Raw genomic sequence first — 226,666 nt, forward strand, 5'->3', positions numbered from 1 at the left:
CGACCTGCTGGCACGGGCCCTGACGGCGCTGTTGCGCCGGGCACCGCTGCGCGCGGCACTGGGCGCGCAGGGCCGCGCGCACGTGCTCGCCGCCCACGACGTACAGCAGACCACGGACGCGGTGATCGACGTGTACCGCGAACTGCTCGGCACCACCGCGACGCCGGTCCTGGTACCCAACCAGAGCAGGGAGTCCATCACCACATGACCGGCCCCTCAGGCGCTCAGGTCCAGCGGCTCCGAACGGGGTGTCGTGTGCTTCCCGTCGGTGACGGCGATCGTGTACCGGTGACGTGAGCCGGCAGGGACGGAATCCGTGTACGCCATCTCCGGCCGGTCCCATTCGACCGACCGCTGCCTCGGCGAGGCCACGAGCTCACCGTCCCGGTAGATCAGGTACGTCAGCTGCGCGTCGTCCCTGTCCCATGCGGCACGCCAGGTGAGCCTGACCCTTCCGGTGCGGGCCCGCTCGCCCGTGAGACGGGGTGCCGCCTCCGGGGCCGCGTCGCCGGGTCCGGCCCCGAAACGCGTCAGGCCCTGCTGCGGCTTGCCGTTGACCATGGTGAACTCGCCGCCCGCCCAGAGGACCCTCCCGGCCGTCACGAGCGTTCGGGGGCCGACTCCCTCACCGATGCCGTCATCGGTGTCGGGGAACCAGTGCAGGATGCTCCGGTCACCGATCGACTGGGCCAGGAAGTGCCGCCGGGGTCCGTCGGGGAAGCCGCCGGGGGTGAGGCCGCAGTAGTGGGCGTGGGAGGCGCTGTACAGGACGTTCCTGTACACGACGACATCCTGGGTGGCGCCCAGGCAGGTGTCCTTCCAGACCATCGTGCCGTCGTTCAGCCGGCCCGCGACACGGCCGTCGAAGATGCCCGTCCCCTCACCCTCGGCGCCCAGGTAGAAGCGGTCGCCGTTGCGGGTCAGCGAGGTCACCGAGGATCGTTCCGGCAGCCAGTCCGGGAAGGACTTCACCGTGGCGCCGGTCGTGGGATCAAGGGCGACCAGTGCCTGCTCCCGCTTGCCGTTGACGTGGTGGAAGTCGCCGCCGAGGAGCACCTTGTTCCGGTCGGGTGCCGCGAGGACGGCCCGGACCGGCTCGTCGATGTCCGCCTTGAACGGCAGCAGTGTGCCGCTGCGGCTGAACGCCGCGGCGCGCCTTCTCTCCCGGCCGTCGACGACGGTGAAATCCCCGCCCAGGTACACGGTCGCACCGGTGGTCTCGATGGCCCGCACGGTCGCCGTCACGGCGGGGCGGAAGTCCCGCCGCAGCGAGCAGTCGGCCGTGTTGAGCGCGACCGCACTGGCCACACCGGTGTGGTCGACCTTGCCGAACGATCCACCGGCATACAGCACTTTGCCGTCGGGCGATGCCTTCAGTGCCCGTACCGTCCCGCCGCCACCCGTGAAGGAGTGGGCGCACGGGAGTAGTTCGCCGGTCGCCGCGTCGAAGGCCGCGAAGTTCTTCCTGACCACTGCCTTGTGGCCGGGCTTCGCGCCGGGCGGGCGCACGCTGCCGAAGGTGCCTCCGACGTAGACGACGCCGCGTGCGTACTCGACCGACCAGACGACACCGTCCGTCTGCCAGGTCGGCAACGGCGCGGCGGTCCAAGCGGTTTCACGATGCGGGGGCTCTTCCCCACGCGGGATTCTCCCGTCATGCAGGCTCTGTGTGTCGCGTGCCTGCGCGCCGAAAGCGGAGGTGAGCGAAGCGGCCGCCAGGAGGAACACCGTGCAAGCCGTGGTCGCGGTCCTGGTCGTGCTTTTCCTTGGGTGCATGGAACTCGAAAGTAGACACCCGGTCCGGCATTACTGCGATGCCGCGACGGCGCGCTCAGCCCTTCAGGCCCTTACCTGCGCTCGAATGGCCTAGGAAAAGGAGTCGCAACCCGTGACGGCATGTTATCCGTGCGAATCTCGGGCGAATCGGTACCCGATTTCTGGTACCCAAGCAACGAGGAGGAGTACTCGTCATGCGAGTAGCTGCCCGAACAAAGACGCAGTCACGGCGGTTGAGTTGGGGAGCGGGGCTCGCCGGCGTCGGCCTGACCGCGAGCGTGGCATTCGGCCTCGCTGTCGGACCCGCGTCGGCCCACGCCATGCCCCGGGCGACGCAGGCGTGCACGTCGTGCAAGACGACGACCCAGCCCCCGACCGGGTGCTCGACGTGCCAGACGAAGCCGCCCGCGTCCGGGTGCGGGTGTCACACGCCGCCCCCTCCGCCGACCTGCCCCGCGGGCACGACCGCGGTCAGCGTCATCAACCCCATGACCAGGTCCGTCGCGATCCCCGGCGACGGGAACTTCCAGCTCACCGTCAGCAGCACCGCCCAGGGGCAGGTGTTCAGCTTCAGCATCCCCACTTCCGCCCACCGGGCGGCTGTCCGGGTCATCGTGACGGGTGGCACCGCCGGCTCCAGCGTGGTTACCTACGACAGCTCGAACGGTCACCCCGAAGGCATCGCGGCGGACGGACCGCTGCACGCCCCGGTCAACTCGGCCGGCAAGTTTGCGGACCTCACCCGCATCGACTTCTGCCTGAAGACCACCAAGTACTGAAGACACACGGCTGAGGGGGCCCGGGACGTCCCGGGCCCCCTCAGCCGTGCCGCGGGGCCGGGCCGGGCGCCGCCGCCGGGGTGCTGGGCGTCACCGGGGGAGCCGCGGCGCCCGGGGGCTCGGTGTCGATGCAGTCGATGAACCGTACGAAGGGGGCGGTGCCGTTGCGGTCGGTGACGGCGAACTGGGTCCGCGGGTGGTTCCGGAGCAGGCACATGTCGTACCGGACGACGGTCGGCAGGGCCCCCTGCCCCTGCGTTGGCCGGAACTGGTGGCGGCCGACGAGCTGACAGGAGTCGTAGCGGATCAGGGGTCCGCGCGGGCCCACCGTGTAGCGGTGCGGGCGGACTTCGGCGGAGAAGTCCTTGAAGGCGTTCGCGGTGTCGTCGCAGTCGGTGAAGTGGACCGTTCCGCTGCTCCAGACGCAGTCGATGATCCGCACGTCGGGGTTGCGCACCTCGAACCGGATGTCCTGGGCGTGGAAGCGCTGCACCGAATCGTGGTGCTGGCTGACCGGGAAGCGGAAGAAGGTGCTGGTGGTGCCGTACTCCGCGGTGTTCTGGGGGCGTTTGCCGGTGATGATGTAGGAGCCGCCGCGGCAGGAGATGGATCCGCCGTAGGGGAACTCCAGGAAGTTGCCCCACTCGTATTCGACCTTTATGTCGGTGAACCAGTAGTTCAGGAACTGGTCCTGCTCGTTCGGGCTGGCCTGTTTGTGCCCTGTGAGCCCTGAGTAGAGGAACGCCTTGCGGTAGCTGCCGGCGACCGTGCAGGCCTGCCACAGCATTTCCGAGTTGGTGTTCGTTCCGTCGAGGGCCAGGCCGTATTCCCATTCCCCGAGCCACTCGCACTCGTAGAACCGGTAGTCCTGAGCCTCTCCGTCGGAGTACGAACTGAAGAAGGACGCACCCGGTGTGTCGGAGCGGAACCGCATGCGCTCGAAGGTGACGTTCGCCCAGCAGTCCTCATTGCGGCACAAGTAGGAGCCCGGGCCGGTGCCCGGGCGGAAGACGAGGGTGGTCATGTTCTTGCCCGCTCCGACGAAGCGCAGGCCGTTCGCGGGCCGGGGCGGGGCGACGCCGTTCAACAGGGCGTGCGGGCGGGTGATGAGGAAGTCGCCGGCGGGAATGTCCACCACCAGTCGGCCGACCCCGTCGCGGACGCGGGCGGCGGCGAGCGCGTAGGCAGTTTCGAACGCCTGTGTGTCATCGGTGCGTCCGTCGCCCACGGCACCGAGGTCGACGACGTTGACCGAGGACATGGGCCCGACGGCGCGGTCTCTGGCGGACGCACTTTTGGCGGAAGCGCTGCCCGTGGGGAAGGCCGCCCCGACCAGCAACGATGTTCCGCCGCGCAGAACGTGCCGACGATTGCGGGCCTTCTCGCCACTCGCTTCTGTCATAGTTGCCTTCCTTTCTCACTTGATTGTCACCAAGGAGGGGTATGGCCGAGTTCGCGGAGATGCTGAGGCAGCTGTCGGCGGCACAGAAGTCGGCGAAAGGGGTGTCGGCCTACACCCGGTTCGTCAACCGACCGGCCGGCCGTGTGATGGCGGTACTGGCCTCCCGGATGGGTGCGACGCCCAATCAGCTGACGTTGCTCAGTGCGCTTTTCACTTTTCCGGCCCTGGCGACCGTGGCCCTGCTGCGGCCCGGGGTCGGGATGTCGGTCTGTGTCGCGGTGGCCTTGTCCCTGGGTTTCGCCCTGGATGCCGCGGACGGTCAGCTCGCGCGGAGCCAGCGCGCCACGAGCCTGTCGGGCGAATGGCTGGACCATGTGCTGGACTGCGTCAAGATCGTCAGTCTGCATCTGGTGGTGCTGGTGGCGTTCTACCGCTTCTTCGCCCTTCCCGACCCGCTTTTTCTGCTGGCCCCCATGACCTTCCAGCTGGCGGCGGTGGCGATCTTCTTCGCCGGTATTCTCACCCAGCAGCTCAAGCAGCAGGCGGTGGCGGGAAGGGGCGGCGGTGCCGCCGCCTCGGCGTGGGGTTCCGTCCTGCTCCTGCCGGTCGACTACGGTACGACCTGCGTCTGCTTTCTATTTCTGGGCAGTCCCGACCTCTTCCTTGCCCTGTACTGCATGCTGACAGCGGCTCATGTCCTGTTCGTGGTGGCCTTCCTCGTGAAGTGGTTCCGCGAGCTGCATCAGCTCCAGCGCCCTGCGCAGTAGCGTGCTGGACGTGTGGGCGGTGTAGGGGAAATAGACGACTTCGACACCGACCTTCGCGAACCGGCGTTCGAGGATCTCCCATTTGGGGGTGCCCTTCCAGTCGTCTCCCTTGAACACGACGTCAAAGCCGACCTGTTTCCAGATCTGCAGTTTGTCCACGTGTGTCTCCACGACGACGTCGTCGACGTACCGCACGCTGCGGACGATCTCCATTCGCTCGGCCAGCGGGATCACCGGCGGCCTGCCCTTGAGGCGCTTGGTCAGCTCGTCGGAGGCCACCCCTGCAACGAGGCGGTCGCAGTGCCGGCGTGCCCTGCCCAGAATGGTGAGGTGCCCGATGTGGAACAGGTCCCAGACGCCGGACGCGTACCCGGTGCGTGTCGCTTCCACGGGTGTCACGCTCCGTTCGGCCGGTTGCGTCGCGCGGGCACCGTCACGGACAGCGAGGAGGACCGGGGCGAGACGCGGGTGCCATTGGTGACCTCGATCGTGTACCGGTGGCGGGTGCTGGCGGCCACGGAGTCGGTGTAGCTCATGTCCGGAAGCTCCCAGGACGTGGATGGCCTGGCCTGCCGGGAGATGAGCTTTCCGTCCCGGTAGAGCCGGTAGGTCAGGACCGAGGTGTTGCGGTCCCATGCGGCACGCCAGCCGAGGGTGACCTTTCCCGGGCGCGCGGACACGAGCGTGAGCGCGGGCGGCCGGGGCACGCTCGCGGGGGCCGTGGTGCCGAAGCGGGTGAGTCCCTGCTGGGGCTGGTCGTTGACCCGGGTGAACTCACCTCCGACCCACAGGGTGTTCCCCGCCAGGGTCAGGGCGCGTGGACCCACTCCCTCGCCGAGTCCGCGGTCGGTGTCGGGGAACCAGTGCAGGATTCTCCTGTCGCTGAGCGACTGGGCCAGGAGGGTGTGCCGGACACCTTGCTCGGGAAAGCCGCCGGGGGTCCGGGAGCAGTCGTGCGCGTGGGAGGCGCTGTAGAGAACGCCGTTGTGGGGTAGCACGGCCTGGGTGGCGCCGCGGCAGGTGTCCTTCCACACCATCGCGCCGTCGCGGAGACGGCCCGCGATGCGTCCGTCGAAGATGCCCGGCCCGTTCCCTTCGGCACCGATGTAGAAGCGGGAGGCGTCCTGCGCGATCGACTTGACCGTCGAACGGGGCGGCAGCCAGCCCGGATACGTGCGGACCGTCGCTCCGGTGGTGCCGTCCAGTGTGACCAGGGAGCGGACCTGGCTGCCGTTGACCCACTCGAAGTCGCCTCCGACCAGGAGGTCGCGTTGCCCGGGTACGGCGGCCAGGGCGCGGACCGGAAGGTCGACGTCCGCGTGGAAGGGCAGGAGAGAGCCCTCGCGGGTCAGGGCGGCGACGCGCTGCCTGGCGCGGCCGTCGACCTGTTCGAAGTCGCCGCCGAGGTAGACCGTCTGCCCGGTCGTCTCGATGGCGCGGACGGTCGCGGACACCGCGGGCCGGAAGTCCCTGCGCAGGGTGCAGCCGCCGGTGTCCAGGGCCACCGCGTTGGCCACGCCCGTGGCCCCGACGCGGCCGAAGTTGCCGCCCACGTACAACACCCGGCCGTCGGCGGAGGCCTTCAGGGCCCGTACCGTGCCGGCGCTGTACGGGCCGCCACCGGAGGTGAAGGAGGGGGCGCAAGGCAGCAGCCGCCCGGTCGCCGCGTCGAACGCGGCGAAGTTGTGCCGGGTGACCTGCCGGGTGCCGGGGGCGGCGCCCGGTGGGCGGACGGCACCGAAGGAACCCCCGGCGTACACGACACCGCGGGCGTAGGCCAGGGACCAGACGATGCCGTCCGTCTGCCAGGTGGCCAGCGGATCGGCGGAGAGCGTTGCCGGTTCGTGCCCTGCGGCCGCGGCGGCGGGAGAGCAGAGCAGGGTGCCTGCGCACATGAGCGCGGCAGCCGTACCGGTGACCGCCTTCTTGCGGAGCTTGCTCTGGCGCAAGGGACACCTCGGAGGGAAGGGGCGGGCGGGTTGAGGCGATGCCTCAAGCGGTGCGACGGCGCAGCACCTGGGCCAGCTCGCTCACTCCCAGCGGCGTGCGGTATCGCCACAGGAAAGTACCAAATACGAACATTCCGATAGTCAGGCTGTAGGCGAGTCCTGACGGTGTGTCACCCGACAGGGTGCGCACACCTGCCAGCACCACCGAAACGGCCGCGGCGACACCGAGGGCGCGTGTGTAACCGGCGGCCACGGTCGTGAAGCCGAGGCGCAGCCCGACCAGCAGGGCGGCCGAGAGGTTCTCGACGACGACGGCCGCACCCCAGGAGACGGCTGCGCCGAGGATCCCCCACCGGGGCACGGCGAGGAGGCCCACGGTGAGCTGCACGGCGAACGCCGCGGCGGTGCAGGCCAGGTGCCACGTGCTCTTGCCGGCCATGAGGAGCACGGTCTGGGCGTTGCCGACCGCCACATTGACGACGGCCGCGGCGCACAGGACGACGAGCGCAGGCGCTCCTTGCGTGAACTCCGGCCCGAACACGGCGAGGACGGTGCGCGGAAAGCCGGCGATCAGGACGAACAGCGGCCAGGAGAACAGGACGATCCAGCAGGTCGAGACGCGGTGCAGGTGCTGGGCCTCGGCGGTCTCACCGACGGCGAGGAGCCGGCTGAGCTGGGGCGCGACGGCCAGGCGGACGGCGAGCTGGAGGAGGGTGCCCGCGGTGACCACGCGGCCGATGGCCGTGTAGATGCCCGCCTCGGCGTCGGTGGCCAGCGCCGACAGGAGGATGACCCCGACCCAGACCGCGCTGATGTCGAAGACGGAGGACACCGCGCGAGGCGCGGCGAAGGCCCAGAACTCCCGCCAGGACACAGCGGGGTCGCCCACGGGTGCCGCCGTGGACCGGGGAGTCCGGCAGCGGCGCAGGCCCAGCCATGCGGCCAACAGCCCGGCCAGTGCCGGCAGCAGCCAGGCCGCCGCCAGGGACAGCAGGCCGGGCGCCCAGTACGCCACGGGCACTGCGATCAGCACCCGGAGCACGGGCTTGCCGATCTGTTCCACGGAGACGAACGGCACCACCGTGCCGTAGCCCTGCGTGGCGCCCAGCAGGACGAGGCTGACCGTGGCAGCCGGCAGGACCAGGCCGAAGAACCGGATCAGGGCGAGCGCGTCGGCGCGCGGCAGGTGCGGCAGGAGCGTCGTGGCCACACCGGGGTACAGCAGCACGGCGGCGGTCGCCGTGGCGGCGGCCACCGCCGGGAGGACCGCCATGCGCAGCAGGGAGCCCACCGAGCGGCCGCCGTTGAGGGCGAGATCCCCGGGGAGAAAGCGGACGAGCCCGGTGTCGGCGCCGAGCTTGCAGACGTTGCTGGCAATGGTGAACACGGCGACACCCGTGAAGATCGCCCCGGCCCCCTGGGCTCCGACCGCCCGAGTGATCAGGCCGACCAGCAGGAAGGCGAACACGGCGTTCGTCGCGGAGCCCATCGCGCCCCAGAACCCGCCCCGGGCGGCGGCGGCGACCGTGCTGCGGGCAGGAGCCCCGGTGGTGGCAGGAGGGGCCGCCCCGGGCGCCGTCATCCCCTGGAGGCCGTCAGGGTGTCATGCTGTCCCGCGGGCTGCGCGCCCGGCAGGACGCCCTCGGGCCCGGGGCCGGGCTTCGTGCGGCGGAGCACGGCGGCACCGCGCCGCGCCCGTCCGGCGTCGACCACGGCGCCCAGCAGCCGCGCGCCAAAACAGCTGATCAGCTCGCCCACCTGCCTGAGGTCCTCCCGCCGGGTGTCACATCCGGTGACCACCAGGACTCCGCCGGAGCGCTGGGCCGTCGCCGCCAGCGCACTCGGGTGCTCCAGCAGGGACCCGCCGGCGATGACCGTGATGGGCGAGCAGGTGTCGGACGCCGTCCGGTCCGTCGCCTCGGGCACGTCGGTGTGCGGGGGCCGGCCGTTGCCGCCACCGGGTCGGAGAACGAACCGTCCCGCCCGGCCCGCGTCGACGAGGACAGCTCCCTCGGGCAGGGAGGTCTCCTGCCCGGTGCGCTCCTCCTCGGGCACCAGCGGCAGGCCGGCGGCCAGGCCCGGAGTGTCGGGGTCGGCCTCCACGAGCACGACCTCCCGTCCGCACTCCGCGAAGGCCGCGGCCAGGTTCGCGGCGACCGCCCCGGCACTGTCGCCGGCCCGCGGTGCCACGACGAGGAGCCGGTCGCTGCCCGCCGAGAGCCCGGTGCGGACGGCCAGGGACCGATAGGCTCGGGTCCGGGCGCCATCCGTGCGGCCCACGGTCAGCACGGCGTCGCCCGCGCCGTCGTGTGGCAGGGTGGCCAGTACGGGAGCGCCCAGCGCGGCCTCGACCTCGCGGGCCGACCGTACCCGGCTGTCGAGGGCCGAGCACAGCCAGGCCAGCAGGACGCCCAGGACGGCACCGCCGGCCAGTCCGAGGACGGCCAGGACCCGCGCCCCCGGACCCGCGGGCCGGCTGGGTGCCACGGCCCTGCGGACGACGTCGCCGCCGTCGGTGTCGCGCGCGCTGATCTCGGCCGCGCGCCTGCGCAGGGTGTCGATCTCGCCGCCAGCGTTGTCCGTGTCCCTCCTCGGCTGCCGGGCCAGCGCGGTGATCTGCTGATTCACGCCGTCGACGGCCCGCCGCACCGCCGCGTCGTTACGGCTCCTGCGGTCGGCGAGATAGGCCTCCGCGAAGGCGTTGGCGCCACGTGCGGCCTGCCCCGGGCTGCCAGCGGTGAACTCGAAGTGCAGCACCTGGGACTTCCCCGGGTTGGTGACCCGGAGATGATCCTGCAGGGCCGCGACGCGGCTCTCCGGCTGTGCCAGGGTGTGCGCGGCCCGGACGGCGACGGCCGCGCTGGTGGCGATCTGCTGTTCGGTGACCATGCTGATCTGGTTGTCGACGGGCAGGCTGACCGTGTCGAACGGGTCGGCGCCGGCGCGGACCAGAACGTCACTGGTGGCACTGTAGGTGCCGGCGCAGTACCAGGCCGCGGCCAGCCCGCCGAGCAGGCCCAGGGCGACTCCCAGCGCCATCGCGACGCGGTGGCGCATCAGCAGGCGCAGTTGATCGCGGAGCTGTTCCGGTTGGTCGAAACGGTCGTCGAAGGGGATGGGGCCGGTCACAGGTGTCCTCCTGTGTGAGGAAGTGATGCGTGCGGGGTGAAGGGGGACAGCGGCGCCGGTACGGCGGAGTCGGCTGCCCGGCGGGCCGGCGCGGAGATGAGCAGCGGCACGGTCAGCAGCAGCAGCATCGGGCCGGTGATGCCGAGCAGGCTGCCGCGTAGGAACATCAACTGGTAGAAGGCGAAGGCGGGTACCACCAGGACCGCCAGGCTGCCGGGCCGGTCCTGCAGGCGGTCGCGGACCTCGTCCATCCGGCGTCCCGCCATGCCCAGCAGGCAGAACACGAGGGCCACGGCGGGCGGGCCGGCCCACAGATAGGCCTCGATCCACAGGGGCGCCGACAGGTTGAGGAAGTCGTAACCGGCGTACTGCGCCAGCGCGATGCCGGTGTCGTCGGGTTTGTCGGGCCATACCGAGCGCGGCACCAGGAAGAAGACCGGGCCGAGCGCCTGCCGGGGGGAGAACCCGTTCTCCCGTGCGTAGTCCAGACCGGTCTGCACCTGCTGGAAGGCGTCGTAGTCGCCCTTGGTGGTGAACTGCTCGGACAGTGAGACGACGGAGACCGCGTGCCGGTCGTCGTAGCGGAAGTAGTCGCTGTAGGGGAAGGCGACGAGCACCGTGCCGAGGACCGCGACGGCGAGTGCGCGGGAGGCCCGGGGCCGGCACAGCCGGGGCACGTTGAACAGCAGCGTCAGCAGCACCGTGCCGGCCCAGAACCTCGGCTTGCTGATGGGGTTGTTGACGATGAGGTTCACCCCGACCAGCAGCGGCAGCAGCAGCCACCGCAGGCCGCGCAGCATGCGGTCGCCGTTCGGCAGGCGCAGCAGGCTCAGCAGGGCCCAGAAGGCCGGCACGGACAGGGACCAGCTGCGCAGCGGCTGCAGGAAGGCGTCCGGCCCCGCGTCCAGGGCACCGGTTTCCCTGACGGCCTCACGGCTGGTGAAGTAGGCGCCGACGCCGCCCGATTGGCCGGGGATCAGCAACGCTGCGAGCGCCAGGGCCAAGCCGCACAACAGGAGGACCCGCCAGGGGGAGACGCGGCGCGCGAGCAGCCGTTCCAGCCTGCCGGGCCGGGCGGCGCGCAGACGCGCGCGCCCTGCGGCGTGAGCGGTTCCGGCACTGTAGGCGAGCAGCCCCAGCTCGACCAGCGCCACGGCCCACAGGGAGGTCTCCTCGCCGGCCCGGTACGGCCAGGGGTAGGTGTCCGAGCTGAGCATCGGCAGGGGTGCCAGCCCCAGCCAGATGTAGGAGAACATCCAGAATCCGAGGCCGACGAGCCGGATCCTGGGCGCGGTGAGCACCCGGGTGAGGGCGCCACCGGTGTGCGCCACGACGACGCCCTGCAGCACGAGCGCCAGCGGCAACGGCCCGTGGTGCGGCCGAAGGACCAGCACCGGCAGCAGGACGATCAGTACGACGGCCAGGACACAGGCCGCGGGCACACTGCGGACGCGAGTGCCCTGCTCCAGGACGGGCGTGGTCGGCGGGTGCTGCTGCGGAAACCTCACTGGCAGAGATATAGCGCCGTTATGCCGCAAGTCATCACAGGCGCGTATAAATCAGGCGCGATCCGCCCCTGTTGGCGGCAGGTGGGATATGGAGTCGAGCGCGCGCCAATGCGAGCAAAAAGGACATAACGGAATATTCTGTCCGCGCGCAAGCCGGTGACGACGACACGACCGGCCGCGTCCCAGATCCCCCCTTCACCCAAGGAGTTGTCCATGCACAAGCAGGTAGACGCCGTCGTAGCCGGTGGTGGGGGATTCATCGGCGGGCACCTCGTGGGCGCCCTGCTGGCCCAGGGGCTGACGGTCCGCTCCGTCGACATCAAGCCCCGGCACAAGTGGTACCAGGTCCACGAGGACGCCGAGAACGTGATCGCGGACCTGTCGCTCCTGGACAGCGCACGCGAGGGCGTCCAGGGGGCCCGGCAGGTGTACATGCTGGCCGCGGACATGGGCGGCATGGGCTTCATCGAGAACAACAAGACCGCGTGCATGATGTCGGTGCTCACCAGCACCCACATGCTGCAGGCCGCCCACGAGGCCGGTGCCGAGCGCTACTTCTACTCCTCCTCCGCGTGCGTCTACGCCGCTGGCAAGCAGACGGACCCGGACGTCACCGCGCTGAAGGAGGAGGACGCGTACCCGGCGCAGCCGGAGGACGGCTACGGCTGGGAGAAGCTCTTCTCGGAGCGCATGTGCCGGCACTACGCGGAGGACTACGGGTTCACCACCCGCGTCGCCCGCTACCACAACGTCTACGGCCCGCACGGCACGTGGGCCGGCGGCCGTGAGAAGGCCCCGGCGGCGGTGTGCCGCAAGGTGGCCGAGGCCGTGCTCTCGGGTGACCACCGGATCGAGATCTGGGGCGACGGGCAGCAGACCCGTTCGTTCATGTACATCGACGACTGCCTGCACGGCACGCAGATGATCATGCACGGGAACAGTGGGGCACCGGTCAACCTCGGCTCCTCGGAGCTGGTGACCATCAATCAGCTCGTCGACATCGTCGAGGAGATCGCGGGCATCCGCTGCGAGCGCGACTACAGGTGCGACGCTCCCCAGGGCGTCCGCGGCCGCAACTCCGACAACACCATGATCCGTGAGATCTACGGCTGGGAACCCTCGATCCCCCTGGTCAGCGGCCTGGAGCGGACCTACGCCTGGGTCTACGACCAGGTGAAGCGCTCGCAGGGCTGAGCCCCGGTGCGAGGGCGCGACAAGCCGATGAGGATCTTCGTTCACGACTACAGCGGTCATCCCTTCCAAGCCCAGCTCAGCCGGGAGCTGGCACACCGCGGGCACGCGGTGGTCCACTCGACCTGCGCGGCCTATCTCAGCGGCAAGGGTGACCTCGCGGCCGACGTCGCCGGCCTGCGCTTCGCCACCATCGGAGAGCGCACGGTGCTGAGAAAGCAGGCCTATGTGCACCGGCTCTTCCAGGAGACCCGGCTGGGCATCGAACTGGCCCGGCAGGTCGGACGTGAGCGGCCCGACGTGGCGCTGCTGTCCAACCTGCCCATCCCGGTCCTCACCGTGACCGCGGCGGTCCTGAAACGGTTGCGCATCCCCTGGGTGCTGTGGCACCAGGACATCACCGCGGTCGCCCTCGAGAGCTTCGCCGCCGCCGACGTCGCGGGCGCGATGGGCGTCGCGGCGAAGGTGTTCGGGGCCGGCGAGAAGTGGGCGGCCCGCCAGGCCGCGGCCATCGTGGTGATCGCCGACTCCTTCGTCGAGGTCCACCGCCGGTGGGGCACCGCCGACAAGGTCACCGTGATCCCCAACTGGGCGCCGCTGGACGAGATCGTCCCCGTGACCAGGGACAACTCATGGTCGCAGGAGCAGCGGCTGAGTGGCGTGAAAACCCTGCTCTACGCCGGCACGCTCGGCTTGAAGCACAATCCCGTCCTGTTGGTGCAGCTGGTGGAGCGCCTGCGCCGGCGGGGCGAGCGGGTGCGTCTCGTCGTCGTCAACGAGGGCCCGGCCGTGCCCGTCCTCGAGGAGGCCGCCGCCGCCCGCGGGGTCGAGCTGACGCTGCTGCCCTTCCAGCCCTACCGGCGGCTGCCGGAGGTACTGGGCACGGGCGACGTGCTCGTCGTCCTGCTCGAAGGGGACGCCGGGATGTTCTCGGTCCCGTCGAAGACCCTGTCCTACCTGTGCGCCGGGCGTCCGGTGCTCGGTCTGATGCCCGCCGACAACCTGGCCGCCCGACTGCTGCACCAGGCCGGCTCGGCGGTCTTCCCGCCGCAGGAGTCCTCGCTGGACGACGCCGCCGACTGGGTCCGGGACGTCCTGTCCGACTCGGAACTCGCCGCGTCCCTGGGCAAGCAGAGCCGTGTCCTGGCCGAGGGCGAGTTCGCTCTGGAGGGTTCTGCCTCTCGTTTCGAGGACATCCTCAGGGCGGTGTCCGGCGCTGCGGCGCGCTGAGGCGGCGCGGTCGTCCGGGCCGGCGGACGGACTCCCCAAGGGTCTCCGTCCGCCGGCGCCGTCTCCGCTACCGCGAGGGCATCGCCCGCCGGGACGCGTCCCTCCCACGGGACCGGTCCCGGTAGATGGTCTCCAGGCGGTCCACCACCGCGCGGATGGAGAAGACCTCCTCGACCGCCCGGTGGCCGGCGTCGACCAGCCGCCGGCGCAGCCCCTCGTCGGTGAGCAGCCGGCCCACCGCCTCGGCCAAGGCCTCCGGGCTGCCATCGGTCACCAGCGCGGCCTGCCTGCCCGCCAGTTCCTTCGCGATGCCGCAGCTGCTCGTGCACACGACGGGCGTTCCTTCTGCCAGCGCTTCCAGGACCGTCATGGGGAACGGCTCGTTCACACTGGGCAGGACGTAGACGCCGGCCCTGCGGTAGGCGGCCAGCGCCGCGGAGTGCGCCAGCGGGCCGCCGTAGCGCACGACATCGGTCAGCCCACGGTCGGCGACGAGCTGCTTCACCTGGCCCAGCGATCCCTCGTCGGCGCCGTAGAGGGTGAACCGCGCCTCCGGGATCTCCTTGTGCACCAGGGCGGCCATCTCCACGAACGCCTCGGGGCGTTTACGCGGGTGCAGCCGGGCCAGGAAGATCACCTCGCGGGCGTCGCGCTCCCGCTCGTGCCGCGCCTCGGAGGACCGGCGCATCCCGTTGGCCAGCGTCACCAGCGGCGGTTGCGCCGTGCCCAGGACAGCGGTCAGGGCCCGCCGTTCCCGCTCGGTGAGCACGAGGCAGCAGCGCGCCCTGCGGAGCGAGGGGACGTAGACACTGTCGAAGACGCGCGCGACTTTACCTGTCCGGGGCTCGACCATGCCGTGTGTCTGGACGACGAAGTCGGCACGGCGCAGCCGGGCGACGGCGAGCGCGGCCAGGGACACGAGGTCCCTGCCGACATGGAGGTGCACCGCGTCGGCGCGCCCCATGGCCCGCCACAGGTCCCACAGCAGCAGGGGATGCATGAGGCCGAGGCACCCCTGCCCCGGGACCACGGTCCGCGCACGGCGGGAGACGAAGGGGACGGCGCCGATGCGCGGCGGAGCCGGCACGCCGCCCCGCCACAGCGACACCAGTCGCACGTCGTGGCCGCGTTCGGCCATCTCCTGCAACTGGGCGATCGCCACGCTCGGCGGGCCACCGAAGGTCCCGTCGTCGCTGACGAGCGTGACCACCTGGACCACTCTCATGCGCTGACCTCTTTCCTGTGTGCGGACGCGGTCGTCCCTGGCGCGCCGCCGCCCGCCGGCAGAACGGTGCCCGGCGCCAGATCCCGGTGTGCCACGGCGCCGGCGCCCACCACGGCGCCTTCGCCGACGATGACACCGCGCAGGACGACCGCCCGGGCGGCGACCCAGCTGCCCGGCCGCAACCGGATGGGGCCGTTGTCGTACTCGAAGGTGGGGGAGCGGCGCAGATGGCTGCCCGTGCACAGCAGTGCGCCCTGCGAGATGCAGCAGTCGTTGCCGATCGCGACGGGTTCGAGATTGAGGATCCAGGCGGACTCGCCGATCCACACGTCGTCGCCGATCTCCAGCTTCCACGGCCAGTGCACCCGCACGCCGTGCCGGATCAGCACGCGCCGGCCGATCCGGGCGCCGAAGACCCGCAGCAGCGGGGGCCGCCAGCGGTCCGGGCACCACCACTTGACGAAGACGAGGTGCAGGACGGCGAACCAGGCGGCCTGAACCAGCAGGGGCTGCCCCTTGTCGTATCCGGCACCGGTGAAGCCACGCAGGGACCATGGTGCTGCCATGACGCTGTACCTTTCAGTAGGCGCCCTGGCCGTCCAGTACCGCGCGCACGGTGCGTGCCATCACGTTGACGTCCCCGGCCAGGGACCAGTTGTCGATGTACCGCAGATCGAGCGCGACGGTCTCGTTCCAGGAGAGATCCGCTCGTCCGCTCACCTGCCACAGCCCCGTCAGCCCCGGCTTGACGGCGAGTCGGCGCCTTTCCACCGGGTTGTACTTCACGACCTCTTCGGGCAGCGGGGGACGCGGCCCGACCAGGGACATGTGGCCGAGCAGGACGTTGAACAGCTGGGGCAGCTCGTCGAGCGAGTGGCGGCGCAGGAAGCGGCCGACGGGGGTGATGCGGGGGTCGCGCCGCATCTTGAACATGTGCCCGTCGTGTTCGTTCGCCTCTTCCAGCTCGCTCTGGAGCAGGTCCGCACCCACCACCATGGTGCGGAACTTCCACATGGGGAAGGGCGTGTGGTACCGGCCCACCCGCGTCTGCCGGTACAGGGCGGGCCCGGGCGAGCTGATCCGTACCGTCAGTGCCACCGCGAGAAGCACGGGGGACAGAAGGACGATCAGCAGCAGGGCGCCCACGCGGTCCACGACGGCCTTGAGCAGTGCCGGAAGCCCGTGGCGCGGGGGCGGGGCGATGTGCAGCATCGTCAGTCCGGCGGCCGAGGTCGCGCGCAGTCGGCGACGTGCCACGTCGACGATGCCGGGCAGCACGACGAGGGGGCAGCCCCGGTCGTGCAGCGCCCACGACAGCCGGCGCAGCCGCTCGCCCGCCATGTGGCGGCTCACCGCCACGAAGACCAGATCGGCCGCGAGTTCGTCGACGGCGGCGAGGACCCCCGCCGTGTCCGCCTCCGGTGCCTGGGGCGCCTCGTCGGTCAGCCGTTCGCACACGGCGACCCCCGAGGACACCGGGGCCGCGCCCACCGCGCAGGCGCCGACGACGACGTACCCGTGGTCGGTGCGCTGGGCGAGCTGCTCGACCACGGCGTCCACGAGAGGGCCTTCGCCGACGACCAGGACGCGACGCAGTGCGCGGGCGTCCCTGCGCGCGGCCCGCAGCCGGCGGTGGATCACCTTCTGGCAGGTCGCGGTGAGGAACAGCACCGGCAGCAGCGCGGTGAACGCCTCGATGTGGCCGTCGTCCGGGCCGCACAGCACCCGGAGCACGGCCAGGGCGCCGACCAGGATCAGCCAGTCCCTCAGCACGGCCCGCAGATCGACCGCGTCGGCCCAGACCCCGGACGCGTAGCGTCTGCTCGCCACTCCGATCAGGGGCCACAACACGGCCGCGGCACCCGCCACGAGCAGCGCACGCGGCTCTCCGCCCTGGAGGACCGCCTCCGTCACAGGCAGCCCCGCGCCGACGAAATCCACACAGACGGAAAGCGCGCCGTACCCGGGGGCCCGGGTGCCGTCGCCGTGAGCAGGTGTGTACGGCGTGGAGAAGGGCGCCTGCCCAGACACCACGTTGGTGGACCGCCCCATGGCTCTCCTTAGAAGCGCCAGCCGTTCTCATCGGCCACTACTTATATCAGGCATTCCTCACAAAACATGGCCATTACGTATGAGGTTGTGTTCGGTGACGAAGACACGCGAAAGGTATCTATGGAATATACGTAACGAATCCCAGCGCATGAGTACGATGAGGCCATTGACGAACCATCAGCCGCATCTTTAGGGGCGCTTATGTGGAAGAGAGTGCTGGCGGTCGGAGCCCACCCGGACGACATCGAGTTCGGCTGTGGAGGTGCCCTCTTGCGGCACGCGGCGCAGGGCGCCTCGATCACCCTCGTCATCGTCAGCGACGGAGCCCTCGCCGGGGACGCCGTGGTGCGTGCCTCCGAGCAGGAGCACGCCGCGCAGCTCCTGGGGGCGAAGACGGTCATGCTGCACCGCCCCGACGGTCAACTCGGGGACCTTCGCGTCCTGGTGAGCCGCCTCGAGGAGGAGATCGCGAACGCGGCGCCGGACCTGGTCTACACGCATCTGCCGGAGGACATCCACCAGGACCACGTCAGGACGCACCAGGCCGTCAGCATCGCCGTACGACGCCTGGACAACGTCCTGCTGTACGAGTCCCCCCGCTCACCCCTGCTGTCGTCCGGCATCAGCGTGGACGTCAGCCCGGTGATCGACCGAAAGACCGCTCTCCTCGCGGCGCACGCCTCGCAGATCGGCACACGTCGTGAGCTGGGCGCCGAGGCGGTCCGCGCCCGTGCCGTCCTGCACGGCAGCAGGGTCGGCTGCGGCTATGCCGAGATGTTTCAGCCCGTGCGCTTCAGCATGCCGCTGGGCCACGCCGTGTGACGTGGGCGCGGCCTCCCTCCCCGGCCTCACCGGGTGGTGCCGGTGAGGCCTGTGGCGACGCGCTGTCCGGGGGACATCCTTCCCGGGCGTCAGCGAGCCCACGACCGACCGAACGGCCTCCCGAACACCGTGGGGAGAAGCAGGTACCACCGAGGGAGGAGAGAACGATGCCGGTATTCGCCGTGCTCGCCCACACCGAGCCCGCGCTGTTCGCCCGGCTGGTCGAGCGCCTGGCGCCCTACCCGGTGGTCGTCCACGTGGACGCACGGTCCCGGGGCGCCGACTTCGAGGGGGTGCCCCGCACCACCCACGTCCGCGACCGCGTCGCGGTGCGATGGGGAGGCTTCTCGGTCGTCCGCGCCACGCTCGCCCTGTACCGCACGGCCCTCGAGGTCGCGCGGCCTTCCGAGCACATCGTCCTGCTGTCCGGGCAGTGCTATCCCGCCCGGCCGGTGGGCGAGTTCGCCGAGTACCTCGCTTCGGCGCCGTTCCGGCAGCACTGCCGGGCGGCCGGGGTGCTCGACGACAAGGAGACCGCCGGCCGCGTCCTCAAGCGCTGGTGTCTCGACGCCGTGCCGACCGGACCGGGCCCGACCTACCTTCCCCGCGCCCTGCTGCGCAGAGCGATCTCGGAGCTGACCCCCCGGCGCAGGCCCTCCGTGTTCGGTGACATCGAGCCGGTGGCGGGCAGCCAGTGGACGGCGTTGACCGCCGACTGCGTCGCGGACCTCCTGGGCAAGGCCGAGGACCCCCGCTGGGAGAACCTGTTCCGTACGACGCACGCGCCCGACGAGATGTTCTTCCACACGCTCGTCTGGAACAGCGGCTGGCGCGACGAGGTGGAGGACCCGGTACTGCGGCCACGCGCCGGGCGCGTCACCGCCGACTTCACCAACTTTCATTATCTGGAGCGGCAGTTGAGGGGCACGAGGGCCCTCGCCGATCTCCCGGCGATCGAAGCCTCCCGGATGTACTTCGTCCGCAAGGTCGCCTCACCTCAGTCGGCGGAACTGCTCGACGCCCTCGACAGCCGAACGTGACCTGATCTCCGCCGGAACAAAAGGAGACGGCGACCGGGGGAGTCCGGCCACCGGGGGGGAAGACGGCGGGTGCCGGACGCGAGGCGTCCGGCACCCGGTGAACTACTTCTGCGACGCGGCCCTGCGGCCCCGCCGGTACAGCACGGTTCCGGCGGCCAGCAGCATCCCGCCGGCGGCCGCGGCCCCGAGAGTGCCCTCCGCGCCGGTGTGGGCCATCTCCGGCGGCTTGTGGTGGTGCGGCTCGTGGTGCTCCGGCTTGTGCGGCGGCTTGTGCGGCTTGTGGGGCGGCGGGACGTGCCGGTGCGGCGGCTTCTCCTCCTCGCCGTAGCACCCGCAGTGCTCGTCGTCGCCGTAGCTCCCGGAGTTCCCGTAGCTCGACTTGTCGTCGTCGCCGTAGCTCCCGGAGTTCCCGTAGCTCGACTTGTCGTCATCGCCGTAGCTCTTGCCGTGGTCCGACTTGTCGTCGTCGCCGTAGCTCTTGCCGTGGTCCGACTTGTCGTCGTCGCCGTAGCTCTTGGAGGGTTTGTGACTCGGCTTGTCGTCCTCGCCGTAGCTGCCGGAATCCTCAGAGGAGCGCTCGGGGCCCGGCCCGGACTCGGGGGCGGCCTCCTCCGCGATCCGTGCCTCCCTGTGGGCCATCCGCACGGCGTCCTGCGCCTGCTCGATCGCCCTCATGGCGCTGGCCATGCCCGGGAAATCCTCATCGGCCCCGTCGTCGCCGGCCGTGGTGGCCGACAGCGCAGCGGCGTGTGCGTCCGTCACCGCCGAAAACGGATCGGAGTCGGCGAACGCCCATGGGGTGTACAGAGACAGGGCGCTTGTCGCGGCGGCAGCCACGACCAATCCCTTGCTCAGGGTCTGTCGCACTCTCGTTGTCTTCCTCTCAGGGGGAATCGGAAGCCGGCCACGGAGCCCGATGACGGGGGCGTCACGCGTGCCACGACCTGCAGACTGTGAACGAGATATGGACACCCGAAGTAACCGGAACAGGGGATATGACGGTTAATTCACCCGAACGGCACTTCTGTGCTGCCCGAAAGGCTCATCCGCCGTACAGTTCGTCGATCTCCCGCGCGTACGCGGCCGCCACCGCCTGCCGCCTGACCTTCAGGGACGGGGTCAGCAGCCCGTTCTCCTCGCTGAACTCGCCCTCGACGAGCAAGAAGGCACGGATCGACTCCGCGCGTGAGACGGCCTCGTTGGCGTGGTCCACGGCTCGCTGCACCTCGGCGCGCATCCGTGGATCCCGGACCACCTCCGACATCGGCGTGTCCGGGGGCAGTCCGCGGACCGACAGCCAGTGGGCGACCGCCTCGGGGTCGAGCGTGACGAGGGCGGCGACGAAGGGGCGCCGGTCGCCGACGACGAGGCACTGGCCGACGGGCGGGCGGCTGCGCAGGCGGTCCTCCAGGACGGCCGGGGAGACGTTCTTGCCGCCGGAGGTGACGAGGATGTCCTTCTTGCGGCCGGTGATGGTGAGATACCCGTCGTCGTCGAGGGAGCCGAGGTCGCCGGTGGCGAACCAGTTGTCGGTGAGCACCGCGTCCGTGGCCGCCGGGTCGTTCCAGTACGACCCGAAGACCACCCCGCCCTGGACGAGGACCTCCCCGTCGTCGGCGATGCGGACCGCGGTGCCGGGCACCGGCAGACCGACCGTGCCGGGACGCGGCTTCAGCGGCGGGACGATGGTGGCGGCGGCGCTCGTCTCCGTCAGGCCGTAGCCCTCGTAGACGATGATGCCGGCCGCGTAGAAGAAGAGGTTGAGGTCGCGGTCGAGCGGGGAGCCGCCGCTGATGGCGTAGCGCATCCGGCCGCCGAGCTCCTTGCGGATGCGCCGGTAGACCAGCAGGTCGTACAGCGCCCAGGCCGCGTACAGGCCGATCCCCGGCCCCTTGCCCGTGCCGAGGAACTTGCCGAGGTACGCCTCCCCGAAGCGCACCCCGACGCGGTCCGCGCGGTCGAAGGAGGCACCCCGGCCGATCCGCTCGGCGGTGGCGCGCCCGGTGTCGTGGATCTTCTCGAAGAGGTACGGCACACCGACCAGGAAGGTGGGCCGGAACTCCCGGAACATCGGGCGCAGTTCGTCGGGCTTGAGGCTGGGGCAGTGGCCCAGCTCGATGCGGGCCAGCAGACAGGCGATCTGCAGGGTGCGGCCCAGGATGTGCGCGAGCGGCAGGAACAGGAGGGTGGCCGCGACCTGACCGGTGACCTCCTTGAAGACCGGGTGGAGCAGCTCGACCGTGTTGGCGGCCTCGGCGTACAGGTTGGCGTGGGTGAGGACGCAGCCCTTGGGCCGTCCGGTGGTGCCGGAGGTGTAGCAGATCGTGGCCACCGCATCGGGTGTCAGGGCCGTACGGCGCTTGGTGACCTCCTCGCCGGGGATGTCCCGGCCGAGCGCGGTGAGGTCGGCGAGCGCGTCCGCGTCGAGGGTGAGGACGCGCGGCGGTGCGGGGTGGCGGGCCGTGCCGGTGGTGACCGTCGCGGCGTTCTCGGCCGTCTCGGCGAGGACGAGACGGGCGCCGGAGTCGCGGACGATCCACTCCACCTGCTCGGCGGACGAGGTGGCGTACACCGGGACGACCTGACCGCCGGCGGCCCAGACCGCGAAGTCCAGGACCGCCCACTCGTAACGGGTGCGGGACATCACGGCGACGCGGCCTCCCGGTTCGAGACCGGCCGCGATCAGTCCCTTGGCGACGGCGGTGACCTCGCGGGCGAAGGCCTCGGCGGTCACCGGGCGCCAGGTGCCGTTCTGCCGGCGGCGTAGGACCACGGAGCCGGGGGCCTCCCGCGCGTTGGTGAAGGGGATGTCGGCGATGCCGCCGCCGGAGCCGCGCGGCGCCAGCGGGGCGGTACGGACCTCGCGCACCGTGCCGCTCTCGTCCCTGATCAGCTCGGTGTGCGCACGCGCCGCCAGGTCGGTGCGCCGCTGAGCGCGTTTCAGGTCCCTGCGTACGCCCATGACGGCTCCCGGTCGGGCTCGGCTCACGCGGACTTACCGAAGAGTCAACTTACTCACGCGTAGGGGATGGTCAATGGGCCCGGCGTGCGGACCTCGTGCCCCGAATGGACGGGCGGTTCACCGGAACGCGCTTGATCGGTTGCGGGGGGCGGTGGGCGATTTCACGGTGGGCACAAGATCCCGTTCACCAGCGAAAGGAACGTCCATGCGGGTTCCACCCGTTCGGCGCATCGCCTCCACCGCACTCTGCGCAGCCCTTCTGGCCGGCGTCACCGGCCCGGCCGCCTTCGCGGCCGACTCGACCCCGGAGCGCACCCGGGCCACCGCCCAGGCGCCCGCCCCCGGTGCGGACGAAGTCCTCACCCAGGTCAACAGCCTCGGGCACTTCGGTACCGTGCTCGAGCCGGTCAAGACTCTGCTCGACGCCGTGCTCAAGGCCGACAAGGGCCAGCTTTCCGCCGACCAGGCGACCAAGCTCGTCAAGGCCGCCAAGGACGCCGTGGCGAAGGCGGCCGCGGCGGCTCCGGCCACCTCGACGCCCACCGGCGGGGACGCCAAGGCACAGGCCGACAACGTCAAGGACGCGCAGGCCACACTCGACAAGGCGCTGGACACCCTGCAGAAGGCCGCCACCGACGGCGACGGCGACCAGGTGACCGGAGCGTCCCACGGAGTCCTGTCCGGCCTCCTGGGCCTCCTCGCCTCCCTGCTGGGCCTCTAGCCGCGTGGCGCGTGCTCCCGCCTGCCCGCCCGGAGGCCGAGCGAGGAAGCGGACGGGCCTGCTGCGACCACGGGGAAGCATGAGCGCCGGGCTCCGGCAACGCGGCCCGGCGATCCCATGCCCCTGCGGCGGCGGCGAGTACGTGCGCGACGCCGCGCGCGGGCCGGACCTGCCGGGCCGACCCTGACCCGCGACCCGTCCGGTCCGGTACGGGCCTCTCCGATACCGGCCTCTCCGATACCGACCCGCCCGAACCCGCCCTGACGTGTCCGCTCCGGACCTGTGTGGTCCGGGGTGTTCGATCCGGGCCTGTCCGGTCCCGGGTGTCCGGTCCTGGCGTGTCTTGGTTCGGAGCCTGTCCGGTCCGGTGCGGGCCTGGTCCTGGCGCGTCTTGGTCCGCCGGCGTGCTTGCTTCAGGCGTGGGCTCCGGGGCGTCCGGTCCGGGACATGTCGGCTCCCGAGGCCTGTCTGGTCCGGGGCCGCCTGCCCGGGAATGCCCGGTTTTGGCCCGTCCGGGCCCCGGCTGCTCCGCGGCCTGTGTGGTGCCGGGCCTCTCCGGTCCCGGGCCGTTCGGCCGGCCGGTCCGGTTCTGGCCTGTCCGCTCCGGGCCGGACGGGCCGGACCTGCCGGACCGGCCCTGGCCCGCGGCCCGTCCGAACCCGACCGGGCCTGTCCGTACGGGCCTTTCCGATACCGACCCGCCCGAACCCGCCCTGACGTGTCCGCTCCGGGCCTGTGTGGCCCGGGGTGTTCGATCCGCGCCTGTCCGGTCCGGGGCATGTCGGCTGCCGGGGTCTGTCTGGTCCGGGGCCGCCTGCCCGGGAGTGTCCGGTCCTGCCCTGTCCAGTCCGGGCCGGGCCGGGCCTCGGCCCGTCGGGCACGGCGTCGGGCGTTCGTGTGCTGCGGGAAGGGCTGGCGGCGGCACCGCACGCCCACCCCGGGTCCCCCGATCGTGTGGAGCGCCGGGCGCGTTCCACCGGTCGGGTGAGCTGCCGGCCGAGCCGTCCCGGGGGGTGCCGATAAGGTCGCGCGGTGACCTCCACCCCCGGCGACACGCGCTTCTTCCGCCCCGCCGGTCAGGGCAGTCCCGCCCGGCCGGGCCCGACGGTCCGGCCGGGCCGGGCGGTCGTGCCCCCGCAGTCCCGGGACGCCCGGCGACCGCGGCCGGCCGTCGAGTGCCGCGCCGGGCGGGCCGGCACGGACGCGGCCCACTGCGTTCTCCCTGCCCTCGGCCCGGGCGCCTGATGGCGTCGGCGCAGACGACCCGGGCGGCGGTCGGCGGCCGTGGCCTCGGTCTCCTCCTGGTCCTCACCGGCGCGGCCGGGCTGCTGGCCTCCTGGGTCATCACACTCGACGAGTTCGAGCTGCTGAAGAACCCGCACTTCACGCCCGGGTGCAGCCTCAACCCGGTGGTGTCCTGCGGCAGTGTCATGAAGAGCGCGCAGGCCTCGGTCTTCGGCTTCCCCAACCCGATGCTGGGTCTGGTCGCCTACGGCGTCGTGATCTGCCTGGGCATGAGCCTGCTGGCCGGCGCCGCCTTCCCCCGCTGGTACTGGCTGACCTTCGACGCGGGCTGTCTGTTCGGGATCGGGTTCGTGTCGTGGCTGCAGTTCGAGTCGCTGTACCGGATCAACGCGCTGTGCCTGTGGTGCTGTCTGGCGTGGGTCGCCACGATCGTCATGTTCTGGTACGTCACCTCGTTCGCCGTACTGCACCGCTTCCTGCCCGCACCGGCACCGCTGCGGACCTTTTTCGCCGAGTTCACCTGGGTGCTGCCGCTGCTGCACACCGGGGTCGTCGGCATGCTGATCCTGACCCGCTGGTGGGACTTCTGGACCAGCTGAGCCCTCCGGCGACCCTGTCGTTTCGGCGCAGGACCCCGCGCTCTCGTCACCGGTCCGGCCGCACTGCGGTGACCGGGAGGGCCGTCCGGCGGTTACCGCTTCGGACACCTGACCGGACGAGGAGGGAACGATGGTTCCAGAGGTCGGCCCGGCCCCCGTGGGCGGGCAGCGCGGAGCGCCGGTCGCGGGCGGAGCGCGGCCAGCGGAGAGCACCCGGCGGGAGGTGGCGCGGAGGCTGCTCGCCTCGGCCGCCGGCGTCGCGCTCGCCCCGGCGGCCGCGGCCTGCGAGCGGCCACCGAACACCCCGGACGACAGCCGGCGGACCGGCGCCTTCGACGAGACCTACCGCGGGCGCCACATCCGCGGCGTCGAGGTCCGCACCGGCCGCCGGGCCGCCACGGCTCAGTGGGAGGTCACGATCGACGGCCGCCCACTGGACCTGATGCGCCGCGCCGACGGCAGCTGGCTGACCATGGTCGACCACTACCGCTCGTACCCCACCCCGCTCGCCGCGGCCCGCGCGGCGGTCGACGAACTGGGCCCCGACGAGCACCTGCGCGACCTGGCGCCGGGACCGATGGGCGGGGCGCCGGCGCACGGGGGAGGCGGGCATGGCGTACACGCGTAAGAACGTCGGCAAGCTGAGCCGTACCGAGCGGCGCCGGTTCGTTGAGGCCCTGCTGGAGATGAAACGGCGCGGCGAGTACGACGAGTTCGTGCGGATGCACATGGAGTACAACGCCCCCGACGGTGAAGGCGGGCTGCGCACCGCCCACATGGCGCCCTCCTTCCTGCCCTGGCACCGCAAGCTGGTGCTGGAGCTGGAGCGGGCGCTGCGCCGGGTGGACGACTCGGTGACGGTGCCGTACTGGGACTGGACCCGGGACCGCACGGCCACCTCCCTGCCCTGGACCGACGATCTGATGGGCGGCAACGGGCGGCCCTCGGACCGGCAGGTGATGAGCGGCCCGTTCGCCTACCGTGCGGGCCACTGGAAGATCACCGAGAACGTGACCGACGTGCCCTACCTCACCCGCGATCTGGGCCACCACGTCAACCCGATCCAGCTGCCGACCGCCCAGGACGTGGAGGCGGCGCTGGCCGATCCGGTGTACGACACGGCGCCCTGGAACTCGACGGTCACCAAGGGGTTCCGCAACAAGCTGGAGGGATGGGGGAAAGGCCGGGGCCGCGTCTCCTGGCGCAACCACAACCGGGTGCACCGGTGGATCGGCGGGGTGATGGTCGGTGGCGCCTCCCCCAACGACCCGGTCTTCTGGCTGCACCACGCCTTCGTCGACCTGCAGTGGACCCACTGGCAGCGGCGCCACCGCGGCCACCGCTATCTCCCGGCCGAGCCGCCCGGGCCGCACGACGCCGAGCACGGCCGGATCGTGGCCCGGCACGAGCGGCTGCCGCCGTGGGACGTGACCCCCGACGAGCTCGAGGACCTCAGCGGGATCTACCGGTACGAGTGAGACCGGTTCCGGAATGGCCGCCGGGGAGGAGCTCCGCCGCGCGAGGTGCCGGCGCTCTTCTCGGCGTACCGCGAACCCACGCCGCTCGCTTCGCCGTTCGAGACCTCACACGTCCCGCTGAAAAGCCGGCGACACGGCGACCGCCGCTCGCGCACGGCTCCCCCGTGATCAAGTCTGAGTCTTCTGCGAAGGAGACGCCCCCGTGCGAATTTCTGACATTCAGCGCTGCGAAGTCCGGCCCGGACGGCTCGTCGAGTGGACGTTCAGCCCGGCGACGGTCGCGGCCGCGGCAGCGCTGCCCCCCGACCCGCGGCCGCCGGCGTACATCCAGGAGTCGCACATCAGGACCGCGCGCTCGGTGCGCGACGACGGTCTGTTCGTGCCGACCTGGATCGGTGCGTCGTTCGATCTGCCCGGCCGAGCCGACCTCGACGCGCTGGAAAAGGCGTTGCGGGGCTGGACACTGCGGCACGAGACGCTGCGCAGCGGCTTCAGGTGGACCGGTGACGACATGCACCGGTTCACCCTCGACGAGGACGACGTGGCTCTGCGCCGCGAGGTCGTCGGTGACTTCGCCGACGCGGACACGCTGGTCCGTTACCTGCAGGACCGATTCGACGTCGCGGCCGACGCGCTCGGCTGGCCGAACTTCATCTACGCGGCCGTCGTGCGCGACGACTCCACCAGCGTGTACCTGGCGTTCGACCACACCAACGTCGACGCCTACTCCCTCTACCGCATCCCGGACGAGATCCAGGAGTTGTACCTGGCGGGCACCACGGGCCGGTCCACGACCGGTACGCCCGTGGGCAGTTACGTCGACTTCTGCGAGCAGGAACGGTCGAACGCGGACGACATCGACGGCACCCACGCGATCGTCGCCCGCTGGCGGGAGTTCATCGCCCGGTGCGGCGGGAAGCTCCCCGACTTCCCCGTCGATCTCGGACTGCGACCGGGTGGCGTACTGCCCACCCAGAAGCTGCTGCGCGAGCCGCTCGTCGACGCGGACGCCGCCGCCGCGTTCGAGACGTACTGCCGGCCCTACGGAGGCAGCATGGTGGGCGTGCTGGCCGCGACCAGCCTGCTGGTGCACCAGCTCGGCGGTCAGCCGGTCTACCGTACGGTGGTGCCCTTCCACACCCGGGTGAAGTCGGCGTGGTCGGACTCCGTGGGCTGGTACGTCGGCGGCGCACCGATCGAGGTGCCCACCACAGGGGACTTCGACGGCGCACTCACCGCGGTCCGCGCCGAGTTGCAGGCCAACCGGTCGCTGGCGCGCATTCCGCTGGCCCGGGTACTGCGCCTGCTCGGCGCGGACTTCCGGCCGACGTCGCCCGACATGTACTCGATCGTCTCGTACGCGGACGCCCGCCTCATCCCCGGCTCGGCCCGCTGGGCCGAGCAGAAGGCGTACGGGCTGATCCGGGTGTCGTACGGCGACCAGGTGTGCGCCTGGGTCACCCGGCTGCACGAGGGCCTGTGGTTCGCCTGCCGCTACCCGGACAACGACGTCGCGTACAAGAACATGCGGCGCTACATCGAAGGATTGCGGGACCTCGTGGTGTCGGTGCCGGCGGAACGCCGTCATCGGACCGTGGAACCGACATTTTCGTAATACCGGGTGGGCAGCGTGTGCGGCCGGTCCGCGAACAACTGCCCTTTTCTCCCGTCGCGTTGGGACATCCGACGTCAATCCGCAGCGCTGCGGCGACAGTTGTCGTTCTCCGGAAGAACCCGAGCGCTCATGTCCCCTTTTAGACACGGATATCCGCCAAAGTGGAATACCGCACTTGGCTACTGCTAGTGTTCGCTAAGTCACGGTAGGCAATCAGCCTCGACGTCAAGCAATGAAGAACCGAGGGTTCCATGCGCAAGCTTCAGCAGGTCGTGATCGCAGCAGTGGCGGCGGCCGGCGGTCTGTCCGCCATCGGTGCCGGCGCCGGTACCGCCTACGCTCATGAGCGCGGCGGGCTGGAGGTCAACGACCTCTACCGCCCCTACCAGGAGTGCAGCCCGCAGACGGTGGCCGAGAACGATCTCCCCATCGGCGTGCTCGGACTTGCTCAGACCCTGGACACCACCTGCGGTCAGTTCAACAACGCTTTCTCTGGCTGAGGTCGACGGCGTCAGCACGTACGACGCCTTCCGTGGAACCCTTCGGGCCCTTCCCGGAGGGTTCCCTTCACGCCCGGTTGGTGGCGCACGGTGCGCGGCGCCCCTCACAAAGGAAACGCAAGCCATGTTCAGCACGAAGAAGATCGCGGCCGTCTCGGGGCTCATCGGCGGCCTCGCCGCGACCTGCGCCGGGGTGGCCCAGGCGCACACCGCGGCCGGCCCGGGTACCTGCACCAAGGACATCCTGGGCAACGTCACCTGTGTTCAGCGGATCCAGGGTGAGATTCCCGAGGACGGCGCGATCCCCCACTACGAGAACTGCCTGCCGACGGAGCCCTTCACCATGCCCGCCGCCCTGGGGGGCGGCAGTGTGAAGATCGGACCACAGGTCACCTGTTCCAACACGACGTCAGGTGCGCCCGACAGGGCTGACGGCAAGGTGGAGTTGCCCGGTCTGACCTGAGTGTCCGGGGCGGAACTTCTGGTGGACGCAGTGCGGTAAGCCGACACGACGTATGGAGCGAAGATCCCAAATTGCTACGGACTGTATGTATAAGCTCACAGCACGTAGTCAAACCAGGGCTGTCCGCCCGGGTTAAGAAAGGGTCAACCATGCGTAAGTTTCAGCGTGCTGCGGTCGTAATGGCGGCGGTTGCGGGTCTGTCCACCCTCGGCATCGGCGTCAGCTTCGCCGGCGGCCAGGACCAGGACCACGACAGCACCCCTCCGACGATCACCGCTGTGGCCAACTCGTCGGCCAACGCCGTGGCCACGTGGGACAACTCCGACGAGAAGGGCGAGAAGGGCGAGAAGGGCGACAAGGGCGAGAAGGGCGGCGAGGAGGGCTACGGCCAGTACGCCGCCCCGACTGACGCCCAGTAGTCACGTACGACAGGCACATCGCACAGACTCGGACCTCCTGTCCCGGACCAACTCGGCTTGTCCACCGATGTGCTGAGTAACCCCCTATGCGAAGGCAGCCCGGACGCGCGGCAGATCCCTAAGGGAGCGCGTCCGGGCTGCACCAATACCGGCGCCGGCTCGCCTCCTGCGCTCAATTGCAAAGGAACGCAAGACATGTTCACTCGACAGAAGGTCGCGACCATCTCGGGACTGGTCGGAAGCCTCGCCGTGATCTGTGCCGGCGCCGCACACGCGCACGCCGGTGAACCCGGCGGCGAGTGCAGGACCACCGCCACGGGCGGCGTCGTCTGCATGCGCAAGAGCGACACCCGCAGCGACGACCACGGCAAGCACGTCATCAACCAGACCCGGGACTGCCTGACGGCCGACCGGTCGCGCGTGGTGTTTCCCGATGACCAGCTGCTGCACGGCGGATCCGAGGAGGTCGGGCAGGTGTTGGACTGCTCCAACCATGTGAAGCTGCCCAAGGGCTTCAAGAGGCCCCGCTTCGACAGGCCTCACTTCGCGTTCTGATGCGCGACCGGCAGCTGCCGGACCGGAATCGTTCCCGGTCCGGCATTTCGCTTTTCGGGTGCGGTACATGAGAAGTCCCCGGTGCCCGGCCTGTGGCCGGGCACCGGGGACGAGAGTCCGGCTTACTTGCCGACGCTGTTGTTGCAGCCCATCGACGAGCCGAGGTTCGACGACTGGGCGCCGGGGGCGCCTTCGCCGTTCAGCAGGTTGCCGCCCAGGCCGTTGGCGATGCCGACCTCGCCGAGGACATCGGCGTTGAGGTCGTGGGACCTGCAGGTGGTGCTCTGCAGGACGCTGAAGCGGGTGCCGTTCCCGCCCTTGCCCCAGCCCTGGTCGGCGTGGGCGGCGCCGGTGCTCAGGAGTCCGACGCTCCCGAGGGTGGCGACCAGGACGGCAGCCTTGCGCAGCTTGTGCATGTCTTCTCCGGTGAGAGTGAAGTGGTTGCGATCTGTGAGAGATCGACTTCGTGCGGTTACGGAGGCTAATAGGAAATACCGAGGACAACCAGCGACGCGCCGAATTCGGAATTCCTTGTCACCCTGAATGCTCATTGCTGCACAAAAAAGGGCCCGGCATCGAGCCTGAGGCTCGGTGCCGGGATTATTTTCTGTTTTGTCGACGGTGCGACGGCCCGCTTAGAACGCGCTGTTGTTGCAGCCCATGGTCGAGCCGATGTGGGTGGCCTGGGCACCCGGGTCGCCCTCGCCGTTGAGCGCGTTGCCCAGCAGGCCGTTGAGGATGCCGACCTCGCCGAGCACGTCCAGGTTCAGGTCGTGCGACTTGCAGTTGGAGCTCTGCAGGACGCTGAAGCGTCCGCCCTCCCCGCCCTTGCCGCCGCCTTCCTGGCCGCCGGCGTGGGCGGTGCCGCCGACGAGTCCGATGCTGCTGACGGCGGCGATCAGGACGGCGGCCTTGCGAAGCTTGTGCATGTCTTCTCCGGTGGAGTGAAGGGGTCACGATCTGTCACAGATCGCTTTCTTACAGTCACGGAGATTAATAGGAAATAACCCAAAACGGACAGCGACGCGCCGGTTTTTTGATCTCCCGGTAAAAGCACCCGAAAGCCGTATCGCATACCAGCGGGCCCTTCGAGGGTGCTCCTCGAAGGGCCCGCGCGGGCGTCGGCCTGCGGCCGTCCCCTGGTCCTAGTGCGCGCTGGCGTGGGCGAGCGCGTTCGACTGGTAGTTGGCCTGGCTGCACTCGATGCCGTGGGTCTCGGACGCGGCGAGCAGGGCGACCGGGACGGCCGCGTTGAGCAGGGACTGCGGGCTGCATTCCTGCGACGGGCGGAAGAGGTTGGTCTGGCCCGTGAGGCCACCTCCCGGCCGCGGGGCCGCCTGGGGGGAGATCTGCGGGTTGAGCTGCGGGCTCAGGTTCGGGTTCACCTGCGGGGTGACCTCGGCACCCCGCTGCGGGGCCGCATACGGGGCCGGTGAGCCGTAAGTCTGCACGCTGGCCTGGGAGGAGGTCGCCGAAGCCGCCTGGGCGTCCGGCTGCGAGACGGGGAGCGGGACGCCACCGCTGTAGTCGGGAGCGGCGGAACTCGGGCCGGCGCCCACGGCGGACAGACCGCCGGCTGCTGCGACGACGAGCGCGACCCTGTGAAGCTTGCGCATGAAACCCTCGGCCCTTCATTGACCTGTGCTCGGAACGTACGGGAAATGCTGGGGAGTTGGTGTAGGTATTGCTGTTTCCTGCTGCCCTGTACGGCTGCGGCGGACCATCGCCCTGGCCCAGTGGGGAACGAGACGAACGGCGAAACGGATACGGACACCGGGCCCCGGTCACCCATTTGCCCCAGGCTCTGTGTGCCTCGACGGCCTGTTCCGGCCCCCTCTGCGATCCTGGTCCGGCGCATCCGGCGGTCAATGGCAAATGGGTGACGCCGTTTCGCGTCCCGTGACCGGGACGGGGGAGAAGTCGTTGCCAGCTGGGAGAGGGCAGCGATCATGGATCACGGAGGGCAAGGGAATTCGCTGCCGGCTCCGGCGTAAGTCCGCGTGCAGCCCAGGAGTTATCCCTTTGGCGGTGCAGTACGACCATCACACCGTACGCACGCGAGACCGCACCGAATACAACGGATTTCCCTGTACAGGTATTTGAAGGGCCGAGGGTTCCATGCGCAAGCTTCACAAGGCCGCGCTCGTCGCAGCAGCGGCCGGCGGTCTGTCCGCCATCGGCGCCGGCGTCAGCCAGGCCGCCGACTATCCCGCGGGGTACAGCGGTGCCGCTCCAGCGTCGGCTCCTGAGTACCCCGCACCGCAGTACGCGGCTCCCCAGTACCCGCCGCCGCAGTACGCGCCGCCCCAGTACGCGCCGCCGCAGTACGCCGCTCCCCAGTACGCGCCGCCGCAGTACGCGCCGCCCCAGTACGCGCCGCCGCAGTACGCCGCTCCCCAGTACGCGCCGCCGCAGTACGCGCCGCCGCAGTACGCGGCTCCCCAGTACGCACCGCAGCCGGGCGGTCCCCAGGCCGAGGCGGTGTCCCGCTCGACGGGTGCCGCGCAGGCCGCCGCTCCGCAGCCGTACGCCCCGCCGGTGATGCAGGCCCCTCCGCCTCCGCAGGCGCCGCCGCAGGTGCACGCCGCCAGCGCCAGCGCCACGGCCTCCTCGGGAGGCGTCGCGCAGGCCTCCGGCCCGTCGTACGCCGCGCCGCAGGCCGCCGCGCCCCAGCAGTCGGCCCCGCAGGTCGTGCCGCAGGTCAGCCCGCAGTCGGCGCCCGAGGTCATGCCGCGGGTCGCGCCGCAGGTGGCCGTGCCCCAGACCTTCGGCGCCACGGAGGCCCCGCCGCATGTCGCCCCCCAGGTGAACCCGCAGGTGAACCCTCAGGTGAACCCGCTCGTCAACCCGCTGGTCGCGCCGGACGAACCGCAGGTGGCCCCGCTCGGCCTCGGACAGGTAGCGGCGCCTCCCGTCGGCCAGCTGGGCCTTCCCCGAATCGGCTGATCGCGCGCAGCGATGTCCGCCGTCCCCACTCGATCTGCCACTCGTGACGCGCAGATCGCATTCGCTCGACCAACGGAGAAGTAATGCGCAAGTTCCACAAGGCCGTCCTCGTGGGTGCTGCCGTCCTCGGCAGTGTCGGTTCGCTCGGCCTCAACACCGCCTTCGCCCACGGTGAGCCGGGCCATGACGACCTCGACGTCACCCAGGGCATCGAGTGCCGCTCGCACGACATGAACATCGATGTGCTCGGCAGCGTCGGCGCCGTCAACGGCCTGGCGGGCAACCTGCTGAACGGCGAGGGCAACCCGGGCGCGCAGGAGACCCACCTCGGTTCGGACATGGGGTGCAACAGCAAGGCGCTCTGACCGGCCGCGCCGCACGCTCATGGACAGCGCCGGACCACTCCCACGACCGCGGGGAGGGTCCGGCGCTCTTCTGTGTGCCGCCGTATCGCCGTGCCGCCGTATCGCCGTCCGGCGTCCGTCACTGGCCGTAGGCCTACCGCAGCATCATGCGCTGCCGCTCCGGGGTGTGCTCGGCGAACAGCTGGTCCAGCCGCGCGTCGGTCTGCTCGCCGGGACCCTGCGTCAGCAAGGCGACGGCCGCCGCCGCCAGTTTCCGTGGTGTGTTGACCAGATCGGTCAAGGTCCTGCATGTCAAGGTCGTGCCATGGTCTGTCAGTTCTCCGGTCTAGGGTCGCCCGCATGGCCGAGCCCTCTTTTCTGACCGCCGTCCGCGAGTCGTACGACACGGTCGCCGCCGATTACGTCGAACGCGTCCCCCCTCCAGCCGCGCTGGACCCGCTGTCCCGCGCGATGCTGGCGGGGTTCGCCGAACTCGTGCGGACGGCCGGTACGGGGCCGGTCGCGGACCTGGGATGCGGCCCCGGCCGCGTGACGGCGCACCTGGCCGGCCTGGGAGTATCCGCCTTCGGCGTCGATCTGTCACCGCAGATGATCGGGCTGGCCCGGCACGCCTATCCGAACCTGCGGTTCACCACGGGCTCGATGACCGCGCTGGAGATGGGGGACGACGAGCTCGGCGGCATCCTGGCCTGGTACTCCACCCACCACACGCCCCCGCAGTGGCTGCCGACGGTGTTCGCCGAGTTCCACCGCACGCTCGCGCCCGGCGGCTACCTGCTCTGGGGAGACTATGTCGGCGACGAACGGCTGCGGCCGACCCAGGGCTACGGCCATCCCGTGTCCTACGAGTCGTATCTCCTGCCCCTGAACCGCGTGATCGGCCTGCTGGAGCAGGCCGGACTCGTCGTCACCGCGAGGCTCGAGCAGGAGCCTGGCGGACGGGTGAACAGACCGCACGCCTGCCTGCTGGCCCGCAAGCCCGAAAAGCCCTGACGGGGCTCGTCTGCGAGCCGCTCTGAGCAGCCGGTGATGGAGAGGGGGGGGCTGTGATGGACAGGGCCGCAGTTGTACGGGGCTCAGCAACCGGCGTCCGCGCCGTACACCTCCCGGGCACGTGTCACGGGGCGGGGCTCAAGGCAGGAGCCGTATCGGAGACCCGGCCAGGTACCCCTGGATGTCCTCCACCGCCTGGCGGTAATACGTCGTGTAGTTGGCGTGCGACACGTAACCGAGGTGGGGGGTTGCGAGGAGCCGGGGAGCGGTGCGCATCGGGTGGTCGGCGGGCAGCGGCTCGATGTCGAAGACGTCCACGCCGGCACCCGCGATCCGGCCCCCGTGCAGCGCGGCCAGCAGGGCGTCCTGGTCGACGACGCTCGCGCGGGACGTGTTGATCAGGTAGGCGGTCGGTTTCATCAGGGCGAGTTCGGCGGCGCCGACGAGTCCCCGGGTGCTCCCGCCTGCCGCGACGTGGACGGAGACGAAGTCGCTGTCCGCGAGCAACTCCTCCTTGGAGGCGGCCGGTTCGACGCCGGCCTCCTCCGCGCGCTCCTTGGTGAGGCCCGGGGTCCAGGCACCTACCCGCATGCCGAAGGCCAGCCCGACCCTGGCCACCCGGCTGCCGATCCGGCCGAGTCCGAGCAGGCCCAGCCGGCGGCCGTGCAGGTCGGCGCCGACGGTGGACTGCCAGGGGCCGTTGGTGCGCAGCGCGGTGCTCTCCTCGACGATCCCGCGGGCCAGACCGAGCAGCAGCGCCCAGGTCATCTCGACCGGCGGAGTGCCCGAACTGGCCGTACCGCACACGGTGACGCCCCGCGCCTCGGCAGCGGCGTAGTCGATCACGGTGTTGCGCATGCCGGAGGCGACGAGCAGCTTCAGCCGGGGCAGGCGGCGTAGCAGGGAGCCCGGGAAGGGGACGCGTTCGCGCAGCGTGACGACGATGTCGTAGTCCGCGAGCGCTGCGGCGAGGGCGTCCTCGCCGTCCAGGTGCTCCCGCAGCGGTACGACCTCCACCTCGTCCTCGATCACCGACCAGTCGGCCAACTCGGTGGCCACACCCTGGAAGTCGTCCAGCACCGCACAGCGAAGTCGCACGTCGTCTCTCCTCCGGACATCTGTCGCCCTCCCCGGACGGAACAAGTGTCCATCCCTGCTTCGAGGAACTGACACGCGGGCCGGTGAGCCCCTGATCTTCACGCGGGCCGCTCCTGCCGGACCGGCATGCTCCCGGCGACTCCCTGCGCGAGGCGGCGACGCAACCGCTGTCGCGGCTGCCGGCGGCGGGCGAGCCGTCATGGTCGGCGGATTCCCGCGAGGCGCCGACCTCGCGGGCGGTGCGGTGCTGGACCTCATGGGTGAGGACGCGCGGACCGAGACTCACGGTACCCGCTGGCGCCCATCAGACCGAATCCGGATCCTGACTTACCGTTCTTGGGGGAAGGCTGCCCAGCCGGAGGCCTCAACCGTCTTCGACTCCGGACCTTATGGCTTCAGCGGGACTTCCGCCGCGTTCGTCGCTGCCCTGCTTTGCGGGATGCAAGCAACTTTTGTGCTTCGTGTCGCTTACCTGCGGCTGTTAGTGCGGTGGCGAGGCTCGCGGTGACCCGCTGGGTGAATTCGTGATCATCGCCCAACGTTTGGCGGCTGCGAGTGCGTGTTTCCTTGAGTAGTCGCACTGCCTCCGCGTGCTCCCCGAGGCTGTTCAGGGTGTAGGCGAGGTTGCTTGCGGAGGTGAGGGTGCTGGGGTGGTCCTCGCCGAGGATGCGGCGTCGTCGCTCAAGCGTGTCGGTGTGCATGCGGCGGGCTTCCGTGTGCTCGCCGAGGCTGCCCAGGGTGGAGGCGAGGTTGTTTGCGGAGGTGAGGGTGTCGGGGTGGTTTTCGCCGAGGACGCGGCGTCGTCGCGCAAGCGTGTCGGTGTGCATGCGGCGGGCCTCCGTGTACTCCCCGAGCCTGCCCAGGGTGGAGGCGACGTTGTTTGCGGAGTTGAGGGTGTCGGGGTGGTCCTCGCCCAGGACGCGGTGTCGTCGCTCAAGCGTGTCGGTGTGCATGCGGCGGGCTTCCGTGTGCTCCCCGAGGCTGTTCAGGGTGTAGGCGAGGTTGTTTGCGGATTGGAGGGTCTCGGGGTGGTCCTCGCCCAGGACGCGGCGTCGTCGCGCAAGCGTGTCGGTGTGCATGCGGCGGGCCTCTGCGTGCTCCCCGAGGCTGTCCAGGGTGGAGGCGAGGTTGTTTGCGGAGGTGAGGGTGTCGGGGTGGTCCTCGCCCAGGACGCGGCGTCGTCGCGCAAGCGTGTCGGTGTGCATGCGGCGGGCTTCCGTGTGCTCCCCGAGGCTGTCCAGGGTGGAGGCGAGGTTGTTTGCGGAGGTGAGGGTGTCGGGGTGGTCTTCACCGAGGATGCGGCGTCGTCGCGCAAGCGTGTCGGTGTGCATGCGGCGGGCTTCCGTGTGCTCCCCGAGGCCGTTCAGGGTGTGGGCGAGGTTGTTTGCGGAGATGAGGGTGTCGGGGTGGTCTTCACCGAGGATGCGGCGTCGTCGCGCAAGCGTGTCGGTGTGCATGCGGCGGGCCTCTGCGTGCTCCCCGAGGCTGTTCAGGGTGGAGGCGAGATTGTTTGCGGAGTTGAGGGTGTCGGGGTGGTCCTCGCCCAGGACTTGGCGGCGTTTCTCGAACGTTTCCTCGTTAACGCGGCGGCCCTCAGAGTGCTTGCCGAAGTCGACGGCGGCGTGGCCCAGGGTTTCGGCGACAGCGAGAGTGTCGGGGTGATCCGCCCCCGAGATCGCGGTCCAAGTGGAGTGGACATTGATGGTCAGGTCGCGGGCTGCCCGTGCTTGTCCGCTATGGACGAGGTAGCGAGCGGCCTTGAGGAAAGCCTGGCGCAGTGGGGGCCGGTGCATGGTGATGGGCGGGTGCGCGGTGAGGTGGGAGGTGAGGGCGGCCCATTCAGGCCAGGCAGCCGGGGTAACGGGATTGCCGGGATTGACGGCGGCCAGGAGGTTGGTGGCGTCGTCCTGTGCCGCGGTGGCGTCGGCTGGAGTGGCGTGGTCGCGGACGATGGCTTGGGTGAGCCGATGGATTTGGAAGGTTTCGTGGTCGACGCGGGCCAGGCCGTAGCGGTTCAAAGGCTGAAGGGCGGACCACGGCCAAAGGACGTCCTCTGTATCGACCGTGAGGGTGGAAAGCTGGTCGCCGACAGCTTCCAGCCAACTGGTGGGGATGGGGTCGGGGCCCAGGAATGCGGCGATCCGAAGCAGCGCAACGGCGCCCGGATGGTCGGCTGTCAAGCGGGAGATCGCGATGTCCACCGTGGCCGCCAGGGGGGTGGGGTAGCCGGGGGGAATGCCCTTGGCCATCAGCTTGGCGGTCTTGTCCGCGAGCAGGCGGCGGTAGCGGATCGGCGGCACGCCGCTGGTGATGACGCCGGCGGCCTGGGCGAGGGCGAGGGGGAGGTCGCCAAGGTCGTTTGCGAGGGCGTCGGCATGTTCTGGGTCGATGCCGGGAATGCGGGCGCTGAAGTAGGCCAAGGAGTCGGCGCGAGGAAAGACGTCCAGGTCATGGCTGCGGACGACGTTGCGCCATTCGGGGTTGCGTGAGGTGATCAGGACATGACCGGGCCCGGCGGGAAGCAGCGTCTCGAAGTCGCCGGGGTCGTCGGCGTTGTCCAGGATGATCAACCAGCGATCCTGGGTACGCAGGTGCTCCAGCAGCGTGCGGGTGTTGCGTTCGGCGCCGCCATTGGAGCTGGCGATTCCGAGCCGCGTAGCCAACTCGGTGTACTGTATGTGGATTTGATCGGTCTGCTCGGCGTCGATCCACCACACGATGTCGTACTGGCTTGCGAAACGATGGGCGTACTCGAGCGCGACCTGTGTCTTGCCGATACCGCCCAGCCCACGCAGGGCCTGCACCACGGCACGTTGGCTTCCGAGTAGTTCCTCGCGCATTTCGGCGATCAGGTTCTCGCGGCCTGTGAAATGCAGGTTGCGGCTCGGCACGCTCCAGACCCGCGGCTGGCCTGCAACGGCAGGCATCCGGGGGCGCCGATCAGGAGAACCAGCGTGAGAAGTGCCTGCCGGTGCGGGGGCGTGTGCGCCGCCAGGGAAAACCGGCGGTGCCCCCGGGCCGGTAGGGCCGTTCACTGCGGCCAACAAGGCGGCGATCGCAGCCGGTTCGTCCAGGCCGTGCAGATCCTTGCGGATCACGGCGGCCAGGATGTCGGGGATATCGGTGTCAGCCAGGGGCTCGATCGTCAACGGGATGAGTCGCCCCCGGTCACCCATGACCGATGTCCACTCCTGATGGGTCCACCGAGTGCGATGGAAGTAGTGGTTGGAAAACAGCGCCACAACTACGGTCGCACGCTGCATGGCGTCGGTCATCCGTTCGATGAAGTTGTCACCGGTACGCCAATCCCACACGTCCAGCTCTACATGGTGGCCGGCGTCCCTCAAGTGCCATGCCGCCCACTCCGCCCAGGCTCGGTCCGGGCCGGCGTAACTGACGAACACTGACTCGGTCACTGACTTCCCCCCAATACGCTAGCCTGCACGCCCGCCAGGGACACCGCATCCATGATCCTGCGGGTACGGTGGAAGCAGGGCGCGAATCGTCAAAACGGCACTTGTCAAGGCATGAGCGCGGGGGGCGAATGGTGCGGGCACCGAAAGCGTCAGCGTGAAGCTCAACCTGCGTGGGGTGGGGATTGCCGGGACGTGGGAGCCGAACGACGCCGAACGACGGGCTGCCCGGGAACCCTGTACGTCGAGTTGGTGACCCGTGTCCCGGGCGTGCCGCTGCGAGCCGACGAAGGGCCACTGCGCGACGGTATTCGTCCCCTGCTCGCTTCCACGAACGCGCGGCATTCTCACCGAGTACGCCGAAGTTGGTCGAGAGGAACTCCCTTCCCATCTCGATTTGGAAGGCACCCGGAGAAGGTCGGCCAGCTCCTGCGGGCCATCGACACGCGCCTCGACGGCAAGCAAGCGGCGGCCTGGTCCCGGAAGCGCAACCACCGGATCCTCAACGTCGCCATGAAGTACGCGATGCGCCGGCGCACTGCGGCCCACGCCCCGAGGAAGCCGTAGCCCTGCGGGTGGAGGACGTGACCCTGCCCGAGCCCGACGCCGACGGCCAGTGGTGCGAGCTGCCGGGCCATCCGGCCCTGACGCGCATCCTCCGGCAGCACATCGAGGACGAACAGCTCCAGCCAGGTGATCTGCTGTTACAAGGCGAGTCGGGCGGCATCCTCGCCGGATCCGTCATCCGTCGGACGTGGCGCTGCGCCCGTAAGACCGACCTACCAGTCGTCTACGAGACGTGCGCCTGCCTCTGCCACTCGGCGTCCGACCGGTCCACGCTCGTGGAGGCGCAGCGGTGAGCGGCTGGACACCCGGCGCTGCGCTGGTATCCACCATCGAGGTCACCGCGACCACCGTGCAGCGTGGCGACGTCATCCAACTCGGTGGCCAGGCCTGCCGGGTGGCAGACCTCTTCCAACTCCGTCAAGGCGCCAAGCAACTCCTCTTCGAGTCGGGTGAGCTGCTGACCATACACACGCGATCCCGGCTCACCGCCGTTCGCGTGCTGAGAAGGCGGTGACCCGGACCGCGCCATCACGCCACCACGACATCGCCGAAGATCTCCGGCGCCAGATCACAACCGGCCGCATCAAACCCGGCGAACGCCTGCCGTCCGAGGCCGGCCTCGCCGACCGATACAAGGTCAGCACGGTGACACTGCGCAGCGCCCTCACAGTCCTCCAGGGCGAAGGCCTGGTCGAGAAGATCCACGGCAAGGGCAACTTCGTTCGTCGCCCACCCCGCAAGATCGTGTACGTCGGCGGATGGGGGACGCTCGACCCGTGGACCGCCGCTGACGCGGCCCTGCGTGTCACCGTTCACACCAACCTTGTCCAGGCAAACGGGCATCTGACGACCTTGCTGAAGGTGCCGACGGGCAGCCCTCTTGCCGAGTTCTCCTGCGTCAGCCACGAGGGGGAGTCACCGCACCGGACTGGCCCGCATCTATATCCCGCGCGACGTGGCGCCGACCGGTGTGCTGGACGACGACTCCTGGTGGCGGGAGACGGCCACGCGATTCGCCGTCCTGGGCTCGCCGCCGGGGAAGACCTCTTCGTCCCGAACTATCGGCCGGACGGCCGTTGTGGTCCAGGACGCTGGTCATGGGGACTTCGAAGGTCTATGTCGGTCGGCTGCGGTCGCGGTGGTTGCTGTACTCCGCTGCTGTACCGCAACGGGCGGCCAGCAGGGTTGACCTCGCTGATGACAGTGAGCGTCAGTCCGGTGCTTCGCGGCGGCGTCGATCTCGGCGATCAGGGCCTCGATGCCATCGGCAGGGAACAGGAAGCAGCTGTCCTGCTCGCTGCCGTGGGCGCCTCCCGACGGTCGGCCCCGCTCGTCCCCTGCGCGCCGCGGGCTGCTCGGCCGAGGCAGAAACCGTCGCGTCGTAGCTCCATCTCAGCAACGACTCCAAGGAGCTTGGGGACGTCATTGCGCAGGCCATTGCGTCCGGTAAGGGCCTCTGCGGCCAGAGGGGCGGGAATGAACAGGATCCCGGCCCGATTCCTGTATTGTGCGCCTGGCCGGAGAGCGCCGGCCCAATTCCGGTGAGCCGGCGTTCTCCAGCGTGCGCATCAGGTGGCTGCTGGCCTCAGTCCTCGCCGAATCCGCCACCCTCGCCGAATCCGCCACCCCCGCCGAATCCGCCACCCTCGCCGAATGCGCCGCCCTCGCCAATCCCGTGGCGGCAGATGACGCGGAAGCTGGCGACGACTCCGTTCTTGACCTTCACGCCGCCCTCCATCTCCTCGTTGTGCTCACCATTCTCGTTGTGCTCACCCTTCTCGTGGTGCTCGCCGTTCTCGTGGTGCTCGCCGTTCTCGTGGTGCTCTCGCTCCTCGCAGTTCCCGTTCTCGTGCTCGTGCTCGTCATCGTCCTTGAACCTCGGGCAGACGCCGTTGGCGGAGCTGAAGGGGCCGACGGTGGCGACGGGGGCGCCATTGTCGCAGACGGCCCCGCGGAAGACCTCGACCACGTTGCGGCTGTCGTTGCGGATGTTGAGGGTCTTGGCACCCAGGCCGCTGACGACGGTGATGCAGCCGTCGGGGCGGCCGGAGAATTCGCGCTCGTTGAAGAAGACCCTGCCCTCGAAATGGCGGCGGGGCCCCCCTCCTTCTCTCCCTTCGTTGCCCTTGCCCTCGTTGCCCTTGCCCTCGTTGGTGTTGGGAGTGCTGGGACCGCCGGACGGTGCTGCCGTGACCGCCGGGGCGGCCTGGGGAACCGGCGCCGAGGCGGCCGAGGCGTAGGTGATACCAGTCGCGGTCATGGCCGCGGCGGCCGCGACGGCCGTGGCGATCTTGCGGGAACGGATCGTGAACATATCGCTTGCTCTCCTCTGAGACTGGGACAGGAGCGCCCGCTGTGGCAGCCGGTGCGTGATTGAACGTACTAACACCCCTTATCGCTGTCATATCGAGCAAATCGGGATCCCGGCTTTGTGGGGCTGAATCGGGTACGCGGAGACCCTCGAGGTCACTCAGGGACAGAGTTGGTGGGCCATCAAGTGCGCTGTAAACGCAAGCAGTTGGACAGCAATTAGTTCTTGCGGGTGATCTTCTAACGTCTAGTCACCCGCGATGCTGGTGGGGTGCCGGGAATTGTCGGCGAGTCGCTGCTTGACATACGGCCTGTCGCACGTTCAAAGGAAGCCACGTGAACGGGGGCTGTCCGACGAACGTAGCCGCACGCAGCAGGATTCACCCAGGCCGGACGGTGACCAATGCCAGCGGGTGCGGTCTACCCGCCGCGTCCAGAGAATCAAAGGGCGTGACGAGACCTGTCTTCTTGCCCTGGGTCTTGCCGGGGATCTTGGGGAGCTGGGTTTTTGCTGGTCGGGGGTGGTGGGCTCGTGCGCCTAGTGGTCGTCGTTGGTCGTCATTGGCCGCTGTTGAGCAGCCTCGGACGGCCCAGGGACGGCCCGGCGTGGCAGGTCCGGGACGTGCGCAATCCCCAGGTGGGTTGCCGCCGAGCCGGTCTACTTTCAGCTAGAAACCGGTCGGCTATCTCTCGTGCTCGGGAAGGATGAGACCGGTCAGCTTGTACCGACCCGAGACCTCGTCCGCTTGCTGCTGGATACGGTTGCGCAGCTGTGCCAGGGCCTCATTGAACCGTCTGTCGGAGCCTGGTCCGAAGCGCTCCCCGCTGGGTCCGCCGGCCTCGATGAAGTCCGTGAAGCCCTCACGCATGGCACGAAGCCACATGCGCAGGTCGCCCCCTGGCTTCTCCAACTGGCCAAGTTGCTCGGAGAGCTGCGCCCTGCACTCGGCGGCCGACGCAAGGCATGCCGCCGCCTCGATCTGCGGGCGTGCGCGGCCGATCGTCAGCACACGCTTGTCGCAAGGAAATCCAAGACCTTCTGCGCGATACCGGGGCGGAGGTGAAGCTGCCCCGCGAGTCACCGTTCGCACCACTCGACCCAGGTAAACGGGCGGCCGACGGCTTTGCTGAAGGTGCCGACAGGCAGTCCTCTCGCCGCGTTCCTCTGCATCAGCCATGAGGGACAGTCGCCGCGCGGACTGGCGCACCGCCGACAGCTGTCCGGGAGACGGTATGTGCCCGCCCACCGACACCGGACGAAGCATCGGCCCCCAGGATCCGTTCTGACGGGGCAGTCTTTGCGATCGCACGCGTCGCGACGGACTCCACCGGGTGAGTTGTCGAGGCCGCCCTTCCGGCCTTTCCAGGCGATCGCAGCGACGCTGTCCTCACCACCCACCAAGCGCGGTCACCACCTGGCGGTGAGCGGTCCTCATCGCTTCTGAAGGGGGCGGCTGCGTTTGGCGGTTACGGCCTGCTCAGTGCGGCCGGAGACCGTGGGCTTCGGCCGTTGTCGGTCGGCGTCGGGTGACCTGGGACCGCTCAGGACGCCGCCACTGGCGCGCCAGGGAGGTGCCACCTGCCGCAGGCGGCAACGACGCCCAGTGCGAGCGGGGCCCCTGGTGATCGCCGGCGCATGCGGGGCGGCCCCTCCCGACACGCCGAAGGGCGGATCCGCGAACGGGACCCGCCCTTCGGACGACCGGTCAGCTGTACGGTCGACAGCCGGTCAGCGGACGAACGAGATCTCTGGATAGCTCTTGGACGGTCCGTCCAGCAGGGTGCTGTGCTTGCCGCGCAGCTCCTGGTCGAAGAAAGCGGCGAGGTAGGCGGACTGGACCTTGACCGCTCGGTCGGGATCGATCGTGCCGAACTGCTGCTGCAGCTGGGCCTGGGAGAGCCCGAGCAGGCCCGCCTCCTGCGGCACCATCCACTCGTTGTCGCTGAACGACAGGTGCGCCGCGCCGTGGAGCTGGATGTCGACCCGATACCCCTTCAGATGCGACCACAGCGTGCGCCACGACCCGTCGTTGTTGCGGTTGTGGGTGCCGGAGCTGAAGAGCATGAAGGGGCGGTCCAGGTCCTTGCTCGGCGCCGTCCCGAAGAACTGGCCGTCCAGGTCGGCGCCGGCGGCGATGCGGTGGTCGAGCTGCATGGACGTGTCGACCGCGGCGCCGCCCAGCGACCAGCCGAACATCCCGATGCGGGACATGTCCACGGCCGTCGACAGCCCGGTGGGGAGCGTGGGGTGGCCGGGGTCCGGGTTGCCGCCCTTGCTGATCGTGCCGAGCTGGTTGATGACGAACCGGATGTCGGCCGCGCGTACCTTGAGCGTGTCGGAGGAGTGGGCGCCCGCCGGCATCGTGTTGACCTCGAGCCGGTTGCCGGGGAACTGCACCTCGTTGGCGTCGTGGGTGTGGTCGACGGTGACGACGAGGTAGCCGCGGCTGGCGAGATCCTGGGCGAGCGCGGTGCCCATCGCGCGGTCCGAGTGCAGCCCGGTCGAGTACAGCAGGACGGGCAGCTTGCCGAGCTTGGTGTTCACCGGGGCGAGGACATGGCCCGCGGTCCTCGGCAGGGTCACCTGCTGCGGCGACAGTCCTCGTGTGGCGAGGAAGTGGGCGCCGGAGATCGACGGCATCCACGGCGCCTGGTAGTGCCCGGACGTGGCGGTGGCCGGATACCAGAGCGACACCATCACCTCGCGAGGCGTGTTGCCGGGGACGTACGGATCCGTACGGGACTTGTCGATGAGGTGCAGGCCGACCATGCCCACGCTGTACGGCCCGGTCGGCGCGGGCATGTTGAGCTGCAGACCGGATGTGTCCGTGCGGCCGGACGCGAGGGCATCGCGGTGGACGGCCTTGTGGTCCAGCGGCGCCTCGTCGTTCTCGGGCGCCCAGGGCGTCTTCGGGTCGGTCTGGTCGGGCGAGAACCCGGTGGCCGCAGGCTTGTCGGACGTCTTCCCGGCGGCCATCGCCGGTGTCATCCCGGCACCGAGCGCCACGGCCAGCGCACCCGCCGTACCGACCGCTCTGGCGAGCCCTCTGCGACGGTGGCGCGGGCGGCGGTGTTTCATGGAACCCCCTTGTTGGTTCAGCGATCGCAGAACAGGCGATCGAAATGCCGCACACCGTACCGCTGCAGCGGCCGATGTGCTGCGCGGAGATCCATGCCGCCGGCAGCGCCTCCCAGCCGTTTTGCGAATGCGACTTCCCAAGCGCCCCAGCGGACAGTGGTGCACTGACACATACGCGTCCCGTCGAGTCTCTGCTCAGCGAGGAGCGGTTGCCCTCGCAGTGCCATAGAGCGCCCTCGACAGCCGACACCAGGACCACGAACGCCGTGGACAAGCGGGCCGTGCCCAATGCCGAGCAGCCGGCGGCAATCCTGGACTGGATACGGCGCCGTGCCGCGCGGTGGCAAGCGGCTCCACGCCTCCTTCGCCACGCGGTACTGCTGCGGCCCCCGCCCGGAGGAAACCGTAGCCATGCGCGTGGAGGACGCGGCCCCGCCCGAGCCCGACGCCGACGTCCAGTGGTGCGATGTGCTGATCCGCACGGCGACTCCAGCCAGGTGGTCTGCTGTTCCACGGCGATTCGGATGGCATCCTTGCCGGCTCCGTCATCCGTCGGGCGTGGCGCGGTGCACGTAACGAGTCGCCCACCGGGCGGCGGACGGGCAGCTGCCGTACCTCGGACGGCGACTGGAAGCTGCGGGAGACCTCCCTGAGGCGGAGGTGCCGGGCGTTGGCTGATCTTCCTCGGGTCGAGAACTTCGACACGTATTCGACACGGCCACCCGCGAAAACCCGGTGACAGCCGGACAGCCCCGGAGTCTGCCCTTGATCATCAAGAGGGCGTCCGGGGCTTCGTCGTGATCAGTGACACCCACCCTGACCAGCAAAAAGCCCTCCCAGACGGGAGGGCTGACACGTGCGCCCCCGGCAGGACTCGAACCTGCGGCCAAGCGCTTAGAAGGCACGTGCTCTATCCACTGAGCTACGGGGGCTGACCTGCGCAAACGCAGTCTTCCGGGCGCTCGTCCCAGGTACCTGTGGGACCTATGTGGGATCAGCAGATCCCTGGGATCCGTGGGACGCTGGCGCGCCCACGTGGCCCGGAGGTAGCTTCTCACACCATCTTCACAGGCCCGAAGCCTCTCGCGGAAACATTCCGGTACCGCCCGACGTTCCCGATCTTCGAACCGAGGAGGGGAAGGTGTCGGGCCTGAAGCTGTTCCACACGATAAACGGCGGCGTGGCCGAGGTCACGCCGCGTCTTGCTGAGGTCGAGGCGGATGTCCAGGACCTCATCGAGGCGCACATGGAGACGATGCTAGGGGTGCGGTTCCTGGCGAGCGAGTACGTCATCGACTGTGTTGACGGCGGGCGGATCGACTCGCTGGGCCTGGACGAGAACAACGCGCCCGTGGTCGTGGAGTACAAGCGTTCGACTGACGCGGGCGTGATCAACCAGGGCCTGTACTACATGTCGTGGCTCATGGCCCACAAGGACGCCTTCCGGAACCTGGTCCGCGACCGGCTCGGGGCCCCGGCCGCGTCCCAGATCCTGTGGAGCGCACCCCGGCTGATCTGCATCGCCGGCGACTTCACCCGCTACGACGCCCACGCCGTGCGCGAGCACCGGCGCAGCATCGACCTGGTCCGCTACCGCTTCTTCGGCAACGACCACATCGGGCTTGAGACCGTGGCCTCCGTCACCGGGCACTCGGCCACGACCAAGCGGGTCCGCCGGCGGGCGGCCGGGCTGCCGCCGGCCCGCTCGCAGGGCGGTGCCCTGGCGGAGCTTGCCGAGGCGGCCGACGAGGTGCTGCTCGGTCTCGGGGACGGCATCACCCGGGTCCAGCGCAAGCAGTACGCGGCGTACCAGCGGCTGCGGAACTTCGCGTGTGTCTGCCCGCCGCAGCAGACCAAGCTCCTCGTCTACCTCAAGGCCGACCCGAAGAAGGTCGACCTCATCCCCGGCTTCACCCGGGATGTGACGGGGCTTGGTCACCACGGCACGGGCGACCTGGAGGTGCAGCTGCGTACGGAGCGGGACCTGGAGCGCGCCCAGGAGCTGTTCCGCCTCAGCTACGCCGCAGCGTAGATGGCGTGCCGGATTTGCAGGGCGCGGGTGAGGGTGTGCAGTTGTGGTCTGGGGCCGTACGGATGCCTTTCGACGTGCCGGTCAGGTAATGGCGGTGGACTAACAATCATCCGGAGGATCGAGCGTTTGGCCAACCGCCGAGCTGCGGCTATATTCCGGCCGCGTCTCCTGGGCAGTACCGCCGCGGTGGTCACGCCCCAGAGGCTGCGTTGCGCCCCTTTGCGGGTCAAGACTGGCCGGCCTATAGGCGGGGCCCGCCTTGCCCGCCTGGCTCTGGACGCCTTGGTGGTGGCGAGCACCGGGGTCGCGTGCAGTTCGGATGGTTCAGCGGCGGTGGTAGGGAAGGTCGTCCTGGCGCAGGGCGAGGTACGTCTCCGGGGTGGCGGCTTCGAGGAGCCCGCTGTCCGGGTCGAGGGTGAGCGGGGGCTCCTGGCCGCTGGGCAGGAGGTCGCTCCACTGGCGTGCGTCGCCTTGTTCGTAGGCGTGGCGTAGGAGCGGCTCCTCGCGCCTTGAGTTGAGTCGCCTCGCGTCAACCCGGCCTTCGGCCGGGGGCCTCACAGGATGGGCAGAGCGGCGGCGTCGCGCACTGTGATGTGGAGGGCGTGCAGCGGCTGGGTCCGGGTGGGGCGGACCACCTCCAAAGACTGCGCTCCGTCGCGGAGGCGGTAGGTAAGCTGGTTGAAGTCGTACCAGCCGAGGTTGATCCACAGTGCTCCTGCGCCGTAGTCGCGTCGGGTCGGGTCGAGGGCTCGGCCTTGGACCCAGACGGATTTCGCGGCGATGCTTGCTTCTTCGACGTAGTGCACGGCGGCGGCAGCGGCCCTGCGCAGCGGGCTGTCCGTCTTCCAGCGCCTGGCCAGGGCGGTTGCCGCGGCCGGGCTGGAGGGATCGCCGTCCGGCAGTTCGATGCGGTGGATCTCGATCGCGCCGGCGTCGAGCAGGTCGATGAGCCGGGCGCGTACGGGCAGGGGAATCCATCGGTCGAGCCCGTCGAACTGCTCGATCATCGCGTCGCGCGGTGCCCGGCCGGCGTTGGGGTCGGCCTTGATGGCGTGCAGCCGGTCCAGGGCGGCGGCGGGTGTGTCACCGCGCTTCCACAACAGTTGCGGCTCGCTGCCCGGCGGGAGTTGGTCGTTCTGGTTGAACTGGAACTGGATTCCTCGCCTATTGCCCTTGAGTGCGCGCTTCATGTCCGCCATGGGGTCACGCCCGTACATCAGGGCGCTGACGACGTCTTCGGCGAAGTCGGTGTCGGTGCGGTGCACCACGGACACGTCCAGGTCGCCTGGCTCCAGCGCACCCCGGGCATAGGAGCCGAAGACGTAGACCTCGTCCACGAGATCCAGAGGGCGCCGACCCTGTTCCAGGTTGCCGAGCATCTCCTGGAGCAGCTCGGTGGCGCGCTGACGTTTCACCTGAACTCCTTGCTGTTCTTCGGCCCCGCCCTGGAACTGTAGGGGCTGGCGTGCTCCGGGTAACAGCTCCCATAGGCGAGCACGAGAAGCGGCAGCCTGCCCGGAGGGGGTCAGACGGGCGGCCGTCCCCGCACCGGGTCGACGGGCAGGTGCCTTTCGGCGAGGGCCTTGGTCACGGTCTTGTGCCGTCGCCTTCGGCATGGACGTGGCTCCGGCGCGGGTGGAGGCGCTGTGGTTGAAGGCGAAACGCCTGGTCGCACGGGGCTGGCTGGCCGAGCCGGCAGCGGGCCGGTTCACGCCTGCCCGCGGTGTGGCCTCGCCAGGCGGTGGGTCATAAGCCCGATCATCGACCAGTCGGAGTAACGCTCAGCTCCGGTTCGCTGCTGCGCTACGGCGGGATGGCCTAGAGGTGCGGTGGTGCGGCTTCCTTCCAGCCACCGTTGATGTACCAGGTTTCGGCGGCCAGTGCTCGGTACAGGGCGCTCTCCCAGCTGTTCGGGTTCGTCTTCGTCCAGCCCTCGGCGCTTCTGGCGAGGTGATCCGCGATGCCGTTGCGGGGTCGGCCGGTGAACATGTGGAAGAGGGTGGAGAGGTGGTTTGCGACCTGTAGGCGGTAGCGTCCGTCGAGGTCCAACACGCGCAGGTGGGTTTCGAGCCGGGCGACGAGCGTCGGGTCCCAGTCGACAGGTGCGCTGACGTAGAACCGTGCTGTCATCGGCTTCGAGCCGGTCTTCTTGACGAGGCGGGCGGCCAGCCAAGGAACATGGAAGAGATCGTCGTAGTAGGGGTGGAGGGTCTGGTCTTCCGCGGTGGCAGGCGAGTGCTCGCCCTTGCCGGTGTTGCAGTCCCGGCAGGCGGGCACGAGATTGACCGGTACGACCGCTAGCAGCGGGTACTTGGCCTGGGGCAGCTGGTGGTCGATGGTCGATACCTTGCCGATCCCGCACAGTGGGCAGAGTTCTTTGGCGGCGTCCTTGATGGCGTCGTAGATGTCGCGGCCGGGAACATCCTCCTTGGCCATGCGGTCCTTGTAGACCTTGCGCAGCGCCTTGCGGTCCGCTTGGTCGGCGGGTTGGGCGGCCAGGTCTTTGAGGCTGTGCAGTGCCTGGTTCTTCGCCGCCGCCTCGTACTGGTCGCCGGCGCAGACGACCGGCTCTTCGAAGGTCTCCAAGCGCTTCTTGGCTGTCGGCCGGGCGTTGCTGATGCAGGTGAGGTACGTGGCGCGGGTGTCGAAGGCCGGCGGGTCCAGGTGGCGCATCAGTGCTCCTCCCCGATCTCGCCGTCCGGTTCGTCGCGCATGCTGATCAGGGCGCTCAGGACGAGCCGGGCCTCGCCGCCGAGTCGATGCCCGAAGCGGTCGAGCACGGCCTCGTAGGAGTAGTTCTCCTCGACCAGGCGGCGCAGCTCGCGCAGGAAGCCTGCCTCGGCGACCTCCAGGCCGAAGACCTCGTGAGTGAGCAGGCCGACGTTTTCGCCGTAGGTCTCGATCCGGGGACGGTCGGCACCGAGGTGCTGGCCGTAGCGGTGGAGCTTCCACACGCAGTGGGCGGGGATCTCCTGTAGCACGACGGGAGCGTGCGTGGCGACGATCGCCAGCCCGTTGCGGTCGGATAGCAGATCGGACAGGGCGCGCATGAAGGCGGCCAGCAACGGTGGGTGCAGGTGGGCCTCGGGCTCGTCGATGATCACCAGGGTGCGTTCGTCGACATGCTCGACCAGCCGGGTCATGGTCAGCAGCACGATCTTGTGGCCGGAGCTGAGGCCGCGAAACAGCATCCGCGCCTTCTTCCCGCGGACGACCGGGCTGGCCGTGTGCTCGAAGTCCTCCAGCCATCCCTCTTCCAGGAAGCCGCTGCCGGCGTAGTCAAGGGTGCGCAGCGCGCGGATCCAGCGTTCTGCACGTTCGCGGGTCAGACACGCCTCGATGCTCTCGCGGAAGTCCCGGCGCAGCGCGTAGGGCGTCTTGAACTTCGGCGAGCGTGCGCCGGGCACGCGCAGGCCCACGTAGGAGGCGGTGAACATCTCGTCGCCCTCGACGAGGGGGAACTCGTCGAAGGCACTGAAGGAGACGGCGACGAGGTTGCCGAACGAGCGCCCTTCACGTCCGAACTCGATCACCTGGCCGAGCCGGGCGGGCTGGGGCTCGGCGGCGGCGACCGCCCGGGCGAGGTGGGAAAGGAGGTACGACTTCCCGACGCCGTTGCGACCGGTGAGAGCGTGGACGTTGCTGGGAGGCTGGGAGTCGGGCACGACGCGGAACCGCAGGCGCGGGGGTTCGATGCCGCGGGGGGCAGGGGGCTCGTAGGTGATGTCGAACAAGTCTCTGCGCGCGCCACCGCGGGCGATGCGACGCAACTGCCCTCGGACGGTGGCCAGTTTTACGAACCGGACCAAGGACCTCCGCGTCACGTCGTGCTGCATGGCGGTGTGGAAGCTGTCCTCGCTGTACGCCATGTCGTGCAGGGCTTCCAGCACCTCTTCGCGGTGCCCGCCGGGTATCTGCCGGAGCCGCTCGTAGTAACCGTCATCCTGCCCGAGGGAGAAGAAGCGGCGGTCCAGCTGGCTGAACCGCGCCGGCAGGGGCACGACGCACACGTCGTCCCCGTCCATCGAGATGTGACCGTCCATCGAGATGTGGCCGATCTTCACGGTGCCGATCTCCCAGGGACGGCCGTCAACGAGAAGGATGAGTCTGAACGTGGTGCGGTATCCGGAGTCATCCCAGGGGTCGCGCACCAGCAGGGCGTCGGCGTTCTCCACTCGGTCTGTGAAGAAGTGGGCGTCATCGACCACTGCGAACTCCACGTTGCTGTCTCCCGCCCTTGCCACCTGTTCCTTCGACCAGCTGATCCTAGGAGGGCCACGGGTTGACTGTTCGGGCAGGGAGTGCGGGCATGCGGCGATACGCATGCCGTCGGCTGCGCTGGCGCGCCCCGCACGGGCGCCGTGCCCATGCAACTTACGGTCCACACCACCTTGTCGCCAACGGGGATGCGTACGTCCCGCACTGCGGGGTTGCCTGAGACTCGCACCGCGTGAAGGGCCTGCTCCAACGTGGCGGAGGGCAGGACACTGCGGGTGAGCGGTTCGCCAGTCGTGGCCTCGCGCCTCGGACGCGAACCGGTCAGCGGGTGCGGCTGGTCTGCGGTGAGGCCGGTGCGGGGGGGACGGTGGTGGGCGTGGTGGTGAGCTTGGCGGTGTGTTTCGGTTTCGTGGGGCTGTGCCGTCGGGTGCCGGTGCCGTGGGCGAGGTCCTCGGTGAGGTGGGCCAGCAGCGTGGCGGAGGTGTAGGGGGAGGCGTTAATCTCCCAGGTGGGGCGGTCGATGGTGGGGCCGGCCCACAGGGTCCAGGTGGCGAGGGTGCTGTGGGGATGTTGGGCGGCGAAGGCGTCGAACTGGACGCCGGCGTCACCTTGGGGTGTTTCCCAGCGAATCCAGCGTCCGTTCACGGTGTGCTTCCAGCCGGCGTCGGTCAGCGCGCGGGTTGCTGCGGCAACCGTCGTCTCGGTGACGGGGCTGCCGATGGCGGTGTCCCAGGCGTCACCCTCGGCGAGACGCGTCAGCAGGGTCTCGAGGACGGGGGCCGGCGTGGCGCCGGTTGCCGTAAGGTGCCACATCCGGTCGGAGACGGGACTCTCGTAGGCGGCGATGGTCCATGCCCTCTCGCGGGGATCGGCTTCGTGGACGCGTTCGATGCGCAGGGTCTGTGATTCGTGGATGGCGTGGGTGGTGTCGTCGCCGAAGGTGCGCCACTTCTCCCAGTCGTCGTGCACGGCCAGGAACTGATGGAGGATGGCGTCGTGGTCGCCGGGATCCGCGGCGTAGGAGGGAACCGTCTCCGACCGCTGGACGGGCGGCTCTGGCTCGGCTGCGGCCGGCGCACGCAGGGCGGTGAGGGCTTCGGCCGTCTGGCGTTCGGTGTCGGTCGTGGGCGCGGGGCCGGGTCGCAGGGTGTCGCCGTGGAGGCGTTCGAAGGCGGCGATGGCCTGGGCGGGCGAGCCGTAGACGTCGGCGACCTGCCGCAGGTGATTCTCGCCGTGGAGGTACACGCTCTTGCTGCCGTCGCGGTAGGTGCCGACGGCGACGGTGGTGCCGCTGTCGTCGGCGTGGGCGTGGATGACGAGGCGGCCGTGGCGGATGTCGTCGTAGATCTTCTGGGCTTCGTTGGAGACCTCTCGCATCTCCTCGCGGGTGAGCCAGGGCAGCGGGTAGTTGGCCCATGTCCATTCCGCGGCGATGGCTTCACGCAACTGGGGTGTGATCTCCGTGGTGATGCCCTCGGCGGCCAGTGCCTGGGCGGCCTTTTCCGCCCAGTACGGCTCCTCGTGGTCGATGCGGGCGAGGACCAGGGTGCGGTCGTCGACAGGTTCGAATCCGCGGGCGGCCAGGAGAGCGTGGGCCGTGCGGTGCCGGGTGCCGGTGAGGGTCGCGGCCACCGCACTGGAGTGGCTGGGGTGGGTGTCGAGGCGCACGTGTGCGTCGATGGCGGGGTCCGTCAAGGAGTGTTCCTCGTGTCGGCCTGTGGCCGGACCATAGGGGCCCGACCACAGGCGGTTCGGTGTCAGCGGGAGACGCGTGCAGCGGACGGGGCCGCTGTCCGGGGAGGGCCCGCCCGCGGGGGCGTCGCCGCGGCCCCGGTCTGGCGGGGCTTGGCGGCCGGTGCCGGGGCGGTGGCGTGAGTCCAGCGGGTGCGCAAGGCGGTGAGGTCGGCCAGGGCGCGGCGGCTGCCGGTGATCAGCTGGTGGGGGGTGTTGGCGGGGTCCTCGGTGTAGGCGGTGATCCGCGCGGCGACGGTGCGGGCGCGGGCGAGCAGGGCTCGTTGCAGGACCTTCTCGCCCCAGTACTCGGGTGAGCCGACGGGCGTGGAGACGAGGGTCATCAGGTCGTCGGGGGTGATGCCGTCGGCGAGGAGGCCGCGGTGCTGGGCCTCCCACAGCACGGTGATCGGATCGACAGGGTCACCACGGTGGACCAGTGAGGTCAGGCACTGCCACAGGGCGCCGTGCAGCGGCAGCGCGAAGTCCTCGGCTTGCAGCCACCGCATGGTCTTCAGTTCTGCTGGGTGCGCGGTGGCGGTCGCGAGGAGGAGCCGTTCCTCGTCCACGGCTTCCTCGCCGCTGTCCCGCGGCGGTGCTGCCGGCAGCGGGGTGCGTGGAAGCGAGCCGGGGTGCGGGGCGAACTGCCCGGAGAGATCCTCCAAAAGCCGTCCGAGCACATCGGCCTGAGCCAGCGTGGCGGCGGCCGGGTCCGGCAGGGTGGCATCGGTCGCGGTCCAGGCCAGGCGTTCGGCGTGCATGCGCAGCATCCGGCGGGCGTGATCGGCCCGGATCATCCGTGCGTACGCCGGTGCGTGCTGGGGCCGGGGGCAGACCTGGATGAGGGTGTGGAGGTAGGAGGCGGTCAGACCGGGTGCTTCGGGGCGGGCGGCTTCCATGACGGTGTTCAGCCATGCCACCTCGGTGCGGTGGGCCTCGGGGTCGGGTGGCGGCACGCTGCGCATGGCCGAGAGGAGGGCGCCCTGGGTGTGGTTGCTGAAGTGGTCGGCTTGAAGGGGGCCGATGTCGGCGAGCCGGTGGGGTTCGAGCAGGAGGGCGCCGAGCAGGGACTGCTCGGCGTAGTGCACGGCCGGGTTCGGCGGCAGGTCGTCGAAGTCGTCGTCCTCGTACGGGTCGGTGGGGCGGGGCATCAAGCGGCCAGGGTGAAGTCGTCGGGGGTGAGGGTCTTGCCCAGGTGCGGGGCGAGCAGGTGGGCGGCGAGCCGGGGCGGGACGGCGTTGCCGATCTGGCTGAAGACTTGGCCCTTGTTGCCCTGCCAGGGGTAGTCGGCGGGGAAGGTCTGCAGGATGCCGGCTTCCTGGGCGGTGATCCGGATGGACTCCGGAACCGGACGCTCCTCGCCCTCACCACCGGATGCCGGTTCGGCGACCCACACGCATTCGTTGGCCCGGTGCCCGAAGAACAAGGTGCCGGCGGGCTCGTCTACGCCGCGCACCGTCGCGTTCGCCTGATTGTTGCTGCGCAACGACCACGACCAGCCGTGCGTCCCGGCGCCGAACGCCGGGGCCGACGCATCGGCGAGCCGGTTCTCCCGGATCCCTTCATCGTCAGCCCAACCCGCAATCTCAGCAGGCGACTTCAGCACCATCGGTACGGTGTGCGGTTTCCAAGTACCGCGGTCGCGAGCGCTGGCGAGGGACTTGCGTGACCCCGAGGGGAAGGGCTCGGGACCGCCGCCGGGCCCGCCGCCGGCGCACACGGTGGGCACGGGACGGTCGGTAGCGCCCCAGCCGAGGGCCTCAGCCATGGATACCCACCGAGAGCGGCCCGGCCCGAACAGCGTTTCCGGTTCGGCGACGTCCGCATGCGTGGGCGGCGGAGGCGCGGCGGTGCGCGTACGGGAGGCCAGCAGGATCGCCCGCCGCCTCGTCTGTGGCACGCCGTAGTCGGCGGCATTCAAGATCCCGGTCCACACCGAGAAGCCCCAGCCCCGCAGCACGGCTGCGTACTGGCGCCACAGGGGCAACACGTCCGGGACTTCCTCCATCGCCACCCATTCCGGCTCGCCGACGCCGTGGAGGGCATGCAGGTAGCGCATCGGCTCGGCCGCGAGCAGGGAGCGCTCGTCGCGACACGAGGTCAGCAGCCTGGCGCGAGTGTCGCGGCCTTGGGCGAGGTCGGCGACGGCCTGGTGGACCAGCGGCTGGTCGATGAGCCCGAGGCGCTTGCCGGCCCGCGACCACGCCTGACAAGGTGGTGACGCAATTAGCCCCGAAGTCTTCCCCACAAAAGGCCAGACCGGATACAGGGCTACGTCGGTGCGGATCGTCAGCTGGCCTGCCGCGGCGCGGGTTTTGCAGGCCCACTCGTCCCATTCCAGGCCCACGTCCCGAAATCCCAGCATGGTCAGCGCCGAACTCCAGCCGCCTGGGCCGCTGAATAGGTCAATTATCACGAAGCCAGCCCGAAGTCATCCTTTGTGGGCATTACTTCGGAGCCGCGGCACGTCCATGGAGAGCATCCGTCGGTGACACCCTGCTCCAGCTCCTCGGTGTCCGGGGAGTCGGTGCTGAGTTCGTGCTGGAGGGCGGCCCATTCGGCGGCGGTGACGTGGTCGATCGGAGCCTGGTCGAGAGGGACGCGGGAGCGGTGCAGGAATGCCTCGCCCAGCAGCCGGTTGCCGGTCGCGTTGGCGCGGGCATTGCCCTTGCGGATCGCCGCGTCGAAAGCCACCACATCCGCCCACTCCGACGGAGAGTTGTCCCTGATGCTGCGCCACTGGGCGTTTCCGTGGAAAGGGCATCCGAGGCAGCTTGATTTCGGGGTGTCGGCCAGTCCCAGTGAGGTCAGGTAACGGACGCAGTCGGCTCGTGACCAGCCCAAATCGATCAGCGGGTGGCGGTTGCGCATGTACTTGACGTCGGCGTCCTTGGCCCGGTGGAATTCGTCGGTGGAGATGCCGACCCACTGCTCGACGAAAATCTCCTTCGGGATGCGGGCAGGATACGGGTAGCCCAGGAGTTCACGGACCTTCTTTTTGATTGGCTTGATTTTATATTCGCCTGTGCATTGCCGTCGGGTCATCCCTGGCTTGCCATCCTGGTTGAGGATGTAGAGCGGCATGGAAGCGAATCTGTGATCTGGGTCGAGTGCGTCGTCGCGAATGTTTCCGGAAGTGACGCGCAAGATGGGGATGCCTGCCGGTTCGGCTATCTCCTTTTCCAGGCGTTCGAGGTGGTCATAAACGACCCTGGGTTCCCAGCCTGTGTCGGCGAAAATGGCGTAGTCGACTTTCGGGAGTATGCCCTCGGCGGACAGGGCAAGCATCGCGCTAGATTGGACGCCGGCGCCTAGAGAAATTGATTTGAATGCGGGGGTTGCGGAAATCGTGGGTCCTTGCGTGAACGAGGGTGCAGACCGGCGCGGGGTGGAGGTCAGCGCCGGGCGGGGGCGGTGGCCGGCGCGGCGGGCGGCGCCGGGGGTAGTGCCGGTGGGGAAGCCGGGCGGCCGGCGAAGGCGGGGCTCGCCTGGTCCAGACCGTCGGCGAGCTGCTGGGCGGCGGTCTTGGCTGACTTCAGCCAGTCGAAGACATCGGCGGGGAGCTTCTGCCAGTGGGCGTGGTACTGGGCCCACTGGAGGATCTCGGCCGCGTTGCGCAGCTGCTCGGCGAGCTGGGCGAGAACGGCGGCCTGCTGGTCGCCGGTCTGTGCGGTGTGGGTGGACTGGAGGAGTTCGTCCAGCGCGGTCGGCAGTGGATCGGGGTCAGCGGGTAGGCCGTAGAGCCGGGCGTGCAGCGACTGCGCGAAGCTCGTGACGGGTCCTCCGCGGGAGCGGTGACCGAACTCGGCTGCGGCTTGGGGGCGGACCCTGAAGCTGACGATCACGTCGCGAGGTGGGCAGTTGGGATGGATTTGGTCGGCGAGGGCGCGGGCGAGGTCGTGTGCTGTCGGAGTGTCGGAAGAGGTCATGGCTCCAGGAAGGGAAGCGTCAGCGCGGGGCGGTGGCGCGGATGTTGTCGCCGGTGGTGCGGGCGGGCGCGTGGGGGCGAGGGCTTGGGCGGGCCCGCCGGGTGGTCAGAGGGTGTGCCGGTGCCGCTGAGGTGCGGGCGGCGGTGTCGGCGTGGTGGCCTGGGTGCGGCCCCGCGTGGTGGTGATGGCTTCGGGCGTGGGCAGGCCGAGTCGGATTTCGCTGGGGAGGCCGAGGGACCACAGGTGTGTCTCAGCGCGGGCGACGATGCCGACGCTTTCGCGTTCGCCGAGTTCGTAAGGGAGGGTGTAGCCCGCGGCGGTCGGGGTGAACCCGTGCTGTTCGAGCACGCCGCGTGCGTCCTGGGTGTGGGCGGTCGCGGTGATGTGGCCGTCGGAGAGGTCGAAGTGGACGGTCGGCTTGGGCGCCGGGCCGGACTCGTGGTAGCGGGTGGTCCAGCTGAGGTCGACGAAGTCCATGGTGTGGGCAAGTAGTTGGTGAAGGGCCTCGCCGGTCCGGTTGTGCGCCTCTTCGCGGGACGTGCTGGGCGGGAGGAGGTACAGGGTGCGGCCCTGATGCTCACGGGCGGTGAAGCCGCTGGTGGTCAGGATGCGGTGGGCCGATCGGATCGGCTGGTTGACGACGACGAAGGTGTGTCCGTCGTCGGTGGAGCCGACGAAGACGGCGTGGTGATCGGTGAAGGCCATGGCGGTTTGAGGTCCGTGGGAAATTCGGCGGGGTGAGGGGGCCGGGCGTCGCAAGGGCGCCTGAGTGAGCCGTGCCGCATGCCGGCATGACGCGGTGCCGACGGGGGACGGCAGCCCTGGCGCCCTTGCGAAGCGCCGGGTGTGTGAGGTGGGGGTTACGCGGTGATGCCGAAGTCGTCCTGCTTCGGTGCGGGTGCGGCCTTGGCGACGGCCCGGGCGGTGATGGCCTTGGAGGCGCGGCCGGAGGCGGCGGACAGTTCGTCGGCGCCGGGTTCGAGGTACCAGGGGCGCAGGTCGAGCATGGCGGCGCGCATGCCGGTGGCGAAGCACAGCGCGGTGCCCTTGGGCAGGGCGCGGATGGCGTCGGCCGGCATGATCCGTTCCTGGCGCATGCTGACGCTGGTGGAGGTGCCGGAGTCCGAGGTGGAGGTGGACTTGGTCTCCACGTCGTGGTCACCGATCAGCCGGGAGAGCTTGTCGGCGAAGTCAGGGTCGTCGATGCCGGAGCCGATGACCTTGATGGTGGAGGCGGACCACATGGCGTCCATGCCAGCATCCCCCCAGACCTTCTGGCCCTGGCGGTAGGACTGCAGGATGGTGATCGGGATGATGCCGCGGGATCCGAGGTGGGAGTACAGGTCCGGCAGGTCCGAGATCTTGCACACGTTGGCGGCCTCGTCGAGGATCGCGAGCATCGGCGGGTCGAGACGTCCGCCGGCGCGTTCGGCCTGAGCGGTCGCGGCCCGCATCACCGAGTCCGCGCATGCCGCGATCAGCGCGCTCGCGCCACCACCGCCGTCCTTCGACAGCAGGTAGAGGGTGTCGCGGGACGTGACGAACTCGGACGGCCGGAACTCGGGCACGTCCTTCTGCGGGGTGACCCAGGCGGCGATCTCGGAGTTCAGGAGCGCGGCGGCGTACTGGCGGGCGGTCTCAAAGATGCCGTCGCGGGTCTCGGGCGGGCCTTCGACCGTGCCCTTGAGCTGTGCGGCGACGGCGGTGAACTGGTGGTCGCGCAGGATGTCCAGCGGCGTGCGGTCGGCGGGGAAGGCCAGCCACTGCATGACATCGGTGATCGGCCGTTCGTCCAGGGCCGCGGCCAGGAACAGTTGGGAGAGGATGTTGGATCCGGCCTTGGACCAGAAGTCTCCCTGCTGGGAGGCGTCGACGGAGGCGGCGAGGAAGTGCCCGGCGAGCCGGCCGGCGCCTTCGAGGGTCTTGGCGTCAGCAAGCGGGTTCCACCACATCTCCCGCTTCGCGTGGGCGATTTGCTGCGGGTCCATCGACCAGGTCCGGCCGACCTTGGCTCGCGCTTCGAGGGTGGCGGTGTAAGCGTCGCCGGCGGCCTTGTTGGAGGTCAGCAGGACCGGGCCGGGGGCACCCAGGATGGAGGGGATGGCCAGGCTGGTGGTCTTGCCGGAACGGGGCGCCATGATGGCGACCGCTACGTCCTCGTAGCCCATGCGGACTTCGCGGCGGGTGCCCTGGATGTTGCCGAGCAGGATGCCGGTGTCGGCCGCCTGGATGGTCTTGGCGTCCTTCAGGCTCGGGCGCAGGGAGCGGGCCTTGGCGGTGATGGCTTTGGCGAGCAGGGGCTCGATGTCCTTGGGCTTCGCCATCCCGGCGACCTTCTTCTTCCGCCCGCCGCTGCCGCCGTGGTGCTGTGACCAGAGCACGGCGCCGACGACGCCCAGGGCGATCAGGACCGCGCCGGGGACGATGCGTGCACCGACCAGCAGCGCCGTATCCCCCAGGTGGGGCCAGAGACGGTTGGGGTGGAGGAGGGCTTCGACGGGCTGGTACGGGGCCCAGGGGCCGGAGTCGGTGAGCCATGCGGTGGTGTTGCCGCCGAGCCAGGCGAGGTTGGCGAGCGGGACGGCGATGGCCATGGCGCCGAGCAGGACGCGGAAGGCTATGTCGTAGCCGTCGGTGCTGCTGCCGGAGGGGGCGGGGGTGTTGGGCAAGAGGGCGCTTCCAGGGGGTGGTCGGGAGGGCGACGGTCAGCGGGTGCGGCGGGGGGCCGGCACGCGCGGTGGCTTCGGGACGGGCGTGTTCGAGGCGGCGTCCGTTCGCCGGGCGGCCAGGGCCGCGATGCGCTGCTCCAGTGCGAAGGCGATGTCCCCGACCGGCAGCTGCACGGTGCGCGTGAGCGCGTGGTCGCGGGCGAGTGCGGGGACGCGGCCGGGAGAGCGGCGCACCGGTGTCGGGTCGGCGAGGGCCTGTGCGAAGGCGGCGACCAGGTGCTGCGGTGTGGTGTTGCTGAGGTAAGCCCGCCAGATGAGGCCGCCCTCGTCCTGGTCGAGGCGGGCGTCGGCGAACCACGGGCCGTCCTCGCCCACGTGCTCGAGGGCGGCGATACGGTCGGGCGAGGCCAGGCTCTCGCCGGCGGTGTGCCACCCCGCCCGCCGCAGCACGTCGTAGGGCTCGGGCCCGGAGGCCGGCGGTGTGGGGGCGGTCAGGGCGTCGGTGAGGGCGGCGATGATCTCGACCGGGGTGCGGGCGTCGAAGGTCGCCGACCAGGCCGGCTGGTCGCCGGAGCGGGCGTGGCGCACGGTCCACCACGGCTCGTCCGGGTCGGGATCGATGTGCAGGGTGGCCTGCTGGTCTGGGCTGGTGAGGATGACGCGGGGCATCAGCGGGTCGTGCCCGTAGCTCCAGCCGCAGGCGCGGTGCAGCGGGACGGTGACCCAGGCGGGGTCGCCGCCGCCGGCGAGGTAGCGGGGGGAGATGAGCGCCTGCTCGATGGTCTCGTGCACGCGCCTCACCTCCGTACCGGGCCGCTGCGGCCGGTCGAGCGGACGGAGGTCGCGGTCGGCGGTGGGGCCAGGGGCGAGGGGGCGTGCCGGGCGGCGGCGTTGATGTCGCCAAGGACGTGGCCGTGGGTGGCCCAGTCGTCGAGGTAGCTCCAGCACTCGGCGTGATGTTCGGCGAGGGCGTCGTCGAAGGCCGCAGTACCGGGCCGGGCGTGAAGCGGAAGGCTGTCGCGGGTCTGCTCCCACTGGTCGTGCAGCGCGTCGAGGTGGTCGAGGGCGGCGTGCAGGACGCCCAGCTGCCAGGCCCAGCGGTTCTGTACGGCGTGGGCGGGCAGGTGTGCGAGCTGCGTCTCGGCCGTGGCGAGCAGGTGACGGGCGCCGGGGCGGACGGTTTCGAACGCGGCGGCGGTGTCGGCGTCGCGCTGGCTGGCGCGCAGGCCGTAGGCGGTCTCGTCGTGGGGCCAGCCGTCGGGGTCGGTGTGCTCGTCGGAGTAGGCGTCCCAGGAGTCGAGGATCTTCTTGCTGTCGTCGAGGAAGCCGTCGAGGTGGTGCAGGACGTCGCGGTGAGCGGTGGGTTCGAGGGTGATGGTGCGGTCCTTACTCAGCGGTGCGCGGTCGCACGGGTGGTGCTGGTCTTCGCCGGGGCTGCCGTGGTTTTCGGCTGCCGGCGGCGGGCGGCGCGCGCCTGGGCGCGCAAGGCGTCGAGCCGGGCGGTGTGCGCTGCGACGACCTGCTGCGGCGTGAGGGGGCTCGGCTGTTGCACGACGCTGTAGTGGGCGGTGCGGTCGTACATGCCGCGCTGGAGGGGGGCTGGGTCGGCGAGCGCGGTGACGAAGGCGTTGACCAGGTGAGCGGGGGTGCGGCTGTCGAACCAGGCGTGCCAGATCCGCGGGCCCCTCGGGGTGCCGTATCCCGGCTCGCAGGTTTCCACGTTCCAGCGCGCCGGTTCACAATCCCCCAGATCGCGCCGCAGCAGCAGTTCTACGTGGCACATCCCGTCCGGTGAGCGCGCCGCGTGGGTGTCCAGCTGCCAGCCTGCTGACTCCAATACCTGGAAGGGGCTGGGCTGTTCGCGGGGTGGTGGGGTGATGAGGGCGTCGGTGAGGCTGCCGAGGAGTTCGGCGGGCACGAGTTCGCCGAACTCCGCGTACCAGCCGGGCTCGGTGCCGGTGGGTTCGGCCCGCAGCCGCCACCAGGCGGAGGTGGCGGACTGCGGGTCGAACTGGAGGCTGTGCCGGTGGTCGGGGCTGCGAAGGACGATCTCGGGGCTGAGCGGGTCGGAGGTGTGGGTCCAGCCAGCTGCGGCCAGGCCGTGGGTGACGTGGCGGCCGTCTCCGGGGCCGGCCAGGTGGCGGGGGCCGGTGTCGAAGGGGATTCGCCAGGCGTGGGTTTCGGCGAAGGCGGCGAGCTGCCGTTCGCTCACCGGCACCGGCAGCACCCCGGGGCGGTCGTCGGGGTCTTCGCAGACAGGTTGCGCAGGTCGTCGAGGACGTAGTGGAGGGTGTGCTGGTCGCTCTGCTCCCATGCCGCAGAGCGCAACTCGGAGACCAGCAGGGCGGCTTCGGCCGTGTGCGGGATGCCGGGGTGGTTCTGCACGGCGCGGGCGAGGGCACGCAGGGTGTCGCCGAGCTGGACGGGGATGCCGGTGTACTCGTCCAGCAGCGGCTCGACGAGCGCGAGGGCCTCGTCGAGGTCGGCGCCCTCGCGCAGATATTCGGTCAGGTCGCAGAGCGTTTCGGTGGCGGTGCGGATGGTGTCCGGGGTGAGTGCGGGCACAGGACTCCTCGGTGGCGGGATGGTGGGGTTCAGCGGCGGGCGCGGGCGCCGCCGGCGTGGGCATACGGACGGGCGGTGGTGCGGGGACGGTTGCCGCGGACGGAGTTGCGGGCCCAGGTAGCGGCGCGGGCGGCGGTGATCCGGGTCTGCTGCCAGGCGCTGAGCTGGGAGGGCAAGACGGAGACGGAGGTGGTGCGAATCTGTGCGCTGTGCGGGACGCGTCCGCGCGGGCGCATCACCGGCTCGGGACTGGCCAGGGCGGCGGAGAAGGCTTGCACGAGGTGCATCGGGGTGGTGGCGCTGAAACTCGCGGTCCACCCGTTGCCTTGCTGGTCCCGTGCTCCGGACCACCACATCGCGCTGCCGCGTCCGTCCTGGTGGAACTGCATCCACGCCGATCCGTCCGGGCTGGTCGCGGTGTAGTGCCCCGCGTTGGGTTGAGTGCTCCAGTGCTGGTCCTGGAGCGGTTCCCACACGTTGGGGGCGTGGGCGGAGCGGGGGCGGGTGAGAGCGTCGGTCAGCCCGGCGACGATCTCCACCGGCGTCTGCCGGCCGAGCGTCGCCCACCACTCCTCCTGCTGCCCGGTCGCCTTGCCGTGGATGGTCCACCCGCCCGGCTGGATATAGGGGTCGTAGCTGATGCGAACGGCGCGGTCGGGGCTCTCCATGAGCAGCGGACCGCCCGGCTTGGAGGCATCACGCCAGCCGGAGGCGCGCAGGAACTCTGAGACGTGGCGCAGGTCGCCGCCGCCGGCGAGGGCGCGGGGCTCGACGAGGTAATGCTGTTCGGCTTGCTCGCCCGGGCCCCAGCCCTGCCACTGCTTCCTGCTCATCGGCGCCGCCGGATGACGAGCGGGGCGGGCTGTGGCGGCTGCGCAGTCCCGACGCCGGTGAGGGTGCTGACCTGGTGCAGGTGGTCGTGGTGTTCGTCCAGGTCCCCGCCGATGGCGTCGAGTTCATTGGCGGCGCGCCCGAGGGCGAGCCACACCTCCGGCGGCAGCGCGCCGCGCTCGGCTTGGACCTTGGCGAACACGCTGCTGGTGGCGACCAGGCGGGTGACGCCGCCGAGGACTCCGTCTTCGGCGTCCACCACGCGGGCGATGACCTGCGTGGCCTGATGCGGGGGGAGGTGTGCGAGGTGGTCGGCGAGCTGGCCGAGCTGACGGGTGATCTCATCAGCCAGGCGCAGCGGGTACGAGATGGGGTCGGGCATGCTCCTCCTGGGCAGGGGGTTGGGGATCAGCGGTGGTGGCCGGTGCGCCCGGCATCGCCGGGGAGCGCCTCGGGGCGTGCGCCAGCCAGAGGGTGCGGGCCAGTGGGTATGCAGGTGCGCAGGTAGGGGCGGAACAGCGCTGTCGCGAGGCGTGGGGTGAGATGCCGACGGATCGGTGGTGGAGTATGGGGTGTTACAGGGTTCTCCGGTCGGGGATGCGGGCGGGCGGCCCCGGCCCGGGTGCCGGGGCCGCCGATCGGTGCTACCGGCCGCGCCGGACGGCAGGGCGGGCATTGATGCTGCCGACGCCGGCCATTGGCTGCGCTACGGGGCGGTTGCGCGCGAGGAGGATCTCCTCATCGGCCCCTGATAGCCGACGCGCGAGCCGGGGCCGGCGGCGGCGCAGGCGGTGTCGCGGTGGGCGCGATCCGGCCGGAAGGGTGCTGCAGCGCGGTGGCGATGCCGCAGGCGTCGAGCTGCCAGCCTGCCGCGCGTACGGCCCGGGCCTGCACCGCTGTGTCGTCGCCGCTGAGCCGGTATATGCCCGTCTGCAGGTCGTGGACGAAGCCGTTGGCGGCCAGCACGGCGGCGGCCATTTCGCCGGCGGGAGCGGCGGCGAGGCTGCCGTCGGACTGCCAGGTCAAAACGACGCGGTCCGGCTGCGAGGGCTGGACGTCGGCGCGGGCGTTATGGCGGGCCTGGGCGAGGGCTGCGTCGTAGCGAGCCAGCAGGTCGCCGGCGACCAGCTCGGCGCTGTGGAACGGATCATCGCTCACGGCGATGCCGTTGGGTTCACGGATGCCGCGGTACGCCTCGTCGGGGAGGCTGGCAGGGGCGATGGCGGCGATGAGGAATCCGTCGCGCTTGTCGTGCCGGTCGAGTACGGCAAGCTGAGCACCGTCCGTGCGGGTCAGGACGGCTGCCTCGCGGAGGGGATGCTGGGCGAGGGACTCGGCGACGAGGTCCATGTCCCAGATGCGGTCGGCCAGTTCGGCGAGATCGTCCTTGTGCGCGGTGGGGTGGTGGGTGCTGGTCCAGGTGTCGGGGAGTTCGCCGGCGAGGACGTCGGCGAACGAGGCGAGGCGCCCGGAATCTTCGTGGTCGTGCAATGGTGTCCTTGAACGAGGTGGGGCGGGGTCAGCGGCGCACCCGCGAGGCCACGGGCGGCGGGGGCGCGACGGGAGCGGAGCGCGGCGGCGGTGGGCAGGCGCACACGGCGGACCGTTCACGCTCGTGGGCGGGGACCTGTTCGCTGCAGGTGCTGCGGCCGTGGTGCGGGGCGTGCCGGTCGGCGAGCGCGTCGCGGGTGTGGGCGAGGTCGGTACGGATGACGTGCAGCCGTTCGTCGGCGAGGTAGCGCAGGCGCCGGGCGATGTGCGCATCGGCCGCATCACCGAGGCCGTCGTGGAACTCGGCCGTGGCGGTGAGGATCTGGTCGATGGCGGCGAGGATGCCGTCGTGGGAGGCGGTCAGCTCGGTGAGTGCGCCGGCGGCCTCGTCGGTGGTGGTGGCCTGGCGGATGCGCTCGGCGAGCTGGGCGACCGCAGCGCCGAGGGGCAGGTCGCGGGGCCGGGCGGCGGTCGGTGTCGAAGCCGAGGTCTCAGTCGACGTGGTAGCCGACGGCCCGAAGCCGGGCCACGGCCTCAGCCGCCAGCTGCCTCTCGTCGTCCTCGTCAAGGCCGGTGGGAGCGCGGTGGTAGGACTCGTGGACGCGGACCACGGGGATGAAGCCCGCGCGCTGCAGGACGCTGTGAGCCTCGGCATCTCCGCCGCGGGCGAGGACCTCCTCAGAGTGCGGGTCCCGGTGGATGGTCAGGAACCGGTCGGCAAGGGGCAAAGGGAACGTTTCTCCTACGGTGATCGTCGTGCGGTGGCCCGGGCAGCGGCCGGTGCCGGAGTGGCAGTGCGCGGGCGGGGCGCGGTGGTGAGGTGGGCGGCCGTGGCGTCGAGGTCCTGCTGGATGCCGTGGAGGCGGTAGGCGATCAGCTCCAGGCGGTGGGCCGCGTCGGCTCCGGCGCCGCCGGGGTGGCGGGCGATGCGGTGGGCGGTGTGTTCGACCAGGCCCCGTACGGCGGCCAGCGGGCCGGAATGCTCATCGGCGAGCTGGGTGAGGACTTCCGCGAGCTGGGCCGAGGCCGTCGGCACCGATCGGGCCTGGGGTGCGGGAGCGATCAGGTGCAGGTCCTGCTCGATGCGGCGAGCCTCGTGCGCGAGACGTCGCCCAAGGTCAGCGGGCTGCTGCTGCCAAGAGCCGTCGAGCCTGATCAGGTTGGCGATCACATCGAGGCGCCCGGGTTTGCCCTGCACCGCGATCCAGTGGCAGCCGCCTGTGTCGCCGGGCCTCTCGACGCCGGCGGCACGGGCCAGACGGCGGGCGGCCTCGGCCCACTCCGCAGCGGCCAGGTCACGGTCGTCGGGATGGAGCCGCACAACGAGGTGGAAGATCGCCCGCCGGTCCCCGCGCGGGCTGGTGGCGAACGGGTGCTCCAGCAGCGGGTCTTCGAGATGCTCGGCCCACTGGGCCGCAGTCCACGTCGCCTGCTCGTCCTCCAGGGTGTAGGAGTCCAGGCCCGGCCAGTAAGCGACGACGGAGTGCTCCGGCAGACCCCCCTCGATCGGCACATCCCGTCCCAACGCCTCACTGAGCGGATCGTGCGGGGCGTTGGTCCGCTCGTTGACGCGTGGGATCACGCCGGTGTACCTCCTGCTGCCGGGGCCAGTTGGTGCTCGTGGTGGTGGTGCAGGTCGTGGGCTGCGGCGATCAGGGAGCGTTCGCGTACCAGGTCGGCGTGGACCGCGGTGTCGCCCGGTGGCAGAAGGTCCAGGGCCTTGTCGATCGTGGCGAGCCCGTCGTCGTATCGGCCGAGGCGGCGCAGTGCGCCGGCCCTGCGGAAGAGCACGATCGGGCCCTGCCCGGCCTCGAAGGGCGGCCGACTGCTCAGGGCGAGGAGCCGTTCGGCTCCATGGTCAAGGTGCTGGCCGAGCCACAGGCCGTGGAGGAGGACGTGCACGGTCTTGGCGTGGTCCCCGGCCTCGGCCAGGACCTCGTCCATCACCACCAGGCCGTCGGGGCGGGACTGGCCCAGCAGCGCGAAGGCGTACAGGGCCCGGCTGTAGCAGTCCAGCGTCTCCCGGGCAGTCTGCGGGAGCTGTTCGACGAAGGCTTGGAGGGTGGGGCAGCGGAAGTCGTAGCGCAGGGCGCTCAGATATAGGTGCCACACGGTGCGGTCGGGCACCGGATCCGCCCCGGTCGCAATGACCTGGACCGGGTTCAGCAGGCTCAAGACGCTGTGTCCGCTGGTGCGAGCCGTCCAGGCGGCATCCGCGCAGACCTCGGCCGACTCCCGCCAGTCCGCGTCGAGTTCGCGCAAGTCCGCTGCCAGGCGGGACGGCCAGAACGGGTCCGCTGGGTTCGCGGTGGCCCGGGCTCGGGCGCGTAGGAGGGCGAGGGCACGGCCGGGACGGCGCCGGGGCAGGCTCACCTGCCGCCTCGCGCGTCGGCGATGTGCACGAGCTGGTTCAGGGCCGTGGTGGTGTACCAGCCGCAGTCGATCAGCGCGTCGTTCCCGCCGTACTTCGGCAGGAGATAGTCCTCCATGGCGCGCAGGTAGATCAGGCAGTCCGGGCAGGGGCGCTTGAGGTGCACGAGGTAGCGGGGGTGAGCGGTGGTGAACGTCTGCGCCCCGCCGGTGGGGTCGCGCAGCCGCCATCCGTCTTCGTCGGTCGGGGTGTGCCAGGACGGGGCGACCACGCGTACCGCATCACCCCACAGTTCCCCGCCGGCCACGCCCTTGATGACGACGACCTGGTCGCCTGCCTGGAAGTGGGCGTGAGTGATGTCCCGGTCGGGGGTGAGCGGGTCGGGTATCGGTGAGAACGCCGGGATGGCAGGAGGAGTCCAAGAGGGCGGGATCATGCGGTCCTCTCCACGCGGATCGGGTGGCGGTGGGAGCAACAATCGTCCGGAGAATCGAGCGGTTGGCCAACCGCCGATCGTCGGGTATGGTCCGTCGCCGTCAGCGGAACGGGTTCTCCGTCCCTCGGTCCTGCTCGGTGGCGGCGTCGAGAAGTTCCAGCAGGTCAGCGCCCTGCGCATCCCTCTGGTCGATCCACCATCCGGCCCTGGTGACCGAGCGGGCCTTCTCCTCCAGCTCCGCCCAGTCCGCCTCGTCCCACGTGCCCTCGATGACCAGGGCGGTGTGCGCGGCGGTCATCAGCTGGTGACGGGACCGCTCTCCCCAGTCCAGGGCCCGCTCCGGGCCCTCCAGCGGCGGCATGTCGAAGCGCTCGGCCCATTCCTTCGCGGCCTGCTGCTCCTCGGCGCGCTTGGCGGCCAGCCACTGCTCCTTGGAGGCGGTGTCGCCGTCGCGTGCCGCCTTCCAGCACGTCGTGCAGTCCTTGCCTTCGAGCCAGCGAGCGAATCCGGCGCGCCGGTCTGCGGGGCGGTCGGACAGGTCATGGACGACCTCGTGGCCGCAAGCGTGTGTGACATTCCACTGCGTACGGACGGCCATAGATGATTTCTCCTTGAAGTCGGTTGGTAGTGGGCGCGGTGACAGGCGCGGCCAGGGGTGCGGCACGGCCCTGCGGGGACAGGACAGGCGCACGCCGGTGGTTCGGGGTGTTCACCGGCGTCGGCACGGTGAATGCCGGTGTCATCGGCCTGGCGAGTGCCGGTAATGGCCAGGGGCGCCGCGGACGAGATGGCAAGAGGGGCGGATCTGCCCGGCACCGCGCTGGAGATGCGGCGCGGTGCCGGGGCCGTCGAGGCGGTCAGGTCCGACTGCCGCCGCCCGGACGGGAAGAGGGGTGCGCTACGTGTGGTGTGCGGGGGCCGTGGTGCGGGGAGGCGGCGGCGGGAGTGTGGTGTCCAGGGCGGGGCGCGGGCGGATCCGCGGCGGCGTCGGGGTGCGGTGCGGTGGCAGGACGGCGACGGTGGCGCCGAGGTCCTCGGCTGCGTCCTTGACCTCGCGGGTGAGGAAGTCCAGTTGCCGGCCGAGGGCATCGAGGCGGGCGGCGATCTGCCGACCCTGCACGGTCTCCAACGCGGCGGCGAAATGACCGGCGGTGTGGAGGAGTTCCTGGAGGCGGACCATCGGGCCTGCGTCGTAGCCGTGCTGGGTGGCGGTGAGCAGTGTCTCGGAGACGTCGCCGGCGGAGCGGGCTTCGGTGATGTCCTGGAGCAGCTCGTGCAGGGGCACTTCGGGTGCGGGTTCCGGGCGGTTGAACCGCGAGGTGTCCGGCCGCAGGACTCCGGGTGGGACGCGGCGGGGCAGCGCCCGTTCGGCGGCGTACTCGTCGCTGTAGTGCCCGATGACTTGCCAGCCGGGCGCATCGGGGTCGCCGGTGAGGGCGATGACGGTCGAGGTGTCGTCCTCGACCAGGTAGGCGAGTGTGATACGTCGGCCGTCGGCGGCGTACCACGACTCGATCAGGTCCAACTCGCCCCGCCGCTGCGCGGCCTGGGCCTGGTGTGTCCACCTCTGTGCTTCTTCGGCGGTCAGGCCGGATCCGGTTTCGGGCCGGTGGTGCTGGTCGGCGAGGTCGGCGGCGAGTGAGCCGTGGTCCGCCCAGACGGCGAGGTGGGGCCACAGGGCCTGGTGCTGCTCGCGCTCGGCGGCGGAGCCGGGGGCGGCGGGGCGGCCGAGGATGCGGGTGATCTCGGCGTGGGAGGCGGCGAGGGAGTCGAGCAGGGCTCGCCATGCGGTGGTGTGCCGGGCGGGCGGCAGTTCGTCGAGGGTGCTGTGGGCTGCCTCCAGCAGTCCGGCGGCGTGCGGGGCGAGGTGCGTGGTGTATGCCTCGGCGGCTGCGGCGTTGCGGCGGGCGCGGGCGGCTGCCGCGGCGTGGTAGTGGACGGTGCGTCCGTAGCGGTCCTGGGTGGTGTCCAGCGCGGTCTGGGTCTCGCGGTCGATGACGGCCATCCGCAGCCGGAAGCCACGCGCACACTCCGCGAGTTCGCGGGCCGTGAGGGTGTGGTTGATCGCTTCTCCTGATGGTCGGGAAGGTCAGCGTTGGGCACGGCGCCCGGGCGGGGCCTGCGCGGTCATGACCGGCGGGCGTGCCGGTGCCGGCGGTGCGGCCTGCTCAGGGGTGTCGGCGCGCAGGTCGGGGTCGAGGTCCACCGCATAGCGGGCCGCGGTGAGCATCTGTGCCGCCCACGTCGCGTGCTCGTTCTCCCAGTCGCGCCCCATGTCGAACGGGAGCCGGATCCAGTAGCCGCGCAGCGCCGGCTGGAACAGGAAGTGTGCTCGGCGCAGGATGTCTGCGGCCAGAGGGTCCAACGGGCCTTCCACCTCGACCTCGCTGCCCTGCCCGCGGAGGATGCGGATCGGCTCGGCGGTCATCGGGAGCGTCCGGTGGCGGAAGCGGTCAGGTGGACGGTGGGAGCGTAGGCGGGCTTGGGCGGGATCGGCCGGGACGAGGGCGGGGAGGTGGTCAGTGCCGGGCCGCGTTGCGGGGAGCGTCCGGCGGCGGCCCGCGCGATGCGGTTACGCCGCTCGGTGTGCTCGGGGACGGCCATGGGGTTGTGGCGCGGGCCGGGGGTGATGACGGGGTCGAGCAGGTAGTCGGCGTGCACGGCATACCCGTGGCGGCGCAGGTCGTGGACGGCCTGGCGGGTGCGTCGCATGCCGTCACGCTCGGGCTCGGTGAGCCGGTACATGCCGGGCCGTTCCGGGACCGGCTCGAACTGCTCGCGGGTGAGGAACCAGTGGGCCAAGTTGGCGGGCATCGCCGGGGTGGCGGTGGCGACGAAGCCGTGGTGCGGATGGGTACCGAAGGCGAAGTAGGCGTCAGGGGGCAGAGGCAATGGGTGAGCCCTTTCGGTAGAGCGGCGGTCACCGGTGGGGTGCGGGCCAGCCCGGCGGGAGGGCGCGGGCCGGCGCCGAGACGGCCAGGGCGGAGCGTGCGTGCGGGGTCGCTGCCCGGGCCTGGCGGAGGAACGGCTCGCTGTGGGTGAGCCAGGTGGTGATGGCCGGCCACGTCCGGAGGTTGCGTTCCGGGCGGGCGAGCGGGCTGCCGAAGGCCAGCTCCTCGCGCACGGCCTCGGCCTTACCGAGGGCGTCGGCCAGCTGCGTCAGGGCCTCGGTGTCCTCGGGCCACGGGGTGGCGGTGGGGCGGCAGCGGTCCAGCAGCGCGGGAGCGTGGTCCACGACGGTCAGGAAGTCCCGCCAGGCGCTGTCCAGGAACTGTGCGGTCGTGGCGCCCAGCGCGTCGATATCCAGCGGTGTGGCGTCGCTGTAGCGGCCGGAGGCGACCATCGCGGCCCAGTTGTCGTGCTCGGTGCGGATGCGGTCGAGGGCGCCGACGACGGTGGTGATCCGGCGGGCGTGGACGGCGCGGTCGTAGGCGGGCAGGTACCGGTCGGTGATCTCCCTCGCGGCGCGGCCGGGGAAGGGCGGCAGGACGATGCTGCGCGGGGCGTGCGGATCGCCGTACCCTTCCCCGAACGGCTCCGGGGCGAAAGCGCCGACAAGGTAGTGGAGTTGGTGGCCGGGGCGCTCGATGAGTAGCAGGGTGGTGCCCGATGCCGCATCGGTGAGGGTGGCGGCGTAGGGGATCCGGTCGGTCTGCACGGCGCGGCCGAGTTCGCCGCTGTCCCACAGATACGGCACGAGATCCTCCTGCCACACGGGGTGGCAGTACAGCTCGACCTGGGTGTCCCACTGGCCGGACAGGACGCGGGCGATGTCCCGGGCGGCGTCTCCGATGAAGCGCCGGCTGCTGGCCGTCACCGTGACGCCGTGCGCCTCGGCCGAGCGGACCAGGCCGGCCACGGTGGCGCGGGAGGCGTCCGGATCCCCAGCCTGCAGGCGGTACACACCGGCGTCGCCTCGCTGGAATCCTGATGCCTCCAGTGCGATGCCCGCGGCCTCGTACTTCGTACCGGACGGCATGGCGAGGATGCCGGCATCCCGGCTGTAGGCGAGGATGATCTGCGCATCAGCCACGGCCGTGCACCTGGCGGTTGAGGGCGGCCCGCAGGGCGCGGCCGTAATGCCAGGCATGCTCGCGGGCGGCCGGCTCGAGCTGGCCATATCCGGGCTGGGACGTCATCTGGCCTGCGTATTTTCGATATCTGTACACCGCCTGGGGCAGCAGGATCCCGGGAGCGAGGCTGGTGACGCCAACGGCCGCGCAGTAGTCCTCCCCCTGGACGAGGCCGCCCATCGGGGCGGCCCGCACCAGCTCGGTGCGCGCGAGGATCGTGGTCGGCCCGATCGGGATGGTGTGCGCCGGCGAGCGCCAGTACGTCCACACATCCCCTGCTTCGTGCCGACCGGGCGGCGTCGGGCAGCGCCACAGCGTGGTCGACCCGTCTGAGTGGAGGTCCTCGCTCCAACCGGCGCACCAGCCAACCCCGGTCGACTCCAGCGCAGTCAGCCGCGCGGCCATGGCGTCGGTGGTGAACTCGTCATCATCGTCAGCCCAGTTGACGTACTCGGTGCGCACCTCGTTCAGGCCAAGATTGCGGGCACAGGCGGCTCCCACCGCGCGGGGCAGCACGAGGGTGCGGACGCGGGGGTCTGCCGCGAGCGGCTGAGGCAGTCGGGCGGGGTCGGCGCCGTCGATCGTGACAACAGCCTCCCAGGGGACGCCCTGGCGTTGCAGGCTGGCGTGCATCGCGGCCAGGTACTGCAGGCGGTCGGACCGGAGCTGGGTGGCGATGACGACCGTGATCTTAGGGCGGGTGTGCTGAGACAGGGAGTTCTCCAGGGCGGGGGCGAGGACCGGGCGGAGCGGGGCTAGCGGCGGGCGCTGGACCGGGTCGTGGAGGCGGGCGCGGCTGCCGGCTTGGCGGGCGCGGCGTTGGGTTGAGTGGCGCGGAGCGGGACGGTGGCGGGGATGGGCCGGCCGGGCTTCCACCGCGCGTAGCTGTCGCTGAAGCGGGCGCGGGGATCGGTGGTCCAGTCCACGACGGGGCCGCGGTCTTCCTCGGGCAGGGGGATGACTTCTATGCCGTGCGGGTGCAGGACATAGCCCCAGTCCAAGCCGCCCGTCGTGGCCTGCGTGACGAGTTCACGCTCGGCCGGCGTGCCGTCCGCGTTGATGACGTTGGTGAACTTGCGGCTGGGGTACTGCATGCCGCCGGTCAGGGCCTGGCGCAGGGCGTCGGGAGCGCCGTCGAGCAGGTCCGTGCCGAGTTCGGACCAGCCGTAGTCCACGTCGTCGATGAGGTGGCGGGCCATGGCCTCGACGTCTCCGGCGAAGCGGTGCTGGTAGGCGGCCAGCAGCAGGGGGAGCCGGTTGCTGGGATAGCCGTCGTAGTGGACGTACATGCCGGCGTAGCCGGTTTTGGTAGGACGGGCGATGAAGGATCGGGTCGACAGAAGAGGTCTCCGGAAGTGTTGGCGGGCTACCGGCTGTGCGTCGGGCCGGCGGGAGGGGTGCCGGGCGAGGCCGGGGGAAGGCCGGGCCCAGTCGGCCTGTGGGGCGGGGTCGGCGGGGTCGGTGCCGGGTCGTATGCGGCGCGCAGGGCCGCCAGGTCCGCCTGGTCGGCGATGGCCAGCACGGACAGGCTGCGGCTGGCCGCTGCCATGAGCATCTTGGGCGGGGACCCCGGTTCCGCACCGCGGTTCTGGCCGCGCCAGCGGGCGGCGGCCACCAGGTAGTCGCTCACCGCCTGGAGCACCGGTTCGGCCGCGTCCAGCAGGTGTCGGGTGATCGCACTGGCCTGCGCTGGTGTCTCGGCGGCGGCGAGAGCATCGAGGTAGGGGCGAAGGTCGGGGCTCGGCAGGTCCTGCTTGGGCAGCGGGTGCTGGGCCAGGAACGGCTCGGCGTCCCGCTTCGCCCAGCGCAGCAGGTCGTCTCGGGTGGCGATGCCGTAGCGGGCGGCGGTGATCTGGTCGGCATCGCGGCCGACGTTGTCGTACAGCTCGAAGTCGGGGTGCTGCATCGGGGTGGGGCTCCTTGAAGCGGCGGGGCGCCCGGATACGGCTGCCGCGGTGCAGGTGCGGCGAACAGCCGTATCCGGGCAGGCGCGCGGTAGTTGAAGACGCGGCGTTCCGGTTATGCCGAGCCAGGTGCGGCCGTTTTCCCCAGGTTGTGGAAGAGGGAAGGGGCGGGTGCGGCCGGCGGTCGGCTTACCGGTGTCGGCCGGGCGCGAAGGCGCTGGTCGGTGCGGGGACGGCCGGGCCAGGGGAGGTGGTGGTGGGTGCGGTGATGTGGCGGAGGTTCACGCCGATGCCGCGGTGGGCGAGCTGGTGTACCAGGGCCTGCACGCGCATAGCGCGGCCGTCCTCGCCGTATGCGGCGGGCAGCAGGAACGCGGCCTGGTGGGGGTGGTACTGGAAGCCGAGGGTGTACAGCGTCGTGCGGGCGTCCTCGGGGACGTGTGCGTACGGCGTGCCGAGGGCGCCGTCCTCATACCAGGTCAGGGTGACCACGCGTGCCACCGGCGGCGGTCCGGGCCGGTGCGCAGGCTCCGGCTGGCGGGCCGCGTTGTGACGTACGAAGGCCAGCGCGTACCGGTAGCGGGGTAGGACCCGGCGGATGACCGCGGCGGCAGCGCGGGCCGGATCACTGGTGACCTTGATTCCGTTCGGTTCGGCCACACCGTCGTAGTGGTGTGGCTTGACGCCGTCCTCGGGTGCGAGGGGGGCGACGAGGAACTGGTGGCGGTGCAGCGGTCGGTCGATGACGCACAACTGCTGGTCGTCCGGACCGGTCAGCGTGCAGTGGTGGCCGAGGACGAATTCGCTGACGGCCCACTGGACATGTCCGCAGTCCCAGACGCGGTCGCTGAGGGGGAACTGGTCCTTGTATTGGGTGTGTTGGTGGTACTGGCTGGTCCATTCGCCGGGCAGGCGCGAGGCGAGCGCGTCGGCGAAGGAAGCCAGGTCGGTGCGGTAGGCGTTCATGTGCTCCAAGGGGGGCCGCCGGGGCGATGGCGTGAGTTGTGGGCTCAGAACGGGAGGCGAAGGGCGCGGGTGGTGCGTGGCGGGCCCGGCGGGAGGCCCGGGATGCAGCCATAGGCGGGCGTTGAGTGGCAAGGCGCGGTGGCCGGGTCGGGCTGGGCTGTCGACGGCTCCCCCTCATGCGACCGGCGGTCGCCGTCGGCGTACTCCCAGGTGAACTCGTACTCGTCGTACGAGTCGATCACGCCCGTTTCCAGCCGGGCTTCGCGGTCCGCGACTTGGGCCAGCAGCTCGTCCTCCTCTTCCTGACACTGGAGCCATTCGGCCCATTCGGCGTCCGTCAGGTTCGGTGGGCGCTGCATCGGGTGGATTTCTCCTTGCAGAAGGCAGGACGGTTGATGCCTTCAGCTCGTCGGCTACGGGTTCGGCTCGGATTTCGTGCCGGTGGTGTGAGGAACTGGCGGGGAATGCCTGAAGGTTCGTGTGTCCGTTGTCGGCCAGGACGGATGTCGTAACCCGTGTGGTCACGGTCCGAGGAGGCCGGCCTGATCGGCGCTGTCTTCCTCATAGCCGAAGACCGCACGCTCCAGGTCTTCGAGGTAGACGATGTCGGTATGGGCGCGGAAGGCGTCGAGGACTTCGTCCGCGTAGTCCTGGACCTCGTTGTCCGCGAGGTCGACGCGCGCCCGGTTCTTCCTCGACAGCCGGCGCCACTCCACGATGTCGGAGTCGGTGGCGCGGGCCATCCATACCCAGATTCCGTTGCCCAGCTTGATGACGTACTGGGGATGGAAGAGCCGGTTGGTCCGCCTGCGGCGTGGATTGCGCTGCTCGCCGAACCCGGTGACGAGGCTCTGGGCGAGCTTGTCCAGGGCGGCGGACTTGATGTGCGGGTCGAGGTCCTCGCGTGCGAGCTGCTCGCGCACCGCATCGGTGAGGTGGCGTTTGTGGAATCGGCCGGTGGCGTCGGTCAGAGCAACCGCGCTCTGCTCGACGATCTGCTGCAGGCGGAGGTCAGCGGCGCTCGTCACGGCAGGTCACGCTCCTGCCAGACCTGGTCCATCTCGGCCAGCGCCGTCATGGCGTGCGCGATGGTCTCACGGGTGATTGGCGCGCCGCTGGCGAACGCAGGGTCGTACCGGCTGAACGTCCGGGTACCGCGGGCCTGGGCGAGCGGCGGGACCACCTCGTCCAGCAGCCTGGTGGCCACGCGGCGCTGGCGCTTGTCCTCCACAACGCGCTCGGTGCGCTCCGCCCATGCGCCGGCGAGCGTCAGGTGGCCCTCGACGACCCGGTCGGCCAGCTCGGGGTCCTCTTCCCGCAGTCGGGCGAGCTGCACCTCGGCGGAGTTGGCCTTGGCCTTGTTCTCCCGAGCGATGGCATACGCCTCGTCCAGGCCCATGGCGCCGCTGATGACCGCCTCCACGAGGTCCGCGGCGTGCTGGAGCACCACGTTGGCCTGGCTGATCCGTCCCAGGGAGAGGCCGGTCTGCTCAGAAACTGAACGTGTGGAGTGCTCAGAGTCTGAGCACGGCTGGTGTTCAGATTCTGAACGGGCCTTGGCGGAGATCATCGCCGCCTGCCCCTTGGTGATGTTGCGGCGACGGAGGTTCACCGAAAGGACGTAGCCGCGGGGGTCGTTTCCCTCGTAGGTCGTGAACCTTGGTTCCACGGCGGCGATTTCGCATGCAGCGAGCCTGCCGCGTCCGTCGAGGAGACGACCCTGGGGGTCGAGAACAAGGGGATGCAGCAAGCCGCGTTCTTGGATGTCGTCGGCGAGAGCACGCAGCTCGTCCTCGTCGAGCTGGGGAAAGAGTTCGGTGATGGGATGGGTTTCTATTGCGGGCTCCTGATGGGTAAAGGGAGGCTTCAATGCATCCGTGCGTCGGTGTCGAACAGCGATCGCTCGTGGGGATGCAAAAGATGTTGAACGATGAATGATCTTCCGGCGACCTTCCACAGTCCGCGGCCCCTGTTGAGGTGGGCGATGGCATCGGTCTCTACGGAGGTCAGGCCCAAGAGCGCGGCTGCTGCGTGGAGTTGGTCGGTTTCCTGCCGGTAGATGATGCGGGTGGAGCAGTCGGCCAGGAGGCCCTCGGCCAGGGCGCGTCCGCGGGATCCGGCGTCGCCGGCGGTGAGCAGGTCGGACAGGCGGTGGATGACCATCAGGTTCGCGATGCCCAGGCCACGGCTCAGCTTCCACTGGGACTGCATGCGCTGCAGCAGGCCGGGGTGGCGCATCAGGCGCCAGGCTTCGTCGTAGACGATCCACCGTCTGCCGCCGCGGGGGTCGGTGAGGGCGGATTCCATCCAGGCGGAGGCGCAGGTCATGGCGAGAACGAGGGCGGTGTCGTCGCCGGAGCCGCCCAGGCGGGACAGGTCGATGGTGAGCATCGGGCTGTTGGGGTCGAACGCCACGGTGCTGGGCGCGTCGAACATGCCGGCGAGGTCGCCGTGGACCATGCGGCGCAGGGCGTGAGCGAGGTCGCGAGCGGCATCTCCCAGGTGCCCGGACATGCTGCCGCCGGCGGTGTCGAGGGCGGCGGGGTTGTTGAGGGTGGCGGCGATGTCGCCGAGCAGCGGGGTGCGGCCGGTGGCGGCGGCGTGGGTGACGACGGCGTCGAGGGCGACGTCGAGCGCGGTGTGCTCCATCGGCATCAGGTCCCGTCCGAGCACGGTACGGGCCAAGGAGCCGAGCAGCAGCAGGCGGCGCTTGCGGATCTCGCCCGCCCAGTCCGTCTCGGAGACGCTGTGGGGGCGGGGGGCGGCGTCCAGGGGGTTGAGCTTGCCGGGCAGGCCGGGCCCGAGGGCGATGGAGGTGCCGCCGAGCGCGGTCGCCACCGGGGTCCATTCGCCCTTCGGGTCGCAGGGGACGTAGACGCGGTATCCGAAGGCGACCGACCGCAGGGCGAAGGACTTCGCGAGCGCGGACTTGCCCTGCCCGATGACGCCGGCGAGCAGGACGTTGGGATTGGTGAAGCCCTCGACCTTGCCGTACAGGGCGAAGGGGTCGAAGCAGAAGGAGGCTTCGGCGTGGACGTCGCGGCCGATGTAGATGCCCTCGGCGCCGAGTCCGCCTTCGGCGAGGAAGGGGTATGCGCCGGAGGCGGTGGCGGTGGTCATGCGGTGGGCGGGCAGCCGCAGCTTGTTGCCGCGGGCGGAGGCCGGCCCGGGGCGCCCGGCAACGGGGTAGACCGGGGCGGGGCTTTCCTGCTCGGCGGGTTCCTGGCCGGCCGGGTGGGCGGCGGCCTGGGCGCGGGCCTTGGCTTCGGCTTCGGCGAGCTGGCGACGGGCGGCCTTGCGGGCGGCGCGGTCGGTGCCGTGCGGGGTGAACAGGGGGGAGGCCGAGGCGCGGCGGGCGCGGCGGGCGGGCCGGTGGTTCATCGGGGGCGCTCGATTCGGCGGGTGGTGCTCATCGCGCGCACGAGGTGGTGTGCGGTGCGCGGTGCAGGTCGGTGGGGGTGGTCTTGCGGCGGACGATGTGCCCGGCGGCGAGATGGCGCTGGCAGATGGTGAGGAAGGGAGGCCCTTCGGAAAGCTGCTCCGGGCGGCACTCGGCGGGGTCCGTGGACGCGGCCGGCAGAAGGTGGAAGGCCGCGTGGATGTCGGTGGTGGCCTGCCACAGCCCGGTGCGTGCTGCGGCAAGGTGCCGGCCGGCTGCGGGATGCGGGGGCCGTGCCGCCTCGGCCAGCTGGTCGAGGAGCCGGTGCAGTTCTGTGAGGTGGGCGTGGAGGGTGTCGAGGTGCGTCCGGTCCGGCGGATGCGCAGGCTCGGGGCGGCTGAGGGCGCGGGTGTGATGGCGGATGCCCGCGGTGGCAGCACGCAGGTAGGGGTGCGAGTCGGGCTCGCTGGGACGGATCTGGGTCAATGGGAGGTCCTTGCCGCCGGGGAGGCGGGAGCGGGGGCCAGAGGCGAGCTGGTTACGGGAACGGAGAGGCGGGCGCGTGATGTTCGGGTGACGCCGCTCGCAGGCACCGCAGCGGCTTCTTGCTCGTCGCGCAGGTCCACGTATGCGCCGCGCGTCGGGAGGCCGGGATGGCTCTGCTCCGGTAGGTAGATGATGTCCGCGCCCTGACCGTCAGGGGTCCCGGCGTCAGCCAGGTACCACTCATGCCAGCTGGGAAGGCCGGCCAGGATGCGGGCGGCGTCGTCGAGGTTCATGGCGTTGACGACGAAACTTGTGGGGGCTTCGCCTGCGTGCCGCTCATGACCGGCAAACGTCAGAGTGAAAGGGCGGGGCGCCGGCGGGCCGAGGAGATGGGCGAGGCGGTCGCGTACGGTGTCGAGGTGGTCACTGGCCTCGATCGCCGTGGTGATACGGGCGTCGTCGTATTCACGCAGCTTCTCCTCGATCACCTCCCCGTCGGTGTCACGGTACTGGTCGAGGACGGCGCGGTGGCGGGCGGCCAGTTCCTCGCAGGAGGTCAGCAGGGCCTGCAGTTCGCGCAGGAGACCGTCGGGGTCGTTGATCGGTGTCAGTGCGGCTCCCTGGGGCTTAGAGGGTGGTGCGGGCGAGGGGGAGTGCCGCGGCGGCGAAGGCATCGGGCTGCTGGAAGTTCAGACGCCGCAGGTCGACCTGGGCGGTGACGGCGGCGGTCTCGATCTGGGCGCAGGCCGCGTCGAGCAGGGCGTCGGTCTCGGCGGAGACGGTGAGCAGGCCGGTCAGGGCGACGTCGGCGTGGCCGGCGATGAGCTGGCGTTCACGGGTCTTGACGTCGGCGTATTCGATGGAGTCGGCTTCGTTGTCGACCTGGCCGCGGCGGGCGCGTTCGTTGGCGTCGGCGATGATGGCGGCCTTCTTGCGCTGCACGTCGCGCAGCGCCGACTCGAGCCCCTGGGGGACGTAGATGAGGGACAGGCTGCGGCGGACGCCGGCGGTGAACATCAGCCCGTGCAGGAAGCCGGGGCTGGTTTCGGTGCGGGGCCAGTTCTCGATCCAGTAGGTGGCGTGCCGGGCGGTGTCCGTGATCACCCGGTCGTACTCCTCGACCTGGACGACGGGGCCGGCGGCGGCCGGGTCGGCCTCGGCCCGGCCGGATTCCGACCACTGCTGCAGGCTGGAGAGTGCTTTCGGGTCGTAGGCGGTGCGGACGACCGCGGCGACCTCCCGCGCGGTGAGCCAGCCGGTGACCATCAGTCCGGCGCTGCGGGCGGCCTGCGCGACGGAGGCGGTGGTCTGCTCCATCACCGTGAACGCGCCGGGCAGTCCGCCGCCGGCCTGGCTGATGAGCCGCTTGGCGGCCTTCATGTCCAACGAGATGGCCAGGTATGCCTCGTGCGGGGCGGCGGCCGGCCCTGCGGAGGCGACGAGTTCGGAGTAGACCTGTCCGGCCACGGGGGTTTCGGGGCGGCCCTGCTGGGCCCAGTGCCGGGCGAGGGTGTCGCCGGAGTCGGGCACGGTGCGCTCCAGGACCTGCACGGTGGCCACATGCCCGGTGCGGGCAATGCCCGCGAGCGCGCGGCCCCAGCCGTTGACGTTGTGGTTCTGGGTGGCGGGGTCCAGCAGGGCGAAGGCGCGGGAGGAGACGCGGGCGACGGCGGTGAGGGTCTGGCGGTGCGGGTCGTGCACCGCGGCGGCCCCGCCTGCCGAATCGCCGGGGGTGACCACGCGCAGGGAGGCGGTGGTGCCGGGCAGGTGGAGCAGGCCGTCCTGCCTCGGGCGGGAGACCGGCCGGGCAAGCCACAGTCTCTGGCCGGTGCGCCGGCGGTGGGCGTAGCGGGCGACGATCGGGGCCCAGTCGATCAGGGAGCGGCCGTGGCGGCGGATCGCGACCAGGGCGGCGACCGCCGCCCACAGCGGAGTCAGGGCGATGGCGCCGACCAGGCCGGTGCTCATCACCGTCACCAGCAACAGCGCCAACGCGCTGGACACCAGCGTGAGCTGGGGCAGGGACAAGCCCAGAAGGATGCCGCGCCGGGATCGGTGGGGGAATTTGACCGTGAGGGGGACAACGGAGAGATCAGACATGAGTGCTGTTCCGGGAGGAGGCGCGCGGGGCGGGACGCACCGGATGGTGGTGCGTCCCGCCCCCGGCCTCAACGGGCGAAGGGTCAGATGCCGGTGGGCGGCGGAGACGGCGGTGCTGCGGGCCCGGTGGCCGAACCGCCCTGGGCCGGAGCCGGCGGTGCGCCTTGCGGCGGGGGCGTGCCCACGCCGGTCGGCGGAACCGACATGAATCCGCCGCCCTGGCCGGACGGTGATCCCGGGCCGCCGGAGCCGGGGCTGCCGCCGACCTGGCCGCTGGTGTCATCGCTCGGCCGCATCGGCGGGGGCTGGACGGCCTTCTCCAGACCGTTCTTGACCCCCTCGCCGCCAGAGGACTCGCCCGAGCTGCTGCTGGACTTGCTGCTGTCCTGACCGGGGCCCTTGCTGGTGGGGGCGATGTCGCCGGGGAAGCCGCCGGGCACCGCGTCGGGGCCCTGCGGGGCGGCGCCTGCTCCGGCTGCCGCGCCGCCGGTTCCGGCGGTGGCTGCTGCCGCTGCGGCCTTGCGTCCGGCGCGTTCGGCGTGCTGGCGGGCCATCTGGGCGCCGGCGCCGCCGGCACGGTGGATGTCCTCGCCGTTGGTGCCCTCAGAGGCCCAGTGCACGAACTTGAACGTCGCGTACGGGCACAACAGGATCAAGACCATGATCACGATGCCGGACATGACGTCCGCGAGCGCGGCTAGGCCGTCCTTGGAGTCCGTTTTACCCATGGCGGTGATGCCGAGCACGAAGATGATCGTCATCAGCAGTTTGCTGATCACCAGGGTGGCGGTGGCCTCGATCCAGCCCCTGCGCCACCGGCGGGCGACCTCCCAGCCGCCACCGGCGCCGGCGAACACGGCGAGGGTGACCAGGACGAGGATGCCGACCTTGCGGACCATCATCACGCACCAGTACAAGAACGCACCCACTGCGGCGCCGAGTCCGGCGAAGACCGCGACCAGCCAGCCCAGTCCGGACAGGGCACCGATCTGGCTGACCAGGACGATGCGGCGCACAGCGGATTCGATGGACAGGTGCGCGGAGGAGAACAGGCCGTCGGAGAGCGCGTCGACCACTTCGATGGCGACGGTGGTGCCTGCGATGGCACAGAAGGCGAACAGGACGCCGGACATGGTGCCGGTGAATGCCTGGGTGAGGGCTTGTCCGTCACGCCTGACGGCGGCTCTGATGAGCTGGGCGCAGAAGGTGCCGACCAGGATGATCAGGCCGATCGGCAGCAACATTTCGTAGTTGTCGCGGAACCAGGCGGCGTTCAGGTCCACCTTGGTGGTGGCGTTGACGGCCTTGGCGGCCAGGTCGGCTGCGGCGGCGGCGAGTTCACCGGCGCTCTTGGCCATCCAGTTGCCGATTGCCTTGCCGGGGTCGGAGGCGAAGTCGACCGCGTCGCCGACGGCGCACAGTTTGTCCGCGAGGGGGAGGTCGCAGAAGCCCAAGGGGAGGTGGCCCTCCTTTCAGACGGGGGTCGGGGTCAGGGCGCGACGCTGGGGGCGATGGCGACCAGGGAGCAGTCGTGGGAGGGCCGGCACTGCACGGCCAGGGTCACGGCGCGGTCTTCGGCGCCGCTGCCGCCCTTCTTCCAGGCGATCTGCTGCGTGCCGGTGGCGGTGACGTAGTAGATGTACGCCTCGGTGATCGCCGAGGGGTCATCGGCCAGGGCCTGCTTGAAGGCGCTCGGGTAGTGCGTGTCGGTGACCTTGGCCCTGGCGTGCTGGGCGTTGTCGCGCATGCGCGACCACAGCACCGGGTCCGGGACCTGCCCGGTGACCGAGGACCAGTCGGCGTACTTGGTCTCGGTGGTCATCCACGCGTTCATGCCGGCCAGTTCCTGGTCGCGGCTGGTGGTACGGGTGTCGTAGGACCACAGCATCAGCGCGGCGGCCTTGGCGTAGGCGAGGGGATCACTGATCCGCGGCGGCTTGGGCACCGACCCGGTGCCCGACGACGTCGCCGTCGGTGTGGGATCCGCAGAGGGCGCAGTGCTGTCCGTCACGGACGGCGCGGTGCTGCCTTCGTGGCGGGCTCCGCCGTTGCCGGTGAACCATGCGGCGATGCCGGCGACGGCGAGCAGCGCGGTGATGACCACGGCGATGATCAGGATGCGGCGCTTGGCCGACCACGTGGCGCCGTAGGCCGACAGTGAGGTGAAGGGGTTCGGCATTTAGTGGACCTGCGATCCCAGGGCGGAGAAGAAGGCGACGATGCCGTTGGCGGCGCCCAGGCCCAGGGCGGCGCCGGCGGCGACGACGGCGCCCTTCTTGCCGTTGGCTTCGGCCTGGTGGCCGCCGGTGTGGTGGCCCCAGGCCCACACACCCAGGGAGACGGCCAGGGCGCCGACCACGGCCACGATGCCGAAGAGGTTGATGCTGCTGACGACGTCCTTCAGGACGGACAGGCCCGGCAGGCCGCCTTCCTTGGGGCTGACGCCAGGGTCGAAAGCGAGAGAGACAGCACGGTCTGCGAAGGACATGGGTATGGCGGAACTCCTTGCATGCCAAGGGCCGGATGTCGGCCTGGCGAAGGGCGGGAGAAGGAAGGAAGGGGCGCGCGGAGCGCGAGAGGGGCCAGCCGGTCCCGCCCGGCTCGGGTGGCCGGGCGGGGCGCGCGGCGGGTCAGGAGACGATGCGGCGGGCGGCCAGGACGTCCCAGTCCGCGAGCGGAGTGATCCGGACGGGCTTGGAGGTCCGCGGCGCCTCGATGACGAGCCCCGCGCCGATGTACATGCCGACGTGTTCGGGCACGGCCGCGGTCCCCCGGGTGAACAGCAGGTCGCCCGGCTTCAGTTCCGACGGCGAAACGGCCTTGCCTTCCTTGACCTGTGTGTACGTGGTGCGGCTGAGCTGGACGCCGGCGTGGGCGTACGCCTGCTGCATCAGGGAGCTGCAGTCGCAGCGGCCCATCGGGTCGGGGCCGTGCGGGTTGGTGCAGTCACCGCCCCACTGGTACAGGGTGCCGAGCTGGTGCATGGCCCAGTCGATGGCGGTGCGGGCCTTCGGCGGGGCGTCCTTGGGGATGGTGTAGCCCTTGGGCACGGAGCCCTCGGGGATGGTGCCCCACTGGGAACCGTCCTGGCCCGGGGTGCAGCCGGTGGAAGCCGTCTGCGCGGTGCTGGTCGTGTTCTTGGTCGTGTTGGATTTGCCCTTGCCCGGCAGGGTTTTGACGGTGGCTTTCTGCAGGGCCCGGGCGAGCGGCTCCCACTGCGCGTACGCATCAGGAAGACCGGACGCCTGGACGGCCTGGGCGGCCTGGGTGACGGTCATCTGCTGCCAGCCGTGGACCTCAAGCAGCGCCTTGTAGAACTTGGTTGAGGCGTAGACGGGGTCGCGGATCTGCTCGGGTGTGCCCCAGCCCTGGCTGGGCCGCTGCTGGAACAGGCCGAGCGAGTCGCGGTCGCCGTAGTTGAGGTTGCGCAGGCGGGATTCCTGCATGGCGGTGGCAAGCGCGATGACCTGGCCCTGGGCGGGCACGCCGAGCGAGATGCCGGTGGCGACGATGGTCTTGGCGTTGGGGATCTGCTCGTTGGGCAGCTCCAGGCCCTCGACGTGGACGTCCTTGGCGGAGCCCTTGCCGCCGAGGATGGCCGCCACCTGTTTGGCGACGGCGGCGGTGTCGATGGATGTGCCGGTGCTGTTGCAGGAGGCGGTCTGGCCGGCGTCGCTTGCCGCCGCGGCCATGGCGGCGGTGCCGGCGAGAAGGAACGGGGAGAGGACGACGACGCCGATGCCGGCGGCGAGCGCCTTCAACCGCGGCAGCCCGGCCGCAGGTCAGCGTTTTCGGGCAGGGGCGGGTGGCGAGAGGTCATGAAGCAGTCCTTCGGGCGCAAGGTCCGTCCGCCGCGTGCGCAAGGCGTGGTGGAAAGGGGCCGCGGCGGCCGGGGTGGGCGATCTGGTCAGGCCGGTCCGCAGCGAGTTGCCGCTCGCATGGCGGACCAGTGGTGGGTCAGGTGTGCCGGGGCAAAGGGGGAACCTCCGCGGGGCAAAGGATGGGAGTGGGCCAGCGGCGGTGTGTGCGCCGGGCGGTTCTAAAACACTAGGCCCAGATTGGCGGTCGACCAAAAAGTGGGCGTGAGGGGTCGGAATTCGACCCCTCACGCTCGCACTTCTTGGTCGGCGGCCGATTCGCCTCTACAGTTTTGGGACTCCCCTCGCCCTCCCCGGTGTGTGGCCCTGGGCTTCTTCATGCCCACGTTCTTTCGGCCCACCGGCTTCTCACGTGCGCGACGGGTTATTCATCTCGGCCTGTTCCCACCCGAATCGGGGTTTCTCTTTGCCTTTTTCCCTGCACCAGGGCGATGCCCTCAGCGTCCTTGCCGGTCTGCCGGACGACTGCGTCGATTCCGTGATCACCGACCCGCCCTACAACTCGGGCGGGCGCACGGCGAAGGAGCGCACCTCGCGCAGCGCGAAGCAGAAGTACACCTCTGCCGACGCCAAGCACACCCTGCCTGACTTCACCGGCGAGAACATGGACCAGCGCTCTTACGGGTTCTGGCTCACCCAGATCATGACCGAAGCACACCGGCTCACGAAGACCGGGGGCACCGCGCTGCTGTTCACCGACTGGCGCCAGCTGCCGGTCACCACCGACGCGATCCAGGCGGCTGGCTGGCTGTGGCGGGGCGTGCTGGCCTGGCACAAGCCCCAGGCGCGGCCCCAGAAGGGCCGCTTCACCCAGAACTGCGAGTTCATTGTCTGGGCGTCGAAGGGCGCGATCGACGGCTCGGCCAATCCCGTCTATCTGCCCGGCCTGTACTCCGCCTCGCAGCCGTCAGGCGCCCAGCGCCAGCACATCACCCAGAAGCCGGTCGAGGTGATGCGCGAGCTGGTCAAGATCGCACCGCCTGGCGGCACGGTGCTCGATTTCTGCGCCGGTTCCGGCTCCACCGGCGTCGCCGCTCTGCTGGAGGGGCGGGACTTCATCGGCGTGGAGAAGACCAAGCACTACGCCTCGATCGCGGCCGACCGGCTCACGAAGACCGTCCGCGAGACCCTCACCCAGAACGATGTGGGCCTGACGGTCTGACACGCCAACCGCCACTCTCCTACCGGCACTTGGAGAGGGCTACGCGCCTGCGCGCTGCACCCTGGTGCGTGGGTGAAATCCCGTCTGCGGTTCTGCCTGCCTGCTTCGTTCGCGTCACGCCCTTCCTTCCCCCAGTCCTTCCAGGAGGCCAGATTTGCCTGAATCCGTAGAACCGCCAGCCGAGGCAGAGATGGATCCGGTTCGCGTGCCGGACGCTCACCTTGAGGGAATCGAGGCGAGCGTGCGCCGGCTGATGGAACAGTCGGCGCAGCAGGCCCGGCAGCTCGACCACCTCGCCTCCGCGCCGCCCCCCGGTCCCTCGCCATTCGCCGCGTTCGGCATGCCGGGGCTCGGCGGCCCGCCCCCGGCGGCAGCGCCACCGGAGCCGCGTCCGATCCTGGAGCTGGAGGGCGAGGAGTACGAGGACGAACTCGACGCACTGTCCGACTGGGTCGACGACTTCCTCCTGCCGGTCTACGGCGCGGAGGTCACCACGGCTGCGCCGTGGTGTCTGCAGTGGCAGGAGCACGACGACGTCGTGGCCTGGCTCCACGCCCTGTGGCTGGCCTACCAGCAGCACAAGGACGCCGAAGCGGGCCTCAGCGGCCTGTTCGTGTGGCACCGGGACTTCCTCACCCACGCCGTCGCGGCGATCCGCGCGCCCGGCGGGCCGCTGTCGGCCTGCATGACCTCTCCGGACCGCCCCGCGCACCGGCTGCTGCCCGGCCCGCCGCCCTCGGCCCGCACCGAGAAGGCGAACGCGGCCGAGTCGGCCTCGTCCGGTCCTGGTACGGCTGGCGAGCCGGCGTCATGAGCACCGGGCAGCCGGCCTTCGGCCTCAGCTTCGACCCCCGCGCGCTGAGTGACCTGCTCCAGGCGCCCGGCGACATCCGCGACCTGACCCTTGCCTACCTGCAGGAGGTGGTCAACGCCCAGCGGTTCGGGCTTCGGCTGACGGGGGATTTGGAGGGCTACCGCAAGCTGTTCGTGGATTCCCGCAAGGAGTGGCGCGTCGTCTACGGCGTGCGCCCGGCACCCGAGACGTCCGCGCACCGCCAGGAGATCCACGTCATCGCGGTCAGGCCCCGCGCCGGCAACGACGTCTACGACACCGTCGGGCGCCGTCTGGGGATGGCCCGCCGCCCGCTCAGCGCCCGCACCCACGCAGCCCGCGCCCGCTCCCCGCAGCTGACGACCCGCACGGCGGTGCCCAGGCCGATCCCGCTGCCCTCCGCCATGCCCGGCCTGCCCCGCCCGGCACAGAGCCCCTCCCGCTATCAGGCCCGCTGACTTCAAGGAGGCACGTCTATGCCCCCTGACCCCGCGCCGGCACCCGCCCGGCGTGCGGTGTCCCCGCTCGATGAGCGCATCGAAGCCGTCACCGGCCACGACGTCGACACCCTGTGGGCGTACCGGGACCGCGGCGTCCTCGACGAGGTACACACCCGCCTGGTCGATTTGCACCGCGAACTTGCCCAGGCCGAAACCGGCGTCATCTTCCACCGGACCCTCCTGCACCGCCTGGCCAGCGGCGAGTTCCCCGTCGACAGCGCGCTGTTCGCCCGGATCGACCGCACCGTGGACCAGCTTCAGCAGGCCGCCGCTCAGCGCGATGCCGCCGCGCGACGGGTACTCGCCGCCCTGGAGCCCATCGAAGCCGCCGCCCGCACCCAGCCGGTGGGGCGCGCAGCCCCGATATCGGCTGCCGACCAGGCGGTGCTGCTCGCCATCGCCGGCGGCGCCAAGCTCTACCAGCATCTGCTGACGGGGCGGATGTCGGTGGCCACCGCCTCCGGCACCCGCATCCCCTACGCCGAGCTGCAGCGGCTCGAATCCGCCGGCCTCCTGTGCCGGGACACCGGCCATCCCGTCCACGCCGGCCAGCCGGTCGCCCTCACCGACACCGGCCGCGCCGCCCTGGTCGCCGCCCGCCGCCCCAAGACGACCCAGGCGCCGAAGGCGGCGGCCCGGCCGGGCGCATGGCCGTCCACCCCCGCACACCGGCGCTGACCCGCGCCCACTCCCCAACGAAAGGCGCTATGCCCTCGAACGAACCGGCCCCTGCAACCCCTGGGCGCATGCCTGAACTCGACGTCCGGCTCGACGGCTTCACCGCTGACGAGGAGACCTCCGACGCCTTCTTCCACAAGGTCGGATGGATAGAGCATGAACTCGTTCCGCTGGCCGAGCACCACACAGCCGACGGCGCCCATAGCTTCTACGTCCTGCACGACCCCACGGCCACCTGGGACCACCCCGGTCTGTCGCAGTACGCCGCCTTGCATATCCACCGGGACATGCAGGCGCGGACGTTCCATTTTGAGCACGCCGTGCTTCCGCTGCCGGCGATGGCGCAGTCCTGGCTCATCCACCGCGGCTGCCCTGCCGACTCCATCGCGCTCGCTGCAGGGATGCGCCCGGCTCCGGCGGATGAGGTGACGAGGGCACTGGAGCGGCGTCTGGCCGGAGACGGCGACCACTACGCCCTTGGGTACAGGTACACCAGCGACGACCCCGACGACATGGTGATCCTCGTCGCCCTGCGCGCCCTCGATGAGCGTGCTGCCTCCTCGTTCCGGGTCGTGGTCGAGGAGTTGGACACCGACGCGTGGACCTACACCCTGCGCGAAGGGGGCTTCGCCACGGCCGCAGATGCTCTCCAGTGGTGCGACGACCGGCTCAGCGGCGAGGCCGGCCCCCTGGCGCCGGTGCGGCCTGTGGCGTCATCCACCCGCTCTGCTGCCGTGCCGAAGAGCGCCATTTTGCGCCCGCCGAGCCGGGCGCGCTAAAGCGTCAACGCCGACCGGGGCGGCGGAATATAGCCGACGATCGGCGGTTGGCCAAAAGCACGTTTCTCCGGATTCTTATACGGCCGCCGGGACAGCAACCCCGGCTGGTCTCTCCACACATTTCCCTGTCCTTCTACGGAGGTTTCTTCCGCATGCGCTCTACCCGAATTGCGATATCCGCTGCGATGCTCGGCGCGCTCGCGCTGCCGATAGTCGCGGCGACTACGGCCACGGCCGCTCCGGCGTCCGCTCCGAGCCGCGTTTCGGCCTCCCGGCCGTGCGACCGGCCCGGTCCGTGGGTCATCGGCACTCAGGCCGTGACCATTCGCTCCAAGGCATCCGCCAAGTCCACCGCCGTCGGCGTGCTCTACCGGGGCCAGAAGTTCACCGTCCACAAGAGCAGCGGTGGCTGGCACTACATCACCGACAAGTCCACCGGCGTGACGGGCTGGGTGTCCGGCACCTACGTCTACCGCACCGTCTATATGTGCCTCGACTGACAGGCGCGTACCAGCAACACGCGGTTGCAGCCGCGGAGTTCACCGCTCGTTCGTGAAAACCCCTTCCCCCAAGAACAACCGGGCCGTTGTGCCTGGCGGAGAGGAGTTCTCCTGTGTCCGACGGCATGGAGGATGTCGTGGGCGTCCTCACCGAGCAGATCGAGGCGCGGTTCGCCATGAGCATGGCCGAGTTGAAGGCCGCGGTCGCCGTGGCGCCGGCCGCCAACGCCGAGGCCACCGGCGTCGTGAAGTGGCATGGCCTTCTCGTGGAATCCCAGGCGGCGCTCGAACGTGCCGAAGACGCTCTGCTCGCTGCGCTGGAGACCCAGCCCAGCGAGGTCGACGACCCGACGATGGACCTCGCCCACCGCGTCAACGCGGCCGTCGCCGCGCGGGACGGGCGTGCCATGGTCGTGCGCTGGCTCCTCGACCCCGCTGCCCCAGGGAAGCAGGGGCTTGCCGCTGAACGGCTCGCCCGCTTCAGCCGCGGTGCTCGCACAGGCCCGGCGGTGCCAACCAGCGCGCCGGTCCGGCCCGCGACGGCCCCGGCACCGGCAGCACGAGGAGGGGTCCTGCGGTGAGTGTGCGCCACAAGCCCAGCAGCCTCGACGGCCGACTTGAGGAGATCTTCGACGCTCCGGTAGCCGAGCTGTACGAGAGGGCGATCGATCCGGACGCCTCGGCTGCCGTGACCCGTGCCATGGAGCTGCGTTCGTTCCTCGCCCTGGCCGAGGAACAGGTGGCCCGGGTCCGCGACCGCGTGCACGAGGCGATGTCGGCCGACCGCGACATGGACGAGCTGTCCGCCGAACAGCTGCGGATGGACGCGCAGTGGCTGGACGCGGCGCTCGATGCCCGCGACGGCTACCGGGCCGCGCTCGATGACCTGCTGCGCACCATGCCGCCTCCCGCCCAGCAGCCGCGGCCCGTCCGCATGACACAGCAGACCCTCACCACCACCCTGCCGCCTTCCAGCCCGGCCGCCCCGGCACCGCAGCGTGCCGGGGCGGCCAGGGCCCGCCGACCGTGAAAGCCTCCGCCGATTGCCCCGCCTTATCTCCACCGAGATAGCCGGACGGATCGAGGAACTGTACGGCGCCCCGCTCGCCGTCCTCGAAGCCCACGCCCAAGGCCAGCCGCCCGGCATGCTTGCCGCCCTCCTCGCCGGCCACCACGACCTCGCCTTCGCCGAGCAGAGCATCACCTTCCACCGCGAGCGCCTCGCCCAACTCATTCATCCTGAACGGCAGATCGGCGCTCACGAGGTGTCGCACCTCCTCGAATGCGCCCGTCGGCTCGCCGAAGCGGTCGCCGTACGCGACGTCCAGGCCAAGACCGTCTCCGCCGTCCTGGGCAGCCTGGCCCCCGCCGACCGGCCCGAACCGTCGTCGGCCCCCGCAACGGCTCTGCCCGCTCCTCCCGCCCGGGCCACGAGCGCCGCTCCCACCCGCTGACCTTCGGGCAACCCTCTTACCTCACCCAGGAGTTCCAGCCTTGTCCCTCACCGCTCTGCCCCCTGACACCGGCGCCGACATCGCCCGGGTCACCGAGGCACTCGCCATGATCACCCCGCGTTGGAACGTGCGGATCCTGCTGGCGCTGGCCGGTCGGCCGCTGCGCTACAGCGAGATCGCGGGCAAGATCTCCTGGCTGCAGAACGGCCAGCTTCATCCGAAGCTGCGGACGTTGTGCGATGACGGCCTCGTTGAGCGCACCGAGCACAGCCCACGGCACGTCACGTACGGCCACACCGATCGCGCAGCCGCGCTGCTGCCGGTTCTGCCGATGATCGCCACCTGGGCCGAGGAGCACCTGGAGCAGCCGGAGAAGCCGCTGTCGGCCATCGAGCAGATCGAGGACAGCCTCTCCCTCCTGACCCGCCGGCACGCCGCCGCGATCTTGTGGGTGCTCAAGTCCCGAGGCGAGGCCAGCGGCCGTTCCCTGGCCCGGATCGTCATGCCCGACAGCGACTGGACCAACATCTATCCCCCGCTGCGGCAGCTGGTTGCCGACGGCCTGGTCGATACCGATGGCATCGGTCAGCCCTACCGCTTGTCCGCGGCAGGGGAGGGCTTGGGGCCCGTGTTCGGGGCTTTGTCCGCGTGGTCGGCGGGAGAGTCCCTTGCGCAGGCCGCCCATCACCCGGTGTGGGGCCGAGCCGGCAATGCGCCGGCTCCGCGCACCTGGGTCAGCCACCCCTCCCGGCTGCCCGCCCCGCCGGCAGCGCCGGCGCCGGTCAGGACCGGCCCGCCCGCACCTCCGGCGTGGCAGCACCGTGCATTGTTCTCCCACGCCCCCGCCGCACGCCCGGCGACGGCCGTCCTGGCGGGAGGTCCGCGCCGATGAGCACCTCCTTCTCCACGGCTGATGTCCGGCGCTTCTGCGCGCAGTTGTCCTCGCCGGGCCTGGTCCGCCTGATCACCGAGATCGACGACAACGGGCCCATCCCGCCGCGCGGACTGGCGCGCACCCTTGCCGATCTCACCGAGCACCATCTTCGGCAGGCCACCGACGTCGCCCGCGCCTTCGGCCTTGTCCGTATCCGGCCCGGCGCCGGGCTGGCCCTGACCACATCTGGCGCGGAGCTGGCCGACGTCTACGACGCGATCGCCCGCTGGGCCCGGCGCCACGCCTACCCGGAGCCGGTCGCGGACTTCACCGGCCGCATCCAGCACACCCTCGCCCTCCTGGCCGACACCCCGGCGGCCGACCACTTGCTCAGTGACCAGGCGCTTGCTGACCTTGCCGGGCCGCGCGACCTGCTGGGCCAGTGGCTGCACGACCACGCGCAGGCCGCCCGGCTCGCCGAGCACGAGCTTGCCGCGTGAGGGCGCGCACCGCCCCCCGGCACGCACGCCGCCCTTCCTTGCTGCGTGGCGTCTACCTGCCGCGCACGGCTGATGGTGCCGCGTTCGCGATGACCACCTACGGCATCCCCCTGCTGGTGCTGGCCACCACCGGGTCGGCGGCGCTGACGGGCCTGGCGTTCACGCTGGAGTGGGTGCCCAGGCTCGCCGCGTTCACGGTGGCCGGCACGCTCGTCGACCGCCACGGAACCGGGCGCGTCTTCCGCGCCGCCTGCGTCATCCGCGCCCTGGTCGTCCTTGCCGCAGCCGTCGTCTTGACGGTGGCCGGCGCCGCGACGACGGCGGCGACGACCACGGTGATGGCGCTCTCCGCGGTGACGGGCGTTGCCACCGAGTTCAGTTACGTCGCGGCCGAGACCGCCGGCGGCCAGGCGAGCCGGGTGGCCCGTACCGGGGCGCACCGGGTGCAGTCCGTCCTGCTGGGGATCGACCAGAGCGCGATGCTCGCCGGGCCCCTGGTCTCCGGCCTGCTGCTGCAGCACGGCGGCCCGGCCGCGATGCTCACCACGCTCGCCGGCTTCTCCCTCCTGGCCGCCGTGCTCAGCCCCCGCGAACGGGCCGTCCCGCGCGGCGACGCCACCAGGGAGCAGTCGGCGAGCGGGCTGCGGACGGGCTGGGCCACGCTGCGCTCGCTGCCCGCCCTTGCCTGGCTGGTCGGCGGCCTTCTCGTCTCCAACACGGCCGTGGCCCTGCTCCAGGCGGCCATGCCGGTGATCGTGGTCACCAAGCTGGGGCGCTCCAGCGCGGACGCCGGAGCGGTCTGGTCCGCGGCGGCTGTCGCCTCCCTGCTCGCCATCACCGCCGCACGGCGGGCGATCGACCGCTGGGGCCTGTGGCCGGTCGGCGCGGCATCCGCCGCCGTGGCCGCCGCAGCAACCCTCGCCCTCTCCCAGGCCGACACCTACCGCGCGTACCTGCTGCTGGTGGCCGCGCTGATGGCCGGCGAAGGGGGCCTGACGGTCGTCCTGCGCACCCTGCGCTCCCACCTCATTCCGCCCGAGGTGTTCGGCAGCACCCTGGCAGTGACGATCCTGCTGCTCCTGCTGCCCTTCCCCGCCGCTGGCCTGCTCGTCGCCGCCGTGCCGCCCGCCCAGCTCGGGCCCATCATCACCGCCGTCGCCCTCCTGCAGGCCCTCGGTCTGACGGCCGCCTTCGCCCGGCTGCGCAACCTGCCCGCACTTCCCGCCTGACCTCCCGGCTTGAGAGAGGAGCCCCTGCGCTCATGTCCACCCTCACGCAGGACAACCTGCCCGGCCTCGCCCTCCCGTACCGGGAGGGGCCCACGATCAGTGAGCAGTTCCACGCCTTCGACTCCCAACACCCGTGGGTCTACCGGGAGCTGGAGTGGCTCGTCGTCCAGCGCCTTGCGGCCGGGGCGAAGCGGGTCGGGATGAAGGCACTGTTCGAGGTCCTGCGCTGGCGCCACCCGCACGCAGTGAAGGGCCTGAACAACAACTACACGGCCCTGTACGCCCGCAGGCTGCTCGCCGAGCACCCGGAGTGGTCCTCCGCGATAGAGGTCCGCCGCCGTCGCAGCCCGTGAACCACTCCACCCCTCGCCCATCTGTGACTTGATTTCTTGAGGAGCACCTTCTTGTCCGACCGTCCCGTCGTTCTGGCCGTTGCCGCGGCCGACATGGAAGCCGAGGCGTATCGCGGCTATTGCCTGGAAAGCGTTGCTGCCGTCTACGACGTCGTCCTGATCACCGGTGAGGAGCCGTCGTGGGAGGTGCCGTACATCCGGGACTGCATGGTCGTACCCGACCCGACCGACCAGGCGGCGCTGCTGGCCGCGGGCCGCACCCTGGCTGAGCGCTACGACCTGGCCGGGGTATTCACCTGGACCGAGTGGTACCTCGTCCCGGTCGCCCGCCTCGCACGCCAGCTCGGCCTGCCCACCACCGCGCCGGAGGCGATGCAGGCGTGCCGCAACAAGGCCACCGCCAGGACCCTGTTCGCCCGCCATGGGGTTCCCTCGGCCGCCTCGGTGAGCGTGCGTACCCACCTAGAGGCTGAGGCGGCGGCCGAGCGGATCGGCTACCCGGTCGTGCTCAAACCGGCCAGCCATGCGGCCAGCATCGGCGTGATCCGCGTCGACACCCCCGAGCAGCTCGCCGCGGCATACGCGTTCGCGGCCCGGGCGGCCGGACGGGGGCTGGAGAGCACGAGCGTGCTGGTCGAGGAGTACCTCGACGGGCCGGAGGTCTCGGTCGAATGCGTCACCTACCGGGGCCAGACCACGGTCGTTGCCGTCACCCGCAAGACCGTCAGCGCACCGCCTTTCTTCGAGGAGCTGGCGCACTCGGTCGACGCCGCCGACCCGCTCCTCGATGTGGTCGCCCCCGCTGCGCAGGCCGCGATCCTCGCGCTCGGGATCACCGATGGCGTCAGCCACGTCGAGATGCGCCTCGTCGATGGCCGTCCCCGGCTGGTGGAGGTCAACGGCCGCATCGCCGGCGACATGATCGGCCACCTGGTCCGCCTCGCCACCGGCATCGACCTGCCGCGCGCCGCCGCCGACATTGCCTGCGACCGCGCCCCCGACCTCAACCCCACCAGGTCCTCGGCCGCCGCGATCCACCTGCTCTACCCCGAGACCTCCGGCACCCTCACCGAGCTGCACATGGATGGTGCCCGCCCGCCGTGGCTGGACAAGCTCCACTTCCAGCACCACCCCGGCGACCAGCTCCTGTTGCCCGCGGACGGCGGGGACATGTTCACCGCCCGGATCGGCTACCTGATCACCACCGGGCCCACTGGCGATCTGGCACGCGCCCGCGCCGAGCAGGCAGCCCGCTCCCTCACCGTCCAGCTCACCCCCGCCGCCGAAGTGGGGTCGGCCGCGTGAGGCGGACACCCGCGGCCGTGCGGACCAGCCGTCGCCTGCTGACCGGGTATTTCGCTGGTCTCGGTGTGGTGATGGCGGTGTGGGGCGCCCGGATGCCGGCCGTCCAGCAGACAGCCCACCTGAGCACCGCAGATCTGGCGCTGGTGCTGCTGACCGCCGCGCTCGGCATGGTCACCGGCCTGCAGACCGGCGGCTGGCTGGCCCGGCCGCACCGTCTTCCTGCCCTGCTGACCACCGGCGCCGTCGCTCTGGCCGGGTGCCTGGCCCTGCTGGGCCAGTGCCGCACCCTGCCCTCGCTGCTGGTGGCGGCATGGGCCTTCGGGACCGCCCACGGGGTGGCGGACGTGGCCGCCAACTCCGCGGCGGTGCGCTGCCAGAACGCCGCCGGCCGGCCGATCATGTCCGGCCTGCATGCCGCCTACTCCCTCGGCGCGCTCGGCGGTGCCGCCCTGGCCGCCGCCACCGCCCACACTCCGCACCGAGTCCTCTTCCTCACCACCGGCTTGTCCCTCGCCGGCCTTGCCCTTGCCGTAACACCGGTCACCCGCTCTCTCAGCGGAACCGACCGGCCTCCGGCGCCAGCAGGCGCTCAACCGAGGCTCTCGGCAAGGACGTTGGTGCTGCTCGGTGCTCTGGCCGCCGCGAGCCTGCTGGGCGAGGGGGCGGCAGCCGACTGGGCCGCGGTCCACCTGCACAGCCTGGGCGCCCCTGCGGCCGTGAGCGCTGCCGCGTTCGCCCTCTACAGCGCGGCCATGGCCGCCGGACGCCTGGCTGGCGACCGCCTCACCCAAGCCTTCAGCGCTCCCACCATCGTCCGTGCCGGCGCGCTTCTGGCGGCGGCCGGGCTGGCCACCGGCGTCCTGGCCGCCACGGTGCCGCTGGCACTGGCCGGCTGGACGGCCTTGGGCCTTGGTCTGTCCATCACCGTCCCGTGCCTGATCACCGCAGCCGGTGTTGGGGGCCCCAGAGCCGTGGCCACGGTCGCCGTCATCGGCTACCTCGGCCTGCTCGCCGGGCCCGCCCTCATCGGCGCCCTCGCGAGCCTCACCACTCTGCCCACCGCGCTGCTGCTGCCCGCCCTGCTCGCAGCCGCCGTCGCCGCCCTTTCCCACCGAGCCCTGGAGCACCCCACCCCTTGAACCCGAACACCGCGCACCCCGGCCTTGATGCCGTGATCTTCGACTACAACGGCGTCATCGGCGTGCAGCCCACGACCGGCCAGTGGTGTCACCTCGCCCGCACCGCGGCCTGGCCCGAGGAGGACCTCACCGCCTTCCAGACCGCCTTCTGGAGTGCCCGAGAGCCCTACGACGCCGGCCAGCTGAGCGACCTGGCGTACTGGGCCCGTGTCCTCGGCCACCATCCCGGCCCGCGGCTGCTGCGCGAACTGCGCGCCGCCGACACCGCCATGTGGACCACCACCGACGACCACGTCGTTGATGTCCTGCGCCGCGCCCACCAGGCAGGACTGCCGATGGTGTTGCTGTCCAACGCGCCCCGCCACCTCAGCGACGTCCTCGACACCCACCCCTGGCGCCGCCTGATGACCCAGGCCCTGTACTCGGCCCGGCTCGAGGTGTGCAAACCCGATCCGGCCGCCTATCTGCACGCCCTGGCCGCCAGCGGTGGTGTCGACCCGCAGCGCGTGCTGTTCGTCGATGACCGGGCGGACAACTGCCGCGCCGCCCGCAGTCTGGGGCTGCAAACGCTGCACTACACGGGCCGGCCCAACGACCTCCAAGCAGCACTGTTCCCCACGGGCTGAACCACCCCGCAACCCCTACCTCTCAGGAGTCGAGTGCCACCTCACGACGACTTTCGCACCATCGACGGGGACGTCTATGTCTCCCCGCGCTATCTCGCCGGCACGACCGGGTGTGGCGACCCCGCCCTGGCCCCGCTGTTCGCCCTCGGCTGGCACCTGGAGAATGACGACCTCGGCAACGCCTATGTGAACGCGCCCGATGGCCGGGTCCGCCTCGGCTACCTCCCCGAAGGCGAGGACGACGGTCTGTGGCGCATCAACGCCTACAAGGACCCCTTCGGTCCGCCAGCGTGGGGAGTGTGCTTCAGCGACTCCTGTCCGACGGAGTTCGTCCAAGCCTTCACCACGGTCCTCGCCGACGCGTACGCACAGGGCCCGGACGCCTATCTCGCGACGTCGGACCCGCGCAGCGCCGACCGCGACCCATTCCTCGCCGTGGTCCCCCTCATCAACCGCGGCTGGCAGATCGACCGCCCCCGCTGGGGAGTGTTCGCGATCCAGTCGCCCGACGGGCTCGCCGGGCTGGAGTTCACCACCGGACGCCTCGACCCGGAAGCCGAGCTGACCACCCGCGACGCCCGCTGGCAGCTGTGGGCCGGCACCTCCATCGACCGTCCCGCCTGGTACGCCACCGCCAGCACCCACACCCCCGTCGCCCTGCTGAAAGCCGTCACCGAGTGCGTCTCCGATCCCGCACCGCTACCGCGGTGGCGCGATGCCACCTACAGCTACGTCGACGGCATGGCCCGGCTCACTCCCATCTCCCCGCCGCGCCCGCCGGCGCCGACGCCGCTCGACGTACGGCGAGCCGCTTCCCGTCGGCCGGCCGTGCTTCCCGCCACAAGCGTCCCGCGCTGGAGCACCACCAGTGGTCCGGCGCTTCCCGGCCCGCGACGCTGAACCACCCACCACCTGACTGCCCAACCGGAGACACCGCTTGGCCCTGCACGCCCGAGAGTTCTTCATGGAGCATCTGAAGCTCCCCTTCACCGAGGCAACCGTCGTCGGCGCCACCTTCTACGCCGCTCCCACCTCTGGCCCTCTGCGGCTGCGGATCGACTTCTCCCCGACCATCCGCGCCGGTGAGTACGACGGCCTGCGGCTTGCCACCCTCCATCAGGACCGTGGCCAACTCGACGCTGTGGTCCTGCGGTTCGAGGACCACAAGACGTTCGACCACCGCGACGCGACACAGGGCCGAGCGCCGCAGAACTCGGGATACGGCACGTTCAAGGAGTTCCGGGACCGTCCCGACTGGGTGCCGTGGCAAGGCGCTCACACAGCCGGACTGCGCGAGGCGATCGAGCAGTACACCACCGTCTGGTTCCCCGGCGCGTGGACGGCATCCGCACCGAGCCGAGCGGTGGGCCGTACTGCTCGCAAGGCTCCATCCCCGCCGCCCTCCCGCAGCGGGAGCCGCGCCCGCTGAACCGGCCGGCCCTTCACCTCCATATCCACCTCCCGCGCGGCACTTGGGCTCACGCCTGCAGCTGCTCCGCGCCCTCCCTGACAGGAGCCCCGTGTCGTCCGACCCCTTCAACAACCTCGGCCCCGACAGGGAAGTAAAGGTCCTGCCCCGCCATCTGGCGGGCCCCGGCCCCACCGACCTCCACATCGCCTGGCCTTTCCCCTTTGATGAGGACTGGTCGCTGCACCAGCCCGGGACGGGACCGGCGCTCGCCAGCAGCCCCTGCCTGCGCCTGTTCACCGGACTCGTCCCCTCCGACACGTTCAGCAAGGGGAAGTGGACCATTGCTGCGAACCGCGTCCCGTTCGCTCAGCCGACCTGGAAGATCACCTTCGACGCCACCACCCCGATCGAGCTGCTTCACGATGTCCATACCGAACTGCTCGACCTCTACCTCGAAGGCCGCCACAGCGACCGCGACCGGCTGTTCGAGGACGACACTGCGCCGCAGGAGGCGTACACGCCGCTGCTCGCTCGCGGCTGGAGCCACCAGGTCAAGACCGACGGCACGCAATTCTTCCGTGCCCCCGACGACCTCGCAGGCGTACGGCACCGCTACGCCGGCTCCGACGCTCCCACCTGGACGGCCTGGGGCGGACACCCCGATCAGCCGTACTGGCGCGCCCAGTTCTCCTTCGGCACGCCTACCGCGCTGGTTGCGGCATTCACCATCTCGATGATCGCCACCGTGCCGGTCAGCCGCACCGTGAAAGACGTCCCGTTCCCCACCCGCGACCTCCTCTACATCGTGGCGGCGGCAACGGGGGCAAAGCAGGCGCCTCTCTCTTCGCCGGTCGCCACGCCCCCTCCGGGCCCAGCCCCGCGCCGAACCCGCTGACCCCTTCTCCACACCGATCAAGGAGCCACCCTTCTTTATGCGCACCCGTATGCCGACCGCGGCCCTCGTCGTTGCCGCTGCCGTGACCGGCACCCTGGCCTGTGTACCGACCGCTTCGGCCCACGCTGCCGAGCCCACCCCGGCCACGAGTGCCGTCCCCACCGGCGGCGTCCAGATCACCAAGAAGGATGCCGGCGGGGACCTGCTGGCCGGCGCATCGTTCACCCTGCTCGACACCACCGGGAAGGAAGTGGCCCAGGGGAAGACCGACACCGACGGCAAGCTCGCCTTCAACGGCCTGGCAGCCGGCGTCTACCGGCTCAAGGAGGTCTCCAGCGGCAACCCTCTGCTCGACGTGGTCGCCGACCAGGACGTCATCGTCACCCCCGGCGTGACCACGCCTCTGACGATCACCGACCCGTTCAAGGCCGCCAAGGTCCTCCTGCAGGCCAAGGACGACAAGACCGGCAAGCTCCTGTCCGGCGCAACGGTGAACATCGGCACCGGCGCCTCGACGCTGCTCACCCTGACGACGGGGGCCGAGGGCACGGCCTCCGGAGAGCTGCCGGTCTCGAGTCGGAAGACAGAGTTCTGGGTCAAGCAGGTCAAGGCTCCCGCCGGGTACGACCTCTACAAGACGCCCAAGACGTTCACCGCCGGCCCCGGCGCCCCTGTGACTGTGACCGTCACCAACACCAGGACCGCAACCAACCCCAAGCCCCACCCTTCGGACAAGCCGACGCAACAGCCCACCAGCACTCCGTCCACCCCCGCCGACAAGCCGGGCAGCGACAGCGGCAGCACCAAGCCCTCCGCGCCGAGCCCCGGCACGCCGGATGCCGACCCTTCGTCCACGGCAGCCGCGGTCCCGGACGGCGGCTCCATGCCGGCGACCCAGGCAGGCTCCCTCGCCCACACCGGCGCCGACGGCACCCCCTGGATCGCCGCAGGCGCGGGGCTTCTCGTCGTCGCCGGCGCCGTCACCCTTATCGCCGTGCGCCGTCGTACGGCTGCCGAGCCCGAGCCCGACGACAACAGCAAGACCAACTAGCCCAAGATCGACCACTGCCAGCAGGCCCCCGAAAGCGCATCCGGGGGCCTGCTGGCGTCTATCGACGCCGAACCGCTACCCAGCCTCCAGCCCCTGCGGCGTGCCACCGCTACGCCGCCCCGGCATAGCGCAGGCCGGCCCGCGCGTGGATCGTTCACACCGGCACGGCCGAGCACTGTGTCGTGCTGCGCCCCAACTGGTCAGGCTGGCTGGGGGCGACCGAAGAGAAGGTCGTAACCCGCGGGGAGCTGCAGCAGGATCCGGTTCGGCAGGTCGTCGCCGGCGATGTCGGCGACGACGCTGAGCGTAGGCGCGGCCGACCCCGGGCCGGGGACGGAAGCCGCGGCCTTTACGTCCCCGGCGGTTTCACGTCAGCGCACGCTGCGCACGGGCACTTGGCGGCTGCACCACTGGGAGTGCGGTCCAGCCGGGCGGGCGGTCCCGCGGGCTGCACAGGACCCGCGGGCAGCGGCTCCGGGGACTGGGGCCGCCCGCTCCGCCCGCCCATCTCGTCATCCTGCTGCCTTGGCGGAAGCTGGCTGGTCACGGCACGCCAGCACCGCACCACCGGTTCCCCGAACAGCTCATAAACGCTCACCACGCAAGGCCGGGCACGGCCGTCGACACCACCGCGAGGATCACGGTGGCCGCCGAGATGGCGAGCATCACGGCCCGCCCATGCCACGCCGTGGGCCGCAGCTTCCCACCTGCCCGCTCGGCGGCACTGCTGTGATCACCGGATTCGGCCGAGGGCCGGAAGGTCTCCGGCCGGGGCGCGCAGGGCTCTGCGCGGTCACGGCGAGCATCCACGCACACCCCAACGAGCGGCCAGGGCCACGGGAGGCGGGCGGCCCGGCCTTGTTCACCCGGCCAGGGCAGCGGCCTGCCCCTGGTGCACGGTGACTGGTCTGAGGAGCACCGGCCAGCCGGAGAATGAAGGATACGGACGGTGCGGTCCGCTCCGGCCCCGTCCACCAGGGCGGCTGCGGCCAGCGTAGAACGGCCCAGCCCGGGCAACACCCTGACGGGCCCCGGACGGGTGCTGCTGGGTCAACGGTGGCGGCCCGCGACGTCTCCGCCGGGGTCGTCGGCGAGCATCACCGAGGCGACCGTGCGCTTGCCGACCGCCTCCCGGTGCACCTCGAAGTCCTGGCACACGGCCAACACGATCTCCAGGCCGTGCTGGCCCACCCGGCCCGGATCGGCGGCCCGGGCCACCGGGAGAAGGGGGCGGCTGTCCCAGACCGTGATGGCGATGGTGCCTCCAGCCAGCTCCAGATCCAGCAGGCACGGGCCGGGCGCGTACTTGCAGGCGTTCGTGATCAGCTCGCTGACCACCAACTGCACCGTGCCCATGGCCCGGTCCGACACCGGGAGCCCGTGCTCGGCCTGCACACCGGTCAGGAAGTCGCGGGCCAGCGCGCGAGCCTGGGCGATGTCGGCCGGGCTGCCCTCGTAGGTTGCAGACGACCGGGCCAGCAGCGCTATGTCATGCCGCTCCTGGCCCCGGACTTCGGCAGCCTCGTCCATGTCCACCGCCCTCTGCCTGAGCGCCTTACGCAACGCGTGTACCCCCGCGATCCCGGGACACGCCCGGCAAGAGGGGACAACTCGGCGTGACTACCGTGGCCGGCCGCAGTCGTGCAGCGCCCTCGCCGGGGCGGTTCAGGCGGCCGTGCTGAAGCCGGCGGTGGCCGGGAAAGTCTGGCCTGCTACGCAGCCTCCGGCCCTGCGCCGGCCGGCGGGACCGGCCACCGCGCGGCCGGTGTCGGCTCTTAGGCTTCTGTCATGGCCGAGAGCAGGATGCGACAAGCGGCCCGGAGGGGTGACTGGCAAAGAGGGGTGACTGGCAAAGTCGCCGAGGAGCCGTGGTTGCCCAGGCGATGGTGTATGCGTCGTCCAGGGCCATGGCACCGTTGATCACCGGATCCACGAGGCCGGGCGCCTGCCTGTAGCACCGTGTTGGCCTGGCTGATCCGTCCAAGGGAGAGGCCGGTCTGCTCAGAAACTGAACGCGTGGAGTGCTCAGAGTCTGAGCACGGCTGGTGTTCAGATTCTGAACGCGCCCTGACGCAGATGTTCGCGAGCTGTCGGTACCCCGCGTCCTCGCTGCCGACGGCCCGGGGCAACGCGTGGTACGGCTCTAGGGTCCGCAGATTCGTTAGCAACGACGAGCCTTCCACCTGCTGTATTGCCGACCGTGCGCAGGGTGGCGGCGCGGGGCTGTCGACGGCTGATGCGCAGTCGGCGGCTTGGTGACGTCTTCGGCGGTCACGCTTGGTGAGGCGCGGGTGCGGGTGCTCGGTCTTGTGTAGTTCCACCGGTTCGGCCAGGTGCAAACGGGCATGGTCACCGCGTGGGCGTCTGGTGCGGCGCTTCAGCACGGAGTCAGGGGATGTGGCCCAGACACGCGGGGCGCGGGTTGATCTTGAAGACCGGACGGGCATCCGCGCCTCATCGGTGCCGTCGGGTTCCGCGGCGAGGATGGGGCAGACGGTGGCGGCGGGGGACGGCGGCTGTGCGGTCCGGACCGGAGCGGCCCGCGAGGACCGTCACGTGCCCCGTTGCTGTCAGCTGCTCAGGGCGGCCTCGGCGTCGGCGACGGTGTCGAAGGTCGGCAGGACCTGATCGGCTCGGGTCATCTGAAGGATCTGGCGCAGCGGGACCGGGACGCAGGCCAAGACCAGCACCACCGCTGCCTTCTCCGCCTCGCGACGGGCTCCCAGTAGCACGCTCAGCCCCGCCGAGTCACAGAACGACACATCCGTCAGCTCCAGCACGACTGCCCGCTCCGAGTGGGTGATCACGTGCTTCAGCCGCTGACGAAGCTCTGGCTGCGTGGCATAGTCCATGGCCCCGCGCACCGTGGCCACCAGGCAGCGGCCCGACACGGTCGTCTCGACCGAGGGCAGATCGTCCATTGCGCTTGCCTCACCGTCTCGGCAGGGACCTTGAATAGGATGCCGCGAGCCTATCCGGCAAGGCCCGCACGACCGCCCGAAAGGCACGATGCCTCCACCACGCAACCCTGCTTCCCTGCAGACAATGGATGAACCGGGTTTCCCGAATGTTCTCTGCCGGTGCGTCCGGCACGACGACATCGAAAGGCAGGCGATCGCGAACCAGCAGTCCGGAGAGTGGGGGTTCCTCACCAACGACGCGCGCGTGCTGCTGGCCACCGCCCGCGATACGGTCACGCGTATCCGCGACCTCGCGGCCGTCTGCCACATCACCGAACGCACCGCCCAGCGGGTCGTCGCCGACCTCGAACAGGCCGGTTACCTCAGCCGGGAGCGAGAGGGACGGCGCACGCGCTACACCATCCATCTGGACCGCAGGCTGCGTCATCCGGCGGAGGCCCATCTGCCCGTCAGGGCCTTGTTGGAATTGGTCACCGGCCACGGCCGAAGGATCATCCCCGGGCGAGCGGGTGAAGGCCAGAACGGGACACTCGGTGACTCTCAAGACAGGCCACGGACCGGTCGGTTCGTGACGGCGCTGCCGGCGCAGGCCCGGAATGGACGCTCCCGGGGTTGACGCCGACGTGTCCTGGGTCTGCATCCGCCACCGGGGCCAGCCACCGTACAATTCTGCGGACACGGTGCCCAGATAGCGGCTGCCCTCGTACGCTGCGCCCAGGTCGAACGGTTGGTGTCCGCGGGCCGTACCAGCTGCACCGGGTGCTCATCGACGGTGCGGGTGAACAGGTCCTCCCGCTGGGCCGGGTCCGTGGTCGTCACCAGCCGCCCTCACCTCTCGTCCGGGCCTTCCGCCGAACCGGTAGCCGCATCCACGCCCTCACGCGATCATGGCAGCAACCGCAGTCTCTCCGGGAGGAATCCGCCCCATGCCGAACAAGAATCAGGCCCGCCGGCTCACTCCGGGCCCGGAACGCGACAAGCTCGCGGCTGACCTGAAGAAGAAATACGACTCCGGCGCGAGTATCCGGGCACTGGCGGAGGAGACCGGCCGCAGTTACGGCGGCGTGCACCGCCTGCTCGAAGACGCCGGGGCGACCTTCAGATCCCGTGGCGGAGCCCCGCGCCGCACCGCGTCCTGACCTGCGGGCTTCACCGTTCGTTCGGCTGGTCGATGGTGAAGGCACTGCCTGCGTGGGTCAGCCGTAGCAGCCTCGCCAGCGGGTGCGGGACCGCGCACAGCCGCAGGTCTCTGCCGCTGGCCTTCGCCGTCCGGGCGGCGGCCAGCAGCGCGGACAGGCCGGTGCAGTCGCAGAACGTCAGCCCGCCGCAGTCCACCACCACGCTGCGGTGATCGGCCAGGGCGGATCGGAGGGTGTCCCGGACATCCGGGGCGCTGACCACGTCGAGGTCCCCGGCCACGGTCACCCGGCAGCGACCGGGCCCGGTCGGCTGTACAGCGACGTGGAGAGTGTCGTGCACGGCGCCCCCAGTCAGCGACGCGGACGGTGTGTGTCCAGGAGAACCCTCAACCCGCGGGGATGTCTACACCCGGCGCGGCCGGCCCGGGGCCGGGGCGGAAGCGGCCTTCACGGCCCGGGCGGCTTGCCGTCCGCGCACGCTGCGCACGGGCACTGCGCGGCTGCACCGCTGGGAGTGCGGTCCAGCCGGGCGGGCGGCTGTGCGGGCTGCACAGGACCCGCAGGCTGCGCAGGACCCGCGGGCTGTGGAGGCGCCGGGGCCTGGCGACCGGTCCGCCCGCCCGTCTCGTCATCCTGCTGCCCTGGCGGGAGCTAGCCGCCCGCGGCATGCCAGCACCGCACCACCGGCTCCCCGAACAGCTCATAGACGCTCACCTGGGCAGGTCATGCACTACGACGGACACCACCGCGAGGATCACGGTGGCCACCGAGATGGCGACTATCACCGCACGTCCGTTCCACGACGCCACCCGCTTCGCCGCGCGTTCACGCACGCCGGCATCGTTGTGACCATCCGACTCGGGCAGCAGCCGGTACGCCGCCGGCGAGGCCGCAAAGGGCTCCGCATCAGCGTTGTGAGCATCCACGCACTGCCAACGAACCATCCGCCTCGTAGGCTTCGGCCATGACCGAGATCAAGACTCCGACGCCCCGCGACGCCTTCGATCTGCTGCTGGCCGGTAACCAGCGCTTTGTCGCCGGCGTCCCCGAGCACCCCAATCAGGACGCCGCCCGCCGCGCTGAGATCGCACCGTCCCAGCAGCCCTTCGCGGTGCTGTTCGGGTGTTCCGACTCCCGGCTGGCCGCCGAGATCATCTTCGACCGCGGCCTGGGCGACCTCTTCGTGGTCCGCACCGCCGGCCACGTCATGGGCCCGGAGGTGCTGGGCAGCATCGAGTACGGCGTAGACATCCTGGGCTGTCCGCTGGTGATCGTGCTCGGTCACGACTCGTGCGGCGCGGTCGGCGCTGCGTGCGCCGCGCTGGAGGACGGCATGGCACCGGCCGGGTACATCCGGGACGTCGTCGAGCGCGTTACTCCCAGCGTGCTGGCTGCGCGGGCCGCCGGACAGGTTGAGCCCGAGGAGGTCCTGGCCGAGCACATAAGGCACACCGTCGACCTGCTGCTGGACCGCTCCCGGGTCCTGGCCGAGAAGGTCGCCGCCGGCCAGGCCGCCGTGGTGGGCCTGTGCTACCGCCTGTCCGACGGCAGTGCACAGCTCGTCGCCTCTCGCGGCCTCGACGCGGCGGTCCCTGCCGCGTCCTGACCGCCCCGGCCGTGGCTGCTCAGCGTGAGTTTGCTGCGGCCGGAGGAGACCCGTATACGGTGGATGAGGAACCTCTCACGTTCACTGCTTGATCGTCCATGGAAGGGCCTTTGATGGCTCACGGAGACGACCGGGTGCCCAGCACCGTCCCCCGCGCCGACCCGGCGCGGGCCGCGGGCTGCGAGGTGTGCCGGGGATGGGGAACGGTCGTCACCGACGAGGGGCGGCACCAGCTGTGCCCGGCCTGCCAGGCTGGTGGGCGCTCAGCCGAATCCGCCACGAATCCGCCCCGTCCTCGTCTCCGGGAGCAGTAAGGGCACAGCGTCGGCGCTGGTCACATAGTGGGCCGGGGCCCTGCGGCGCGGCGGAGCCGGTTGGCGATCGCCAGTCCCAGTCCCTCCTCCACCGGCAAGGACGCGATGATGAGGTCGCACCCTTGCTGGTCGAGCTCGCGCAGGAACCCGTACAGCCCGCGCGCATAGGCGGCCACCGAACCGGGGACCGCCACCACGGCGTGCACCTTCACCGCAGCGTCGGCGAAGCCATCAGGCAGAAAGACACCCACCTGGTGCCCCAGCTCCTGCGCCAGCTCCGCCTCGGCGACGACCTTCTCCCGCTCGACGAGGACGACCCGCGCCCGCGGCGCGTAGTGCGACGGATGCTGGCCCGGCACCCGGACACGGCTGGTCGAGGGAACCGCAAGCGGATAGCCCAGCACCGCTTCGAGGTCCTCGCGCGTTACCCCGCCCGGCCGCAGGATGCTTGCGGCATCGCCCGTGACGTCGACAATGGTCGACTCGACACCGACCGAGCAGGGACCGCCATCCAGCACGAAGTCGACCGCTTCGCCGAGCTCGGCACGGACATGGTCCGCCGTTGTGGGGCTGACCGAGCCGAAGCGGTTGGCAGACGGGGCCGTGACACCACCGCCGAAGGCTGACAGGAGCGCCAGTGCGACGGGGTGGTCGGGAACACGCACGGCCACCGTCTGGAGGCCACCGATCGCTTCGAGGGGCACGCGGGGACCGCGCCGCAGGACCAGCGTGAGTGGTCCCGGCCAGAAGTGTTCGGCCAGCAGGCGCGCTGCCTGGGGCACCTCCTGGACCCAGTCGTCCAGCAGTTCCGCGCCGCCGATGTGGACGATCAGCGGGTGGGAGGGCGGACGCCCCTTGACTTGGAAGATACGCGAGACGGCGGCGGGGTCCTCGGCGTTGGCGCCCAGACCGTAGACGGTCTCGGTCGGGAGGGCCACCAGGCCGCCGGCACGCAGCACCTCGGCCGCCTTCTCGATGTCACTGGTACTTGCCGTCACGCTGGCAATACTCCCACTCTTCCGCCCCCCTCATTTCCGTGGAGACCGGTCCAGCTTATGGAGCGACGACCCATCGGGCGGCATCGTGGGCTATGCGAGCGGCGGCGTACTCCGTTCCGGCAACGAAGCGCATCATGGGGCCGAACGTCGGGGCGGCCAGCGAACCAGCGACGTACAGACCAGGCACGGATGTTTCGAACGTCCTGGTCAGCTGAGGGGCCTTGGAGCCGGGCACACAGACGACGCGCCGCCGTAGCGTAGGGACGAGAAACGCAAGCGCGTCGATGTCGAGGCGGTAGCCGGTGGCAGCCAGCACGTGGTCGACAGCCAGCCCCTCCGAACCACCCGGCATGGTGAGTTCCAGCCGGGCAGTGGAGCCGGATGCCTCGGCGTGGGTGACGCGGGACGAGGTGCGCACCGGCACGACATCCTCGACCCGGTCGCGCAGCCACCAGCCGCCCGAGGGCCCCAGCGCCCGGCGGAACAACAGCAGCCGGGCGGCAGCGGGGAGCCGTCGCACCCCGCCTGGTGCCCGGCAGACCGCGGCGAGTGTCCAGCCCGTCCCCAGGGGTGAGGCGGGCTGCGCGAGCCGCTGCGGCCACGGTCGGCCAAGCTGCGGAACCGAGCCCCACAGAACGCGCCGCTCCCGCACCAGCACCTGCACGTGGGCTCCGGCCTCATGCAGCAGCGCGGCGCTCTCCAGTGCGGACTGGCCTCCCCCGACGACCGCGATCCGCTGTCCGGCATACCGCGACAGGTCGCTGTGGTGGCTGGTGTGCGACACCAATGCCCCGGCTCCCGGTCCCTCGGGCACGAGGCGGAGCAACTCCTTCGGTATGTACGCCAGTCCGTTCAATCCGGTCGCCACCACGACGGCCGCCGCCGTCAGCTGCCGGCCGTCGTCGAGTCCTACGGCGAACCCGGAAGAGCTTGGGCCGCGGTCGACGCTGGCGACCCTGGCCGGTTCCACGTCACCGACGTACCGCTTCTGGAACCACTGCCCGTAACGCACGAACACGTCGCACGGGATCGGTGTCAGTTCCGTCAGCTCCGACTCACCGCGCACCCTGCGGAAGTCGGATAGCCGTCCGCCCAGCTCGGGTGCCGACAGGTCGGTGGCGTCTGGGGTCGACTTCAGGAACATCCCCGTGGCCATGGCATGCCGCCAACTGCCCATCACCTCCCCGAAAATCCGCACTGGAACCCCGGCGGCCCGCAGATGAGCGGCCACCGACAACCCGTACGGGCCAGCGCCGATCACCACCACGGGAAGCCTCTCGCGCCTGCCGACCGCCCGCTCGTGAGCAGGGCGCTGCCCCGGAAGCGACTGCGTCACACGTCCCCCCATCGATCAGCCCACCGCCCTCCCCAGGGCAGCGCGACACCTCGGAACGCCACGGCGGCCAACGGCCCACCGCACGCGATCCCCCCTCCGCGACCGAGTGTGACCCATCAGCCGCAGCCCGCCCAGGATTTCAGCACACCTTGACCGAACCTAGTCAAACCACCCGGCATCCCAGGAAACGTAACGATCACGGACCTTACAGGTGCCCTTCGCCACCTGTCGGCCCCGGCGGCTGAACGCGGTGCGGTCTCACCAAGATCGACCTCACCACCAGATCGACACGACGGCTACGCACCGTAACGACTGCGCACTGGTCCCCGGATTTGCGCATTCATTGCGCATCGTCAGCCGACACTGCGCATCGACTTGCGGATCCTAGAACGGCGAGGGCGGATCTCGCAGTTCGCCGGTGGCAGACGAGAAAGATCCACGAATGACTGGAACTGCGGGCAGGGCCATGTCAACCTAGACGACCTTCCCCGGAACGTAGCAGGTCAGAGAGGTGATCGCCGTGACCGTAGCTCCCGTGAGCCCTGGCTTCTCCACCACCGTCGAGGCCCTGCGGCTGCGCGAGTGGCAGCTCGGTCCTGGCCAGCCCACGCTGGTCATGGACCAGTTCTCCGCGGAGGACTTCCACCTGATCGTGGATGACCGCGCGGACGTGCACGTCAGCTCCAAGGACGGCCGGTTCTACCTCGGCTGGTTCCCGCTCGGCCGCCCCGGCACGGACGGCGAGGGATGGAAGATCGCCGTCACCGGCACGGCCAAGGTGCGTGGCTACCACCTGTCGTTCGACACCGAGACGCCGGCGGACATCGTCGCCGCCGCCGTGGCGCGCGTGCTGGAGACCTCACGCCCCCTATGAGAGCGCGGACACCGACAGGTAGCCCCCGCCCCGCACGCGGTCGTCTGTCTGCCGCCCGCCGAACGGTTCCACTGCTCCCCGTTTCCCTCTACCTCAGGAGGCTGTTCGTGACGACCCCGGAGATGACTGTCGGCGATCTCATCGACCTGCTGTCCGGCTGCGACCGGAGTGCCCCGGTCCGCCAGGCCATGAATCCCTTCTTCCCGATGGCACACCGCTTGGCGCAGGTCGTGCAGTCCGTGGACGAGACCGGGCAGCCCGTCGTGTACCTCGCCGAAGGCCGGGAGCCGGACGCCCAGCTCGGTCATCTGCCGCCCGAGGTCGCCGTCGCCCTGACCTGGCACTCTCCCGTCCAGGCACCCCCTCGCCGGGAACGCCGCACCGCACGCGGCAAGTAGACCGGCACCGAGCCCTTGGAGGCGCCCCTGAACCCCGACATTCCCCTCGATCCGCCGGCCAGCAACAGCGCCCAGCGCGCGTACTGGGTCGGTCCCCGGCACCTGGCCGGGGACGACGGACGCCTCTACGACTCCGTCGCCGATACGCTCGCCGGCCTTGGCTGGTCGAGCCTTGCGATCGTCCGCGGGCGCCAGGAACCTGACGAGGCGCCGGAGGACCGTCAGGTCCTGCGCAGCACCGTCCTGCACATCAGCCCCGACACCCTCCGGTGGGCCCAGTGGGTCCTGGCGGACGAGCCGTTCCACCTCGGCGAACTGCCGATCGCCTGGCAGGTCTGCGCCCGCGCCGATACCAACAGTCCGCTCGCGCAGTGGTCGGCCTACTTCACCCCCGACGTCCCCGGCGAGGTCCTCACCGACTTCCTCGTCGCGCTCGATGCCCGGGACCAGCCCACCGTGTCCTTCGCTGGGCCCGAGCTGGTCCTCGACGCGGTCACCGCCCACGGCTGGCTCCGCGACATCGACCAGCCCCACGCGGCAGCGATAGACCCGACCTTCACCTCCCACCTCAGCCTCGGCGAGGTCCCGCCCCTCATCCAGGACGCCGACCCGCGCACCCTGGTCGCCGAGAACGACGCTGCGGGACCGGTCGGATGGCAGGCATGGGCCGAGCCCGCGCTGGGCACGCAGTGCCTGTGGGCGGCGTCCTTCGCAGCCAGCGTCCCGCACGACCTGGTCGCCGCGTTCGCCGCCTCGCTCAGCTCGACCGCACCGGTCCTGCGCCGGGTGCTGCCGGAGAGCACCCGGGACCGGCTCCTGCGCGCCCCGGCCGGCTGAACGCCGGTGTCCGCCCTTGACCCGACGCATGAAGCCCGCCCTCCCCGATTCCGGGAAGGGCGGGCTTTGCTGCTGTGTTTGCCGGTGCGCTAAGGGGTTCGGAGCGTGACGGCAGTATGTGACGCCAGCTGCGACAGAGCCCGGCGCCCTCGACCGTGGTGGTCGAGGGCGCCGTTGCGAGCGCGTCAGCGAGTCGCTGTCGCCCTGGCGAGAGCCTTGCCGAGATGCTGGTCGACCAAGGCCGGCGGGCCGGAGACGATCAGGAGCAGGCTTCCCTCACGTATCGCGGTCTGCTTGACGAGGCTGTCCTGCCCACCGGAAGAGAAGGTCATCAGCTGGCTCCACTGCTGGTCGCCGAGCCGGGGCGCGGTCGTCTTCTGTGACGTGACATTGATGGCGGCGCTGCCGGAGACGACTTGGTAGGTCGGGCAGCCGGTCATGGCGTCGAAGATCCGATCGATGCGGTCGGACAGCTTCGTGGAGGTGTCGCTGTACAGCTCCTCGGAGACCTCCGAACCGGCGCTGCCGCCGGTGTAGGTGAAGGACACCTTCGCCTTGTTGGGGAAGTCGAGGGAGCCGCCGGCCGCCGCGTCGCCGCCCAGCTTCTCCAAGGCGGGGCAGCCGGTGACGGTGACGTCGTCGTGGCGGGAGGTGTCCTCCGGCTTGCGGGTGTAGTCGGACCCGAGGTCGCTCTCGTCGAGCAGGCGGGGCTGAAGCGCGGCCGACGACAGCGGGGCGTCGCTCTGCTTGGTGGTGGCCGGGTGGCCTGCGGGGGCGGAGGACGGGGAGGTGGACTTCGCCTGGCTGGTACCGGCGGAGCAGGCGGGCAGGGTGAGGGCGGCGGCGGTGAGGCCGAGGGCGGTGAGGGTGAGGCGAACGCGCATGGGTGAACGACCCCTTGGTGCTCGGTGACGGTTGGACAGTGCGGGCCCGTGGGCCCGAGAAGGGGTCGAAGGAGTGGCGGTCAGCGGTGGCCGAGGTGCCGCAGGCAGTCCTCGAACGTGGCGTGGATGGCATCTCCCGGGCCGGAGTGCCGGTTGAACCACGCGGTGTCGAGACGGGTCTCGTGCTGCTGGTGGCCGGCCTGGCAGCGCAGCCAGACCTGGTCGTGGGTGGAGAGTATGAGCCACTCGCGGTAGGCGCCGCACTCGGCGCAGGCGACGACCTCGCCGTCCAGGACGACCGGCCACGGCCAGGGCATCACCCGGCCGTCGAGCTGGTCGTGGCTGGGGACGCGCAGCTCCGGCGGGAGGAAGTCGTCCACAACCGGCGCCGGCTCCGCGAGCTGATGCTCCTGCTGCATCTGCAGGACCGGTGGCACCTGGTCGGCCATCTGCAGCCACGCCTCGTACGCCCGGCGCTGCACCTCGCTGAACTCTTCCTCTTCCGCGCGGCGGCGTCGTATCCGGTGAAACACCCGGTGTCCTCCCTCGTCTCGTCCTGCACGCGTCATGATCGTGCCCGAAGTCCGCTGACCTGTTCAATTCACAAAGTCCACAGTCACGACCGGCCGCGCCCAGGTCGGGCCTGTCCGGGGATGTGCTGCCCGGTGCGCTGTGCCGAGCGCTGTGCGGTGTGAGCGTCGGGCACCATGCCGGTGGTATCCGCGGGCAGGTCCGCTACCCGGCGCAGCCGCCACACCAGGACGTCGCTGACGGACTCCGCCGTGGCGAGTTCCCGCCGTGCCGCGGCGTCGGCGAGCAGGGCGGCTGGGTCGTGGCCGGCGGCCTCGGCGTCGGCGAGGGTGGCGGCGAGCGCGTGCCAGCCGGGCTCGGCGAGGATCTGTTCGGCCAGTTCCGGTAGCGCCTCGCGCAGCACTGTCGTCTGCCGCTGCCGCAACGATCGATTGAGGCGTCGGCCCCGCAGGTAGAGGGCTCCGAGGGGTTGGGCTGCGGCGGCTTGGTAGGCGGCGCGCAGGTGTTCGGCGGCCTGGCGGGCGGCGGCGGCCTGCTGGGCGTGGTTCTTCTTCGCGTGCCAGTGGGCGGCGGCGGTGATGAGGAAGAAGAGCATGTCGATCGCCATCGCGGTGGTCGCGCCGTCCTCGCCGCGGCCCAGCGCCGGGCCGCTGTAGACGAGGTCGCGGGCCGCCTGTCGCAGGGCCCGGTCGTGGCCGCGCTCGGCGCGCACGTGGGAGCGGGAGGCCCGCTCGAACGCGAAGGCGGCGTCGCGCAGTTCGCGCCTGGTGTGGGCGGCGGAGGTCTTCGCGAGCGCGTCCAGGACCTCGCCGGCAGCGGCGATGTACGCGGCGGCGATGGCGTCGTCGCCGTGCTCGATGACCAGCATCGCGGTCCACGCGGCCGAGGCCGTGCGTCTGCGGGCGGCGGCCGGGCCGCTCGGCGCCACAGTGGCGGGCGCATCCGCCGGTGCGGGGTCCTGGTCGCGGGTGTCGGCGGACCAGCGCTCCCGGATGCGGGGCAGGGACAGGTCGGGGGCGAGGCGGGCGCCGGGGTAGAAGACCGGTTCGCCGTCCTTGTTGCGGTCGTCGGGCAGGGCGACCTTGTAGCCGAGCAGGTCGCCGGAGGGGGCGAGGCGCTTGCGGATGATGAGGCCGGCGGCGGCCAGCCGGTCGAAGAACTCGGTCTCGCTGGTGGCGCCGGCCGCCGCGCGGCGCACGGTCTCGCGCAGTTCCTCCCGCGCGGTGCGCTCGCGGCCCTGACGTTCGGCTTTGTGGCGCTCGGCGCTGGTGGGGCGCTGGGCAGCGGTGCCGTCGCCGGGGGCGACTTGGCGGAGGCCGAGTTTCTTTTCGATGAGGCGGCATTCGGCCTGGGCGCGCTTGCCGGAGCGGTAGTCGTCGGGGCGGCTGCCGTCCTCGCACACCAAGGTGGCGACGATGTGGATGTGGTCGTCCGCGTGGCGTACGGCGGCCCAGCGGCAGCCGGGCTGGCCGCCGCCGGGGTCGATGCCGGTGGCGGCCACGATGCGGCGGGCGATCTCGCCCCACTCCTCGTCGGACAGGATCCGGTCGTCCGCAGCCGTGCGCACGGAGGTGTGCCAGACGTGCTTGGCTGGCCGGGCGTGTTTCGGGAGGGCCATCACGGGCTGGTCGAGGAGCTGCTGGAGGTCCTTGAGGGTGGCGTTCGGGTCGCGGCCGGGGTCGGGGGACATGCCGTCGAAGGAGGCGACGAGGTGCGGGTCGATGTGCTCCTCGTGCTTGCCCGGACCGTACAGGTAGGCGAGCAGGCCGATGGTACGGGAGCCGGACTCGTTGACGCTGGGGATCATGAGCTGCGGTGTGCAATCAGCTGTGCGGCGGCCTCGTGGACGGTCTCGGCGGCCCGGCGGACGGCGGCGATGGTGGCTTCGAGCTGGAGTGCGTCGGCGCCGGAGTTGATGGCCTTCATGGCCTGGTTGAGGTTGCTGCCGGCCCAGCCGAGCTTGCGGCGGCTGTCGAACAGGGCTGTGATCACTTCGCGTTCGTCGGCGATCTCGGCGCTGGTGCGGTCGAGGTCGCGGGCGGCGGCGAGCGCGGAGCGCGCGAGGAACCCGGCGACGGACAGCTGACAGCGGGCGGCGGCGGACTTGATCAGGGCGAACTCTTCATCGTTGAAACGGGTGTTGGGCTGGTGCAGGCGCTTGTTCTCGCGCGGCTGTCGAGGGCGCTGACGGGCGCGTACGGCACGCTCACGGTGGCTGCGGCGCTCGGTCGGCTTCTCCTCCTGCCCCGGCTTCGATCCGCCCTCGGTCGAAGCCGGATGGACCTGCACCCCCCGGTGAGGGTCCTCTCCCGCCCCCTTGGGGGCGGGTTTGGCGGAAGCTACGCTTCCGCCCCAACTTGCTCGCCGCGAGAGCGAGTTGACGTCGCGCGCAGGTTCCGCGGTGGTGGCGTTGTTATCGGTGGTCATCGGGTTTCGGGCCTCGTGGAGCGGATGCGGTACTGGATGGCGGCGGCCAGCTCGACGACGTCGGCCGGCCCGGAAAGGACGCGGACATCGCCGTCCGGGGTGTGCTGGACGAGCCACTGGCCATTCGGGGCGAGGACTGCGGCATGCAGGAGCCGCCGGCGGACCAAAACGTCCGCCCAGGCGTCGGCCTCGGCGGCCGTCGCCGGACACGTGCGGGTGGGACGCGGGACCACGGGATGCCTCCTGGAGCGGGGCGGTGGCCCGGCACGAAACCGGGCCACCAGGTACGGATAGGGGGTTTGAGCTGCTGCTTTGGCCGGTTCAGCCGCACTCGGGGCAGCGCCCGACGTGGCTGCTGAGTGCCCTGGCCATCTGCGCCTTCGCCGCGAGCGCGCGCTTCGCGCTGGCTTTCCCCGACGGCTTGTCGGCGTGCCGCTCGGAGTGGGTGCTCAGGATCCTGATCTCCCGCTCGTATCCCTTGCGGGTGATCGCAAATTGGCGGCAGGTCTTCATCGGGCGGTGCTCCTTGTCGTCGTGGTGCTGACCTCGCTCCGCAGCTGCTGGAGAACGAGGCTGAGTCGTTCGTTCCGGCCGCCCGTCAGGCCCTCGCGCCGGAGGATCTCCCGCAGCTGGACCCGGGTGACGGCCTCGTTACCGTCCCGGGCGAGCAGCTCGGGGACGTGCGGGCGGACCTGCTGGACGAGCTGGTCCACCGACTCCTGCAGCTCCCGCGAGGGACGTTGTGTCCGCGGGCTGCGGGACGGCCCGCCGCGCTTGCTCTTGCTCCTGGCCTGCGTGGTCGGCTTTCGCCGCAGGGGGACCGTGTGGCCCCGGTCCCCGGTGGGGTCGGTCCCCGTGTCGGTGCCCTCCGGTCCCCGGTCCCCGGTGGGGTCGGTCCCCGTGTCGGTGCCCTCCGGTCCCCGGTCCCCGGTGGGGTCGGTCCCCGTGTCGGTGCCCTCCGGTCCCCGGTCCCCGGTGGGGTCGGTCCCCGTGTCGGTGCCCTCCGGTCCCCGGTCCCCGGTGGGGTCGGTCCCCGTGTCGGTGCCCTCCGGTCCCCGGTCCCCGGTGGGGTCGGTCCCCGTGTCGGTGCCCTCCGGTCCCCGGTCCCCGGTGGGGTCGGTCCCCGTGTCGGTGCCCTCCGGTCCCCGGTCCCCGGTGGGGTCGGTCCCCGACTCGGCGCCCTCCGGTCCCCGGTGCGAATCAGGGGCTTCGGCCATCGGCTGGCCGGTCCCCTGGTCACCGCTGGGCTCCGGGTTGAGGTCCCCGGTCCCCTCTGTTTCGGGGGGCGCTTCTCCGCTTGCAGCGGGGTAGGTTCCGGGGACCGGTCCCTGCTCCAGCGGTCCTCGGTCCCGCCTCGTTTCGGCGTCGGCGTGGGGACCGTTGATGGGGACCGCGGTGGTTCCGCTGTTCGTCGCGGGGACTGTGGCGGTGTCCTCGCCGCTGTGGTGCGGGGACCAGGGGGAGGGCAGGGGAACCGTGGCGAGCGTGAGTGCGTGCCGGCGCGCGGCGAGCTGGTCGAGCAGCGCGGCGCGCTGGACGGGGTCCGTGCCCACCGAGGCCCGGCCGATCGCCTTCGACAGCTTCCGTGTGAGTCGCTGGCCGCGCCAGCCCTGTTGCTGCTCGGCGGTGCGTTCGGCGAGGCGGCAGGCGAGGTCGACGGCGCGGGCGGTCGCGCGGTCGCGGGTGATCTGTGCGGCGTCGCGGTCCCGGGCGGCGATGCCGAGGCGGGACAGCAGCCGCTCGCGCGCCTCCCGGCCGAGCGTCGCGACCAAGCCGCGGGAGGCGGCGCCAGGGATGCGCAGCCGCAGTTCGATGCCCATGGCCAGGTGCCAGAGCATCGCCGCCATGACCGGGCCGACGAAGGCGCGGACCGTGCCGCCGACGGGGCCGCTCTCGGCGTAGGCGGGGATGACCTGCACGCCGGTGACGACCCAGACCAGGGTGCCCGGCAGTCCCGGCGCCCCCTGGGTGACCAGATTCTCCCGGGCCATCAACGCAGTGGCGAAGAGCGCCAGTTCGGCGGCGCCGAACATCGCGCCGCGTTCGGCGGTGCCGGCCATGTCCAGGTAGTCGGCGGCGAACCGCCAGCTGGTGTCCGCGCTGTAGGCGGTGCAGCCGAGGGCGGCGAGGGCGGCGACCTTGACCGCCAGGCTGCGGGAACCAGTGCGTGGGTGCGTTGCCCGGTGGCGGATCGCCCAGGCGGTCAGGGCCAGCGCCAGGATGGCGGCGGGGATACCGAGGGCGGGGAGGGACAGGTTCGGTACGGCACCGAGGGTCAGGAGGGGGTGGGTCATACGGCCTTTCCGAACGAGGCGTTCGCGGAGGACGACGTCACCGGACGGAACTCCGGCTCTTTCGTGGCGGGCTTGGCTGATGCGGGTCGGCTCGTCGTCGGTGCCGTCCGCTTCTCCTTCTTCTTGCGCCTCGGGGGGACACCGAAGTTGAGGTCACGGACGAAGACCTTGTCGGCAGCCTCACGCAGCAGTTCCTGGGCGTGCTTGCGGCCGATCTGCAAGGCGACGGCGAGCCGGTCGGCGTGCCAGCCGCGGACGTAGGCGTGGTCGATGACGACCTGCCGTTCGGACTCGGTGAGGTGCACGTCGCGCCCGTTGAAGATTGCGAGCACCCGGTTGTAGTCGAGGCGCTGCGGCAACCCCTTGTGCCAGGGGCGGCGCTCGGCCTCGGTCAGCCCGCCCCAGATGCCGTCCTTCAGTTCGTTTTCCAGGGCGTAGTTGAGGCATTCGCGGCGGACCGGGCAGGCGGCGCACAGCTCCTTGGCCTCGGCGATGGCCGCGTGCTCTCGAGGCAGGGGGAAGAAGATTTCGTCGGCGTCCTCGGCGTCCATGCCGTGGCACGCGCCACGCGGCTGCCAGCTGGTGTCGCCGATGCCGCGCAGGCCGGTGGCCGGCGCGTGGTGGGTGGTGATGTAGCGCAAGTCGGTCTCCGATGTACTGCCGCGTCGGCCGCCCTGGGGCGGCGGTGGGCGGACGCGACCAAGGTGCCGGCTGCGGTGCGGAGCGGGGGCCGCAGCCGGGCGGGACGGTGGCGGGCGGGGGTGCACCAGGCGGGGTGCACCGGCGGGTGGGCCGCTTAGGCCATCGCGGGCTGCTGGTCCTGCTGGGCGGCGGCGAGGTCGAAGCGGCCGGGGTGCGGGGTAGCGCGCGGGGCGTTGCCGCGTGCTCCGCCGTCGGGGCCGATGCGCCGGCGGCGGCACGGCTCGCCGGGCTGCGCGTGGCACCACTCGCACCGGACCGATAGCGCGTCGGGCTGGCCTGCGGCGATGGCCGCCTCCCGGGCGGCGCGGGCGGGCCGGTAGGGCGCCAGGGCTGCCCGCGCGTGCGGCGGTATGCAGGAGCCGACCTGCCGCAGCCGCGTCTCCAGCCTCGGGTCGATCCCCTCGCGACCGGTGGTGATAGCCCTGGCCTGCGCGGGCTGCGCGGTGCCGGCGGCGACGGCGCGGCGGGTGCCGACCAGCTCGGCGATCCAGGCTGCCTGGTCGTCCGGGTCGACGGACGGGGTGGGGTCGGTGTGCCGGGCGAGGCGGTCGCGCCGGTAGCTCTCCCACGGGCGGCCGATGTCCGCGGGGACGATCTGGTAGGGCGAGGTGCGGATGTGCTGTCGGGCGGTGATCCGGGCGTCCCAGCCGTGGGGGGTGGCCAGGGGCACGTCGCCGAGCAGCTCGTGCCACTGGGCGAGCTGGTCGCGGGCCTCGCCCTGGTCGGTGCGGATGGTGCGGGGGTCGAGCCGGCCGATGTAGGCCAGCAGGGCGGCAATTTCGCGGCGGTCCACGGCTACTGCTCCGTTCCGGTCGGCTCGTTGAGGGCGGCGAGGAGGGCGGCGGTGTGCGCCTCGGCGCGGGTCATGCCGCCTGCCGGGGCGGGGCCGCCTCTGCCGGGCGAGGCGGAGGCGTTCGGGTGGCTCGGGGCGTGCTCGCGGGCGACCCAGGACCGCCAGTCGGCAGCCCAGGCCGCAGCGGTGCGAGGGGCCCGGTTGGCGCGGTGGGCGCGCCACTTCGCATCGGCTGCCTGCAGACCGTCCTCGCCGAGGCGATCCAGGTGGCCCTGCTGGCGGGCCCAGGCTTGGGTGAGGGGGTCGATCTGCCACGCGTCAGCAGGCAGGAGGGCAGCACCACCACTGCTGCCTCTACGGTTCACCTTCGGTTCACTACGGTTCTGGGGTGCAGAATCCGTACCTTCCACGGTGCGGATTCCGGCACGTCGAGGGGTCGGATTCCGTCGCGAGGGGTCAGATTCCGCACGGGTCGGATTCCGTCGCGAGGGGTCGGATTCCTTACCCTTCTTGGGCCAGATGCCGTACCGCCGCAGCTTCTTCTCGGCCTCCTCGTCCAGCTCGGGTACCGGGTCCGCGTCCGTGGGCGGCTCGACGTAGGCGTCGGGGTCGTCCTTTTTGGCCGCCGCGACCTTGGCCAGCCAGGCGGCGGCGCGGGGCAGCCGGTAGACCGTGGTGCGCTGCGGACCCTCCAGATGGTCGAGCAGCTCCAGCTCGCCGCTCTCGGCGAGCGCTACGAGCGCGGTCCGTACGGCGGTTCGCGAGGCATTGGTGCGCTCGATCAGACTCGTGAGCGAGGCCCAGGCGACGCACTGCTCGTCCGGCACACGGTCGGCGATCGACAGCAGCACCAGGCGTGCCACTCCCCGGCTGGAGCTGTGCTCCCATCCCCACTCGCGGGCGTCGACACTCATCGGCCGCCCCCGCTCACGAGGCCGGACCGGTGGCTCGGCGCCGCGATGGTGTGCTCACGCCCGGAGCCGGAAGCCACCGAGGCGCAGCAGGCTGCCGCGCAGGCCGGGGTGTCCGGCCTTTCGCGCAGGGCAGAGATCATGCAACAATCCCCTTTGCAGTGTTGCCACGCTGAAGCGCCTGGTGGAATAGGGATCAGCGTGGTGACGGTGGGCAATCGCCGCCCTTGCCGGGGCGGGCTATGCCGTTGAGCGTTCGGCGTCCGGGAGTTCGCACCTCTCGGGCGCCGTCGCTGTATGCGGACCTACACGGTCTGGTCGGTGCCTGCCGCGCTCCTTTACGTTCGTGGTGCCGGGCGGGGTGCCCGGGGGACGACGAACATACGCACGGCCCCGCGTCAAGATCCAGACTTGGTTCTAGAACTCTGTAGTAGTTGCAGAAAGTGACGGATCACGCACCCTCACTCCCGCTGCATGAGGCGGGTCGGGGCATTCACAGCTCGCTGCCGCGGGTGGAGGCGAGCGTCGCCTCGACGACGACCCGCTTGCTGTGACCGTCCGCGGGCCAGCACGTCACCAGCGTCAGCAGCGCCTTGGTGGGCGTCGCGCCGGGCTGGCCCGGGACCTGGGCTGTGACGGCGACGTCGGTCGGCGCGACCGTGGAGATGCTGGTCACGGTGTAGGTGTAGGTGATCCGCTCGGGTGTCGAGACGGTGATGGGAGCGCCTGCCTTGATGTTGTCAATGTCGCGCAGCGGAGGCGACGCAATGCCGGAGCGGTGGCCGGCGAGCACGAAGTTGCCGATCTGGCCCGCCGCCTCGGTGCCGTCGAAGTGCCCGAGCCCGGCACCGAGCTGGTCGGGGCCGGTGCCCTGGTAGACGGGCTGTGCCCAGTCCTTTCCGAGGGCGGGGATCCGCACGACGTCGATGATGGCTCCGCCCGGCCCCGACGCGGCGCTCGGTTTGGATGCAGCGTGGGGATCGGCCCAGTGGGCCAGGGCGCGCCCGGCTTCGCTGGTGGCCGCACGGGCGGTCGGCGCGCTGGAGGTGCGCAGGGACGGCGCTGCCGGGGCCAGCGCGGACTGGGTGGCTGTGGACGCCGCAGTGCGCGCGTGGCCGGCCTTGGAGGAGTGCGTCCAGGCCACGGCGGTCGCGGAGAGCGCCACGGCGGCGGTGAAGCCGACGGCCACGACCTGCCAGCGGTGACGCGGCCCGCGGCCCGCGTGTTCGCCCGGTGAAACGTCACCGGACGGTGCCGGTGAGGGAGGAGGACCCTGCGGATCCGTGGTGTCGCCGTGCCGGTCGGGGGACTGATGCATGGGATGTATCCAGAGCGAGAAGAGCGGGATGGAGGTACACAACGGGGCGGGGACCGGCTCAGGGCCCCCGCCCCGTTGCGGAGTTCACGCGGACGAGCGGCTAGGAAGCGCGCGCCGGCGTAGGGGTCAGGCGCCGGTCTGCGGCAGCACCTTGATCGTCACCGGCCGCGGCTTGGGCACCGCAGGCTTGGGGATCCTGACGTCGCGCACGGCGACCGCGGCGTCCTTGCCGTCGGTGACTGCCACGTGCTGGTCGCTCGCCAGCTGGTAGCCGTCGACCGCCTCGACCTCGTGGACCGTGTACTCACCCGCCGGCAACTCGGCGGTCTGCCAGATGCCGTCGGCGTTGGTCGTGCCGGTCGCGACCGTCTTGCCGTCCTTGTCGCGCACGGCGAACTTCACGCCGCCCAGCGGCTTGCCGGTGTCGCCGGCGGTCTTGACGACCTTGATCCGGCCGCCTTCCTCGGTGGTCTTCATGGTCAGCTGTGCCGTGGCGCTGGTGGTGCCGCCGGCGAGCACCATGCGCTGCGCCTCCTTGTTGTGGGGGAGCACGGCGCGCAGCGTGGTGCCGGGCAGGCCCGTGGCCTCCGTGGTGAGCGTGACGCTGTGGCCCTTTGCGGCTCTGACGTGTGCGTAGGCGATGCCGTCGGCGTTGGTCGACTCGGTGTCTTCCGCCACCTGCTTCCCGTCGAGAGCGGCCTTCAGGTTGAGCCGGATGCCCGGCACAGCGTTTCCGGCGGCCGAGGTGACGGTGATCTTGATGTTGGTCGTCACACCGGGTCGCAGCGCGGCCAGCGGCTGGAGGTGAACCGTGTACGGGCCGGCGAACCGGGCGGCCTCGGACAGGTACGCGGTGGCCAGCTTCTTCGCCTGCGGGGCGACCTGCGGGTACGACAGCCGCTGCACGGCCCGCGTCCCGTCGGGCAGGGCGTAGGCGGACCCCGCGTTGAGGAGGCTGTAGACGTCGGCGTCCACGGCGGCGCCCTGCGCGTCCGAGCCGGCCTGACCGTACTTCGACAAGATGTACGCGGCCTGAGAGACCTGTGCGGCGCTCGCGGCCCTGCCGGTGGCCTGCGACGTCCAGGAGGTGTAGTCGCGGGCGGCGCCGTAACCGCCGGCGGCGCCCGGTCCGGCAAGGCCCGGGTCGGCGCAGTAGGCGATCGCGCCCGGTACGGCGGATACATAGTCGCCGATGTGGGAGGCGCCGGAGTGTCCGGCGGAGTCCGGGATCAGGAAACCCCGACCCCACTGATCAGCCGCCGACGCGCTCGGCGCCAGCAGCGCACCCGCGCCCACCGCCACCGCTGACGCAGCCACCAGCGAACGCCGAAACCGACGCGCGGCGTGCGAAGGGGCAGGTGATGATGCCAAACTCATGCATGTCTCCGAAGGGGGATGATGCCGGGCCCGCCAGCGGGTTTCTCAGGCCAGCAGCTGGCTGGGCCCGGTGCCGCTTCCCGCCCAAGGGCAGGGAAGTTCTGTACATGGGCGAAGAAAAAGACCAGGCAGAAGGGGTTTCCCCCGGCCAATCTCGCCATCGTCAGGCTATCTGTCCCTGCGCACACGCACAAGTTGCTAAAGTGGGCCCACCAAACCTTGCATGCATTGGAGCGCTTCACATGTCCCAGCGTCTGGTCGACGGACGCCGCATCAAGGTGGCGCGCATCAAGGCGGGACTTCTGCAGAGCCAGGTGGGCAAGGCCCTGGGTGTCTCCGACTCCGCCGAGGCGAACTGGGAGAACGGCAAGAAGCGTCCTGACGCCGAGCTTTTGCCGGCTCTCGCCGAGGTCCTCGGAAAGCCCCTGGACGTCCTCTTCCCCCGAGAGGGTCTGCCTGACCTCGCGGACCTGCGGGCCGATGCCGGGATCTACCAGAAGGACACCGGCCAGATCATCGGCACCAAGAGCCACGCGCCCGTCAGCCGCGCGGAGCGTGGAATCCGCCGGCTGGACCCCAAGTACGTCCCACCCCTAGCGGCGGCGTACGGGGTCAGCGTCGACTCGCTGCTCGCCGCGCAGGAGCGGTCCTTCGGGCGGGACGTGCCGGAGCCGGGCCAGGTACCCACGTCGCTCGCCGGCAAGATCGCGTTTTTGATGGAACACCTGTACCCGGGTGCTCAGGTCGCGCCGACCGCGGACGAGATCGCCCGGGGGATCAATGAGTGGGCAGGTGCCGCGGTCGTCTCGGAAGAGGAAGTGAAGGCGATTCTCTCCGGCGCCCAGCCCACGGCCAAGCCGATCGTCTATCACGGGCTGGCCGACTTCTTCGGCGTCGAGCCGCTGTTCTTCGAGCCCCAGCACGAGGTGGCCCGGCACATCTACGAGGGGCTGCGACTGCTGGCCCTTGCCCGGGAGGGCAAGGTCACCCGGGCTGTGGTACACGGCGCGGGCGAAGGGGGGCTTCCCGCAGACGTGCTGGCCTTTGTCAACGAGGTCGTCGTCGAACTCCAGGACCGAGGACTGCCCGCCGCCGGCGACGAAGGGCAGTGACCTCGGCCCCGCCTGGTGCGATGGCCGCACGTCCCTAGGTGTTCAAGGGCGGCTGGGCTGGTACTGCCGGCCGTCGGCGAACACGGTGTTGACCGCGCGCAGCGCCTCCAGGTCCGCCAATGGGTCACCATCGACGACGAGCAGGTCCGCGCTGTACCCCGGGGCGATCTTGCCCGTCACGTCACCGAGGCCCAAAGCGTGCGCTGCCTCCACGGTGGCCATCTCGATGATCCGGTTGTTCGGCAGCCCGAGGTGCCGGTGGAAGCCGAGACTTGAGACCAGCCCGTCGAACCCGGCACGGCCCACTCCGGCGTCCGTACCGGCGATCAGCCGCACCCCCGATTCCGCGACCCGCCGGGCCATGGCGACCAGGGCCTCCGCACGCTCGGGGCCGAAGATTTTGGGCAGCATGGGCCACTGGGGGCTGACGGTGGGACAGACGAAGATGCCCTTGTCGACGATCTGGGCCAGCACCTCCTCGCGCACCTCGAACCCGTCGCGGGTCATCCACGTGCAGTGCTCGATGGTGTCCACGCCAGCGGTCACGGCGGCTGCGATGCCGTCGGCCCCGTGGCCATGCGCGGCAACGGGAAGCCCGGCGCGGTGAGCTTCCTGGACGACGATCGCGAGTTCTTCCGGGGTGAACTGGGACGCCCAGCTGGCCGGCCCGCCCTTGGTCAGGCCGCCGCCGGTCGCCATGACCTTGATGACCTTCGCGCCGGCTGCGATGTTGCGCTGGATGAGGTCGCGGATCTCCCGCTCCCCGTCGACTTCGCCGCCGAGGAACCAGCAGTGCCCGCCCTTGGTGGTCACGGGACGCCCCGCGCAGATCAGGCGCGGCCCCACGGCGGAACCGTGCGAGATGGCGCCGGCCAACTGCAGCGCGAGGCCGCCTCGGTCGCCCAGATCGCGTGCGGTGGTCACACCGGTGCTCAGCAGCTGCTCGGCCCGACGCTTCATCTCGCGCAGGAGAGCTTCGTCGTCCTGACCTTGCAGCGTGGCCACCGGGTCGGTCCCGCCGTCAAAGCACAGGTGGACATGGGCGTCGATCAGCCCGGGCAGCACCGTGGAGTGCGGGAAGGACAGCCGCGCCTCCCCAGGCGGCGCCTGGGGTTCGACATCCGCGCGCCGGCCTGCGGCGATGATCGTGCCACCCCGGAAGAGGACGGCGCCGTCTTCAACACACCCCGCGCTGTCGGTGAGGACTCGTCCAGCGGTGATCAGCACGATGCTTCCCTTTCGCTCCTGGCTTCGCTGCGCAACGCCTGCGACAGCGCGACCAACTGCTGTACATCGGTGGCCCGATCGCCGTTCTCCGGCACCGCGAGCGGGACAGCCCGGTCCGAGACCGGTGCGCCGTTCGCGAGGGCTGCAACGGTGGCCCGCAGATGCTGGGCCAGGACCTCGGGGCGGGCCAAGTCCACGACGGCGCCCTCGTGCCCGCCCTGGAGGCGCGTACTGATGTGCACCAGGCCGTCACGGCATTCCACCACGCGGCGGTGGTAGCGGCGATGAACGCCGCCGGCTCGCCAGCGGTCACGCCGCGTGCCGCCCGACAGTTTCAGGACGCTGTGGGGATACGCCTGCCGCAGCAGCCGCCACAGCGGCTCTAGCTGGCGGTAGATGCGGCGGTGCTCACGCCATACCCGCAAGGCCGTGAGCCGCGTTCGCACGCCCGCATAGGTGAAGCCGAAGGTAAGCAGCACGAGCGAAGCCATCAGCGCCAGCGCCACACCGACGGTCAGGGCCTTGGGTATGGCACCGCCCCGCCAGCGGATGATCACGAAGACCGCGTTCGCCGCGCACACGACGGCCATTCCGAGCAGCCCCGCAGCCGCTACCCACATGCCCGTGGACACCGGACGCTGGTACTCGCGCGCACGCTGCCGGGTCCAGTAGGAGGCTGCGGTCAGGGCGTAGAGCAAGTACAGGCCGGCCGTGAGGTAGAACGCGGCGACCTGGGGAACGGTCATGTCCGCCGTCCCTACGCTGCTGGTCAGAGCGGACCGGGGGGCGGTCAGGGCCGCGGCGCTGATCACGCCGACGACCACAGCCAGGGCCATGCCTTCGATCCGTGCTCGACGCCTGCCCGTGCGTTCGTCCGACACTGCGTACAGGTGGACACACATCACGAAGTACGCCGCCGCGAGAAGCAGCACGTTCTGCACCAGCTTGCCCCACCCCGGGTCCGCGACCGTCTCGAAGCCGGGCCCGACCGGCGCGGCGACGAGATAGGAACCAAAAGCACAGGCCAAGCACAAGCACGCGCTGCGCTGCGAAGGGTTGCGCGGGTCCTTCAGCAGCTGGAACACCCTCCAGGCGACGGCGGTGGCCAGGGCGGCGAAGACCAAGAGGACAGCCATCACAGCCACCCCACCGGGGCACCGAAGGTGTCGTGGAGGCGGCGCACCGACGCGTCCGTGGAAGTGCAGGATGTGACACGGTCCAGTGCCCAGGCCCAGCCCAAAATGACCGTCGCCACGAGCTCTGCCTCCTGCTCGCGTGCGTCGTCGTAGTTGCAGCGCCCCAGCGCTCGGCGTATGGCGCTGCGAGCAAGTCCGGCGACCACCGCATGCCACTCCTCCACGCGGTCCTCGCCCCGGTGGTCCGCGAGAATATGGCCGATCTCGTGCAGGATGATGTGTTCCTGGTGAAGCTTGGTCGTTTCCTGCTGGTAGATGATGAGGTCAGCCGCCGGGGTCTCAAGCCATAGACCCGATGGCCCAGGCTTCGGCAGGGGGTACGCCCGAAGCTCGATGGGGCGCCCGCGCTTCTCGCCGAGCGCCTTGCACAGGGCCTCCACGCTCAAGGGAGGCTGAACATCAAGATCACGCAGTACCTGCCGGATGCGACGCTCCAGATCGCTGTCGGCCGGACGCTTACGCCAGGCACGTCCCCGGCGTCGCACCGCAGCCACGGACCGTCCTGCGCCGGCACCCGTGCCTTCGCCGCAGTCGTCGGCCTCCGTCGCCTCCCGGACAAGGCCGTTCCAGGCGCCCGGAGCCCCGTTCCACCACATATCTGTTCCTCACGCTCATGGCCTCCCCCCACAGCCGATCTTGAGATGCACTGGGGCGGGAGGCATCAGTGCCCGATGGCTGCGCCCCCGTCGACAGGCGGCAGAAGAGTCCCGGTGATGTCAGGGATGGTCTTCACTCGACCCCGTGTGCTCCTGCCGCAACCGTTTGCCGAACCAGCCGGTAAGAGGATTTAAGCCAGGCGCCAAGAGAGCGTCAACGACGACTGTATGCCCGATTTTGCGCAGATATTTCACCGGGGGGATGGGCGTCCGTCGGCGTGCCGGTGAGTCCCTAAGTGCCTTGCTCGGTAAGCGGAATGAAGGAGTCCGGTGATTCGAGGAGAGGAGTCGCAACTCTGGTCTAGACCGGCCGGAGCGAGGGAGGGATGAATACCGGCAAAAATTTGCCGGTCCTGCGATCCACGTCGGGAGACGCGGTGGAGAAGTCCGTTTCGTGAGCGATATCCCCCATCCTCGCAGTGAAATGTTCAAGTCTGAACCGTGACATTCCGGGCGGTATGTGGCCCGTACCACAAGTGCACAAGATCGCCAAATCTTGCGTATTGTCTTGCGGGTGGCGCAGGGGGGCCAGCGGTCGGGCTGACCCCTCTTTTTTTCATGCCCGAAAACGGGTGTCTCCCCGGAGCAGGGACAGGACAGGAGGCTTGATGGTCGCGCAGCGGCGGGCCGGCAGCGGCAAGAGCTCTGCCGGGAACAGGGCTGCTCCCGAACGGCCTACCGGAGTCGCCGGTCAGTACATGGGGTTCGGCGCGCTGCTCAGGCAGTGGCGCGAACGCGCCGGCCTGACGCAGCGCCCCGTATGGCGGGCCCTGGGCATCTGCGAGCGCAAATACCGCAATATCGAAAAGGGAGCGACGCCGCGGTTCTCCCAGGCCCAGTGCGATGCTCTGGTGGAGCTGCTGAATCTGGACGCTGAGGAGCGCCACGCCCTGCTGCTCCACAATGTGGGCACCTACCTGCGGTCTGTCCCGGACGAGGGGCGTCCTGATGTGAACCCGGCGCTGAGGTTGCTCATCGACCGGCAGATGCCCAGCCCCACCTATCTGTCCGACCGCTACTGGAACATCCTCGCGTACAACGCGGCCATGGCCGAGCTGTGGCCGTGGGTGATGGAGCCCAAGGCCAACCTGATCCGCTGGGCCCTCACGACCGCCGAGGGGCGCGCCACGTACCACGACTGGCACAAGCACGCCACGGTGTTCATCCGCATGCTCCGGTTTGCACTCACCACCCACGGCGAGGACCCAGAGCTTCTGCAACTGATCGAGGACGTCAAAAAGAACCCCGAGATCCGGCAGATCTGGGACTCGGACGACGACCTGGTCGAGCACCGCGACGGCCACGTCTTCCTCGCCAGCGTGCCGACCCTTGGCTGGAAGACGATCGAAATCGTCAGCCACGTGGCCTACCCCGCGATCATGCCCGACTGCCGCTTCGTAGTCATGACCTGGGTCGAGGCGGAACCAGACAGCCAGCGAGACGCCCTGGGCGGCATCCGTAACGGCTGGCTGGACGAAACCCACAACACGCCGCGCGAGATCGACCGAGCCCAGGAGCGGATCGCGGAAGCAGAACGCCTCCGCGCTGAAGACGTCCACACCGCTCGAATCGTGGTGGAAAGCGCGGACAAGGCCGCGGCCACTGCCGGCAAGGGAGGCATCCTCCTGCCCGCCCTCAGCCGCCTCGTGGCACCCGACTGCCAGCTGACCCTCTCGCCGTCCAAGCGCACCGTGACCTGGGCAGTCGAAGAGGCCCCCGGACAGTGGGGCGTCAGCGAAGTGTCGCCCGCCACCGTGATCGCCCGCATCCCGCGAGGATCCCTGCCGGCCCAGGCTCGAGCCGAGCTGAAGCAATTGACCCGCCTCGCACTACCAGCTCCCCCCGACGCCGCCGCCTCCCGCATCGAGCAGCTCCTCGGCGCACTCGACGAAGAACAGCGACTGCTCCGCGAAATCCATAAAGACCTGTCTGGGCACGACCACATGCGCCCCGACTGCCAAGATGTGGCCAGCCTGGTCACCGAGCTGCGACCGGGCCCGGCGCTGCGCACTGCCAGGCCAAGGCGAAGCGGACGACGCGGCAGCGCCCTTCCCGCTGCTGCGGCCCCTGCGGACCTTCCCCCCCACCGCCTCGTAGAAAGCCCGATTTGTGCACAGCTACATCTACCCTTGCCCGCTGCGCTGGGCTGACGCAGACGCCAATGGGCACGTCAACAACGCCCTGTTCCTCCGGTTCATGGAGGAGGCGCGGACGCGCATGTTCCGGGAGGTGCTGGCCGACGATGAGGCCGGCCGCCGCCAGAACGCCTTCGTCGTGAGCCGCGCCAGCGTCGAGTACCGAGCCCCGCTGCATTACCGCGAAGACCCGGTCGACGTGCACGTCCGGGTTACCCACAGCCGGGCGGTCTCCTTCGAGTTGGCGTACGAGATCCGCGATGCCGACCAGCTGTATGCCGAGGGCACGACCGCCATCGCCGCCTTCAACCTCGACACCGGTCGCCCTCGCCGTCTCACCGAAGCCGAGCAGGCGTTCATCGCTCGCTACAACGACTCCTGAGGCCGGGGCCTCGCTCCCGGCCACGACGTCGTGGTTGAACGCGACCCGGTGGCTACCCCAGTGCCTGCGGACGTCCGCCTCGTTGTCGCAGAAGGCAGGCTAGTCCTTCGGTGAGGCCGTACAGGGGGCCAGCGGTCGGCCGGGCCGCTGCGAGAGCCGACGCGGCGCCGCGGACCCGCCGCCCGGAACCGGAGGAGCTTCGGGCGGAGGTGTCCCGGCTGAAGAAGGCGGAGCGTGAGCTTCGCAGCGAGCACGCCGCCGAGATCCGCGAACTCAAGGGCACTGTGGCCACCTACGCCGACCAGATCCAGGTCCTGGCCTTGCGCAACGCCGAGCTGGAGACCCAGAACGCCCGTCTCCTCGAACGGCTGCGGCAGTCCGGGGACAACGTCGCGGTCTTGCCGTCCCCGAGCCCTCCTTCGCCCTGACCGGGCGTGTCACCTGCCAGTTCGCGCGGCCTTTAGCAGTGTGACTAATGTGTCGCGCGCCAGGCATATGCGTCCTGCCAGGGGGAACACGATCCTCCCCCGAACGGGGTGCATGGACTTTGTCCTGGCAGAGCACGGTCCGGGCGAGTGGGTATGCGAGCTATCTGGTGATGCGCGAGCTGGACGAGACGGCCGCCAGCGGCCCGATTGGGGCCCGCCTGGCCGCCTGGCGCCGCCGCCGGGAACTGACCCGGGATGACCTTGCCTCCCGCACCGGCCTGGAGCTCGAGTACCTCGCCGGGCTGGAGACGGGGCGGGAGTGGGTGGACCGCCGCGGTCGGCTGGCGGCGCTAGCCGCCGCCTTGCGGCTTGATGTCGCGGACCTGACCGGGCAACCCTACCCGCCGCGTGGGGAGGAGCACGCGGCGGTGCGGGCGGTCGCCTTCCACCTGCGGCGCCGCATGGTCCGCCGACAACCGGATACGGCCCCCGGCGTGCTGCTGGAGGCGCTTGCGGATCGAATCCGGGCTGCCGCACGGGCCGATGCGGCGGGCGATGAGCACCATCTCGCGCTCGCATTGCCGGAGTTGATCGAGACGGCCGACCGCGCGATGGCCGCCGCTACGGGGCCTGGGCGGGACGAGGCGGTGCGGCTGCGCGTGGACGCGCATGTGCTGGCCGCCGGGCTGCTGCGACGACTGGGCTACAAGGACCTGGCGTGGATGCTGCTGCACAGGGCTCGTCCCGGCACGCGCGAGCCGCTGCCGGTGCTGGTCGAGGAGGTGCGGCTGCTGATCGACCTGGGCTTGCCGGAGTACGCGCTGGCCCGCGCCGACCGCGCCGAGGAGGCCGGCGCGGACTGGGAGCTGTCGGCGCTGGCCGCCGTCGCCCAGGCCATGGCCGGTCGCCGTCCGGAGGCCGAACGACTCCTTGCCACGGCCGCTGAACGGGCCGACGGCGCACGGGAGTCGGCCCTGGTGATCGCGTCCCGTGCCGCCGTCGCCGCCGAGGTGGGCGACTCGGCCGAGGCCGCCGACCACGTACGCGCGGCGGATCATGCCGCGCTCGACGGCGCCGACCGCTCGGGTCTGCTGGTGGTCGCCGCGGCGGCCGAGGCCCGCCAAGACCGCGCCGACGAGGCTGTCGCCCAGCTGGTCGAGGCAGACGCGACGGCACCGCTGCGGCTGCGGCTGGACCCGTTCGCTCGCGACCTGGTCGCCGCGCTCATCGGCCGCACCACCGCTCACACCACGGCGGTGCGGGATCTGGCCGAGCGGGCCGGGCTGTGGTGATGCCGCCCGCCTGGCGGGAAAGACCCCTGGGGGCGGCGGGCTCGCCCTACTCTACGGCTGGGGCTCGGAAGTTGAGGCGAGGGCGATGAACGAAGAGCAGGCCGTTAGGATCGGCGAGCGTCTGCGGTCGGCCCGCCGCCAGCGCGGGATGAGTCTGCGCAACCTCGCGGGCCTGGCCGGGGTGTCGGTCGGCTACCTGTCGATGGTGGAGAACGGTCAGCGGCTGCTGGACCGCTCCAGCCTCATCGCCTCCTTCGCCGAGGCATTGCAGATCGCCCCGGCCGAGCTGACGGGCCAGCCCTTCGCCCCGGTGGACCCGCACACCAGCGCGGCTCACGAGGCGATCCCCGCCCTGCGGTTGACGCTGATGGGCCTGACCATGGCCACCCCACCGGACCGCCGCCCACCGGAGGTTCCGGCGGCGGTGCTGACCGAACGGGTGGTGAAGGCCAACCGGCTCTACCACGGGGCCGAATACGGCACCCTCGCCGCTGGGCTGCCGACGCTGCTGGCCGACCTGCACGCAGCCGCCGAGGCCGCCGACGGCGCCGCCCGCCGCGCGCTGCTGAAACTGCTGGCGGACGCCTACCACCCCGCCTGCACCCTGCTGCTGAAGAACCTCGGCTACACCGACTTGGCGTTCATCGCGGTGACCCGTGCCGCCGAGGCGATCGCGGAGTTGGACGACCCGGTCTACTCCGCCCTGTCCGGCTTCTTCCACACCCATGTGCTGATGGCGGCCGGCAGCCCCACGCAAGCCCTGGCGCAGGCCACCGCCGCCGCCAATACCCTCGAAGCGCACCTGACGAGCCTCGATGCCCATGCGCTGCTCGGTGAACTCCACCTGATCTCCGCCACCTCGTTGACCCAGGACCGGCAGCGGCCCGGAAACACCCGCGCTGAGGATGTCCGCGGCCATCTGGCGGAAGCCGCCAAGCTGGCCGACCGCACCGGCGAGACGCGGGCCTGGCACCTGAACTTCGGCCCCACCAACGTCGGCATCCACAAGGTGAGCCTGAACACCGACCTCGGTCTGCACGGAGTGGCGGTCACCGCCGGGAACGGAGTCCATCCCGAGACGCTGGCGGACGCTCCGGGACGGCAGGCCGCCTTCCACGCCGACCTGGGCCGGTCGCTGGCCCATCTGCGAGGCCGGGAGGCCCAGGCGGTCGCGGCCCTGCTGACCGCCGAGGAGATCGCCCCGCAGCGCATCCACGCCAACGCACTGGTGCGGAACACCGTCGAGTTCCTCACCGACCGGCAGCTGCCCGCCCACGCAGCGCGGGACCTGCGGGGCCTGGCCCACCGTATCGGCTTGCCCCTCTGACCAGCGGCGTCTCTCTGATCCTGCTGGGCACTTAAGTCCGTACGCGGCTGGGGACGGGCGGTACGTGACTTCTGCGCGGATGCCGTACGCGGTTGAGCACGTTGGTGTGTACACAACTCCCGCACCCGAGCCGACGTTCCCGGTCGGCCGACCCTGACCGGGGCTCGGGATGGTGGGTTCACCGTCGTGAACACCACTGCGGGCTGGGGCACTTACCTTCGGTCACGATCCGGGCGGCTGCCGCTCGGAGAGAGGGTGAGACCCGCGATGTCCAGCACTGTGATGCGCCACGACTTCCAGGTGATCTCCGAGGCCGAGTACGTCCCGCTGGCCCGCCGTGAGACGGCCAAGGTCCTTGCCGGCTGGGGCATGTCCGAGGAGGTCGTGAGCACCGCCTGCCTGATCGTCAGCGAGCTGGTGACGAACGTGGTGCGGCACGCGGCCGTGCTCTCGCCCACGGCCGCGGTCACCCTCGCTGTCGAGGAGCAGGCCGCGCTGGTGCTGGTGGTCGCGGATGCCCACCCGCTCAAGCCGAAGCCGCTGCCCGCCGCCCACGACCTCGGTGGCCGCGGCCTGTTCCTGGTCGACGCCCTGGTGCGGGAAGTCCACGGCAGAGCCGAGGTCCTCCTGGAGACCGCCACGGGCGGCAAGCGGATCGTCATCCGTCTTCCCCTGGCTCCCGTTGCGGCCTGATCCATCCCACGGCACCCGCATCAGGCGGCGGCTACAGCGCCGTCGACGACCTGCACCTCCCACCACGAGAAAGAGGACAGCTGATGCTCGAATCGGTCCGCCACCTTGACCAGGTGGCCCGCGAGTGGAACGTCAACCCCGAGGACGTGCTGCTGATCGCGCTGAACGCCTCCGGCGCCCGGTCCCAGCTGACCAAGCCGCGCATGCGCTTCCGGCTGCGGCTGGACTCCCGCCCCGACACCCCGCTGTTCCTGATCCTCTCGCTGGGCCGTGAGGACTCCCCGTTCGAGCTGGACGAGTACGAGCTGCGGTTGAACGGCGAGAAGGTCGGCGAGGTCGACGGCATCGAGGACGACGACGCGGTGCTGGGCTACTGGCGCAACGGCACGAAGATGCTCACCCTCAACTCCAACGCCCGCAGCCAGTGCACCGGTTGCGTTTTCTGCCCCAACACCCTCGAAGACGCCTCCGACCCGAAGATCAAGGCCCTGGACCTGCCCGGCTACCTCGGCGCTCTCGCGGCGAACTCCGGCATGGAGGACCTGTCGGCGGTGGAGACGGTGACGGTCTGCACCAGCTGTTTCCTCTACGAGCACCTCGCGCTGGACCATCTCGCCGAGGTCCGCGCGGCGATGGGCCAGAACGGCTGCACCGGCACCCTGCACTTCCTGTCCTCGGTGCTGAGCAGCGATGAGGGCATGGATGCCGCCGCCGGTCTGGGCCCGTTCCACCTGACGCTGACCGCCGAGTGCTTCACCGAGCGGCGGCAGATCCTCAAGGAGTCCAAGGCCAAGCTCACCCCTGCCGAGATGACCGCCGCTCTGGGACGGGCGAAGCAGCGGGGCATCACCACCGACTTCACCTACATCGTCGGCCTGGACCCGATCGAGGACGCGATCGAGCACCTGAAGGGCTTCGTGCCGGTCACCACCGCCTTCCCCCGGTTCCAGACCTACCAGGCCCACAACGCGTTCATGGACGTCTACCGCACGCCGGGCTCGGACACGATCGAATGGCACCTGACCATGCGCCGGCATCTGGAGGAGCTCTTCGCGCCGACGGGCTTGCGTCCGCAGTGGTGGCAGAACTACCGCAGTCCGTGGTGCTTCACCTTCGCCGGGGAGGAACTGACGGGGGCGAAGATCTGATGACGCCCCTCACGGTTCGCGCACCCGCCCAAGCCGGGGTGGCCACGAAGACCGTGGTCCGCGCCGTCCGCGCCTGGCAGCTGCCCCCGCAGCCCGCCGGGCTGCCGTCCGACCTGCCCGAGCCGGTTGCCGCCGCGGCAGGTGAGCCACCGGCGGGCCCGGCCTGGGCCGAGCACCGCACCCGGTTCGCCATCGAGCTGGTCGGCGACGGAGTCTCCGGCTGGCATGCCCCGGTCGCCGAGACGGTCGCGCAGATCATCGCCGACGATCTGGCCGCTGGGCTGATCGGGCACGATGCCGCCGCACCCCGCCGCCTGGCCTACCGCAAGAAGACCGGGCGGCACCGCAACGGCGCACACGCCCGGCAGGCCGCCTCCGCGGTCGAACTGGCCTGCTGGGACCTGGCCTCTCGTGCCACCGGGCTGAGCGTGACCGGTCTGCTGGGCGGCACCGTCCGGCCCAAGGTCCCCGCCTACGCCTCGGCACTGGGCCTCGACCCGTCCCACGCCTCGGCCCCGGAGGCGGCGGCCTGGATCACCGCGGCGGGATTCTGGGGGCAGAAGTGGCCGCTGCCCAAACCGCTGATCCTGGCCGGACCGAGGGCGGTCGCGCAGACGCTCGGGCGGTTACGGGAAGCGGCGGGCGAGGGCCGGTTCATGATCGACGCCCTGGGCCGGTGCCGTCTGGACGAGGCGATGCAGCTGCTGCCCGTCCTGGCCGATCTGCAGGTCACCTTCGCCGAGGAACTCCTGCCGCCCGGCTCCTTCGGCTGGCACCGGCTGCGGGCGGCCGGAACCGGAGTTCCCCTGGCAGCGGGCGAACACGCCGTCGACGAGTTGGAGCAGACCCGGCTGCTGACCGGCGAGGCGGTGGATGTCTGGCAGGTCGATCCGGGCTGGTCGGGCGGGCTGGCCCGCTCGCTGCACACCACCGAGCTCGCCGCGGACCTGGGCATGGCGACCTTCCCGCACGGCGACCGGCTGCCCGCCGCCCTCGCCCTGGCCGGAGCCTGCTGCCGCGACAAGATCCCAGCTATCGAGTGGCACCTGACCCTGGAGCCGCTGCGGCAGCAGATCTACCTCACCCCCGTCCACGTCGAGGAGGGGATGCTGCCCGTCCGCACCGTCCCGGGCCTTGCCGAGGCCCCCACGCTGCCTGAGAAAGCGGCAGTGCTGGAGGTGACGGGCTCGTGACCGCCCAGCAGCGGTTGCGCCGCACCCTCTGGGAGGGGGTACGTGGCATCTGCTTCGACCTGGGCGGCACTCTGGTACGTCCCGAGGCCGAGCCGACCACCGGGCAGGTCGCCCAGTTGCTGGGCATCTCGCTGGAAGAGGCCCGCGCGGTGATGGAACAGGGAGCGAAACGCCGCCGGATCACTCCCGAGGACCTCGCCCGCGACCTGGCGGCAGCCTTCCGCCATCCTGCCCTGGTCGGCCCGCTCACCCACGTGCTGGAGCGGGCCCGGCAACGGGCCGCCGAGCCGGAGCTGTTCCCGGATGCCCAAGCGGCACTGAACTTGCTGCGCGAGCGGGGCTTCGCACTGTTCGCCCTGACCAACAGCCTCGGATCCTCCATCCCGGTCGAGCCGCCGCAGGCATTCAGGAACTTGCTGGATCGGGTGATCTATTCGGCCGAGACCGGCGCGGTCAAGCCCGAACGCGAAGCCTTCGCGGCCGTCGAACACGCCTCCGGGCTCGGCCCGGACCGTCTCCTGCACGTCGGGGACTCGCCCCGGGCGGATGTCGCCGGAGCCGCTGCGGCCGGCTGGCACACCGCCTGGCTGGACCGCCGCTTGGCCGGCGGCCCGCTGATGACATCCGCCCGCACCGTTCGCCTCCACACACTCACCACCCTTCCCCTGCTGCTGCCCGCCGGGCCCGCACCGGCCCCGGCGACGACCTCGGAGGCTTCCCGCTGATGGACCCGACCGGCAAGCACTGCCCGAAGGCGCCAGCCCACGATCCGCTCGTCAGCTCGGTGCCTCTGTTCGACCCCGCGCAGTTGCCGCTGCGTGACTGGTGCGCCGGCAGCCGCGAGGACGCGGTGACCGGCCTGGTCGCCTTCCCCGACTTCCACAGCCACATCCCCCGCGCGCTGGCGTCCGCCCTGACCAGCGGGGGATTGGTGGGGCTGGCGATCGGCGACGTCGACGGGCTCAAGGGCCACGTCGAGCAGGCCAACGCCACCGACCCCGGCTGCTACGGACACCTGGCCGGGAACAAGGTGATGGCCCGCCTCGGCGCCGTCACCCGCACCTGGTTCCACACCCAGCCCTGGAATGCGGGATGCGCGGCCACCTTCGGCGGGGACGAGGTCATCATCGCCGCAGCCCTGGACGACGCGAACGGCTTCCACCGGGCCGTGACTCAACTGCGGGACCGGCTCGCCGACGAGTTGCCGGTACGCGTCTCCTTCGCGCTGGCCTTCGCCTCTGCCGAGCACCTCCCGGCCGACCGCGGCGCCGGCGGCTGGAAGCACCACTTCACCGACCAGCTGTTGGCCGCGGTGGACCGCTGCCTGTTCACGCACAAGGCCACCCGCCGTGCCACCGGCGGTGAAGGCGGCATCATCGCCATCACCCAGCCCCCGCTGGCCGCCCACACCACCACGGCCCAGGACCACCGCACTCTGCTGCCGCTGCCCACCGGTGGCGAGACGCTGCACGTGCTCGCCTGCCCGGCCGGCACCGGAACACGCGGCATGCTGCTTCTGCCCTGCGCCGGACCGGCCGGGCTGCGCGGCAAACGGCTGCGGGTGACCTTCACCGACGGCACGGCCCGCACCGCCGTCGCCGTCTCCCTGCACGGTCAGGCCGCCGTCCCCCACGAAACCGCCGCGACCGACACGATCGAGGGACCAGGTATCCCGCTCACTCTCCAGCCCGTCCGCGAGAAGTCCGCCCGCGGCGTCCCCGACGACCTGGCCGCCGCCCTGGAGAAGGCCCAACTGGACTGGTCGGTACTGCCTGCCCACGAGCAGGCCCAGATGCTCCACCTGATCATCGAATCCGCCAGTGCCGACATCCGCACTGCCCGCATTACCGCCGTCATCGACGCCGTCGCCACCCGCACCCGGAGCTGACCCATGGCCCTGACCACCGAACGCGTCGCCGACCCGGCCCCGCCCGGCTTCCCCGACTGGAGCTACGCGGCACGGCAGGCTGCCGAGGCCGTGCCCGACCAGGCCATCGACGCCTTCTGGCGGGCGTTGAACCACCTGTCCGCCGCCCAGCTCTACCTCACGGACAACGCCCGCCTCGCCCGCCCGCTCCGGCCCGCGGACGTCAAGGAGACTCCCCGCGGGCACTGGGGAGTCTGCCCGCCGGTCAACTACATGCTCGCCCACCTCGGGCCGCTGACCGCCTGGCGGCCCGCCGGGTCCGAACTGCTGGTGCTGCACGGCGCCGGGCACGCCGGGCCCTCGGCGCTCGCCCATGCCTACCTGGGCGGCAGCCTGCACCTGACCGGGAACGGGCCGGGCTGCTCGATGCCCGAACTGCGTGCCCTGATCACCGGCTTCCCGCACGCGGAGCGGTTCGGCGGGGAGATCACCCCGCTCATTCCCGGTGTCCGGCACACCGGCGGACAGCTCGGCCCCGCCCTCGCCATCGCCCAGGGCATGGTGCTGGACGCCCCGCACCGTCTGGTCGTCCCGCTGATCGGGGACGGCGAGCTGGAGACCGGGGCGACTGCGGCGGCTTGGCTCGCCCGCCGAGCCCTGCACGGAGAGCACGGGGCGGTGCTGCCGGTGGTGCTGGCCAACGGGCTGAAGATGGGCGGCCCCTCCCTGCTGGCCGGCATGAACCAGGACGAGGTACGCGCGTATTTCACCGGCCTCGGCTACGAGCCGCTGATCCACGACGGCGCCGACCTGCCCGGCTTCCGCCAGGTGCTGGCCGACGCCCTCACCCGGCTGAGGCCGCTCGGCGAGCCCGCCCGGCAGCCGGTGATCGTGCTGACCCTGCCCAAGGGCCACACCGGGCCAGAACGGGTGGCCGACCGGCAGATCGCGGGCACCCCGGCCGTCCACAAGACCCCACTGAAAAGCCCCCGCCACAACGACGCGGAGTTCGCCGCGCTGGCGGCCTGGCTCGCCTCCTACCGGCCCGCCGAGCTGTTCACCACCCAAGGACGACCGACCGACCTGGTGCGCCAGGCCCTGCCCGGTCCCACCACCGAACCGGGGACAGCACGGCCGTCGGCCCCGCTCGCCTCCCGGCGGCTCCAGTCCTGGCCCGACGTGTCCGCGGTCGTCCGCGAACGCGCGGCCAGCGGGGCGTTTCGCCTGTTCAGCCCGGACGAGATCGCCTCCAACCGGCTGGCGGTGACGACGGACGATGCGCTGCCGCCCTGGGCGACCGAGATCCTGAACGAGGAGATCTGCCACGGCTGGCTGCAGGGCTACACCGAGACCGGCCGGGACGCGCTGCTGGCCACCTACGAAGCCTTCGCCCCGGTCAACACCAGCCTGCTCATCCAGCACCTCAAGCACCGGCGCCTGCGCTACCTCACCGGCCAGGGCGGACTGCCCTCGGTCAACTACCTGATCACCTCGCTGGGCTGGCGCAACACCTACACCCACCAAAATCCCGGCCTCGTCTCCTCAATGCTGGAGACCGAGGACGGATTCGTGCACGTCTACACCCCGGCGGACGCTACGCGGGCCGCCGCCGTCCTCGCGGCGATGCTGGCCGGGCACGACCGCGTCAACTTCCTGATCACCGACAAGCACCCCGGCCCCGCCTTCCCGCCAGACCCGTTCCGCGACGAGCTCACCGACGGCGCCGCCATCTGGCCCCACCTGAGCCACCACGGCCGCCCGCACCTCGTCCTCGCCTCGGCCGGGGACATCCCGGCCCGCGAGCTGTCCGTCGCCGCCACGCGGCTGCGCCGGTCGCATCCCGAGATCAAGATCCGCTATCTGCATGTCAACGATCTCGCGGTCCTCGGTCCGGCCCCGAACTGGCCCTACGCTCTGGATGAGAGGACCTTCACCCGTCTGTTCGGCACCGACACCCCCGTTCTGATGGCCGTTTCCACCCACCCCGCTCCCGTCCGCGCGCTGCTGGCCGCCCGCGGCGAGACCAGCCGGTTCCACGTCGTTGGCTACCGGGAGCCCAGCCGCCCCACCACCCCCGAGGGCTTGCTGGAGTACTGCGGCCTCTCGGCAGCCGCCCTCTCCGCCCAAGCCGCCCTCATGATCAAGGAGCACAGCGGATGACGACCCTCGATATGGCGTTTCCGCCCGACCCGAAGGTCCTGGACGCCTTCGAACGTGACGGCTTCGTCGTGCTGCGCGATGTGATCACGCCCGAGTGGCGCGAGCAGGCCGCGGCGGCGGCGATGCGGCTGCTGGCCAGCGACCGCACCCTCGGACGGGACCGCAGCGTCGACGGCAAGGACGGCTTCCGCGGCATCGTCGCCATGGACGACACCTTCCTGCCGCTGGTCACCAACCCGAAGGTGCTGCCCACCCTCGTCGCGCTGCTGAGCGCGAACCTGCACCTGATGTCCAGCAACCTGATCTACATGCCGTCCATCCCGGCCGGTGGCACGCGCACCATCCGCGTCCCCGAGCGGCACGGCTGGCACCGCGACATGAGCTCTGCCGCGCGCGACCTCGGCACCGCTGCTGTCCCACGCATGTCGATCAAGGCCGCCTACTTCCTCAGCGACCTCGCCCCCGACGCCGGCGTCACCATGGTCCTCCCCGGCAGCCACACGGACACCGGCCCCGTGACCGTCCCGGCCGGAGCCATCGACCCGCCCGGCGCGATCACCCCAGACGTAGGCCCCTGCGATGCGTTCCTGTTCGAGAACCGCACCTGGCACGCGGGCGGCCTGAACACCTCCGGCCACCCGCGGCTGGCAGTGATGATGCAGTACGGCTACCGCTGGCTCGCCCCCGTCGACGACCCCGCCCCTCAGCTACTGGATCGCAAGGACCTGACCGACATCGAGCAGCAGCTGCTCGGCCGCCCCGACCGCAACCCGGACGGCTCCGTTGCTCACGAAGGCGCCGGAGCAGCGCCCCTGCGCGCCTGGTGGCAGCACCTGAACCCGGACCCGGCTCGTTCTTCGGGATGACACCGCACACGGCCAACTGAACGCGAAAGACTGACGAGATGACCTACACGCCCGACGAGCTGTTCGCCTCCACCGCCCCTTACTACGCCCGCTACCGGCCCGGCTACGACCAGGCTTTCTACGACATGCTGGCCGCGCGCTTCGCCCTGGACGGCACACAGCGCGTCCTGGACCTCGGCACCGGCACCGGCGTGCTCGCCCTGCCCCTCGCCAAGCTCGTCGGCCACGTCACCGCCGTCGACCCCGAGCCCGGCATGCTCGACGAGGGCCGCAAACTCGCCGCCGAGCAAGACATCACCAACATCGACTGGCGCCAAGGCGACTCCACCACCCTGCCCGGCATGGGACTGGAACCGGTACTGCTGACCGTGATGGGGGCCGCCTTCCATTGGATGGACCGCGACCAGACCCTTCGCGACCTCGACCAGCTCGTCGAGCCGAACGGGGCCGTCGTCCTAGCCTCCGGCGGCGCCCCCGGCGACCTGGAGCCCGCGCCTTGGCTCCAGGTCATCGCCGACGTCCGCACCCGCTACCTCGGCCCCGAGCGACGGGCCGGGTCGGGAACCTATTCCCACCCCAGGGAACGCCACCAGGACGTGCTGGCCCGCTCCCCGTTCTCCAACGTCGAAACCGCCCGCTGGGACCGCACCGTCACCCGCACCCTGGACGAGGTCATCGGCCTGCAGTTCTCCTACAGCTACTCCAGCCCCGCCCAACTCGGCGACGATAAGGACGCCTTCGAACGCGACCTGCGCCAGGCCCTCACCGAGTTCAACCCCGACGGCCTCTTCGACGAAGTCGTACGCACCGAGGCCATCGTCGCCACCCGCCCCTGACGACCCGGGCGTTGCTGCCTGGTTCACGACCGCATTACGCGGCCAGGCAGTAGGGACGTCTTGAGACACTCTCGCGCTGCGCGCAGCGGGACGAGTACCGCACGGCCTTCGCGCGGTCGCTCGCCAGGGGCATCGGCCGGGTGGAACTGGTCGTCGTCGCCAGCGTCAGCGGCCGGTCGGCGAACATCGTTGAGGCCGCCCGGCTCTGCGCCGAACACCGCGTGCCGGTGCTGGCGCTGGTGGGCCGCGATGGCACCCAGATGGAGCCGGCCGGCGGCATGGTCTGGGCGACCGGAACCACGGACCAGCAGATCAGCGAGGACACCATGCTGACCGCGCTGACCCTGGCCGCCGCCACCGCGCTCGGCCGCGGCACGGAGCCGCTGCCGGCCCGGGCAGAGCGGCACCTGTACGCCCTGGCCGCGGTGGACACCGAACTGCTGGGGGCCTTCCTGCGGGAGGCGACCGAGGCCGTCGCGGACGCGCCGCTCGGCGTCGACGGGGTACAGCCGTCGCTCGTCGTCTGCGATCCGTCGCTGGCCGACATGAGCGCAATCCTCAATGACCACCCCGACCCCGCCCACTGCGTCCGACACCAGCTCAGCGGTGCCGACCCCGAGGACGTGGTCTTCCTCCTGGCCTACGACTCGGCCGGCAGGACGACCCGCGAGGCCGTCAACGCCGCCACCGCGGCAGGCACCCGGCCGTTCCTCTTGCACCGGGACGGCCCCTGGCACTCCGGCGCCGGGGCGCGTGGCTTCCGGCTGCCGCGCGTCGACGGCTTCGTCCTCGCGGCCCTGGTGCAGTCGGTCGCCCATCTGCTCTGCCGGACCACCCGCGCTGCCCTCACCGCGGACCAGGCCGCCGCCCTGTCGCCCGCCGACCTCATGGTCCGGGACCTGGGGCCGCTCCGCGAACTCTCCGACACCCCGTCCCTCTGAGCGAAAGGACCGACCATGTCCGCACGCGAGATCCACACCGAGATCATCCGCCCTGCCCGCAGCGAGATCGCCGCCCTGTCGCGCATCCCGGTCGCTCGGACCCGGGAGGAGTGAGGACGGGAAGGGCGACTCAGTCATTTAGCAGCTCGTCGCGCACCGGAATCCAGTCAAGGGCGGAGCGGATGCCGTCTTCCAGGGACAGCTTCGGCGTCCACCCCAGCAACTCGGCCGCCCGGTCGCTCTTGGTGTAGCCGCCGGCCACGTCACCGGGCCGCGGCTCGGCATCGACGGTGGCCAGAGGCGTGCTGACGACGTTGTTGAACGCGGCGCACAACTCCCGGACCGTGGTGCCAGAGCCGGTGCCCAGGTTGATCGCGATCGAGCGCTTCGATCCCGTGAGGATGGAGTCGAAGCGCTCGATGGCCGCGATGTGGGCCGCGGCGAGGTCCCAGACGTGCACATAGTCCCGGATACCGCTGCCGTCGCGCGTCGGGTAGTTCGTACCTGTGATCGAGAACGGACGGCCTTCCTGATGTGCCTGGATGAGCACGCCCAGGGCATGACTGGGCCGCTTGAGCTGGAGCCCGGTACGCAACTTCGGGTCGGCGCCGATGGGGTTGAAGTACCGCAGCGACAGCATGCGTGGCCCGGCCACGGCGATGTCGGCGAACATGGCCTCGCACACGGCCTTCGTCCGCGCATACGGGCTTTTCGGCGCCAGAGGCGAGTCCTCGTTGACGGGCGAGCCGTCCTCGGCCTGATAGATGGAGGCCGAGCTGCTGAAGATGATGCGGTCGCAGCCGTTGAGGTGCAGGTGGCGGACGAAGGCCAGGCTCTTGGCCACGTTCGCCTCGTAGTAGCCGATCGGATCCGCGACGGACTCAGGCACCACGATCAGCGCCGCACAGTGCACCACGGCAGAGATGTCCGGGTGCTCCGTGAAGATCCGGTCGACCAGCGCGCCGTCCGCGATGTCGCCCTCGTAGAACGTGCGGCCCTCGGTGAACTCGCGGCGGCCCCGAACGAGGTTGTCGAGGATCACGGGGGTGATGCCCGCGTCCAGGCAGGCCGAGGCGACCGTGCTGCCGATGTAACCGGCACCCCCGGCGATAAGGACCTTCACCACGATGCTTCTCTCCCGGCCTCGTTCCAGCCCCAGTAGACGACCGGCAGCAAGGCTAGCGAAGAAATCAGGCGAGGCAGCGGCTGGTCCGCCACTCTGGGTGGGGAGCGGCTCCGGGCCCGAAGTGCCGAGACGCTCGCCTTCCCATCGAACCCACATGCCGACTGTGGGCCAGGCGATGGCGGGGTCGAGCGCGAGGTGTGGCGCCCTCGCGGCCAAGCTCGGGTCTCCCGGTCCTTGTACTCGGTCTCGCGGCTGATCGGTCATGACGCGTTCGGTGGCTGGCCGAGCCAGAAGGCGGCGACGGAGGGCTGGTCGATTCCGGCGGTCGAGCCGTCGTGAGCGAGGAACTCGGTCGGAGCTATGTAGCCGTCGCCCGGATCGAGGCGGATGCGCAGGCAGCGCAGCGGGTGTCCTTCGGCGACGTATCGGCGGATGTCCTCGGTGTGGGGGTGGTGCCGTTCCGGGGTGGTGTGGAGCGTGCGGCAGATCCGCTGGATGTCGTGGTCGCCGATGAGGAGGTAGCGCGGGCCGGGGCCGAGGTTGAGGCAGAGTCGGCGGCGGCCCTGGTGGCGTCTGGGGTACGGCAGCCGGTCGAAGTTGTCGACGTGCAGGCCGATGCGTCGGCCGGTGGTGGCGTCCTCTGTGGTGGTGGTCCAGTTTCCGGGGCTGGACGCGCACCCGAGGAGGGTGGTGGGCCAGCGGCCGTTGAGGGGGTCGAGGCGGGCGGCGGTTTCGAGCCGGCCGGACAGGTCGTCCGGGTCGAGCGGTGGCAGCGGTCGGCGTACGAGCTCGATGCGGATGTTGTCCGGCGTGGAGTCGTCGGCCTGGTGCCGCTCGGCCTCCTCGGCGGTGAGGGGCACCCAGTCGTCGCAGGGGACGATGGCGCCGTGATCGTAGCCGGTCTCGTTGCCGGTCTGCCGGACCGGTGCGGTGTCGCACCGGCCGCGTATGTCGTCGTACGTGTCGAATACGAGTCGCGGGCCCATGGCCGTGCCTCCCGAGGGCAGGTGCGGGGCTACTTGTCGTCGAGGTCTTCACCGAAGGTGACGTCCAGCTCGGCGGCGAGGGCCTCGGCTAGCTGGAGTGTCTGGGCATGGTCGATGACGACCTGCTTGAGCGAGGCCAGGCCGCGAAGCTGGGAGAGGTCGTTACCCCGGAGGTCCAGGCCGCGGTACTTCCCGCCGTCGAACTCGGTCAGCCGTAGATCGCAGTCATCGATCAGGGCGGCGCCGAGGTCAGCGGCGGCGAAGGTGGTCTCACGCAGCGAACACTTGGCGAAGATCACGGGGCCGGCGGCCCGAACGCGGGTGAGGGTGCTGTAGTTGATCTTGCAGTTCTCGAACAGGACGTTGTCGAGCGTCACGTCTTCGAGTGCGGCACCCATGAGCTTGCAGTCACGGAAGACGGCTCGGGAGACCTTGCTGTCGGTCCACTGCAGGGAGGACAGGTCGCATCCGGTGAACTCCACGGAGTCGACGCGGAGCTTCTCCAGGCGGGTGCGCTGGGCCTTGAGGCCGGTGATCCGCCCGTCCATCAGGTGGGCGTCGGCCAGGTCGAGGTCCCGCAGGTCGGCGTCGGCGTAGTGGAACTCCGCCACCCGGCCACGGCCGCCCTCCAGTGAGGTGACATTGGAGAGGTAGAGGCCCGGCTCGTTCAGGGCAGGAAGCGTGACGCTCGTACGGCGGATCGTGCGGGTGTCCATCAACAGCCTTTCAGCGCGGTGGCTCGGTCGCCGGTGCTGCTGGCACGCCCGGAGCGTGCCAGCAGCGGCGCGACCTACTTCTTCTTGTTCCAGTTATCCCAGGTCGGGCGGTTGTCGAAGGGAGCCGGGTTCTTCGCCCAGTTGTCCCACGTGGGCCGGTTGTCCCACGTCGCTTCAACGATCACCGGGGTCGGGACGTCGTGCGCGGCTATCAACTCCATCACGACGGGGGTGTCGGATGTGGCGAGTCGGTCCAGGATCTTCATGCAACAGCCTCCTTGGTTGCGAGCGTGGACAGGGCCGTGACCAGGGCCTGCCGGGAGACCCGGCAGTAGTTGGTCTCGGTGGTCGTAAGGTCGCCGTTCTCGAAGTAGCGGTTGGCGGCCTGGGCGCCGCGGCAGAAGTCGAAGAACTCGCATTCGGCCTGGCAGCGGTCCAGGCCGGTGAGAAAGTCGCGTACGTAGCGCAGCCGGTGGGCATCACGGAGGATCTCGGGCAGGGGGCGGTCGAGGATGTTGCCGGCCACGAAGTCGCCGTACTTGGGCGCCGCCGTGTCCGCGAGTTCCGGGGAGAGCAGGACCACGTCGCCCTTCCAGGAGATGGTGGGGATCGGGTCGAGGCGGCGCCCGTCCCACTCAGCTCTCTGGCCGGAACGGATCAGCTGGAGGTACTCGGCGAGGCGCTCGACTTCCCGGACCGCCGGGGCACCAGGGTGCTCGCGGGTCCAGGTCAGGGTGCGGCGCCAGAACTCCTCGGCCTGGACCGCGGTGGGCGGCTGCCGGTCGGTGTTGACCCCTTCGATCTCCTCGATGTTGAAGCCCACCGAATGGCCACCCAGAGAGGTGAGGAACTCCAGAAGCTCCTCCGGCATCGCGATGCCCAGGGTGCCGACCACCGAGATGACGGAGAACGGGATGCCGTGCTCGCGCAGCTGCGAGATTCCGCGCAGGATCCGGTCGAAGGCGGGCTTGCCTCGCAGGTCGACGCGCTCGGCGTTCAAGGCGGCCGGGCCGTCGATACTCACTCCGACGCGGACGTCGTACGCGGCCAGCAGGTCGCACCACGTCTCGGTGATCAGCGTCGCGTTGGTCTGCACATAGTGGTGGACTCGGCCCGCCCGCCGCAGGGCCTCGAACGGCGAGAGCAGGGCGGCGAACTTCTGCTGACCCACGGCGAGCGGCTCCCCGCCGTGCCAGACGATGCCGATCGGATGGCCGCTGTCGCCGAACTGGGCCACCGCCTGCGCCAGGGCCTCGGTCACTTCCGGGGGCATCTGGTGCTTGAGCTTACGAAACGGCAGGTAGCAGTACCGGCAGTCCAGATTGCACCAGGTCGTGGGCTGCACCACCACGGTCTGCGGGGGCGCGAACCGCTGCTGGTACCGGGCACGCCACAGGGAGGGGCGAGAGCGCATCGGGGTCCTCTCCTCAACGGACAGAGGGCAACGCCGGCCCGCGGTGGGTGCCGCGGAGCGGGATGCGACCACGATCCGTCCCGCGATGACGTGTACGCGATGACATCGCGCTGTCATTGCCGATGACATGTCATCGGCGCGGCGCTGACACTTCCCTGAAGTGGCTTCACCTGCACGGGAGTTCGAGAGGTTCCCTTGGGCTATCGTGGCGGGGTGCCTCGCTCGATTCTGATCCACGACGGCCAGACCGCCCGCGACATCGGTCTGGTGTACTGCTGCTCGGGCTACCTCGTCGAACGTGGCAAGGTGCTGCTTGTGCACCACAACCGCTTCGACAAATGGGTTCCGCCGGGCGGTCATATCGAGCCCGGGGAGTCCTTCGCGGGCACGGCGGTGCGCGAGTTCAAGGAGGAGACGGGGCTGCTGGTGGAGGCGATCTCCAGCCAGCCGGCCATCCACCCGGCCGACCACAACGCTACTCCTGAACCCGTGCCGTTCTATGTGGACACCGAGCGCGAAGGCTTCCCGACGCCGGCGCTGGTCCAGTTCTTCTACGTCCAGCGGCAGCCGGGCAGCCGGGAACAGGCCGTGGAGGCGCAGCTCGAAGAGGTGCACGGGGCCGCCTGGTTCGGTCTGGAGGACCTCGGCACCCTCAGGACCTTCGACCAGGTCCGTTCCCTGGCGCGGTTCGCCCTGCTGAACTACCCGGTGGCCGGGGAGCGCGCCCTGTCGTAGTCGGCGGGCTACCGCCCTGCGAGGCGATACCCGCTGGCCCCGTCCACCGTGCTGGCTAGCAGTAGCCGGGCCGGGGCGCCGCCGAAGGACGTGGAGACGGCCTGGTTGAGGCGCTGAACGTACTTGGGCACCGAGGACGGGGCGACGTAGAGCTTCGCCGCGATCCGCTCGGTCGCCATTCCGGCCTCGGGGGCGTCGTACACGACCTTCACCACGTCGAACAGGCGCTCCGACAGCTCACACGCCACGATTCCCTCGCTGTCGCGTGCCCCGAGGAGGACGGTCCGGCCAGGAGCGAGGGCGACATGGACGATGACCATCTCGGCCGACGCCTCGCTCGCGTCCTCGGAGGTGGTGGCGGCAAGGTTCATCCGGGCCAGACGCTGCATCGCTTCCTCGTAGGCCGACACCGTGTAGTACGCGGCCCTGATGGTGGCGCGCTTACCCGAGGCACCCGGCTCGTTCCACAGTCCCGCCTCCGGGTCCCACAGATCGTTCATCAACTTCCACGCCTTGGCGAGGCGGGGATCGCGCGGGCTCGCGCCAGCCCGGATGGCGGCCTGGGTGCACAGCGCGTACGCCATGTGCTCCCAGGCTGTGCCCTGCACGTCCTTGTCGTCCTCGACGAACTCCTCCCACCGGTGATGGTTGTGCAGCAGCCACTGGCCGGCCTCGACAACCACGTCGGACAGCCGCTTCCGCTGCACCGGGCCATGCACCCCGCCCGCCTCCCGCAGGACGTCCCGATAGGCGGGCTCGCCACCCGGCCCGGTGCCGGAGCAGACGGTCGACAACGCGAGCAGGCACAGCGCGGTCTTGCTCGGGCTCGGATCGGTGTCGACGTACGTACGCCACCCCCACGCCCCGCTGGGGCGCCGGTGGTAGAGCAGGCCGCGCACTCCGTGGTCGATCAGCGGTTCGACGCGCTCCAGCAGGCTGCCTGTCTCCACCCCGCCGGGTAAGAGGAGCCCAGGGCCGAAGTCATGGAGGGCATCTCTGAGCTCGGCGAGCCGGTGCACCACCAAGGCGGTCTGGTGCAGCGACGTGTCGTCGAGTCCGAGGACTTCGGGCCAGCCGTGGTCGACCTGGTGGTCCTCCAGCCAGCCGACGCACCAGGCCGCGGACTCTGCGACGCGGTTGTGGTGGAAGAAACGAGGGTGGGACAACAGTCCGGCCAGGCCGAAGGCGATGAACCGGGTGTGCTCACCACGACCACCTTTGGGCCGGGGCCGCGAGTGCTCCGGGATGGCGCCGGTGAGGAAGTCGAGGCCCTGGCGAACCGGCTGTCCGGCGATGCCGGCGGCCCGCAGAATCGGCAGGACCTCGCTGGTGTTGACGATCGACGAGACCGAGGTCAGGGTGAGGCCCCACCCGCCGTCGTACCCCTGGTTGTGCAGCAGCGTCCGGGCAGCCTCGCCAGCTCGGGTCTCGAACGCCGCGAGCCCCAAGTGCGCACTCTTCATGATTCGCCTCCGCCGCCAAACGCCCCGGACCGCCGGTCGGACCGTACCCAACTCATGTACTGCCGACGCGCGTTCAGGATCGAGACGCTACGGCGCATGGTCACGAAGCCGTTCGTGTTCCAGCATGCCCAGGACGTATGGCCAGCAGGCGAGACCCTGCGGGGATGGGCGGCGTGTAGGCGCGGGCCAGTTGACGCTGGCCGTAGACCTTCCAGGCTTGGGTCTTCATGTCCTCGACGGGCAAGATGCCTCCTGGAGGGCGTGCTGCGGGTTCAGGTGTGCGTGATGAGGTAGGCGGGGCCCTCGCCACGACGGGCTCGTTCGATGGCATCGAGACGGGCGAAGGCCCGCGGCGCCATCAGCTCCTGCCAGGTGGCGAGGTCGTGGACGGCCCACATGTCGTGTTCGGCGGGATCGAGTCGGATCCGGCCGAGCTGGGCTGCGGTCAGCTGCCCACCGTCGAAGATGAGACCCACCTTGTTCAGCGGCAGGCGGGGCCCAGCGTGCAGAAAGTGCGTCAGGAGCAACCGGGGTGTACCCAGCCCGAGTTCAAGGCCGGTCTCTTCGACCCCTTCGCGCCGGGCGGTCTGGAGCGGGTCCTCTCCTTGGGCGTCCAGGTTGCCGCCCGGGAACTGCCAGAGCCGCGAGCCGTAGACCGAACGCAACTGGACAGGCCGGTCGTGCTCGTCACGGATGTACAGGCACCCGTACACCGTGTGGTGGGGAACGGTCTGTGCGTACTGCGTGGGCGTCATCGGCATCGGGCGGCCCGGACGCGCAGGGCGATGGTCGAATTCGAGGGCGAGGACGCTGAGCGCTTCCTTGGCCGGCGGGTAGATGCTCCGGAGGTTGGCGAGCAGTTCTCCGGGAGGCCCGTCCGGGTCGATGCGCGTATTGTCCTCCGCGCCCAACAGATCCTCAAAGGAGGGGTATCGGGTGATCCGCTGCACGATGACGTCGAGTTCCCTGCCGGTGTCCCGGTCGTGGAAGACGACCGTGTCGCCGACTGCGACAGCGAGCTTCTGTGGGGTGGCTACCCTCACTTCGACCGTCTTACGGCCTGCCTCCACTTGACGGTAGTACTGCGGGAGCAGGTGCATGTGGTGCTCTTGCCGTTCATCTCCTGCCGCCGGACTCGGGACGGCCGAGATCGCCTGTTGGGTGTCGTCGGGCACGCGTGTCTCCGATCGCTGCTGTGGCTGGTCGGTTGCGGTCTGTGGCCCGTGGAAGACGAACCGGGGTCGCTGCGCGGCGGAGTCTTCGGGCGTGGCCGTGCTTATGCCCATCCCGTTTCGGAGCAGAGGCGGCCGGCGCGGATGCCCTCGATGACCACCCGCGTGTAGGGGACGAGGTCTTCGGGGAGTGCCGCCGGGTCCCAGAATGTCCACTGGGTGCACTTGTCCGGCTCGCGCAGTTCGGGTTCGCCGGTCCAGGTCCGGGCGCGGAAGAACAGGCCCATGCGGGGCTGGTCCCCGGCATTGTCGATGTGGTGGACGACGTGGACGAGTTCGACGTCCTGCGGCTCGATCTGCAGACCGGCCTCCTCTCTGGCCTCCCTGATCAGGCACGTGATCGCGCTCTCCTGCTCGCAGTGGCCGGCCAGGACGTGCCAGGTGGAGGGCGCGAACGCGGAGTCGGGGTGGCGCAGCCCGAGCAGCACCGTTCCGTCGGGACGCTCCAGGTAGAGGTGGACGCCGATGACGTTGAGGACCGTGCCGTGCGGGGAGGCCGGGCCGCGCTCATCGTCCGAGGCGGTCCCGGTCTGCGACGCGGTGCAGGAAGCGCCGGCCGGACGGCTGGCGGCGTGGCGTCGTACGAGGGCGCTGGTGGTGGGCGCGATGCGTAGGCGGTGGAGGTCGTCGGGGGCGAACCAGGCCAGCATCACCCCTTCGGTCAGGTGGAGTTCGCGGGGATCGCCGTTCCAGCGACCGGCGTAGATGGCGATGGGCACGGTCGCGCCGACGTCGTCGGTTGCTTCCTCGATGCCGAACGGGGTCAGGTCGGCGATGTGGAGGCCAGCTTCCTCGTCCAGCTCGCGCCGCACGGTGTGTTCCAGGGTGGCATCCTGGGGCTCTCGGCCGCCGCCCAGCAGTGACCACATGCCCGGCTCCCAGATCTGGCCGGGGAAGTAGTCGCGCAGATGGAGCAGGTACTCACCTCGGTCGTTGTAGATCAGAGCTGAGGCGTTGGCGGTCTCCGGTTCGACGCCGGGCGTGAGCTTGAGCAGCTTCTCGCGCAGAGAGGACGAGTACACCCTGTCCACGGGCCGCCACTCGATGCCACCGACTTCTTCTTCCTGCAGCACTACCGGCACCTCTGTCGCCGTGTGCAGGCGGAAGAGGAAGCGCAGGTCGAAGTGCTGGTGCCCGGGTTCGCCTTTGCTCGGGCGGGCGTCGATGTCGTGGATGTCGATGTCGAACGGCACGGTCTCGTATCCGGGCCACGGTGCCACGGCCTGGGCTGAGATCCCGGTCTCCTCGTGCAGCTCCCGAAGGGCTGTCCCTGCCAGGGACTCGTCTTCGGGCTCGGCGTGCCCGCCTGGCGGGAGTACCTTCCCGCTTGCCAGGTGAAGCACGTGCAGGACGCGGCCGAGCTGGTCGACGACGATGGCACCGCAGGTGACGTGCCCGGAAAAGGTGGAGCGACTGGCGATGCTGGTGGGCCGCTTGAGGGCTTCCAGGAGGCCGCCGAGTTGCGGTCGCTCGTGAGGGTGACGAGCGAGGTAGGTCTCGACGGTGGTACGGATGTGGTCGTGCGACAGCGGCATGGATGTACCTCAGAGAGCGCAGAGCGGAACGAGTCGAGGCGGGGTGGTCCTTCGTGTCAGCTCAGCCGCATCCCCTCCACAGGGACTTCCTCGATCCTGGTGCGGCCAGCGGTGGGCAGGGCCCAGCGCTCCCGGGCGGTTTCAGCGGCGAGTCGCGCTTGCCGCTCCCCTGGCGGCCCCCATCCCAGAAGGGCAGCTGCCTGGACGGGGGAGACGAGCAGGCGGGCGAAGGGGTGGCCGGTGGCAGGGTCGACGGCCGCCGGCCCGATGGCGGTGACCCGGGCGGCCAGGCGGAGCCGGGCGTTGGGCCCCACTCCGCCGTAGACCTCGCCGGTCTCGTCCAGCACCCATCCCAGTCGCACCGGGTCGGTCAGAGTCAGCTGCGCTTCCTCGGCGGCTTCGCGGTGGAGGGTGTCCTCGGGCGTCGTGTCGGTCTTCTCCACGGTTCCGCCGGGCAGCATTGGCAGCGCGCCCCGGGGACCGGGGTCGGAGACGAGGACGACCCGGCCGTCGGGGACGAAGCACCACGCCCAGGCTTGCTGCACGGGGAGCCGCTCGGGGACAGCGGCACGGTTGAGAGGGCTGTCCCACAGGGGCCGGTGGCAGACGTGGACGTCATGGCGATCCAGCGCCGGGACGTCGAGGATGTGCCGGCCGTCGGCGAGGTGGGCGGTGGCGGTGTTCCCGAGCCGGGCACGGTAGGCAGCGAGCATGATCTGCCCGTCGACAGGGCGCAGCCGTTGCACCGCGTCCCGGGTCTCGAAGAAGGCGAACTCGGACAGCTCCTCGCGCGGCAGGCGGATCGCCTCCACCTGGTCGGGGGTGAGGGATCCGCCGTCGAAGACGTATCGGATCTCTCCGGGACAGGGCATGCCGGGCTGGCTGTCGGGGTGGTGCGGCGAGAGGGAGTGGACGGCGAGCACGCCCGACAGGGGCAGGTCCGGCAGGCCCAGTTCCTCGGTGATCTCGCGCCGGCAGGCGACGTGCGGGTGTTCGCCGCGTTCGACGACTCCTCCGGGCAGCAGCCACCGGTCGTCCTCGCGGTAGGTGGGGTGAACGAGCAGGACGCGGCCGACCTGGTCAGTGACGAGCGCGGCGGCGCCGGCCCACACTGCGTGCCGGGACGCGGCGTGCTGCCCTGCGGACAGGGTGGCACGCGGTGCACCGTGATCCGAAGGTGAGAGGGGAGAGGTCACGAGACTCTGCCTTTCAGAACGGTGGGCGGACGTGTATGCGGCGCGGCCGGGGAGTGGTGATCAGGGTGTGCCGCCGCTCATCCGGCGCTGCAGCTCCCACAAGGACTGGAAGAGCCCCGGCTCCTGGGTGAGCTGGTCGTAGGTGCCCTCCTGGACGATCCGTCCCTCGTCCAGGACCACGATCCGGTCGGCGACGGCCACATTGGTGAGCCGGTGCGTGATCAGCAGAATGGCGCGGTCCTTGGCCAGTTCGCGCAGCCCGGAGAAGATTCGGTGCTCCGCCCGTGCGTCGAGGGCGGCCGTGGGTTCGTCCATCACCAACAGCGCCGCCTGCCGGTGGAACGCGCGGGTGAGGACGAGGCGCTGCCACTGTCCGCCGGAGAGTTGCTGGCCGCCGAACCACTCGCTGGTCAGGAGGGTGTTCAGGCCGGAGCGGAGGTTGGGCAGCATCTCCGCGGCGCCGGAAGCCTCGCATGCGGCGAGCAGCGCCGCGTCGCTGGTGTCGCCCTGTCCGAAGGTGATGTTGTCGCGCATGGTCAGCGGCAGATACGTGAACTTCTGCGGCACTAGAGCGACGTGCTCCCACGACCTCCACGGGTCTAGGTCCGCCGTGGAAGCGTGATCCCAGGCCACGTCACCCTCGGTGGGCAGCAACAGTCCGCACAGCAGGCGGGAGAGGGTCGTCTTGCCGGAGCCGTTCTCTCCGACCAGCGCCACGATCTCGCCGCGGCGCACGTGGAGGGAGACGCCGCTCAGGCTGTCCTTCGGGGCGCCGTCGTAGCGGTAGGTGACGTCGCGGACCTCGAAACGTTCCGGGGCTGCGGTCAGGGACGCGGTGCCGCGGGAGTCGGTCATCGCCTGGCCGTGGGCGTTGTCGAGGAAGTTCTGCCAGTCCTGGACGTACCAGCCGGTGCGCACCAGGCGGGCCCCGCCGTTGATGATGCCGCGCACTGAGCCGGTGGCCGTCTGGAGGGCGAAGACTGCGCCGCCTCCGGCCGCCAGGCTCATGCGGCCGGAGGCCAGGAGCCACAGCAGTGCTGCCCACACGGCGGTCGAGGCGATCCCGCCCGCGACGGCTCCGGCCAGTCCCATCCAGGCGCCGGTGTTGGCGGCCTTGCGTTCGGCCGCGTTGACCGAGGCGGCCAGCTTCCGATACCGGCCGATCAGGAAGGGGCCGGCCAGGCAGGCTCGCATCTCCTCGCTGGACTCCATGTAGGCCATGTGCCATCGCAGTTTGCCCAGCATCCGGCGCCGCCCGGAGGTCTCCAGGCTGGCGAGGTAGATCACGCGGGCGGACCGGACGTAGGCGGCGGCCTGCGGCAGGCATGCGAGGAAGAGGAGGGGGAGGAGCAGCGGGTGCAAGACGGTCAGGACGGCTGCGCCGGCCGCGAGCGTCGCGGTCGCCGCGAGGACGTCCTGTGCTTCTTCCACGAGGTCGGGGGTGACCTGGGCGCCGCGGTCGGCGATGTCGTAGGCGTCGTTGTAACCGGGCTTGTTGTTGGCGGCCAGTTCCGCTCCGAGCGCGGCCTCGACCATCGTCAGCTCCGCTGCCCGGCCGAGCACCGGGCGTAGACGCCCGGTCAGCCAGACGACGGTGATGCCCAGCAGCGCGCGCAGGCCGGTGGTGGCGGCGATGACGCTCAGTTGCGGAGCGGCGCCCCACAGCCGCTCGGTGATGTCGCCCGAGGAGATCAGTGCGGTGATCGTGCCCGTGACGGCCAGGAGGCCGAGGGCCGCGAGGACGCCTGTCCCGATCTGGCACACCAGCAGTCCGATGGTCGCGCCGCGGTCCACCCGCCAGGCCATCTGCACCGAGCGCCGTACGAGCGAGGGTAGACGCCGTGCCATGGTGCGGGAGGTCAGCAGCGACCCTGCCTTGAGCCGTGACTCGTCGCGGTAGAGGTATTCCTCCTCTCGAACATCGGCCCCATGCGGTGAGTCGTCCTGGGAGGTGCCCTTCGATGGTTGTGGCGGCTGATCCTGTGTGATGGCCGAGGTCATCGTTCCCCCTTGGACGGTCGCTGCGGCAGAGTCGTGAGGTCTAACGACATGGCAGCGATATCGAACACACGTCATTCGGTCGTGCTGGGAAGCCCGCTCTTGCCTGCGTGAGGAGACCTAGCGAGCCCGTGATCCCTGGGCTGGCGGGGAGTGGCTCCGGGCCGGAAATGGCCGAAACGCCGACACCGCCCGCGCGACGAGGGCGCTACGGCATGTCATCCCGGGCGGCGCCCCGCCTGGCTCAGAGCGGGCGCGGTCCGCAGCAGTCTTTCCAGCTCTGTCTCGGCGTGGACGACTGCGCCCGTCAGTGCCTCGCGGTGGTGGGTGTGCAGGACGCCGCCCAGTCCCGCAGCCGCGATCACCGCGCTGAGAGCGTCTGCCGAGTCGGCGCTCAGGGCGGATGCGGCGAGGGGATGGTGCAGTACGTCGCGTGCCGCGTAGGCGTCGAGTTGGGCGACGTCGACGAGGGCGTCGAGTATCGGGGCTGCGTGCCGCCCGGTGGAATCCAGTTCCAGGGCAGACAGGCCCGTCCGGGTCTGGAAGGCGGCGGTCGACGGTTCGGGGCGGGCAAGGATCAGGGTGGCTTCGTGCAGGGTGCGGTCGAGGTCGGCTTCGGCGACGGGTGTGTTCGTGGGACGGCAGTGGGCGTGCAGGAGGAGGGCGATGGCTCTCTCCCAGGGCTCCGTTGGCTGGGTGGTGTCGATCAGGTCGCGGGCTTGCTGGTCGAGGCCCTGTTCCATCAGGGCCATGATCTTGATCTGGCGGCCGTCGAGGAGCCGGTTGCCGATGCCGCGGTGCTGGGCCATGGCTTCGGCCGCTTCGGTCCACCGGCCGATGCGGGCGAGGGCGCGGGCGCCGTCCACGAGCAGCGTGACCCACAGCTCCTGGCACACGGTGCGGTGGTCCTCGTCCGTGCCGGTCAGAGTGGACAGGTCGACGGTGCGTCCGTCGATCTCGGTCTTCTCCCGCTGCCGCGCGGCGTGGTTGAGGCGGACGAGCAGGTCGTAGGCGGCCTCACCCTGGCCGTCGCGGGTCAGCAGCCGGGAGAGGTTGACCAGCGGCATCAGCGACATGACCGCGATCGGTCCGCTCAAGCGTCCGGCGTCAGCGAAGACCTGGTGCTGGCGCCAGCACAGGTCGGCGGCCAGGTGAGGCAGGCCGACGTCGGAGGCGATGAGCGCGGCGTAGTTGAGGACCCCGCAGGCGCGGGCCACCAGGTCGTGGTGGCTCGCACCTGCGGGCACGACGGTCAGCCCGGTGAGGTGGTTGATGCGCTCCTCCAAGGGGAGCGCGGGCGCCTTGGTGCGGCGGACCAGAGGGATGCGGCTGGCTATCGCGGGAAGCATCGGCTCAGCCCGTGCGCTCCCAGTCGACAACGAGTCGGCTGTACGGCTTGTCGACGACAAAGCGCGGATCATCGGCCGTGAGCCGGTCGCGGCAGTCGGCGACTGCCATCCGGAAGCCCGGCTCCGGGGCGTCGTTGCCACCGCTCGCGTCCCAGGCGCGGATCTCGTTCACGACACGCTCGGCGAGGTCGGCGCCGCCCTCACCGTGGCCGATCACCCCGACCTCCCAGTACCGGCCCTTCTCATCCTCACCCTCACGGACGGTCAGGTATGCGAGCGACCCGGCGTCGAGGGCAGCCATGGAGCCCCACCCGAAGTGCGGGGTAAAGCCGGGGCGGGCACCGGGCATGCGGGACAGGCCGTTGGGCAGCACGCAGGCCAGGTACAGGTACAGCCACTCCCACGGGGAGCCCTGCCGGAACTTCACCCCGGTGTAGGTCTTGGTCTGCTGCTGGTCGAGGACGGAGCGGAGCGCGTCGCGGTCGACGTCCTGCTCGCTGAATGTCTCCAGGCGCACGTTGCCCTCGCCGGCCATCGGTACGAGGGTGTACACGTCATCGCAGATGCCCTTGCGCAGCGGGATGAAGGTGCACATCTCGCAGGAGACGGTCTTCCACGTCTCGCCGTCGCGTTCGAAAGCGAAGGAGCGGGAGATGCTGCCGCGGATGCGCATCGGCAGGACCAGGCGTCCGCCGGGGGCGAGCTGGTCGAGGATCTTCACGGGGACGTCGCCGGCGCCGACGGTGAAGATGATCCGGTCGTAGGGGGCGTGCTCGGGCAGCCCGGCCGCGCCGTCGGCCATCACCGCGGTGGTGTTGTCGATCCCGGCCTGGGAGAGGTTCTTGTTCGCGCCGGCGACGAGGTCCTGGTCGACGTCGAGGGTCCACACCTGTCCGCCGGGCGAGACGATCTTGCCGAGGAGGGCGGCGTTGTAGCCGGTGGCGGCTCCGGCTTCCAGGACCTTGTGGCCGGGCTTGGCGTCGAGCTGTTCGAGTTGGGTGGCGACGATGGACGGCGCGGAGATGCAGGAGATCATCTCTCCGTGCTCGTCGTGCTTGATCGGGACCGCGTCCTCCTTGTACGCGGCGTCCAGGTCAACGCCGGGCAGGAAGGCGTGGCGGTCGGTGGTGCGGAAGGCGTCGATGGCAGCCTGGCTGCGCAGATGGCCGCTGTCGACGAGTCGCTGGACGAGTGCTTCGCGCAGCTGGCTAGGTTCGGTTACGGGTGCCACTGTGGTCTCCATTCGTGGGAGGCTAGGGTCTGCGGAGGCGGACTTGCGGGTAGACACGTCAGCGCCTTCTCCAGTGGAGAAGGCGACGTGACGGCCAAGCCACGCGGTGGCGGCCTGCACATCGGCAGGCACGCCCGCGCGGTTGAACGCGAAGATCGCGTGATGGGCGATGACGCCTCGGATTCCGCGTATCAGTCGGCCGTCGAGGGCGAGCTGGCGCAGGCGTCGGCCGGCGTCCTCGAACGCGGTGACACGCTCGGCCCAGCCCGCTTCCGCGTTTGGACGCAGTGCCGCGTCCGCGTTCATCAGCCGCCGCATCGCGGAGACGGCTCTCTCCAGTGCGGGCCCCTGGGGCGGGGTAACGGGGGGCCGCAGGGCGGCCCATCGGGCCCATACGTCTCCGGCCTCGAACGGGTCCAGTCCCGCATCGCGGATCATGGCGGAGAGCAGCATCACGCTGCGCTCACGGGCGCCGGGGGTGCCGGTTTCGGCGAGCGCGGCCGGGCTGTCGGCGCAGAACACGTCGTGTGCGACTTCCATGCCTTCGGGGCCGCCGAAGGCATGCGTCTCCGGCTCGTAGATGCCGCCCACCCAGCCGGTGATGACCTTCTCGGCGACGAGTTGGTCGAGCAGGTCGGTGACGGGTTGTTCGGTGCGCAGGCGCACGCCGGCGTCCTTGCGCAGGAAGTGGAAGCGGTGCCCGGCCAGCGCGGTCGCCAGGGCCTGGGCGGCGGGCGCGTGTTGGTCGGGAAAGGCCACGGAAGCGTGCCACCAGGACGTGTCCGAGGGGATAGGCAGGTTCTCGTCGTCGAAGGTCATGGAGGGAACTCCTTGTGAGGCGGCGGCGAGGTCAGGTGAGCAGGAGGGCGCGGGACCAGCCGGTGGTATCGGTGGCGTTCAGGGCGAGTTGGGCGCCGGCGCGGCCTTCCATGAATCCGGGTTTGGGCAGGTGCTCCCAGTCGGCGGCCAGCCGTCGGTGCAGGTCCTGGATGATGGGTGTGAAGCGTGCGGGTGCGGGGCTGTCGGCGGCGACTGCGCGGGTGAGGGTGAGCAGGCCGGCCCAGCCGTGGCAGAGGGTCGAGTCGGTGATGCGGGCGAGCCGCAGTGGGTCGGTCAGGATGGCCTCGACGGTGTCCTCGGCCGCTTGGCGCCGTGCGGGGTCGCCGAGGGCGAGCGCGGCGAGCTGCTGCGCGCGGGCGATGCCGGGCCGGCCGTAGCACCAGGACTGACGGGCCGGTTCCGCCGCGGGCGGCTGGTCGGCGTCCAGATGTGCTGCGGTGGACCAGTAGTGGGTGCCGTGCCGGTCGAGCCAGGTGGCGAATGTGCCGACGGCCTCCTCCTGGCCGGGGACCCTGACTCCGGCGCGCAGGGCGAGAGAGAGCACGGCCAAGGGCCCCGCGATGCCGTGGGCCATGCCGTTGTTGCCGTGTCCGCCGATCATCTCCTTCCCGTCGGGGCCGACCGGCGACCACCACCCGGGCAGGATCCGGCCGTAACTGCGGGCGGGGTGTGCGAGCGCGATGAGACAGGCGAGCACGTCGGGCAGCCGGGGCGCCATCGGGCGGCGGGACAGCAGCAGTGTGGCGAGCCCGGTCAGACCGCGGATGAGGTCCCATTCGGCGAGGTGGGGCAGAGCGCCGGCCGCCTGACGGCGGTGGGCGGCGGCGAGCCGGGCGTCCACGACGCGGTCGACGGCCGCGCGGACGTCGTCGCCGGCCCCGTGGGCGCGGGCCAGGACGAATTCCAGGGCGGGTGCTCCGTGGAAGAGGCTGGCGTTGCTGCCGGTGCTGACGCCCCGGACGGTGGCCTGGGTGAGGTGGCGGCGGGCGGTGGACAGGTCACGGCGCTCGATGTCGAGCAGGGCCATCCCCAGGGCGCCCTCGGACAGGTCCTGCGTACGGGGCACGGTGGTCGTGGTCATGAGCGCCTGGCCAGGGGGACAACGATGCTGTGCGCCCGGCCGCCGATCCACCCGTCGGCGTCCGGCGGAGGCGCGTCGTGCAGAGTGGCGATGCCGAAGGGGCTGGCATCGAGGTGCGCGCGCAGGACGTCCAGGTCGACGTCGCGGGTGAGGTCGAGGGGCAGCTGCTGGTCGTCTTCCGCGAGAAGGATCCGCTCCGGAACCCGGAACCGGGCACGCCAGGCATGGAGTTGGTCCGCCCACTGCTGGAGCGGGGCGGTGCGGGCAGGCAGCGTACGGCTGCGGATCTTCCACCGTGCGGCGGTGAGGATGGTGCGCCGGTAGGTGAGTGCCGGGGTGAAGGGCAGGGTCCAGGCGGCGCCCCAGTCGAACCAGGTCACCTGCGGGGACGCGGCCCGGCTGATCTCGCCGAGGAAGCGGGCCATCGGCGGGGTGTAGTTGTTCCACAGGAAGTTGATGGCGGTGGGGGCCAGCAGCTCCAGTCGCTTGCCCGTCGCGGACTCCACCAGCTGGGGGCGGCCGTCGGCGACGGTGACCGCCAGGTCGCGGGGGAAGAGGACGTTCGGGTCTGGACGGCGGAACTCGCCGATGCTGACGACGCGGGGCAGGGCCTGCGGCGCACGGGTGAGCAGGTCGGCCGGCACACGCCCGGCGTGGAACGAGAGCTGCGCGAGTTCCGCCTCCGGATCGACGGTGGGCAGATGCGCGTACGTCGCCTCCGTGTCCGGCAGGAGGTGCCAGAACCGTCCGGTCATGGACCCGGCCGAGCGGGAGACGGTCAGAACGCGCAGCCGGAAGTCGCCCCGGTCCAGGGCCGGAACGGAGGAGGCGTGGACCTGTGCGGCCAGTTCGAGGTGGGGGGCCAGGTCGTGAGGCTTGTCGCCGGCCACTGCTTCCAGTTCCTCGATCAACGCCCCGGTCAGCGCGACGGTGCAGCTGCCTTCGGCGGCGGCGGTGCCGGCCAGCTCCAGCAGCAGGCGGTCACGCCGGGACATCGGCCGGGGCGGTTCGCTCGCCGTGACGAACCCTGCCGGGAAGCCCACGCCCCGGTCGGGGTCTGTTGCCGCTTCCACAGGCACCGTGGTGTTCTCGCCGTAGCGCTCGGCGAACTGCTCGATCCACCGCCGCCAGGTCGGTGTCCCGTTCGGATGGGTGACCAGGCGGGCCAGGATGGTCGCAGCGGTCTCCGCTTCGGTCAGCACCTGCTCGGGCAGCCGCACGTCGGCGTCCAGCCGCAGGTCGTACGCTGCCCGCAGGCTGGCTGCTTGGGTGCGCCCCGCGGGCGGTAAGACGTCGGTGGGGTTGGCGATGGTGGCGGGCGCGCGCAGCGAGGAGCGCAGCAGCCGCACCCGCAGCAGTTCGCCCAGCAGTCGGTGGCGTGCCGTGTCGCTCACGGCGGGGAACTCCGCGGCCAACTTGTCGGACAACTGGCGGTACCCGATCGGCGATCGGGCCAGGTCGAGTACGAGACGCAGCGCGGGGCTGAGGGCGAGACGGAACTCGGCATCGCCCTCGGACGGCACGTGGATGTGCTGGTCGCGCTGACGGATCAGGGTGTTGACGCAGACCTCGGCGCCGGCCATGCGCGCAGCGTCGCTCTCCCAGGCACTGAGCATCTCGTCGAGTCTGACCGGGTCGGGGCGGGTGACCGCCTGGTGCTCCTCGCCGAAGCGGACGGATGCGGCCTGGGCGAAGCCGAGTGGAGCGACTCCGGCGAACAGGCCGTAAGGGGTGGAGCGGCGGGCGTAGCGGATTGCGTAACGGGCGGTGGCCAGCGCTGCCCGGCGCATCCGGCGCACCTTCGGTGTGCGGCCGTCGATGATGGCCTGCACCTGGTCCGCCAGGTGAGGGCTCGCCTGCGAAACGGTCCGCCGATAGTCGGAGTCGGACCACACCGTGCTCAGCCACGCGCGCCACTCTTCCACGGGCGCCATGGCCGCCGGCCAGGGCGGCATGGCGGGCTCGGTCACATGCACCGCGGCGCGCAGCATGGCCTGCCCCGCGCCCTCGTACAGGCTGGGCCGTTGCCGTGTCATCAGCGCTCTCCTCATCTTCTGCGTGACGGGCGGGGGCGGGCCGGACGGGGAGAGCCCCGTCCGGCCCGCGCTGCCGGGGTGGCCCGGCTTACGAGGTGGTGCAGGCGCTGGGGCAGGAGCTGCCGCAGGTGTCGCCCGTGCTGCACATCAGGACCGTCTCGGTCGCCGGCGTGCCCTCGATGAAGGTGATGTCGAGCCCGAACGGGTCGTCATCGGTCGTCACGAGGTCCGCCTGCGGGGGAGCGGTCGGCCTCTCGGCCTGGATGGCGGTCATGCATGCCTCCTAGGGGTGATGGATGGTGCAGGTACCGGGTCCCGGTCGGGCCCCGGAGCTTGCTCCCAGACGGCGATGGCCGGCGAAGCCGCCTGAGCCGTGGCGTCTGGGGGTCGGAGTGTGATGCCCGTCAGGCTGCTGCGGGCTGCGCCTGCGCGTGGTTCTTCGCGGCCTGGTCCAGCACCCTGGTGAAGTGCTCGGCCCGCTCGTCGCCCTCGGCCTCCTGGGCACGGAGGTCGCCGAACCGGTGCCAGTACCGCCGGCAGACCTCGGTGCTCATGACCACCGAGGCGAAGAACGGCAGATGCCCGTCACGGATGAAGCCGAGGCGGTCGCGCAGGCTGAGCGCGCAGATGAGCTGGTTGGCCTTCAGCAGCTGCATGTACTCCTCGACGTCCATGTCCTCGGGCTTCCACAGCTTGGCGAGGTCGGCGTTGGTGGACATCTGCGCCAGCCAGTCGAGCTGGTTCCGGGCAACGACCGCCTCGTTCCGCTCGGCCTGGTGCCGCGCGTCCTGCCTGAGCCGGGCTGCTCCGATCACGGCGGTGGTGAGGGAGACAGCGGCGCCGGCAGCGAGGACGGCGGTGGTGAGCTTCATGTGCCAACGTTCCTTTCGTTGAACGGCGTTGTGGACGAGCGCCCGACTGATGACGAGCCTTGATTCCGCTTCTTCATGCCGCCTCCGCCAGCACGCCAGTCCGGGCGTGATCCGACGCGTAGCGGCGATGCACCGATTTCAAGGCGACGGCGATGGGAGGGAGCCCGACGCTGGCCCTTCGCTCGTCCAGCGTTTCCGGGGCGCGCAGCGGGCAAAGTTCGATACCGCCGACGCGCAGCAGGAGTTGCGTTCCATACTCCTGCTCGAGCCCGCTGTTGATCAGGGCTCGGTCGTACAGGTGCGCCCAGTGCTGGATGAGCGCATCGCCGGCCTGTACCGCCCGCTCCAGCAGGGTGGTGGCAGCGCGCTGGAAGTCCGGTTCGTCGTCGCTGTGCAGCGCGATGCTCCAAGCGGCGCGGGCGGCTGCGGGGCCGACGAGTTGGTGGCCGGGCCAGTCGTGCTCGGCCAGGATGCGGCGCAGCACCTTGGTGTTGGCGTGGTCGGCGTGCCGGCCTCGTCCGAGTTGGACGGCATCGAGCTGGTTGCGCACTCGTCGGGCCCGGTGCGCGGCCGACTCGGCTGCGCGGGCGATCAGCTCGCGGGCAAGGTCGGGTCGTTGGGTTTCGGTGGTCGTCACGCGCTGCCCCGATCGTCCGGGGCTGCCTGTGGCTCATGGACGCGGCAGCCGATCAGTGCGCTCAGCCCGGACCGGCGCTCGGCGGCGAGTTCGAGGCGGGCGACTCGGTCACCCGCTCGTCCCGTGCCGGAACCCCGTACATCCCAGCCCATGTCGGTGAGCCGACGCAGAAGGGCGGCGACGGGTTCGGCGTCGAGGGCGTGGCGGGCCAGTGCCTCGGCCCGGACGAGCGGGAGGCCGAGACGGGCGGCGAAGTCGGAGGCCCACAGGGTGATCAGCCGTGTGATGTCGTCGGACTGGTCGGGCAGGGTGTGGACAGAGTTCAGGTAGAGGCACGGGCCCTCGCCCCATCCGACGCCGGGGTCGCGCTCGGGGACCATGCAGGCCAGCAGCTTTCCGTCCTCGAACAGCCCGGCTGGCCTCGTCTGCGGGTCGCGGAAGAGTGCCGGGACGTCGGCTTGGGCGGGAACCGGCAGTCCGCGCATGGTGAGCCAGCGCTGGCGGTCCTGGACGAGGGCGGCAGCTTCCTCTCGCTCGGCGTCCGCGCGTAACGAGCGCACCTCGTATACGGCGGCCAGCGGGGCCGGGGCGAATGATGCAGTCGGTCGCTCCTCGCGGACCGGGTGAGTTGGGGGCCTACTCACTGGCTTGCTCCGCTCCGCGCTGCGGGGGCTTGTTCTGCCGACAGCAGCTTCCAGCCGTGAGCCAGAATCACCAGTTGGGTGGTGTCCTGTGCGCCAGTGTCGGCGAGAAGCTGATCGAGCGCGGCGCGCAGGTCGGCCGGGGCGAGCTTGGCGGCGACGGCGATGTCGCGGGCGTCGCTGTGCTCAGCGAGGGCGCGGAGCAACAGCAGCTGCTCCGGGCTGAGCTTCGGCGTCGGCCTGTCCGCCGTGGGAGAGGCCACCTGCTGGAGAGCGAACAAGCGGTGCACGAGCACCGGGGGCTTGCAGCGGGGCGGGCAGTGGAGGCTCTCGCGGATGTCGCGGACGTATTGGCGGACGGTAACGGCCGACAGCCCGGTCTTCGTGGCGATCTCTGGGGGCGTGAGGCCGTTCGCGAGGTGCTGGGCGACGCGCTGCAGGGTCGGCGTCAGGGGGGTGATCGGTGCTCTGGTCGTCACGGGCGGAGTCACTGTGTCTCTTTCTCGGCTGGGATGGACGGTCACCGGGAGGGGTGCCGCCGGTCCCCGCGGGGGACGGGGGCCGGCGGCAAGGGCCCGTGCGCGGCGGTTTGGATTCACGGGGTGCCGCGCACGGGGGCTCATGCGGCGGTCGGGTCGGGGCGTGCCCAGGCGGCTTCGGCGGCGAGGCGTTCGGACCACTGGATGTGGTCCTCGTCGAAGGCGGCGTCGGCCAGGCGTATGCGCTGGACCTCGCCGGTTCCGGCGGGCGGATAGGTGTGCTGGATGTCGCGCCACAGACGTTGGAGGACGTAGGCGCGGTCGAGGGCGTGGGCGCCATGCAGTTCCATGGCGTCCTGGGCGGACTGCACGGCCCACTGGTGGCCGAGGTACTTGGAGTTGATCAGGTCGGCGTCGCAGGGCAGGCCCTGGTCGAGGAGGTGCACGGACTGGTAGGCGAGTATCCGGGCTGCGCGCAGGCGGGCCTCCATGCCGCCGATGCGGTCCCGTAGTACGGGAAGGTCCGAAAGGGCGCCTCGGTAGCGGGGACGGGTCTTGAGACGGGCAGTGGTGGTGGCCACGACCGTTTCGTGGATGCCGAGGCTGACGGCGGCCAGGTTGGGGCGGCCGTACAGGATGCTGCTGCTCTGGGCCACGGCCAGCCCCTGGCCGATCTCTCCGACTACGTTGTCCTCAGGAACACGCACGTGGTCGAGGTCGAGTTGGCCGGCGGAGAAGCCGTGCAGACCGAGGCCGGGGCGGTGGTCGGAGACGGAGAGCCCGCGGCGGTCGGCTTCGACCATGAACGCGGTCAGTGCCTGGGAGGTACTCACGCCTGCCTCGGCGGTTCGGGCAACGACGAGGTGGGCTCCCGCCAGGTGGCTGTTGCCAATATGGATCTTGCTGCCGGTGATCACCCACTCGCTGCCGGCGCGTTCGGCGGTGGTTTCGATGCCGCCGATGTGTCCGCCGGCTTGCGGTTCGGTGACAGCGATCGACAGCAGCAGGGAACCGTCCGCGACTCGGGGAAGCCAGCGGCCCTTCTGCTCGTAGGTGGCGAAGTGCAGTAGGGCGCCGACGGGGATCAGGGTGGCCTGCAGGATGGCGGCGGCAGCCGCCGAGACGCAGGCGATGCGGTGGACCAGGATGGTCTTGGCCACATGTCCGGCACTCAGCCCGCCGAAGGCGGACGGGACGGTGACGGCGAACCAGCCCCGTGCGGCCATCAGGTCGGCGACCTTGCTCTCCACCCTGCCCGGAGCGGCCTCCATACGCGCGACGCGCGGCGCGACATGCTCGGCCGCGAAGGCGTCCGCCTCGTCCCACAGCAGTTCGTGGCGGGCGATGAGGTAGGGGCGCAGCGCCGGCGGCGGCGTAGTGGGTGTGGCGGACATGGTCTCCCTCTCCCTGGGTGAAGATCGCAACGCGGAGCGGCCGGGGATCGCCTACGGCTCCCGGGTGGGGGGTGTGGACCGGCCTAGCGGACGGGGGCGCGGGCGATGTGATCCATCACCTGGGTGCCGGCGTTGATGACGATGTCCCTGAGCCGGCGGGCCTCGCTCAGGGGGCGCTTCTCAGGGTCGATGACGCACACCGTGCCCAGCACGGTGCCGCTGTCGTGGATGAGCGGGGCGCCGAAGTAGGAGCGGATCCCGACGGCGTCGACCACGTGGTTGCTGCTGAAGCGGGGGGAGGCATGCACGTCGTGCAGCGGGAGGGCCTTCTTGCGGGCCATGACCTCTGGGCACCAGCCGTGGTCTCGGCTCATGGTGCGGCCGACGATGACGTACCCGCTGTCCGCCGGCGGTTGGTGCAGTCCGACGAAGGTCTGCTCCTCCAGGAAGATGTTGACGAATCCGTACAGGAAGCCGGCCCGCGTCGCCATGTCGCGGGCCAGCTCGTCGAAGTCCTCGCTGGCAGCGGTGGGCACGCCCAGGCGGTCGAGCAGCTCGTACCGCTGCGCCAGTTCGGTCGCCTGCTGGGACTGCGGGCCGGTGACGGCGGCGCCGGCCGGGACGGACGGCCCATGGGTGAGGTCCCGCATGCTGCGTCGCGGCAGCGACCGTGCGGGCGGGGCGGTCTGCGGCACGAGGTGGGTGTCGTTGGGCTGATGTGACATCAGGCGTCCTGGAGGGTGGAAGTGGGTGCCGGGTGAACGGGGCCCGCCGATGCGTTCCTCAGGGCGTGGCCAACGAGGGTCAGCAGGACGCCGGCGACTTGGTTCGGGTCGCGTGCGTCGCAGGTGACCACCGGCACCGAGGCGGGCAGTTCGAGGGCGGTGCGGACCTCTTCGGGGTGGTAGCGGTGTGCTCCGTCGAACTGGTTGATGGCGACGACGAAGGGCAGGCCGATGTCTTCGAAGAAGCTGACGGGGGTGAAGCTGCTTTCCAGGCGGCGGGTGTCGACCAGGACGACCGCACCGACGGCTCCGCGGGAGAGGTCGTACCAGAGGTCGACGAACCGGTCCTGGCCCGGCGTGCCGAACAGGAAGAGTTCCAGGGGCACGGGCGCGTCGGGCAGGCTGAGACGACCGAAGTCGAAGGCGACCGTGGTGGTCTGTTTGGCCTCGACGCCCGCCAGGCTGTCCACGCCCGCGCTGGCCTCGGTCAGGTACTCCTCCGTGCTCAGCGGCCTGATCTCGCTGACAGCGCCCACAGCGGTGGTCTTGCCCGCGCCGAAACCACCGGCGATCACCACCTTCAGTACGGCCGGTGCACCGGTATGCGAGTGTGCCGGAGTCCGCAGGAGCATCGCGGACGGGTCATCCGGCCTGGGGATAGGCGATGGCATCGGCAAACTTCCTCTTCAGGCCCACAGACAGGGCCGCAAGCAGTTGGGAGGAGGGACGTGCATCCGCATCCGTGTCGGACGCGTCATAAGCAGCGGTGACGGCGATGACCAGGGCGCCGGCGTCCAAAAGATCTGAAATGAGGATCTTGACGGCGGTGACGGGGCGGCCGAGTCGTCCCGCCAGCTCGGTCACCGAACGCCGGTGCTCGCGGCACAGGGCGAGGATCTGTACGCATTCCTCAGCCCGGCCCGGGCCGGGCCGCCCGAGCCCGGCATCCAGCACGGTGTCCAGGCCGAGCAGGTGCCGTGGCCGGGTGCGACCGCGCGTCAGGGTGTAGGTCCGCACGAACGTCGAATCCTCGGCCCCGCTGCTACGGCTCACCGGACCTCATCGCCCGTGCCGACGCGGACGGGGATCTGCATATAGGGGGCGAACTTCTGCACCAGGCGCCCCATCTCGAATCCGACGGTGCCGGCATCGGCGTCCATGGCCGTGATCACCGCGAGGACCGTGTCCACCACACCGCGTTCGCTGCCGGGATGGCCCTCGAAGGCCGCGCTGCGACCGGCGCTCTGGACGAAGAACAGACAGTCGTCTCGCTCGATGACGACCTGCCTCGCCGGCCTCTTCTTGTGGGTGGGACCGGTGATGTTCGCCGCGAGCGAGGCCACTCCGGCGAGCGCGGCGGACAGTTCGTCCGCCCAGTCCTTGTCGACGTCGCTGTCCAGCAGCCGCAGCCCGTCCCGCGACAGCAGCACGGCGTGCGTGACGCCGGGGGTCTCGGAGGCGAACTGCCGCAGCAGCCAGGCCATGTTCTCCCGCTGACCGCTTGCCGTCGCCTCGGACGCGGGCGCGAGGCCAGGCATGTTGTTCATCTCGGGGTGGGTACTCATAGGGATCGCTCCATAAGGGGGGAAGGGCCAGCGGACGCAAATCCGGGCCACCGGGAACGCGCAAGGGGGCGGTGATCAGGACTTGGGCTGCTCAGCCGAAGCGGGAGCAGGACCGGCGGTTCCGCCGGCCGCTATGCCGTGGCGGAAGGCGGCTGCCAACCCGGGCGTCGCCGCGGTAGCAGGGACGTGGTCCCGCTCGTGTGCTGGGCGGAACGAACCGGCCTGACGGGTACGCCTGGGAAGCGCGGGCGCGCCGGCCGAGGGAGCCGTCTGTTCTGCTCCGGATGTTCCGGTGGTCGCAGGTGTGACCTGGCCTGCCCTCGATGGTCCAGCCGTGGCCGCGCCAACCTGCTGCGGCGGGGCCGCCAGGAGGCGGGTTCCCTCGCGTGTGGCGTCCGCGCCACCGACGGCAGGAATCGCTACGAGGAGCCGTGCCGGAATCACGACTAGGGCGGTGGTGCCTCCTGTCACGTTCTCCTGCAAGACGACGGAGAGCCCGTGCGTCTGGGCGATCTTCGCGGCGACCAGCAAGCCGAGCTGTCCCCCACGCACCTGGCCACTGACGTCGACCTCGTCCGGAGCCCTGAGCAGGCGGTTCAGCTGCGCGCGCGTCTGCGGATGCATGGGGATGGCCCGGTCCTCGACCTCGACCGCCAGCCCGTTCGCCACCCGCTGCGCACGCACCATCACCTTCGTGGCCGGATCGGAACACTCACAGGCGTTCTCGATCAGCTCCGCCAACAGGTGCGTCAGGTCCGGGCCCACATGTCCCGGCAGACCGAGCTCAGCACCGACGGAACCGGCCGCGACCGCCACACGCGGATACTGCACCACTTCGGAGACCGCTCCGCGCAGCGCGGTCGTGATCGGAACGGGCCGGCGCACGCTGCGCAGGGACTGCCCGCCCAGCACCGCCGTGCTCTCCACGTGACGACGCATCCGCGTGACCAGGTGGTCGATGTCGAAGATTTTCGACAGCAGCTCCGGGTCGTCGGTCAGCATCTCCAGCTCACTCAGGGCCTGAAGAGCTCTGCTGACCAGGGCGTGCTCCCGCATGGCCAGGCGGCGCAGGACTTCCAGAATGACGACGGACTGGGACTCGTCGTGGACGCGTATCAGCGACGCGATGGCCTGGACTTGGAGTCCGCTCAAAGCGTGGTCGATCTCTGCGGTCGCGCTGGCCGACTGCGGCGTCTGCCTGTCCGGCAAGGGCGGGCGTGTTCCTCGGCACAGCTCCTCGGCCGACCACTGCACCGATTTCTCGACGGCCGCCGCAGCACCCGTGAGCCGTGTCAGTTCCGCCGCCCACGCTCCCTGCGCCGCGACCTGCACCGCCTCTGCGGCCGTACGGATTGCCCGGGCAGTTAGCAGCGCGACCGCGATCAGCCCACAGATTAGGCCGGCCGCAAGCCAACCGAAAGCCACCGCGGACGTCGCCCAGACGGTGATGGCGGCCCCCGCCACTGCCGAGAGAAGCAGCAAGGGCAATGCCACGGCGCGGCGGACACAGTGCACCGTGAAGGTGTCGATCCGTGGAGGCCGCCGTCGGCGACCGGTAGCGGCCGGCCGTGTCGGGAAGGCGCTGTCAGGCATGAGAATCCTCGTCAGTGGGGGAAGGGCGGTTATGCGTGCTGGGGCGCCAGGTCGGTGCAGGTCTGTCGCGGCAACCGCGGGGCCGAACGGGGTGCCGGAAGAGCGACCGCGCTCGTCAGCCCGATGACGACGGCTTCGGTCGCCGTCATGTCCGCGGCACCGAAGCAGCCCAGACCAAGCAGGCGAGGGCAACGACGAAGACCGCCCCGCGCAGCACGTTGATCCGCGGCTCCCACCAACGCCGCCTGCGCTCTTGGAGCATCGCCCCGGGGCCGACCCCTACATACGCGACCAGTTCCTGGGTCGCCTCGGCGAGCTGGACCAGGTACACCCGGCTGGGCATGTAGCCCTCGGGGATGCTTTCGGAGCAGAGCTGCTGTGCGCGCAGCAGGGCGGGACTGCCCGGGGTGGTGCGTGCGCCCAACTGGGCGACGTGACCGCGCAGAAGGCGAACGAGGTCCTCCACATCCCTAGCGCTCTCGGGCAGCGGCGAATCCTCGCCCAGCACGAGCGTCACCGTCTCCAACGCGGCCACCACATGATCACGCTTCGGCACCACGGTGACGGACTCTCTCCGCCCACGGCCGCCTACGAGCTGGCTGTCGCCTCGGCGAGGGTCCAGCGAAAGTCGCATGACACAACTCCTGTTCGGATCAAGCCAAAGTGAGCCGAGATCGTCGGGTGGAACCGACGACTGGCGTGCGAAGTGAGTGACCTGGCCGCTACGTTGAGCGAACCGTGAATCGCTGCCGAGCGATATGCCCGCACCGCCCGCAGGGCCGTCAAAGGCGTCAAAGATCATTTCGGAACCGAGGGGCAGTCCATGGCCCGTGAACGAAACGTCGCCTTCGCCGCACTTCTGCGCGAAGCAGGCTGGTCCCAGCCGCAAGCAGCTGCCGCAGTCGCCCGCGTGGCCGCGGAGAGCGGCGTGCGCGAACTCGACGCGATCTCCCGCTCGCACATCGCCATGTGGGTCCAGGGCACAAAGCCCAGTGGCAGAGCGCCGCATATCCTGCGCGAGACGCTGTCCCGCAGACTCGGCCGCCACCTCACCCTGGCCGACCTCGGGCTGGAAGAAGAGCCGACAGGCACGACCGACAGCGGTTCCGACTGGAGCGTCAACCCTCTGACCGCACTGGCCGAGCTGGGAAGCGACGATCTCGACATGCACCGACGCAAGCTGCTGGCCACCGCCGCCTACTCCGCCGCTGGCCTCGCCCTGCCCACTGCCTCCTGGTGGGCAGACGCCCCTGCCGCAGCCGCGAACCGCCGACCGGCATCGCCACGCCCGGTGACCCAGGTGGACATCGACGACATCCGCGACCTCACGGAGTACTACTCCGCGCGTGACCAGCAGCGAGGCGGCGCCTCCGGCCGCAAAGCCCTGGCAAGCCACCTGCTCGATGAAGCGGTGCCGCTGCTCAGCGGTCGATTCCGCACAGATCAGGTCCGCCGCGACACGTACTCGGCCGTTGCCGAGATGACGTACCTCGCCGGCTGGATGGCCTTCGACGCCAGCGAACACCGCACCGCCCAGCGCTACCTCACCAACGCCGCCCGGATCGCGGCGGAAGCAGGAGACGGACCGCTCGGCGGCCATGTCCTGCGCGCCCTCGCCCACCAAGCCGTGGACCTCGGGCATCCACGCAGGGCGCTCGCCCTGGCCGACGCCTCGATGTCCCGGGACCACTACGGCCAGGCCAGCCATCGGGAGAAGGCACTGTTGGCGATCGTCCACGCACGCGCACTCGCGGCCGACGGCGACCGGGCCGGCGCCCTCGCGGCCATCAGCCGCGCAGAGCGGGACCTCGCCCGCGCCGACAGCAACGAAGCGCCGGCCCGCGTCAGCTTCTTCCAGGAAGCCTCCCTCGCCCACGAGACTGCCTGCGCTCTGCGCGACATAGGCCAGCCCCTCGATGCGGAGACCCACTTCAAGCGCAGCGTTGCCACCCGCCGACGCCAGCAGTACGCCCGAACCCACAGCGTCACGCTCGGCTACCTCGGCGCTGTCCAGGTCCAACAGGGCCGCCTCGACGAGGCGTGCGCTACCTGGAGCCAGGCGCTGGACGCCATGACGGGTGTCCAGTCCGGTCGTGCCCGCGACGTCATCGTTCGCATCCAGAGTGACCTCTCGCCAGTTCGGCAACGCGGCGGTCGCCAGGTAACCGAACTGGACCGCAAGGCCCGGACCATGCTGCGGGCCATAGGCTGATCGGGACACGGGCTCGTGGCCCCCTACGGCAGCTCGTGGATCCGCGTCTCCAAGGGAGAGGAACCAGTACCGGTGACGAAGTTCGAGGTCGAATCGATCGCAACGGTCGTCGGTGGCCACACGCGCGTTCAGGACGACTACCAGGGCGGAGTCGAGTCGGTCATCCGACTCAACGAGGCATACCCCCTGGAAACCCTGCAGGGCATCGACGAGTTCTCCCACCTGACGGTGACGTGGCGCTTCCACCTGGCGCAGCCCGATGACGTCCAACTCCACGCCCGCAGCCCCCGGGGCAACCCACAGTGGCCGGCGACCGGGACATTCGTCCACCGCAATCACCGGCGCCCCAACCAACTGGCTGTCAGTTACCCGAGGCTGCTGGGCGTGGACGGTCGCGACCTTCTGGTGACGGATCTCGACGCGGTCGACGGGACGCCGGTCTTGGACCTTGCCCCGTACTTCCAGGAGATGGGGCCCCGCGGCACTGTCCGCGAGCCGGCCTGGCCGGGCGAGATGCTCGCCGACTACTGGCGTGACGCGGCGGAACGCCCGTAAGCCCGCCCGCCGTAACTCGTCCAGGGTGGCGTCTCCGAAAGCAATCGCGGCCGTCGCCAACTGAGACGCGTCGTTCATGCCGCGCTCCCGGCGCTGTCACAGCGGAACTCGCACCAAGTCTCCTTACCGCTACTGCCCCACTTGTCAGAGAAGGCTTCGACGAGGGCTATCCCTCGGCCACACAGGTCTTTCGGGCCAGCCTCTGTCAACACCGCAGGGGCCGGGTTCTCGTCGGTCACCGAGACCGAGATCGTCCCGCTCGCGACACGGACCTCCAGTTCAACTTCGCCGTGGCCATGCTCGATGGCATTCGTGACCAGCTCCGAAACCACCAACACCACACTGTCGGCGAGTGACCCCCTCAATCCTGACCGTCCCAGGAAGGCCGCCGTCGAGTTGCGCATATCCGCGACCGCCGACGGATCGGGCAAGAACGCGGCCTGAAAAGCGTGAGCCTCTTCCGGAGCGGCAGAGTCCGGCAACCATGCGGGGGCACCCTGCTCGGCTGCCCGCAAGCAACTACGGAGGGCGGTGCTCTGGCTCATGGTGGTGGCCTCGGCTTCGTGGGGAGTTGCAGACCGGCCCTCGCTGCCTCAAGACACTCAACGCGGCGACGGCGAGGGGAGATCAAGGTTTCCCCTGCGAGGCCGGGGCCGCCATGTCACCGGGGGTATCACCTGCATCCCGCCGGGTGACACGGGTATCACCAACATGTCATCTGGGCCCCACATGCCGCCAAGATCTCTGCGGGGGCACGTGCTGGGTGATAGTTGAAGTGCGGGGCGTGTCGTCTGCAGGCCGATACGGGCCTCCCGTTACCACTGGCCAGAAGGGAGCGGTTGGAGATGGAAGCACGGACGCTGCTTCAACTGCTGGTCTGGGAACGCGGCTGGGCGTACCCGCGCTTCAGGAGGGAGTACGAGAAGGCCGCGAAGGAGCTATCTACCGCGGCTGGCGAGCCCCCTTCCACCGCGACGGTAGAGGAGCAGACGTTCCGCCGGTGGACTGCCGGGCGAGTGAAAGGGCTTCCAAACCAGCCAGCGCCCGAGGTTCTTGAGTACATGTTCGGGCACAACGCCCGAGCCCTTCTCAGCCCACCGAGTGGGCCACCTTCGGGCGCTCGCTATGTACCTACGATCAATGAGAGTGATCTTGCAATGACTGCTCGGGATGCCGCTTCGCATGCCGGGGACGCTGCGTCCCTCAGCGTGCCGGATATGACACTCGACCAGCTTGACGACGATATCGTCGCCCTGGCACGCGAATACAACCGAACGTCCCCTGTTGAGGTCTATCGCAGGGCGAAGGAACTGCTGGGTATCGCGCAGTCGCTGCTGGAGAGGACCCAGGTGCCCCGTCAGCGTGAGCGTGGCTACCTGGCGGCGGGTCAGTCGGCCGCCGTACTCTCCGCGATCTGCTTTGACCTGGGCTCTCTACCCGCCGCCGTTTCACTGTCACGCACGGCCGCGTTGTACGGGCAGGTGATCGAGCATGGTCCACTCCAGGCGTACGCGCACGGCGCGCTGGCGTTTCTCGCGTTCTGGGGCGGCCGTCCAGCAGAGGCCGTCCGTCTCGTCCGCACTGCGCAGCAGTTTGGAGGGCTCGGCGACACGGCCATGACGCGGCTGCTTGTGATCGAAGGACGTGCGCACGGTCACCTGGGAGACCACGTATCCGCGAAGAGGGCTGTGCGAAACGCCCTTGAGCAGAACACCGGTTCGCGAGACGAGCTGCACGATGACGTTGGCGGCGAATTCGGATTCCCGCTCGACCGAGTCGCCATGAGCAATGCCACGACATACCTCCTGCTGCGCGATGCTGACGGCGCTGAGGAAGCTGCCGAGCAAGCTCTCCAGCTCCTCAGCGCGAAGCCTGAAGGCCAGCGTCCGCTGCTGATCTCAACCCAGGCGCACGTGGACCTCGCCCGTGCTCGACTGCTCCGAGGCGAATTGGATGGCGTTCAGGCCGCCCTTGAGCCCGCCTTCAGCGTGCCCACTGAATGGCGAGGAGCCGGGACACTCGAACGCATGGCGGCAGTACGCGCTGGTCTGAGTCAAGCGGACTTCCGTGGTGCGCCGGAGGCCATCGCGCTTGGCGAGCGGATCGAGGACTTCACGGCGGAAGCGTCGGCGCAACGGCTGGGAAGCACACCGCCCCTGGCCATCGAGCCCTAATCCTCACGAGGCCAACTTCGCAAGGATTTCCTCCTCCTTCTCCGTCGAGATGCCGTGCTCGGCCCAACGGGGGTGCTCGACGGGCACACCGCCTGACTGCATCCACTCCCACGTGGCCGCCACGGTCTCCGCTAGGGGCCGGCATCGCAGCCCGGCCGCCTGCGCCCGCGTCGAGTCCACGTTCCAGACACCCGCATGGGTGCGCCACAGCGGCAGTTCGGTCCACTGCTGCACGCCGTGCTGGACAAGAAGATCATCGGGTGCCCAGACCAGCCGCCCCCCGCTCCCGGTGACATCGAGACAGGCCGTGAGGAAGCCGCCCATCGTCTCCTGCCCCAAGGGTGCGGTGACGTTGAACTCTCCGCCATCTGGGGAAAGTGCCTGATCGAGCGCGAATGCGGCTACGTCCCGCACGTCCACGGGCTGGATCGACTTGTCGGGGTGCCCCGGTGCGAGGATCGCCCCACCCTTGGACGTGCGCCGGAGCCACCAGGGCAGGCGGCCCACGTACTCCCCGGGGCCCAGGATCACGCCGGGGCGCAAGATCGACACCCGCGGAGTGCCGAACGCTGCGAGAGCGGCACGCTCTGCGCCAGCCTTTTGACGACCGTAGTACCAGTCGGGTCCGTCCCAGTTCGCCGGCAGCCGTCCGAAGTTCACATCGGCGTCGGGCGGTGCGTCCAGCAGTTCGGAGGACTCCGTCAGTGGCTCCTCTGGCCACCCTCGGTAAGCGTTAACGGTCGAGATGTACACGTAGCTGCCCGCCACGGGCTCCAACGCCTGGGCGCCGGCCAGCACATCGCGCGGGGCGAGCTCAGACGCCGAGGTGTCGATTACGGCATCCCAAGGGCCTGCTTCCCCCAGATGGAGAAGGTCCGCGTGCACGGTGCGGTCTCCGTGGATCTCATGCGTCCCCTCCGGAGCAGTACCGGACCTACCTCTGTTGAAGGCAGTCACCGACCAACCACGATCAAGCGCAGCCTGAGCGACGGCCCGCCCGAGGAACCACGTTCCACCCAGCACGAGAATCTTCATGGTGCTGATCCTGCCCGTTCGCTCCACCCTTTTGCTACGGCTCTATTGAGCAGGCTCTGGCCGGATCACGAAGGCCACCGGCAGCTAGGTCTGATTCTTTGGGCCCGGCTTGCGGTGCCGCCCTCGACCAGCCTGGAGCGGCTGCGCCTGGGACGCCGGCGTGGTCGGCGGCTCCTCGTCTCGCGGATACAGGAGGCGCTGTGCCGCAGCCAGGTTCGCTGCCGACGCGTATGGCTCCCAGGAGCACCCGTTCCACCGCTGGATGACACGGGGTGAGTCGGGGTGCAGATGTGCTCCCTTTGGGCCGTCACCGGACACCAGTGGGACGGCCCGGAGGCGTCCGATCTTCGCGTCGCGGCGTTTCGCCCACTCAGTCAGGGGCTCGTCGTCCATCCTGCTTCCCTAAGCTTCCGGTCCTCGTGCTCCAGCAGGGTAGTGCGTGCCACTGGCGATCGCGCTCCCTCGATCAGGTGAGGTGGTGGCCCCGGCGGGAGGCCGCGAGCCCTCACGAAGTCGCCGCGCTCGTCACCGGCTATCTACCACGCTCGCGGATTACACCAAGGTGCTCGCCCTCGACACGGGTAGTTCTCGAACTCCCGTCAGCCGGGTGAACGACGTCACGGAGCCGGCACTCCGGGCAGGCGGTTCCCGCTAGGCTGCGGCAGCACCCGCTGCATCGCTCCGGAGGGCTCGTGGACATCTCATCCGCCCAGAAGCTCGCCTGGGAGAACAAGCTCGTGAAGGGCTTCAACACCACCGACGTTTCCCTGGAGTTCGGACTTCTTACGGCCGAGGTCAGCGAAGCCTTCACCGCTTGGCGCAAGGGTCTCCCCGACCTCGGAGAAGAACTGGCCGACGTCTTCCTCTACCTAACCTCCGTGGCAGAGATGAACGGGCTGGACCTCGACTCGGAGGTCGCACGGAAGATCGAGAAAAACGTGAGGCGTACGTACGAGCGCAACGAACACGGAGCGCAGATCAGGACGAGCGGCGACTGAGCGCTGCCCTCGCGGCTCGCGGCTACAGCCTGCCCGGTGGGTCTGGTGACCGTGCTCTCGTCCGGTCGTTCTCCCGGGGCGTTGCCTCGGTTGGAAGACACACGCGATGGGAGTGATCCTTGTGCACTGCGGCCAGCAGGTGAGCGCAGCTCCGCGCAATGATTCGTTGTCGGGCAGCGACCGGCACTGCGACGAGACCAGGCCACCCGCCGCCGACGGAGTCAGGCCCGACATAGCCGGGGCCGGGGACTGCGTGGGTCACCCTGAGTGGGGGACGATGGAGGCACGGGCAGGGAGCGCGAGCCCCTGCGCACGAGACACATCGTGACGGCACCGAGAGGGGGTGCCCCGGGATGAGCCCCACGGACCCGCTGCTACCAGCCGCCAGCCAGGCGGCTCCTACCGCGCCGCCCGGTGGTCTGCTCGACGTGCTGAACGTCGCCGCCGTCGTCCTGGACGCCGACGGGCGGATCGTCCTGTGGAGCCCGCAGGCCGAGGAACTCTTCGGCTACACCCTCGACGAAGCCCTCGGACAATACGCGGGTCGGCTTCTGGTCCACGAGGAGCATCTGGACCAGGTCATCGAGCTGTTTGCCCAGGTCATGGGAGGCGGCGGCAGCTGGGCCGGAGTGTTCCCCATCCGGCACAAGGACGGCAGCACCAAGCTGGTCGAGTTCCGCAACATGCGGCTGATGAATGATCGCAAGGACCTCTATGCCCTCGGACTGGCCTCCGACCAGGCCACGCTGCGGCGGGTCGAGCGAGACCTGGCACTGTCCACCGGGCTGGTGTCCCAGTCTCCGATCGGCCTGGTCGTCATGGACACCGATCTCCGGTACGTCGCCGTCAACCCGGCCGTGGAACGCATCGACCGTCTGTCCGCGGCCGAGCTTGTTGGCCGACACGTCCACGACGTGCTGCCGGACTTGGACACCGAGACCATCGAGGACTCGATGCGGCAGGTCCTGTCCACCGGCGTCCCGATCCTGGACCAGGAAATCGTCGGCCGCACCCCCGCCGATCCGGATCACGACCATGCCTGGTCAGTGTCCTACTACCGGCTGGAGGACCCAGGCGGCAAGGTACTCGGGGTAGCCAAATCCATCGTGGACGCCACCGACCGCCACCGCATGGCCGCCGAAGCCCATCACGCGCGGCGACGGCTCGCCCTCATCGCCGACGCCTCCGTACTCATTGGCACCACCCTCGACCTCAACCAGACCGCCCAGGAACTCGCCAACATTGTTGTCCCCGACCTGGCCGACATCGCCGCCGTCGACGTCCTCGACACCTTCCTCACCAACCGCAGCCCCCCGCGGCCCGGTGCCCCAGCACCGTTCAGAGCACTCGCGGTCAAAGCGGCCTACACCACCGCCGTCGATGCCGCCGACGCGGTGGGCGAACTCGCCCGCTACGACGCCGACCGTCTGGTGAGCCAGTGCGTGACCTGCGCCGAACCGGTCCTCATCGGACACGTCGAGAACAGCGACCTGCCACGCATCGCCCGCAGCCCCCAGGCCGCCACCATCCTCGCCCGCGCCGGCCTCCACTCCTACCTCGTCGTCCCCCTCATCGCCCGCGGCAACGTGATCGGCGCCCTGGACCTGAAACGCATCCGCAACCCGCTGCCCTTCGACGAAGACGACATGGTCCTCGCCGGCGAGCTGGCCACACGCGCCGCCGTGTCCATGGACAACGCCTGCTGGTATCAGCGCGAACGCGGCGCCGCCCTCACCCTTCAACGCAGCCTCCTGCCACAAGATCCCCCTCGACACCCAGGGCTGGAGATCGCCCACCGCTACCAGCCCGCCGCAGCCACCAGCGAAGTCGGCGGCGACTGGTTCGACGTCATTCCCCTGCCCCGGGACAGGACCGCCCTGGTCATCGGCGACGTCATGGGCAGCGGTCTCAACGCCGCCGCCACCATGGGACAGCTCCGCAACGCCATCCGAGCCCTCGCCGACCTTGACCTCGATCCCGCACGCCTCCTGCACCACCTCGATCGCAGCTCCACGGGCCTCGACCAGGCCATCGCCACCTGCGTCTACGTCACCTACAACCCCCGCCGGGGACAGTGCCGCATCTCTACCGCAGGCCACCTGCCGCCCGTCCTGGTACGTCCCGGCCGGGCGCCCGAGCTGCTGGACCTTCCCACCGGCGTTCCTCTCGGCGTCGGCGGCGTCGCCTTCCACACCACCAGGCTCCGCCTCCACCCCGGCGATCAGCTCGTCCTCTATACCGACGGCCTCGTGGAGACTCGGGACCAGCCCATCGACAGGCGCCTGGGCAAGCTCCTCGAATTGCTTGCCAGGCCCCAGCTGTCGCTGGCGAGAACCTGCGACCTGCTCCTGGGAGCCCTGCGGCAGGCCGAGCACACTGACGATGATGTTGCCCTGCTCATCGCACGAGCCCGGTCCTCTGCCGACTGAGGCGCGATCACACCGAAACGATCAGATTCGGGCCGCAGAGCGCGGCTGTTCTCAGAGCCCTGGGGGCGAAGGCCGCACCGTCTGCAGCGTCGACGCTGCGTATGACGACACCAGCGGCCAAGTGCGCATCACGGCAGCCGTGTTCGACCGGAGGGCGGCGCAGCGGTGAGGGGTGAAATCGTCAGGCCAGTGGGGGGAAGTGGCAGGCCGTGGTCGACGAGGTCGCGCAGAGGCTCCGACGGTGGCGCTGGCGGATTACTCCCGGGATAGGTCAGGGATGGGCGGCTCACGCGGTGCGGCATCACGCATTCTGTCCTTTGACATCGAAGTTAGTCGGGTGCAGTGCGCTGACCTGGGGCGACTAGGTTGGATGTCAAGGGGAGGCTGACCGCTTCTTGCGCTGTCTGCCGGATCGCGTGTAGTCGATGTAGTGGCGGATGCTGTGGTATTTGACCAGGTAGTCGTGGTCGTCCATGAGCTCGATCCAGATCTGCCTCTTGTTCAGCCCTCTGCTGATCATGTTCTCGATCAGGTCGGCGAGTTCGCCGGTGATGGGGTCGGCCAGCTGTCCCGTCTCTGTGGTGGTCAGGCGTGGGGTCTCCAGGGCGAAGCGGATATCCCAGCAGCGGAGGTTGTAGCGCTTGGCGAGCGTGTGGATCCGTGTGCCTTTCAGGGCTTCTTGGGCGATGCGGTGCGCCAGGTCCTGGCGCCGGGCGAAGGGATTCTTCCTGGGCAGGCGGCGGCGTGGCCTGTTGGCGCCGCCCAGGGCGCTGGCGTCGGCCAGGGCGCGTTCGAGTGCCTCGGGCGAGTGGCCTGCGACCGTGGCGAGGTGTTCGAGGAGCGGCCTGGCGAACCACTGCGGTGGGCCGGAGAGATAGCAGTGCAGGAAGCTGGGCTTGAGATGGTTGGCGCGGGCCAGGCGCCGGATGTACGAGTCGGAGGATTCTCCTAGGCAGGGGCGGAGGCGGACCGGTAGGGGTGCATACCGGGGCGGCAGTTCGCTGTTCATCGGCATGTTGCGGTCTTCGTGGCCATCGAGGCGGTGGTGTGGGCGGTGTGGTCGAGCGGAATGGCCTGCAGACTCTTCTTGGTGATCTTCTCGGTGCCGGTGAGGATGGCGTCGAGGGCGGCTCCGCGGATGGCGTGTGAGAGGGATCCGATCATGCCGCCGGTGTGGTCGTGGAGGAAGCGGTCCAGGCTGGTCAGCGTGCCGGGGCGGTGGTCGTGGAGCCGGAGGGTGTCTTCCATGGTGGCGACCAGACCCTTCCATTCGCTGTTGTAGGGGAAGGGGCGGGAGGGGATCAGGGTGAAGCGGCCGGCGATCTGGGCGCCGCGTGTCCCGGACAGCAGGCTGGATTCGGCGATGTCGATGCCGGCATAGATGAAGGTGGCGGGCAGGCGCTCGGAGAAGTACTTGAGGGTGTCGGCGACTTCGGCGCCGTGGCGGCTGGTGAGTGAGATGTTGTGGAGCTCGTCGACCAGCACCAGACCGGTGCGCGTGTCGGTGCAGACACCGACCACGGCCTCGATGATGTCGGTCATGTTCGAGCGTGCCCGCACCGGCAGTCCCAGGAAGCGGGCGAACTCGGTTGCGATCATGCGGGCCGTCGCGGCCGGCGGGACGGTGACGTAGACGACCGGGATGCGGTCGTTGACGTGTGGGTGCCGGGCCCGGTCAAGGAGTTCGTGGGAGCGTCCCAACTGGGTGATGGCGATGGTCTTTCCGGTGCCTGCGGGGCCGGAAACGATCAGCCCGCGGCGGGCGCTGATCGCGTGGCGGTTGAGCAGGACCAGCCGACGGCCGCAGATTGCCGTCTTCTCGACGAACGAGGTGGCGATCGTGAGCATGCGGGCGTGATGGTCCAGGCGGTCTTCGTCGTAGAGGTCCCGCTCGGATACTGGCATCTGCTGCCAAGCGCTCCGGGAGGCCAGGTCCGGGGGTGTGGGCGGCCCGTCGATGAACCTGTGCCATCCAGTCAGGGTGTTCAGCTGTCGGTCGGCCTCGGCGTCGGCCTCCCGCAACACGGCTTGCCGGGCTGTCAGCTTGGAGAGGGTCACGGGCGCCTCCAGGGGTTGGCGAGGGGGTCGAACAGACCTAGCGGGATGACCTTGGCCGGCGAGGTGTCGGTGTCCTCATCCGTTGGTTCGCGGTCGGTCGGCGGATCGGGGATCTCCCGGTCTGGGGCGGTCGCCCGGGTGCGGGCGGCAATCCGGCGATCTTTCTGAGACCGTTTGGCCGGAGGGTCCTTCTCATCCTGGGGGCCATCGTGGGCGCGCTGGAGCAGGGCGGCCGCCGCATCCGCGATCTGTGCCTCGTTGCCGTCCTGGACCTGTTGGCGGGCGTGGTCCCAGGCCATTTCGCCGAACGGGACGCCGACGCGGTGCAGGTGCCGCCAGAACACCGTGATCCACCGGTCCCTGTCGCCGCGGCGGTCGCGTACCCAGATCCGGGAGACGTCGTAGGGGTCGTGGTGGATCTCCCACAAGCCGTTCTTCTCTGCGATGCCGGAGCGCTGACGGCGCAGCGGGTTCAACTCCGGGCTGTCGTAGGTGCGGTGGTTGATCTTGATGCCGTAGGCGTTGATCGCCTGCCACCGTTCCGGCAGCAACTCGACGTAGTCCTCACCGCTTAGTGCGGCCGGGACGTAGCCGCTCGACTCCAGCAGCATCGCGTACTTCTCGTTCGGCGAGAACGCCCGCCTCGGTGCGTCGGGGTCGCGCAGGGCGTCGTGCGGCCGGTTCTGCCAGACGGCGACGATCCATTCGTCCAGCAGTTCCTGCAGCTCGGGCAGCGACCACAGTGGGCCGTCCTCCAAGTGCCGGCCGCGGCGGTCCACTGACCGGCCGGTGTAGCCCGCGACGAACTGCGCGAACAGCGTCGCCACCGACCCCAGGGTCTTCTCGATCACTCCTTTCTCGAAGGGCGACGCCTTGTGTGTCGGCTGCAGCGTAATGCCCAGAAAGCGGCAGGAAGCGCGGAAGTTGTTCGAGATGAACAGCTTTCCGTGGTCGCAGACGACCGTCTCCGGAACGATCACCGGCCTCGCCGCCGCATGCTCCAGCCGCTCGTCCAGGGCCAGCAGTCGGCGGTGCGGCAGTACCGACCTGGACATGCGCAGCGACTCCGACCAGCCCGGACGCATCAAGTCCGGCGTGATGCTGCGGGCCACCAGGGCGGAGGCGTCGGCCGCCTTGGTCGTCGGCCGCAGCACCGCCGCAGTGATCGACCTGGAAGCGATATCGACCAGCGCGGTCAACTCGACCTTCTCCGCGATGCCGTCGTCCAGCCTGACCAGGACATCCAGCGGACTGGAGTCGATCTGCATCAGCTCGCCCGGCGCGATGGCCGGGACTTCCCCGAACGGGCCGGCCGGACGCGCATGCAGCGAGCGGCGCGTAGTGGCAGAGCCGGTCGCGTGTGTCCCGGCGGCCAGTTTGTCGAACAGCCGGTAGAGCGTGCGCTCGTGGGGCAGCTCGATGCCGTCGCCATCCTCGCCGGATGCCAGGATCTGCTTGGTCCGCCAGATGGTGAATCGGACTGTCCTTGAGGAGGCATCGGTCGTCTCGGCGATCGCTTGCCGCATCGCGTTGACCACCGCCGGCGCGATCTGGCCGAAGGGAGGCAGCTGCTTGGCCGAGCGGCCGTCGGCCAGCCCAACCAGCCCGTCGCGGTGATAGCGCTGGCGCCGCTGCTTGACGCCGCTGGCCGTCATCCGATGGCCCGCCGCCGTCAGCTCGGCCGCCTTGGCCCGCTCGCGTTCGGCCAGCGAGTGCAGCCTGGGGTCGAACTCCGGCCGCGGCACCGCCCCTTGGGGAGCATCCGGCGGCAGACCGTGCAGTACCTCCAAGATGTGCCCCTCCCACCAACGGGCCTGGTCAGCAGCCGTCTTAGGGAACTCCGCGATCCGGGCAGTCGGCGGAACCCGCCGCCCCTCCTCCGTCATCCGGCACCCCCACCGGCCAGGCGCACGACCGTGCGCGGCCCCAGCAGTTCGACCGCCATCCCCTCGGCGGACAACTCCTGCTGCCACAGAAGGTGGAACAACACGGGCAGCGTCGCCAGCCGGTCGCCGACGCTGTCGGCCCCGGCCATGAGCGGTCCCGGTTGCGAGAAAACCTCCATCAGCCGGGCCGCGACCGGATGTTGCCGGCAGCGGGGGTGACGGTAACGCGACAGCCACCGCACGTTTGCCAGCAGCACCGTCTCCGGGGTCCCCACCCGCTCGAAGCCCCACCCGGCCTCGGCGCAGGCCCGGCGCGTCACCTCGAACGCTTCGGCATCGCGCGGCGCGATGCAGTCGTCGGCGCGGACGTCGACAACCATGGCCGAGCCATCCGCGCGGCGCACGAAGAAGTCCGGGGCATGCCGACGCTCACGCGTCCCGTCGTGCCAGTGCAGCCAGAACGGCTGGGAGGCAACACCCACCACAGCCGGGTCGAAATCCATGAGCACGAGACGGTCCCGCTCCAGCCACGACTCGAAACCGACATGCTGCCGCGTCGTCGCCGCCCAGTACCAGCCCGGGAAATAGCGCCCTCCTGGCGGCCACCGAAACGGCCGTACCGGACGAGCATCCTCGAACCTGACCGACACACAGTCCAACAGCGGACGCCGCAGACGCTCGCGCTTGCCCACCACACTCGACACCTCGACGTACGGTGCCGTCCCTTCCGACCCAGCCGATACCGACATACGACACCCCCAGCCTGCTCACCCCTCACGACTAGATTCACTGTCAAAGAAGCCGAAACGACTGGGTTCGCTGTCAAACGCCTCGATTGGATGACAAAGCGACTGGGTTCGCTGTCAAAGGACACATTCGCCTACGGCAGACGAGAAAGAGCCCCACGGGACTGGAACCACCTTCGGGACCATGTCAACGTACAACGTCCCGGAAAACGCAGCTCATAGGGAGGAGCGGGATTCTTGGCCGACTGGCAGACGGGCCGCTCACTGCGGCGGTCTTCAGCCCGCGTTACTCACATTCGCAGTCGAGGCGCCCCAAGAAGGTTCATCTGTCGAATCACCGAAGCCGAAGTTCAGGGAGGACCTGGCCCGGCGTGCGTACCGGCTTGGCCGCCTGCTCTTGCATGCAGCCAGAACCTGCGCGGGTCCGTAACTCGTCCGAAGCTAGCGCAGGTTGGCACCCCGAGGTAGGACTCGGACGGTGAACGCGGACGGAATATAGACCATGATCGGCGGTTGGCCAAAAGCACGATCGTGGAGAGCATTGAGGGTGTTCGCATTCGGCTGTGCTTGGCGGTGGAGCCGTAGCGGACGCAGGGCAGCGCCGCAGGTTCGAGAGGAGACAAGGGCGGCTCTGACCTGCTGCTTTCTAACCTCGACAGCGTGCGCCTGCTGACGTGCGGCGACTCTTCGTGTGACGCGCTCGGTGTCGGGGTTGTCAATCCCTCCCTGTAGCGCCACGTCCCTGAGCAAGGAACTCCCGTCATGCGCCGATCTGCGATACCCCCTGCCCTTTTTCGGCTTCGGTCAGCGGCTCCCCCTTACTGGCTTGCCTTCAGCAAGCGTGTTTTGGAGTGCGGGGTGGCCTCGTGGCGGTAGCAGTCCGACAGGGGCAGAAGCTCACGGTCGACGAGGTCTGTGCCGAGCTCCAGATCGCCCGATCGACCTTCTATGACTGGCGCCAGAAGGGGCGCGGGCCGCGCTGTATCCGACTGCCCAACGGCTCCTTGCGGATACGTCGCGACGATTTCGAAAATTGGCTTATGGATTGCGAGGACCCTTCCTGATGGACACCAGCTCGTTGGACGTTCGCTTCTACCCGATAGAGACGAACAAGCGAGCCAAGGGCAACACCTACACCGTCCGTTGGAAGGTCGCCCACAAGAAGCACAGCAAGACCTACAAGAAGAGCGCGGTAGCCGACGACGAGCGCTCGAAGCTGATGTCCGCGCACAGGAAGCGCGAGCCGTTCGACATCGAAACGGGTCGGCCGATCTCCTGGACGTCCAAGGCCGCCGAGGTGAATTGGTACGACTTCGCGGTCGAGTACGTCGACTGGAAATGGCCCCGCTCTTCCGGTAACACCCGGAAGAACATGGCCAAGGCGCTCACGCCTGCGACCATCGCCCTGCTGCGCACGCCGCTGCCGAAGCAATTCGAGCCGGTGGAGGTTCGCAGGGCGCTGCGGGAGTACGCCTTCAACGTCAGACGGCGCACCGACCCCGAGAACCCGGTGCCGGCCGAGGTGCAGACGATCCTCGACTGGGTCCAGCGCAACGCCCTCCCGATGAGCGCCTGGGAGAAGACCGAGACGGTCGACAAGGTCGTCACGGCTCTCGGCACCCTCCTGGATGGGACGGCGGCAGCCGCCAGCTCGGTTACGCGCAACGACCGGATCATGAACCTGGTCATGGCTTACGCGATCAGGCACAACTACCTGAAGGCCAACCCTCTCCCGAAGGGCAAGGGGGCGCGCACCGCGCCGAAGGTGGCACAGGCCATCGACAAGCGCTGCCTGCTGAACCGCGACCTGGTCGCCAAGATGCTGGACTGGATAGGCAGGCGTCCGCGACGCGGACGCCTCTACCGGGCCTTCTTCGCCACCCTCTACTTCGCAGGGCTTCGCCCCGAGGAAGCCGTCGCCCTCCGTGTGGGTGACGCCACCCTGCCCGAGACAGGGTGGGGCGAGTTCCTCGTCCATGAAGCCCAGCCCGAAGTCGGCAGCCAGTGGACCGATACCGGCGAGGTCCACGAGGAACGGGACCTCAAGGGCCGGGGCGAAGGCGACACGCGCATCGTCCCCATCCACCCCACGCTCGTCGCACTCCTCCGCGAGATCATCAAGGAGTACCGCCTCAAGCCCGCCGACCTCCTCTTCCCTGGGGAGAAGGGCGGCATGCTGGCCGGCTCGGTCTTCCGGCGTGTCTGGGCGAAGGCACGCAAGGAGGTCCTTACCGAGCACGAGTTCAAGTCGCCGACCGGCAAGCGCGTGTACGACCTGCGTCACACCTGCCTGACGACCTGGCTCAACAACGGCATCCCGCCGGCCCAGGTCGCGGAGTGGGCCGGAAACAGCGTGCCGGTGCTCCTGGCGATCTACGCACGCTGCATCGTCGGCCAGCTGGACGACTACCTGAGACGGATCGAAGACGTCCAAGACCTCCCGAAGGTGGCGGCGTGAAGAGCGGCCTCGGAACCCTACGAAGATGGGGTCCGAGGCCGCTCTGCTGTGTGCCCGGAGGGGGCCGGAAGGCGGTCCCGCGCGCGCCGATTTTGTGGGACGTATGTGGGACGGACACCCGTAGAAGCCCGATTTTTACCGGTGTCAGCCGGACTCCGGCCCTGGCGGAGGGAGGGAGTCCGATTCTTCTGAAAGACCGGACAGACGCAGTCTGACCTGCGAAAACTTCGCCAACCTGACGGGGTGTCAGTGGCGCCCCCGGCAGGACTCGAACCTGCGGCCAAGCGCTTAGAAGGCGCCTGCTCTATCCACTGAGCTACGGGGGCCTGGTGGCGGGTCCAAGGATAAAGCTCCCCGTTCCTCGACCCTGTCGCTTCGCCTCCGTGGCTTGATGTGGAGGTCTGGTGAAGCGATCCCGATAATCGCAGGCAGGTACGAATCGTGCATCGCTTTTGGCGTCCGGCGCCCCGGGTGTTGTGCACTCGTTATGCCTCGGCTGTACCCATGTCCCAGTCATCCCTTCCGCCCTTTCTGCTCCGTCGGCGCGCAGACATGTCTATATGCTTCAGAATCACCCTAAAATTGGGCATTCTTCGCATGTGGTGACCTTGGACGTTCGGCCTCAGCTGCTCGACACACTTTCCGCACTGCGCGACCGTGTCGCCGCCGCACGCTTTCCGCTGCCTCTGCCGGGAGCCCCACGCGCGCGTGCGAACCGCGACGAACTCCTCGCGCAGCTCGACGACTATCTGGTACCGCGCCTACGGGAGCCCGAGGCGCCGCTGCTGGCCGTCGTCGGCGGCTCCACCGGCGCCGGCAAGTCGACGCTCGTCAACTCGCTCGTCGGCCGCCGGGTGAGCGAGGCCGGTGTGTTGCGGCCGACCACGCGGACGCCGGTGCTTGTCTGCCATCCGGAGGATCATCACTGGTTCAGCAGCATGCGCGTGCTGCCCGGTCTCGCGCGCGTGTGGGGGCCCCAGGAGGATCCCGACGACATCCTCCTGACCGGCGAGGGCGAGCCCCCCGCGCGCGTGCTGCGCGTCGAGACCGCGGACACCGTCCCGCGCGGGCTCGGGCTCCTCGACGCCCCCGACATCGACTCCCTGATGGCCGACAACCGTGTCCTCGCCGCCGAGCTGATCTGCGCAGCCGACGTCTGGATCATGGTCACCACGGCCGCCCGCTACGCCGACGCCGTCCCCTGGCACCTGCTGCGCACCGCCAAGGAGTACGACGCCACCCTCGTGACCGTCCTGGACCGGGTGCCCCACCAGGTCGTCTCCGAGGTCTCCCGGCAGTACGGCGCCCTGCTCACCAAGGCCGGGCTCGGCGACGTACCCCGCTTCACCGTGCCCGAGCTGCCCGAGTCCGCCTGGGGCGCCGGCCTGCTGCCCGCCACCGCCGTCGCACCGCTGAAGAACTGGCTCATGCACCACGCCCAGGACCCCGCCGCCCGGGAGCAGGTCATGGCCCGTACGGCCTACGGTCTCCTCGACTCGCTCAAGTCCCGCCTGCCCGAGCTGGCCGGTGCCGCCGCCGCCCAGTACGCGGCCGCCCTCCGGCTCACCGCCGCCGTGGACACCGCCTACGACAGCGAGCACGCGCGCGTGCGCGGCCGGCTCCAGTCCGGCGCCGTACTCGCGGGGGACGCCCTCAAACGCTGGCGGGCCTTCCCCCTGGACTGCGCACCCGGCGAACTCCTCGACGCACTCGTGGCGAGCCTGGCCGCACTGCTGCTGTGCTCCGTCACCGCCGCCGACGAGCGCATCGACGAGGCCTGGCGGCGCGAACCGGCCGGAGCCGACCCGGCCCTCGCCGCCGGCGAGTCCTCCGCGGAGAGCACCGAACACCGCATCGGTGTCGCCGTACGGCGCTGGCGGCGCGAGCTGGAGGAGTACGCCGAGGACGAGGTGCGCGAACTGGAACGGACCACCGCACCCGACCCGGAGCTCATCGCCGCCCTCGTCGCCACCGCACTGCTCGGCGGACGCCGGGCGCGCAACGCGGGCGAGGGGCTCGCGGAGCGGATCGGGGCGCACGGCGCGCTGCGGCTGCGCGACCGGGCCGGGCGGCTGCTCAACGACCACGTGGACCGCGTCATGCACGCCGAACGCGAGCGGCGCCTTGCCCCACTCGACGCCCTGGACGTCCACCCGGAGCCCCAGGCCGAACTCATCGCCGCGCTGTCCGTACTGCAGAAGGAGAGGTGACCGGTGACCGCCGTCACTGACCAGGACCACACGGATCACATCGACCACATGAGGCACGCGGGACGCATGAGGGACATCGAGCACGCAGGCCACGGCGGCGAGACCGGTACCGGGAACGTGGGGCGCGGTGGTCACCCCGAGCCGGGGCTCGTGGAGCACGTCGACCACCTGGAGCATGTCGATCGCCTGGAGCACATGCACCAGTTCGAGCACATGGACCGTGTGGAGCACATGGACCGTGTGGAGCACATGGACCGCGTGCAGCAGATGGATCGCGGTGAGTCCGTGGAGTACGCGGAGTACCCGGAGTACGTGGACCACGGGGAGCGTGTCCCTCACGGCGCTGGTGCGGCCGAGCGTGCGGAGCGTCTTCGGTGTGGTCCGAACGGGGTGGACCACGGCGGCGGGACGGGTGATTCCGGTACCGGGATCGGCCACGTCTACGACGCCTCGGACGCCTCGGACGCCGGCAGCGAGCAGGCGGCCGATGTGGACCTCACCGTCTCGGACCCCGAGAACCCGTCGGGCGAGCGGTACGCGCGCGTGCGGAACACGCACGTGGAGGCGCACCTGGACATGCACGAGGACGCGCACGAGGGCAGGGGCGAGTGCACGGACGGCGGCGGGGGCGAGGAGGACGGCGAGGGCGACGGCGGGTTCGCGGATCATATGCAGCTCATGGGAGGGGGCCTCGGCAGCGAGAACCGGGGCGAGCAGCGGGAGCAGTACGCCGACGCCACGGCCGGCACGCAGCTCCCCCTGCCGCATCCCTTCCCGCAAGCCGTGGTCGACGCCGACGTCGCCACCCCGGGGGCCGCATCCCACTCCACAAACGCCACATCGACACCACCGGCCAAACCAGCCCCGGCAGCCGGACCTATCCCCTCCGCCGACCGGACCCCGATGGCCAAGATCACCCCCGCGCCCACCTCCAAACCAGCACCCCCACCGCCACCCCCGCTCCCACCCATCCCGCCGATGCCCACCTTCGCGCCGAGTCCTGCCGTCGAGTCCCCCGGACGAGCGGTGCGTCCGGCGTCGTCACAGCCCTCACGGCTGCCATCACCCAACCCTCCCGGCTCGGCCCCTCCCGGCTCGACCAAGGCCCCCGAGTCCCCGGAGTCCCACGACTCCTCCGACCCCTGGGACGACGGTCTCATCGCCCGGCGTGTCACGGAGGCGACGGCCACCGCCCTGGCCGCCGAGCGTGCCTCGGCCCTGGAGAGCGCCAGCCGTGGCCCCGGCAGCCAGACCCCGGCCCCGCTGGCGTACGACGGCCAACTGCGGTCCCGGCTGGACGCCCTGCGCGAGCTGGTCGGGCTGTCCCGGACCCGCCTGGAGAGCGACACGCTCGCCGAGGCGGGCCGGGTGCTGGACGAGGCGGCGGCCCGCCGGAAGCTCTCCGGCCGGCACACGGTCGTGGCCATCGCGGGCGCGACCGGCAGCGGCAAGTCGCAGCTGTTCAACGCCCTCGCCGGGGTGGCCATTTCGGAGACCGGCGTACGACGTCCGACCACGGCCGCGCCCATCGCCTGCAGCTGGAGCGACGGCGCGGCCGGCCTCATCGACCGGCTCGGCATCCCGGGCCGGCTGCGCCGCCGTCCGCTGCAGAGCCCGGAGGCCGAGGCACAGTTGCGCGGGCTGGTCCTGGTCGACCTGCCCGACCACGACTCCGCTGCCGTGGAGCACCGTCAGCAGGTCGACCGGATCCTGAAGCTGGTCGACGCGGTGATCTGGGTGGTCGACCCGGAGAAGTACGCCGACGCCGTGCTGCACGAGCGCTATCTGCGGCCCATGGCCGGCCACGCGGAGGTCATGTTCGTCGTCCTCAACCAGATCGACCGGCTGCCCGAGGAGGCCGCCGACCAGGTCCTGGACGATCTGCGCCGGCTGCTGGACGAGGACGGGATCGCGCTCGGCGAGTACGGCGAACCGGGCGCCACCGTGCTCTCCCTGTCCGCGCTCACCGGCAACGGCGTCGGCGAACTGCGCGAGGCGCTCGGCCAGTTCGTGGCGGAACGGGGCGCGGCGGCCCGCCGGGTGTCCGCCGACGTGGACGCCACGGCGGCCGAGCTGAGGCCCATGTACGCCGCGGGGCGGCGCATCGGCCTCAGCGAGGAGGCACGTGAGGAGTTCGCCGCGCGGCTCGCGGACGCGGTGGGCGCCACCGCGGCGGGCGAGGCGGCCGAGCGCGCCTGGCTGCGCAACGCCAACCGCGCCTGCGGCACGCCCTGGCTGCGGCTGTGGCGCTGGTACCAGTGCCGCGGCGAGTCCACCACGGGCCGCATCCCGGTGCGCACGGCCCAGCCCGACGAGGAGGCCACGGCCCGCCAGCGCGTGGAACAGGCGGTCCGTACGGTGTCCGACCGGGCCTCGGCCGGGCTGCCGGCGCCGTGGGCACAGGCGGTGCGCGAGGCCGCCGTACGCGGGTCGCAGGGGCTGTCCGAGGCGCTGGACGAACTGGCAGCGCGGGCCGGGCTGCCTCCTGGCCGGCCACCGCGGCCCGGGTGGTGGCCGGCCGCGGTGCTGGTCCAGGCGGCGATGACCCTGCTGCAGGTGGTGGGCGGTCTGTGGCTGTTCGGCCAGATCGTCGATGTCATGAAGCCCAACCTCTGGGTGCCGGTGCTGCTGATGGTGTGCGGGATCGTCGGCGGTCCGCTGGTGGAGTGGGGCTGCCGGATGGCGGCGAGAGGCCCGGCCCGGCGCTACGGCCAGGAGGCGGAACGCCGGCTCCGGGAGGCGGCCGCCGGCTGCGGCCGGGCCCGGGTGCTCGATCCGGTGGCGGCGGAGCTCCTGCGGTATCGGGAGGTACGGGAGCAGTACGGGCGCGTCGCGCGGAGCGGGGCCGGAGTGGGGTGAGAGCCGCGCCGGATGAGATCTGAGCGTGAGGGGCCCCGGGTGTTTCCGGGGCCCCTCGGCCGTTTTCCGGCCGGCGCGCGCCCAGGTGCTCGTCGCCCGTGGTCCCGGGGCTTCCCGGGCCGATCGGCGGGTCCCCGGGCGGATGCGAGGCCGCGCGCGGGCGCGGGGGTGAAGGCGGCCGCCGGTGACAGGGGGTCACTCATGCGGGTGGCGGGGATTTCCACAGGTCGGGGGTTGTCCACAGCTCTCAGCGCGTCCGGCCCGGCGGAGGCAGTCTGGGGTCGCGGCGATCGCACGGCGCCGTCCGGCCGGAGGGACGGCGGACGGTCCGCGCGTTCGGCGCGCCGGACCACAGAGGCCGGACACACACCTCAGGCACGTACGTCGGACACACGCGACAGACGGATCCGACAGGCAGGTCCGACAGCTAGATCCGACAAACAGACCCGACAGACAGACGCGACAGACAGACACAGCCGCACGGGATGGACCCGTGCGTGTGTCCGCCCGGCCTGGAGGGGCCGGGCGGGGGAGGGGAGCGAGGACATGAACGAGACCATTGTGTGCGTGGTGGGCAACGTGGCGACCCAGCCGGTGTACCGGGAGTCGGCGGCCGGCCCGTCGGCCCGGTTCCGGCTGGCGGTGACCGCGCGCTACTGGGACCGGGAGCGGAGCGCCTGGACGGACGGGCACACCAACTTCTTCACGGTGTGGGCCAACCGCCAGCTCGCCTCGAACGTGGCCGCCTGCGTGGAGGTGGGCCAGCCGCTCGTCGTACAGGGCCGGCTGAAGGTGCGCACCGAGGTGCGCGACGGCCAGCAGCAGTGGGCCTCGGCCGACATCGACGCCGCGGCGATCGGCCACGATCTCTCGCGCGGTACGGCCGCCTTCCAGCGCTCCGCCAAGCCGGACGCACCGCCGGCGGCGGCCCGGCCGGAGCCGAACTGGGAGACGCCGCGTCCCGCCGACACACCGGACGAGGGCGGCAGTACGCCTCAACAGGCGGTGGCCGCAGCGGCGGTGACGTGACATCAGCACCGGTGGGGGCGGGAAGGGCCGGCATGGGCGGTCCGGCCGCCGAACACCCCGTACGAACTGGGTGATTTGTCGATATGCCCAGCTCATGGACGGTCCCCGGCGATAACGATTATGGATCGGATCGCTCATCGGATCATCCGACCGGCGGAAGAGGCTCCGGCTGATCCATAGGATGCCGGGCGTGCCCCTAGGGGCTGCCGATTCTGCTGGTGGGACCGTCCCCCACGTCCAACGGGTCCTGCTCGAAGGGGAATTCTGTGCTTGCTGCGTTCGATGGGTTCCGCCGTTCCACCGGAGCGGCCCGCCTGGCCACCGCCACGACGGTGACCGGCCTCGTGGCAGCCGGCGTGCTGACCGGCGCGGGTACCGCCGTGGCGGACGGAGCCGACGGGAGATCGCAGACCCAGGGCGGGGCGACGGCCACGATCAACGGCCTGAAGGTCTACGGCGAGGCGGTGATCCACGAGGACGGCGGCGACCAGCGCCTGGAGGCGGGCCTGTTCGAGATGTCCGTCGACGGCGGCGGCACCCTGCAGACGTACTGCATCGACCTGAACAACCCCACCCAGCGCGACGCCCTCTACCAGGAGACGCCCTGGAGCGGCACCTCGCTCGGCGGCAACAAGGACGCCGGCCGGATCCGCTGGATCCTGCAGAACTCCTATCCCCAGGTCAACGACCTTGCCGCGCTCGCCCGCCGGGCCGGCGCCGGCACCCTGACCGAGCAGGACGCGGCGGCCGGCACCCAGGTGGCCATCTGGCGCTACTCCGACCACGCCAAGGTCGACGCCGTCGATCCTCAGGCCGAGAAGCTCGCCGACTATCTGCAGAAGAGCGCCCGCGACCTCGGCGAACCGCAGGCCTCGCTGACCCTGGACCCGCCGGCGGTCTCCGGCCGGCCGGGGGGCCTGCTGGGACCGGTGACCGTGCACACCAACGCGGGTACCGTCACGGTGAGTCCGCCGCCGGACGCGGCCACCAGCGGGGTACGGATCACCGACAAGACCGGCAAGGTGATCACGTCCGCGCAGGACGGCACACAGCTGTACTTCGACGTTCCCGAGGACGCCCCGACCGGCTCGGCGCAGCTGACCGTGCAGGCGTCGACCACGGTGCCGGTGGGCCGGGCCTTCGCCTCCGACAGTCGCAGCCAGAGCCAGATCCTGGCTGGCTCCAGCGAGTCCACGGTCTCCGCGGCGGCGACCGCCACCTGGGCGGCCGAGGGTGCCATACCGGCGGTGTCGGCCCGGAAGAACTGTGCGAAGAGCAGCCTGGACATCCTCGCGGCCAACAAGGGCGACAAGCCCTTCACCTTCGAGCTGATGGGCATGGAGCACACCATCCCCGCGGGCGCCTCCCGTACGGTGACCGTCCCGCTCCAGGAGGACCAGGCCTACGACTTCACGATCACCGGACCCCATGGCTTCAGCCACCGCTTCACCGGCGTCCTCGACTGCAGGACGCAGGGCGCGATCACCACGCAGTCGACCCAGGTCCACAACGCACCCAGCCCCGCCTCGGTCGGCGGCACCACGGCCCCCGACACCAACCTCGCCGCGACGGGCGGCTCCGCGATCACCCCGCTGATCGCCGGCGTGGCCATCGGCTTCGTGGTGATCGGCGGCGCGGTCCTGGTCATGCTGCGCAAGCGCGAACAGGCCGGCGGCTGAACCGGCGGCGCGCGCCGCATGACCCACGGCATACCGTTCAGGGCCTTGATGTTCGCTCCGGCGTCGAGCACGCGGCTGCGCTCCGCCCGGCCGGGCGTGGACAGGGCCGGAAACCATTCGCCGGGCACCGTCGTCGGTCGTCCGCACAGCAACCGTGGTCGGTCGTCTGCACAGCAACGGACGCGAAACGGGCCGGTCAAATGGAGGGGTGGGATGGGTGAGCGCAAGTGCGGAGCGCGAGCGCTGGGAGCTGCAGGCCGAAGGCGGCGTGGGGCCGCTGCGGTTCGGGATGTCTCCGGCAGAGGTCGCCCAGGCGCTGCTGGTCTCCGAACCTGAAGCGCGGGTCGGCGGCCCGTACGGGCAGGAAGACTTCCCGGGCGGCGTGAAGGCGTTCTACGACGCGGGCGAGCTTGCGTGCGTCGCGCTGGACGCAGTCGCCGGTCCGCAGGTCTTCCTGGCGGACTTCCCGCTGGCAGGCAGTGATCCGGCGCAGGGCCACCAGTTCCTCCTGGACCACGCCGCCGAGCACGGGAACTGGGTGCTTTACACCCCTGACGCCTCGCTGTCCTTGACCGATCTCGGAATCCTCCTGCGTGAGCAGCGGGTCGGGGAAGCGCTCCTGACACGTCCGCTCTTCGTCAAGGAGGAGTGGTTGGAGTCGGAGTACTACCGCGATCACCTTCCGCTGGAAGGCGTCCCAGGCTGAGCGCTCGGCCCGCCCGCCTCCCGGATCGATCTAGGATCTCTGTCATGGACATCGTCGAACTTCTCCTCATAGTGGGCCTCTTCGCGGGGATCGTGAGCGTCCAGAACCGTCTCTCCGGCATGGACAAGCGACTGGTGCGCATCGAGGGACGACTCGCTCTGATCGCCGACCGGCTGGGACTGGAGGAGTCGGACGAACAGCGCGCGCAGCGGGAGCGGGTCGAGGTGCTGGTGCGCCAGGGCAAGCAGATCGCGGCGATCAAGGCGTACCGCGAGATGACCGGCGCTGACCTGAAGGAAGCCAAGGACGCGGTGGACCGGATGGGCGACCTCTAGCCGCTACGGCGTCATGATCTGGCGATGGGTGAGTACGCCTGACCCACCGGCCCGAACGGGCCGGCGGCTGACGAGTGATCGCTCCCGGGCCGTCCCTGGGCCGTGCGAGGGCACCCGACGCCACTCGTCGGCGACCGGCAGCGACGGACGAGCCACCCCCGTCACCCACGAAACGCCAGGTCACAGCCCCCGCACCAAACGGGTTAACACCCAAGCCTGGCGTTCAGGCAAGATGGGGTGTATCTGCCCACTGCCAGATTTCAAGCTGCCGGACGGTTTCTCTTGGCTGAGTTCATTTACACCATGCGCAAGACGCGCAAGGCGCACGGCGACAAGGTGATCCTCGATGATGTCACCCTGAACTTCCTGCCGGGAGCGAAGATCGGCGTCGTCGGCCCGAACGGTGCCGGTAAGTCGACCGTGCTGAAGATCATGGCCGGGCTGGAGCAGCCGTCGAACGGCGACGCGTTCCTGTCCCCGGGCTACAGCGTCGGCATCCTGCTCCAGGAACCCCCGCTGAACGAGGAGAAGACCGTCCTGGAGAACGTCCAGGAGGGTGTCGCCGAGATCAAGGGCAAGCTCGACCGGTTCAACGAGATCGCCGAGCTCATGGCGACCGACTACTCGGACGCGCTGCTCGACGAGATGGGCAAGCTGCAGGAGGAGCTGGACCACGCCAACGCGTGGGACCTCGACGCCCAGCTGGAGCAGGCCATGGACGCGCTCGGGTGCCCCCCGGGCGACTGGCCGGTCACCAACCTCTCCGGTGGTGAGAAGCGCCGCGTCGCGCTCTGCAAGCTGCTGCTGGAAGCCCCCGACCTGCTGCTGCTCGACGAGCCCACCAACCACCTCGACGCCGAGTCCGTGAACTGGCTGGAGCAGCACCTGGCCAAGTACGCGGGCACCGTCGTGGCGATCACCCACGACCGGTACTTCCTGGACAACGTCGCCGAGTGGATCCTCGAGCTCGACCGCGGCCGTGCCTACCCGTACCAGGGCAACTACTCCACCTACCTGGAGACCAAGGCCGCCCGCCTCAAGGTCGAGGGCCAGAAGGACGCCAAGCGCCAGAAGCGGCTCAAGGAAGAGCTGGAGTGGGTGCGGTCGAACGCCAAGGGGCGGCAGGCCAAGTCCAAGGCGCGTCTCGCCCGGTACGAGGAGATGGCCGCCGAGGCCGAGAAGATGCGGAAGCTGGACTTCGAGGAGATCCAGATCCCGCCGGGCCCGCGCCTGGGCAACGTGGTCGTCGAGGTCAACAAGCTCAACAAGGCCTTCGGCGAGAAGGTCCTGGTCGAGGACCTCAGCTTCACGCTGCCGCGCAACGGCATCGTCGGTGTCATCGGCCCGAACGGCGCGGGCAAGACCACGCTGTTCAAGATGATCCAGGGCCTGGAGACGCCGGACGCCGGCGACATCAAGGTCGGCGAGACCGTCAAGATCTCCTACGTCGACCAGGGCCGGTCCAACCTCGACCCGAAGAAGACGCTGTGGGAGGTCGTGTCCGACGGGCTCGACTACATCAACGTCGGCCAGGTCGAGATGCCGAGCCGGGCGTACGTGTCCGCGTTCGGGTTCAAGGGCCCGGACCAGCAGAAGCCGACCGGTGTCCTCTCCGGTGGTGAGCGCAACCGCCTCAACCTGGCGCTGACCCTCAAGCAGGGCGGCAACCTGCTGCTCCTCGACGAGCCCACCAACGACCTGGACGTGGAGACCCTGTCCAGCCTGGAGAACGCGCTTCTCGAGTTCCCCGGCTGCGCCGTCGTCGTCTCCCACGACCGGTGGTTCCTCGACCGTGTCGCCACCCACATCCTCGCCTACGAGGGCGACTCCAAGTGGTTCTGGTTCGAGGGCAACTTCGAGTCGTACGAGAAGAACAAGATCGAGCGGCTCGGACCGGACGCCGCACGTCCGCACCGCGCCACCTACAAGAAGCTGACCCGGGGCTGATCGGTCTTGCGCCACATCTATCGCTGCCCGCTGCGCTGGTCGGACATGGACGCGTACGGACATGTCAACAACGCGATCTTCCTCCGCTATCTGGAGGAGGCTCGCATCGACTTCCTGTCCCTGCGCGGCAAGGAGTCCAAGCAGGGGTCCGTGGTGGCGCGCCATGAGATCGACTACAAGCGCCAGCTCGTCCACCGGCCCACGCCCGTGGACATCGAGCTGTGGGTCACCGAGATCAGGGCCGCGTCCTTCACCGTCACCTACGAGGTGAAGGACGCGGACGTGATCTACGTGCAGGCGTCCACCGTGGTCGTCCCGTTCGACTTCGAGACGCAGCGGCCGCGCCGGCTCACCGCCGGGGAGCGGGAGTTCCTCGACGGCTACCGCGACGACGCCGACGAGGAGGCCGTCGCCGCATGACGGTGCTGCACCTGGCCGACGAGACGGAGGCGGCCGACCTCGCCGCCTTCCTCTCCCGGCTGCTCCACTACGACCGTGGAGCCGCGGTGCGGCTGCAGGCGGCCGGCACGGCGCTCGCCGTCTTCGGCCGGCCGCCGTCCTTCGAGGTGCTGGCCGTCCGTGCGGTACGGCTGGCGAAGCCCTACGAGAAGGGCCTCGACGTCACCCTGGACGTGACCGTCTCCGCCGGTGAGTTCCTGGAGTCCGTGGACGAGCGCGCGGCCACCGCCGCCGTGCCCGCCGCGGTCACCGGGCCGCCGTGGGCCGGTGTGCTGCCGCCGCGCGGCGGCTGGCGGCCCGAGCCGGGGCTGCCCGCGCCGGACGCGCTGCGGGCGACCGTCGCCGCGGCGGTCACCGAGTTCCGGACCCGTACGGAGCAACTGGCACCGGACGGCCGCACCCGCGCGGAGCTGGACCGGATCGGGCGGGACATCTGGTCCCGGGAGATCGGGCGGACCGGGCTCCCGGTGCGGGCCGTGCACGCGGCCCAGTCCCTGGGCTTCCTGCGGCCGGGCGCCGACCCGGCCGACACCGGGCTGTTCTCCTCGGGGGCATGGCTCAGGCTGCGCACCCCGTACGGGTCCGTCGCCGTACGGCGCGCAGGGCTCGGCTCGCTGGGCGTCAGCGTGCGCTGAGCCTGCCCGCCCGGGCCGCCGTACGCATCCGGCCTTCTGCGACGGGTGGTCAGTCCGGCGTGTTGATCATCGAAGCGGCGGCGTACGTCAGGTAGTTCCACAGCGTCGTCTCGTGCTCCTCGGACAGCCCGAGTTCCTCGACGGCCACCCGCATGTGCCGCAGCCAGGCGTCGTGCGCCGCACGGTCCACGGTGAACGGGGCGTGCCGCATGCGCAGCCGGGGGTGGCCGCGGTTCTCGCTGTAGGTGGTGGGGCCGCCCCAGTACTGCATCAGGAACAGGGCGAGGCGCTCCTCGGCCGGACCCAGGTCCTCCTCCGGGTACATCGGCCGGAGGAACGGGTCCTCGGCGACTCCCTCGTAGAAACGGTGGACCAGCCGGCGGAAGGTCTCCTCCCCGCCGACCTGCTCGTAGAAGGTCTGCTCCTGAAGCGTGCCGCGCCGAATCTCATTCACGTCCCCATGGTCTCAGACCGGGTGACCCAGGACTCAAGGCCTAGGACTCTACTGTGGACCCATGGGTGCCCACGACGCCGAGACCGACCGCCTGGCCGTCGCCGCGCGCGAGGCGCTGGTGCGGGAGATCGACGCCGAGGGAGCCTTCGCCGGGGACCCGGTGTGGCGTGAGGCGTTCGCGGCGGTGCCCCGGCACCTGTTCGTGCCGTACTACTACGTCGCCGGACCGCGCGGCTACGAGCGCCGCTGGGGCGAGAGCCCCGAGCCCGAGGCCCGCGAACGCTGGGTGCGCGGCGCCTACGAGGACGTGCCGCTGGCCACCCGGCTGCGCGACGGCGAGCTGGTCTCCTCCAGCAGCCAGCCCTCCCTGATGGCGCGGATGCTGGCCGCGCTGGAGGTCGAGGACGGCAACCGGCTCCTGGAGGTGGGCGCCGGCACCGGCTACAACGCGGCCCTGCTCGCCCACCGGCTCGGCGACGACGACCTCGTCACCACCGTCGACCTGGAACCGGAGATCACCGAGTCGGCCCGCCGGCACCTTCAGGCGGCCGGATTCCACCCGGCCGTCGTCACCGGCGACGGCGCGCGCGGTGTTCCGGAACGCGCCCCGTTCGACCGGATCATCGCCACCTGCGAGCTGTCCACGGTCCCGCGCGCCTGGCTCGCCCAGTGCCGCCCGGGTGCCCGCGTCCTGACCCCGCTGGCCACCGGACTGCTCGCGCTCACCGTGCGGGACGCGGCCCATGGCGAGGGCCGTTTCCTGCCGACGCCCGCCTACTTCGTGCCGCTGCGCGGCGCGGCCAGGCCGGAGCCGGCAGGTGCGTCGCTCGCCGGACTGCCGGACCGGGCCCGCGAGCAGGAGACGTTCCGTTTCCTGCTCGCGCTGACCCGGGGCACCCTCGATCCGCAGGAGGCCGGTGCGCTGTGGGAGCGCGAGGGCATGCCGGAGCGCGAGCGGTACGGCGTCACGGTCGACGGCGAGCACACCTGGGCGTGGCTGGACGAGCCGGAGGGGCCGTACGCCTGGCCCCTGCCGTGATCGCCCCCATGAACGCCCCGGTGCTCGCCGTCAGGCCCGGCGAACGGTGATCGTCGTCCAGGCGCCCACGTGCACCCGGTCGCCGTCCTGCAGCGGAACCGGCACGAACGGCTGGATCGGCTCCTCGGACATGTTGACCGTGGTGCCGTTGGTCGAGTTCTGGTCGACGACCGCCCAGTTGCCGTCCGGCTGCTGCACCAGCACCGCGTGCTGGTGCGAGACGCCCGGGTCCTCCGGCGGCACCGACAGGTCGATGTCGGGGGTGTCGCCGGTGGAGTGCCGTCGGCGCCCGATGGTGACCTGGTTGCCGCTGAGCGTGCGCTGCTGCTCGGGCGAGTACGCGGGCAGGTTCAGGCCCGCGGCCTCGGGGCCCGAGCGCTGCATCATCGCCATGAAGTAGTCACGGTCCGGGCCGATGGTCGCCGTCCAGGTGACCGGTCCCGCGGGCTGCTGCGGGAAGCCGGGGCCGCCGGGCGGGGCCTGGGTGGCACCGGGCTGGGGGTAGCCGTAGCCACCGCCGCCCTGTCCGCCACCGGGGCCGCCGGCGGGACCGGTGGACGACGGCGGGGAGATCACCCAGTCGTCCCCGCCGCCGAAGGACGGGCCGCCGGAGGGCGCGCCGCCGGGCGGGCGGCCGGTCTCGCGCGGGAACGCGGGCGGCGCGGGGGGACCCGACTGCTGGTACGCCTGCGGGGCACCGCCGGGACCGGCACCGGGACCCGCGGGCGGGGTCGGACCGGGCGGCGGCGGTACCGGACGCGAGGGGTCGCCGCCGAAGCCCTGGGGCCCGGGCGGGACACCGGGACCGGAGGGCTCACGCCCGAAGGGCGGCGGGCCGGAGGGGCCGCCCTGCCCGCCACCGAACCCGGAGGGGCCGGACGGGCCGCCGGAGCCGGGGCCACCCTGCCCGGGACCGCCGCCGAAGCCCGAGGGGCCACCGGAGCCGGGGCCCCGGTCGCCGCCGAAGCCGGACGGGCCGCCGGAGCCCTGGCCCTGGCCGCCGAAGCCGGGCGGCGGACCGGGCGGACGCCCGTCGCCACCGAAGCCGGACGGGCCGCCGGAGCCCGACGGACCGGGCGAGGTCGGCGGTCCCGACGGGCCGCGCTCGGCGGCGAACGGCGTCGGGCCGGACGGCTCGCTGCCGAAGGACGGGATCGGCTCGGCGGGCCGGTTCATCTGCGAGGGCCGCGAGCCCTGGTACTCGTACCCGTCATTGCCGCCGTACGTCGCGCTCGGCGGCTGGAACCGCGGCTGCGGCGGGCGCGGCGCGGCCGGGGTGTACGAGGTGGCCGTGTTGGTCAGGAAGTTCCACCGGCACTCCTCGCAGAAGGGCGCGCCGCCCTCGCGGGGCGTACGGCACTGCGGGCACAGCTCCGGCTCCGGGGCCGACGCGGCCGGCGGTCGTCCGCCGGCCTGGGCGCCCTGCGGGGGCGGGAAGCCGTAACCGCCCGCGGGCGGGGGCGGCGGGGGCGGAGGTACGGCACCGGCCATGCGGTGACCGCAGACCTCGCACCAGTCGTCGGAACCCGACTGGTGTCCGTTCGGGCAGGTCGGCATGTCGGTGCTTCCCCTTCTCCGGATGTCTATTGGGTCACTTCTTTACACGAACAGTCTTTGTGGACCGGGTCTCCAGAGTCATCTCGTCCGCCTCTGCGACCTTCGTCTTCAACCGCACAGTACCTGTCGCGGCGTCGACCACGTCCACCACCTTCGCAAGCAGTTTCGCAGTATCCGCGTTCCCGGAGGCGTTGGCGAGCTGAACGGCCCGCCCCAGTTTGGCCGTTGCACCATCGAAATCGCCCGCTTTGCGGAGATCGAGGCCCTGCTTGATGGCTTGTGCCAGTTCGGCCTGCCCGGTGTAGTGGGCGACCTGGGGGCTGATCGAGGTGGAGGCCGCCATGTCGTCGGTCCACACGGCCCGTACGAGCCCCTGCGCGCCGAGGTTCTGTACCGATCCGTCCGCTTGCGGCACGACCAGCGAGACCCGCGCGGCGAGCATCTCCTGGCCGAGCCCGGCCGCCGGGACCTCGACGCACAGGTGGTAGTCGCGGGACTCGTCGCCCCAGGACCCGGTCGGATAATCCCCGGCGCGCGGCCCTGCCTCGGTGCGGCGGGCGGTCAAGTCCTCGACCGCGGGCGCGACTTGCTTGACGAAGCGGATGGTCGTGCCGACGGGTGTCCACACCCGCAGGGAGACGTCCGCGACCTCCTTGCCCATCGCCTGCTCCATCATCTGCGTGAAGTCGGCGGCGAGGCCGGCCGGGTCGGCGACGATGTCGGCGGTGCCGAGCAATGCGGAGGCGATCCCTGTGACTTCTTTCACTTCCCAGTCGGTGCCCACGCCCCGCGCGTCACAGGTGAACCGTCCGGCGCACGCCTGAAGCGTCGCTCTCAGGTCCTCCGGCGACTCGTGTTCGTTGCGGCCGTCGGTGAGCAGGATGCCGTGCCGGATGGTGACCTCGGCCGAGTTCAGCAGCTGGTCGGCGAGCCGCAGCCAGGTGCCGATGGCCGTGCCGCCGCCCGCGCTGAGCCGGCGCAGCGCCTGTTTGGCCTGCTCGCGGGTGGTGGCGTCGGCGACCGCGAGGCGCCCGCCGCCCGGGTAGACCTCCTTGGCCACGTGGGTACCGCCGATCACCGCGAAGTGCGTGCCGTCGCGCAGGGTGTCGATCGCGGCGGCCGTGGCATCCCGGGCGCCCCGCATCTTCGTCGGCGGGTAGTCCATGGAACCGGAGCAGTCGACCATGACCGCCACGGCGGCCGACGGGCCCTGGCCCCGCGCGTACACCGGGGTCACGGAACTGCCGACCGTGCCGCCGCCGGTCGCGGTCACGGTGACGATCGCGTTGACCTCGCGCCCGCCCTCCGGCAGGTACTCGTTCTGGTAGACGTCCATCGAGAACTGCGGCGCATGCGACTTCGCGAAATTGGCCATGCGTACTCAAATCCCCCTCGAACACCCTGTTGAAGCAGGGCGATGGCGGTGAACGGGCCGGTCCCCTCCGGCCCGTGGCCCCCGGCCCTGCGCGTGGCGCGTGGCCGCGGCCTCAGGCCGATACTGCCCCCTGCGGCGGCGCCGGGAACGGCACGACGGCCACTGTTACGTTGTCGTGGCCCCCGCCGTCCAGGGCGTGGCCGACGAGCACGCGGGCGCCGTGCAGCGGGCGCGCGGCCGCGTCCGCCGGCACGACCTCGGACATCTCCTCGGCCGTCTCGGCGTAGTTCCACAGGCCGTCGGTGCACACCACCACGACTCCGGACCGGTCCGGCTTGAAGGACGCGGTGTGCGGCTCCAGTTCGTAGGCGTCCGCGCCGAGCCAGCCGGTGATCGCGTGGGCGCGCTCGTCGGCGTACGCCTCGGCCTCGCTCATCAGACCGGCGGCGACCATCTGCGCGGCCCAGGAGTCGTCCTCGGTCAGCCGGGCCGCCGGCGCGCCGCGGTCGTCCGGCACCCAGTAGACGCGGCTGTCGCCGACCCAGCCGACGACCAGCAGCCCCGAGGTCACCACCGCGCCGACGATCGTGCACGCCGGGGCGTTCTGGTGCGGGGCGTGCTCGCGGGCCGTCTGCGGCTCCTCGGCGAGCGCGTTCACGGCCTGCGCGGCGGCGACGATCGCCTCGTGCATGGCCGTCTGCGGATGCGTGCCGCGCGGCAGGGCGGCCAGCAGCGTGTCACCGGCCGCCTGCGACGCGGCCGTTGACGCGTCGTCGGGGCGGGTCGCGGAGGACACGCCGTCGCAGACGATCGCGACGGCGGCCGGGGTGCCGTCGGGCAGCGTGGTGTGGCCGACGGCGAAGGCGTCCTCGTTGCGGTGGTGGCGCAGACCCCGGTCGCTGACGGCGGCCACCGGGCCCGACTCCCGCTCCACGTGGTCGCGTTCGCGGGGCTGGGCGTGCCCGCAGTTCTCGCAGTAGCCGTCGCTGTCCACCCGGCCCGCCCGGCAGGCCACGCACACCTGGGCGGGCTCCTCCGGCACGGCCGCGTTCTGGTGGTTCTCGGCCACGCGCGGGTCCGGCGCCTGCAGCGGGTACTCGTCGGGCTCCGCGGGCCGGTCGAAGCGCACCCCGGACCCGGCCGGCTGCGGTCCGCAGCCGTGGCCGGCCGGGTCCGTGCCGGAGCCGTGCTCGGGCAGGGGGGTGCCGCCGGAGTCGGTGCCGGGCAGGTCGGCCGGCAGGTGCGGCGCCTGCGGGGTGCCGGAGCCGTCCGGCTCGGCGGCGGGCCAGGCCACGCCGTCCCCGAGGGAATCGGTCGCGGAGCCGGTCATGGTCAGCGTCGGGTGGTCCTGCGGCGGCTCGGGTACGACGGAGAGGTCGTACCCGCACGCTCCGCAGAAGAGGTCACCCGGCTCGACGGGCTCCGCGCAGCTCGGGCACTTCGCCAGTGCGGCCTGCTGGGGCATCTGCGACATCAACTACACCCACGTCCGGGGGCGGTAACGGTTGGCCCGTTCCACCAGTTCGATCCTCTCCTCGCCGCCGCGCGCCAGCCGGGCCAGCGTGCGGTAGGCGCGCTCCAGGCCGAAGCGGAGGCCCCGCTCGTCCAGGCCGCTGCCCAGCAGCACCCGTCCGCCGGCGGCGGGCGTGGAGCCCTGGCCACCGGAGAGTATCCAGTCCAGCGCCGAGCCGAGGACTTCCGCCGCCAACTGCTCGCGCCGCGCCGGGTCCAGGCCGTACGCGTCCAGCGCCTCGACCTGCCCGGCGGCGGCCGTCAGGTCGTCCAGGAACGGTACGTCACCGGCGGTCGCGGTGCGCTGTCTGAGCCGGGCCCGGACGGCGGCGACCCGGGCGGCCGTGTAGTGGATGGAGGACTCCGGCACCGACTCCAGGGTCCGCACGGCACCCTGCCGGTTACCGGCCGCGAGCTGCACCCGGGCGAGCCCGAAGGCGGCGCTCACATAGCTCGGGTCGGTCGCCCACACCAGGTGGTAGTACTCGGCGGCGTTGTCCAGCTGGCCCAGCACCTCCGCGCACAGGCCGAGCGCCAGCTTGGGCGCGGCCTCGCCGGGGAAGGCGTCGTAGATCGCGTCGAAGGAGAGCGCGGCGCCCTCGAAGTCGCCGGTGACCAGGGCGGCAACGCCCCGGTACCACACCACCCGCCAGTCGTCGGGCCGCTCCTCCTCCAGCTTGGCCAGGCTCATCAGCGCCGCCTGGTGGTCGCCGCTCTCCAGCCGGGCGCGGACCTGCCTGAGCCGGGTCTCCACGGTCGGGGCGGGAGCCGCGTCCAGGGCGGCGATCAGCTCGGCCGGGGCGGAGGTCATCAGGCCCGCCAGAAAGCCCGCGTTGGGGTCGTCGGGGTCGACCAGCGGAACCGGCAGGGCGAGCGCGGTGGCGGGGGTGTCGACGGGCCTGACCAGGGTGGGCGCCGGGAGTGCCGGGACGGCGGGTGCGGCCCTGGACGACAGGGGCCGCGCCCCCAGCCGGGACACGTCCCCGTCCAGCCGGGGGAACAACTCCCGGTCGATGACCTTCACCTCGGGGCCGAACTGTGTCGACAGCGCGGGCCGGGCCTGTCCCGTCTGCAGCGAGACCACCTCGCGCAGCACCCCGGTCAGCTGCTCGGCCATCTCCTGGGCGGAGGCGAACCGGCGGGCCGGGTCGGGGTCGGTGGCGCGGACGAGGAGCCGGTAGAAGGACTCGTAACGGCGGAAGACGTCGATGGTGTCCGGGTCGGGCAGGGAGTCGACGTAGACGTTGGTGTAGCCCTGGAAGTCGAAGGTGAGCACCGCGAGCGTGCGGCCGACCGTGTACAGGTCGCTCGCCACCGACGGACCGACCTCCGCCACCTCGGGCGCCTGGTAGCCGACCGTGCCGTAGATCGCCGACTCGTCGTCGTCCATGCGGCGCACGGCGCCCATGTCGATCAGCTTCAGCTGGTCCTCGGTCTGGATGGCGTTGTCGACCTTGAAGTCGCAGTACAGCAGGTTGCGGCTGTGCAGGTGGCCGAGGGCCTCCAGCGCCTCGATGCCGTAGGCGCACGCCTGTTCCACCGGCAGCGGGTCGCGGCGGCCCTCCTGCGTGCGGCGGGCGTTGGCGATCTCCTTCAGGGACTTGCCGCCGACGTACTCCATGACGATGTAGCCGTCGAGGGAGCCGGTGCGCTGGTCCAGGTGCTCCACGAAGTTGTAGATCCGCACGATGTTGGCGTGCTCGATCTCCGCGAGGAAGCGCCGCTCGGAGATCGCGGCGGCCATCGCGTCCTGGTCCCCGGTGTCGAGGAGGCCCTTGAGCACCACCCACCGGTCGGAGACGGCCCGGTCCACGGCGAGGTAGATCCAGCCGAGCCCGCCGTGCGCGAGGCAGCCCACGACCTCGTACTGGCCGTGCACGATGTCCCCGGCCTTCAGCTTGGGCACGAAGGAGTACGGGTGCCCGCACTTGGTGCAGAAGCCCTCCGTACGGCCGGGGCGCTCCCCCCGGGCCCGGCCGACCGGCGCCCCGCAGTCCGAGCGGGAGCAGAACCGCTTCCGCTCCGGCACCTCCGGGTTGTCCAGCACCATCGAGCGCGGGTCGGGCCGCGGCACCTGCGGAACGTGCACCAGTCCGGCGCCCAGCCGTCCGCGCGTGGAGGTGCCGGAGGAGGAGCCGGAGCTGCGCACCGACACCGAACGCCCGCTGGACCGGCCCGACAGCGACCGCGACAGCCGCCCGGACACCGAGCGGCGCGACTTCGACGACTGCGAGGACGTGCGCGAGCTGCTGCGCGAACTGCCGCTGTCCGCCGCACCCCTGGTCACCCCGGTCGCCGGCGACTCGACCATGCCTCCCCCAGAGGGGGGACCCCCAGCCGAGACGACCGGGGCGAGGCCGCAGGTGTCGCAGTACAGCTCGCCGCCGCCGACGTCCTCGTACGACCCCTCGCAGCCCGGCCGCTGGCAGGTCTGCCCCGGCTGACTCATGACTGGTCCCCCTTACGGTCCTCCGGCGCGCCCGCGCCGCCCAGCAGCTCGGCCGCCAGCTGCTGGTAGCGCAGCACGGCCTGTTCGGCCACCCGCAGGTCGCAGGGCGCGCTCCACAGCATCCGGCGGGCCGCGTCGTACCGCTCGACCAGGAACGGGTCCTCGGCGAGTCCGTGCCGGGCCACCTTCGCCTTGTACGCGTCCAGCCGGCCACGCAGCTCCGCGCGGACCGCGAGCGGCGCGGTGACCGCGGTCAACGACTCGCGGGCGCGCAGCAGTTCGTCCTCCGCCTTCTGCTCCAGCGATTCGAGCAGCGGGGAGAGGCGGTGCCACTGCCCCTGCCGCCGGTACTCGGCCGCGGTCGCCAGCTGTTCCTGGAGCACGGTCGGCGGGCCGCTGACCACCGGCACCTCGGTCGCCGCGATCTTCGCCAGCACCTCGCCGCGCGCGGTGCGGGCCTCGGCGAGGGTGCGGTCGGCGCGCGAGAGCACGTCCCGCAGCCGGATCAGCCGTGCCTCCGCGTCCTGCCGGACCGTCAGCACGGCGTCGATCTCCCGGCGCACGTCCTCCAGGGCGCGCGCCTCACGGTCGTACACCGTGGTGTCCGGACGGCCGCCGCCCGGCGCCGAACTGCCCTCGGCCGGCACCCAGAAGGCGAGCGGGTCGGAGACGACGTCCTCGCGCAGCTTGGTCAGCGTGCGCGTGATCCGCTCCAGGTCGTCACCGGCGGGGTGCTCGCCGGGGCGTACGCCGACGGAGTGGGCGAGCTTGCGGGTGCGCTGGAGTTCCGCGGCGAGTAAATCGATCCGCGCGGGCAGCGCGGACCACACCGCGTCGCAGGCCACGACCAGGTCCAGGCTCGTCGCGTACAGCTCGTTCATCCGGTCCACCAGGCCGGACAGCGAGTGGGACTCGCTGAGCACGCCGTTCCCGCCGCCGGGGACGGTCACGGACTCGCCGCGCAGCAGCTCGGTCAGCTCCGCCAGGTCCTCACGGCTGGACCAGCGGCGCCGGGCGCGGATCTCGCGGGCGGAGCGCAGCGCGGCCGCGTAGGCGTCGAAGTACCCCCACAGGAGGGTGATCTGCGCCTCCGTGGCCTGCCAGCGTTCCTTGGTGATCCCGGTCAGCCGGGCGCCCTCGAGGAGTCTGCGGCCCGCGTGGTCCTGCAGCGCCAGCAGCGAGGTCTCGATCGCCTCGTGCTCCTGGCCGAGCCGCGCCAGCGCACGGTCCACCTCGTCCCGGTCCATCACCGGCCCGGCGGGGTCCGTGACGCCCATCGATCACCTCTCGCTGCTTGGGGGGGTTCCGGTCGGATGTGGCTCAACTCGTGCGCAGATACTGCGGTGCGGGCGGCTTGGACGCGCTCGAGTCCTTCCCCAGTGTCGCCGACAGCCACTTGTCGTACGACGCCTGCCAGCCGCTCGCGCGGTAGCCCACCAGAATGCGATTGACCCGGCGTACCAGATCGGAGGCGTCCTTCTTCATCGCCACGCCGTAGTACTCGGTCGTGAACGCCCCGCCCTTCAGTTCGACGGTCGGGTCCTGCGCGGCCTGGCTGGCGGCCAGGGCGCCGTCGGTCACCACCGCGTCCACCTCGCCCAGTTGCAGCCTGACCAGGCAGTCCAGCTGGTTCGGGACGGTGGTGGAGATGTCCGTGGAGGAGGGCAGGGTGCCGTCCCTCTTGTCGGCGTCGAGCTTGGTGTACGCCGTCGAACCGGCCGCCGTGCAGATCCTCTTGTGCGCCAGGGTGGAGTCGTAGCCCGTGATGGACGACGACTTGGGTGCGAGGACCTGCTGCCCGGTCTTGAAGTAGGGCGCGGAGAACGCCACCTGGGACAGCCGCTCGCAGGTGATCGTCATGGTCCGCACGACCAGGTCCACCCGCCCGTCCTCTATCGCGGAGATCCGCTGGCTGGTCGGGATCGCCTTGAACTGCACGGCGTCCGGGTCGCCGAGGATGTCCTGCGCGATCCGGTGCACCAGGTCGATGTCGAAGCCCTCCAGCTCGGCGCCCTGGGTGTTCGGGTTGCGGTAGCCCCAGTGGTAGCTGTTCTGGTCGACGCCGACGATCAGCTTGCGCCTGGCGCCGGTACGGGCCTTGATCGCGTCGATGGTCGGGCCGTCCGCGCCGGACGGCGGCAGGGTCTGGTCCTGCGCCCCGGAGGGTGTGCAGTCCTCGGCGCGGGCCTGCACCCCGCTGGCGACGGCCTGGCCGGTCCGCGCCGACCGGTGCTGCGGGGCCTGCTGGGTGCACGGCAGCAACAGGACGAACGCCAGTGCCAGCGCGCACAGCACCGCCATCGCGCCGACCCCGCCCCAGCCTCGCAGGGAGGCCCGTACACGTGCCGCGTACATCGTCATGCCCCCTGTCACCGGTACTCCGAAAGCCTGCGGCCGATGCCGGCCAGCGCGCCGGCCGCGCCGAGCACCGCGAGCACGGCCGCGCCGAGCGGCAGCCCGGTCATGGCGTCCCGCCCGTCCCCGGCGGCCCGCTGGAACTCGGTCTGCTCGTGGTCGATCGCCTGGGCGAGATTGCGGTCGACGCTGTCGAAGCACTCGCCGGTGGCACCCTTGGCGCCGATCACCTTGTCCAGCGCCTGCTGGTAGTTGCCGTTCTCGTCCTCGGTGCGGGCCGCGGCGTGGCGCTGCTTCCACACCGCCATGTTGCCCTCGGCCGACGTCACCGGGGCGCTGCCGCCCTGGTCGTCGGCGAGCTTCGTCGCCCGGGTCAGGCCCTGGCCCAGGGTGGTCATGTCCTTGTCGAAGTCGTAGTAGTACGCGTCGTACGTCTTCCCGCCGACCGTGACGGTCTCGGCGCCGCGCGCCACCAGGCTCAGGTTCTCGTTCCCACGCGCCTTCAGGGAGGCGATCCGGGCGTCGTGCAGGACGGTCAGGGAGCGGATGCCGTGGTCGTAGGAGCCGTTCAGCTCGGAGCGGGCCACCGCGTGCCCGACGACCAGCCACAGCAGGGCCACGGTGGTGGCGGCGGAGGCCGCGACCAGGCCGTGGTTGAGGACGCGGTTGGTACGCCGGTAGGTGCGGTGCTGGGCCCAGCCGAGCGCGGCCAGCGCGAGCACGCCGAGCGCGATGGCGACCCACGGATACGGTGTCGCGTCGCCGTAGTCGGCGTCCAGCCGCTGGTTCTCCTTGGTGTAGAGATCCTCCGCCGCCGGGAGCATCTCCTTCTGCATCTTCTCGTTGGCGTACCGCAGATACGCGCCGCCGACCGGATAACCCTGCCGGTTGTAGGTCCGGGCGCGCTCGATGAGACCCTTGTACTCGGGCAGCAGCTTGTTCAGCCGGGCGATGGTCGCCTCGGAGGCGGAGCCCGGCTCGGCGTTCGCGGCGGCGGTCACCAGGCCCGAGGCGGCGGTTCGGATGTCCGTCTCGTACCGGTCGCGGGAGGCGGCCGTCTCCTGCCCGCCGGCCAGGAACCCGCTGGACGCGGCCGTGTTGGCGTCGGCCAGCGACCGGTAGATGTCCGCCGCACCGGAACTGAGCGGCTGACTGCGGTGCAGCACGTCGTCGGCGGCGGCCGCCCGCTCACTGGCCTGCCAGGCGGTGACCGCGCCGAACGCCACCACCAGCAGCGCCAGTACGGCCCCGATGATCCGCAGCCGTCCCGGCTCGGTGGTCGCCGCGTCCCGCAGCCGGTCGACACCCTCGGCGAACGCGGTCCGCCGGGCGGACGGCGCGGGGGAACCGCCGGGGGCCGGGCGGGCGGGCTGTGCGGGGATGCCGGGGGCGGCGGGCAGGCCGGGGCCCGCCACCGGTGGCGCTGCCGTGCTCTTCGGCGGGTGTGTCACTCGACCTCCCCCATGGTCATCCGTTCGCCGCCAAGTATCGCCGCCGGGGCCGACATCCGCACCGGCCTTCACTGGATCTTGATCGGATCGCAGTGTGCCCGACGGCGCGCGGCACCGGGCGCACCACCCCCCTGTCGATGAACACGCCGGTCGGGGCGTACCGGTTCCATTCCGACCGCAGGGACCGGCCGGGGCGCGGGCCGGGGGCCTGGATCGCCCCGGATCTCGCCGCCTGGTTCCGGTGGCGGCCGACCGGGCGCGTCACCGTGCGGGTGCGCCCGCGGCCCGTACCGCGTACCGCCCGTCAGCCGCCCGCGCGTCCGGCGGGCAGGCCGGCTCTTCCGGGCTCCCAGTACCCCCGCGCCCGCTCCCGCGCCTCCGCGTCCGCGCCCAGGCGGTCCAGGCCCAGCAGGGCCGCGCCCAGGACCGGGCTCGCCGTGACCACGTGGACGTCGGCCTTGGGGGCGCGGGTGGCCAGCAGGTCGCGGATGCCGTCGTCGAGGAGGGCGTGACCGGCGGTCAGGACGCTGCCGCCCAGCAGGACCGGCGTCTCCTCGTCGAGCAGGTCCAGGCGGGCCAGCGCCACCGTGGCCAGCACCGTCACCTCCTCCGCGAGCCGGGCGACGATCGAGCGGGCCACCGGGTCGCCGTCCGCCGCCGTCGTGAAGAGCACCGGGGTCAGTTCGTGGCGGCGGTCGTGGTCGATGTGCTCCAGGTGCAGGGCCTCGATCAGGGCGTACATGGACGGCAGACCGAAGTGCGAGGGGAGGGTGCGGGCGAGCGCCGTCGGCCCGCCCCGGCCGTCCTCCGCGCGGGCCGCGAACCACAGCGCCTCCTCCGTCAGGCCCCAGCCCCCGCCCCAGTCACCGGAGATCCGTCCGATGGCCGGAAAGCGCGCGGTACGGCCGTCGGGGCGCATGCCGACGCAGTTGATGCCCGCCCCGCACACCACGGCCACCCCGCGCGGCTCGGCGACGCCCGCCCGCAGGATCGCGAAGGTGTCGTTGCGGACCGACACCGAGGCACCCCAGCCGCGTGCCCGGAGCGCCGTCGCCAACTGCTCCTCCTCCACCGGGAGATCGGCGTTGGCCAGGCAGGCCGAGACATGGGACACGGAGGTGACGCCCGACTCCCCGAAGGCCCGCGCCACCGGTTCCGCCAGCGCGTCCAGCGCCGCCGCCACCCCCACCGCGGGCGGGCGGAAACCACCTCCGCGGGCCGTGGCCAGCACCTCCCCGGCGGCGGTGACCACGGCCACGTCGGTCTTGCTGTTGCCCGCGTCGATCGCGAGGACACTCCCGGATTCAGGTGCGGTCAGGCCCACGCGAGGTGCTCCCGGTTGTGTGCGATCAGCTGGTCGGTGAGGGCGTCGGCGTACGCGTACTGGCCGATCAGCGGATGCGCCAGCAGGGCGCGGAAGACGCGGTCCCGGCCGCCGCGCAGCGCCGCCTCCAGGGCCAGGTCCTCGTACGCCGTCACGTTCGCGATCAGCCCGGAGAACAGGGGATCCAGCTCAGGCACCGGCAGCGGGGCGGGGCCCGCCGGGCCGACCGCGGCCTGGACCTCGATCACCGCGTCGTCGGGCAGGAACGGCAGCGTGCCCCGGTTGAAGGTGTTCACCACCTGGTAGGGGCTTCCCCCACCGCCCAGCAGCGCGGCCGCCAGGTCCACCGCCGCCTCCGAGTAGTACGCCCCGCCCCGCCTGGCCAGCAGTGCCGGCTTCTCGTCCAGGGCCGGGTCGCCGTACATCGTCAGCAACTCCCGTTCCATGGCGGCGACTTCGGCCGCCCGGGACGGCTTGGTGCGCAGCTCGCGCACCACCTCGTCGTGGGCGTAGTAGTAGCGCAGGTAGTAGGAGGGGACCACGCCCAGGCGGTCCAGGAGGGGGCGCGGGAGGCGCAGGTCGTCGGCGATGGTGTCGCCGTGCTCGCCGAGGAGCTTCGGGAGGACGTTGTCGCCTTCGGGGCCACCCAGGCGCACACCGGTTTCCCACGTGAGGTGGTTGAGGCCCACATGGGCGAGGTGCACATCCGCCGGGGTCACGCCGAGCAGGCCCGCGAACTTCCGCTGGAAGCCGATCGCCACGTTGCACAGTCCGACCGCCCGGTGCCCGGCCTGGAGCAGGGCGCGGGTGACGATGCCGACCGGGTTGGTGAAGTCGATGATCCAGGCACGCGGGTTGGTACGGCGCACCCGCTCGGCGATGTCGAGGACCACCGGGACCGTGCGCAGCGCCTTGGCCAGGCCGCCCGCGCCGGTGGTCTCCTGGCCGACGCAGCCGCACTCCAGCGGCCAGGTCTCGTCCTGCTGCCGGGCCGCCTGGCCGCCGACGCGCAGCTGGAGCAGCACGGCGTCGGCGCCGTCGACGCCGGCGTCCAGGTCGGCGGTGGTGACGATCCGGCCGGGATGGCCCTGCTTGGCGAAGATCCGGCGGGCCAGCCCGCCCACCAGCTCCAGGCGCTCAGCGGCCGGGTCCACCAGGACGAGTTCCTCGATGGGCAGGGTGTCGCGCAGACGCGCGAAGCCGTCGATGAGTTCGGGCGTGTAGGTCGAGCCTCCGCCCACCACAGTGAGTTTCACAGTCGGATCAACCCTTTACTCCGGTGAGGGTGACGCCCTCCACGAACGCCTTCTGGGCGAAGAAGAACACGAGGATCACGGGGGCCATGACCAGCACGGTCGCGGCCATGGTGAGGTTCCAGTCGGTGTGGTGGGCGCCCTTGAAGGACTCCAGGCCGTAGGACAGGGTCCAGGCGCCGGGGTTCTCGGACGCGTAGATCTGCGGGCCGAAGTAGTCGTTCCAGGCGTAGAAGAACTGGAAGAGGGCGACGGCCGCGATGCCGGGCCTGGCCATGGGCAGGACGACCTTCAGCAGGGTTCTGAGGTCGCCGCAGCCGTCCACCTTCGCGGCGTCCAGGTACTCGTTCGGGATCGTCATCAGGAACTGCCGCAGCAGGAAGATGGAGAACGCGTCACCGAACGCCATCGGGATGATCAGCGGCCACAGCGTGCCGGACAGGTCCAGCTGCTTCGCCCAGAACAGGTACATCGGGATGATGACCACCTGCGGGGGCAGCATCATCATCGAGATCACCAGCATGAGCGACAGGTTGCGGCCCCGGAAGCGGAACTTGGCGAGCGCGTACGCCACCGGAATGGAGGACACCACGGTCAGGACGGTGCCGAGGCCCGCGTAGACCAGCGTGTTCTTCCACCAGGTCAGAAAGCCGGGGGTGTCGAGCACGCTCTTGTAGTTGCCCCACTCCCAGGTGTGCGGGATCAGATCACGGCTGAGTGCCTGGGTGTCGCTCATCAGCGAGGTCAGGAACACGAACACGAACGGGAGGGTGAAGAACAGCGCGGCGGCGACGCCGAGGGAGTGGACCGCGATCCATTCGAGGAGCGCCCGGCGCCGGGCGGTACGCTCGGCGGCCGCGGCGGGCGCCCGCACCTCCACGGGCTTGTCCAGTACTTGGGTCATGGTCAGTCACCTGCCTGGATGAGACCGCCCCGGCGCCGCATCAGGAACCCGGTGAACACCATCGACAGGGCGAACAGCACCAGCGCCACCACACCGGCCGAGCCGTAGTCGAAGCGCTGGAAGCCGAGGTTGTAGACGAGCTGGGGGAGGGTGAGCGTGGACTTGTCCGGGTAGCCGGGCTCGAACTGGGTGCCCGCGCCCTGGATCACCCCGGAGGCGACCTTCCCGGCGATCAGCGGCTGGGTGTAGTACTGCATGGTCTGGATCACGCCGGTGACGACCGCGAACATCACGATCGGGGAGATGTTCGGCAGGGTGACGTACCGGAACCGCTGCCAGGCCGAGGCGCCGTCCAGCTCGGCCGCCTCGTACTGCTCGGTCGGCACGTCCAGCAGCGCGGCCATGAAGATGACCATGAGGTCGCCGATGCCCCACAGCGCCAGCAGGGTGAGGGCCGGTTTGGACCAGGTGGGGTCGTTGAACCAGCCCGGTGCCGGAATGCCCACCTTTTCGAGCATCGAGTTGACCGGGCCCGTGCCGGGGTTCAGCAGGAAGGCGAAGGCCATGGTCGCGGCGACCGGCGGGGCCAGGTACGGCAGATAGAAGAGGGTGCGGAAGACCCCCGTACCCGTCTTGATCTTGGTGATGAGCAGGCCGATGCCGAGCCCGAAGGCGACCCGCAACGACACCATCACCAGGACCAGCCACAGCGTGTTGCGCAGGGCCGGCCAGAAAAGCGGGTAGTGCTCGAAGACGTAGGTCCAGTTCTTCCCGCCGCTCCACGTGGGCGGCCGGAAGCCGTCGTAGTGCATGAAGGAGAAATAGACCGTCGAGATCAGCGGATACGCGAAGAAGACCGCGAAACCGATCAGCCAGGGTGACATGAAGGCGGCGGTCCTCAGGGCCGCCCGCCGGCGCTTGGACGCCAGAGTGAGCGCGCTCATGGCTACTTCGCCTGCGCGATGTCCGTGTCGATCTGCGCCGCCGTCTGCTTCAGGCCGGCCTTCAGATCGGTGACCTTGCCGCTTTCGTAGTCGTAACCGAACTGCTGGATCGTCACCAGGTACTGGCCCCCGTTGATGGAGGCCGGCGACGTGGCGGAGTTCGGATTGGCGGCGATGTCGAGGAACGTCTTGAAGCGCGGGTCGTACGTCAGCTTCGGGGACTTCAGCGCGGCCAGCGTGGAGGGGACGTTGTGGATGTCGTTGGCGAAGCCGACCACCGCGTCCGTGTTCGTGGTGATGTACTTGACGAATTCCCAGGCCGCGTTCTGCTTGTGGCTGGTGGCGGCGATGCCCGCGATGGTGCCGGTGATGTAGCCCTTGCCGTACTGTGCGGCCTGGTCGTCGGGCACGGGCAGCGGGGCGACGCCGATCTCGAACTTCGGCTTGGCCTGCTCGGCCATCCCGAGCCGCCACTCGCCGTCGAGCTGCATGGCGACCTGACCGGTGTGGAAGGGGTGCTTGGGGCCCCATTCGTCACCGAGTGTCGCGCGGAACCGCTCCAGCTTCGGGAATCCGCCGAGTTCGTCCACGAGCCGCTTCTGGAGTTCGAAGCCCTTCTGGAACGCCGGGTCCTTGGCGAGGTCGGACTTGCCGTCCTTGCCGAAATAGGTCGGCGAGAACTGCGCGAAGTAGTGCTCGGTGGTGGACTCCCAGCCGTGGTAGTCCGGCATGAAGCCCAGCTGTTTGTACGAGTCCCCGTCCGTGATGGTCAGCTTCTTGGCGTCGGCCTCGAACTCGGACCAGGTCTTCGGCGGACGGGCGATACCGGCCTTCGCGAACGCCGTCTTGTTGTAGTAGAGCCCGTACGCGTCACCGAGCAGCGGCACCGTGCAGCGGTTGCCGTCGAACTGGGTGTACTCGTTCATCGGCTTCGGGAAGGTCTTCTCGGGGTCGATCCCGGACTTCTTGAAGAAGGGGTTGAGGTCGACCAGCGCACCCGAGGAACAGAACTTGCCCACATTGTTGGTCGTGAACGAGGAGATCACGTCCGGCGCCTTGTCGCCCCCCGACCGCAGCGCCTGGTTGATCTTGTCGTCGGTCATGTTGCCGACGATGTTCACGTGGATGTTGGGGTGCGCCTTCTCGAAACCGGCGACCAGCGACTTGACGGCCTTGACCTCGTTCGGCGCGCTCCAGGCGTGCCAGAAGTTGATCGTCGTGTCCTTCGAGGCGTCGTCCGTGGCACCGGAGTCGGACTGCCCGGTACAGGCGGTGGTGAGGAGGGCCAGCGAGACGGTCAGGGCAAAAGCCGCTTTTCGGGCAGCTGAGGGTATGACTTCGGGCATGGCGAGGTCTCCCAGCGGGACGGGGTGGGTGAGAGGGGGCTAGCGCGAGGTGTCGAAGACTTCGTCGCGGGTGGTCACGAGCGCGGACTCCAACGCGCCGCGCAGGACGGGGTGTTCGTGGACGTCGCCGACGACCAGCCGGGGGCGGGCCGCGGCCAGCTCCTCCAGCTCGGCCTGGACGAGGGCGCGCAGGCCCTCGCCGCCGGCCGTCAGCGCAGAGCCGCTGAGGACGACGAGTTCGGGGTCGAGGACGGAGACGAGTGAGGCGAGACCGGTGGCGAGCCGGGTCGCGTAGGTCCGCAGCAGCTCCCGGTAGGGGCCGGAGGCGTGATCGGCGCCCCGGGCCACGAGTTCGGCGGCGACCTCGGTGTACGGCCCCGACGGCACATCCGGGATGCCGAGCTCCCGGGCCAGCTTCGGTACGGCCTGGGAGCCGGCCAGCTCCTGGTAGCCGCCGCTGTTGGCCTTGGTCACCTGCCGCACCAGGGGCGTGCCCGGCACGGGCAGGAATCCGACCTCGCCGGCGCCGCCGGTCCAGCCGCGGTGCAGCCGGCCGCCGAGGACCAGGGCGGCGCCGAGGCCTTCCTGGTTCCACAGCAGCACGAAGTCCGCGTGACCCTTGGCCGCCCCGAGCCGCTGTTCGGCGAGGGCGACGAGATTGACGTCGTTCTCGTACTCCACCGGCATCGGCAGGGCGGCGGCGAGCTCGTCGAGCAGGGTGGGGGAGTGCCAGCCGGGCAGGTGGGAGGCGTAGCGCAGCCGGCCGGTGTTGGGGTCGAAGGCGCCCGGGGTGCCGATGACCAGCCGGTGCACATCGGACCGCGCGAGTCCGGCGGCCTTGACGGCACCGTCGAGCGCGTCGGTGACCTGCTGGACGACGGGCTGGGCGGGCCGGCGCCCGGGGGTGGGCAGCTCGTGCTCACCCACTGTGCGGCCGGTGACGTCGGCGACGGCGGCGCGGATGCGCTCCGGGGTGACATCGAGCCCGGCCGCGTACGCGGCGGCGGGGTTGACGGCGTACAGCTGGGCGTTGGGGCCCGGGCGGCCCTCGCTGGTGCCGGTGACCCGGACCAGTCCGGCGGCCTCCAGGCGGGCCAGCAGCTGGGAGGCGGTGGGCTTGGACAGGCCGGTGAGCTTCCCGATCCGGGTGCGCGACAGCGGCCCGTGCTCCAGCAGGAGGTCCAGCGCGGCACGGTCGTTCATGGCGCGCAGCACGCGCGGGGTGCCCGGCGTACCGGCGGTTCCTGCCATGGTCGACACCTGCCTTTCCAGCCGCCCAGCTTCGCAGTGACCTGGCGGGAGGTCCAGTCTTGATCACCGGCCGCCCTGGAGATCACTGTTAGGAAACTTTCCTATTGGGGTGGGAGGAACGTAAGCCCAGGACGAAGGGGGCGTCAATAGACAAGGGCGCGGGGGCTGCAGAGTCGTTATCTCGCGGGGCTGTACAGCCCGTCCATGGCTGGTGATCTTTGGCCTTCGCCGTCTACCCGTACGGCGCCCCGCACCGCCGCGCTCGCGGCACCGGCATCCCGGTCACGGCTCAGGCGCCGGCCACCACGCAGGAGCACACGTTTCGGCCGACCGGGCGGCGCGCCCGAGGGCCGGCCTGCCCATCTCCGAACGGGCCTGGGACGTGCTGAGCGGCGAGGAACTCCACTTCCGCCGACGCCCGTTCCGCGGCCGGCGGTCCGTCAGTGGCTCCGTGACCTTCGACTCCGCGTCGGGAGAGGCCTGGCTGGAGATCTACGCCGACGAGAATCTGATGACCGGCTTGGGGCTGCGCAGGGCGAGCGGGTTCGTCGCGCTGTGTCAGATAGCGCGGCTGGTCAGGCCGTGACGAACGGGGTGGTGTCGAGGGTGGGGTACGGCGGTGGGAGGGGGAGGGGGTCGCCGAGGCTGACCTCGGTGTCGGTGGCGTAGTACGCCTCAGTGGGGTCGCTGCCGGGGAGGATGGGATCGGTGTAGCAGTGAGCCGTCTTGGAGTGGCGGTCGATGAGGACGTAGACGGGGACGCCGGTGGCTGCGTAGGTGCGCAGTTTGGGGCCTGTGTCGGTTTCGTGGTTGGTGGAGGTGACTTCACCGACCAGGGCGAGCATGTCGATGGGGTACCAACCCCGGTGAGTTGTCCGATAGGACTCGTCGAGTTCGGTTGGCTCGCGGCGGCAGACATAGAAGTCCGGCACCACCAAGGCCATGGTTCGCCCGTCCGTGTGAGTGACGCGGAAGCCGTTATTTACGCCGGCCAAATCAAGCCCGGCGAGGTGGAACTGGACGATGAGCTTCACGGCGCCAGCGTTGTGCCGGTGCTCCGGCTGAGGCGGCAAGATGCCCGTCCCCTCGATGAACTCCGCTCGAATCGGCACCGGTCCCGTCGCCTTTTCGAACACTTCCAACAGGTCAATGGGGTCCACCTGCGTCACCACCGGCTTCATGATCGGTTCGGCGCTCATCGCTGGTTCTCCTTGTCGCACTGATGCCAGGCTAAGCCCGCGTCGGGTGCCCCGGCAGAACGATGGGGCACCCGTGCGCACCGCGCGCCGGAATGCCCCACCTGTTCACTCGAACGAGTGTGCTGAAACTGTTCCCCTACTTCCCGGGCGGCGCCGGCCGCTGCGCGGCGATCGGTGCCGTCGCCGCCGCCTGCGGCGAGTCCGCGTTGGCGAAGGCCGACGGGGCCGCCACAGCCGCCGTCGGGTCGGGGGTGTCCTCCGCGTCCTCGACCGAGGTCGCGCCGCCCACGATGCGGATGCTCGCCTGGTCGAACGCGCGCTTGATCCGCCAGCGCAGCTCCCGCTCGACGGTCAGGGCCTTGCCCGGCATGGTCCTGGCGGAGACGCGGACCACCATGGAGTCGAGCAGGACCGAGTCCAGGCCGAGGACCTCGACCGGGCTCCACAGCAGTTCGTTCCAGGGCTCTTCCTTGCTCATGTGCTCGGCGACGTCGTCCAGCGTGGCCTTGACCCGCTCCAGGTCCTCGCTCGCCTTCACGGTCACGTCGACCCCGGCCGTCGCCCAGCCCTGGGAGAGGTTGCCGATCCGCTTGACCTCGCCGTTGCGGACGTACCAGATCTCGCCGTCGGAACCGCGCAGCTTGGTCACGCGCAGCCCGACCTCGATCACCTCGCCGGTGGCCACACCCGCGTCGATCACGTCACCGACGCCGTACTGGTCCTCCAGGATCATGAACACGCCGGAGAGGAAGTCGGTGACCAGGTTGCGGGCGCCGAAACCGATCGCCACACCGGCCACACCGGCGGACGCCAGCAGCGGCGCCAGGTTGATCTTGAACGTGGACAGCACCATCAGCGCGGCCGTACCGAGGATCAGGAAGCTCGCCACCGAGCGCAGCACCGAGCCGATCGCCTGCGAGCGCTGCCGGCGCCGTTCGGCGTTGACCAGCAGCCCGCCCAGCGCCGTGCCGTTCACGGCTTCCGCGGTGCGGCCCATCCGGTCTATCAGCTTGGTGATCGCCCGCCGCACCACCGCGCGCAGCGCGACCGCTATCACCACGATCAGCAGGATCTGCAGACCCATCGCGAGCCAGGTCGACCAGTTCTGCTCGACCCAGCTCGCCGCGTTCGTCGCGCTCTCCTGGGCGTCCTGGAGCGACGGCACGGCCGGTGCCGTCGCGCCGGACGGAGAGGGAGAGGGGGACGGGGTCGGCGACGCACCGGCGGCCAGAAGGACGGCGGGCAAGGACGACACGGCAGGTACCTCCAGGTGCTGCGCGGTCCGTGCCGGTGGGCGGTCAAGGTCTTCAAGGTCACGAAAAGGTCACCGGACGGACAGGGCCACCACACTAACGGGGCATTGTGTGGGCATCGCGCGGATCCGCCAAGGAGGGCTGCAGGAGAGACGGGGCTCACCCTGGCTTGAACTCGTCATGATCCGGGGGATGAATCAGATGTGGTCGAAAACACTCCCAGCCCGTTACCGGGACATGGTGGCGCTTCCACCAGGCATCAAGGGAGACTGACTGCAGATCGTCCCGGCGCGAGCCACGCGCCGCCGACGCCCAAGGAGGCACCCGTGCCGCATGTCCTGGTCCTCAACGCGTCGTACGAGCCGCTCGGCGTCGTACCGCTCCGCCGCGCGCTCGTCCTCGTCCTGGAGAACAAGGCCGTCTCCCTCGAGGAATCCGGCGCCTATATGCACAGCGCAACCGTCACAGTCCCCGCACCCAGCGTGGTCCGGCTCAAGCGATTCGTCCGGGTTCCCTATCGGGGGCCCGTTCCTCTCACCCGGCGTGCACTGTTCGCGCGCGACGGGGGCCGGTGCATGTACTGCGGTGGCGTCGCAACCAGCGTCGACCACGTCATCCCGCGCAGCCGCGGGGGCAAGCACGTCTGGGACAACGTGGTGGCCTCCTGCCGCCGCTGCAACCACGTGAAGGCCGACCGTCACCTCGTCGAGCTGGGGTGGCGACTGCGGCACAAACCGGCGCCGCCGTCCGGGCTGGCCTGGCGCATCATCGGCACCGGGCATAGGGATCCGCGCTGGCTGCCCTACTTGCAGCCGTACGGCGCGGACGATGCCCTGGCCCGGATCGACGGCATTTCTGCCTGACGGCGATCCGGGCCTTCGCGTACCCGGCGGGACCCACGTACCGCCGGGACCCGGCCTACGCGGTACCGCCGGGACCCGGCCCACGCGCGGTGAGGGCGCGCACCGGCTCCGGGAGTCCCCTGCGCCCCCGGAGCCTTCGGGCTCACGCGTACCGCAGCTCCGCCGGGCGGGCCGCGCGGCGCAGCAGGGGCAGTGAGGTGGCCGCCGCCAGCAGGCAGCAGGCGTAGACGACCACCGGCACCAGCAGCGCCGCGTACGGCACGGCCTGGATGAGCACGCCCCGGGCCAGCGAGGCGTACCAGACGCCGATCGCCATGCCGCCCGCGCCCGCCAGCGCGACCGCGGGGGCCGGCGACAGCGCCGTCTCCAGCAGCAGCGCCCGGCCGAGCACCGCCCGGGGCATCCCGGAGGCGACCTGTGCGGCCAGGCCCCGGCGGCGGTCGGCCACCGACTCGGCGGTGCCGACGGCGAGACCGGAGAGGGTGATCGCGAGGGCGACGAGGATGGCGACGGCCGTCAGATCGATGCCCGTCGTATAGAAGGCCATGTCCATGCCCAGCTCGTGGTCGCGGTTCATCTCGTGCAGGCCGGCCAGGAGCGTCTGCCGGACACCGACGAATCCCGTGGGACGACCGTGGCCAGCAGCACCGCCGCGTGGCTGCGGGCCGCCGCCCACGGACCGAGCCCAGCAGACAGGCCGTCCCCGTCTCCAGCGCGGCGATCCGGCGCACCTGCGCCGGGCCGGCACCCGCCGGCCGCAGCCCGGCCAGTCGCCGGTCGCGGTGCACGGCGCCGATCCGCGCGCACTGCCCGCGGAACCCCAGCACCGGCACCAGCAGGAGCAGCAGGCCGAGGACCACCCCCGAGCGTTCGCCGGGCCGGTCCAACAGGCCGTGCCCGAAGGACACCCGGTACTGCCCGTGCAGCGAGGCCACTGCGACGGCCGCGAGCGCGAACCCGGTGGCGAGCGCGGCCCCCGCCGCCGTCAGCCCGAGCCGCCACCACTCCCGCCGGTCCGAACCGCGGACCAACTGCCAGGCCAGCCGGATGTCGACCGCCATACCGGACCGGGTCCCGGAACGTGCCTCCCGCGTCATGCCGTCACCTCCGCCGGCACCACGGCGCCGTCGCTCAGCCGTAGCTCGCGGTCCGCGTACGCCGCCACCTGGGCGTCGTGCGTGATCAGCAGCACCGCCGCGCCCGCGTCGCGGCCCATGTGGACCAGGGCCGTCATCACCTGTTCGGTGATCAAAGATCACGTTCGACGGGGTGGCCGAGGCGGCTTCGAGCGGGTCTCTGGAGTGCGGCGGCCGTCACGGGGTAGGCCTGCCGTAATCCGTTCAAAGCGACAGCATCCGACCCACCGAAGAGGAGACCCTCGTGGCCGCACCGGTTCGGCTCTCGATCCCCGCCCAGTGGAAACCCGGGGCGGACTTGTCCGCCCCGACCGACGACGCCTCGCTGTGCGTGTTCAGCGCGGAGAGCGCCTGCACCCAGGCCCCGCTCACCAGCGAGCCCCCACTGCCCGACGCCGAACCCCTGACCAGCGAGCCGCCGCTCGCCGACGCCACCCCGCTGACCAGCGAGTCCGACGCCTTCGGCACCGGGTCGTACGAGGCCGACACCTTCGGCGCGGGGTCGTAGATGACCGCGGCGCTCCAGGACGCGGACCTGTCCAGGCTCGCCGAGCTGCACGGCGTCGCCACCTCCTACAGCCCCGCCGCCGGCCGTGACGTCCCGGTGCCCGCCTCCGCCGTGGCCGCCGCCCTGGCCGCCCTCGGCGTCGACGCGGCCGGCCCCGCCGCCGTACGCACCGCACTCGCCGCACGGGAACGCGAGCTGGGCGAGCGTCTGCTGCCGCCGACGCTCGTGCACTGGGCCGGTGACCCGCAGGGCCCCGCCGCCCTCGCCGCGCTGCCGCCCGGCACTCGCCTGCGCGTCGAGACCGAGGCGGGCCAGGAGCGGGACACCGTCGCGGACCTGCCGCTCGGTGTGCACCGGGTGACCGCCCTCGCACCCGACGGCCGCACCGGCCACGCCCACCTCGTCGTCGCCCCCGACCGGCTGCCCGCCCCGCCCGGCCGCTCCCACGGCCTCCTCGTCCAGCTGTACTCCCTGCTCTCCCGCCGCTCCTGGGGCATGGGCGACCTCGGCGACCTCACCGAGCTGGCCGGCTGGGCCGGGCGCACCGCCGGCGCCGGATTCGTCCAGGTCAACCCGCTGCACGCGGCCGTACCAGGCGCCCCCGCCGACCCCTCCCCGTACCGCCCGTCCTCCCGCCGCTTCCCGGACCCGGTGCACCTGCGCGTCGAGGACATCCCCGAGTACGCCTACGTCACCGACCGCGAGCGGCTGAGCGCCCTGCTGGAGCGGGCCGAACGGCTGCGCGCCGCCGTCCTCGACAAAGGCGCCCTCATCGACCGGGACGCGGTGTGGGAACTCAAGCGCGCGGCACTGGACCTGGTCCTGGCCGTCCCCCTCGGCCCCGGCCGCCGGGCCGCCTACGACGACTTCCGCGCCGCCCAGGGCCAGGCCCTCGACGACCACGCCGCCTGGTGCGCCCTCGCCGAGGTCCACGGCTCCGACTGGCGGCGGTGGCCGTCGGCCCTGCGCGACCCCCGTTCGGCCGCCACCGCCCGCGCCCGCGCCGACCTGGCCGACCGGGTCGACTTCCACGCCCGCCTCGCCTGGCTCACCGACGGCCAGCTGCGCGCCGCCCAGCGCGCCGCCCGCGAGGCCGGCATGCCCGTCGGGATCGTGCACGACCTCGCCGTCGGCGTGCACCCGGACGGTGCCGACGCCTGGGCCCAGCAGGACGTCTTCGCCGCCGGCATGTCGATCGGCGCCCCGCCCGACGCCTTCAACGCCCGCGGCCAGGACTGGGGCCTGCCGCCCTGGCGCCCCGACCGCCTCGCCGCCACCGGGTACGCCCCCTACCGCGAGCTCCTGCGCGCCCTCTTCCGCTACGCCGGCGCCCTGCGCATCGACCACGTCATGGGCCTGTTCCGCCTGTGGTGGGTCCCCCAGGGCAGCCCGCCCACCGGCGGCACCTACGTCCGCTACGACGCCGACGCCATGCTCGCGATCCTCGCCCTGGAGGCCACCCGCGCCGGGTCCGTCGTCATCGGCGAGGACCTCGGCACCGTCGAGCCCGGCGTGCGCGAGACGCTGCAGCGGCGCGGGGTGCTCGGCACCTCGGTGCTGTGGTTCGAACGCGACTGGGAGGGCGACGGCCGGCCGCTGCCGCCCGAGCGCTGGCGCGCCGACTGCCTGGCCACCGCCACCACCCACGACCTGCCGCCCACCGCCGCCCGGCTCACCGGCGACCACATCGACCTGCGCGACCGCCTGGGCCTGCTCACCCGCCCGGCGGCCGAGGAACGCGCCGAGGCCGTCGCCGACACGGCCGAGTGGCTGGCCCTGCTGGGCAGCCTCGGCCTGCTCGACCGCACCGCCGCCGGGCCGCCCGGCTCCGACGAGGAGGAGGAGATCCGCGCCGTCCACCGCTTCCTGCTGCGCACCCCGGCCCGGCTGATCGGCGTCTGGCTCCCGGACGGCGTCGGCGACCGCCGCCCGCAGAATCTCCCCGGGACCTGGGACCAGTACCCGAACTGGCGGCTGCCGATCGCGGACCGCGAGGGCCGGCCGCTGCCGCTGGAGGAACTGACGGCCTCCCCTCGGCTGAGGGCGCTGCTCCATGTCTTCCGGCAGGCCGGCGGCGTGTGAACCCCCCGTACGGGACCCCGGGCGCGCGTGCGTCCGGGGGGTTCGCTAACTTGAGATCGTGGACAAGAAGAACGCCCTGCGCGCCGGCGCCCTGGCCGCCGGTACGACGCTGATGATGCTGCTCATGTCGTCCCCCGCGCTCGCGCTGACCCGCGACGACGGCGACGACCCCGGCCCGGGCCTGAGCGTCATCCAGACGCTGGGCCTCTACGTGTTGATCCCGCTCGCGCTGTTCGTGGTCATCGCCGGTCTGGTGATGGCGCTGGACAAGTCCAAGATCAGGACCATCAAGCCCTCGTCCAACGTGAAGCCCGGGGCCGACGCCAAGGCCTGACCGGACACCGGTTCCTCTCGCCGGGGGCGCCTGTCCTCCCGCGGTACGCGCACGACGCCGTACCCGGGTGAGGTCGGCGCCCTCGGCGTTTTGTCTTTCCGCACCGCGCGGGGTGCGGTGCGGCTCAGGGATTCGGCGCGGTCAGGTACCGCTGTACGGTCGGCCCGAGCCAGGCCAGCAGCTCCTCGCGGGTCAGCTCCCGCGTCGCCGGAAACGTCAGCACATAGCGGGTGAGGGCCAGCCCGAGCAGCTGCGCGGCACACAGCGCCGCCCGTGCCGGGACCTGCTCGGGGTCGGGGCACACCTGCCGGGCCACCGGCAGCAGCTGGTCCCGGAAGATGCCCTGCATCCGCTCCGCGCCGGCCGGGTTGGTGGCGGCGACCCGGAGCACGGCCGTCAGCTCCTCGTTCTCCTCCCACAGGCCGAGGAAGTGGCCCACCAGCGTCCGTCCCACCTCGTCCTGCGGCACCCCCGTCAGATCGGGCAGCCGCAGATCCAGCGCGACGGCCGCGGCGAAGAGGCTCTCCTTGCTGCCGTAGTAGCGCATCACCATGGACGGGTCGATGCTCGCGTCCCTGGCGATCGCCCGGATGGTGGCCCGCTCGTAGCCGTCGGCGGCGAACCGCTCGCGGGCGGCGTGAAGGATGGCGGTGCGGGTGGCGTCGGAGCGGCGCGCCTGGTTGGTCTTCGTGCTGCCGGTCATGCCAACGAGCGTAGGCCAACATGCGTAGGCCAACAAGTGTTGACTGCCTTCGCGCCCCGGTTCTAGGCTTGCCAACAAGCGTTGACCAACAGCCGTTGGCAAAACGCTTTTAGACCAACAAGCGTTGGCACCCAGGAGGCCACCATGACCGGCACCACTGGCAACAACGGCACCAACACCCACGACGTCACCGGCACTACCGGCACCGGCAGCCCCGCCACCGTCATCGTCGTCGGCTCCGGTCCCACCGGCCTGCTCCTCGCCGGCGACCTCGCCATCGCCGGCGTCCCGGTCACCGTCCTCGAAAAGCGCCCCCACAGGATCAGCAACCTCTCCCGCGCCTTCGTCCTGCACGCCCGCACCCTGGAACAGCTCGACGCCCGCGCCCTCGCCGACGACCTCGAAAAGGCCGGCCGGCCCCTCGACCGCCTGGCCCTCTTCGGCCGGCTCACCGTCGATCTCGCCACCCTCCCCTCCCGCTTCAACCACCTCCTCGTCCTTCCGCAGTACGAGGTGGAGAAGGTCCTGGAGCGCCGGGCCGTCGAGGCGGGCGTCGACTTCCGGTACGAGACCGAGCTGACCGGGCTCACGCAGGACGCCGACGGGGTGACCGTGGAGGTGCGCGGTCCCGAGGGGCGTACGGAGCGGCTGCGGGCGGCGTACGTCGTCGGCGCCGACGGCATGCGCAGCGCCGTACGGGACGCGATCGGGCTGCCCTTCCCGGGCAAGTCGGTGATCCGGTCCGTGGTCCTCGCCGACGTCAGGCTCGCCGAGCCGCCGCCGGACCTGCTCACCGTCAACGCCGTCGGCGACGCCTTCGCCTTCCTCGCGCCGTTCGGCGACGGCTACTACCGGGTGATCGGCTGGCACCGCGGCCGCAACGTCCCCGACACCGAACCGCTGGACCTGGCGGAGATCCAGGAGATCACCCGGCTCGCCCTGGGCCGGGACTTCGGGATGCACGACGCCCGCTGGATGTCCCGCTTCCACAGCGACGAACGGCAGGCGCCCGCCTACCGGGTCGGGCGGGTCTTCCTGGCCGGCGACGCCGCCCACGTGCACACCCCGGCCGGCGGCCAGGGCATGAACACCGGCCTGCAGGACGCGGCCAACCTGGGCTGGAAGCTCGCGGCGGTCGTCACCGGTCACGCCGAGCCCGCGCTGCTCGACAGCTACCAGGCCGAACGGCACCCCGTGGGCAAGGCGGTGCTGCGCAGCAGCGGCGGGATCGTCCGCCTCGCCATGGCCAAGCGCCCCTGGACCCTCGCGGCCCGCGCGGCGCTCACCGCGTTCCTGAACGCCGTCGGCCCCGCCCGCCGCAAGGTCGCCGGCCAGGTCACCGGCGTCGGCTACCGCTACCCCGCGCCGCGCGGCGCCCACCGCCTCACCGGCACCCGGGTGCCGGACGTCGCCCTGGCCGGCGGCGGCCGCCTCTACGAGGCCCTGCGCGGCGGCCGGTTCGTGCTGATCACCCCGGAGCCGTACGAGGCGGGGCCCGGCCGCGCGGACCGGCTCACCGTGGCCCACTGGGCGAGCGACCGCCGTACGACCGTGCTGGTCCGCCCCGACGGTTACACGGCCTGGGCCGCCGACTCGGCCGACGCGAGGGACATCGGGACGGCGCTCGCCGCGCACGTCGGCGACCAGACCACCGCTGGACCCCGACCCGGTGCGGCACCTCCGGCGCTCCCGCGAGCAATTCCCTGAGCAGGACCGCCAGTTGGCCGACCTGGTCGTCGTCGAGGCGGGACGGGGCCTGCGTCTGGACCGTGAGGCCCGCGCCGACCACCCGGTCGATGACGTCCAGCCCCTTCTCGGTCAGCGTCACCCGAAGGCCCCGGCGGTCGTGCGGATCGGGGGAGCGGCGCAGCAGGCCGGCCCCTCTTCCATGCGGTCGCCCATGGTGCGGGAGAGGCGGTAGGTCCGCCCGAAGACCTCCATCGCCATGGAGTCGAGGTCGGTCGTGGGTGCCCTGCTCACCGCCCACGGCCTCGCGGGCATCGCCGTACTGCCGCTCGCTCGCGGGCAGCCTTCTTTCAGGTTCACTGAAAGGAACCTTCCAAAACTTTCGATGGACCTGACAGGTCGCTCGGTGCGACGGTCGGAACACACTCCACCACCCGGAAGGAAGCCCGTGACCGCCGCCCTGCACCGGACCACCACCCCGGCCGCCGCCCGCCGCCCGCGCGAGGCCGCCGCTCCCCTGCTCGGCCTCGCCTGCGCCGCGCTCGCCACGGTCGTCTGGTCCGGCAGCTTCGTCACCTCACGCGGTCTGCACGACAGCGTCCCGCCCGTCCAGCACGCCTTCTGGCGCTGGGTCGTCGCGCTGCTCGCCGTGGCCCCCTTCGGCGCACGGCAGGCCTGGCGGCAGCGAGCGCTGATCCGCCGCAACGGCCGCTACGTCCTCCTCGCGTCCTTCCTCGGTGTGGCGGTGTACAACACCCTGGTCAACCAAGCCGGACTGACCACGCCCGCCGCCACCATGGGCATGATCATGGCCGCGTCGCCGGTGCTCATGGCGGTCTTCGAACGGCTGGGCGGCGTACGGCTCGGCGCGCGCCGCACCGCCGGGCTGCTCATCGCCTGCGCGGGTGTGACGCTGCTCGTCGGCGGCGGCTCGGGCTTCGCCACCGGAGACCTGTGGATGATCGCGGCCGCCTGCTGCTTCGCCGGCTACAGCGCGCTGCTGCGCCGCCGGCCCGCCGAACTGAGCGGCACCGGCTTCCTCTTCACCACCTTCCTGGCCGGCACCGTCCTGCTGCTGCCCGCGCAGGCGGTGAGCGTGACCGTGCAGGGCTCCTTCCACCCCACCGCCGCCACCGTCCTGCCGCTCCTCTACGTCGGCGTCGCCTCCTCCGCGGTGGCCTTCTTCGCCTGGAACAAGGCCATCGCCCTGATCGGCGCGACCCGGGCGGGCATCGTCTACTACCTCCAGCCGGTCTGCGTGGCCCTGCTGTCCTGGGCCGTACTCGGCGAGACGACCGGCCTGCCGCAACTGCTGTCGATGGCGCTGATCCTGGGCGGTGTGGTGCTGGGCGCGGGATCCCGCGGGTGACGTGTAGCTTTCCGGGCATGGCCGAGTGGGACATCCGGAAGCTGCAGATCCTGCGCACCCTGCGCGAGCGCGGCACCGTGACCGCGACGGCCGAGGCCCTGCACATGACCCCGTCCGCGGTGTCCCAGCAGCTCACCAATCTCGCCCGGCAGCTCGGCGTGCCCCTGCTTCAGGCGCGGGGCCGCCGGGTCCGGCTCACCGACGCGGCGCGGCTGGTGCTGGCCCACACCGAGCCGGTCTTCGAGCAACTGGAGCGTGCGGAGGCGGCGTTGGCGGCGTACGTCCAGGGGGAGGCGGGGGAGGTCCGGGTCGCCGCGTTCCCGACGTCCGTACCCGCCCTGGTCGTACCGGCCGTACGGGCCCTGCGGACCACGCACCCCCAGGTGACGGTCCGGGTCCGGGAGGCGGAGGCCGCCGAGGCCTACGACCTGCTGACCGCCGGCGAGGCCGACCTCGCCCTGTCCCTCGCGGCGTCGGCCCCCAGCGCGGCGGACCCCCGGTTCACCCAGGTCCCCCTGCTGGCCGACCCCTTGGACGTCGCCCTGCCCCCCGGCCATCCCCTGGCCGCGGCCCCCGCCCTGACCCTCACCGACCTGGCCGCCGAACCCTGGATCTTCGGCGGCAGCGGCCCCTGGTCCGACATCACCCGCCGCGCCTGCGAGGCGGCCGGCTTCAGCCCCCACCAGGGCCACTCGGCCTCCGGCTGGACCGCGATCCTCGCCATGGTCGCGGCCGACATGGGAGTGGCCCTCGTCCCGCGCATGGCCGCGGGCCGCCGCGACGGCGTGGTCCTGCGCGACCTCGGCGCGGACGGGCCGGTGCGGCATGTGACGGCGGCGGTGCGCAGGGGCGGGGAGACAGGGCGGGCGGTGGCCCGGGTGCTGGAGGCGCTGGGGGCGGCGGCCGCCGACGGGGCCTAGCCGCGGTTCCCTGCTCGGCCACGGCGGCTGAGGCTCCTCGACGGGCAGCGGCTCAACCCGCCGCACCTCGTACGGACGCGCAGCGGTTCATCCCCGCCGCACCTCGTACAGGAAGCACCCGTACTCCACCGCCCGCACGTGCACCAACGCCACCTCCGGGTCGGAGAAGGCCTCGGCGAGGGCGGACGGGAAGTCGGTGGCCACCAGGCGGCCGCCCAGGATCCGGCCGTCGGCCGAGTACCGGCGGAGCACGCGGTGGGCGTCGGTGAACGGCAGTGCGGCGCCGTCGGACGGGCCCGGGCACTCCTCGGCGTGCACGAAGACCGGGCCCTGCTCGTCGTACGCCCCCGGATCGGCGCCCGTCCCGGCCGCCCAGCGGCGCAGGGGCGCGTACGAGACCAGGGCGATCAGCTCGCCCGGCGCGCTGCGGCGCAGACAGCAGCGCAGCGGCGCGCCGCCCTCCTCGTCGGTGAACGGGCTC

The 226,666-nt window shown here is 70.8% G+C and carries 225 protein-coding genes, 2 tRNA genes and 6 pseudogenes (2 of these 233 running past the window's edge); 92 read left to right on the forward strand and 141 right to left on the reverse strand.

Features of this window, described 5'->3' with window-relative positions; all coding sequences use genetic code 11:
- Positions 1-208 carry the final stretch of a glycosyltransferase family 4 protein gene (locus FB563_RS20070; protein ID WP_055705042.1) on the forward strand. 977 nt of this gene lie to the left of the window's left edge, so 208 of the gene's 1,185 nt are visible here — the last part of the coding sequence; its start codon lies off the left edge, out of view; it ends in the stop codon at positions 206-208.
- 8 nt (positions 209-216) lie between these two features.
- On the opposite strand, the gene FB563_RS20075 is transcribed toward FB563_RS20070, so the two are convergent.
- Positions 217-1,593, reverse strand: a complete 1,377-nt coding sequence (locus FB563_RS20075) for a hypothetical protein (RefSeq protein ID WP_063797043.1) — start codon at positions 1,591-1,593, stop codon at positions 217-219.
- A gap of 671 nt (positions 1,594-2,264) precedes the next feature.
- Here FB563_RS20075 and FB563_RS20080 point away from each other — a divergent pair.
- The gene (locus FB563_RS20080; protein ID WP_055705040.1) at positions 2,265-2,555 is read left to right on the forward strand and encodes a hypothetical protein; all 291 of its coding nucleotides are present in this window, start codon (positions 2,265-2,267) and stop codon (positions 2,553-2,555) included.
- Positions 2,556-2,595: 40 nt separating this feature from the next.
- Here FB563_RS20080 and FB563_RS20085 read toward each other — a convergent pair whose 3' ends face one another.
- Positions 2,596-3,816, reverse strand: coding sequence for a glycosyl hydrolase family 28-related protein (locus FB563_RS20085; protein WP_107100558.1), 1,221 nt, complete (start codon positions 3,814-3,816; stop codon positions 2,596-2,598).
- A 182-nt stretch (positions 3,817-3,998) separates the two neighbouring features.
- Between FB563_RS20085 and FB563_RS20090 the strand changes: the two are divergent.
- A pseudogene (locus FB563_RS20090) lies at positions 3,999-4,709 on the forward strand (CDP-alcohol phosphatidyltransferase family protein); the annotation flags it as partial.
- On the opposite strand, the gene FB563_RS20095 reads toward FB563_RS20090, so the two are convergent.
- The 5 genes from FB563_RS20095 to FB563_RS20115 are packed head-to-tail and all read right to left on the reverse strand — an operon-like array spanning position 4,593 to position 11,310.
- Positions 4,593-5,114 carry an FAD synthase family protein gene (locus FB563_RS20095; RefSeq protein WP_107100557.1) on the reverse strand — a complete coding sequence of 174 codons (522 nt, stop codon included), beginning with the start codon at positions 5,112-5,114 and terminating at the stop codon, positions 4,593-4,595. The pseudogene FB563_RS20090 and the gene FB563_RS20095 sit on opposite strands and share 117 nt — an antisense overlap.
- Before the next feature lie 5 nt (positions 5,115-5,119).
- Positions 5,120-6,673, reverse strand: coding sequence for a fibronectin type III domain-containing protein (locus FB563_RS20100; RefSeq protein WP_234357636.1), 1,554 nt, complete (start codon positions 6,671-6,673; stop codon positions 5,120-5,122).
- 43 nt (positions 6,674-6,716) lie between these two features.
- On the reverse strand, positions 6,717-8,255 hold the full coding sequence (locus FB563_RS20105; RefSeq protein WP_055705038.1) for a lipopolysaccharide biosynthesis protein: 1,539 nt from the start codon (positions 8,253-8,255) through the stop codon (positions 6,717-6,719).
- Positions 8,252-9,802 carry a YveK family protein gene (locus FB563_RS44940; protein ID WP_055705037.1) on the reverse strand — a complete coding sequence of 517 codons (1,551 nt, stop codon included), beginning with the start codon at positions 9,800-9,802 and terminating at the stop codon, positions 8,252-8,254. The genes FB563_RS20105 and FB563_RS44940 overlap by 4 nt, the downstream gene beginning before the upstream one ends.
- Positions 9,799-11,310 carry a hypothetical protein gene (locus FB563_RS20115; protein ID WP_234357634.1) on the reverse strand — a complete coding sequence of 504 codons (1,512 nt, stop codon included), beginning with the start codon at positions 11,308-11,310 and terminating at the stop codon, positions 9,799-9,801. Before FB563_RS20115 ends, FB563_RS44940 begins: the two co-directional genes overlap by 4 nt.
- Positions 11,311-11,523: 213 nt before the next feature.
- Between FB563_RS20115 and FB563_RS20120 the strand changes: the two genes are divergently transcribed.
- Both FB563_RS20120 and FB563_RS20125 read left to right on the forward strand, forming a co-directional pair.
- Positions 11,524-12,504: an NAD-dependent epimerase/dehydratase family protein gene (locus tag FB563_RS20120; RefSeq protein ID WP_055705036.1), complete on the forward strand. Its 981-nt coding sequence runs from the start codon at positions 11,524-11,526 to the stop codon at positions 12,502-12,504.
- Between the two features lie 27 nt (positions 12,505-12,531).
- A complete protein-coding gene (locus FB563_RS20125; protein ID WP_055705035.1) occupies positions 12,532-13,731 on the forward strand; it encodes a glycosyltransferase family 4 protein in 1,200 nt (399 codons plus the stop codon).
- Positions 13,732-13,798: 67 nt separating this feature from the next.
- On the opposite strand, the gene FB563_RS20130 is transcribed toward FB563_RS20125, so the two are convergent.
- The 3 genes from FB563_RS20130 to FB563_RS20140 are packed head-to-tail and all read right to left on the reverse strand — an operon-like array spanning position 13,799 to position 17,008.
- Entirely contained in the window at positions 13,799-14,956 is a 1,158-nt protein-coding gene (locus FB563_RS20130) for a glycosyltransferase (protein WP_055705034.1), read from the reverse strand.
- The gene (locus FB563_RS20135) at positions 14,953-15,522 is read right to left on the reverse strand and encodes an LbetaH domain-containing protein (RefSeq protein ID WP_055705033.1); all 570 of its coding nucleotides are present in this window, start codon (positions 15,520-15,522) and stop codon (positions 14,953-14,955) included. Before FB563_RS20135 ends, FB563_RS20130 begins: the two co-directional genes overlap by 4 nt.
- A gap of 13 nt (positions 15,523-15,535) precedes the next feature.
- The gene (locus FB563_RS20140; protein ID WP_199832752.1) at positions 15,536-17,008 is read right to left on the reverse strand and encodes a sugar transferase; all 1,473 of its coding nucleotides are present in this window, start codon (positions 17,006-17,008) and stop codon (positions 15,536-15,538) included.
- Between the two features lie 201 nt (positions 17,009-17,209).
- Here FB563_RS20140 and FB563_RS20145 point away from each other — a divergent pair, with 201 nt between their 5' ends.
- Entirely contained in the window at positions 17,210-17,830 is a 621-nt protein-coding gene (locus FB563_RS20145) for a PIG-L deacetylase family protein (RefSeq protein WP_079048634.1), read from the forward strand.
- Between the two features lie 167 nt (positions 17,831-17,997).
- Positions 17,998-18,870: a beta-1,6-N-acetylglucosaminyltransferase gene (locus FB563_RS20150; RefSeq protein ID WP_055705031.1), complete on the forward strand. Its 873-nt coding sequence runs from the start codon at positions 17,998-18,000 to the stop codon at positions 18,868-18,870.
- A 102-nt stretch (positions 18,871-18,972) separates the two neighbouring features.
- Here the strand turns inward: FB563_RS20150 and FB563_RS20155 are convergent, their stop codons facing one another.
- Both FB563_RS20155 and FB563_RS20160 read right to left on the reverse strand, forming a co-directional pair.
- Positions 18,973-19,632 carry an LPXTG cell wall anchor domain-containing protein gene (locus FB563_RS20155; protein ID WP_159045462.1) on the reverse strand — a complete coding sequence of 220 codons (660 nt, stop codon included), beginning with the start codon at positions 19,630-19,632 and terminating at the stop codon, positions 18,973-18,975.
- 280 nt (positions 19,633-19,912) lie between these two features.
- Positions 19,913-21,832: an AMP-dependent synthetase/ligase gene (locus FB563_RS20160; protein ID WP_055705029.1), complete on the reverse strand. Its 1,920-nt coding sequence runs from the start codon at positions 21,830-21,832 to the stop codon at positions 19,913-19,915.
- Positions 21,833-22,037: 205 nt separating this feature from the next.
- On the opposite strand from FB563_RS20160, the gene FB563_RS20165 reads away from it, so the two are divergent.
- From FB563_RS20165 to FB563_RS20205, 10 genes are all read left to right on the forward strand, one after another.
- Positions 22,038-22,553 carry a hypothetical protein gene (locus FB563_RS20165; protein ID WP_055705028.1) on the forward strand — a complete coding sequence of 172 codons (516 nt, stop codon included), beginning with the start codon at positions 22,038-22,040 and terminating at the stop codon, positions 22,551-22,553.
- A gap of 1,032 nt (positions 22,554-23,585) precedes the next feature.
- Positions 23,586-23,798 (forward strand): hypothetical protein, encoded by a 213-nt coding sequence (locus FB563_RS20170; protein ID WP_055705027.1) that lies wholly within the window; start codon positions 23,586-23,588, stop codon positions 23,796-23,798.
- On the forward strand, positions 23,798-24,397 hold the full coding sequence (locus FB563_RS20175; RefSeq protein WP_055705026.1) for a vitamin K epoxide reductase family protein: 600 nt from the start codon (positions 23,798-23,800) through the stop codon (positions 24,395-24,397). Before FB563_RS20170 ends, FB563_RS20175 begins: the two co-directional genes overlap by 1 nt.
- Before the next feature lie 130 nt (positions 24,398-24,527).
- On the forward strand, positions 24,528-25,025 hold the full coding sequence (locus tag FB563_RS20180) for a tyrosinase family oxidase copper chaperone (RefSeq protein ID WP_055705025.1): 498 nt from the start codon (positions 24,528-24,530) through the stop codon (positions 25,023-25,025).
- Positions 25,009-25,875 (forward strand): tyrosinase family protein, encoded by an 867-nt coding sequence (locus FB563_RS20185; protein ID WP_055705024.1) that lies wholly within the window; start codon positions 25,009-25,011, stop codon positions 25,873-25,875. The genes FB563_RS20180 and FB563_RS20185 overlap by 17 nt, the downstream gene beginning before the upstream one ends.
- A 202-nt stretch (positions 25,876-26,077) precedes the next feature.
- Entirely contained in the window at positions 26,078-27,490 is a 1,413-nt protein-coding gene (locus FB563_RS20190; protein WP_055705023.1) for a condensation domain-containing protein, read from the forward strand.
- Positions 27,491-27,741: 251 nt separating this feature from the next.
- Entirely contained in the window at positions 27,742-27,990 is a 249-nt protein-coding gene (locus tag FB563_RS20195; RefSeq protein WP_055705022.1) for a hypothetical protein, read from the forward strand.
- A gap of 124 nt (positions 27,991-28,114) precedes the next feature.
- Positions 28,115-28,453 carry a hypothetical protein gene (locus FB563_RS20200; RefSeq protein ID WP_055705021.1) on the forward strand — a complete coding sequence of 113 codons (339 nt, stop codon included), beginning with the start codon at positions 28,115-28,117 and terminating at the stop codon, positions 28,451-28,453.
- A 149-nt stretch (positions 28,454-28,602) separates the two neighbouring features.
- Entirely contained in the window at positions 28,603-28,872 is a 270-nt protein-coding gene (locus tag FB563_RS43010; RefSeq protein WP_159045461.1) for a hypothetical protein, read from the forward strand.
- A 195-nt stretch (positions 28,873-29,067) separates the two neighbouring features.
- The gene (locus tag FB563_RS20205) at positions 29,068-29,427 is read left to right on the forward strand and encodes a hypothetical protein (protein WP_063797042.1); all 360 of its coding nucleotides are present in this window, start codon (positions 29,068-29,070) and stop codon (positions 29,425-29,427) included.
- A 122-nt stretch (positions 29,428-29,549) separates the two neighbouring features.
- On the opposite strand, the gene FB563_RS20210 is transcribed toward FB563_RS20205, so the two are convergent.
- From FB563_RS20210 to FB563_RS20220, 3 genes are all read right to left on the reverse strand, one after another.
- A complete protein-coding gene (locus tag FB563_RS20210) occupies positions 29,550-29,843 on the reverse strand; it encodes a hypothetical protein (protein ID WP_055705019.1) in 294 nt (97 codons plus the stop codon).
- Between the two features lie 219 nt (positions 29,844-30,062).
- Positions 30,063-30,356 (reverse strand): hypothetical protein, encoded by a 294-nt coding sequence (locus tag FB563_RS20215; protein WP_055705018.1) that lies wholly within the window; start codon positions 30,354-30,356, stop codon positions 30,063-30,065.
- A 216-nt stretch (positions 30,357-30,572) separates the two neighbouring features.
- Positions 30,573-31,043, reverse strand: a complete 471-nt coding sequence (locus tag FB563_RS20220) for a hypothetical protein (RefSeq protein ID WP_055705017.1) — start codon at positions 31,041-31,043, stop codon at positions 30,573-30,575.
- Positions 31,044-31,545: 502 nt separating this feature from the next.
- Between FB563_RS20220 and FB563_RS20225 the strand changes: the two genes are divergently transcribed.
- A complete protein-coding gene (locus FB563_RS20225; RefSeq protein WP_055705016.1) occupies positions 31,546-32,373 on the forward strand; it encodes a hypothetical protein in 828 nt (275 codons plus the stop codon).
- 83 nt (positions 32,374-32,456) lie between these two features.
- Complete coding sequence (locus FB563_RS20230) at positions 32,457-32,738, forward strand: hypothetical protein (protein WP_055705015.1); 282 nt, start codon at positions 32,457-32,459, stop codon at positions 32,736-32,738.
- A gap of 133 nt (positions 32,739-32,871) precedes the next feature.
- On the opposite strand, the gene FB563_RS43015 is transcribed toward FB563_RS20230, so the two are convergent.
- Positions 32,872-33,018: a hypothetical protein gene (locus FB563_RS43015; protein ID WP_159045460.1), complete on the reverse strand. Its 147-nt coding sequence runs from the start codon at positions 33,016-33,018 to the stop codon at positions 32,872-32,874.
- A 59-nt stretch (positions 33,019-33,077) separates the two neighbouring features.
- Here FB563_RS43015 and FB563_RS20235 point away from each other — a divergent pair, with 59 nt between their 5' ends.
- Positions 33,078-33,731 carry a class I SAM-dependent methyltransferase gene (locus FB563_RS20235; protein ID WP_055705014.1) on the forward strand — a complete coding sequence of 218 codons (654 nt, stop codon included), beginning with the start codon at positions 33,078-33,080 and terminating at the stop codon, positions 33,729-33,731.
- Between the two features lie 138 nt (positions 33,732-33,869).
- On the opposite strand, the gene FB563_RS20240 is transcribed toward FB563_RS20235, so the two are convergent.
- Entirely contained in the window at positions 33,870-34,829 is a 960-nt protein-coding gene (locus FB563_RS20240) for a D-2-hydroxyacid dehydrogenase family protein (protein WP_055705013.1), read from the reverse strand.
- A gap of 395 nt (positions 34,830-35,224) precedes the next feature.
- Positions 35,225-38,245 (reverse strand): FxSxx-COOH system tetratricopeptide repeat protein, encoded by a 3,021-nt coding sequence (gene fxsT, locus FB563_RS20245; protein WP_142218831.1) that lies wholly within the window; start codon positions 38,243-38,245, stop codon positions 35,225-35,227.
- 581 nt (positions 38,246-38,826) lie between these two features.
- Between fxsT and FB563_RS44085 the strand changes: the two genes are divergently transcribed.
- From FB563_RS44085 to FB563_RS20260, 3 genes and pseudogenes are all read left to right on the forward strand, one after another.
- A complete protein-coding gene (locus FB563_RS44085; RefSeq protein WP_234357963.1) occupies positions 38,827-39,102 on the forward strand; it encodes a hypothetical protein in 276 nt (91 codons plus the stop codon).
- Positions 39,099-39,323, forward strand: coding sequence for a hypothetical protein (locus FB563_RS20255; RefSeq protein ID WP_055709185.1), 225 nt, complete (start codon positions 39,099-39,101; stop codon positions 39,321-39,323). The genes FB563_RS44085 and FB563_RS20255 overlap by 4 nt, the downstream gene beginning before the upstream one ends.
- Positions 39,320-39,846: pseudogene (locus FB563_RS20260) on the forward strand (GntR family transcriptional regulator); the annotation flags it as partial. The gene FB563_RS20255 and the pseudogene FB563_RS20260, both read left to right, overlap by 4 nt.
- Positions 39,847-40,394: 548 nt before the next feature.
- Here the strand turns inward: FB563_RS20260 and FB563_RS20265 are convergent.
- The 4 genes from FB563_RS20265 to FB563_RS20285 form a co-directional block, all read right to left on the reverse strand.
- A complete protein-coding gene (locus tag FB563_RS20265) occupies positions 40,395-41,123 on the reverse strand; it encodes a hypothetical protein (RefSeq protein ID WP_055709186.1) in 729 nt (242 codons plus the stop codon).
- 679 nt (positions 41,124-41,802) lie between these two features.
- Positions 41,803-42,129, reverse strand: a complete 327-nt coding sequence (locus FB563_RS44090) for a hypothetical protein (RefSeq protein WP_055709187.1) — start codon at positions 42,127-42,129, stop codon at positions 41,803-41,805.
- Between the two features lie 719 nt (positions 42,130-42,848).
- Positions 42,849-44,198, reverse strand: a complete 1,350-nt coding sequence (locus tag FB563_RS20275; protein WP_234357964.1) for an alpha/beta hydrolase family protein — start codon at positions 44,196-44,198, stop codon at positions 42,849-42,851.
- Between the two features lie 859 nt (positions 44,199-45,057).
- Positions 45,058-45,130, reverse strand: a tRNA-Arg gene (locus FB563_RS20285).
- A gap of 209 nt (positions 45,131-45,339) precedes the next feature.
- Here FB563_RS20285 and FB563_RS20290 point away from each other — a divergent pair.
- Positions 45,340-46,230 carry a DUF5655 domain-containing protein gene (locus FB563_RS20290; protein WP_055709189.1) on the forward strand — a complete coding sequence of 297 codons (891 nt, stop codon included), beginning with the start codon at positions 45,340-45,342 and terminating at the stop codon, positions 46,228-46,230.
- Positions 46,231-46,554: 324 nt separating this feature from the next.
- On the opposite strand, the gene FB563_RS20295 is transcribed toward FB563_RS20290, so the two are convergent.
- The 42 genes from FB563_RS20295 to FB563_RS20500 form a co-directional block, all read right to left on the reverse strand.
- A complete protein-coding gene (locus FB563_RS20295) occupies positions 46,555-46,788 on the reverse strand; it encodes a hypothetical protein (protein WP_055709190.1) in 234 nt (77 codons plus the stop codon).
- Positions 46,785-47,645, reverse strand: a complete 861-nt coding sequence (locus FB563_RS20300) for a nucleotidyltransferase domain-containing protein (RefSeq protein ID WP_055709191.1) — start codon at positions 47,643-47,645, stop codon at positions 46,785-46,787. The genes FB563_RS20295 and FB563_RS20300 overlap by 4 nt, the downstream gene beginning before the upstream one ends.
- 403 nt (positions 47,646-48,048) lie before the next feature.
- Positions 48,049-48,903 carry a hypothetical protein gene (locus FB563_RS20305; protein WP_055709192.1) on the reverse strand — a complete coding sequence of 285 codons (855 nt, stop codon included), beginning with the start codon at positions 48,901-48,903 and terminating at the stop codon, positions 48,049-48,051.
- The gene (locus FB563_RS20310; RefSeq protein ID WP_055709193.1) at positions 48,903-50,450 is read right to left on the reverse strand and encodes an AAA family ATPase; all 1,548 of its coding nucleotides are present in this window, start codon (positions 50,448-50,450) and stop codon (positions 48,903-48,905) included. Before FB563_RS20310 ends, FB563_RS20305 begins: the two co-directional genes overlap by 1 nt.
- A 319-nt stretch (positions 50,451-50,769) precedes the next feature.
- A complete protein-coding gene (locus FB563_RS20315; RefSeq protein ID WP_055709194.1) occupies positions 50,770-52,143 on the reverse strand; it encodes an SPDY domain-containing protein in 1,374 nt (457 codons plus the stop codon).
- Between the two features lie 62 nt (positions 52,144-52,205).
- On the reverse strand, positions 52,206-53,330 hold the full coding sequence (locus FB563_RS20320) for a DnaB-like helicase N-terminal domain-containing protein (RefSeq protein ID WP_055709195.1): 1,125 nt from the start codon (positions 53,328-53,330) through the stop codon (positions 52,206-52,208).
- Positions 53,330-54,595 carry a DNA cytosine methyltransferase gene (locus tag FB563_RS20325; RefSeq protein WP_079049026.1) on the reverse strand — a complete coding sequence of 422 codons (1,266 nt, stop codon included), beginning with the start codon at positions 54,593-54,595 and terminating at the stop codon, positions 53,330-53,332. Before FB563_RS20325 ends, FB563_RS20320 begins: the two co-directional genes overlap by 1 nt.
- On the reverse strand, positions 54,592-55,467 hold the full coding sequence (locus FB563_RS20330) for an adenine nucleotide alpha hydrolase family protein (RefSeq protein ID WP_079049027.1): 876 nt from the start codon (positions 55,465-55,467) through the stop codon (positions 54,592-54,594). The genes FB563_RS20325 and FB563_RS20330 overlap by 4 nt, the downstream gene beginning before the upstream one ends.
- A 107-nt stretch (positions 55,468-55,574) precedes the next feature.
- Positions 55,575-56,108, reverse strand: coding sequence for a hypothetical protein (locus tag FB563_RS20335; protein ID WP_142218832.1), 534 nt, complete (start codon positions 56,106-56,108; stop codon positions 55,575-55,577).
- A 105-nt stretch (positions 56,109-56,213) separates the two neighbouring features.
- A complete protein-coding gene (locus tag FB563_RS20340) occupies positions 56,214-56,813 on the reverse strand; it encodes a hypothetical protein (RefSeq protein WP_055710557.1) in 600 nt (199 codons plus the stop codon).
- A 155-nt stretch (positions 56,814-56,968) separates the two neighbouring features.
- On the reverse strand, positions 56,969-58,777 hold the full coding sequence (locus FB563_RS20345) for a type IV secretory system conjugative DNA transfer family protein (RefSeq protein ID WP_055710556.1): 1,809 nt from the start codon (positions 58,775-58,777) through the stop codon (positions 56,969-56,971).
- A gap of 36 nt (positions 58,778-58,813) precedes the next feature.
- Entirely contained in the window at positions 58,814-59,569 is a 756-nt protein-coding gene (locus FB563_RS20350; protein ID WP_234358002.1) for an SPDY domain-containing protein, read from the reverse strand.
- 598 nt (positions 59,570-60,167) lie between these two features.
- Positions 60,168-60,989, reverse strand: a complete 822-nt coding sequence (locus tag FB563_RS20360) for an SPDY domain-containing protein (RefSeq protein WP_411573221.1) — start codon at positions 60,987-60,989, stop codon at positions 60,168-60,170.
- Positions 60,986-61,342: a hypothetical protein gene (locus FB563_RS20365; RefSeq protein WP_055709482.1), complete on the reverse strand. Its 357-nt coding sequence runs from the start codon at positions 61,340-61,342 to the stop codon at positions 60,986-60,988. Before FB563_RS20365 ends, FB563_RS20360 begins: the two co-directional genes overlap by 4 nt.
- 29 nt (positions 61,343-61,371) lie before the next feature.
- Positions 61,372-62,175: an SPDY domain-containing protein gene (locus tag FB563_RS20370; protein ID WP_055709483.1), complete on the reverse strand. Its 804-nt coding sequence runs from the start codon at positions 62,173-62,175 to the stop codon at positions 61,372-61,374.
- Positions 62,172-62,555, reverse strand: coding sequence for a hypothetical protein (locus FB563_RS20375; RefSeq protein ID WP_055709484.1), 384 nt, complete (start codon positions 62,553-62,555; stop codon positions 62,172-62,174). The genes FB563_RS20370 and FB563_RS20375 overlap by 4 nt, the downstream gene beginning before the upstream one ends.
- A gap of 356 nt (positions 62,556-62,911) precedes the next feature.
- Positions 62,912-63,664 carry a hypothetical protein gene (locus tag FB563_RS20380; RefSeq protein WP_055709485.1) on the reverse strand — a complete coding sequence of 251 codons (753 nt, stop codon included), beginning with the start codon at positions 63,662-63,664 and terminating at the stop codon, positions 62,912-62,914.
- 28 nt (positions 63,665-63,692) lie between these two features.
- On the reverse strand, positions 63,693-64,232 hold the full coding sequence (locus tag FB563_RS20385) for a hypothetical protein (protein ID WP_324615881.1): 540 nt from the start codon (positions 64,230-64,232) through the stop codon (positions 63,693-63,695).
- Positions 64,156-64,392 (reverse strand): hypothetical protein, encoded by a 237-nt coding sequence (locus FB563_RS45230; RefSeq protein ID WP_055709486.1) that lies wholly within the window; start codon positions 64,390-64,392, stop codon positions 64,156-64,158. The genes FB563_RS20385 and FB563_RS45230 overlap by 77 nt, the downstream gene beginning before the upstream one ends.
- A 14-nt stretch (positions 64,393-64,406) precedes the next feature.
- The gene (locus FB563_RS20390; protein WP_055709487.1) at positions 64,407-65,246 is read right to left on the reverse strand and encodes a hypothetical protein; all 840 of its coding nucleotides are present in this window, start codon (positions 65,244-65,246) and stop codon (positions 64,407-64,409) included.
- Positions 65,243-65,926: a hypothetical protein gene (locus tag FB563_RS20395; protein WP_234358003.1), complete on the reverse strand. Its 684-nt coding sequence runs from the start codon at positions 65,924-65,926 to the stop codon at positions 65,243-65,245. Before FB563_RS20395 ends, FB563_RS20390 begins: the two co-directional genes overlap by 4 nt.
- Positions 65,927-66,033: 107 nt before the next feature.
- Positions 66,034-66,471 (reverse strand): hypothetical protein, encoded by a 438-nt coding sequence (locus tag FB563_RS20400; protein ID WP_055709490.1) that lies wholly within the window; start codon positions 66,469-66,471, stop codon positions 66,034-66,036.
- Between the two features lie 100 nt (positions 66,472-66,571).
- The gene (locus FB563_RS20405; RefSeq protein ID WP_142218833.1) at positions 66,572-67,069 is read right to left on the reverse strand and encodes a hypothetical protein; all 498 of its coding nucleotides are present in this window, start codon (positions 67,067-67,069) and stop codon (positions 66,572-66,574) included.
- Between the two features lie 300 nt (positions 67,070-67,369).
- Positions 67,370-68,476, reverse strand: coding sequence for a hypothetical protein (locus FB563_RS20410; protein ID WP_055710410.1), 1,107 nt, complete (start codon positions 68,474-68,476; stop codon positions 67,370-67,372).
- An 84-nt stretch (positions 68,477-68,560) separates the two neighbouring features.
- The gene (locus tag FB563_RS20415) at positions 68,561-68,899 is read right to left on the reverse strand and encodes a hypothetical protein (RefSeq protein WP_055710411.1); all 339 of its coding nucleotides are present in this window, start codon (positions 68,897-68,899) and stop codon (positions 68,561-68,563) included.
- Positions 68,896-69,357: a hypothetical protein gene (locus tag FB563_RS20420; RefSeq protein ID WP_055710414.1), complete on the reverse strand. Its 462-nt coding sequence runs from the start codon at positions 69,355-69,357 to the stop codon at positions 68,896-68,898. The genes FB563_RS20415 and FB563_RS20420 overlap by 4 nt, the downstream gene beginning before the upstream one ends.
- Before the next feature lie 34 nt (positions 69,358-69,391).
- Positions 69,392-70,504, reverse strand: coding sequence for a hypothetical protein (locus FB563_RS20425; RefSeq protein ID WP_055710412.1), 1,113 nt, complete (start codon positions 70,502-70,504; stop codon positions 69,392-69,394).
- Positions 70,497-71,234, reverse strand: coding sequence for a glycosyltransferase family 2 protein (locus FB563_RS20430; protein ID WP_079049135.1), 738 nt, complete (start codon positions 71,232-71,234; stop codon positions 70,497-70,499). The genes FB563_RS20425 and FB563_RS20430 overlap by 8 nt, the downstream gene beginning before the upstream one ends.
- Before the next feature lie 65 nt (positions 71,235-71,299).
- Positions 71,300-71,833: a hypothetical protein gene (locus FB563_RS20435; RefSeq protein ID WP_055710413.1), complete on the reverse strand. Its 534-nt coding sequence runs from the start codon at positions 71,831-71,833 to the stop codon at positions 71,300-71,302.
- A 77-nt stretch (positions 71,834-71,910) separates the two neighbouring features.
- Entirely contained in the window at positions 71,911-72,450 is a 540-nt protein-coding gene (locus FB563_RS44100; protein ID WP_244329060.1) for a hypothetical protein, read from the reverse strand.
- A gap of 187 nt (positions 72,451-72,637) precedes the next feature.
- The gene (locus FB563_RS20445; protein WP_055709336.1) at positions 72,638-73,414 is read right to left on the reverse strand and encodes a hypothetical protein; all 777 of its coding nucleotides are present in this window, start codon (positions 73,412-73,414) and stop codon (positions 72,638-72,640) included.
- A gap of 44 nt (positions 73,415-73,458) precedes the next feature.
- Positions 73,459-73,773, reverse strand: a complete 315-nt coding sequence (locus tag FB563_RS20450; RefSeq protein WP_055709337.1) for a hypothetical protein — start codon at positions 73,771-73,773, stop codon at positions 73,459-73,461.
- 162 nt (positions 73,774-73,935) lie between these two features.
- Positions 73,936-74,442 carry a hypothetical protein gene (locus tag FB563_RS20455; protein ID WP_055709338.1) on the reverse strand — a complete coding sequence of 169 codons (507 nt, stop codon included), beginning with the start codon at positions 74,440-74,442 and terminating at the stop codon, positions 73,936-73,938.
- Positions 74,439-75,284 (reverse strand): ParB/RepB/Spo0J family partition protein, encoded by an 846-nt coding sequence (locus tag FB563_RS20460; protein WP_234357980.1) that lies wholly within the window; start codon positions 75,282-75,284, stop codon positions 74,439-74,441. Before FB563_RS20460 ends, FB563_RS20455 begins: the two co-directional genes overlap by 4 nt.
- Entirely contained in the window at positions 75,281-76,795 is a 1,515-nt protein-coding gene (locus FB563_RS20465) for a P-loop NTPase family protein (RefSeq protein ID WP_142218834.1), read from the reverse strand. Before FB563_RS20465 ends, FB563_RS20460 begins: the two co-directional genes overlap by 4 nt.
- A 28-nt stretch (positions 76,796-76,823) precedes the next feature.
- The gene (locus tag FB563_RS20470; protein ID WP_055710097.1) at positions 76,824-77,279 is read right to left on the reverse strand and encodes a DUF6238 family protein; all 456 of its coding nucleotides are present in this window, start codon (positions 77,277-77,279) and stop codon (positions 76,824-76,826) included.
- Positions 77,276-77,953 (reverse strand): hypothetical protein, encoded by a 678-nt coding sequence (locus FB563_RS20475; RefSeq protein WP_055710098.1) that lies wholly within the window; start codon positions 77,951-77,953, stop codon positions 77,276-77,278. The genes FB563_RS20470 and FB563_RS20475 overlap by 4 nt, the downstream gene beginning before the upstream one ends.
- Entirely contained in the window at positions 77,907-79,379 is a 1,473-nt protein-coding gene (locus FB563_RS20480) for an SCO6880 family protein (protein WP_055710099.1), read from the reverse strand. The genes FB563_RS20475 and FB563_RS20480 overlap by 47 nt, the downstream gene beginning before the upstream one ends.
- Before the next feature lie 83 nt (positions 79,380-79,462).
- On the reverse strand, positions 79,463-80,833 hold the full coding sequence (locus FB563_RS20485; RefSeq protein WP_055710100.1) for an SCO6881 family protein: 1,371 nt from the start codon (positions 80,831-80,833) through the stop codon (positions 79,463-79,465).
- 35 nt (positions 80,834-80,868) lie between these two features.
- Positions 80,869-81,558, reverse strand: coding sequence for a hypothetical protein (locus tag FB563_RS20490; RefSeq protein WP_055710101.1), 690 nt, complete (start codon positions 81,556-81,558; stop codon positions 80,869-80,871).
- On the reverse strand, positions 81,559-81,867 hold the full coding sequence (locus tag FB563_RS20495) for a DUF6112 family protein (RefSeq protein WP_265106281.1): 309 nt from the start codon (positions 81,865-81,867) through the stop codon (positions 81,559-81,561). It lies immediately after the preceding gene.
- Between the two features lie 142 nt (positions 81,868-82,009).
- Positions 82,010-83,140 (reverse strand): C40 family peptidase, encoded by a 1,131-nt coding sequence (locus FB563_RS20500; protein ID WP_055710102.1) that lies wholly within the window; start codon positions 83,138-83,140, stop codon positions 82,010-82,012.
- A 523-nt stretch (positions 83,141-83,663) separates the two neighbouring features.
- Here FB563_RS20500 and FB563_RS20505 point away from each other — a divergent pair.
- The 20 genes from FB563_RS20505 to FB563_RS20600 all read left to right on the forward strand — a co-directional run bounded on the left by FB563_RS20505 (position 83,664) and on the right by FB563_RS20600 (position 98,545).
- Positions 83,664-84,419: a DNA-methyltransferase gene (locus FB563_RS20505; RefSeq protein WP_055710103.1), complete on the forward strand. Its 756-nt coding sequence runs from the start codon at positions 83,664-83,666 to the stop codon at positions 84,417-84,419.
- A 253-nt stretch (positions 84,420-84,672) separates the two neighbouring features.
- Entirely contained in the window at positions 84,673-85,233 is a 561-nt protein-coding gene (locus tag FB563_RS20510) for a DUF4913 domain-containing protein (RefSeq protein ID WP_055710105.1), read from the forward strand.
- Complete coding sequence (locus FB563_RS20515) at positions 85,230-85,709, forward strand: hypothetical protein (protein ID WP_055710104.1); 480 nt, start codon at positions 85,230-85,232, stop codon at positions 85,707-85,709. Before FB563_RS20510 ends, FB563_RS20515 begins: the two co-directional genes overlap by 4 nt.
- An 18-nt stretch (positions 85,710-85,727) precedes the next feature.
- On the forward strand, positions 85,728-86,429 hold the full coding sequence (locus tag FB563_RS20520; protein ID WP_055706163.1) for a hypothetical protein: 702 nt from the start codon (positions 85,728-85,730) through the stop codon (positions 86,427-86,429).
- Positions 86,430-86,497: 68 nt separating this feature from the next.
- Positions 86,498-87,208 (forward strand): hypothetical protein, encoded by a 711-nt coding sequence (locus FB563_RS20525; protein WP_234357746.1) that lies wholly within the window; start codon positions 86,498-86,500, stop codon positions 87,206-87,208.
- Positions 87,209-87,360: 152 nt separating this feature from the next.
- Positions 87,361-87,708, forward strand: coding sequence for an SH3 domain-containing protein (locus tag FB563_RS20530; RefSeq protein WP_411573182.1), 348 nt, complete (start codon positions 87,361-87,363; stop codon positions 87,706-87,708).
- A gap of 125 nt (positions 87,709-87,833) precedes the next feature.
- Complete coding sequence (locus tag FB563_RS20535; protein ID WP_055706168.1) at positions 87,834-88,289, forward strand: hypothetical protein; 456 nt, start codon at positions 87,834-87,836, stop codon at positions 88,287-88,289.
- Positions 88,286-88,738 (forward strand): hypothetical protein, encoded by a 453-nt coding sequence (locus FB563_RS20540; RefSeq protein ID WP_055706160.1) that lies wholly within the window; start codon positions 88,286-88,288, stop codon positions 88,736-88,738. Before FB563_RS20535 ends, FB563_RS20540 begins: the two co-directional genes overlap by 4 nt.
- Before the next feature lie 13 nt (positions 88,739-88,751).
- Positions 88,752-89,162, forward strand: a complete 411-nt coding sequence (locus tag FB563_RS20545) for a hypothetical protein (RefSeq protein WP_055706159.1) — start codon at positions 88,752-88,754, stop codon at positions 89,160-89,162.
- Positions 89,163-89,202: 40 nt separating this feature from the next.
- A complete protein-coding gene (locus FB563_RS20550; protein ID WP_055706158.1) occupies positions 89,203-90,054 on the forward strand; it encodes a winged helix-turn-helix transcriptional regulator in 852 nt (283 codons plus the stop codon).
- Positions 90,051-90,536, forward strand: a complete 486-nt coding sequence (locus FB563_RS20555; RefSeq protein ID WP_055706157.1) for a hypothetical protein — start codon at positions 90,051-90,053, stop codon at positions 90,534-90,536. Before FB563_RS20550 ends, FB563_RS20555 begins: the two co-directional genes overlap by 4 nt.
- Positions 90,533-91,765, forward strand: coding sequence for an MFS transporter (locus FB563_RS20560; protein ID WP_055706156.1), 1,233 nt, complete (start codon positions 90,533-90,535; stop codon positions 91,763-91,765). The genes FB563_RS20555 and FB563_RS20560 overlap by 4 nt, the downstream gene beginning before the upstream one ends.
- 32 nt (positions 91,766-91,797) lie before the next feature.
- Positions 91,798-92,118: a hypothetical protein gene (locus FB563_RS20565; RefSeq protein ID WP_055706155.1), complete on the forward strand. Its 321-nt coding sequence runs from the start codon at positions 91,798-91,800 to the stop codon at positions 92,116-92,118.
- Between the two features lie 93 nt (positions 92,119-92,211).
- Complete coding sequence (locus FB563_RS20570; RefSeq protein WP_055706167.1) at positions 92,212-93,423, forward strand: ATP-grasp domain-containing protein; 1,212 nt, start codon at positions 92,212-92,214, stop codon at positions 93,421-93,423.
- 17 nt (positions 93,424-93,440) lie between these two features.
- On the forward strand, positions 93,441-94,562 hold the full coding sequence (locus tag FB563_RS20575; protein WP_055706154.1) for an MFS transporter: 1,122 nt from the start codon (positions 93,441-93,443) through the stop codon (positions 94,560-94,562).
- Positions 94,559-95,188: an HAD family hydrolase gene (locus tag FB563_RS20580; RefSeq protein WP_055706153.1), complete on the forward strand. Its 630-nt coding sequence runs from the start codon at positions 94,559-94,561 to the stop codon at positions 95,186-95,188. Before FB563_RS20575 ends, FB563_RS20580 begins: the two co-directional genes overlap by 4 nt.
- Before the next feature lie 33 nt (positions 95,189-95,221).
- Positions 95,222-96,088 carry an SPDY domain-containing protein gene (locus tag FB563_RS20585; RefSeq protein WP_055706152.1) on the forward strand — a complete coding sequence of 289 codons (867 nt, stop codon included), beginning with the start codon at positions 95,222-95,224 and terminating at the stop codon, positions 96,086-96,088.
- A gap of 37 nt (positions 96,089-96,125) precedes the next feature.
- A complete protein-coding gene (locus tag FB563_RS20590; protein ID WP_055706151.1) occupies positions 96,126-96,617 on the forward strand; it encodes a hypothetical protein in 492 nt (163 codons plus the stop codon).
- 91 nt (positions 96,618-96,708) lie between these two features.
- Positions 96,709-97,494: an SPDY domain-containing protein gene (locus FB563_RS20595; protein WP_055706150.1), complete on the forward strand. Its 786-nt coding sequence runs from the start codon at positions 96,709-96,711 to the stop codon at positions 97,492-97,494.
- A 37-nt stretch (positions 97,495-97,531) separates the two neighbouring features.
- Positions 97,532-98,545, forward strand: a complete 1,014-nt coding sequence (locus FB563_RS20600; protein ID WP_055706149.1) for a SpaA isopeptide-forming pilin-related protein — start codon at positions 97,532-97,534, stop codon at positions 98,543-98,545.
- A gap of 200 nt (positions 98,546-98,745) precedes the next feature.
- Here the strand turns inward: FB563_RS20600 and FB563_RS44105 are convergent.
- The 3 genes and pseudogenes from FB563_RS44105 to FB563_RS43020 form a co-directional block, all read right to left on the reverse strand.
- A pseudogene (locus FB563_RS44105) lies at positions 98,746-98,850 on the reverse strand (DUF2267 domain-containing protein); the annotation flags it as partial.
- 745 nt (positions 98,851-99,595) lie between these two features.
- On the reverse strand, positions 99,596-100,075 hold the full coding sequence (locus FB563_RS20610; RefSeq protein ID WP_055706148.1) for an ATP-binding protein: 480 nt from the start codon (positions 100,073-100,075) through the stop codon (positions 99,596-99,598).
- Between the two features lie 1,040 nt (positions 100,076-101,115).
- Positions 101,116-101,466 carry an STAS domain-containing protein gene (locus tag FB563_RS43020; RefSeq protein WP_055706147.1) on the reverse strand — a complete coding sequence of 117 codons (351 nt, stop codon included), beginning with the start codon at positions 101,464-101,466 and terminating at the stop codon, positions 101,116-101,118.
- Between the two features lie 124 nt (positions 101,467-101,590).
- Here FB563_RS43020 and FB563_RS20620 point away from each other — a divergent pair, with 124 nt between their 5' ends.
- Together FB563_RS20620 and FB563_RS20625 are read left to right on the forward strand one after the other, a co-directional pair.
- Positions 101,591-102,082, forward strand: coding sequence for a MarR family transcriptional regulator (locus FB563_RS20620; RefSeq protein ID WP_063797075.1), 492 nt, complete (start codon positions 101,591-101,593; stop codon positions 102,080-102,082).
- 310 nt (positions 102,083-102,392) lie between these two features.
- Positions 102,393-102,605 (forward strand): helix-turn-helix domain-containing protein, encoded by a 213-nt coding sequence (locus tag FB563_RS20625; RefSeq protein WP_055706146.1) that lies wholly within the window; start codon positions 102,393-102,395, stop codon positions 102,603-102,605.
- A 10-nt stretch (positions 102,606-102,615) separates the two neighbouring features.
- On the opposite strand, the gene FB563_RS20630 is transcribed toward FB563_RS20625, so the two are convergent.
- Complete coding sequence (locus FB563_RS20630) at positions 102,616-102,945, reverse strand: STAS domain-containing protein (RefSeq protein ID WP_159045510.1); 330 nt, start codon at positions 102,943-102,945, stop codon at positions 102,616-102,618.
- A 370-nt stretch (positions 102,946-103,315) separates the two neighbouring features.
- Complete coding sequence (locus tag FB563_RS20635) at positions 103,316-103,531, reverse strand: hypothetical protein (RefSeq protein ID WP_142218835.1); 216 nt, start codon at positions 103,529-103,531, stop codon at positions 103,316-103,318.
- A 38-nt stretch (positions 103,532-103,569) separates the two neighbouring features.
- Here FB563_RS20635 and FB563_RS20640 point away from each other — a divergent pair, with 38 nt between their 5' ends.
- Positions 103,570-104,211, forward strand: coding sequence for a carbonic anhydrase (locus FB563_RS20640; RefSeq protein ID WP_055706143.1), 642 nt, complete (start codon positions 103,570-103,572; stop codon positions 104,209-104,211).
- Between the two features lie 334 nt (positions 104,212-104,545).
- Here the strand turns inward: FB563_RS20640 and FB563_RS20650 are convergent, their stop codons facing one another.
- Together FB563_RS20650 and FB563_RS20655 are read right to left on the reverse strand one after the other, a co-directional pair.
- On the reverse strand, positions 104,546-105,523 hold the full coding sequence (locus FB563_RS20650) for an L-threonylcarbamoyladenylate synthase (RefSeq protein WP_055706142.1): 978 nt from the start codon (positions 105,521-105,523) through the stop codon (positions 104,546-104,548).
- 55 nt (positions 105,524-105,578) lie between these two features.
- Positions 105,579-106,871 (reverse strand): FAD-dependent oxidoreductase, encoded by a 1,293-nt coding sequence (locus FB563_RS20655; RefSeq protein WP_079048758.1) that lies wholly within the window; start codon positions 106,869-106,871, stop codon positions 105,579-105,581.
- Positions 106,872-107,379: 508 nt separating this feature from the next.
- On the opposite strand from FB563_RS20655, the gene FB563_RS20660 reads away from it, so the two are divergent.
- From FB563_RS20660 to FB563_RS20670, 3 genes are all read left to right on the forward strand, one after another.
- The gene (locus FB563_RS20660; RefSeq protein ID WP_055706165.1) at positions 107,380-107,733 is read left to right on the forward strand and encodes an SPDY domain-containing protein; all 354 of its coding nucleotides are present in this window, start codon (positions 107,380-107,382) and stop codon (positions 107,731-107,733) included.
- Positions 107,734-107,840: 107 nt separating this feature from the next.
- The gene (locus tag FB563_RS20665; RefSeq protein ID WP_055706141.1) at positions 107,841-108,131 is read left to right on the forward strand and encodes a hypothetical protein; all 291 of its coding nucleotides are present in this window, start codon (positions 107,841-107,843) and stop codon (positions 108,129-108,131) included.
- 15 nt (positions 108,132-108,146) lie between these two features.
- Entirely contained in the window at positions 108,147-108,968 is an 822-nt protein-coding gene (locus tag FB563_RS20670) for an SPDY domain-containing protein (RefSeq protein WP_055706140.1), read from the forward strand.
- 185 nt (positions 108,969-109,153) lie between these two features.
- On the opposite strand, the gene FB563_RS20675 is transcribed toward FB563_RS20670, so the two are convergent.
- From FB563_RS20675 to FB563_RS20730, 12 genes are all read right to left on the reverse strand, one after another.
- Positions 109,154-109,852, reverse strand: a complete 699-nt coding sequence (locus FB563_RS20675) for a hypothetical protein (RefSeq protein WP_055706139.1) — start codon at positions 109,850-109,852, stop codon at positions 109,154-109,156.
- 80 nt (positions 109,853-109,932) lie between these two features.
- Positions 109,933-110,385 (reverse strand): hypothetical protein, encoded by a 453-nt coding sequence (locus FB563_RS20680; protein ID WP_055706138.1) that lies wholly within the window; start codon positions 110,383-110,385, stop codon positions 109,933-109,935.
- Between the two features lie 83 nt (positions 110,386-110,468).
- Complete coding sequence (locus tag FB563_RS20685) at positions 110,469-112,190, reverse strand: relaxase/mobilization nuclease domain-containing protein (RefSeq protein WP_055706137.1); 1,722 nt, start codon at positions 112,188-112,190, stop codon at positions 110,469-110,471.
- Entirely contained in the window at positions 112,187-112,672 is a 486-nt protein-coding gene (locus FB563_RS44110) for a plasmid mobilization protein (RefSeq protein WP_244329028.1), read from the reverse strand. The genes FB563_RS20685 and FB563_RS44110 overlap by 4 nt, the downstream gene beginning before the upstream one ends.
- Before the next feature lie 134 nt (positions 112,673-112,806).
- On the reverse strand, positions 112,807-113,043 hold the full coding sequence (locus FB563_RS20695) for a hypothetical protein (RefSeq protein WP_055710632.1): 237 nt from the start codon (positions 113,041-113,043) through the stop codon (positions 112,807-112,809).
- A gap of 88 nt (positions 113,044-113,131) precedes the next feature.
- Entirely contained in the window at positions 113,132-113,323 is a 192-nt protein-coding gene (locus FB563_RS20700) for a hypothetical protein (protein WP_055710633.1), read from the reverse strand.
- On the reverse strand, positions 113,320-115,104 hold the full coding sequence (locus tag FB563_RS20705) for a hypothetical protein (protein WP_142218836.1): 1,785 nt from the start codon (positions 115,102-115,104) through the stop codon (positions 113,320-113,322). Before FB563_RS20705 ends, FB563_RS20700 begins: the two co-directional genes overlap by 4 nt.
- Positions 115,101-115,745, reverse strand: a complete 645-nt coding sequence (locus FB563_RS20710) for a WhiB family transcriptional regulator (RefSeq protein ID WP_055710495.1) — start codon at positions 115,743-115,745, stop codon at positions 115,101-115,103. The genes FB563_RS20705 and FB563_RS20710 overlap by 4 nt, the downstream gene beginning before the upstream one ends.
- A 155-nt stretch (positions 115,746-115,900) precedes the next feature.
- Positions 115,901-116,599, reverse strand: a complete 699-nt coding sequence (locus tag FB563_RS20715) for a zinc finger domain-containing protein (protein ID WP_055705371.1) — start codon at positions 116,597-116,599, stop codon at positions 115,901-115,903.
- A 2-nt stretch (positions 116,600-116,601) separates the two neighbouring features.
- Positions 116,602-117,513, reverse strand: coding sequence for a hypothetical protein (locus FB563_RS20720; protein WP_055705372.1), 912 nt, complete (start codon positions 117,511-117,513; stop codon positions 116,602-116,604).
- 490 nt (positions 117,514-118,003) lie between these two features.
- Positions 118,004-118,828, reverse strand: a complete 825-nt coding sequence (locus tag FB563_RS20725; protein WP_079048676.1) for a sortase — start codon at positions 118,826-118,828, stop codon at positions 118,004-118,006.
- A gap of 126 nt (positions 118,829-118,954) precedes the next feature.
- Positions 118,955-120,145 (reverse strand): MSCRAMM family protein, encoded by a 1,191-nt coding sequence (locus FB563_RS20730; protein WP_159045477.1) that lies wholly within the window; start codon positions 120,143-120,145, stop codon positions 118,955-118,957.
- 302 nt (positions 120,146-120,447) lie between these two features.
- Here FB563_RS20730 and FB563_RS20735 point away from each other — a divergent pair, with 302 nt between their 5' ends.
- A complete protein-coding gene (locus FB563_RS20735) occupies positions 120,448-121,317 on the forward strand; it encodes a helix-turn-helix domain-containing protein (protein ID WP_055705375.1) in 870 nt (289 codons plus the stop codon).
- Positions 121,318-121,359: 42 nt separating this feature from the next.
- Here FB563_RS20735 and FB563_RS20740 read toward each other — a convergent pair whose 3' ends face one another.
- Genes FB563_RS20740 through FB563_RS20750 form a run of 3 tightly spaced genes read right to left on the reverse strand, consistent with a single transcriptional unit; the run spans position 121,360 to position 124,234 of the window.
- On the reverse strand, positions 121,360-122,544 hold the full coding sequence (locus tag FB563_RS20740; protein WP_055705376.1) for an amidohydrolase family protein: 1,185 nt from the start codon (positions 122,542-122,544) through the stop codon (positions 121,360-121,362).
- Entirely contained in the window at positions 122,538-123,680 is a 1,143-nt protein-coding gene (locus FB563_RS20745) for an MAB_1171c family putative transporter (protein ID WP_055705377.1), read from the reverse strand. Before FB563_RS20745 ends, FB563_RS20740 begins: the two co-directional genes overlap by 7 nt.
- The gene (locus FB563_RS20750) at positions 123,680-124,234 is read right to left on the reverse strand and encodes an ImmA/IrrE family metallo-endopeptidase (RefSeq protein ID WP_234357668.1); all 555 of its coding nucleotides are present in this window, start codon (positions 124,232-124,234) and stop codon (positions 123,680-123,682) included. Before FB563_RS20750 ends, FB563_RS20745 begins: the two co-directional genes overlap by 1 nt.
- Before the next feature lie 770 nt (positions 124,235-125,004).
- Between FB563_RS20750 and FB563_RS20755 the strand changes: the two genes are divergently transcribed.
- The 14 genes from FB563_RS20755 (at position 125,005) to FB563_RS20820 (ending at position 139,664) form a co-directional block, all read left to right on the forward strand.
- On the forward strand, positions 125,005-126,546 hold the full coding sequence (locus FB563_RS20755; RefSeq protein WP_063797046.1) for a helix-turn-helix transcriptional regulator: 1,542 nt from the start codon (positions 125,005-125,007) through the stop codon (positions 126,544-126,546).
- Positions 126,506-126,913, forward strand: a complete 408-nt coding sequence (locus FB563_RS20760) for an acyl-CoA thioesterase (protein ID WP_055705378.1) — start codon at positions 126,506-126,508, stop codon at positions 126,911-126,913. Before FB563_RS20755 ends, FB563_RS20760 begins: the two co-directional genes overlap by 41 nt.
- A 209-nt stretch (positions 126,914-127,122) precedes the next feature.
- Positions 127,123-127,341 carry a hypothetical protein gene (locus FB563_RS20765; protein WP_055705379.1) on the forward strand — a complete coding sequence of 73 codons (219 nt, stop codon included), beginning with the start codon at positions 127,123-127,125 and terminating at the stop codon, positions 127,339-127,341.
- 119 nt (positions 127,342-127,460) lie between these two features.
- Positions 127,461-128,633 (forward strand): helix-turn-helix domain-containing protein, encoded by a 1,173-nt coding sequence (locus tag FB563_RS20770; RefSeq protein WP_234357669.1) that lies wholly within the window; start codon positions 127,461-127,463, stop codon positions 128,631-128,633.
- Positions 128,634-128,718: 85 nt separating this feature from the next.
- Positions 128,719-129,960: a helix-turn-helix domain-containing protein gene (locus FB563_RS20775; RefSeq protein WP_055705381.1), complete on the forward strand. Its 1,242-nt coding sequence runs from the start codon at positions 128,719-128,721 to the stop codon at positions 129,958-129,960.
- Between the two features lie 267 nt (positions 129,961-130,227).
- Positions 130,228-130,653, forward strand: a complete 426-nt coding sequence (locus FB563_RS20780) for an ATP-binding protein (protein WP_055705382.1) — start codon at positions 130,228-130,230, stop codon at positions 130,651-130,653.
- 83 nt (positions 130,654-130,736) lie between these two features.
- A complete protein-coding gene (locus tag FB563_RS20785) occupies positions 130,737-131,801 on the forward strand; it encodes a hypothetical protein (RefSeq protein ID WP_055705383.1) in 1,065 nt (354 codons plus the stop codon).
- Positions 131,801-132,994 (forward strand): enolase C-terminal domain-like protein, encoded by a 1,194-nt coding sequence (locus FB563_RS20790; RefSeq protein WP_055705384.1) that lies wholly within the window; start codon positions 131,801-131,803, stop codon positions 132,992-132,994. Before FB563_RS20785 ends, FB563_RS20790 begins: the two co-directional genes overlap by 1 nt.
- Entirely contained in the window at positions 132,991-133,719 is a 729-nt protein-coding gene (locus FB563_RS20795) for an HAD family hydrolase (protein ID WP_055705385.1), read from the forward strand. Before FB563_RS20790 ends, FB563_RS20795 begins: the two co-directional genes overlap by 4 nt.
- The gene (locus FB563_RS20800) at positions 133,719-134,882 is read left to right on the forward strand and encodes a nucleotidyl cyclase domain-containing protein (protein WP_055705386.1); all 1,164 of its coding nucleotides are present in this window, start codon (positions 133,719-133,721) and stop codon (positions 134,880-134,882) included. Before FB563_RS20795 ends, FB563_RS20800 begins: the two co-directional genes overlap by 1 nt.
- A 3-nt stretch (positions 134,883-134,885) precedes the next feature.
- On the forward strand, positions 134,886-137,021 hold the full coding sequence (locus FB563_RS20805) for a phosphoketolase family protein (RefSeq protein ID WP_055705387.1): 2,136 nt from the start codon (positions 134,886-134,888) through the stop codon (positions 137,019-137,021).
- Positions 137,018-137,887: a phytanoyl-CoA dioxygenase family protein gene (locus FB563_RS20810; protein WP_055705388.1), complete on the forward strand. Its 870-nt coding sequence runs from the start codon at positions 137,018-137,020 to the stop codon at positions 137,885-137,887. Before FB563_RS20805 ends, FB563_RS20810 begins: the two co-directional genes overlap by 4 nt.
- A gap of 38 nt (positions 137,888-137,925) precedes the next feature.
- Positions 137,926-138,723, forward strand: coding sequence for a class I SAM-dependent methyltransferase (locus FB563_RS20815; protein WP_055705389.1), 798 nt, complete (start codon positions 137,926-137,928; stop codon positions 138,721-138,723).
- Positions 138,724-138,863: 140 nt separating this feature from the next.
- Positions 138,864-139,664 (forward strand): phosphoheptose isomerase family protein, encoded by an 801-nt coding sequence (locus FB563_RS20820; protein WP_055705390.1) that lies wholly within the window; start codon positions 138,864-138,866, stop codon positions 139,662-139,664.
- A gap of 130 nt (positions 139,665-139,794) precedes the next feature.
- Here the strand turns inward: FB563_RS20820 and galE are convergent, their stop codons facing one another.
- The 5 genes from galE to amcB form a co-directional block, all read right to left on the reverse strand.
- Positions 139,795-141,006 carry a UDP-glucose 4-epimerase GalE gene (gene galE / locus FB563_RS20825; protein WP_234357671.1) on the reverse strand — a complete coding sequence of 404 codons (1,212 nt, stop codon included), beginning with the start codon at positions 141,004-141,006 and terminating at the stop codon, positions 139,795-139,797.
- 44 nt (positions 141,007-141,050) lie between these two features.
- Positions 141,051-141,776, reverse strand: coding sequence for a hypothetical protein (locus FB563_RS20830; RefSeq protein WP_055705391.1), 726 nt, complete (start codon positions 141,774-141,776; stop codon positions 141,051-141,053).
- A gap of 29 nt (positions 141,777-141,805) precedes the next feature.
- A complete protein-coding gene (locus tag FB563_RS20835) occupies positions 141,806-142,492 on the reverse strand; it encodes a pentapeptide repeat-containing protein (protein WP_055705392.1) in 687 nt (228 codons plus the stop codon).
- 74 nt (positions 142,493-142,566) lie between these two features.
- Positions 142,567-142,758, reverse strand: a complete 192-nt coding sequence (amcA, locus tag FB563_RS20840; protein WP_055705393.1) for a multiple cyclophane-containing RiPP AmcA — start codon at positions 142,756-142,758, stop codon at positions 142,567-142,569.
- Entirely contained in the window at positions 142,755-143,906 is a 1,152-nt protein-coding gene (gene amcB, locus FB563_RS20845; RefSeq protein ID WP_055705394.1) for a cyclophane-forming radical SAM peptide maturase AmcB, read from the reverse strand. Before amcB ends, amcA begins: the two co-directional genes overlap by 4 nt.
- A 213-nt stretch (positions 143,907-144,119) precedes the next feature.
- Between amcB and FB563_RS20850 the strand changes: the two genes are divergently transcribed.
- Positions 144,120-144,641: an NUDIX hydrolase gene (locus FB563_RS20850; protein WP_055705395.1), complete on the forward strand. Its 522-nt coding sequence runs from the start codon at positions 144,120-144,122 to the stop codon at positions 144,639-144,641.
- Positions 144,642-144,649: 8 nt separating this feature from the next.
- On the opposite strand, the gene FB563_RS20855 is transcribed toward FB563_RS20850, so the two are convergent.
- The 21 genes from FB563_RS20855 to FB563_RS20955 form a co-directional block, all read right to left on the reverse strand.
- Positions 144,650-146,104 (reverse strand): prenyltransferase/squalene oxidase repeat-containing protein, encoded by a 1,455-nt coding sequence (locus FB563_RS20855; RefSeq protein WP_055705396.1) that lies wholly within the window; start codon positions 146,102-146,104, stop codon positions 144,650-144,652.
- A 272-nt stretch (positions 146,105-146,376) separates the two neighbouring features.
- Complete coding sequence (locus FB563_RS20860) at positions 146,377-147,279, reverse strand: NUDIX domain-containing protein (protein ID WP_244329029.1); 903 nt, start codon at positions 147,277-147,279, stop codon at positions 146,377-146,379.
- 101 nt (positions 147,280-147,380) lie between these two features.
- Positions 147,381-148,871, reverse strand: coding sequence for an NUDIX domain-containing protein (locus FB563_RS20865; RefSeq protein WP_055705398.1), 1,491 nt, complete (start codon positions 148,869-148,871; stop codon positions 147,381-147,383).
- Between the two features lie 56 nt (positions 148,872-148,927).
- The gene (locus tag FB563_RS20870; protein ID WP_055705399.1) at positions 148,928-150,067 is read right to left on the reverse strand and encodes an NUDIX hydrolase; all 1,140 of its coding nucleotides are present in this window, start codon (positions 150,065-150,067) and stop codon (positions 148,928-148,930) included.
- A 60-nt stretch (positions 150,068-150,127) separates the two neighbouring features.
- Positions 150,128-152,068, reverse strand: a complete 1,941-nt coding sequence (locus FB563_RS20875; RefSeq protein ID WP_055705400.1) for an ATP-binding cassette domain-containing protein — start codon at positions 152,066-152,068, stop codon at positions 150,128-150,130.
- 215 nt (positions 152,069-152,283) lie between these two features.
- Positions 152,284-153,414, reverse strand: coding sequence for a hypothetical protein (locus FB563_RS20880; RefSeq protein WP_055705401.1), 1,131 nt, complete (start codon positions 153,412-153,414; stop codon positions 152,284-152,286).
- A 4-nt stretch (positions 153,415-153,418) separates the two neighbouring features.
- A complete protein-coding gene (fxlM, locus tag FB563_RS20885; protein WP_055705402.1) occupies positions 153,419-155,464 on the reverse strand; it encodes a methyltransferase, FxLD system in 2,046 nt (681 codons plus the stop codon).
- A gap of 31 nt (positions 155,465-155,495) precedes the next feature.
- Positions 155,496-156,566, reverse strand: a complete 1,071-nt coding sequence (locus FB563_RS20890; RefSeq protein WP_055705403.1) for a lanthionine synthetase C family protein — start codon at positions 156,564-156,566, stop codon at positions 155,496-155,498.
- A complete protein-coding gene (locus FB563_RS20895) occupies positions 156,563-158,602 on the reverse strand; it encodes a lantibiotic dehydratase family protein (RefSeq protein WP_234357672.1) in 2,040 nt (679 codons plus the stop codon). The genes FB563_RS20890 and FB563_RS20895 overlap by 4 nt, the downstream gene beginning before the upstream one ends.
- A gap of 88 nt (positions 158,603-158,690) precedes the next feature.
- Positions 158,691-158,876 carry an FxLD family lanthipeptide gene (locus tag FB563_RS20900; protein WP_055705404.1) on the reverse strand — a complete coding sequence of 62 codons (186 nt, stop codon included), beginning with the start codon at positions 158,874-158,876 and terminating at the stop codon, positions 158,691-158,693.
- Between the two features lie 130 nt (positions 158,877-159,006).
- On the reverse strand, positions 159,007-159,474 hold the full coding sequence (locus FB563_RS20905; protein ID WP_055705405.1) for a DUF6082 family protein: 468 nt from the start codon (positions 159,472-159,474) through the stop codon (positions 159,007-159,009).
- Positions 159,475-159,547: 73 nt separating this feature from the next.
- Positions 159,548-160,111 (reverse strand): DUF6624 domain-containing protein, encoded by a 564-nt coding sequence (locus FB563_RS20910; protein ID WP_055705406.1) that lies wholly within the window; start codon positions 160,109-160,111, stop codon positions 159,548-159,550.
- The gene (locus FB563_RS20915; RefSeq protein ID WP_079048678.1) at positions 160,108-160,671 is read right to left on the reverse strand and encodes a hypothetical protein; all 564 of its coding nucleotides are present in this window, start codon (positions 160,669-160,671) and stop codon (positions 160,108-160,110) included. Before FB563_RS20915 ends, FB563_RS20910 begins: the two co-directional genes overlap by 4 nt.
- Before the next feature lie 80 nt (positions 160,672-160,751).
- Positions 160,752-161,231 (reverse strand): helix-turn-helix domain-containing protein, encoded by a 480-nt coding sequence (locus FB563_RS20920; protein ID WP_167528498.1) that lies wholly within the window; start codon positions 161,229-161,231, stop codon positions 160,752-160,754.
- A 140-nt stretch (positions 161,232-161,371) separates the two neighbouring features.
- Complete coding sequence (locus FB563_RS20925) at positions 161,372-162,625, reverse strand: acyl-CoA dehydrogenase family protein (protein ID WP_055705408.1); 1,254 nt, start codon at positions 162,623-162,625, stop codon at positions 161,372-161,374.
- An 83-nt stretch (positions 162,626-162,708) separates the two neighbouring features.
- Positions 162,709-163,350, reverse strand: a complete 642-nt coding sequence (locus FB563_RS20930; protein WP_055705409.1) for a GAF domain-containing protein — start codon at positions 163,348-163,350, stop codon at positions 162,709-162,711.
- Entirely contained in the window at positions 163,350-163,982 is a 633-nt protein-coding gene (locus FB563_RS20935; RefSeq protein WP_055705410.1) for a GTP-binding protein, read from the reverse strand. The genes FB563_RS20930 and FB563_RS20935 overlap by 1 nt, the downstream gene beginning before the upstream one ends.
- Before the next feature lie 10 nt (positions 163,983-163,992).
- Positions 163,993-164,403: a DUF742 domain-containing protein gene (locus FB563_RS20940; RefSeq protein ID WP_055705411.1), complete on the reverse strand. Its 411-nt coding sequence runs from the start codon at positions 164,401-164,403 to the stop codon at positions 163,993-163,995.
- Positions 164,400-164,915 carry a roadblock/LC7 domain-containing protein gene (locus FB563_RS20945; protein ID WP_055705412.1) on the reverse strand — a complete coding sequence of 172 codons (516 nt, stop codon included), beginning with the start codon at positions 164,913-164,915 and terminating at the stop codon, positions 164,400-164,402. Before FB563_RS20945 ends, FB563_RS20940 begins: the two co-directional genes overlap by 4 nt.
- A gap of 75 nt (positions 164,916-164,990) precedes the next feature.
- Positions 164,991-166,508 carry a sensor histidine kinase gene (locus FB563_RS20950; protein WP_079048679.1) on the reverse strand — a complete coding sequence of 506 codons (1,518 nt, stop codon included), beginning with the start codon at positions 166,506-166,508 and terminating at the stop codon, positions 164,991-164,993.
- 145 nt (positions 166,509-166,653) lie between these two features.
- Positions 166,654-167,064 (reverse strand): DUF6415 family natural product biosynthesis protein, encoded by a 411-nt coding sequence (locus FB563_RS20955; RefSeq protein WP_234357673.1) that lies wholly within the window; start codon positions 167,062-167,064, stop codon positions 166,654-166,656.
- 267 nt (positions 167,065-167,331) lie between these two features.
- Between FB563_RS20955 and FB563_RS20965 the strand changes: the two genes are divergently transcribed.
- A complete protein-coding gene (locus FB563_RS20965; protein ID WP_199832771.1) occupies positions 167,332-168,720 on the forward strand; it encodes an NsdA family TPR-like regulatory protein in 1,389 nt (462 codons plus the stop codon).
- Between the two features lie 72 nt (positions 168,721-168,792).
- Entirely contained in the window at positions 168,793-169,275 is a 483-nt protein-coding gene (locus FB563_RS20970) for an SAM-dependent methyltransferase (RefSeq protein WP_055705413.1), read from the forward strand.
- Between the two features lie 74 nt (positions 169,276-169,349).
- Here the strand turns inward: FB563_RS20970 and FB563_RS20975 are convergent, their stop codons facing one another.
- A complete protein-coding gene (locus tag FB563_RS20975; protein ID WP_055705414.1) occupies positions 169,350-169,820 on the reverse strand; it encodes an ATP-binding protein in 471 nt (156 codons plus the stop codon).
- A 300-nt stretch (positions 169,821-170,120) separates the two neighbouring features.
- On the opposite strand from FB563_RS20975, the gene FB563_RS20980 reads away from it, so the two are divergent.
- Positions 170,121-171,449: an NsdA family TPR-like regulatory protein gene (locus FB563_RS20980; protein ID WP_063797047.1), complete on the forward strand. Its 1,329-nt coding sequence runs from the start codon at positions 170,121-170,123 to the stop codon at positions 171,447-171,449.
- 3 nt (positions 171,450-171,452) lie between these two features.
- On the opposite strand, the gene FB563_RS20985 is transcribed toward FB563_RS20980, so the two are convergent.
- A complete protein-coding gene (locus tag FB563_RS20985) occupies positions 171,453-172,484 on the reverse strand; it encodes an NAD-dependent epimerase/dehydratase family protein (RefSeq protein WP_079048680.1) in 1,032 nt (343 codons plus the stop codon).
- An 84-nt stretch (positions 172,485-172,568) separates the two neighbouring features.
- The gene (locus FB563_RS44115; RefSeq protein WP_079048681.1) at positions 172,569-172,877 is read right to left on the reverse strand and encodes a DUF6087 family protein; all 309 of its coding nucleotides are present in this window, start codon (positions 172,875-172,877) and stop codon (positions 172,569-172,571) included.
- Between the two features lie 299 nt (positions 172,878-173,176).
- Here FB563_RS44115 and FB563_RS20995 point away from each other — a divergent pair, with 299 nt between their 5' ends.
- Both FB563_RS20995 and FB563_RS21000 read left to right on the forward strand, forming a co-directional pair.
- Positions 173,177-173,482, forward strand: coding sequence for a MazG nucleotide pyrophosphohydrolase domain-containing protein (locus FB563_RS20995; RefSeq protein ID WP_055705415.1), 306 nt, complete (start codon positions 173,177-173,179; stop codon positions 173,480-173,482).
- 353 nt (positions 173,483-173,835) lie between these two features.
- Positions 173,836-175,911 (forward strand): SpoIIE family protein phosphatase, encoded by a 2,076-nt coding sequence (locus tag FB563_RS21000; protein ID WP_055705416.1) that lies wholly within the window; start codon positions 173,836-173,838, stop codon positions 175,909-175,911.
- A 373-nt stretch (positions 175,912-176,284) separates the two neighbouring features.
- Here the strand turns inward: FB563_RS21000 and FB563_RS21005 are convergent, their stop codons facing one another.
- Genes FB563_RS21005 through FB563_RS21020 form a run of 4 tightly spaced genes read right to left on the reverse strand, consistent with a single transcriptional unit; the run spans position 176,285 to position 180,604 of the window.
- Positions 176,285-176,926, reverse strand: coding sequence for a TniQ family protein (locus FB563_RS21005; RefSeq protein WP_055705417.1), 642 nt, complete (start codon positions 176,924-176,926; stop codon positions 176,285-176,287).
- A complete protein-coding gene (locus FB563_RS21010) occupies positions 176,917-177,969 on the reverse strand; it encodes a TniB family NTP-binding protein (protein WP_107100577.1) in 1,053 nt (350 codons plus the stop codon). The genes FB563_RS21005 and FB563_RS21010 overlap by 10 nt, the downstream gene beginning before the upstream one ends.
- A complete protein-coding gene (locus FB563_RS21015; protein ID WP_055705418.1) occupies positions 177,966-179,855 on the reverse strand; it encodes a Mu transposase C-terminal domain-containing protein in 1,890 nt (629 codons plus the stop codon). The genes FB563_RS21010 and FB563_RS21015 overlap by 4 nt, the downstream gene beginning before the upstream one ends.
- On the reverse strand, positions 179,852-180,604 hold the full coding sequence (locus tag FB563_RS21020) for a TnsA-like heteromeric transposase endonuclease subunit (protein ID WP_055705419.1): 753 nt from the start codon (positions 180,602-180,604) through the stop codon (positions 179,852-179,854). The genes FB563_RS21015 and FB563_RS21020 overlap by 4 nt, the downstream gene beginning before the upstream one ends.
- 863 nt (positions 180,605-181,467) lie before the next feature.
- Here FB563_RS21020 and FB563_RS21025 point away from each other — a divergent pair.
- Together FB563_RS21025 and FB563_RS21030 are read left to right on the forward strand one after the other, a co-directional pair.
- Positions 181,468-181,665, forward strand: a complete 198-nt coding sequence (locus tag FB563_RS21025) for a helix-turn-helix transcriptional regulator (protein ID WP_079048682.1) — start codon at positions 181,468-181,470, stop codon at positions 181,663-181,665.
- On the forward strand, positions 181,665-183,059 hold the full coding sequence (locus FB563_RS21030; RefSeq protein WP_055705420.1) for a tyrosine-type recombinase/integrase: 1,395 nt from the start codon (positions 181,665-181,667) through the stop codon (positions 183,057-183,059). The genes FB563_RS21025 and FB563_RS21030 overlap by 1 nt, the downstream gene beginning before the upstream one ends.
- A 250-nt stretch (positions 183,060-183,309) precedes the next feature.
- On the opposite strand, the gene FB563_RS21035 is transcribed toward FB563_RS21030, so the two are convergent.
- Positions 183,310-183,385, reverse strand: a tRNA-Arg gene (locus FB563_RS21035).
- A gap of 273 nt (positions 183,386-183,658) precedes the next feature.
- On the opposite strand from FB563_RS21035, the gene FB563_RS21040 reads away from it, so the two are divergent.
- The 9 genes from FB563_RS21040 (at position 183,659) to FB563_RS21080 (ending at position 194,918) form a co-directional block, all read left to right on the forward strand.
- Complete coding sequence (locus FB563_RS21040) at positions 183,659-185,269, forward strand: dynamin family protein (protein ID WP_055705421.1); 1,611 nt, start codon at positions 183,659-183,661, stop codon at positions 185,267-185,269.
- Between the two features lie 978 nt (positions 185,270-186,247).
- Positions 186,248-188,128: a YfjP family GTPase gene (locus FB563_RS21045; protein ID WP_079049066.1), complete on the forward strand. Its 1,881-nt coding sequence runs from the start codon at positions 186,248-186,250 to the stop codon at positions 188,126-188,128.
- A gap of 546 nt (positions 188,129-188,674) precedes the next feature.
- Positions 188,675-189,157, forward strand: coding sequence for a single-stranded DNA-binding protein (locus tag FB563_RS21050; protein ID WP_055709589.1), 483 nt, complete (start codon positions 188,675-188,677; stop codon positions 189,155-189,157).
- A 314-nt stretch (positions 189,158-189,471) separates the two neighbouring features.
- Complete coding sequence (locus FB563_RS21055; RefSeq protein ID WP_055709591.1) at positions 189,472-190,836, forward strand: Cys-Gln thioester bond-forming surface protein; 1,365 nt, start codon at positions 189,472-189,474, stop codon at positions 190,834-190,836.
- Between the two features lie 217 nt (positions 190,837-191,053).
- Positions 191,054-191,542 carry a hypothetical protein gene (locus FB563_RS21060; protein WP_199832995.1) on the forward strand — a complete coding sequence of 163 codons (489 nt, stop codon included), beginning with the start codon at positions 191,054-191,056 and terminating at the stop codon, positions 191,540-191,542.
- A 44-nt stretch (positions 191,543-191,586) separates the two neighbouring features.
- Entirely contained in the window at positions 191,587-191,877 is a 291-nt protein-coding gene (locus FB563_RS21065; protein WP_055709588.1) for a ribosomal protein L7/L12, read from the forward strand.
- 282 nt (positions 191,878-192,159) lie between these two features.
- Entirely contained in the window at positions 192,160-193,824 is a 1,665-nt protein-coding gene (gene ettA / locus FB563_RS21070; protein WP_055709587.1) for an energy-dependent translational throttle protein EttA, read from the forward strand.
- Between the two features lie 6 nt (positions 193,825-193,830).
- Positions 193,831-194,244: an acyl-CoA thioesterase gene (locus tag FB563_RS21075; protein ID WP_055709586.1), complete on the forward strand. Its 414-nt coding sequence runs from the start codon at positions 193,831-193,833 to the stop codon at positions 194,242-194,244.
- Complete coding sequence (locus FB563_RS21080) at positions 194,241-194,918, forward strand: DUF8185 domain-containing protein (RefSeq protein WP_055709585.1); 678 nt, start codon at positions 194,241-194,243, stop codon at positions 194,916-194,918. Before FB563_RS21075 ends, FB563_RS21080 begins: the two co-directional genes overlap by 4 nt.
- 49 nt (positions 194,919-194,967) lie before the next feature.
- Here the strand turns inward: FB563_RS21080 and FB563_RS21085 are convergent, their stop codons facing one another.
- Positions 194,968-195,372, reverse strand: a complete 405-nt coding sequence (locus FB563_RS21085) for a globin (protein ID WP_055709584.1) — start codon at positions 195,370-195,372, stop codon at positions 194,968-194,970.
- Positions 195,373-195,433: 61 nt separating this feature from the next.
- Here FB563_RS21085 and FB563_RS21090 point away from each other — a divergent pair, with 61 nt between their 5' ends.
- Positions 195,434-196,411: a methyltransferase domain-containing protein gene (locus FB563_RS21090; protein ID WP_055709583.1), complete on the forward strand. Its 978-nt coding sequence runs from the start codon at positions 195,434-195,436 to the stop codon at positions 196,409-196,411.
- Positions 196,412-196,441: 30 nt separating this feature from the next.
- On the opposite strand, the gene FB563_RS21095 is transcribed toward FB563_RS21090, so the two are convergent.
- From FB563_RS21095 to FB563_RS21110, 4 genes are all read right to left on the reverse strand, one after another.
- Positions 196,442-197,968: an FHA domain-containing protein gene (locus FB563_RS21095; protein WP_142218837.1), complete on the reverse strand. Its 1,527-nt coding sequence runs from the start codon at positions 197,966-197,968 to the stop codon at positions 196,442-196,444.
- Positions 197,969-198,002: 34 nt separating this feature from the next.
- Complete coding sequence (locus FB563_RS21100) at positions 198,003-199,343, reverse strand: vWA domain-containing protein (RefSeq protein WP_055710158.1); 1,341 nt, start codon at positions 199,341-199,343, stop codon at positions 198,003-198,005.
- Positions 199,344-199,455: 112 nt separating this feature from the next.
- Complete coding sequence (locus FB563_RS21105) at positions 199,456-200,817, reverse strand: PP2C family protein-serine/threonine phosphatase (protein ID WP_055710160.1); 1,362 nt, start codon at positions 200,815-200,817, stop codon at positions 199,456-199,458.
- Positions 200,818-200,820: 3 nt separating this feature from the next.
- Positions 200,821-202,929: a serine/threonine-protein kinase gene (locus FB563_RS21110; protein WP_425281734.1), complete on the reverse strand. Its 2,109-nt coding sequence runs from the start codon at positions 202,927-202,929 to the stop codon at positions 200,821-200,823.
- Positions 202,930-202,969: 40 nt separating this feature from the next.
- Here FB563_RS21110 and FB563_RS45480 point away from each other — a divergent pair, with 40 nt between their 5' ends.
- Complete coding sequence (locus FB563_RS45480; protein WP_425281735.1) at positions 202,970-203,299, forward strand: hypothetical protein; 330 nt, start codon at positions 202,970-202,972, stop codon at positions 203,297-203,299.
- A 1-nt stretch (position 203,300) separates the two neighbouring features.
- Here the strand turns inward: FB563_RS45480 and FB563_RS21115 are convergent, their stop codons facing one another.
- From FB563_RS21115 to FB563_RS21155, 9 genes are all read right to left on the reverse strand, one after another.
- Entirely contained in the window at positions 203,301-204,581 is a 1,281-nt protein-coding gene (locus FB563_RS21115) for a coiled-coil domain-containing protein (protein WP_055710156.1), read from the reverse strand.
- Between the two features lie 43 nt (positions 204,582-204,624).
- Entirely contained in the window at positions 204,625-205,659 is a 1,035-nt protein-coding gene (locus FB563_RS21120) for a glutamate ABC transporter substrate-binding protein (protein WP_055710159.1), read from the reverse strand.
- Positions 205,660-205,673: 14 nt separating this feature from the next.
- On the reverse strand, positions 205,674-207,110 hold the full coding sequence (locus FB563_RS21125) for a hypothetical protein (protein WP_208766303.1): 1,437 nt from the start codon (positions 207,108-207,110) through the stop codon (positions 205,674-205,676).
- 304 nt (positions 207,111-207,414) lie between these two features.
- Positions 207,415-208,434, reverse strand: a complete 1,020-nt coding sequence (locus tag FB563_RS21130) for an N-acetylglucosamine kinase (protein WP_055710404.1) — start codon at positions 208,432-208,434, stop codon at positions 207,415-207,417.
- Entirely contained in the window at positions 208,425-209,690 is a 1,266-nt protein-coding gene (locus tag FB563_RS21135; RefSeq protein WP_055710405.1) for a 6-phospho-beta-glucosidase, read from the reverse strand. Before FB563_RS21135 ends, FB563_RS21130 begins: the two co-directional genes overlap by 10 nt.
- Positions 209,691-209,697: 7 nt before the next feature.
- Positions 209,698-210,591, reverse strand: a complete 894-nt coding sequence (locus FB563_RS21140; RefSeq protein ID WP_055710406.1) for a carbohydrate ABC transporter permease — start codon at positions 210,589-210,591, stop codon at positions 209,698-209,700.
- A 2-nt stretch (positions 210,592-210,593) separates the two neighbouring features.
- A complete protein-coding gene (locus FB563_RS21145) occupies positions 210,594-211,535 on the reverse strand; it encodes a carbohydrate ABC transporter permease (RefSeq protein WP_055710407.1) in 942 nt (313 codons plus the stop codon).
- A gap of 2 nt (positions 211,536-211,537) precedes the next feature.
- Entirely contained in the window at positions 211,538-212,881 is a 1,344-nt protein-coding gene (locus FB563_RS21150; RefSeq protein WP_234358086.1) for an ABC transporter substrate-binding protein, read from the reverse strand.
- 39 nt (positions 212,882-212,920) lie between these two features.
- Positions 212,921-214,132 carry an ROK family transcriptional regulator gene (locus FB563_RS21155; RefSeq protein WP_142218838.1) on the reverse strand — a complete coding sequence of 404 codons (1,212 nt, stop codon included), beginning with the start codon at positions 214,130-214,132 and terminating at the stop codon, positions 212,921-212,923.
- 451 nt (positions 214,133-214,583) lie between these two features.
- On the opposite strand from FB563_RS21155, the gene FB563_RS44945 reads away from it, so the two are divergent.
- Positions 214,584-214,718: a hypothetical protein gene (locus tag FB563_RS44945; RefSeq protein ID WP_280116571.1), complete on the forward strand. Its 135-nt coding sequence runs from the start codon at positions 214,584-214,586 to the stop codon at positions 214,716-214,718.
- On the opposite strand, the gene FB563_RS21160 is transcribed toward FB563_RS44945, so the two are convergent.
- Both FB563_RS21160 and FB563_RS21165 read right to left on the reverse strand, forming a co-directional pair.
- Positions 214,708-215,331, reverse strand: a complete 624-nt coding sequence (locus tag FB563_RS21160; protein WP_142218839.1) for a Uma2 family endonuclease — start codon at positions 215,329-215,331, stop codon at positions 214,708-214,710. The genes FB563_RS44945 and FB563_RS21160 overlap by 11 nt on opposite strands.
- A gap of 136 nt (positions 215,332-215,467) precedes the next feature.
- Complete coding sequence (locus tag FB563_RS21165) at positions 215,468-216,586, reverse strand: mechanosensitive ion channel family protein (protein WP_055709904.1); 1,119 nt, start codon at positions 216,584-216,586, stop codon at positions 215,468-215,470.
- Between the two features lie 324 nt (positions 216,587-216,910).
- On the opposite strand from FB563_RS21165, the gene FB563_RS21170 reads away from it, so the two are divergent.
- The gene (locus tag FB563_RS21170) at positions 216,911-217,447 is read left to right on the forward strand and encodes an HNH endonuclease (RefSeq protein ID WP_055709903.1); all 537 of its coding nucleotides are present in this window, start codon (positions 216,911-216,913) and stop codon (positions 217,445-217,447) included.
- A gap of 142 nt (positions 217,448-217,589) precedes the next feature.
- On the opposite strand, the pseudogene FB563_RS21175 reads toward FB563_RS21170, so the two are convergent.
- Positions 217,590-218,508: pseudogene (locus FB563_RS21175) on the reverse strand (hypothetical protein).
- Positions 218,509-218,540: 32 nt separating this feature from the next.
- Positions 218,541-218,702, reverse strand: a pseudogene (locus FB563_RS21180) (ABC transporter ATP-binding protein); the annotation flags it as partial.
- A 125-nt stretch (positions 218,703-218,827) separates the two neighbouring features.
- Here FB563_RS21180 and FB563_RS21185 point away from each other — a divergent pair.
- Genes FB563_RS21185 through FB563_RS21195 form a run of 3 tightly spaced genes read left to right on the forward strand, consistent with a single transcriptional unit; the run spans position 218,828 to position 221,507 of the window.
- Entirely contained in the window at positions 218,828-219,091 is a 264-nt protein-coding gene (locus FB563_RS21185) for a hypothetical protein (RefSeq protein ID WP_055709901.1), read from the forward strand.
- Entirely contained in the window at positions 219,092-221,173 is a 2,082-nt protein-coding gene (malQ, locus tag FB563_RS21190) for a 4-alpha-glucanotransferase (protein ID WP_142218840.1), read from the forward strand.
- Positions 221,174-221,231: 58 nt separating this feature from the next.
- Positions 221,232-221,507 carry a hypothetical protein gene (locus tag FB563_RS21195; RefSeq protein WP_055703506.1) on the forward strand — a complete coding sequence of 92 codons (276 nt, stop codon included), beginning with the start codon at positions 221,232-221,234 and terminating at the stop codon, positions 221,505-221,507.
- Positions 221,508-221,631: 124 nt separating this feature from the next.
- On the opposite strand, the gene FB563_RS21200 is transcribed toward FB563_RS21195, so the two are convergent.
- Positions 221,632-222,210 (reverse strand): TetR/AcrR family transcriptional regulator, encoded by a 579-nt coding sequence (locus tag FB563_RS21200; RefSeq protein WP_055703505.1) that lies wholly within the window; start codon positions 222,208-222,210, stop codon positions 221,632-221,634.
- A 144-nt stretch (positions 222,211-222,354) separates the two neighbouring features.
- Here FB563_RS21200 and FB563_RS21205 point away from each other — a divergent pair, with 144 nt between their 5' ends.
- Positions 222,355-223,917, forward strand: coding sequence for an FAD-dependent monooxygenase (locus FB563_RS21205; protein WP_055703504.1), 1,563 nt, complete (start codon positions 222,355-222,357; stop codon positions 223,915-223,917).
- On the opposite strand, the pseudogene FB563_RS21210 reads toward FB563_RS21205, so the two are convergent.
- Positions 223,898-224,211 (reverse strand): annotated as a pseudogene (locus FB563_RS21210) (MarR family winged helix-turn-helix transcriptional regulator); the annotation flags it as partial. The gene FB563_RS21205 and the pseudogene FB563_RS21210 overlap by 20 nt on opposite strands.
- Before the next feature lie 133 nt (positions 224,212-224,344).
- On the opposite strand from FB563_RS21210, the gene FB563_RS21215 reads away from it, so the two are divergent.
- Complete coding sequence (locus FB563_RS21215; protein ID WP_411573160.1) at positions 224,345-225,265, forward strand: DMT family transporter; 921 nt, start codon at positions 224,345-224,347, stop codon at positions 225,263-225,265.
- A gap of 17 nt (positions 225,266-225,282) precedes the next feature.
- Entirely contained in the window at positions 225,283-226,185 is a 903-nt protein-coding gene (locus FB563_RS21220) for a LysR family transcriptional regulator (protein WP_142218841.1), read from the forward strand.
- Between the two features lie 87 nt (positions 226,186-226,272).
- On the opposite strand, the gene FB563_RS21225 is transcribed toward FB563_RS21220, so the two are convergent.
- On the reverse strand, positions 226,273-226,666 hold the 3' portion of the coding sequence (locus tag FB563_RS21225; RefSeq protein WP_055705545.1) for a DUF1203 domain-containing protein. It continues 80 nt past the right edge of the window; only the last 394 of its 474 coding nucleotides appear in the window; the start codon falls outside the window, past its right edge; it ends in the stop codon at positions 226,273-226,275.

It is taken from the genome of Streptomyces puniciscabiei (assembly GCF_006715785.1).
GTDB lineage: Bacteria > Actinomycetota > Actinomycetes > Streptomycetales > Streptomycetaceae > Streptomyces > Streptomyces puniciscabiei.

What these genes read in the sequence shown, in the direction of transcription:
- FB563_RS20080 (WP_055705040.1), top strand. Translation starts at nt 2,265, where the DNA reads ATGACCAGGTCCGTCGCGATCCCCGGCGACGGGAACTTCCAGCTCACC.
- FB563_RS20085 (WP_107100558.1), bottom strand. Translation starts at nt 3,816, where the DNA reads ATGTCCTCGGTCAACGTCGTCGACCTCGGTGCCGTGGGCGACGGACGC.
- FB563_RS20105 (WP_055705038.1), bottom strand. Translation starts at nt 8,255, where the DNA reads ATGACGGCGCCCGGGGCGGCCCCTCCTGCCACCACCGGGGCTCCTGCC.
- FB563_RS20120 (WP_055705036.1), top strand. Translation starts at nt 11,524, where the DNA reads ATGCACAAGCAGGTAGACGCCGTCGTAGCCGGTGGTGGGGGATTCATC.
- FB563_RS20125 (WP_055705035.1), top strand. Translation starts at nt 12,532, where the DNA reads ATGAGGATCTTCGTTCACGACTACAGCGGTCATCCCTTCCAAGCCCAG.
- FB563_RS20130 (WP_055705034.1), bottom strand. Translation starts at nt 14,956, where the DNA reads ATGAGAGTGGTCCAGGTGGTCACGCTCGTCAGCGACGACGGGACCTTC.
- FB563_RS20135 (WP_055705033.1), bottom strand. Translation starts at nt 15,522, where the DNA reads ATGGCAGCACCATGGTCCCTGCGTGGCTTCACCGGTGCCGGATACGAC.
- FB563_RS20140 (WP_199832752.1), bottom strand. Translation starts at nt 17,008, where the DNA reads ATGGGGCGGTCCACCAACGTGGTGTCTGGGCAGGCGCCCTTCTCCACG.
- FB563_RS20145 (WP_079048634.1), top strand. Translation starts at nt 17,210, where the DNA reads ATGTGGAAGAGAGTGCTGGCGGTCGGAGCCCACCCGGACGACATCGAG.
- FB563_RS20150 (WP_055705031.1), top strand. Translation starts at nt 17,998, where the DNA reads ATGCCGGTATTCGCCGTGCTCGCCCACACCGAGCCCGCGCTGTTCGCC.
- FB563_RS20160 (WP_055705029.1), bottom strand. Translation starts at nt 21,832, where the DNA reads ATGGGCGTACGCAGGGACCTGAAACGCGCTCAGCGGCGCACCGACCTG.
- FB563_RS20165 (WP_055705028.1), top strand. Translation starts at nt 22,038, where the DNA reads ATGCGGGTTCCACCCGTTCGGCGCATCGCCTCCACCGCACTCTGCGCA.
- FB563_RS20175 (WP_055705026.1), top strand. Translation starts at nt 23,798, where the DNA reads ATGGCGTCGGCGCAGACGACCCGGGCGGCGGTCGGCGGCCGTGGCCTC.
- FB563_RS20180 (WP_055705025.1), top strand. Translation starts at nt 24,528, where the DNA reads ATGGTTCCAGAGGTCGGCCCGGCCCCCGTGGGCGGGCAGCGCGGAGCG.
- FB563_RS20185 (WP_055705024.1), top strand. Translation starts at nt 25,009, where the DNA reads ATGGCGTACACGCGTAAGAACGTCGGCAAGCTGAGCCGTACCGAGCGG.
- FB563_RS20195 (WP_055705022.1), top strand. Translation starts at nt 27,742, where the DNA reads ATGCGCAAGCTTCAGCAGGTCGTGATCGCAGCAGTGGCGGCGGCCGGC.
- FB563_RS20200 (WP_055705021.1), top strand. Translation starts at nt 28,115, where the DNA reads ATGTTCAGCACGAAGAAGATCGCGGCCGTCTCGGGGCTCATCGGCGGC.
- FB563_RS43010 (WP_159045461.1), top strand. Translation starts at nt 28,603, where the DNA reads ATGCGTAAGTTTCAGCGTGCTGCGGTCGTAATGGCGGCGGTTGCGGGT.
- FB563_RS20205 (WP_063797042.1), top strand. Translation starts at nt 29,068, where the DNA reads ATGTTCACTCGACAGAAGGTCGCGACCATCTCGGGACTGGTCGGAAGC.
- FB563_RS20210 (WP_055705019.1), bottom strand. Translation starts at nt 29,843, where the DNA reads ATGCACAAGCTGCGCAAGGCTGCCGTCCTGGTCGCCACCCTCGGGAGC.
- FB563_RS20215 (WP_055705018.1), bottom strand. Translation starts at nt 30,356, where the DNA reads ATGCACAAGCTTCGCAAGGCCGCCGTCCTGATCGCCGCCGTCAGCAGC.
- FB563_RS20220 (WP_055705017.1), bottom strand. Translation starts at nt 31,043, where the DNA reads ATGCGCAAGCTTCACAGGGTCGCGCTCGTCGTCGCAGCAGCCGGCGGT.
- FB563_RS20225 (WP_055705016.1), top strand. Translation starts at nt 31,546, where the DNA reads ATGCGCAAGCTTCACAAGGCCGCGCTCGTCGCAGCAGCGGCCGGCGGT.
- FB563_RS20230 (WP_055705015.1), top strand. Translation starts at nt 32,457, where the DNA reads ATGCGCAAGTTCCACAAGGCCGTCCTCGTGGGTGCTGCCGTCCTCGGC.
- FB563_RS20235 (WP_055705014.1), top strand. Translation starts at nt 33,078, where the DNA reads ATGGCCGAGCCCTCTTTTCTGACCGCCGTCCGCGAGTCGTACGACACG.
- FB563_RS20265 (WP_055709186.1), bottom strand. Translation starts at nt 41,123, where the DNA reads ATGTTCACGATCCGTTCCCGCAAGATCGCCACGGCCGTCGCGGCCGCC.
- FB563_RS20275 (WP_234357964.1), bottom strand. Translation starts at nt 44,198, where the DNA reads ATGAAACACCGCCGCCCGCGCCACCGTCGCAGAGGGCTCGCCAGAGCG.
- FB563_RS20305 (WP_055709192.1), bottom strand. Translation starts at nt 48,903, where the DNA reads ATGCGCCACCTGGACCCGCCGGCCTTCGACACCCGCGCCACGTACCTC.
- FB563_RS20320 (WP_055709195.1), bottom strand. Translation starts at nt 53,330, where the DNA reads ATGCCCCGCCCCACCGACCCGTACGAGGACGACGACTTCGACGACCTG.
- FB563_RS20330 (WP_079049027.1), bottom strand. Translation starts at nt 55,467, where the DNA reads ATGCTTGCCCTGTCCGCCGAGGGCATACTCCCGAAAGTCGACTACGCC.
- FB563_RS20335 (WP_142218832.1), bottom strand. Translation starts at nt 56,108, where the DNA reads ATGACCTCTTCCGACACTCCGACAGCACACGACCTCGCCCGCGCCCTC.
- FB563_RS20340 (WP_055710557.1), bottom strand. Translation starts at nt 56,813, where the DNA reads ATGGCCTTCACCGATCACCACGCCGTCTTCGTCGGCTCCACCGACGAC.
- FB563_RS20370 (WP_055709483.1), bottom strand. Translation starts at nt 62,175, where the DNA reads ATGAGCAGGAAGCAGTGGCAGGGCTGGGGCCCGGGCGAGCAAGCCGAA.
- FB563_RS20375 (WP_055709484.1), bottom strand. Translation starts at nt 62,555, where the DNA reads ATGCCCGACCCCATCTCGTACCCGCTGCGCCTGGCTGATGAGATCACC.
- FB563_RS20400 (WP_055709490.1), bottom strand. Translation starts at nt 66,471, where the DNA reads ATGATCCCGCCCTCTTGGACTCCTCCTGCCATCCCGGCGTTCTCACCG.
- FB563_RS20405 (WP_142218833.1), bottom strand. Translation starts at nt 67,069, where the DNA reads ATGGCCGTCCGTACGCAGTGGAATGTCACACACGCTTGCGGCCACGAG.
- FB563_RS20410 (WP_055710410.1), bottom strand. Translation starts at nt 68,476, where the DNA reads ATGGCCGTCATCGACCGCGAGACCCAGACCGCGCTGGACACCACCCAG.
- FB563_RS20415 (WP_055710411.1), bottom strand. Translation starts at nt 68,899, where the DNA reads ATGACCGCCGAGCCGATCCGCATCCTCCGCGGGCAGGGCAGCGAGGTC.
- FB563_RS20435 (WP_055710413.1), bottom strand. Translation starts at nt 71,833, where the DNA reads ATGTACGTCCACTACGACGGCTATCCCAGCAACCGGCTCCCCCTGCTG.
- FB563_RS44100 (WP_244329060.1), bottom strand. Translation starts at nt 72,450, where the DNA reads ATGCAGCACCCCGACTTCGAGCTGTACGACAACGTCGGCCGCGATGCC.
- FB563_RS20445 (WP_055709336.1), bottom strand. Translation starts at nt 73,414, where the DNA reads ATGAACGCCTACCGCACCGACCTGGCTTCCTTCGCCGACGCGCTCGCC.
- FB563_RS20450 (WP_055709337.1), bottom strand. Translation starts at nt 73,773, where the DNA reads ATGCAGCGCCCACCGAACCTGACGGACGCCGAATGGGCCGAATGGCTC.
- FB563_RS20465 (WP_142218834.1), bottom strand. Translation starts at nt 76,795, where the DNA reads ATGAACCACCGGCCCGCCCGCCGCGCCCGCCGCGCCTCGGCCTCCCCC.
- FB563_RS20475 (WP_055710098.1), bottom strand. Translation starts at nt 77,953, where the DNA reads ATGCCTTCGCCGCCGCGGCACTCCCCCTCGCCCGCACCACCCTCTAAG.
- FB563_RS20480 (WP_055710099.1), bottom strand. Translation starts at nt 79,379, where the DNA reads ATGTCTGATCTCTCCGTTGTCCCCCTCACGGTCAAATTCCCCCACCGA.
- FB563_RS20490 (WP_055710101.1), bottom strand. Translation starts at nt 81,558, where the DNA reads ATGCCGAACCCCTTCACCTCACTGTCGGCCTACGGCGCCACGTGGTCG.
- FB563_RS20495 (WP_265106281.1), bottom strand. Translation starts at nt 81,867, where the DNA reads ATGTCCTTCGCAGACCGTGCTGTCTCTCTCGCTTTCGACCCTGGCGTC.
- FB563_RS20510 (WP_055710105.1), top strand. Translation starts at nt 84,673, where the DNA reads ATGGAACAGTCGGCGCAGCAGGCCCGGCAGCTCGACCACCTCGCCTCC.
- FB563_RS20515 (WP_055710104.1), top strand. Translation starts at nt 85,230, where the DNA reads ATGAGCACCGGGCAGCCGGCCTTCGGCCTCAGCTTCGACCCCCGCGCG.
- FB563_RS20520 (WP_055706163.1), top strand. Translation starts at nt 85,728, where the DNA reads ATGCCCCCTGACCCCGCGCCGGCACCCGCCCGGCGTGCGGTGTCCCCG.
- FB563_RS20525 (WP_234357746.1), top strand. Translation starts at nt 86,498, where the DNA reads ATGCCTGAACTCGACGTCCGGCTCGACGGCTTCACCGCTGACGAGGAG.
- FB563_RS20530 (WP_411573182.1), top strand. Translation starts at nt 87,361, where the DNA reads ATGCGCTCTACCCGAATTGCGATATCCGCTGCGATGCTCGGCGCGCTC.
- FB563_RS20535 (WP_055706168.1), top strand. Translation starts at nt 87,834, where the DNA reads ATGGAGGATGTCGTGGGCGTCCTCACCGAGCAGATCGAGGCGCGGTTC.
- FB563_RS20555 (WP_055706157.1), top strand. Translation starts at nt 90,051, where the DNA reads ATGAGCACCTCCTTCTCCACGGCTGATGTCCGGCGCTTCTGCGCGCAG.
- FB563_RS20565 (WP_055706155.1), top strand. Translation starts at nt 91,798, where the DNA reads ATGTCCACCCTCACGCAGGACAACCTGCCCGGCCTCGCCCTCCCGTAC.
- FB563_RS20570 (WP_055706167.1), top strand. Translation starts at nt 92,212, where the DNA reads ATGGAAGCCGAGGCGTATCGCGGCTATTGCCTGGAAAGCGTTGCTGCC.
- FB563_RS20600 (WP_055706149.1), top strand. Translation starts at nt 97,532, where the DNA reads ATGCGCACCCGTATGCCGACCGCGGCCCTCGTCGTTGCCGCTGCCGTG.
- FB563_RS20610 (WP_055706148.1), bottom strand. Translation starts at nt 100,075, where the DNA reads ATGGACGAGGCTGCCGAAGTCCGGGGCCAGGAGCGGCATGACATAGCG.
- FB563_RS43020 (WP_055706147.1), bottom strand. Translation starts at nt 101,466, where the DNA reads ATGGACGATCTGCCCTCGGTCGAGACGACCGTGTCGGGCCGCTGCCTG.
- FB563_RS20620 (WP_063797075.1), top strand. Translation starts at nt 101,591, where the DNA reads ATGGATGAACCGGGTTTCCCGAATGTTCTCTGCCGGTGCGTCCGGCAC.
- FB563_RS20625 (WP_055706146.1), top strand. Translation starts at nt 102,393, where the DNA reads ATGCCGAACAAGAATCAGGCCCGCCGGCTCACTCCGGGCCCGGAACGC.
- FB563_RS20640 (WP_055706143.1), top strand. Translation starts at nt 103,570, where the DNA reads ATGACCGAGATCAAGACTCCGACGCCCCGCGACGCCTTCGATCTGCTG.
- FB563_RS20655 (WP_079048758.1), bottom strand. Translation starts at nt 106,871, where the DNA reads ATGGGGGGACGTGTGACGCAGTCGCTTCCGGGGCAGCGCCCTGCTCAC.
- FB563_RS20675 (WP_055706139.1), bottom strand. Translation starts at nt 109,852, where the DNA reads ATGCGCGTTCGCCTCACCCTCACCGCCCTCGGCCTCACCGCCGCCGCC.
- FB563_RS20685 (WP_055706137.1), bottom strand. Translation starts at nt 112,190, where the DNA reads ATGATCCCCAGCGTCAACGAGTCCGGCTCCCGTACCATCGGCCTGCTC.
- FB563_RS20700 (WP_055710633.1), bottom strand. Translation starts at nt 113,323, where the DNA reads ATGAAGACCTGCCGCCAATTTGCGATCACCCGCAAGGGATACGAGCGG.
- FB563_RS20705 (WP_142218836.1), bottom strand. Translation starts at nt 115,104, where the DNA reads ATGACCCACCCCCTCCTGACCCTCGGTGCCGTACCGAACCTGTCCCTC.
- FB563_RS20720 (WP_055705372.1), bottom strand. Translation starts at nt 117,513, where the DNA reads ATGAGTGTCGACGCCCGCGAGTGGGGATGGGAGCACAGCTCCAGCCGG.
- FB563_RS20725 (WP_079048676.1), bottom strand. Translation starts at nt 118,828, where the DNA reads ATGCATCAGTCCCCCGACCGGCACGGCGACACCACGGATCCGCAGGGT.
- FB563_RS20735 (WP_055705375.1), top strand. Translation starts at nt 120,448, where the DNA reads ATGTCCCAGCGTCTGGTCGACGGACGCCGCATCAAGGTGGCGCGCATC.
- FB563_RS20745 (WP_055705377.1), bottom strand. Translation starts at nt 123,680, where the DNA reads ATGGCTGTCCTCTTGGTCTTCGCCGCCCTGGCCACCGCCGTCGCCTGG.
- FB563_RS20755 (WP_063797046.1), top strand. Translation starts at nt 125,005, where the DNA reads ATGGTCGCGCAGCGGCGGGCCGGCAGCGGCAAGAGCTCTGCCGGGAAC.
- FB563_RS20775 (WP_055705381.1), top strand. Translation starts at nt 128,719, where the DNA reads ATGAACGAAGAGCAGGCCGTTAGGATCGGCGAGCGTCTGCGGTCGGCC.
- FB563_RS20780 (WP_055705382.1), top strand. Translation starts at nt 130,228, where the DNA reads ATGTCCAGCACTGTGATGCGCCACGACTTCCAGGTGATCTCCGAGGCC.
- FB563_RS20785 (WP_055705383.1), top strand. Translation starts at nt 130,737, where the DNA reads ATGCTCGAATCGGTCCGCCACCTTGACCAGGTGGCCCGCGAGTGGAAC.
- FB563_RS20790 (WP_055705384.1), top strand. Translation starts at nt 131,801, where the DNA reads ATGACGCCCCTCACGGTTCGCGCACCCGCCCAAGCCGGGGTGGCCACG.
- FB563_RS20800 (WP_055705386.1), top strand. Translation starts at nt 133,719, where the DNA reads ATGGACCCGACCGGCAAGCACTGCCCGAAGGCGCCAGCCCACGATCCG.
- FB563_RS20805 (WP_055705387.1), top strand. Translation starts at nt 134,886, where the DNA reads ATGGCCCTGACCACCGAACGCGTCGCCGACCCGGCCCCGCCCGGCTTC.
- FB563_RS20810 (WP_055705388.1), top strand. Translation starts at nt 137,018, where the DNA reads ATGACGACCCTCGATATGGCGTTTCCGCCCGACCCGAAGGTCCTGGAC.
- FB563_RS20815 (WP_055705389.1), top strand. Translation starts at nt 137,926, where the DNA reads ATGACCTACACGCCCGACGAGCTGTTCGCCTCCACCGCCCCTTACTAC.
- FB563_RS20830 (WP_055705391.1), bottom strand. Translation starts at nt 141,776, where the DNA reads ATGGGCCCGCGACTCGTATTCGACACGTACGACGACATACGCGGCCGG.
- FB563_RS20835 (WP_055705392.1), bottom strand. Translation starts at nt 142,492, where the DNA reads ATGGACACCCGCACGATCCGCCGTACGAGCGTCACGCTTCCTGCCCTG.
- amcA (WP_055705393.1), bottom strand. Translation starts at nt 142,758, where the DNA reads ATGAAGATCCTGGACCGACTCGCCACATCCGACACCCCCGTCGTGATG.
- amcB (WP_055705394.1), bottom strand. Translation starts at nt 143,906, where the DNA reads ATGCGCTCTCGCCCCTCCCTGTGGCGTGCCCGGTACCAGCAGCGGTTC.
- FB563_RS20855 (WP_055705396.1), bottom strand. Translation starts at nt 146,104, where the DNA reads ATGAAGAGTGCGCACTTGGGGCTCGCGGCGTTCGAGACCCGAGCTGGC.
- FB563_RS20865 (WP_055705398.1), bottom strand. Translation starts at nt 148,871, where the DNA reads ATGCCGCTGTCGCACGACCACATCCGTACCACCGTCGAGACCTACCTC.
- FB563_RS20875 (WP_055705400.1), bottom strand. Translation starts at nt 152,068, where the DNA reads ATGACCTCGGCCATCACACAGGATCAGCCGCCACAACCATCGAAGGGC.
- FB563_RS20880 (WP_055705401.1), bottom strand. Translation starts at nt 153,414, where the DNA reads ATGCTTCCCGCGATAGCCAGCCGCATCCCTCTGGTCCGCCGCACCAAG.
- fxlM (WP_055705402.1), bottom strand. Translation starts at nt 155,464, where the DNA reads ATGACCTTCGACGACGAGAACCTGCCTATCCCCTCGGACACGTCCTGG.
- FB563_RS20890 (WP_055705403.1), bottom strand. Translation starts at nt 156,566, where the DNA reads ATGACCACGACCACCGTGCCCCGTACGCAGGACCTGTCCGAGGGCGCC.
- FB563_RS20895 (WP_234357672.1), bottom strand. Translation starts at nt 158,602, where the DNA reads ATGACACGGCAACGGCCCAGCCTGTACGAGGGCGCGGGGCAGGCCATG.
- FB563_RS20900 (WP_055705404.1), bottom strand. Translation starts at nt 158,876, where the DNA reads ATGACCGCCATCCAGGCCGAGAGGCCGACCGCTCCCCCGCAGGCGGAC.
- FB563_RS20905 (WP_055705405.1), bottom strand. Translation starts at nt 159,474, where the DNA reads ATGAAGCTCACCACCGCCGTCCTCGCTGCCGGCGCCGCTGTCTCCCTC.
- FB563_RS20925 (WP_055705408.1), bottom strand. Translation starts at nt 162,625, where the DNA reads ATGTCCGCCACACCCACTACGCCGCCGCCGGCGCTGCGCCCCTACCTC.
- FB563_RS20930 (WP_055705409.1), bottom strand. Translation starts at nt 163,350, where the DNA reads ATGTCACATCAGCCCAACGACACCCACCTCGTGCCGCAGACCGCCCCG.
- FB563_RS20935 (WP_055705410.1), bottom strand. Translation starts at nt 163,982, where the DNA reads ATGCTCCTGCGGACTCCGGCACACTCGCATACCGGTGCACCGGCCGTA.
- FB563_RS20945 (WP_055705412.1), bottom strand. Translation starts at nt 164,915, where the DNA reads ATGAGTACCCACCCCGAGATGAACAACATGCCTGGCCTCGCGCCCGCG.
- FB563_RS20950 (WP_079048679.1), bottom strand. Translation starts at nt 166,508, where the DNA reads ATGCCTGACAGCGCCTTCCCGACACGGCCGGCCGCTACCGGTCGCCGA.
- FB563_RS20965 (WP_199832771.1), top strand. Translation starts at nt 167,332, where the DNA reads ATGGCCCGTGAACGAAACGTCGCCTTCGCCGCACTTCTGCGCGAAGCA.
- FB563_RS20975 (WP_055705414.1), bottom strand. Translation starts at nt 169,820, where the DNA reads ATGAGCCAGAGCACCGCCCTCCGTAGTTGCTTGCGGGCAGCCGAGCAG.
- FB563_RS20980 (WP_063797047.1), top strand. Translation starts at nt 170,121, where the DNA reads ATGGAAGCACGGACGCTGCTTCAACTGCTGGTCTGGGAACGCGGCTGG.
- FB563_RS20985 (WP_079048680.1), bottom strand. Translation starts at nt 172,484, where the DNA reads ATGAAGATTCTCGTGCTGGGTGGAACGTGGTTCCTCGGGCGGGCCGTC.
- FB563_RS44115 (WP_079048681.1), bottom strand. Translation starts at nt 172,877, where the DNA reads ATGGACGACGAGCCCCTGACTGAGTGGGCGAAACGCCGCGACGCGAAG.
- FB563_RS21000 (WP_055705416.1), top strand. Translation starts at nt 173,836, where the DNA reads ATGAGCCCCACGGACCCGCTGCTACCAGCCGCCAGCCAGGCGGCTCCT.
- FB563_RS21005 (WP_055705417.1), bottom strand. Translation starts at nt 176,926, where the DNA reads ATGCCGATGAACAGCGAACTGCCGCCCCGGTATGCACCCCTACCGGTC.
- FB563_RS21015 (WP_055705418.1), bottom strand. Translation starts at nt 179,855, where the DNA reads ATGACGGAGGAGGGGCGGCGGGTTCCGCCGACTGCCCGGATCGCGGAG.
- FB563_RS21020 (WP_055705419.1), bottom strand. Translation starts at nt 180,604, where the DNA reads ATGTCGGTATCGGCTGGGTCGGAAGGGACGGCACCGTACGTCGAGGTG.
- FB563_RS21030 (WP_055705420.1), top strand. Translation starts at nt 181,665, where the DNA reads ATGGACACCAGCTCGTTGGACGTTCGCTTCTACCCGATAGAGACGAAC.
- FB563_RS21045 (WP_079049066.1), top strand. Translation starts at nt 186,248, where the DNA reads ATGCCCACCTTCGCGCCGAGTCCTGCCGTCGAGTCCCCCGGACGAGCG.
- FB563_RS21050 (WP_055709589.1), top strand. Translation starts at nt 188,675, where the DNA reads ATGAACGAGACCATTGTGTGCGTGGTGGGCAACGTGGCGACCCAGCCG.
- FB563_RS21065 (WP_055709588.1), top strand. Translation starts at nt 191,587, where the DNA reads ATGGACATCGTCGAACTTCTCCTCATAGTGGGCCTCTTCGCGGGGATC.
- FB563_RS21080 (WP_055709585.1), top strand. Translation starts at nt 194,241, where the DNA reads ATGACGGTGCTGCACCTGGCCGACGAGACGGAGGCGGCCGACCTCGCC.
- FB563_RS21090 (WP_055709583.1), top strand. Translation starts at nt 195,434, where the DNA reads ATGGGTGCCCACGACGCCGAGACCGACCGCCTGGCCGTCGCCGCGCGC.
- FB563_RS21095 (WP_142218837.1), bottom strand. Translation starts at nt 197,968, where the DNA reads ATGCCGACCTGCCCGAACGGACACCAGTCGGGTTCCGACGACTGGTGC.
- FB563_RS21100 (WP_055710158.1), bottom strand. Translation starts at nt 199,343, where the DNA reads ATGGCCAATTTCGCGAAGTCGCATGCGCCGCAGTTCTCGATGGACGTC.
- FB563_RS21105 (WP_055710160.1), bottom strand. Translation starts at nt 200,817, where the DNA reads ATGTCGCAGATGCCCCAGCAGGCCGCACTGGCGAAGTGCCCGAGCTGC.
- FB563_RS21115 (WP_055710156.1), bottom strand. Translation starts at nt 204,581, where the DNA reads ATGGGCGTCACGGACCCCGCCGGGCCGGTGATGGACCGGGACGAGGTG.
- FB563_RS21120 (WP_055710159.1), bottom strand. Translation starts at nt 205,659, where the DNA reads ATGTACGCGGCACGTGTACGGGCCTCCCTGCGAGGCTGGGGCGGGGTC.
- FB563_RS21140 (WP_055710406.1), bottom strand. Translation starts at nt 210,591, where the DNA reads ATGACCCAAGTACTGGACAAGCCCGTGGAGGTGCGGGCGCCCGCCGCG.
- FB563_RS21145 (WP_055710407.1), bottom strand. Translation starts at nt 211,535, where the DNA reads ATGAGCGCGCTCACTCTGGCGTCCAAGCGCCGGCGGGCGGCCCTGAGG.
- FB563_RS21150 (WP_234358086.1), bottom strand. Translation starts at nt 212,881, where the DNA reads ATGCCCGAAGTCATACCCTCAGCTGCCCGAAAAGCGGCTTTTGCCCTG.
- FB563_RS21155 (WP_142218838.1), bottom strand. Translation starts at nt 214,132, where the DNA reads ATGGCAGGAACCGCCGGTACGCCGGGCACCCCGCGCGTGCTGCGCGCC.
- FB563_RS21160 (WP_142218839.1), bottom strand. Translation starts at nt 215,331, where the DNA reads ATGAGCGCCGAACCGATCATGAAGCCGGTGGTGACGCAGGTGGACCCC.
- malQ (WP_142218840.1), top strand. Translation starts at nt 219,092, where the DNA reads ATGACCGCGGCGCTCCAGGACGCGGACCTGTCCAGGCTCGCCGAGCTG.
- FB563_RS21200 (WP_055703505.1), bottom strand. Translation starts at nt 222,210, where the DNA reads ATGACCGGCAGCACGAAGACCAACCAGGCGCGCCGCTCCGACGCCACC.
- FB563_RS21205 (WP_055703504.1), top strand. Translation starts at nt 222,355, where the DNA reads ATGACCGGCACCACTGGCAACAACGGCACCAACACCCACGACGTCACC.
- FB563_RS21220 (WP_142218841.1), top strand. Translation starts at nt 225,283, where the DNA reads ATGGCCGAGTGGGACATCCGGAAGCTGCAGATCCTGCGCACCCTGCGC.